The 230686-nt window shown below is 40.7% G+C and carries 217 protein-coding genes and 4 pseudogenes (2 of these 221 running past the window's edge); 170 read left to right on the top strand and 51 right to left on the bottom strand.

What is annotated here, in order from left to right; translation table 11 throughout:
• The 9 genes from BPOF4_RS18325 to BPOF4_RS18285 form a co-directional block, all read left to right on the top strand.
• Window positions 1-1961: the 3' portion of a (Fe-S)-binding protein gene (locus tag BPOF4_RS18325; protein ID WP_012960744.1), read on the top strand. Its footprint begins 142 nt before the window's first position; only the last 1961 of its 2103 coding nucleotides appear in the window; its start codon lies beyond the left edge, outside the window; it ends in the stop codon at window positions 1959-1961.
• A 172-nt stretch (window positions 1962-2133) separates the two neighbouring features.
• Entirely contained in the window at window positions 2134-3312 is a 1179-nt protein-coding gene (locus BPOF4_RS18320; RefSeq protein ID WP_012960743.1) for an acetyl-CoA C-acetyltransferase, read from the top strand.
• Window positions 3313-3370: 58 nt separating this feature from the next.
• Entirely contained in the window at window positions 3371-4222 is an 852-nt protein-coding gene (locus BPOF4_RS18315; protein WP_012960742.1) for a 3-hydroxybutyryl-CoA dehydrogenase, read from the top strand.
• A gap of 61 nt (window positions 4223-4283) precedes the next feature.
• Window positions 4284-5426: an acyl-CoA dehydrogenase gene (locus BPOF4_RS18310; protein ID WP_012960741.1), complete on the top strand. Its 1143-nt coding sequence runs from the start codon at window positions 4284-4286 to the stop codon at window positions 5424-5426.
• A 15-nt stretch (window positions 5427-5441) separates the two neighbouring features.
• Complete coding sequence (locus BPOF4_RS18305) at window positions 5442-6584, top strand: acyl-CoA dehydrogenase (protein WP_012960740.1); 1143 nt, start codon at window positions 5442-5444, stop codon at window positions 6582-6584.
• A gap of 155 nt (window positions 6585-6739) precedes the next feature.
• On the top strand, window positions 6740-7369 hold the full coding sequence (locus BPOF4_RS18300; protein ID WP_012960739.1) for a TetR/AcrR family transcriptional regulator: 630 nt from the start codon (window positions 6740-6742) through the stop codon (window positions 7367-7369).
• 14 nt (window positions 7370-7383) lie between these two features.
• Entirely contained in the window at window positions 7384-10647 is a 3264-nt protein-coding gene (gene icmF / locus BPOF4_RS18295; protein WP_012960738.1) for a fused isobutyryl-CoA mutase/GTPase IcmF, read from the top strand.
• Window positions 10648-11229: 582 nt separating this feature from the next.
• On the top strand, window positions 11230-11733 hold the full coding sequence (gene rpoE / locus BPOF4_RS18290) for a DNA-directed RNA polymerase subunit delta (protein ID WP_012960737.1): 504 nt from the start codon (window positions 11230-11232) through the stop codon (window positions 11731-11733).
• Between the two features lie 210 nt (window positions 11734-11943).
• Window positions 11944-13542, top strand: coding sequence for a CTP synthase (locus tag BPOF4_RS18285; protein ID WP_012960736.1), 1599 nt, complete (start codon window positions 11944-11946; stop codon window positions 13540-13542).
• A gap of 255 nt (window positions 13543-13797) precedes the next feature.
• Here BPOF4_RS18285 and BPOF4_RS18280 read toward each other — a convergent pair whose 3' ends face one another.
• Entirely contained in the window at window positions 13798-14316 is a 519-nt protein-coding gene (locus BPOF4_RS18280; protein WP_012960735.1) for a DUF2529 domain-containing protein, read from the bottom strand.
• A gap of 280 nt (window positions 14317-14596) precedes the next feature.
• Between BPOF4_RS18280 and BPOF4_RS18275 the strand changes: the two genes are divergently transcribed.
• The 9 genes from BPOF4_RS18275 (at window position 14597) to BPOF4_RS18235 (ending at window position 22932) form a co-directional block, all read left to right on the top strand.
• Complete coding sequence (locus BPOF4_RS18275; RefSeq protein WP_012960734.1) at window positions 14597-14959, top strand: response regulator; 363 nt, start codon at window positions 14597-14599, stop codon at window positions 14957-14959.
• Window positions 14960-15230: 271 nt separating this feature from the next.
• On the top strand, window positions 15231-16094 hold the full coding sequence (locus BPOF4_RS18270) for a class II fructose-bisphosphate aldolase (RefSeq protein WP_012960733.1): 864 nt from the start codon (window positions 15231-15233) through the stop codon (window positions 16092-16094).
• A gap of 216 nt (window positions 16095-16310) precedes the next feature.
• Window positions 16311-16949 carry a fructose-6-phosphate aldolase gene (gene fsa, locus BPOF4_RS18265; protein ID WP_012960732.1) on the top strand — a complete coding sequence of 213 codons (639 nt, stop codon included), beginning with the start codon at window positions 16311-16313 and terminating at the stop codon, window positions 16947-16949.
• Window positions 16950-17105: 156 nt separating this feature from the next.
• Window positions 17106-18395: a UDP-N-acetylglucosamine 1-carboxyvinyltransferase gene (locus BPOF4_RS18260; RefSeq protein ID WP_012960731.1), complete on the top strand. Its 1290-nt coding sequence runs from the start codon at window positions 17106-17108 to the stop codon at window positions 18393-18395.
• 30 nt (window positions 18396-18425) lie between these two features.
• The gene (gene glpX / locus BPOF4_RS18255; protein ID WP_012960730.1) at window positions 18426-19391 is read left to right on the top strand and encodes a class II fructose-bisphosphatase; all 966 of its coding nucleotides are present in this window, start codon (window positions 18426-18428) and stop codon (window positions 19389-19391) included.
• A 280-nt stretch (window positions 19392-19671) separates the two neighbouring features.
• Window positions 19672-20946 (top strand): transcription termination factor Rho, encoded by a 1275-nt coding sequence (rho, locus tag BPOF4_RS18250; RefSeq protein ID WP_012960729.1) that lies wholly within the window; start codon window positions 19672-19674, stop codon window positions 20944-20946.
• Between the two features lie 177 nt (window positions 20947-21123).
• Window positions 21124-21369 (top strand): type B 50S ribosomal protein L31, encoded by a 246-nt coding sequence (locus BPOF4_RS18245; RefSeq protein WP_012960728.1) that lies wholly within the window; start codon window positions 21124-21126, stop codon window positions 21367-21369.
• A 411-nt stretch (window positions 21370-21780) separates the two neighbouring features.
• Window positions 21781-22401 carry a thymidine kinase gene (locus tag BPOF4_RS18240; protein WP_012960727.1) on the top strand — a complete coding sequence of 207 codons (621 nt, stop codon included), beginning with the start codon at window positions 21781-21783 and terminating at the stop codon, window positions 22399-22401.
• A 66-nt stretch (window positions 22402-22467) separates the two neighbouring features.
• Window positions 22468-22932 (top strand): hypothetical protein, encoded by a 465-nt coding sequence (locus tag BPOF4_RS18235; RefSeq protein ID WP_012960726.1) that lies wholly within the window; start codon window positions 22468-22470, stop codon window positions 22930-22932.
• Window positions 22933-22976: 44 nt separating this feature from the next.
• Here BPOF4_RS18235 and BPOF4_RS18230 read toward each other — a convergent pair whose 3' ends face one another.
• Together BPOF4_RS18230 and BPOF4_RS18225 are read right to left on the bottom strand one after the other, a co-directional pair.
• Complete coding sequence (locus tag BPOF4_RS18230; protein WP_012960725.1) at window positions 22977-24728, bottom strand: methyl-accepting chemotaxis protein; 1752 nt, start codon at window positions 24726-24728, stop codon at window positions 22977-22979.
• 111 nt (window positions 24729-24839) lie between these two features.
• Entirely contained in the window at window positions 24840-26156 is a 1317-nt protein-coding gene (locus BPOF4_RS18225) for an FAD-dependent oxidoreductase (RefSeq protein ID WP_041822523.1), read from the bottom strand.
• 132 nt (window positions 26157-26288) lie between these two features.
• Here BPOF4_RS18225 and prfA point away from each other — a divergent pair, with 132 nt between their 5' ends.
• The 27 genes from prfA (at window position 26289) to murA (ending at window position 51673) form a co-directional block, all read left to right on the top strand.
• Window positions 26289-27359, top strand: coding sequence for a peptide chain release factor 1 (gene prfA / locus BPOF4_RS18220; RefSeq protein ID WP_012960723.1), 1071 nt, complete (start codon window positions 26289-26291; stop codon window positions 27357-27359).
• Entirely contained in the window at window positions 27346-28227 is an 882-nt protein-coding gene (prmC, locus tag BPOF4_RS18215; RefSeq protein ID WP_012960722.1) for a peptide chain release factor N(5)-glutamine methyltransferase, read from the top strand. Before prfA ends, prmC begins: the two co-directional genes overlap by 14 nt.
• Window positions 28228-28329: 102 nt before the next feature.
• Complete coding sequence (gene spoIIR, locus BPOF4_RS18210; protein WP_041823088.1) at window positions 28330-28953, top strand: stage II sporulation protein R; 624 nt, start codon at window positions 28330-28332, stop codon at window positions 28951-28953.
• A 95-nt stretch (window positions 28954-29048) separates the two neighbouring features.
• Entirely contained in the window at window positions 29049-29492 is a 444-nt protein-coding gene (locus BPOF4_RS18205) for a GNAT family N-acetyltransferase (RefSeq protein WP_012960720.1), read from the top strand.
• Between the two features lie 247 nt (window positions 29493-29739).
• Window positions 29740-30780 (top strand): L-threonylcarbamoyladenylate synthase, encoded by a 1041-nt coding sequence (locus tag BPOF4_RS18200; protein ID WP_012960719.1) that lies wholly within the window; start codon window positions 29740-29742, stop codon window positions 30778-30780.
• 348 nt (window positions 30781-31128) lie between these two features.
• Window positions 31129-31671 (top strand): manganese efflux pump MntP, encoded by a 543-nt coding sequence (locus BPOF4_RS18195; RefSeq protein WP_012960718.1) that lies wholly within the window; start codon window positions 31129-31131, stop codon window positions 31669-31671.
• A 157-nt stretch (window positions 31672-31828) separates the two neighbouring features.
• Window positions 31829-32275 (top strand): low molecular weight protein arginine phosphatase, encoded by a 447-nt coding sequence (locus tag BPOF4_RS18190; RefSeq protein WP_012960717.1) that lies wholly within the window; start codon window positions 31829-31831, stop codon window positions 32273-32275.
• A gap of 48 nt (window positions 32276-32323) precedes the next feature.
• Window positions 32324-33619, top strand: a complete 1296-nt coding sequence (locus BPOF4_RS18185) for a methyl-accepting chemotaxis protein (protein WP_012960716.1) — start codon at window positions 32324-32326, stop codon at window positions 33617-33619.
• Window positions 33620-33721: 102 nt separating this feature from the next.
• Window positions 33722-34159, top strand: a complete 438-nt coding sequence (rpiB, locus tag BPOF4_RS18180; protein ID WP_012960715.1) for a ribose 5-phosphate isomerase B — start codon at window positions 33722-33724, stop codon at window positions 34157-34159.
• Between the two features lie 16 nt (window positions 34160-34175).
• The gene (locus BPOF4_RS18175) at window positions 34176-34742 is read left to right on the top strand and encodes a TIGR01440 family protein (protein ID WP_012960714.1); all 567 of its coding nucleotides are present in this window, start codon (window positions 34176-34178) and stop codon (window positions 34740-34742) included.
• A 117-nt stretch (window positions 34743-34859) separates the two neighbouring features.
• Complete coding sequence (gene glyA, locus BPOF4_RS18170; RefSeq protein WP_012960713.1) at window positions 34860-36107, top strand: serine hydroxymethyltransferase; 1248 nt, start codon at window positions 34860-34862, stop codon at window positions 36105-36107.
• Between the two features lie 247 nt (window positions 36108-36354).
• A complete protein-coding gene (gene upp / locus BPOF4_RS18165) occupies window positions 36355-36984 on the top strand; it encodes a uracil phosphoribosyltransferase (RefSeq protein WP_012960712.1) in 630 nt (209 codons plus the stop codon).
• A 52-nt stretch (window positions 36985-37036) separates the two neighbouring features.
• Window positions 37037-38194: a non-hydrolyzing UDP-N-acetylglucosamine 2-epimerase gene (gene wecB / locus BPOF4_RS18160; RefSeq protein WP_012960711.1), complete on the top strand. Its 1158-nt coding sequence runs from the start codon at window positions 37037-37039 to the stop codon at window positions 38192-38194.
• Window positions 38195-38317: 123 nt separating this feature from the next.
• Window positions 38318-40588 carry a S8 family serine peptidase gene (locus BPOF4_RS22830; protein WP_012960710.1) on the top strand — a complete coding sequence of 757 codons (2271 nt, stop codon included), beginning with the start codon at window positions 38318-38320 and terminating at the stop codon, window positions 40586-40588.
• 609 nt (window positions 40589-41197) lie between these two features.
• Window positions 41198-41422, top strand: a complete 225-nt coding sequence (locus BPOF4_RS18150; protein ID WP_012960709.1) for an AtpZ/AtpI family protein — start codon at window positions 41198-41200, stop codon at window positions 41420-41422.
• Window positions 41415-41816 carry an ATP synthase subunit I gene (locus tag BPOF4_RS18145; protein WP_012960708.1) on the top strand — a complete coding sequence of 134 codons (402 nt, stop codon included), beginning with the start codon at window positions 41415-41417 and terminating at the stop codon, window positions 41814-41816. Before BPOF4_RS18150 ends, BPOF4_RS18145 begins: the two co-directional genes overlap by 8 nt.
• Window positions 41817-41821: 5 nt before the next feature.
• Window positions 41822-42538, top strand: coding sequence for a F0F1 ATP synthase subunit A (gene atpB / locus BPOF4_RS18140; RefSeq protein WP_012960707.1), 717 nt, complete (start codon window positions 41822-41824; stop codon window positions 42536-42538).
• A gap of 100 nt (window positions 42539-42638) precedes the next feature.
• The gene (gene atpE / locus BPOF4_RS18135; protein ID WP_012960706.1) at window positions 42639-42848 is read left to right on the top strand and encodes a F0F1 ATP synthase subunit C; all 210 of its coding nucleotides are present in this window, start codon (window positions 42639-42641) and stop codon (window positions 42846-42848) included.
• Window positions 42849-43026: 178 nt separating this feature from the next.
• Window positions 43027-43518 carry a F0F1 ATP synthase subunit B gene (gene atpF / locus BPOF4_RS18130; RefSeq protein WP_012960705.1) on the top strand — a complete coding sequence of 164 codons (492 nt, stop codon included), beginning with the start codon at window positions 43027-43029 and terminating at the stop codon, window positions 43516-43518.
• The gene (locus BPOF4_RS18125) at window positions 43515-44063 is read left to right on the top strand and encodes a F0F1 ATP synthase subunit delta (RefSeq protein WP_012960704.1); all 549 of its coding nucleotides are present in this window, start codon (window positions 43515-43517) and stop codon (window positions 44061-44063) included. Before atpF ends, BPOF4_RS18125 begins: the two co-directional genes overlap by 4 nt.
• A 21-nt stretch (window positions 44064-44084) precedes the next feature.
• Entirely contained in the window at window positions 44085-45593 is a 1509-nt protein-coding gene (atpA, locus tag BPOF4_RS18120) for a F0F1 ATP synthase subunit alpha (RefSeq protein ID WP_012960703.1), read from the top strand.
• 127 nt (window positions 45594-45720) lie between these two features.
• Window positions 45721-46590 (top strand): F0F1 ATP synthase subunit gamma, encoded by an 870-nt coding sequence (locus BPOF4_RS18115; RefSeq protein WP_012960702.1) that lies wholly within the window; start codon window positions 45721-45723, stop codon window positions 46588-46590.
• Between the two features lie 68 nt (window positions 46591-46658).
• Window positions 46659-48071 (top strand): F0F1 ATP synthase subunit beta, encoded by a 1413-nt coding sequence (gene atpD / locus BPOF4_RS18110; protein WP_012960701.1) that lies wholly within the window; start codon window positions 46659-46661, stop codon window positions 48069-48071.
• A 100-nt stretch (window positions 48072-48171) separates the two neighbouring features.
• A complete protein-coding gene (locus BPOF4_RS18105; protein ID WP_012960700.1) occupies window positions 48172-48573 on the top strand; it encodes a F0F1 ATP synthase subunit epsilon in 402 nt (133 codons plus the stop codon).
• A 633-nt stretch (window positions 48574-49206) separates the two neighbouring features.
• A complete protein-coding gene (locus BPOF4_RS18100; protein ID WP_012960699.1) occupies window positions 49207-49440 on the top strand; it encodes a DUF1146 family protein in 234 nt (77 codons plus the stop codon).
• A 101-nt stretch (window positions 49441-49541) separates the two neighbouring features.
• Entirely contained in the window at window positions 49542-50312 is a 771-nt protein-coding gene (locus BPOF4_RS21345; protein WP_012960698.1) for a YwmB family TATA-box binding protein, read from the top strand.
• A 44-nt stretch (window positions 50313-50356) separates the two neighbouring features.
• The gene (gene murA, locus BPOF4_RS18090; RefSeq protein WP_012960697.1) at window positions 50357-51673 is read left to right on the top strand and encodes a UDP-N-acetylglucosamine 1-carboxyvinyltransferase; all 1317 of its coding nucleotides are present in this window, start codon (window positions 50357-50359) and stop codon (window positions 51671-51673) included.
• Between the two features lie 451 nt (window positions 51674-52124).
• Here the strand turns inward: murA and BPOF4_RS18085 are convergent, their stop codons facing one another.
• Entirely contained in the window at window positions 52125-52589 is a 465-nt protein-coding gene (locus tag BPOF4_RS18085) for a hypothetical protein (protein WP_012960696.1), read from the bottom strand.
• A 252-nt stretch (window positions 52590-52841) separates the two neighbouring features.
• On the opposite strand from BPOF4_RS18085, the gene spoIID reads away from it, so the two are divergent.
• The gene (gene spoIID, locus BPOF4_RS18080) at window positions 52842-53867 is read left to right on the top strand and encodes a stage II sporulation protein D (RefSeq protein WP_012960695.1); all 1026 of its coding nucleotides are present in this window, start codon (window positions 52842-52844) and stop codon (window positions 53865-53867) included.
• 23 nt (window positions 53868-53890) lie between these two features.
• Here the strand turns inward: spoIID and BPOF4_RS18075 are convergent, their stop codons facing one another.
• Window positions 53891-54562 carry a hypothetical protein gene (locus BPOF4_RS18075; protein ID WP_012960694.1) on the bottom strand — a complete coding sequence of 224 codons (672 nt, stop codon included), beginning with the start codon at window positions 54560-54562 and terminating at the stop codon, window positions 53891-53893.
• Between the two features lie 188 nt (window positions 54563-54750).
• Between BPOF4_RS18075 and BPOF4_RS18070 the strand changes: the two genes are divergently transcribed.
• From BPOF4_RS18070 to BPOF4_RS18000, 15 genes are all read left to right on the top strand, one after another.
• A complete protein-coding gene (locus tag BPOF4_RS18070) occupies window positions 54751-55656 on the top strand; it encodes a stage II sporulation protein SpoIIQ (protein ID WP_012960693.1) in 906 nt (301 codons plus the stop codon).
• 347 nt (window positions 55657-56003) lie between these two features.
• Complete coding sequence (locus BPOF4_RS22515; RefSeq protein ID WP_012960692.1) at window positions 56004-56180, top strand: hypothetical protein; 177 nt, start codon at window positions 56004-56006, stop codon at window positions 56178-56180.
• Between the two features lie 10 nt (window positions 56181-56190).
• Window positions 56191-56481 carry a hypothetical protein gene (locus BPOF4_RS18060; RefSeq protein ID WP_012960691.1) on the top strand — a complete coding sequence of 97 codons (291 nt, stop codon included), beginning with the start codon at window positions 56191-56193 and terminating at the stop codon, window positions 56479-56481.
• Window positions 56482-56725: 244 nt separating this feature from the next.
• Window positions 56726-57028, top strand: a complete 303-nt coding sequence (locus BPOF4_RS18055) for a DUF4212 domain-containing protein (protein WP_012960690.1) — start codon at window positions 56726-56728, stop codon at window positions 57026-57028.
• A 30-nt stretch (window positions 57029-57058) separates the two neighbouring features.
• Window positions 57059-58720 (top strand): sodium:solute symporter family protein, encoded by a 1662-nt coding sequence (locus BPOF4_RS18050; protein WP_012960689.1) that lies wholly within the window; start codon window positions 57059-57061, stop codon window positions 58718-58720.
• Window positions 58701-60629: a DUF294 nucleotidyltransferase-like domain-containing protein gene (locus BPOF4_RS18045; RefSeq protein WP_012960688.1), complete on the top strand. Its 1929-nt coding sequence runs from the start codon at window positions 58701-58703 to the stop codon at window positions 60627-60629. Before BPOF4_RS18050 ends, BPOF4_RS18045 begins: the two co-directional genes overlap by 20 nt.
• 34 nt (window positions 60630-60663) lie before the next feature.
• Window positions 60664-61326, top strand: coding sequence for a 3'-5' exonuclease (locus tag BPOF4_RS18040; RefSeq protein WP_012960687.1), 663 nt, complete (start codon window positions 60664-60666; stop codon window positions 61324-61326).
• Window positions 61327-61758: 432 nt separating this feature from the next.
• Complete coding sequence (spoIIID, locus tag BPOF4_RS18035; protein ID WP_012960686.1) at window positions 61759-62046, top strand: sporulation transcriptional regulator SpoIIID; 288 nt, start codon at window positions 61759-61761, stop codon at window positions 62044-62046.
• Window positions 62047-62157: 111 nt separating this feature from the next.
• On the top strand, window positions 62158-63159 hold the full coding sequence (mreB, locus tag BPOF4_RS18030) for a rod shape-determining protein (RefSeq protein ID WP_012960685.1): 1002 nt from the start codon (window positions 62158-62160) through the stop codon (window positions 63157-63159).
• 99 nt (window positions 63160-63258) lie between these two features.
• Entirely contained in the window at window positions 63259-64077 is an 819-nt protein-coding gene (locus tag BPOF4_RS18025; RefSeq protein ID WP_012960684.1) for a flagellar hook-basal body protein, read from the top strand.
• Window positions 64078-64105: 28 nt separating this feature from the next.
• Window positions 64106-64951, top strand: coding sequence for a flagellar hook-basal body protein (locus BPOF4_RS18020; RefSeq protein ID WP_012960683.1), 846 nt, complete (start codon window positions 64106-64108; stop codon window positions 64949-64951).
• 34 nt (window positions 64952-64985) lie between these two features.
• Window positions 64986-65303, top strand: coding sequence for a DNA-directed RNA polymerase subunit beta (locus BPOF4_RS18015; protein ID WP_012960682.1), 318 nt, complete (start codon window positions 64986-64988; stop codon window positions 65301-65303).
• Between the two features lie 373 nt (window positions 65304-65676).
• Window positions 65677-66651 (top strand): nuclease-related domain-containing protein, encoded by a 975-nt coding sequence (locus BPOF4_RS18010; RefSeq protein ID WP_012960680.1) that lies wholly within the window; start codon window positions 65677-65679, stop codon window positions 66649-66651.
• A 323-nt stretch (window positions 66652-66974) separates the two neighbouring features.
• Window positions 66975-67409 (top strand): 3-hydroxyacyl-ACP dehydratase FabZ, encoded by a 435-nt coding sequence (gene fabZ / locus BPOF4_RS18005; RefSeq protein WP_012960679.1) that lies wholly within the window; start codon window positions 66975-66977, stop codon window positions 67407-67409.
• 347 nt (window positions 67410-67756) lie between these two features.
• Window positions 67757-68011: a hypothetical protein gene (locus BPOF4_RS18000; RefSeq protein ID WP_012960678.1), complete on the top strand. Its 255-nt coding sequence runs from the start codon at window positions 67757-67759 to the stop codon at window positions 68009-68011.
• Between the two features lie 56 nt (window positions 68012-68067).
• Here the strand turns inward: BPOF4_RS18000 and BPOF4_RS21775 are convergent, their stop codons facing one another.
• The 7 genes and pseudogenes from BPOF4_RS21775 to BPOF4_RS17980 all read right to left on the bottom strand — a co-directional run bounded on the left by BPOF4_RS21775 (window position 68068) and on the right by BPOF4_RS17980 (window position 71669).
• Window positions 68068-68226 (bottom strand): aspartyl-phosphate phosphatase Spo0E family protein, encoded by a 159-nt coding sequence (locus tag BPOF4_RS21775; RefSeq protein WP_081457703.1) that lies wholly within the window; start codon window positions 68224-68226, stop codon window positions 68068-68070.
• A 184-nt stretch (window positions 68227-68410) separates the two neighbouring features.
• Window positions 68411-69331 carry an LCP family glycopolymer transferase gene (locus BPOF4_RS17995; RefSeq protein ID WP_012960677.1) on the bottom strand — a complete coding sequence of 307 codons (921 nt, stop codon included), beginning with the start codon at window positions 69329-69331 and terminating at the stop codon, window positions 68411-68413.
• 100 nt (window positions 69332-69431) lie between these two features.
• Complete coding sequence (locus BPOF4_RS22680; RefSeq protein WP_012960676.1) at window positions 69432-69626, bottom strand: ABC transporter ATP-binding protein; 195 nt, start codon at window positions 69624-69626, stop codon at window positions 69432-69434.
• Entirely contained in the window at window positions 69598-69759 is a 162-nt protein-coding gene (locus BPOF4_RS23040) for a hypothetical protein (RefSeq protein ID WP_476489877.1), read from the bottom strand. Before BPOF4_RS23040 ends, BPOF4_RS22680 begins: the two co-directional genes overlap by 29 nt.
• Window positions 69748-70176 (bottom strand): annotated as a pseudogene (locus BPOF4_RS17990) (ATP-binding cassette domain-containing protein); the annotation flags it as partial. The pseudogene BPOF4_RS17990 and the gene BPOF4_RS23040, both read right to left, overlap by 12 nt.
• A 150-nt stretch (window positions 70177-70326) precedes the next feature.
• The gene (locus BPOF4_RS17985; RefSeq protein WP_012960672.1) at window positions 70327-71322 is read right to left on the bottom strand and encodes an ABC transporter permease; all 996 of its coding nucleotides are present in this window, start codon (window positions 71320-71322) and stop codon (window positions 70327-70329) included.
• Window positions 71323-71324: 2 nt separating this feature from the next.
• The gene (locus BPOF4_RS17980) at window positions 71325-71669 is read right to left on the bottom strand and encodes a hypothetical protein (protein WP_158305586.1); all 345 of its coding nucleotides are present in this window, start codon (window positions 71667-71669) and stop codon (window positions 71325-71327) included.
• A 122-nt stretch (window positions 71670-71791) separates the two neighbouring features.
• Between BPOF4_RS17980 and BPOF4_RS17975 the strand changes: the two genes are divergently transcribed.
• The 4 genes and pseudogenes from BPOF4_RS17975 to BPOF4_RS17960 all read left to right on the top strand — a co-directional run bounded on the left by BPOF4_RS17975 (window position 71792) and on the right by BPOF4_RS17960 (window position 74772).
• A complete protein-coding gene (locus BPOF4_RS17975) occupies window positions 71792-72217 on the top strand; it encodes a hypothetical protein (RefSeq protein ID WP_012960670.1) in 426 nt (141 codons plus the stop codon).
• Window positions 72218-72274: 57 nt separating this feature from the next.
• Window positions 72275-73183 (top strand): annotated as a pseudogene (locus tag BPOF4_RS17970) (zinc-binding alcohol dehydrogenase family protein); the annotation flags it as partial.
• Between the two features lie 217 nt (window positions 73184-73400).
• Window positions 73401-73538, top strand: a pseudogene (locus tag BPOF4_RS22055) (D-mannonate oxidoreductase); the annotation flags it as partial.
• Window positions 73539-73776: 238 nt separating this feature from the next.
• Complete coding sequence (locus tag BPOF4_RS17960; RefSeq protein ID WP_012960667.1) at window positions 73777-74772, top strand: nuclease-related domain-containing protein; 996 nt, start codon at window positions 73777-73779, stop codon at window positions 74770-74772.
• 206 nt (window positions 74773-74978) lie between these two features.
• On the opposite strand, the gene hmpA is transcribed toward BPOF4_RS17960, so the two are convergent.
• Window positions 74979-76202 (bottom strand): NO-inducible flavohemoprotein, encoded by a 1224-nt coding sequence (hmpA, locus tag BPOF4_RS17955; RefSeq protein WP_012960666.1) that lies wholly within the window; start codon window positions 76200-76202, stop codon window positions 74979-74981.
• A 132-nt stretch (window positions 76203-76334) separates the two neighbouring features.
• Here hmpA and BPOF4_RS17950 point away from each other — a divergent pair, with 132 nt between their 5' ends.
• The 5 genes from BPOF4_RS17950 (at window position 76335) to BPOF4_RS17930 (ending at window position 83518) form a co-directional block, all read left to right on the top strand.
• Window positions 76335-77036, top strand: a complete 702-nt coding sequence (locus BPOF4_RS17950) for a Crp/Fnr family transcriptional regulator (RefSeq protein WP_012960665.1) — start codon at window positions 76335-76337, stop codon at window positions 77034-77036.
• Between the two features lie 189 nt (window positions 77037-77225).
• A complete protein-coding gene (locus BPOF4_RS17945) occupies window positions 77226-79901 on the top strand; it encodes a glycoside hydrolase family 13 protein (protein ID WP_012960664.1) in 2676 nt (891 codons plus the stop codon).
• 787 nt (window positions 79902-80688) lie between these two features.
• On the top strand, window positions 80689-81879 hold the full coding sequence (pgsB, locus tag BPOF4_RS17940; RefSeq protein WP_012960663.1) for a poly-gamma-glutamate synthase PgsB: 1191 nt from the start codon (window positions 80689-80691) through the stop codon (window positions 81877-81879).
• Window positions 81880-81895: 16 nt separating this feature from the next.
• The gene (pgsC, locus tag BPOF4_RS17935) at window positions 81896-82345 is read left to right on the top strand and encodes a poly-gamma-glutamate biosynthesis protein PgsC (RefSeq protein WP_012960662.1); all 450 of its coding nucleotides are present in this window, start codon (window positions 81896-81898) and stop codon (window positions 82343-82345) included.
• A 12-nt stretch (window positions 82346-82357) separates the two neighbouring features.
• A complete protein-coding gene (locus BPOF4_RS17930; RefSeq protein ID WP_012960661.1) occupies window positions 82358-83518 on the top strand; it encodes a CapA family protein in 1161 nt (386 codons plus the stop codon).
• Between the two features lie 40 nt (window positions 83519-83558).
• Here the strand turns inward: BPOF4_RS17930 and BPOF4_RS17925 are convergent, their stop codons facing one another.
• Entirely contained in the window at window positions 83559-85007 is a 1449-nt protein-coding gene (locus tag BPOF4_RS17925; protein ID WP_012960660.1) for a C40 family peptidase, read from the bottom strand.
• A gap of 122 nt (window positions 85008-85129) precedes the next feature.
• On the opposite strand from BPOF4_RS17925, the gene BPOF4_RS17920 reads away from it, so the two are divergent.
• Complete coding sequence (locus tag BPOF4_RS17920; RefSeq protein ID WP_012960659.1) at window positions 85130-86776, top strand: gamma-glutamyltransferase family protein; 1647 nt, start codon at window positions 85130-85132, stop codon at window positions 86774-86776.
• A gap of 33 nt (window positions 86777-86809) precedes the next feature.
• Window positions 86810-87640: an SGNH/GDSL hydrolase family protein gene (locus BPOF4_RS17915; protein WP_012960658.1), complete on the top strand. Its 831-nt coding sequence runs from the start codon at window positions 86810-86812 to the stop codon at window positions 87638-87640.
• Window positions 87641-88462: 822 nt separating this feature from the next.
• Here BPOF4_RS17915 and BPOF4_RS17905 read toward each other — a convergent pair.
• Entirely contained in the window at window positions 88463-88933 is a 471-nt protein-coding gene (locus BPOF4_RS17905; protein WP_012960656.1) for an STAS domain-containing protein, read from the bottom strand.
• Between the two features lie 393 nt (window positions 88934-89326).
• Between BPOF4_RS17905 and BPOF4_RS17900 the strand changes: the two genes are divergently transcribed.
• The 20 genes from BPOF4_RS17900 (at window position 89327) to BPOF4_RS17805 (ending at window position 114087) form a co-directional block, all read left to right on the top strand.
• Window positions 89327-90091, top strand: a complete 765-nt coding sequence (locus BPOF4_RS17900) for a tyrosine-protein phosphatase (protein ID WP_012960655.1) — start codon at window positions 89327-89329, stop codon at window positions 90089-90091.
• Window positions 90092-90379: 288 nt separating this feature from the next.
• The gene (locus tag BPOF4_RS17895) at window positions 90380-92200 is read left to right on the top strand and encodes a polysaccharide biosynthesis protein (protein WP_012960654.1); all 1821 of its coding nucleotides are present in this window, start codon (window positions 90380-90382) and stop codon (window positions 92198-92200) included.
• Window positions 92201-92945: 745 nt separating this feature from the next.
• Window positions 92946-93302 carry a four helix bundle protein gene (locus tag BPOF4_RS17890; RefSeq protein ID WP_012960652.1) on the top strand — a complete coding sequence of 119 codons (357 nt, stop codon included), beginning with the start codon at window positions 92946-92948 and terminating at the stop codon, window positions 93300-93302.
• 608 nt (window positions 93303-93910) lie between these two features.
• Window positions 93911-94798: a UTP--glucose-1-phosphate uridylyltransferase GalU gene (gene galU, locus BPOF4_RS17885; protein WP_012960649.1), complete on the top strand. Its 888-nt coding sequence runs from the start codon at window positions 93911-93913 to the stop codon at window positions 94796-94798.
• A gap of 550 nt (window positions 94799-95348) precedes the next feature.
• Window positions 95349-95705, top strand: coding sequence for a four helix bundle protein (locus BPOF4_RS17880; protein WP_012960648.1), 357 nt, complete (start codon window positions 95349-95351; stop codon window positions 95703-95705).
• Window positions 95706-96369: 664 nt separating this feature from the next.
• The gene (locus BPOF4_RS17875; RefSeq protein ID WP_041823079.1) at window positions 96370-97485 is read left to right on the top strand and encodes a DegT/DnrJ/EryC1/StrS family aminotransferase; all 1116 of its coding nucleotides are present in this window, start codon (window positions 96370-96372) and stop codon (window positions 97483-97485) included.
• Window positions 97485-98129, top strand: coding sequence for a sugar transferase (locus BPOF4_RS17870; RefSeq protein ID WP_012960646.1), 645 nt, complete (start codon window positions 97485-97487; stop codon window positions 98127-98129). The genes BPOF4_RS17875 and BPOF4_RS17870 overlap by 1 nt, the downstream gene beginning before the upstream one ends.
• The gene (locus BPOF4_RS17865) at window positions 98126-98743 is read left to right on the top strand and encodes an acetyltransferase (protein WP_012960645.1); all 618 of its coding nucleotides are present in this window, start codon (window positions 98126-98128) and stop codon (window positions 98741-98743) included. The genes BPOF4_RS17870 and BPOF4_RS17865 overlap by 4 nt, the downstream gene beginning before the upstream one ends.
• 3 nt (window positions 98744-98746) lie before the next feature.
• The gene (locus BPOF4_RS17860) at window positions 98747-100006 is read left to right on the top strand and encodes a glycosyltransferase family 4 protein (protein ID WP_012960644.1); all 1260 of its coding nucleotides are present in this window, start codon (window positions 98747-98749) and stop codon (window positions 100004-100006) included.
• Between the two features lie 12 nt (window positions 100007-100018).
• Entirely contained in the window at window positions 100019-101239 is a 1221-nt protein-coding gene (locus BPOF4_RS17855) for a nucleotide sugar dehydrogenase (protein WP_012960643.1), read from the top strand.
• Between the two features lie 34 nt (window positions 101240-101273).
• On the top strand, window positions 101274-102353 hold the full coding sequence (wecB, locus tag BPOF4_RS17850; RefSeq protein ID WP_081457723.1) for a non-hydrolyzing UDP-N-acetylglucosamine 2-epimerase: 1080 nt from the start codon (window positions 101274-101276) through the stop codon (window positions 102351-102353).
• A gap of 29 nt (window positions 102354-102382) precedes the next feature.
• Complete coding sequence (locus BPOF4_RS17845) at window positions 102383-103480, top strand: glycosyltransferase (protein WP_012960641.1); 1098 nt, start codon at window positions 102383-102385, stop codon at window positions 103478-103480.
• Window positions 103481-103512: 32 nt separating this feature from the next.
• Window positions 103513-105030, top strand: a complete 1518-nt coding sequence (locus BPOF4_RS17840; protein WP_012960640.1) for a lipopolysaccharide biosynthesis protein — start codon at window positions 103513-103515, stop codon at window positions 105028-105030.
• Window positions 105020-106114, top strand: a complete 1095-nt coding sequence (locus BPOF4_RS17835; protein WP_012960639.1) for a polysaccharide pyruvyl transferase family protein — start codon at window positions 105020-105022, stop codon at window positions 106112-106114. Before BPOF4_RS17840 ends, BPOF4_RS17835 begins: the two co-directional genes overlap by 11 nt.
• Window positions 106115-106139: 25 nt before the next feature.
• Window positions 106140-107354, top strand: coding sequence for an O-antigen ligase family protein (locus BPOF4_RS17830; protein WP_012960638.1), 1215 nt, complete (start codon window positions 106140-106142; stop codon window positions 107352-107354).
• A gap of 35 nt (window positions 107355-107389) precedes the next feature.
• A complete protein-coding gene (locus BPOF4_RS17825; protein ID WP_012960637.1) occupies window positions 107390-108766 on the top strand; it encodes a UDP-glucose dehydrogenase family protein in 1377 nt (458 codons plus the stop codon).
• Window positions 108741-109766, top strand: coding sequence for an SDR family NAD(P)-dependent oxidoreductase (locus tag BPOF4_RS17820; RefSeq protein WP_012960636.1), 1026 nt, complete (start codon window positions 108741-108743; stop codon window positions 109764-109766). Before BPOF4_RS17825 ends, BPOF4_RS17820 begins: the two co-directional genes overlap by 26 nt.
• A 452-nt stretch (window positions 109767-110218) precedes the next feature.
• Entirely contained in the window at window positions 110219-111787 is a 1569-nt protein-coding gene (locus BPOF4_RS21340) for a type I restriction enzyme HsdR N-terminal domain-containing protein (protein ID WP_158305585.1), read from the top strand.
• Between the two features lie 104 nt (window positions 111788-111891).
• Window positions 111892-113199, top strand: a complete 1308-nt coding sequence (locus BPOF4_RS17810; protein WP_012960634.1) for a hypothetical protein — start codon at window positions 111892-111894, stop codon at window positions 113197-113199.
• A gap of 168 nt (window positions 113200-113367) precedes the next feature.
• A complete protein-coding gene (locus BPOF4_RS17805) occupies window positions 113368-114087 on the top strand; it encodes a bacteriophage abortive infection AbiH family protein (RefSeq protein WP_012960633.1) in 720 nt (239 codons plus the stop codon).
• Between the two features lie 261 nt (window positions 114088-114348).
• Here BPOF4_RS17805 and tnpC read toward each other — a convergent pair whose 3' ends face one another.
• The 5 genes from tnpC to BPOF4_RS17785 all read right to left on the bottom strand — a co-directional run bounded on the left by tnpC (window position 114349) and on the right by BPOF4_RS17785 (window position 117263).
• Entirely contained in the window at window positions 114349-115929 is a 1581-nt protein-coding gene (gene tnpC, locus BPOF4_RS17800; RefSeq protein WP_012960631.1) for an IS66 family transposase, read from the bottom strand.
• A 47-nt stretch (window positions 115930-115976) separates the two neighbouring features.
• Complete coding sequence (gene tnpB / locus BPOF4_RS17795) at window positions 115977-116333, bottom strand: IS66 family insertion sequence element accessory protein TnpB (RefSeq protein ID WP_012960630.1); 357 nt, start codon at window positions 116331-116333, stop codon at window positions 115977-115979.
• Complete coding sequence (gene tnpA, locus BPOF4_RS17790) at window positions 116330-116647, bottom strand: IS66 family insertion sequence element accessory protein TnpA (protein ID WP_012960629.1); 318 nt, start codon at window positions 116645-116647, stop codon at window positions 116330-116332. Before tnpA ends, tnpB begins: the two co-directional genes overlap by 4 nt.
• A gap of 66 nt (window positions 116648-116713) precedes the next feature.
• Entirely contained in the window at window positions 116714-116932 is a 219-nt protein-coding gene (locus tag BPOF4_RS22985) for an IS3 family transposase (RefSeq protein WP_012960628.1), read from the bottom strand.
• A complete protein-coding gene (locus BPOF4_RS17785; RefSeq protein ID WP_081457701.1) occupies window positions 116907-117263 on the bottom strand; it encodes an amidase family protein in 357 nt (118 codons plus the stop codon). The genes BPOF4_RS22985 and BPOF4_RS17785 overlap by 26 nt, the downstream gene beginning before the upstream one ends.
• 52 nt (window positions 117264-117315) lie before the next feature.
• On the opposite strand from BPOF4_RS17785, the gene BPOF4_RS21760 reads away from it, so the two are divergent.
• A complete protein-coding gene (locus BPOF4_RS21760) occupies window positions 117316-117534 on the top strand; it encodes a response regulator transcription factor (protein WP_081457700.1) in 219 nt (72 codons plus the stop codon).
• A gap of 322 nt (window positions 117535-117856) precedes the next feature.
• Here BPOF4_RS21760 and BPOF4_RS17780 read toward each other — a convergent pair whose 3' ends face one another.
• Window positions 117857-118669 (bottom strand): hypothetical protein, encoded by an 813-nt coding sequence (locus BPOF4_RS17780; protein WP_012960626.1) that lies wholly within the window; start codon window positions 118667-118669, stop codon window positions 117857-117859.
• 291 nt (window positions 118670-118960) lie between these two features.
• Between BPOF4_RS17780 and BPOF4_RS17775 the strand changes: the two genes are divergently transcribed.
• The 19 genes from BPOF4_RS17775 to BPOF4_RS17695 all read left to right on the top strand — a co-directional run bounded on the left by BPOF4_RS17775 (window position 118961) and on the right by BPOF4_RS17695 (window position 134166).
• Window positions 118961-119521, top strand: coding sequence for a DUF7686 domain-containing protein (locus tag BPOF4_RS17775; RefSeq protein WP_041822519.1), 561 nt, complete (start codon window positions 118961-118963; stop codon window positions 119519-119521).
• Window positions 119522-119789: 268 nt separating this feature from the next.
• Window positions 119790-120449 (top strand): magnesium chelatase domain-containing protein, encoded by a 660-nt coding sequence (locus BPOF4_RS22980; protein WP_420796441.1) that lies wholly within the window; start codon window positions 119790-119792, stop codon window positions 120447-120449.
• On the top strand, window positions 120368-121324 hold the full coding sequence (locus BPOF4_RS22975; RefSeq protein WP_420796440.1) for a YifB family Mg chelatase-like AAA ATPase: 957 nt from the start codon (window positions 120368-120370) through the stop codon (window positions 121322-121324). The genes BPOF4_RS22980 and BPOF4_RS22975 overlap by 82 nt, the downstream gene beginning before the upstream one ends.
• Entirely contained in the window at window positions 121324-121878 is a 555-nt protein-coding gene (locus tag BPOF4_RS17765) for a transposase (RefSeq protein ID WP_012960624.1), read from the top strand. The genes BPOF4_RS22975 and BPOF4_RS17765 overlap by 1 nt, the downstream gene beginning before the upstream one ends.
• A 122-nt stretch (window positions 121879-122000) precedes the next feature.
• Window positions 122001-122534 carry a DUF6932 family protein gene (locus BPOF4_RS17760; protein ID WP_012960623.1) on the top strand — a complete coding sequence of 178 codons (534 nt, stop codon included), beginning with the start codon at window positions 122001-122003 and terminating at the stop codon, window positions 122532-122534.
• Window positions 122535-122548: 14 nt separating this feature from the next.
• Window positions 122549-122986, top strand: coding sequence for a helix-turn-helix domain-containing protein (locus BPOF4_RS17755; RefSeq protein WP_012960622.1), 438 nt, complete (start codon window positions 122549-122551; stop codon window positions 122984-122986).
• 299 nt (window positions 122987-123285) lie between these two features.
• The gene (locus tag BPOF4_RS21755; protein ID WP_012960621.1) at window positions 123286-124881 is read left to right on the top strand and encodes a T7SS effector LXG polymorphic toxin; all 1596 of its coding nucleotides are present in this window, start codon (window positions 123286-123288) and stop codon (window positions 124879-124881) included.
• A 10-nt stretch (window positions 124882-124891) separates the two neighbouring features.
• A complete protein-coding gene (locus tag BPOF4_RS17745; protein WP_012960620.1) occupies window positions 124892-125344 on the top strand; it encodes a hypothetical protein in 453 nt (150 codons plus the stop codon).
• Window positions 125345-125394: 50 nt separating this feature from the next.
• Window positions 125395-126408 carry a recombinase family protein gene (locus tag BPOF4_RS17740; RefSeq protein WP_238446473.1) on the top strand — a complete coding sequence of 338 codons (1014 nt, stop codon included), beginning with the start codon at window positions 125395-125397 and terminating at the stop codon, window positions 126406-126408.
• A gap of 369 nt (window positions 126409-126777) precedes the next feature.
• On the top strand, window positions 126778-127755 hold the full coding sequence (locus BPOF4_RS17735) for a hypothetical protein (protein ID WP_012960618.1): 978 nt from the start codon (window positions 126778-126780) through the stop codon (window positions 127753-127755).
• Window positions 127756-127868: 113 nt separating this feature from the next.
• Entirely contained in the window at window positions 127869-128633 is a 765-nt protein-coding gene (locus BPOF4_RS17730; RefSeq protein ID WP_012960617.1) for a hypothetical protein, read from the top strand.
• Window positions 128634-128645: 12 nt separating this feature from the next.
• The gene (locus BPOF4_RS17725) at window positions 128646-129383 is read left to right on the top strand and encodes a hypothetical protein (RefSeq protein WP_012960616.1); all 738 of its coding nucleotides are present in this window, start codon (window positions 128646-128648) and stop codon (window positions 129381-129383) included.
• Window positions 129384-129632: 249 nt separating this feature from the next.
• A complete protein-coding gene (locus tag BPOF4_RS17720; RefSeq protein ID WP_337999215.1) occupies window positions 129633-130310 on the top strand; it encodes an ATP-binding protein in 678 nt (225 codons plus the stop codon).
• Window positions 130310-130900, top strand: a complete 591-nt coding sequence (locus BPOF4_RS17715) for a transposase (protein ID WP_012960614.1) — start codon at window positions 130310-130312, stop codon at window positions 130898-130900. The genes BPOF4_RS17720 and BPOF4_RS17715 overlap by 1 nt, the downstream gene beginning before the upstream one ends.
• 71 nt (window positions 130901-130971) lie before the next feature.
• The gene (locus tag BPOF4_RS17710) at window positions 130972-131505 is read left to right on the top strand and encodes a DUF6932 family protein (RefSeq protein WP_012960613.1); all 534 of its coding nucleotides are present in this window, start codon (window positions 130972-130974) and stop codon (window positions 131503-131505) included.
• Between the two features lie 14 nt (window positions 131506-131519).
• Window positions 131520-131957 carry a helix-turn-helix domain-containing protein gene (locus BPOF4_RS17705; RefSeq protein WP_012960612.1) on the top strand — a complete coding sequence of 146 codons (438 nt, stop codon included), beginning with the start codon at window positions 131520-131522 and terminating at the stop codon, window positions 131955-131957.
• Between the two features lie 280 nt (window positions 131958-132237).
• Window positions 132238-133215, top strand: coding sequence for an LXG domain-containing protein (locus BPOF4_RS21335; RefSeq protein ID WP_012960611.1), 978 nt, complete (start codon window positions 132238-132240; stop codon window positions 133213-133215).
• Between the two features lie 9 nt (window positions 133216-133224).
• Window positions 133225-133839, top strand: a complete 615-nt coding sequence (locus BPOF4_RS22970; protein ID WP_218959109.1) for a pre-toxin TG domain-containing protein — start codon at window positions 133225-133227, stop codon at window positions 133837-133839.
• Between the two features lie 15 nt (window positions 133840-133854).
• On the top strand, window positions 133855-134166 hold the full coding sequence (locus BPOF4_RS17695; protein ID WP_012960610.1) for a hypothetical protein: 312 nt from the start codon (window positions 133855-133857) through the stop codon (window positions 134164-134166).
• A 117-nt stretch (window positions 134167-134283) separates the two neighbouring features.
• Here BPOF4_RS17695 and BPOF4_RS21745 read toward each other — a convergent pair whose 3' ends face one another.
• From BPOF4_RS21745 to BPOF4_RS21330, 3 genes are all read right to left on the bottom strand, one after another.
• The gene (locus BPOF4_RS21745; RefSeq protein WP_081457699.1) at window positions 134284-134775 is read right to left on the bottom strand and encodes a competence protein ComK; all 492 of its coding nucleotides are present in this window, start codon (window positions 134773-134775) and stop codon (window positions 134284-134286) included.
• Window positions 134776-134846: 71 nt separating this feature from the next.
• Entirely contained in the window at window positions 134847-135131 is a 285-nt protein-coding gene (locus tag BPOF4_RS17690; protein WP_012960608.1) for a helix-turn-helix domain-containing protein, read from the bottom strand.
• A gap of 105 nt (window positions 135132-135236) precedes the next feature.
• A complete protein-coding gene (locus BPOF4_RS21330) occupies window positions 135237-136067 on the bottom strand; it encodes a hypothetical protein (RefSeq protein WP_012960607.1) in 831 nt (276 codons plus the stop codon).
• Between the two features lie 277 nt (window positions 136068-136344).
• On the opposite strand from BPOF4_RS21330, the gene BPOF4_RS21325 reads away from it, so the two are divergent.
• Window positions 136345-137244: a stalk domain-containing protein gene (locus BPOF4_RS21325; RefSeq protein ID WP_012960606.1), complete on the top strand. Its 900-nt coding sequence runs from the start codon at window positions 136345-136347 to the stop codon at window positions 137242-137244.
• Window positions 137245-137377: 133 nt separating this feature from the next.
• On the opposite strand, the gene BPOF4_RS17675 is transcribed toward BPOF4_RS21325, so the two are convergent.
• A complete protein-coding gene (locus tag BPOF4_RS17675) occupies window positions 137378-138127 on the bottom strand; it encodes a hypothetical protein (RefSeq protein ID WP_012960605.1) in 750 nt (249 codons plus the stop codon).
• A gap of 254 nt (window positions 138128-138381) precedes the next feature.
• On the opposite strand from BPOF4_RS17675, the gene BPOF4_RS17670 reads away from it, so the two are divergent.
• The 6 genes from BPOF4_RS17670 to rpiB (BPOF4_RS17645) are packed head-to-tail and all read left to right on the top strand — an operon-like array spanning window position 138382 to window position 143663.
• Window positions 138382-139359 (top strand): LacI family DNA-binding transcriptional regulator, encoded by a 978-nt coding sequence (locus BPOF4_RS17670; RefSeq protein WP_012960604.1) that lies wholly within the window; start codon window positions 138382-138384, stop codon window positions 139357-139359.
• Between the two features lie 14 nt (window positions 139360-139373).
• Complete coding sequence (gene rbsK, locus BPOF4_RS17665) at window positions 139374-140303, top strand: ribokinase (RefSeq protein WP_012960603.1); 930 nt, start codon at window positions 139374-139376, stop codon at window positions 140301-140303.
• 16 nt (window positions 140304-140319) lie between these two features.
• A complete protein-coding gene (locus BPOF4_RS17660; RefSeq protein ID WP_012960602.1) occupies window positions 140320-141345 on the top strand; it encodes a TRAP transporter substrate-binding protein in 1026 nt (341 codons plus the stop codon).
• A 42-nt stretch (window positions 141346-141387) separates the two neighbouring features.
• Window positions 141388-141885 carry a TRAP transporter small permease gene (locus BPOF4_RS17655; RefSeq protein ID WP_012960601.1) on the top strand — a complete coding sequence of 166 codons (498 nt, stop codon included), beginning with the start codon at window positions 141388-141390 and terminating at the stop codon, window positions 141883-141885.
• Window positions 141886-141915: 30 nt separating this feature from the next.
• Window positions 141916-143193 carry a TRAP transporter large permease gene (locus BPOF4_RS17650; RefSeq protein WP_012960600.1) on the top strand — a complete coding sequence of 426 codons (1278 nt, stop codon included), beginning with the start codon at window positions 141916-141918 and terminating at the stop codon, window positions 143191-143193.
• Window positions 143194-143216: 23 nt separating this feature from the next.
• Window positions 143217-143663 (top strand): ribose 5-phosphate isomerase B, encoded by a 447-nt coding sequence (gene rpiB, locus BPOF4_RS17645; protein ID WP_012960599.1) that lies wholly within the window; start codon window positions 143217-143219, stop codon window positions 143661-143663.
• Between the two features lie 273 nt (window positions 143664-143936).
• On the opposite strand, the gene BPOF4_RS17640 is transcribed toward rpiB (BPOF4_RS17645), so the two are convergent.
• A complete protein-coding gene (locus BPOF4_RS17640) occupies window positions 143937-144980 on the bottom strand; it encodes a hypothetical protein (RefSeq protein WP_012960598.1) in 1044 nt (347 codons plus the stop codon).
• A gap of 167 nt (window positions 144981-145147) precedes the next feature.
• Here BPOF4_RS17640 and BPOF4_RS21320 point away from each other — a divergent pair, with 167 nt between their 5' ends.
• From BPOF4_RS21320 to BPOF4_RS17625, 3 genes are all read left to right on the top strand, one after another.
• A complete protein-coding gene (locus BPOF4_RS21320; protein WP_012960597.1) occupies window positions 145148-145834 on the top strand; it encodes a hypothetical protein in 687 nt (228 codons plus the stop codon).
• Window positions 145835-146717: 883 nt separating this feature from the next.
• Complete coding sequence (locus BPOF4_RS17630; RefSeq protein ID WP_012960596.1) at window positions 146718-148061, top strand: MATE family efflux transporter; 1344 nt, start codon at window positions 146718-146720, stop codon at window positions 148059-148061.
• Window positions 148062-148084: 23 nt separating this feature from the next.
• Entirely contained in the window at window positions 148085-148441 is a 357-nt protein-coding gene (locus BPOF4_RS17625; protein WP_012960595.1) for a GyrI-like domain-containing protein, read from the top strand.
• A gap of 238 nt (window positions 148442-148679) precedes the next feature.
• Here BPOF4_RS17625 and BPOF4_RS17620 read toward each other — a convergent pair whose 3' ends face one another.
• Window positions 148680-150083, bottom strand: a complete 1404-nt coding sequence (locus BPOF4_RS17620) for a sigma-54 interaction domain-containing protein (protein WP_012960594.1) — start codon at window positions 150081-150083, stop codon at window positions 148680-148682.
• A 235-nt stretch (window positions 150084-150318) separates the two neighbouring features.
• Between BPOF4_RS17620 and BPOF4_RS17615 the strand changes: the two genes are divergently transcribed.
• Window positions 150319-151716, top strand: a complete 1398-nt coding sequence (locus BPOF4_RS17615) for an APC family permease (protein WP_012960593.1) — start codon at window positions 150319-150321, stop codon at window positions 151714-151716.
• Between the two features lie 222 nt (window positions 151717-151938).
• Here BPOF4_RS17615 and BPOF4_RS17610 read toward each other — a convergent pair whose 3' ends face one another.
• The 3 genes from BPOF4_RS17610 to BPOF4_RS21740 all read right to left on the bottom strand — a co-directional run bounded on the left by BPOF4_RS17610 (window position 151939) and on the right by BPOF4_RS21740 (window position 153873).
• A complete protein-coding gene (locus BPOF4_RS17610; RefSeq protein WP_012960592.1) occupies window positions 151939-153168 on the bottom strand; it encodes a Fic family protein in 1230 nt (409 codons plus the stop codon).
• A gap of 271 nt (window positions 153169-153439) precedes the next feature.
• Window positions 153440-153670, bottom strand: coding sequence for a hypothetical protein (locus tag BPOF4_RS17605; protein WP_148229542.1), 231 nt, complete (start codon window positions 153668-153670; stop codon window positions 153440-153442).
• Between the two features lie 26 nt (window positions 153671-153696).
• Window positions 153697-153873, bottom strand: coding sequence for an aspartyl-phosphate phosphatase Spo0E family protein (locus BPOF4_RS21740; protein ID WP_012960589.1), 177 nt, complete (start codon window positions 153871-153873; stop codon window positions 153697-153699).
• 278 nt (window positions 153874-154151) lie between these two features.
• Here BPOF4_RS21740 and BPOF4_RS17600 point away from each other — a divergent pair, with 278 nt between their 5' ends.
• From BPOF4_RS17600 to BPOF4_RS17570, 7 genes are all read left to right on the top strand, one after another.
• A complete protein-coding gene (locus BPOF4_RS17600; protein ID WP_012960588.1) occupies window positions 154152-154745 on the top strand; it encodes a uracil-DNA glycosylase family protein in 594 nt (197 codons plus the stop codon).
• A 169-nt stretch (window positions 154746-154914) separates the two neighbouring features.
• A complete protein-coding gene (locus tag BPOF4_RS17595; RefSeq protein ID WP_012960587.1) occupies window positions 154915-155475 on the top strand; it encodes a hypothetical protein in 561 nt (186 codons plus the stop codon).
• Between the two features lie 78 nt (window positions 155476-155553).
• A complete protein-coding gene (locus BPOF4_RS17590) occupies window positions 155554-156051 on the top strand; it encodes a hypothetical protein (protein WP_012960586.1) in 498 nt (165 codons plus the stop codon).
• Window positions 156052-156197: 146 nt separating this feature from the next.
• Complete coding sequence (locus BPOF4_RS17585; RefSeq protein WP_012960585.1) at window positions 156198-156626, top strand: hypothetical protein; 429 nt, start codon at window positions 156198-156200, stop codon at window positions 156624-156626.
• A 180-nt stretch (window positions 156627-156806) separates the two neighbouring features.
• Window positions 156807-157160 carry a hypothetical protein gene (locus tag BPOF4_RS17580; RefSeq protein WP_012960584.1) on the top strand — a complete coding sequence of 118 codons (354 nt, stop codon included), beginning with the start codon at window positions 156807-156809 and terminating at the stop codon, window positions 157158-157160.
• 53 nt (window positions 157161-157213) lie between these two features.
• On the top strand, window positions 157214-157567 hold the full coding sequence (locus BPOF4_RS17575; RefSeq protein ID WP_012960583.1) for a YobA family protein: 354 nt from the start codon (window positions 157214-157216) through the stop codon (window positions 157565-157567).
• Between the two features lie 66 nt (window positions 157568-157633).
• Window positions 157634-157972: a DUF3221 domain-containing protein gene (locus tag BPOF4_RS17570; protein WP_012960582.1), complete on the top strand. Its 339-nt coding sequence runs from the start codon at window positions 157634-157636 to the stop codon at window positions 157970-157972.
• A gap of 179 nt (window positions 157973-158151) precedes the next feature.
• Here the strand turns inward: BPOF4_RS17570 and BPOF4_RS17565 are convergent, their stop codons facing one another.
• Window positions 158152-158517 (bottom strand): hypothetical protein, encoded by a 366-nt coding sequence (locus tag BPOF4_RS17565; RefSeq protein ID WP_012960581.1) that lies wholly within the window; start codon window positions 158515-158517, stop codon window positions 158152-158154.
• Window positions 158518-158601: 84 nt separating this feature from the next.
• Window positions 158602-158964 (bottom strand): hypothetical protein, encoded by a 363-nt coding sequence (locus tag BPOF4_RS17560; RefSeq protein WP_012960580.1) that lies wholly within the window; start codon window positions 158962-158964, stop codon window positions 158602-158604.
• Between the two features lie 192 nt (window positions 158965-159156).
• Between BPOF4_RS17560 and rpsN the strand changes: the two genes are divergently transcribed.
• Window positions 159157-159426, top strand: coding sequence for a 30S ribosomal protein S14 (gene rpsN, locus BPOF4_RS17555; RefSeq protein ID WP_012960579.1), 270 nt, complete (start codon window positions 159157-159159; stop codon window positions 159424-159426).
• A 46-nt stretch (window positions 159427-159472) separates the two neighbouring features.
• Here the strand turns inward: rpsN and BPOF4_RS22045 are convergent, their stop codons facing one another.
• The 5 genes and pseudogenes from BPOF4_RS22045 to asnB all read right to left on the bottom strand — a co-directional run bounded on the left by BPOF4_RS22045 (window position 159473) and on the right by asnB (window position 165343).
• Window positions 159473-159793 carry a hypothetical protein gene (locus BPOF4_RS22045; protein ID WP_148229541.1) on the bottom strand — a complete coding sequence of 107 codons (321 nt, stop codon included), beginning with the start codon at window positions 159791-159793 and terminating at the stop codon, window positions 159473-159475.
• Between the two features lie 586 nt (window positions 159794-160379).
• Window positions 160380-161247 (bottom strand): annotated as a pseudogene (locus tag BPOF4_RS17540) (SDR family oxidoreductase).
• Window position 161248: 1 nt separating this feature from the next.
• Entirely contained in the window at window positions 161249-162565 is a 1317-nt protein-coding gene (locus tag BPOF4_RS17535; protein WP_238446472.1) for a HAMP domain-containing sensor histidine kinase, read from the bottom strand.
• 95 nt (window positions 162566-162660) lie between these two features.
• Window positions 162661-163350, bottom strand: a complete 690-nt coding sequence (locus BPOF4_RS17530; protein WP_012960574.1) for a response regulator transcription factor — start codon at window positions 163348-163350, stop codon at window positions 162661-162663.
• Window positions 163351-163420: 70 nt separating this feature from the next.
• Window positions 163421-165343 (bottom strand): asparagine synthase (glutamine-hydrolyzing), encoded by a 1923-nt coding sequence (gene asnB, locus BPOF4_RS17525; RefSeq protein ID WP_012960573.1) that lies wholly within the window; start codon window positions 165341-165343, stop codon window positions 163421-163423.
• Window positions 165344-165618: 275 nt separating this feature from the next.
• Between asnB and BPOF4_RS17520 the strand changes: the two genes are divergently transcribed.
• From BPOF4_RS17520 to BPOF4_RS17510, 4 genes are all read left to right on the top strand, one after another.
• Complete coding sequence (locus BPOF4_RS17520; RefSeq protein ID WP_012960572.1) at window positions 165619-166698, top strand: metal ABC transporter solute-binding protein, Zn/Mn family; 1080 nt, start codon at window positions 165619-165621, stop codon at window positions 166696-166698.
• A gap of 154 nt (window positions 166699-166852) precedes the next feature.
• Window positions 166853-167011 carry a YgiT-type zinc finger protein gene (locus BPOF4_RS22965; RefSeq protein WP_012960571.1) on the top strand — a complete coding sequence of 53 codons (159 nt, stop codon included), beginning with the start codon at window positions 166853-166855 and terminating at the stop codon, window positions 167009-167011.
• The gene (locus BPOF4_RS17515) at window positions 167004-168272 is read left to right on the top strand and encodes a restriction endonuclease (RefSeq protein WP_012960570.1); all 1269 of its coding nucleotides are present in this window, start codon (window positions 167004-167006) and stop codon (window positions 168270-168272) included. Before BPOF4_RS22965 ends, BPOF4_RS17515 begins: the two co-directional genes overlap by 8 nt.
• A 5-nt stretch (window positions 168273-168277) precedes the next feature.
• Window positions 168278-168979: a nuclease-related domain-containing protein gene (locus BPOF4_RS17510; protein ID WP_012960569.1), complete on the top strand. Its 702-nt coding sequence runs from the start codon at window positions 168278-168280 to the stop codon at window positions 168977-168979.
• A gap of 267 nt (window positions 168980-169246) precedes the next feature.
• On the opposite strand, the gene BPOF4_RS17505 is transcribed toward BPOF4_RS17510, so the two are convergent.
• Window positions 169247-170437, bottom strand: a complete 1191-nt coding sequence (locus BPOF4_RS17505; protein WP_012960568.1) for a YecA family protein — start codon at window positions 170435-170437, stop codon at window positions 169247-169249.
• A gap of 119 nt (window positions 170438-170556) precedes the next feature.
• Here BPOF4_RS17505 and BPOF4_RS17500 point away from each other — a divergent pair, with 119 nt between their 5' ends.
• From BPOF4_RS17500 to BPOF4_RS17495, 3 genes are all read left to right on the top strand, one after another.
• Window positions 170557-171216: a Fic family protein gene (locus tag BPOF4_RS17500; protein ID WP_012960567.1), complete on the top strand. Its 660-nt coding sequence runs from the start codon at window positions 170557-170559 to the stop codon at window positions 171214-171216.
• 294 nt (window positions 171217-171510) lie between these two features.
• On the top strand, window positions 171511-171675 hold the full coding sequence (locus BPOF4_RS22300) for a YwzD family small protein (RefSeq protein ID WP_012960566.1): 165 nt from the start codon (window positions 171511-171513) through the stop codon (window positions 171673-171675).
• Window positions 171676-171742: 67 nt separating this feature from the next.
• Window positions 171743-171952, top strand: a complete 210-nt coding sequence (locus tag BPOF4_RS17495; RefSeq protein WP_012960565.1) for a cation transporter — start codon at window positions 171743-171745, stop codon at window positions 171950-171952.
• A gap of 176 nt (window positions 171953-172128) precedes the next feature.
• On the opposite strand, the gene BPOF4_RS17490 is transcribed toward BPOF4_RS17495, so the two are convergent.
• Window positions 172129-172677 (bottom strand): sigma-70 family RNA polymerase sigma factor, encoded by a 549-nt coding sequence (locus BPOF4_RS17490; RefSeq protein ID WP_158305584.1) that lies wholly within the window; start codon window positions 172675-172677, stop codon window positions 172129-172131.
• A gap of 296 nt (window positions 172678-172973) precedes the next feature.
• Here BPOF4_RS17490 and BPOF4_RS17485 point away from each other — a divergent pair, with 296 nt between their 5' ends.
• From BPOF4_RS17485 to BPOF4_RS17465, 5 genes are all read left to right on the top strand, one after another.
• Entirely contained in the window at window positions 172974-173465 is a 492-nt protein-coding gene (locus BPOF4_RS17485) for a VanZ family protein (RefSeq protein WP_012960563.1), read from the top strand.
• Entirely contained in the window at window positions 173462-174364 is a 903-nt protein-coding gene (locus tag BPOF4_RS17480; RefSeq protein ID WP_012960562.1) for a hypothetical protein, read from the top strand. Before BPOF4_RS17485 ends, BPOF4_RS17480 begins: the two co-directional genes overlap by 4 nt.
• 175 nt (window positions 174365-174539) lie before the next feature.
• Window positions 174540-176864, top strand: a complete 2325-nt coding sequence (locus BPOF4_RS17475; protein ID WP_012960561.1) for an S-layer homology domain-containing protein — start codon at window positions 174540-174542, stop codon at window positions 176862-176864.
• Between the two features lie 154 nt (window positions 176865-177018).
• Window positions 177019-177774 (top strand): YveK family protein, encoded by a 756-nt coding sequence (locus BPOF4_RS17470; RefSeq protein ID WP_012960560.1) that lies wholly within the window; start codon window positions 177019-177021, stop codon window positions 177772-177774.
• Window positions 177749-178456, top strand: a complete 708-nt coding sequence (locus tag BPOF4_RS17465) for a CpsD/CapB family tyrosine-protein kinase (protein ID WP_012960559.1) — start codon at window positions 177749-177751, stop codon at window positions 178454-178456. Before BPOF4_RS17470 ends, BPOF4_RS17465 begins: the two co-directional genes overlap by 26 nt.
• Before the next feature lie 35 nt (window positions 178457-178491).
• Here the strand turns inward: BPOF4_RS17465 and BPOF4_RS17460 are convergent, their stop codons facing one another.
• Complete coding sequence (locus BPOF4_RS17460) at window positions 178492-178965, bottom strand: hypothetical protein (RefSeq protein WP_012960558.1); 474 nt, start codon at window positions 178963-178965, stop codon at window positions 178492-178494.
• 319 nt (window positions 178966-179284) lie between these two features.
• Here BPOF4_RS17460 and BPOF4_RS17455 point away from each other — a divergent pair, with 319 nt between their 5' ends.
• The 6 genes from BPOF4_RS17455 (at window position 179285) to BPOF4_RS21310 (ending at window position 188627) form a co-directional block, all read left to right on the top strand.
• Window positions 179285-180868 carry a C40 family peptidase gene (locus BPOF4_RS17455; protein ID WP_012960557.1) on the top strand — a complete coding sequence of 528 codons (1584 nt, stop codon included), beginning with the start codon at window positions 179285-179287 and terminating at the stop codon, window positions 180866-180868.
• 303 nt (window positions 180869-181171) lie between these two features.
• Entirely contained in the window at window positions 181172-182581 is a 1410-nt protein-coding gene (locus BPOF4_RS21315; RefSeq protein WP_012960556.1) for an N-acetylmuramoyl-L-alanine amidase, read from the top strand.
• A 181-nt stretch (window positions 182582-182762) separates the two neighbouring features.
• A complete protein-coding gene (locus BPOF4_RS17445) occupies window positions 182763-183557 on the top strand; it encodes a hypothetical protein (protein ID WP_012960555.1) in 795 nt (264 codons plus the stop codon).
• 144 nt (window positions 183558-183701) lie between these two features.
• Window positions 183702-184535, top strand: a complete 834-nt coding sequence (locus BPOF4_RS17440) for a polysaccharide deacetylase family protein (protein ID WP_012960554.1) — start codon at window positions 183702-183704, stop codon at window positions 184533-184535.
• A gap of 34 nt (window positions 184536-184569) precedes the next feature.
• A complete protein-coding gene (locus BPOF4_RS17435) occupies window positions 184570-186534 on the top strand; it encodes a stalk domain-containing protein (RefSeq protein ID WP_012960553.1) in 1965 nt (654 codons plus the stop codon).
• A gap of 233 nt (window positions 186535-186767) precedes the next feature.
• On the top strand, window positions 186768-188627 hold the full coding sequence (locus BPOF4_RS21310; RefSeq protein ID WP_012960552.1) for a S8 family peptidase: 1860 nt from the start codon (window positions 186768-186770) through the stop codon (window positions 188625-188627).
• Between the two features lie 88 nt (window positions 188628-188715).
• Here the strand turns inward: BPOF4_RS21310 and BPOF4_RS17425 are convergent, their stop codons facing one another.
• Window positions 188716-189720, bottom strand: coding sequence for a C40 family peptidase (locus BPOF4_RS17425; RefSeq protein WP_012960551.1), 1005 nt, complete (start codon window positions 189718-189720; stop codon window positions 188716-188718).
• A 724-nt stretch (window positions 189721-190444) separates the two neighbouring features.
• Between BPOF4_RS17425 and BPOF4_RS17420 the strand changes: the two genes are divergently transcribed.
• Window positions 190445-193240, top strand: coding sequence for an S-layer homology domain-containing protein (locus BPOF4_RS17420; RefSeq protein ID WP_012960550.1), 2796 nt, complete (start codon window positions 190445-190447; stop codon window positions 193238-193240).
• Between the two features lie 239 nt (window positions 193241-193479).
• Here BPOF4_RS17420 and BPOF4_RS17415 read toward each other — a convergent pair whose 3' ends face one another.
• The gene (locus BPOF4_RS17415) at window positions 193480-194313 is read right to left on the bottom strand and encodes an IS3 family transposase (RefSeq protein ID WP_012960549.1); all 834 of its coding nucleotides are present in this window, start codon (window positions 194311-194313) and stop codon (window positions 193480-193482) included.
• A gap of 624 nt (window positions 194314-194937) precedes the next feature.
• On the opposite strand from BPOF4_RS17415, the gene BPOF4_RS17410 reads away from it, so the two are divergent.
• From BPOF4_RS17410 to BPOF4_RS17395, 4 genes are all read left to right on the top strand, one after another.
• Window positions 194938-195579, top strand: a complete 642-nt coding sequence (locus BPOF4_RS17410; RefSeq protein ID WP_012960548.1) for an IS110 family transposase — start codon at window positions 194938-194940, stop codon at window positions 195577-195579.
• Between the two features lie 340 nt (window positions 195580-195919).
• Window positions 195920-203761, top strand: a complete 7842-nt coding sequence (locus BPOF4_RS17405; RefSeq protein WP_012960546.1) for an S-layer homology domain-containing protein — start codon at window positions 195920-195922, stop codon at window positions 203759-203761.
• Between the two features lie 159 nt (window positions 203762-203920).
• Window positions 203921-204100: a hypothetical protein gene (locus BPOF4_RS17400; RefSeq protein WP_012960545.1), complete on the top strand. Its 180-nt coding sequence runs from the start codon at window positions 203921-203923 to the stop codon at window positions 204098-204100.
• 850 nt (window positions 204101-204950) lie between these two features.
• On the top strand, window positions 204951-205241 hold the full coding sequence (locus BPOF4_RS17395; protein WP_012960543.1) for a hypothetical protein: 291 nt from the start codon (window positions 204951-204953) through the stop codon (window positions 205239-205241).
• Window positions 205242-205421: 180 nt separating this feature from the next.
• Here the strand turns inward: BPOF4_RS17395 and BPOF4_RS17390 are convergent, their stop codons facing one another.
• The 3 genes from BPOF4_RS17390 to BPOF4_RS17380 form a co-directional block, all read right to left on the bottom strand.
• Window positions 205422-205946, bottom strand: coding sequence for a hypothetical protein (locus tag BPOF4_RS17390; RefSeq protein WP_012960542.1), 525 nt, complete (start codon window positions 205944-205946; stop codon window positions 205422-205424).
• A gap of 130 nt (window positions 205947-206076) precedes the next feature.
• Window positions 206077-206319, bottom strand: a complete 243-nt coding sequence (locus BPOF4_RS17385) for a hypothetical protein (RefSeq protein WP_012960541.1) — start codon at window positions 206317-206319, stop codon at window positions 206077-206079.
• 2 nt (window positions 206320-206321) lie between these two features.
• On the bottom strand, window positions 206322-206954 hold the full coding sequence (locus BPOF4_RS17380) for a hypothetical protein (RefSeq protein ID WP_012960540.1): 633 nt from the start codon (window positions 206952-206954) through the stop codon (window positions 206322-206324).
• A 661-nt stretch (window positions 206955-207615) separates the two neighbouring features.
• On the opposite strand from BPOF4_RS17380, the gene BPOF4_RS17375 reads away from it, so the two are divergent.
• The 9 genes from BPOF4_RS17375 (at window position 207616) to BPOF4_RS17335 (ending at window position 213362) form a co-directional block, all read left to right on the top strand.
• Window positions 207616-207936, top strand: coding sequence for a DUF7686 domain-containing protein (locus tag BPOF4_RS17375; protein WP_012960539.1), 321 nt, complete (start codon window positions 207616-207618; stop codon window positions 207934-207936).
• A gap of 287 nt (window positions 207937-208223) precedes the next feature.
• On the top strand, window positions 208224-209648 hold the full coding sequence (locus BPOF4_RS17370; protein WP_012960538.1) for an RNA-binding domain-containing protein: 1425 nt from the start codon (window positions 208224-208226) through the stop codon (window positions 209646-209648).
• 362 nt (window positions 209649-210010) lie between these two features.
• Window positions 210011-210331, top strand: a complete 321-nt coding sequence (locus BPOF4_RS17365; protein ID WP_012960537.1) for a magnesium chelatase domain-containing protein — start codon at window positions 210011-210013, stop codon at window positions 210329-210331.
• Between the two features lie 37 nt (window positions 210332-210368).
• The gene (locus BPOF4_RS17360) at window positions 210369-210677 is read left to right on the top strand and encodes a hypothetical protein (RefSeq protein WP_238446471.1); all 309 of its coding nucleotides are present in this window, start codon (window positions 210369-210371) and stop codon (window positions 210675-210677) included.
• Between the two features lie 15 nt (window positions 210678-210692).
• Window positions 210693-211127, top strand: coding sequence for an SMI1/KNR4 family protein (locus BPOF4_RS17355; protein ID WP_012960535.1), 435 nt, complete (start codon window positions 210693-210695; stop codon window positions 211125-211127).
• A gap of 288 nt (window positions 211128-211415) precedes the next feature.
• Complete coding sequence (locus BPOF4_RS17350; RefSeq protein WP_012960534.1) at window positions 211416-211733, top strand: hypothetical protein; 318 nt, start codon at window positions 211416-211418, stop codon at window positions 211731-211733.
• An 83-nt stretch (window positions 211734-211816) separates the two neighbouring features.
• Entirely contained in the window at window positions 211817-212146 is a 330-nt protein-coding gene (locus BPOF4_RS17345; protein ID WP_012960533.1) for a hypothetical protein, read from the top strand.
• Window positions 212147-212253: 107 nt separating this feature from the next.
• Window positions 212254-212751, top strand: coding sequence for an SMI1/KNR4 family protein (locus BPOF4_RS17340; RefSeq protein WP_012960532.1), 498 nt, complete (start codon window positions 212254-212256; stop codon window positions 212749-212751).
• Window positions 212752-212864: 113 nt separating this feature from the next.
• A complete protein-coding gene (locus BPOF4_RS17335; protein WP_012960531.1) occupies window positions 212865-213362 on the top strand; it encodes a YxiF family protein in 498 nt (165 codons plus the stop codon).
• A 121-nt stretch (window positions 213363-213483) separates the two neighbouring features.
• On the opposite strand, the gene BPOF4_RS22960 is transcribed toward BPOF4_RS17335, so the two are convergent.
• A complete protein-coding gene (locus BPOF4_RS22960) occupies window positions 213484-213840 on the bottom strand; it encodes a competence protein ComK (RefSeq protein WP_158305583.1) in 357 nt (118 codons plus the stop codon).
• 142 nt (window positions 213841-213982) lie between these two features.
• On the opposite strand from BPOF4_RS22960, the gene BPOF4_RS22295 reads away from it, so the two are divergent.
• The 5 genes from BPOF4_RS22295 (at window position 213983) to BPOF4_RS17315 (ending at window position 219264) form a co-directional block, all read left to right on the top strand.
• Window positions 213983-214141 (top strand): hypothetical protein, encoded by a 159-nt coding sequence (locus BPOF4_RS22295; protein ID WP_012960528.1) that lies wholly within the window; start codon window positions 213983-213985, stop codon window positions 214139-214141.
• A gap of 402 nt (window positions 214142-214543) precedes the next feature.
• A complete protein-coding gene (locus BPOF4_RS17330) occupies window positions 214544-214927 on the top strand; it encodes a CotH kinase family protein (protein ID WP_012960527.1) in 384 nt (127 codons plus the stop codon).
• Window positions 214928-215061: 134 nt separating this feature from the next.
• The gene (locus BPOF4_RS17325) at window positions 215062-216279 is read left to right on the top strand and encodes a copper amine oxidase N-terminal domain-containing protein (RefSeq protein ID WP_012960526.1); all 1218 of its coding nucleotides are present in this window, start codon (window positions 215062-215064) and stop codon (window positions 216277-216279) included.
• A 191-nt stretch (window positions 216280-216470) separates the two neighbouring features.
• Complete coding sequence (locus BPOF4_RS17320; RefSeq protein ID WP_012960525.1) at window positions 216471-217823, top strand: serine hydrolase domain-containing protein; 1353 nt, start codon at window positions 216471-216473, stop codon at window positions 217821-217823.
• 259 nt (window positions 217824-218082) lie between these two features.
• Window positions 218083-219264 carry a C40 family peptidase gene (locus BPOF4_RS17315; RefSeq protein WP_012960524.1) on the top strand — a complete coding sequence of 394 codons (1182 nt, stop codon included), beginning with the start codon at window positions 218083-218085 and terminating at the stop codon, window positions 219262-219264.
• 99 nt (window positions 219265-219363) lie between these two features.
• Here the strand turns inward: BPOF4_RS17315 and BPOF4_RS17310 are convergent, their stop codons facing one another.
• Both BPOF4_RS17310 and BPOF4_RS17305 read right to left on the bottom strand, forming a co-directional pair.
• The gene (locus BPOF4_RS17310) at window positions 219364-220419 is read right to left on the bottom strand and encodes an S-layer homology domain-containing protein (RefSeq protein ID WP_012960523.1); all 1056 of its coding nucleotides are present in this window, start codon (window positions 220417-220419) and stop codon (window positions 219364-219366) included.
• Between the two features lie 290 nt (window positions 220420-220709).
• Window positions 220710-222779 (bottom strand): S-layer homology domain-containing protein, encoded by a 2070-nt coding sequence (locus BPOF4_RS17305; protein ID WP_081457693.1) that lies wholly within the window; start codon window positions 222777-222779, stop codon window positions 220710-220712.
• 188 nt (window positions 222780-222967) lie between these two features.
• Here BPOF4_RS17305 and BPOF4_RS17300 point away from each other — a divergent pair, with 188 nt between their 5' ends.
• Complete coding sequence (locus BPOF4_RS17300; RefSeq protein WP_012960521.1) at window positions 222968-223720, top strand: hypothetical protein; 753 nt, start codon at window positions 222968-222970, stop codon at window positions 223718-223720.
• 271 nt (window positions 223721-223991) lie between these two features.
• On the opposite strand, the gene BPOF4_RS17295 is transcribed toward BPOF4_RS17300, so the two are convergent.
• Window positions 223992-226424 (bottom strand): bifunctional 2',3'-cyclic-nucleotide 2'-phosphodiesterase/3'-nucleotidase, encoded by a 2433-nt coding sequence (locus BPOF4_RS17295; protein WP_012960520.1) that lies wholly within the window; start codon window positions 226422-226424, stop codon window positions 223992-223994.
• Between the two features lie 326 nt (window positions 226425-226750).
• Between BPOF4_RS17295 and BPOF4_RS21305 the strand changes: the two genes are divergently transcribed.
• The gene (locus BPOF4_RS21305; RefSeq protein ID WP_012960519.1) at window positions 226751-227962 is read left to right on the top strand and encodes an S-layer homology domain-containing protein; all 1212 of its coding nucleotides are present in this window, start codon (window positions 226751-226753) and stop codon (window positions 227960-227962) included.
• Between the two features lie 48 nt (window positions 227963-228010).
• Here the strand turns inward: BPOF4_RS21305 and BPOF4_RS17285 are convergent, their stop codons facing one another.
• Both BPOF4_RS17285 and BPOF4_RS21300 read right to left on the bottom strand, forming a co-directional pair.
• Entirely contained in the window at window positions 228011-229177 is a 1167-nt protein-coding gene (locus tag BPOF4_RS17285; RefSeq protein ID WP_012960518.1) for an acyltransferase, read from the bottom strand.
• Between the two features lie 159 nt (window positions 229178-229336).
• A protein-coding gene (locus BPOF4_RS21300; RefSeq protein ID WP_012960517.1) for a stalk domain-containing protein crosses the window boundary here: on the bottom strand, window positions 229337-230686 show its 3' portion. It continues 294 nt past the right edge of the window; only the last 1350 of its 1644 coding nucleotides appear in the window; its start codon lies off the right edge, out of view; the stop codon is at window positions 229337-229339.

Here is a 230686-nt window from a genome sequence, read left to right as displayed (position 1 = left end):
AAAGGCTCGAATCCGTTTGGGTAAACGTGTTCGGACAAAAGAAGTTAATGAAAGATAAGAAGAGCGGAATTATTCACTTAATGTTCTTCTACGGGTTCTTACTTGTACAGCTAGGAGCAATTGATCTAATTTGGAAAGGGCTTGCTGTAGGGTCGCATCTGCCGCTTGGACCGCTTTATCCTTACTTCACTTTCTTCCAAGAAATTGTCGTAGTTATGATCTTAATTGCCGTTGTATGGGCGTTCTACCGTCGTTATGTTGAAAAACTTGTACGCCTGAAGCGCGGCTGGAAATCAGGTCTTGTCCTTATTTTCATCGGCGGGCTGATGACTTCAAAGCTGATCGCAAAAGGGATGGAGATTATCTGGCTAGAAAAATCAATGAGTGGATTTGAACCGATAGCCTCAGGAATTGCTGCTGCATTCAGTTGGCTTTCGCCAGCCGTTGCAGGTGGACTATTCTTTGTTTTCTGGTGGATGCACTTATTGTTCTTATTAACATTCTTAGTGTATGTACCTCAATCAAAACATGCTCACCTTATTGCTGGTCCTGCAAACGTATTCATGGGACGTACGCATAAAGTTGGCCGCCTTTCTTCTATTAACTTTGAAGATGAGTCGCAAGAGCAGTTTGGTAACAACAAGATTGAAGACTTTAACCACAAGCAGTTGCTTGATTTATATGCCTGTGTGGAATGTGGCCGATGTACGAATATGTGCCCGGCAACAGGCACAGGAAAAATGCTTTCACCAATGGATTTGATCGTTAAAATGCGTGATCATTTAACGGAAAAAGGTGCAGCGGTCACATCGAAGTCCGCGTGGCTGCCGGAATTTGCTTTCTCTAATACAAAAGCAAATCAATTAGCGATGCAAGGTGCTGGCGGCGCTGAAGCTGCTGCAGGATATGATGTCAGCTTGATTGGTGACGTTATTACTGAAGAGGAAATCTGGGCTTGTACGACTTGTCGTAACTGTGAAGATCAATGTCCGGTAATGAACGAGCATGTGGATAAAATTATTGATATGCGCCGTTACCTTGTTTTAACAGAAGGAAAAATGGATGCCGATGCACAGCGTGCGATGACAAATATCGAGCGTCAAGGAAACCCTTGGGGCATAAGCCGTAAAGAACGTGAAAACTGGCGCGATGGCCGTGATGATATTCATGTACCGACAGTCAAAGAGATGGAGAAAAAAGGCGAAGAGTTCGAATACCTATTCTTTGCAGGGTCAATGGGTTCATATGATAAACGAAGCCAAAAGATTGCTCAGTCATTTGCGAAAGTGATGAATGAGGCTGGCGTAACATTTGCGATCATTGGTAACAAAGAAAAGAACTCAGGAGATACTCCGCGTCGTTTAGGAAATGAATTCTTATTCCAAGAGCTTGCAACAGCTAATATCGAGCTATTTAATAAGCATAACGTGAAAAAGATTGTCACAATCGATCCTCATGCTTATAACACATTTAAAAATGAGTATCCTGACTTCGGCTTAGATGGTGTGGAAGTTTATCACCATACAGAAGTTCTAGCTGACTTAATCAAAGAAGGCCGCATTAAGCCGACACATGAAGTGAATGAAACGGTTGTGTATCATGACTCTTGTTATCTTGGCCGTTACAACGAAGTATATGAGCCGCCGCGTGAGATCCTTGAAGCGATCCCTGGTGTGAAGCTTGTAGAGATGGAGCGTAATCGTCAAAATGGTATGTGCTGTGGTGCCGGCGGCGGTATGATGTGGATGGAAGAAGATGCTGGCCAGCGTGTCAATGTCGCTCGTACAGAGCAAGCGCTTGAAGTACAGCCATCGATGATCGGAAGCGGATGTCCTTACTGCTTAACGATGCTAAGTGATGGAACAAAGGCGAAAGAAGTCGAAGAAGACGTTCAAACATTAGATATTGTAGAAATTTTAGAAAAATCACTAATTAAGAAGGAAACTGAGTTAGTTCAGTAGAAGTAATAGTGGTGAATTATTGGGAGAGTTGTCGACTCGTGGTTTCCACGGGTCACACTCTTATGTTTTTAGTTTGAATTGAAAGCGCAATCACTTGTTGCGCTTTTTCTCAGAACTCCTACCGAGCGAGCGTTCGGTCAATAAATGACTATGATCTGAAAGGGGATTACCAATGAAAACAGTAATTGTGAGTGGAGCTCGTACACCTTTTGGGAAATTTGGAGGCGCATTAAGCAGCCTTAAAGCAGCGGAATTAGGAGGACTTGTTTTAAAAGAAACATTAGCTCGTGCTAAGTGGAAGGGCGAGAATGTTGATGAAGTCATTTTAGGAAATGTTCTGCAAGCAGGACAGGGTCAAATCCCATCTCGTCAAGCATCCAATTATGCTGAGATTCCGTGGAGTGTTAAAACGGAAACGATCAATAAAGTATGTGCATCAGGCATGAGAAGTGTAACAATGGCTGATCAAATTATCCGTTCTGGTGATGGGGAGGTTATTTTAGCCGGCGGGATGGAGTCAATGAGCAATGCTCCTTATTATGTCCCTAAAGCTAGATGGGGCGCACGTATGGGTAATGCAGAAATGATTGATGGGATGGTATTTGACGGACTTACTTGTTCATTCCGTTCCGTACATATGGGCTCATACGGAAATGGTGTAGCACAGGAGTTAGCGCTGTCGCGCGAGGTGCAGGACGAGTGGTCTGCACGAAGTCATGAAAAAGCACTAAGTGCAATAGAAGCAGGAACATTTGACTCAGAAATTGTGGCTGTACCGGTACCGCAGCGTAAAGGCGAGCCTGTAGTAGTGGAGCGAGATGAAGCTCCTCGTCCTGGCACAACATCTGAAGGGCTGGCTAAGCTTAAGCCTGCATTTGGAAAAGACGGCACGATTACAGCAGGGAATGCACCAGGTGTGAACGACGGAGCAGCAGCAATGCTTCTTATGTCTGATGCGAAGGCAAAAGCAGAAGGTATTGAGCCGCTTGCTACCATTGTGGCGCACCACGCTATTGCCATTGAGCCTGAGAACTTCCCTAAAACACCAGGTCTTGTCATTAATGAGCTGTTAAAGAAAGCTGGCAAAACAGCAAGTGAAATCGATCTATTTGAAATTAACGAGGCTTTTGCAGCGGTGGCTCTTGCCAGTAACCAAATTGCAGAACTAGACCCGAAAAGAGTAAATGTAAATGGCGGGGCGGTTGCACTTGGACATCCAATCGGAGCTAGTGGAGCGCGTATCATCTTAACACTAGCACATGAGTTGAAACGTCGCGGCGGAGGCCTTGGTATAGCAGCGATTTGCAGCGGCGGCGGTCAAGGTGACGCGATTTTAATTGAAGTGAAATAATTCGAAGTGAAATAAATACAGTCAAACTTTAAACGTTTAATAGAGGAGTGGAGAATGAATGGGTATGAAAAAAGTGATGGTGATCGGTGCAGGACAAATGGGATCAGGAATTGCTCAAGTACATGCAATGGCTGGAATTGACGTCATTTTACATGACTTAAAACAAGAGTTTGTTGAACGCGGGATGTCAACGATTCAAAAGAATTTAAATCGCCAAGTTGAAAAAGGCCGCCTACAAGAAGGAGAACGCGATGCGATTCTAGGACGCTTGACACCTTCAACTGACTTACAAAATGCTCAGGATGTGGACCTTGTGATTGAAGCTGCGGTTGAGAATATGGAGATCAAATCTAAGCTTTTTGCTGACCTTGATCAAATTGCACCAGACCATGCGATTCTTGCAACGAATACATCATCGCTTCCGATTACAGAAATTGCAGCAGCAACAAATCGTCCGGAAAAAGTAATCGGCATGCATTTTATGAATCCAGTGCCAGTGATGAAGCTTGTTGAAATCATCCGAGGCCTAGCAACAACAGATGAGGTGTATCAAGCAATTGAAGATCTTTCTCGGACTCTTTCGAAAACACCGGTTGAAGTAAATGACTTCCCAGGGTTCGTTTCAAACCGTATTTTAATGCCGATGATCAATGAAGCGATCTATACGGTATATGAAGGGGTAGCGACACCTGAGGCAGTTGATGAAGTAATGAAGCTTGGTATGAACCACCCAATGGGACCTCTTACGCTTGCTGACTTTATCGGACTTGACACATGCCTCTACATTATGGAAACCCTTCATGATGGATTCGGCGATGATAAGTACCGCCCATGCCCGCTGCTTAGAAAGTATGTCAAAGCAGGCTGGTTAGGGAAGAAGACTGGCAGAGGATTCTACGTTTACGAGTAAGTCATACCAAAGCGAAGCAACCGCTATATAAGAAGATAAACAGCATTACGGAGGTGCAGATATGGATTTACGATTTACAGAAGAACAAGAAATGATGCGCAAAATGGTGCGTGACTTTGCCCAAGAGCAGATTACGCCTTTTATAGAAAAAATGGAAGAAAATGAAACCTTTCCTCGTGAGATCGTCAATAAAATGGGGGAGCTTGGTCTAATGGGGATCCCGATTCCTGAAGAGTACGGCGGGGCTGGAATGGATTTCACTTCTTATATTATTGCGATCAATGAATTATCTAAAGTGAGTGCCACTGTCGGTGTAATCTTATCGGTACACACTTCTGTCGGCACAAATCCGATCCTCTATTTCGGAACAGAAGAACAGAAGCAAAAATATGTTCCAAAGCTTGCGAGCGGGGAGTATTTAGGAGCTTTCGGACTGACAGAGCCTGGTGCAGGGTCTGATGCCGGCAGTTTGAAAACGACCGCGAAAAAAGAAGGCAATGACTATATTTTAAACGGCTCAAAAGTGTTTATCACCAATGGCGGGGAAGCGGATGTGTATATCGTGTTCGCATCAACAGATTCACAGCTTGGAACAAAAGGCATCTCTGCATTCATCGTAGATAAAGACACACCGGGATTTTCTGTTGGAAAAAAGGAAAAGAAAATGGGTCTTCACGGCTCGAACACAACAGAACTTACATTTGAAGATGCGCGCGTACCGGAAGAAAACCTGCTTGGCCAAGAAGGGGAAGGCTTTAAGATAGCGATGTCTAACCTTGATGCCGGACGAATCGGAATCGCAGCGCAGTCTTTAGGAATTGCTGAAGCAGCACTTGAAGCAGCGGTAGGCTATGCAAAAGAACGCAAGCAATTCGGTAAGCCGATCGGGCATCAGCAAGGACTCGGCTTTAAGCTAGCAGATATGGCGACAAAAGTAGAGGGCTCAAAACTATTAGTCTATCGTGCAGCCAAGCTTCGTGAACTTGGTAAAAAGAGCGGCATGGAAGCATCGATGGCGAAACTGTTTGCTTCACGTACGGCAGTAGAAGTATCAATTGAAGCAGTTCAAGTGTACGGCGGCTATGGATATACAAAGGATTACCCAGTAGAGCGTTACTTCCGTGATGCAAAGATTTGTGAGATTTACGAAGGAACAAGTGAAATTCAACGTATCGTTATTGGCAAGCATTTACTAGCAGATTAAAGGGGAGAAAAAAACATGAACTTTCTATTAACTGAAGAACAAGAAATGATCCGTAAAATGGTACGCGACTTTGCAAAAAATGAAGTAGAACCAACAGCTGAAGAGCGTGATGAAGAGGAACGCTTTGACCGTGAGATCTTTGATAAGATGGCTGAGCTTGGACTAACAGGGATTCCGTGGCCTGAAGAGTACGGCGGAATTGGTGCTGACTATGTGAGCTATTGTATTGCCGTTGAAGAATTATCACGCGTCTGTGCTTCAACGGGTGTAACATTATCTGCACATACTTCACTTGCAGGCTGGCCTGTTTATAAATTCGGTACAGAAGAGCAAAAGCAAAAATTCCTTCGTCCAATGGCAGAAGGAAAGAAAATTGGTGCTTACGGCTTAACAGAACCAGGTTCAGGATCTGATGCTGCAAGAATGAAAACAACAGCAATAGAAGATGGCGACCACTATGTGTTAAACGGCTCTAAAATCTTCATTACAAACGGCGGAATTGCAGATATTTATATCGTCTTTGCAGTGACTGACCCCGAAGCTCGCCATAAAGGAACGACGGCATTCATCGTTGAAGCAGATACACCAGGATTCTCTGTAGGAAAGAAAGAGAAGAAGCTCGGAATCCGCTCATCTCCTACAACGGAAATTATTTTCGAAGACTGCCGCGTACCAAAAGAAAATATGCTTGGCAAAGAGGGCGAAGGATTTAAAGTAGCGATGATGACGCTAGATGGCGGTCGTAACGGAATTGCTGCTCAAGCAGTTGGAATTGCGCAAGGTGCCCTTGATGCTGCAGTAGGCTATGCAAAAGAGCGTAAGCAATTTGGTAAGCCGATCGGCGCACAGCAAGGAATCGGATTCAAGCTTGCTGATATGGCAACAAAAATTGAAGCTAGCCGACTATTAACGTATCAAGCAGCATGGAGAGAAAGCGAAGGCGTTTCATACGGCAAGGAATCTGCGATGTCTAAATTATTTGCTGGAGATACAGCAATGGATGTAACGGTCGAAGCGGTTCAAGTATTCGGCGGTTACGGCTATACAAAAGATTATCCAGTAGAACGTTATATGCGTGACGCGAAGATTACACAGATCTATGAAGGAACAAATGAAATTCAACGACTTGTAATTTCTAAAATGTTGTTAGCAGACTAATCAACATAAATGATAGATCGTAGCTTCAATTTCTAGTATGCTAATAAGTACGAAAAAGGAGTCTCATATGCAGCGAGTGATGTTGGCTTGCTGCTAGTGAGGCACGTTGGCATCTAGAGACGGAAATACGATTAAAAGGAAGTAGGTTGAATAGTTTGAAGAAAAAAGCAGTGCCATCCATGGTAAAGGATCAGCAGTTAGTAAAAAAACGCCGCGAGCAGATGGTGAAGGGCGCCGTACGCCTCTTCATTGAAAAAGGGTTCCACCGCACAACAACAAGAGAAATTGCTAAAGAATCTGGATTCAGCATTGGAACGCTTTATGAGTACATTGGTTCAAAGGAGGATGTCCTCTACCTTGTATGTGATGCGATCTATGAAGAAGTTCGTGATCAGCTTGTTTCACAGCTAGATACCGAAGCTGTCGGTATTGACCGTGTGAAAAAGGCAATTGCCGCTTACTTCCGTGTAATTGATCACCTGCAAGATGAAGTGCTTGTCATGTATCAAGAGGCAAAATCTCTTCCTAAAGAAGCATTAATGTACGTTCTTCAAAAAGAAGTAGAAATGACGAAGATGTTTGAAGACATTATTCGTGATTACGTGGCTGAATATCGTATTGATCTTAGTGAAGAAGAGATCAAGCTGATGAGCCACAATATTTTAGTGCAAGGACATATGTGGACGTTCAGACGCTGGGCCATCCGCAGACTCTACACCTTAGAAGAATACACAAAGCTTCAAAGTGAGCAATTACTTTCCCCGCTTACAACCGTCTCTAATTAAAAGGAGGAAGTTTGATGTCAACAACTCAATCATATAAACCAACGAATCATGTGCGTTTCGTAACGGCTTCAAGTTTATTTGACGGCCACGATGCTTCAATTAATATTATGCGCCGTATACTGCAGGCAAGCGGAGCTGAGGTTATCCATCTTGGGCATAACCGCTCTGTTGAAGAGATTGTAAACGCTGCCATTCAAGAGGATGTCCAAGGAATTGCGATTTCGTCTTATCAAGGCGGACATGTTGAGTTCTTCAAATATTGCTATGATCTTTTAAATGAAAAAGGTGCCGGCCATATCCGTATTTACGGAGGCGGGGGCGGGGTTATTACACCTCCTGAGATCCGTGAGCTGCATGAGTACGGTATTGCCCGCATTTTCTCACCAGATGACGGCCGTGAGCATGGCCTTCAAGGAATGATTGATCAAATGCTCAAAGAGTGTGACTTCCCTACAGTAGAACAAGTGTCAGAGGAGCTAACTTCTTTAAAAGAGAAAAACGCACGTGCCGTTGCTCGATGTATTTCTTATGCTGAATTGCATGCTGAAGCGAAAAAAGAAGTGGCAGCAACGCTTGAGGAAACGCTTGATCAATTAAAGCAAATGACAAACAACGTACCGGTTTTAGGAATCACAGGAACAGGCGGAGCTGGGAAAAGCTCGTTAACAGATGAACTTGTACGCCGCTTTTTGAACGAATTTTCCGACAAAACCGTAGCGATTCTATCTGTTGACCCAACGAAACAAAAAACAGGCGGTGCGCTCTTAGGTGACCGTATCCGTATGAACTCAATTCATAATTCACGTGTATTTATGCGCAGTTTAGCTACACGTAACTCTAGAAAAGAGATTTCTGACAGTATTCGTGATGCAATTGATGTCGCAAAAGCAGCCGGCTACGATCTTGTTATTGTTGAAACGAGCGGAATCGGGCAAGGGGATGCTGAGATCACGGAAGTATCAGATGTATCTTTATATGTCATGACAAGTGAGTACGGGGCCCCGTCACAGCTTGAGAAAATTGATATGATTGACTTTGCTGATGTGATTGCGATTAATAAATTTGACCGTAAAGGTTCAGAAGATGCTCTTCGTCATGTACGTAAGCAGTACCAGCGCAGCCGTACTCGTTTTGAAGAGGCACTTGATGCGATGCCTGTTTTCGGTACGATTGCTAGTCAGTTTAATGACATTGGCACAAACACGTTATTCAAAGCATTAATGGATACGTTAAATGAGAAGTGCGGTACAGACTTCCACACAAATATTGAAACGAGTAAAGATGTCATCAAGCAAAATGTCATCATCCCGCCAGAGCAAACGCAACACCTACGTGATATTGTTCTATCCGTAAGACAATATAAAAAGCTGACTGATGAGCAAGTGGAGATTGCTCGCAAAATCTATCAGGTGACTGGAACAATTGAAGCGCTTGAGAAGCATGGTGAGGCAAGTGAGGACGTTCTTGCTCAATTAACGAAAACGAAAGAAGCATACGCACAGAAGCTCCACCCAGCATGTAAATCGATTCTTGATAACTGGGATTCACTAAAAGAATCTTACAGCGGAGACACATTCGTAACAAAAATCCGTGATAAAGAAATCGTGACAGAGCTTACGACGGAAAGCTTATCTGGTCTGAAAATTCCTAAAGTAGCTCTTCCGAAGTTTGAAGACTGGGGCGAAATTCTGCGCTGGTCAATGGAAGAGAACGTACCAGGTGCCTTCCCTTATACGGCAGGAGTATTCCCATTCAAACGTAAAGGTGAAGATCCTAAGCGTCAATTTGCCGGCGAAGGAACGCCTGAGCGTACAAACCGCCGCTTCCACTACTTATCAAAAGATGACGAGGCGAAGCGTTTAAGTACGGCTTTTGACTCGGTAACTCTTTACGGAGAAGACCCGGATTACCGCCCTGATATTTACGGAAAAGTCGGGGAGAGCGGTGTAAGCATTTGTACGCTTGAGGATATGAGAAAGCTTTATGATGGCTTTGATCTATGTGCACCGTCTACATCTGTATCGATGACAATTAATGGACCGGCACCGATCATCTTAGCTATGTTCATGAATACAGCGATTGAGCAGCAGCTTGAGAAATTTAAAGAAGAAAACGGCCGTGAACCTAATGCGGAAGAATATGCAGATGTTAAAGCTCGTACGCTTCAAACGGTTCGTGGAACGGTTCAAGCCGATATTTTAAAAGAAGATCAAGGTCAAAATACGTGCATCTTCTCAACGGAATTCGCCCTTCGTATGATGGGGGATATCCAGCAGTACTTCATTGATCACGAAGTTCGTAACTACTATTCTGTATCCATTTCTGGCTACCATATCGCAGAAGCGGGTGCAAACCCAATCAGTCAGCTGGCATTTACGCTGGCAAACGGGTTCACGTATGTAGAATACTACTTAAGCCGCGGCATGGATATTAATAAATTTGCACCAAATCTATCATTCTTCTTCAGCAACGGTCTTGACCCTGAATATACAGTAATCGGCCGAGTGGCTCGTCGTATTTGGTCAACGGTCATGAAGAATAAATACGAAGCAAACGAGCGCAGCCAGAAGCTTAAGTATCATGTTCAAACATCAGGACGCTCGCTTCACGCACAAGAAATTGACTTTAATGATATCCGTACAACGCTTCAAGCTTTAATGGCGATCTATGATAACTGTAACTCGCTTCATACAAATGCGTTTGATGAGGCAATCACAACCCCGACTGAGCAATCAGTCCGCCGTGCGATGGCAATTCAAATGATTATTACAAAAGAGCTAGGTCTAGCTAAAAATGAGAACTCACTACAAGGGTCATACATTATTGAGCAGTTAACAGACCTAGTAGAAGAAGCGGTGCTGCAAGAGCTAGAGCGCATTAATGACCGCGGCGGCGTACTTGGCGCAATGGAGACACAATATCAACGCAGCAAAATTCAAGAAGAGTCAATGCACTACGAAATGAAGAAGCACACAGGCGAGCTTCCGATTATCGGTGTAAACACGTACATGAATCCAAACGAGAACACAGAAGAAGAGTTCAACATGGAGCTTGCACGAGCAACAAAAGAAGAAAAAGAGCAGCAAATCACAAACCTGCGTGCCTTCCAAGAAAAGCACCAAGACAAAGCACCAGAAGCTCTAAAACGCCTGCAAGAAACAGCAATCACTGGCGGCAACATCTTCGAAGAACTAATCGAAACCGTCAAAGTAGCCAGCCTAGGCCAAATCACAGGCGCCCTCTACCAAGTAGGCGGACAGTATAGAAGGAATATGTAGAGAGAAAGGCTGAGGCGACTGTTCTGGCATGCGGAAAAATAAGGGGGAGCGATTTGAAGTCGTTTTTTGACTTCAATCGATGCACCGTTTTTTCCCGCAGGGCAAGGAGCCGAAGCTAGACAAGAAAAGCTGAGGCGACTGTTCTGGCATCCCTGCACCCGCTGAACGGCGCAATTATGCATCGAACAGACGCAATCCGCATATGAAGGAACGCAATTACGCCACAAACAGGCGCAATCAACTTCATTGGACGCAATTGTGCTCTGAATGGAAGCAATAACTCGAACCTTCGGCGCATATCAGCGGGAGACTGACGCATATATATTCTCAATCGGCGCAATTGAACAAGCAGCCCTTGCGCCGGCCCTCATAGCAAGCGCTCAGTCAACAAGGCGAATCACTCAAAAAGGCAGTCAGCAGACTGTCTTTTTGTTCATTTTCATTCTATTAAAATGTCTCTCATACTTTTTCGTCTTCAATCTAGCATATTTATATGAAATGTGTTTATAATGAAAGGTATGAACTTTATGCCAATATTTAATAAGCAATAGATGCAAGAAATGCTGAAAGGACGTGCTTACGTTGAACCTACGCGAGATGGAAAAGGAAGAGATCCAAGAGCTGTCAATGGTTGAAGTCGCTTATGCTTTAATGAAAGAAAAGCGCCAGCCTTATTATTTCACTGATTTAGTTAAAGAGATTTCAGAAATTAAGGGAATGAAAAAAGCTGAAGTGAATCAGCGTATGTCATTTTTGTATACGGATTTAAACATCGATGGCCGCTTTTTAACGCTTGGTGATAACAACTGGGGCCTTAAAAGCTGGTACCCTCATGAGCAATCAGAAGAAGAGATTACTTCACCAGTTAATCCTCGTAAAAAAGCAAAGAGTGACGATGAGGATTTAGACGATGATCTAGAAGTTTTTGACGATGAGTTTGAAGACTTAGAGGACGAGCTAGATGAGATCTCTAATGAAGAAGATGCAGATGATGACGATGAAGAAGATGCTGACTTCACTGACAAAGAAGATCTCGATACGGACTTTGATGATGATGAAGAGGTAGAAGAGGACGAAGAACGTTAATTGCATTTTCAGTCTTTTTAACAGAGGCTTGACTTCTGTCTCTGAACTAGGTAGAATCATTTTTGGGCTTTATTAAAAGCAAATGCATATTTTATAACCAAAACAAAAGTGCGCCCCCTATTTAGGGTGAGCTGTCGCTTTTGTTTTTTTTATTTTATTGACCTTTTTAGGGGAAAATACATTTTGATGAAAAGTAGAGGAGTCGATCGCATGGCAACAAAGTATATTTTTGTTACAGGTGGCGTAGTGTCATCACTTGGTAAAGGAATTACGGCCGCTTCATTAGGACGTTTATTAAAAAATCGCGGGTTAAAGGTGACGATCCAAAAATTTGACCCATACATTAACGTTGACCCAGGAACAATGAGTCCTTATCAGCACGGGGAAGTTTTCGTCACAGATGATGGCGCTGAAACAGATCTTGATCTTGGTCACTATGAGCGTTTTATTGATATTAATTTAAGCCAAAACAGCAACGTAACTACTGGTAAAATCTACTCTACTGTTCTGAAAAAAGAGCGTCGCGGGGATTATCTAGGCGGTACGGTTCAAGTTATTCCACATGTGACAAATGAAATTAAAGAACGTGTTTTCCGTGCAGGCCGCGAAACAAATGCTGATGTCGTGATCACTGAGATCGGCGGAACAGTTGGTGATATTGAGAGCTTGCCTTTCCTAGAAGCCATTCGCCAAATTAAAAGCGATATCGGTATGGATAATGTAATGTATGTTCACTGTACATTAATCCCATATCTTGCTGCAGCGGGAGAAATGAAGTCTAAACCGACTCAGCACAGTGTAAAAGAGCTCCGCAGTCTAGGTATCCAGCCAAACGTTATCGTGGTTCGTACAGAAAAGCCAGTTCCACAAGATATGAAAGAAAAAATTGCGTTATTCTGTGACATTAACAAGGATTCGGTAATTGAAGCGCGCGATGCCGAAACTCTTTATCAAGTGCCGCTTGAGCTTCAAGCACAAAACTTTGACCAAATTGTATGCGATCACCTGAAACTTGATACAAAACAAGCTGAAATGACAGAGTGGACATCTCTTGTTGAAAAAGTACAAAATTTATCAAGCAAAGTGAAAATTGCTCTGGTTGGTAAATACGTAGCTCTTCCGGATGCATATCTTTCAGTAGCAGAAGCACTTCGTCATGCTGGCTATGCATATGACGCTGACCTTGAAATTGACTGGGTTGATGCTGAAAAAGTAACGGATGAAAACGTGGAGAGCTTATTAAAAGATTCAGATGGAATTTTAGTTCCTGGTGGCTTTGGTGACCGTGGAATTGAAGGGAAAATCTCTGCGATTAAATATGCTCGTGAAAACCATGTTCCATTCTTAGGTATCTGCCTAGGAATGCAGCTGGCAACTGTTGAATTTGCCCGTCACGTTCTAGGACTTGAAGATGCAAACTCTGCAGAATTAAACCCAGCAACACCATATCCAATTATCGATCTTCTTCCTGAGCAGAAAGATGTAGAAGATCTGGGCGGAACGCTTCGCCTTGGTTTATACCCTTGTAAACTTGTGGATGGATCTCTTGCACAAGCAGCATACGGAGAGCAAGTCGTATACGAGCGTCACCGTCATCGTTATGAGTTCAACAACGAATACCGTGAGCAAATGGAGAAAGCAGGATTCACGTTCTCTGGGACAAGCCCAGACGGCCGTTTAGTGGAGATTGTCGAGCTTGAAGACCACCCGTACTTCATCGCATCTCAGTTCCACCCAGAATTCGTCTCTCGCCCAACACGCCCACAGCCGCTATTCCGCGACTTCATTGGTGCATCGTTAAAGAAATAATACAAAAAAGGTTTGCCCGCTGATTGGGCAAACCTTTTTCTTATGCTGTTTTGGGTGTGAAGTTGTGCAACCGGCGCAATCATCGGCTGAAGCGACGCAATCCATATTTGAACGGAAGCAATTACGAGCCAGAGTGACGCATTAATAGTCAACCCGCGCAATAACAGTGGGAAGCGACGCATATCCATCGCGAACCGGCGCAATAACCGCCTCAACTGACGCAATCGCACCTCACCACTAACGCCACGAACCTTTTTAATACTCGCTCATAATCTCCTTAACTGTAAGCATGATACAGAAGTACGTGTAAAGTCCGATAATTGAAGTAGGGTAGCCGCTGCGGTTACCTTCTTCATCAGGGACTAAGCCGATATCACTTTCAAAATCAATATGAAGATCAGCTAGAGAGAAAGATGCGTCTTGCTCGTCATGAAAATTAGAGACAGAGGCAAATGGAACGCCCTGGATATGAAGCTTTGTCGCCATTCGGCATGCTTCACCGTCATTTGTAAAAGGGGCGAAAAGTAAAACGCGGTCAGCCGGTGTAAGCTCGCTTAAGTTATCTTGAGTAAGCGGCTTAATCCTTTCATCACGGTCTGTGCCGTACTCTGCTTCTGCTGTAACACCGCGAAGTTCACGGCATCCGTATACATATATAGTACCTTCGCCAACTAAAGCTTGCGCTAAAAGGCGGGCAGCATCTTCAAATTCTTCTTCTTTTTCACGAACCGCCTTAACTCGGCCCATTAATTGAGTAGTGAAAATAGGGATCATCTTGGTTACTCCTTTTTCTCATTAAAGTCTACGTGCATTATAGCGTACCCCAATCAATGAGGAAAGAGAAAAAACGCTTGAATCAAAACGCTTAAATCGACATGGTTCGAGGATCTTGTCGGATAATATTTTGTAAGATGTTAGCTCTTTTGCAGGAATTAAGGCACAGGCAGCCGAACTTATTGTAAGATAAGAGAAACGAGAGACTCATTTTGGGTAGAATGAGTCCTTTTATTGTGGGAGTCCGGACGTGAGGACATAACAATTAAGGAGGCAGGGTATGCATAAAGTATTAGTTGTAGATGATCAGTATGGCATTCGTGTGTTATTAAGTGAGATCCTTCAAAAGGATGGGTACCAATTGTACCAAGCGGCAAATGGGGTGCAAGCACTAAAAGTAGTAGAAGAAGAGTCACCTGATCTAGTGCTGCTTGATATGAAGATCCCTGGCATGGACGGGCTTGAGATTCTTCGCCGTATTAAAGAAAAGCATGAGGAAGTACAAGTGATCATGATGACAGCATACGGTGAGCTGAATTTAATTAATGAAGCGATGCAGCTTGGAGCGATTACTCATTTTGCCAAACCATTCGATATTGATGATGTGAGAAAAGTGATTAAAGACCACTTAGTTACCTCATAAAAGAGTTCTATATAAAAGGAAGCGTTTACTTATAAAAACTTGTCGATTCTCCTTTGCAAAAGGGTGTAATTCCTGGTGAGTATGCTATAATGAACACGTTCAAACTAAACGAGCGGAAAAAACAAGATCTCATATACATACCCGATTGGGTGCATGCTCAATTGGATAGTAATTGTTGTATTCGGGAATCTTGATAATGGATATGGTGTAGTATGCTCGCTTAGACGGACACAGATATCTATGAATGCTCACACATAAAGGAGGATGTACGATGCCTTTAGTTTCAATGAAAGACATGCTTAATAAAGCAAAGGCGGAAGGCTACGCTGTTGGCCAATTTAACTTAAACAACCTTGAGTTCACTCAAGCGATCCTGCAAGCTGCACAAGAAGAGAACTCTCCAGTAATCTGTGGTGTATCAGAAGGTGCTGCACGTTACATGGGCGGCTTCAAGACTGTTGTGAAAATGGTTGAATCACTTATGGAAGAGTACAATGTGACAGTTCCTGTAGCGATTCACTTAGATCACGGTTCAAGCTTTGAAAAATGTGTTGAGGCGATCCATGCAGGATTCACATCTGTAATGATTGATGGCTCTCACTATCCACTAGAAGAAAACATCGCGCTTACTAAGCGTGTAGTTGATGTTGCACATGCTCTTGGAGTTTCTGTTGAAGCTGAGCTTGGCCGCATTGGTGGACAAGAAGATGACCTAATCGTTGATGATGCTGAAGCAGCATATGCGATTCCATCTGAGTGTAAAGAGCTAGTTGAAGCAACAGGTGTTGACTGCTTTGCACCAGCACTAGGTTCAGTACACGGCCCTTATAAAGGTGAGCCAAACCTTGGTTTCGATCACATGAAAGAAATCGATGGTTTAGTTGGTATTCCGCTTGTACTTCACGGCGGAACAGGTATCCCAACAAAAGATGTTCAAAAAGCAATTGAATTTGGACATGCTAAAATCAATGTAAATACAGAAAGCCAAATTGCTTCTGCTAAAGCGGTTCGTGAAACACTAGCTGCTAAGCCAAACGAGTACGATCCACGTAAATTCTTAGGACCAGCTCGTGAAGCAATTAAAGAAACAGTTCAAGGCAAAATGCGTGAGTTTGGTTCTTCAAACAAAGCATAATAAATAGGTTCAGTCGTTAAAAGCAGTTCACTTGAGCTGCTTTTAACGTCATTTTAAAGACTAATTTCGTCAAAACCTGTCAAATTTTTATTAAACTAATAACGGTTGTATTACTCGATATTTTTTTACTATAATCAGTAAGCGATTACAAGTCAGATAAGTAATTCTAATAGCGTTTACATAGAGCGCATATACTTTTTCCTTGAGGTGATGAGCATGAAATTTTTTATTGATACTGCAAACATAGATGATATTCGTGAAGCAAAAGAGCTTGGTATTTTAGCAGGTGTGACTACAAACCCGTCACTTGTTGCTAAAGAAGGAGTAGACTTTCACGACCGTCTTCGCGAAATTACTGATATCGTATCAGATTCAGTAAGTGCAGAAGTGATTGCACTAGATGCAGAAGGAATGATTAAAGAAGGGAAGGAACTTGCTGCTATCGCACCGAATATTACAGTGAAGGTTCCAATGACAACAGAAGGTCTGAAGGCTGTTCATGCTTTCTCTGAGCTTAATATTAAAACGAATGTCACACTTGTTTTCTCTGCTGTTCAAGCATTGCTTGCTGCTAGAGCAGGTGCGACGTATGTATCTCCTTTCCTTGGAAGACTTGATGATATCGGACACGACGGATTAAACTTAATTTCTCAAATTGCTGATATATTTGATGTTCATAATATTCCTACAGAAATTATTGCAGCATCTGTACGCCATCCGGTCCATGTAACAGAAGCGGCAGCGCGCGGTGCGCATATTGCAACAATTCCCTTTAATGTGATCAAGCAGCTGACAAAGCATCCGTTAACAGATCAAGGAATTGAAAAGTTTTTAGCAGATTGGAATAATCGCTAATTCACAACAGGCCTGCTTTTCGTGACATCAAACGGTATAAATCGTTAAAATGTGACAACTCACTTCGTTACTTTTTCCTATCTTTGGGTATAATGGATACAAACGTAACTATACGTCTATCTAGTAATCGTGAGTATGGTTGGAAGGGATGCGGTTATGGAAAAACTTATGATTGAAGGCGGTCATCCGATTGAGGGTACCGTACAGATTAGTGGTGCAAAAAACAGTGCAGTCGCGTTAATCCCGGCGGCTATTTTAGCAGATACGCCGGTTACCATTGATAATTTACCTGGCATTTCAGATGTCCAGCTTTTAGGGGATTTACTGCGTGAAATTGGCGGAGAGGTGGAGCTTTCGCTTGCGGACCAAGAGATTAAAATTGATCCGTCAAATATGATTGCCATGCCGCTTCCAAACGGCAAAGTGAAGAAGCTGCGTGCCTCGTATTATTTAATGGGAGCTATGCTTGGTAAATTTAACAAAGCTGTAATCGGCCTGCCTGGAGGATGTAACCTTGGGCCTCGTCCGATTGACCAGCATATTAAAGGGTTTGAAGCACTTGGTGCACGTGTAACCAATGAGCAGGGAGCCATTTATCTGAGGGCTGACGAGCTTCGCGGTGCACGGATTTATTTAGATGTTGTCAGTGTCGGAGCAACAATTAATATTATGCTGGCAGCCGTACGGGCAAAAGGACAGACGATCATTGAGAATGCTGCCAAAGAGCCTGAAATCATTGATGTGGCGACACTGCTTACGAGCATGGGCGCTAAAATTAAAGGTGCAGGAACGAATGTGATTCGTATTGATGGAGTCGATTCTCTAAAAGGATGCCGCCATTCGATTATTCCAGATCGAATTGAGGCAGGCACATATATGATCCTTGCAGCAGCAATCGGACAAAAGGTGATCATTGACAACATTATTCCTTATCATGTCGATTCTCTTATTGCAAAATTGCGCGAGATGGGTGTTTCGGTTGAAACGAATGATGATCAGGTATTGATCCACAACACAGGGGAGAAAAAAGGCGTTGATATAAAAACGCTTGTTTACCCAGGTTTTCCGACTGACCTGCAGCAGCCATTCACCACTCTTTTAACTCAAGCAAGCGGAACAAGTATTGTAACTGATACTATTTATAATGCCCGTTTTAAGCATATTGATGAGTTAAGAAGAATGGGAGCTAATGTAAAAGTAGAAGGACGCTCAGCCATTATTAATGGGAAAACGCCGCTTCAAGGCGCAAAAGTGCGGGCAAGTGATCTTCGCGCAGGCGCTGCTCTTGTTGTAGCAGGCCTCACAGCTGAAGGAGTAACAGAGCTTTCAGGTCTTGAACATGTAGACCGCGGCTATGAAAACCTCGAGAAAAAGCTGCTCGGCTTAGGAGCAAAGCTATGGCGTGAAAAGTTAACAGAAGATGAGATGGATCAAGTAAAAAGCTAGACGGAAGATGCAATAAGGGAGAGGGTAGAGATGGAGAGAAGTTTATCAATGGAGCTGGTCCGCGTCACAGAAGCCGCGGCTCTTGCTTCAGGCCGCTGGATGGGTCTTGGCAATAAAGAAGAAGCGGATCGTGCCGCAACAGAAGCAATGCGAGATGTATTTGATACAATCCCGATGAAAGGAACAGTGGTCATTGGGGAAGGAGAGATGGATGAGGCTCCTATGCTCTATATAGGGGAGAAGCTTGGTAATGGCTATGGCCCGCGTGTGGATGTAGCAGTCGATCCGCTTGAAGGTACAAATATCGTTGCTTCAGGTCAATGGAACGCACTAGCTGTTCTTGCGGTTGCTGATCATGGCAACCTTCTGCATGCACCTGATATGTACATGGATAAAATTGCAGTCGGACCGGAATCTGTCGGCCAAATTGATATCGACGCTCCGATTATCGATAACTTAAAGGCTGTTGCTCGTGCGAAAAATAAAGATATTGAGGATCTCGTTGTAACGATTCTAAACCGTGAGCGTCATGCGAGAATCATTCATGAGATTCGCGAAGCAGGAGCGCGTATTAAACTGCTTCCGGATGGTGATGTTGCAGCTGCTGTTAATACAGCCTTTGATGATACAGGCGTAGACTTATTGCTTGGTTCAGGAGGAGCACCTGAAGGAGTTCTTGCTGCAGTAGGCTTAAAATGCCTTGGAGGCGAATTGCAAGGCCGCCTTCTCCCGCAAAATGAAGCAGAAGAAGAACGCTGCAGAAAGATGGGAATTGAAAACTTTAACAAAGTCCTGTTGATGGATGACCTCGTTAAAGGGGACGATTGTATTTTTGCTGCAACAGGTGTAACTGATGGCGAATTATTAAAAGGCGTTTACTATAAGGGAAGCCGTGCAACAACACAATCACTCGTTATGCGTGCAAAGTCAGGCACAGTCCGCTTTGTGGATGGAACACACAGTATGAAGAAGAAGCCAGGTCTTGTTATTAAATAAACATAGTGACGAAAGCTAGACACCTGTCTAGCTTTCATTCTTTATCTCTACGCTTCCTACCGACTATTTGTTAGGAAAATGTTCCTTGAATATATTTGATCTAATGGGGTACAATGATACAAGTATTTATATTGATGTAATTTATATTAATGTAATTTATATTAATGTAATAGAACAAAGTATTTTTATTAGTTCGAAAAAAGTACGGATCTTTTACTTATACTACTACATCCTTCTAAAAAGGATTCTGCTTTTATCATGATTAGAGTGTGGTGGAATAATGAGCAGTGTCAATATTGCAGATTTAGAAAAAATGAAGCTAAAAGAGCTTTATGAGTTAGCTAAGCAATACAAAGTCTCTTATTATAGTAAACTTACAAAGCGTGAACTTATTTTCGCGATTTTAAAAGGACAAGCTGAAAAAGATGGTTTGATGTTTATGGAAGGTGTCCTTGAGATCATTCAATCTGAAGGCTTTGGCTTCTTAAGACCAATTAATTACATGCCAAGTTCTGAAGATATTTATATCTCAGCCTCTCAAATTCGCAGGTTCGACTTGCGTAACGGAGACAAGGTATCCGGTAAAGTAAGACCTCCTAAGGAAAACGAACGTTACCACGGGCTTCTGCATGTAGAAGCAGTAAACGGCGATGCACCTGAAACATCGAAGGAACGTCCTCATTTCCCAGCCTTAACACCTTTATACCCTGAACAAAAAATTGAACTTGAGACAGCTCCAGGCCGAGTATCTTCTCGTATCATTAATATGATTTCTCCTGTAGGTTTCGGACAGCGTGGATTGATTGTTGCACCCCCAAAAGCTGGTAAAACATCTCTTATGAAAGAAGTAGCCAACAGTATTGCTGAGAACCACCCTGATGTGGAATTGATCGTACTGTTAATTGATGAACGCCCTGAGGAAGTAACCGATATTGAGCGTTCGGTAAAAGGCGAAGTCGTCAGTTCAACATTTGATGAGGTTCCGGAAAATCATATTAAAGTTGCTGAGCTAGTGCTTGAGCGCGCGATGCGCTTGGTTGAGCATCGTAAAGATGTTGTCATTTTAATGGATAGCATCACTCGTCTTGCACGTGCCTATAACTTAGTCATCCCGCCAAGCGGACGTACGTTATCCGGTGGTATTGACCCGGCTGCGTTCCATCGTCCTAAACGTTTCTTCGGTGCTGCGCGTAATATTGAAGAAGGCGGAAGCTTAACCATCCTTGCTACGGCTCTTGTAGAAACAGGATCGCGCATGGATGATGTCATTTATGAAGAGTTTAAAGGAACAGGGAACATGGAGCTTCATCTTGATCGTAAATTGGCTGAGCGCCGTATCTTCCCATCAATCGATATCCGCCGTTCGGGTACAAGAAAAGAAGAGCTTCTTATGCCAAAAGATCAGTTAGACAAGCTATGGGCGATCCGTAAGACAATGAATGATTCGCATGATTTTGTCGATCAATTCATTAAGCGGGTGAAAGATACGAAGACGAATGCTGACTTTTTCAGCGAAATGGAAAAAGATATGTCAGGGGCGAGCCGAAGAAAATAATGTAAATGGATGATGAAGAAAACTGCTATGATGAGGTTTTATGAAGAATCGTGCGTAACAACGTATAAAATCATCGAAAATACAGTTGCAAAACGAAGCTTGGCTTGATATAATTTCGTCATGTGTGATTAGATAACTCTGTTTCGAAGAGATTCAGGGCGGAAGGAGATGAAATCAATGAAACAAGGTATTCACCCAGAATATCAAAAAGTGGTTTTCATGGATACAAGTACTGGTTTTAAGTTTCTAAGCGGTTCTACTAAAGGTTCTGCTGAAACAATTGAGTGGGAAGATGGTAACACATACCCGCTTCTAAAAGTTGAGATCAGTTCAGATTCGCACCCATTCTACACTGGTAAGCAGAAGCTTAACGATGTTGGTGGACGTGTTGATCGTTTCAAGAAGAAATACAACATGAAGTAAACTGGATATGCGAACAGGCAAGCGCACTGCACTTGCCTGTTTTTTTTGCACATGGTGCGGGTAAAGCGGGATTTGTGAGGACTGAATGGGCGCAATTATGAGCGGAGTAGACGCATAACAATTGCGAAGCGACGCAATAATAGCGTGAACCGGCGCAATCCGCACAGAGTGACGCAATTAGCTGGTCAATTAACGCAAAAGCGAGTATAAATGGCGCATACAGCGCTTCGACCAACGCAATTATCGTCTGAACCGGCGCAATCCGTTCAATCAGCATATCTAAAAATGAAATTGAAAATCCATTACATGTCAAAATGAAGGTTTAAATAAATTGAGATGCTATGATCAAGGGATCAATCGATCTTTAGACAAGCAGGTTAAAGATTATTTGTTGTAAGGTGGGGGAAAACTATGCGTGTGACGGGGCATGAAGGCCGTTTAGAAGTAATCTGTGGAAGTATGTTCTCAGGAAAATCAGAAGAGCTTATTCGCCGGGTAAGAAGAGTGAGCTTTGGGAAGCTGAAAGTACAAGTATTTAAACCAGCGATTGATAACCGCTACAGTGAGGAAGAAGTGGTTTCCCATAATGGAACAAAGGTGTGTGCGATGCCAGTGCGCATGTCCGTTGATATTCTTGAGCACGTACTGCCAGAGACACAGGTAGTAGCAGTAGATGAAGTACAGTTTTTTGATGAAGGAATCGTGGCAGTGGCAGATGAGCTGGCAAACCGCGGTATCCGCGTGATTTGCGCAGGTCTTGATCAAGATTTTAGAGGAGAGCCGTTTGGGCCGATTATGCCGCTGATGGCATTAGCAGAGGAAGTTACTAAGCTTCAAGCGGTCTGCCCGGTTTGCGGAACGCCTGCAAGCAGAACACAGCGTTTAATTGATGGCAATCCTGCTTCCTACACCGATCCAATTATCTTAGTTGGGGCATCAGAAGCATACGAGCCTCGCTGCCGTACATGTCATGAAGTGCCAAATAAGCCTTCACGCATACCTGACCCTGCTGTGAAACATGGTCAAATCTAACAACGAGTAACTTAAGATATGTGGGCAACCTATAAATGCAGCGATTCGCTGCAGGAGGTGCTCATCATGAAGAGAAAATGGTTAGCGGGAGTTTTGGCCGGAATGTTTTTGGTAACAGGGTGCAACAACCCTGAAGAGCCAGAAGTTCAAGCACAAAGCAACAATCAGCATCCGAGCGCGGAGCGAGTAACATACGGTCTCTTGGGTCCTGGTCCGATTAACTATGGTTCGATTCGAAGATCCCAAACATTTGATCAAATGGGAGAGTTAAATACAACAGGTAGCAGCTACCGATCCGCTCATAATTATCATGAAGACTTGGGAGATCACCAATCATTAATGCGCCGTGTTGTAGCAAACGAATCGCCGTTTAATCCTGGATCTGTTATGATCGCTGGTCATCATGCCTGGGTGACGGTTCACGTACCTAAAGGATTGAACGACAGTGAGAAACAGTCAGAGCTTGATAAATTAAAGCGTACGTTTTTACTTGAAGTACCTAGATATCAAGTGCATATAAACGAAAGTTAATGGAAACCGCCCAAGGCCTTTTGCGCTTTGGGCGGTTTTTCTCTCTAAAGCTTGAATTGTTTAATGGATTCCTGTAGTGATTCTGCCATATCTGACAGCACGTTGGAAGCTGCACTGATCTCTTGCATAGTAGCATTTTGTTCTTCGGCAGAGGCCGCTACATTTTGTGAGTAATCAGAAGAACTCGCTGCAATATGCGAAGCTGCTTCAATCGCCTGAGCCATTTCTTCAGTCGCTGTTTTAATGTCTTCAATGGCATTTGTAACGTCTGTAAATTGGGATGTTACCTCATTAATGGATGCGGTAATATCGCTAAACTCTGTGCCTGCTTGATCTACAAGAGCATTCCCGTCTTTTACGGCAGCTTTGCCCGCTTCCATAGAAATGACCGATTGGGAAATATCTTTTTGGATATCAGATATTAGGTGGTTAATTTGGCTCGCAGACTGGCTTGACTGCTCGGCAAGCTTTCGCACCTCATCAGCCACAACAGCAAACCCCCTGCCGTGCTCACCTGCGCGAGCAGCTTCAATGGCTGCATTTAGAGCAAGCAGATTTGTTTGTTGTGACACGGCTGTAATCATTGAAACGATCGTCTCAATTTCATTTGATTTGCTTCCGAGCCTGTGTACGACTCCTTGGATCTCATCGGTTTTTTCATCAATGACCTTCATTTGATTAATTGTCTGCAAAATAACCCGTCCACCTGATTCTGACTTTGCCCTAGTCACAGCAGCGGACTCGTTTACTGCTTGTACACTGCTCGAGATATGATTCATATTATCTAAAATAGCTGCGGTGGAATGTCTAGCTTGTTTCGCAGCTGCAGCTTGCTCGTCTCCTGCAGAAGCTACCTCCTGAATGGAATCGGTAATTTGTTCTGAAGCCCGGCTTGTCTCTTCGGCGCTGGCTGTTAATTGTTCAGATGTTGCTGCCACTTGAGTAGAAGCATCAGAAATTTGACTGATCATCTCACGGAAACGGTTCGTCATCACGTGAACATTTTTAGATAAAGAACCTATTTCATCTTTATACCCTTGATCTTGGTCATACCTTTCTATGTGGCCATCTGCTAACTTCTGCACCTGCTGATCCACCCGGATAATCCGTTCTGAGAATAGCTTTGAAAAAAAGTAGATAATGAGTCCTCCAATGAGCAAGGAGACGCTTAGTACAATTAAAATATTACGTAAAATAGAATTAGCTTCTGCGTTAAAGTCACTCATATATGAACCGCCTGAAATCACCCAGCCCCAGTTCGGGTCATAAAGGTTGTACATAATTTTCGGTGCGACTGTATTAAGGTCGTTAGGCATTGCCCATTGATAACGAGTAAAGCCTCCGCCGGCTTGAGCGACTTTTATCGCCTCTTGAGCGAAATACTGCCCTTCCACATCCTGAACATTATATAAATTTTCACCCTCTATATTAGGGTGAGCAACCAATGTTCCGGCTTCGTCATACACGATAATATAGCCGTTCTCGCCAAGGTCAATATTCGGATTGACAGGCCTTGTACCATCAGCTTGTCTCTCGCCAAGAATCGCGGTCTTTACTCGTTCCTGCGCTTCTTCTAACGTTAGAGCCCCGCTTTCAACCTCGGTTTGCACCATACGAATAAGCTCGGCAGTCATGTAGACACTGTTTTGAATTTTAGTTGCTCCGACCTCATCTAAGCTGGTTTTTGAAGTGAAGTAGCTAGTGAGGCCGATAATTAAGCTTGGAACTAGGAGCAGCAGTAAGGTAATGATGACGAGCTTTTGCCGAATATTCATATCCCTAACCCATTTAACCACAATAAAATCCCCCTTATGTAAGCCTTTACAGGACTAATTATATAGTATATCGGCACTATTTTCAGAAAAATTAAACAGATAAACGCAAAAAAGAGCCCTTATTCAGGACTCTTACCCTCTGCGCCTTGATGCCTGCTGAATGGGATCCCATACACCGTTATAAGGCGGGGCATAAGCAAGGTCAAGATTTTCGAGGTCTTCCATCGTCATTTTGTGGTAAAGGGCAGTTGCAAGCACATCAATCCGTTTGTCCACACCTTCTTTGCCGATAATTTGAGCGCCTAGCAGCTGCTCGGTATGACGCTGGTACATTAAACGGATGGTCAGTATTTCTGAGCCGGGGTAGTATGTAGCGTGATGTGGTATCTCTGCATCCACAATTTCGGTTGGGATACGAAGCTCTTCAGCTTCCCTCAGGGATAGGCCTGTCCGTCCAAGCGTCAGTGAAAAGAATTTCATAATCGATGTACCGACGATTCCTTTAAATGTTCTTGAATCTCCTGCCATATTCAAGCCGGCAATACGTCCTTGCTTATTTGCGTGAGTACCAAGCGGGATAAAGTCATCATGCTCTTTAATGCGGTGGTATTGAGTGGCACAGTCTCCAGCCGCATACACATCAGGGATATTTGTTTCCATATAGCCATTTACTTGAATAGCGCCATTTTCATGCAAATGCACGCCGCAATCCTCTAAAAAGTGAGTGTTAGGTTTCACACCGATTGCTACAATGACCATATCTACCTTGAACGATTGCTTATCAGTTACAATTTCTTCGACGCGGCTGTCTCCTTTAAATCCTTTCACTTCCTCATTAAACAGCAGCTTCACGCCGTGCTTTTCAGCTTCCTCATGGATTAAGTTCGCCATCTCTTGATCAAAAATTCCAGCCAGCTGAGGCCCGCGCTCAATCATTGTCACTTTCTTTCCTTGTTCAACAAAATTCTCAGCCATTTCAAGGCCGATATAACCGCCGCCAATGACAGCAATATGATGTGTATCATTGTGCATATCTTTTATGACTGCTTCTGTATCTGGAATCGTTTTAACCGTATGAATACCGTCTAGGTCAGCCCCGTCCCAATCAGGAACGATCGGACTTGCTCCTGTCGCTATTAATAATTTGTCATAAGGCACACTGAAATCTTTGCCCGAAACGAGCTTCTTTTCTGTATCGACATGGGTTACCTCGTGATTAACGCGTGCGTCGATCCCGTATTTAGAGCGAAACGTTTCCACATCACGCGCCACTAAATCATCAAGTCCCCCTTTCACTAAACCCCCCACGGCATACGGGAGGCCGCACTGAGCGTAGGAATAATACTCACCCATCTCGAGTGTTGTAACGTCTGCATCCTTATTACGTCTCACAATCTGCATTGCTGCACTCATGCCGGCAGCATCTCCGCCGATAATTACATATTTCATCGTCATCACCTCATACTAGTAATATTCCCAGAAGATGCTCGCATAAAACTGTTTTAGGGTTGATTGACCCTTTTGTATCGATATACTATAATTAGAATGTTATGCACTGGAAATATTAATGAGGTGAAAGCCGTGTTAGATCGTTTACAATCAGTAGAAGACCGTTACAATCGGTTAAATGAATTATTAAGTGACCCGGATATAATTAGTGACTCAAAGAAATTACGTGAGTTTTCAAAAGAACAATCAGACATCGAAGAAACAGTTCAAGCATACCGCGAGTATAAAGAGGTTGTATCGCAATATAAAGATGCAAAAGCAATGCTTGAAGATAAGCTGGATGATGAAATGTATGCCATGGTAAAAGAAGAAATGGATGAGCTTTCAACTCGTCAAGAAGAGCTTGAGGCACGCCTTAAAATTCTTCTTCTTCCAAAGGATCCTAACGATGACAAGAACGTTATCGTAGAGATTCGCGGAGCTGCAGGCGGAGATGAGGCGCAGTTATTTGCTGGCGACCTTTATAAAATGTATTCAAGATTCGCTGAAGCACAAGGATGGAAGACAGAAGTGATTGAAGCGACATCCACAGAGCTTGGTGGATACAAAGAGATCATTTTCAGTGTGAACGGGGCAGGAGCTTATTCTAAATTAAAGTATGAAAACGGAGCGCACCGCGTACAGCGTGTTCCTCAAACAGAGTCTGGCGGCCGTATCCATACATCTACAGCAACTGTTGCCGTACTTCCTGAAGCAGAAGAAGTAGAAGTAGAAATCCACGAAAAAGACATTCGTGTAGATACATTTACGTCAAGCGGACCAGGCGGACAAAGTGTAAATACAACGATGTCAGCCGTTCGTTTAACTCACTTGCCAACAGGTACGGTTGTATCATGTCAAGATGAAAAATCTCAAATTAAAAACAAAGAAAAAGCGATGAAGGTACTTCGTGCGCGTGTCTATGATAAAGTTCAACGCGAGGTGCAGGCAGAGTACGATCAAAACCGTAAGCTGGCTGTTGGTACTGGTGACCGTTCTGAGCGTATTCGTACGTACAACTTCCCGCAAAGTCGTGTAACAGATCACCGCATCGGTTTAACGATTCAAAAGCTTGAGCAGATCTTGCAAGGTAAGCTTGATGAAGTCATTGATGCCTTGATTGTAGAAGAGCAAGCAGAAGCGATGCAAAATGCTGAAGAGTAATCAAACACCTAAGACCATACACGAAGCCCTCCGTTGGGCTTCTTCTTTTTTAGAAGAGGCAGGTGGTGAGGCAACGGCTGCTGAGTGGCTCTTATTGCATCACCTGAATATCAACCGGACAAAGATGTTTATGATGTTTCAGGATCCGATTGATTCAGGCGTGTGGGAGGCGTTTAAAAAAGACGTTCTCACTCATTCAAACGGGGTTCCTGTCCAGCATTTGATGGGCTATCAAGAATTTTACGGCAGGCGTTTTCAAGTAAATGGAGATGTGTTAATTCCCCGCCCAGAAACAGAAGAGCTGATCGAGCATGTACTTCATTTGAAACAAAGCTTGTGGGGAGATGCGTCTGTTGATGTACTCGATGTAGGGGCAGGAAGCGGCGCAATCGGCGTTACGCTTGCGCTTGAGTGCGCGGAGATGAAGGTTGAAGCTGTTGATATATCAAAAGAGGCATTAGAAATAGCGAGATTAAATGCCGAAACGTTGGATGCTAAAATGTCCTTTTTTGAAAGTGACCTTCTTTCTACTCCTATCCAAATGGAAAAAAGATTTGACATCATTGTCTCAAATCCACCGTACATTCCACTAGGTGAGCACGATGAATTAGCGGTTCATGTACGTGAACACGAGCCTCATCTTGCTTTATTTGGCGGGGAAGACGGGTATGAGCTGTATCGCCGTTTAACGACGGAGCTGCCAAAAGTAATGAAAGAAAAAGGGCTCATTGCCTTTGAAGTCGGTGCAGGACAAGGCGAGACGGTCCGATTGATGCTTGAGACTGCGTTCCCGAATGCCGAAACCGAAGTGAAATTAGATATAAACGGGAAAGACCGCATGGTGTTTGCCTATGGGAAGATGTACTAAAATACTAGACTCATTTTGTCGAACACTTTCATGTTTAACAACGCACTGCCCTGATCATACTGAGTGATGAAAGGGCGGTGCAATCAAATGAATCCAAAAGGTATGAATCATAAGGTCATTATTTATCTATTATTCTCTTTATTCGTTTTACTAGTAAGCTATGAATCTCAGCAAACAGCAGCAGTAGCTGTTCACCACGAAACAGTCAGTCAGGATGAAGCGATCCGTCTTCGCATTTTAGCAAACAGTGATGCGGTGAGCGATCAGATTTTAAAGCGTGAAATTAGAGATGAGGTCAATGCAGCCATTACTGAATGGGTGACGGGATTAATTGATCTTGAGGATGCTAAAACTGAAATCCGCAATCATCTTCCTGAAATTGAAGCAATTGTGGCCAGGGAGCTTGAAAAGCAAGGAATGAACCAGGAATTCACTGTAGCATTTGATGAAGTTCAATTTCCTACTAAGTTATACGGCAATCTCGTTTATCCAGCAGGTATCTATGATGCGGTTTTGATCACATTAGGCGAGGGAATGGGTGAAAACTGGTGGTGCGTATTATTCCCGCCATTATGCTTTTTAGATATGGCAAACGGGGAAGCAGTTGAAACATCTGCTGAGGGTAACACAGCAGTTGAATCAGAGGAAGAAATTGAAGTGACATTCTTTGTCGTAGAAATCTTCTCAAACATTGTTGAAAGTCTTTTTGGCAAGGAACAGGCATAATTACTCGCGTTCCGCATAGATATCGAGTAAGAAGGTGCACGGGTGAGACAAGCTCAAACATCGTGCAGCTTGATTCGGGCGGAGGAGTGGATAGAATGAGTATCGTTGTCAGAAGAGCTGCAACAAAAGATATATTGCCGATCCAAAGATTAGTGGCGAGAGCGGGATTAAGTTCAGCAGGCATTGAACATGCTGTCGCTCAGTTCCTTGTTGTAGAAAATGAGGACGAGCAGATTATTGGGGCAGTGGGGATTGAACAGTACGAACACAATGCACTAATGCGTTCACTTGTGCTAGATTCACCGATTTGGACGGGTGTTCTCACCTTGGAGTTTTTACAGGTGGCCCTAGCCTATGCTAAAGATCAAGATATTAGAACCGTTTATATGTGCGCAAAGTCTTCTTCGCCTCTTTTTTACCAACTCGATTTTAAAGAGGTCAAAAAAGAGCGAATTCCAAAAGCGGTGAAACAATCCACGCATTATCAACAGACGGTGGATGAATCGGTGAGAGTATGGGCATGTGAATTGGATGATTAAATGTAAGCATTAACATGTGAATAACTGCGCGGAAAAAGGGTAAAAACAGACACTTATACACAAGTTGTCCACAGCGGTGGATAACTTGTTTTTTGATTTGTATGAATACATTTGTCGAATCATGGCTAAGGGGTAACTGAAAATGATGGAAAACCCTTGGCACAGCTGAGATATAGTCGATTATTGTCACCTCGTTTGACAATAGACGACAACCCTTGCAAAATAGAAGAGATAGGGGCGGTGTACAATGAGTTATAAACAGACAAAAATATTTAATGTGGATAAAATAAATGATGAAGATAAAAAGCGTGAATATATAAGTGATGCCGCGCTGTGGATAAGTGAGGGAGAAGTTGTTGCGTTTCCCACAGAGACTGTGTATGGACTTGGAGCGAACGCACTCGATGAGAAAGCGATTGCTAAAATATTTGAAGCAAAAGGGCGGCCAAGTGATAATCCACTGATTGTCCACATTGCAAACAGGGACCAGCTGAGTGAGCTTGTTACAGAAATTACACCTGCTGCTGAAAAACTTATGGAAGCATTCTGGCCAGGACCGTTGACCATTATCTTTAAAAAGAAAGGTCCAATCGCACCTAATGTAACAGCAGGTCTTGATACGGTCGCAATCCGCATGCCGAGCCACCCGCTCGCATTAAAATTAATTAAAGCCGCAAATGTACCAGTTGCCGCACCAAGTGCGAATCTTTCTGGAAAACCAAGCCCAACGACCGCAGCTCATGTGTATCATGACTTACAAGGTAGAATTGCTGGTGTCGTTGATGGAGGGAGCACAGGGGTCGGACTTGAATCAACCGTTCTTGACTGCTCTGTGCACCCGCCGATGCTCTATCGTCCCGGCGGCGTAACGATTGAGGAGCTGAAGGAAGTTGTCGGGGAAGTGGCCGTGGATCCCTCACTGAAAAATACAGAAGATGCGCCCCGCTCTCCAGGAATGAAATATACCCACTACGCACCAAAAGGCAGCTTAACATTAGTTCATGATGTTTCGCGTATTCAGGCATTGTTAGATGAGGCACGCGAACAAGGTAAGAAAGTCGGTGTGCTCACTACAGAAGAGCGCGCGGCAGAATACAAGGCGGATACGGTAATTGCGTGCGGTGCGCGAGAAGATTTATCAACCGTTGCCGCAAAACTATATGAAGCGCTGCGCCAATTTGATCAGGAAAACGTCGATGTCATCTATTCTGAAACGTTCCCAAATGAAGGAGTAGGGGCAGCGATTATGAACCGCCTCGAAAAAGCAGCCGGTGGAAGAGTGATTTAATTAGATTTAGTTGAATTATGGATGGAATGAAGCTTAATGGAGCCTTTATGCGGAGAGATCTCTCCGCATAAAGGCTCTTTGCTTTGAAATAAGATGAATTTTTTGTGTCGATAAGCACTTGTTGAGAGTGCAGCATGTGTAATATGAACATAAATAATCATTATTTAAACAAGTTAATAGATATTTCGAATAAACTTTCGAGTAATTCGAACAAAAACCCATTTTTTTCGAACAAACGCATACATTAAATGGTAAATCGAACGCAAACCAGTCGCCTCCACCTTTCTATTGTCCTATTATCCTTTGGACTTGCATACATTTTAGTAGCATGTGTGGGGAGTGAAGTGTATGCATGAGGTGGTTACTTTAATTATTATGGCGGGGGCGCTTGGGATGGATGCTTTTTCTGTTGCGCTTGGAATGGGGATGCTTGGCCTTAGGCTTCGCCAGATTTTTAGAATTGGCGTGACGATTGGGGCGTTTCATGTCATCATGCCGCTGATGGGCATCGTTACAGGGAAGGTGCTGTCTACTTATTTCGGAATGATCGCGACCTATATTGGCGGGGCGCTTTTACTTATTATCGGGATTCAAATGATGATTGCGGCTTTGAAGTCGGATGATGATTCACTTGTCAAACCAATGGGCTGGGGGCTCTTTTTATTTGCGGTCAGTGTCAGCTTAGACAGCTTCTCTGCGGGACTCGGACTCGGGATGCTTGGTGCAAAAACGCTGCTTACTGTGGCTGTAATTGGAGCAATGAGTATGGTGCTCTCATGGGCAGGCCTTTTAATGGGGAGGAAGTTTGGACAATATATTGGCTCGTACGGTGAATTAATCGGTGGATGTATATTAATAGGTTTTGGCATTAAATTAATTATTCCGATGTAGGTAAGTGAATATTTATACTCAGGCCTAAAGATTCATTCAAACGTCATGAGTAGTGATACAGTTTTCAAAAAAGCTGTGATAAGATGGAAGAAGATAGAGACAATAACAAATGATAAAAACTGAAACCACACGACAATACATGAGAGGAGGATGAATTATGGGAGTGAAACATATCTTATTTGTCTGCACAGGAAATACATGCCGAAGCCCGCTTGCTGAAGCGCTTTTAAGAGAACGAATGGGAGATAAGGTTGAAGTGAAATCTGCTGGTGTCCATGCTTTTCCTGGCAGCAAAGCTTCAGAGGGTACAAGTAGAGTTTTACTTGATAAAGGGATTGATCATGATCACACATCCCAGCCTGTGACTAATGACTTACTTGAGTGGGCAGATGTCGTTTTAACAATGACAGCCGGGCATAAGCAGCTTGTATGCAGTCAATTTATGGAACACACAGAAAAGGTACATACCTTAAAGGAATATGCTGGGCAAAATGCGCACACAACCGATATTGCTGATCCATTTGGCGGTTCGATTGAAGAATACGTGCGAACAGCCGATGATATTGAAGAATGCTTAGATGAATTAGAGAAAAAATTGAAGTAACCATTGATCTATAGCAGTTCGATTTAACACGAGAGGTGGCGCATTGCGGTGGGGGAACGAAAAAAATATCGGGCGAGCATTCGTAAAAAGCTCGTTATTGGGATTAGCGGACTCGCGGTTGTTACATTTGGATTCAGTGCTATTTTTATTTTTATTTTAGGAGATTTCTTTGAAAGCTACTTTGGATTAAACCGGGAATCAGTCATAATTTTTACGCTGATTAAAGGTGTGTTTTGGAGCGGGGTGTTAGGGTTTGTTTGTGCGCCGCTTATTACAAAGCCTTTGCATGAGCTAGAAGAGGCCGCAAGACGTGCTGCAGCAGGTGACATCAAGCACGATGTGGCTGTTTCAAAATCAGATGACGAACTTCGTGCCTTAGGACTCGCTTACAATGAAATGCTCGACAGTCTGCGTCAAATGGTAAGAGACATTGATGAAAACTTCCATAAAACAAATGATGTCGTCAATGAAATGAATGCTTCATCTGAATTTGCGGCGAAAAAAGCAGTTGATATCGGTAAAACGATGGATGAAATCGCTAAAGGTGCGGAAAGCTCTGCGTATGCAGTGCAGCACACTGCAGAGGCAATGGAAGAAGTATCAAAACTTGCGGTAAATGTAGAGGAAAGAGCGGTGCAGTCAACGGCTTCCTCTAAGCAAATGGTACAAGCTTTAACGGAGAGCCGGACGGCCATTGATGAACTTGTTAAAGGGATTCATCAGCTCGCTACTGATAATAAAGAATCACGCGCAGCAGTCGGTCGTCTTGAAGATCAGGCAAGAGAGGTCGGCGAAATTATCAGCCTGGTCGGTGATATTGCGGCTCAAACAAATCTGCTTGCCCTCAATGCATCGATTGAAGCGGCGCGTGCAGGGGAGCATGGTCGAGGATTTGCGGTTGTAGCCGATGAAGTAAGAAAGCTTGCTGACCAAAGTGCTCAAGCTGTTCAGGGGATCTCAAGCTTGATTCATAAAATGCAAGAAGAAGTGCAGACTGTTGTCTATCAAATTGATGAGCAGGTAAATGCTGCGATTCATCAGGCAGAACGAGGAAGTCAAACGAATGAAACAATTGCCTTAATGGAAAAGTCGGTTCACGATGTAGCAACGGTCATTACAGATATTTCGAAAATGACGAAGCAGCAAATGGAATCAATCCAAGAGACCTCCCAGCAATCACAAGAGGTTGCAGCGATTGCAGAAGAAACATCAGCTGGGTCCACTGAGGTTACAGCAATGGCAGAGCAACAGGCTGAAACGATCCAAGATATGTCAAAAACAGCGCAAATTTTATCAACTCACGCAAACCAATTGAAAGCAACGATCGAAAGGTTTACAATTTAGAAGATAAGATTGTCATAACGAAGAAACCGGAAAGCTCCAGTGCCTGCTCATATCAGAGTGGGTGCTTGAGCTTTTCTTAAAACCATTTAGGAGGCTGTACAGATGAAAGTAGCAATTGGTTCAGATCACGGTGGAGTAAATATTAAAGAAGAAATTAAGCAACAGATGGAAGAAATGGGCATCGAGTTTGAGGATGTAGGATGCGAATGCGATACATCTGTCGACTATCCTGATTATGCGATTCCTGTTGCTGAGAAGGTAGCAAAAGGCGAAGTGGACCGCGGCATTTTAGTGTGTGGAACAGGAATTGGCATGTCGATTGCTGCTAATAAAGTCAAAGGCATCCGCTGTGCCCTTGTACATGATACATTCAGTGCGAAAGCTACTCGCGAACATAATAACAGCAACGTCCTAGCAATGGGTGAGCGCGTTATCGGAGCTGGACTTGCCCGGGAAATAGCGAAAATCTGGCTTGAAACAGAGTATGAAGGTGGACGTCACGAGCGCCGTGTAAGTAAGATTACTGAATACGAAGCATAAAAGGAGTGGCCCCGTTATGGCGGTTGTAAAAGAAGAAATAAATGCTCAGCTTACGCAAGTATTACATGACTTACAGGCAATGATGCCTCTTACTCATGATCACCTTCTTGTCATTGGGACAAGCACGAGTGAAGTGGCAGGTGAACATATTGGGTCAAACGGATCACGGGACATTGCTGAGGCGATTTATGATGCACTCAGCCGTTTTCAAGATGAGACTGGAGTGAAGCTTGCTTTTCAATGCTGCGAGCACTTAAACCGCGCATTGGTCCTCGATGGATCAACCGCACGTGAACGCGGATATGAGCCTGTTTCGGCGATTCCGATTCGAGCGGCCGGCGGGGCGATGGCAACGCATGCTTTTTCACGCATGGATAATCCTGTTCTTGTTGAATCAATTAAAGCGGATGCTGGAATTGATATCGGTGATACGTTTATTGGTATGCATTTAAAAGAAGTAGCGGTACCTATTCGCAGTCAAATTAAAGAAATCGGTCATGCGCATGTAACAATTGCTAAAACTCGTCCGAAGCTGATCGGAGGAATTCGAGCAAATTATTTGCGTACCGAAGAACATGAATAATCAGACCTGTTTTTGATAAATAGTACGGATTTTAGTTAATTCTTATGTTAGAATATAGTTGAATCTAATGTTTGATACCTAAAAACCGAATGTGTAGGAACTGAAAGGGGAATAAGGATGGAGACATTAAAGAAGCAAGACGAAAAAGTATATGAGGCGATTAAGTTAGAATTAGGTCGTCAACGTGACAAAATTGAATTAATTGCATCTGAGAATTTTGTTAGTGAAGCTGTAATGGAAGCTCAAGGCTCAGTGCTAACAAACAAATATGCAGAAGGCTACCCAGGCCGCCGCTATTATGGTGGTTGTGAGTATGTTGATATTGTAGAAGATATCGCGCGTGATCGTGCAAAAGAGATCTTTGGTGCAGAATATGTAAACGTGCAGCCTCACTCAGGTGCACAAGCGAACATGGCTGTATACTTCACAATCTTAGAACAAGGCGATACAGTACTTGGTATGAACCTTTCACACGGCGGCCACTTAACGCACGGAAGCCCAGTTAACTTCAGTGGAGTTCAATACAACTTTGTTGAGTACGGTGTTGATGAGGAAACTCAGCGTGTTGATTATGATGTGGTACGTGAACTAGCTAAAGAACATAAGCCGAAATTAATCGTTGCGGGTGCAAGTGCATACCCTCGTGAGCTTGATTTTGAGAAATTCCGCGAAATCGCTGATGAAGTAGGCGCTTATCTAATGGTGGATATGGCTCATATTGCAGGTCTTGTTGCAACAGGCTTACATCCAAACCCAGTTCCTCACGCTCATTTTGTAACGACAACAACACATAAAACATTACGCGGACCTCGCGGCGGAATGATTCTTTGTAAAGAAGAGTTCGGTAAAAAGATTGATAAATCAATCTTCCCTGGAATTCAAGGCGGCCCGCTTATGCACGTTATTTCTGCAAAAGCAGTAGCATTTGGGGAAGCCCTATCTCCAGATTTCAAACAATACGGCGAGGCAGTTATTGCTAATGCAAAACGTCTAGGCGAAAAGCTTGTTTCAGAAGGTGTCAACCTTGTTTCAGGCGGAACGGATAATCACTTACTGCTTCTTGACTTGCGTTCATTAAACCTAACTGGAAAAGTGGCAGAAAAAGCACTAGATGAAGTAGGGATTACAACGAATAAAAATACCATTCCATTTGACCCTGAAAGCCCGTTTGTAACAAGTGGTATCCGTATCGGAACAGCTGCTGTAACATCACGCGGTCTTGATTTAGAGGCAATGGATGAAATTGGTGCATTAATTGCATTAACGCTTAAAAATGTTGAGAACGAAGACAAGCTTAACGAAGTTCGTGAGCGTGTGGCAGCTCTTACGGCTAAATTCCCGATGTACCCTGAGCTTAAAATGTAATAAACAAACATCAACCCTCTTCCGGCCCGGCCGGGGAGGGTTTTAATTTTATAAAAGCCTCTCATATCAGCACATTTTAGTGAACTTTAAAAAACAAATTGTACAAAATCAATGAAATCTATCGTACAGGGTTGAGATCGCTTCACTTTTTGGGTAGAATTTTCAAGGAGCTATTAAAGGATATGAATCGACATAAGGGAGCAGCGCTAACTTCCCTTTAGTTCGCATAAAAAAGGAGTCGAGGCTGATGAGTAAGGTGTTTGTATTTGATCACCCATTAATTCAACACAAATTAACGTATATTCGTGACAAGAATACAGGAACGAAGGAATTCCGTGAGCTTGTAGATGAAGTAGCGGCACTAATGGCATTCGAAATTACACGTGACTTACCTTTAAAAGATGTGGAAATTGAAACACCGGTTGGGCCAGCGAATTCAAAAACAATCGCAGGGAAAAAGTTAGGTCTTGTGCCTATTTTACGTGCAGGTCTTGGAATGGTTGATGGGATTCTTCAAATGATTCCAGCTGCAAAAGTAGGACATGTCGGGTTATACCGTGATCCTGAAACATTAAAGCCGGTAGAATACTACGTAAAGCTTCCAACTGATGTAAACGAGCGTGAATTCATCGTTATTGACCCAATGCTTGCGACAGGCGGTTCTGCAGTAGAAGCAATCAACAGCCTTAAAAAGCGCGGTGCGAAAACGATCAAGCTGATGTGTTTAGTTGCTGCCCCTGAAGGTGTTGAAGTGGTGAAAGATGAGCACCCTGATGTAGATATTTATCTTGCGGCCCTTGATGAAAAGTTAAACGAAAAAGGTTACATCGTCCCTGGTTTAGGTGACGCGGGTGACCGTCTATTTGGAACAAAATAAATAGATAATAAGTAAAGAACGAAATAAGTAACGTAGAAAAGAGGCTAAGCCGATGAGTTCAAAGTTGAAAGTCTTAACGGTGTTTGGGACAAGACCTGAAGCGATTAAAATGTCGCCTTTAGTGCTTGAGCTGAACAAGCATCAAGATACTATTCAATCGTTTGTAGCTGTAACAGGCCAGCATCGTGAAATGCTTGATCAAGTGCTTCAGTTATTTGATGTGAAGCCGGATTTTGACTTAAATATTATGAAGGAACGTCAAACGCTTGCTGATGTAACAACAAATGCGCTCCAAGGGTTAGATGGAGTCATTAAAGAAGTGGAGCCTGACATTGTGCTTGTACATGGTGACACCACTACAACGTTTGTAGCAAGTCTTGCAGCTTTTTACAATCAAGTAGCTATTGGTCATGTTGAAGCAGGTCTTCGTACGTTCAATAAGTACTCCCCGTTTCCGGAAGAAGCGAACCGTATGCTGACAGGCGTATTAACTGATCTGCACTTTGCCCCGACAGAGCAGGCACACAAACATTTGATTGATGAAAATAAGAAAGATGAATCGATCTTTATTACGGGAAATACAGCCATTGATGCCCTGAAGACTACGGTCAATGACAGCTATCAGCATGAGGTATTAGATAAAATTGGTGATGGCCGTCTAATCTTATTAACGGCGCATCGTCGTGAAAATCTAGGTGATCCAATGCGAAATATTTTCCGTGCAGTCCTTCGCATTGCAGATGAGCATCCGGATGCCCATGTTGTTTATCCTGTGCATTTAAATCCAGCCGTACGCGAGATCGCTGGTGATATTTTAGGTGATCATGACCGTATTCACTTGATTGAACCTCTTGGTGTGCTTGATTTCCATAACTTTGCTAATCGTGCTGAAATTATTTTAACGGATTCTGGCGGTGTGCAGGAAGAAGCGCCGTCGCTTGGAACGCCGGTTCTTGTCCTGCGTGATACGACAGAGCGTCCTGAAGGTATTGAGGCAGGTACACTGAAGTTAGCTGGAACAGATGAAGATGATGTGTATCGTCTTACAGATGAACTGCTTAGAAATAAAGAAGAATATGATCGCATGGCAAAAGCTTCGAACCCTTATGGGGACGGAGAAGCATCTGCCCGCATCGTTCAAGCTCTTCTTTATCATTTTACACAAACTAAAGAGCGTCCTGAGCCTTTCAAGCCGCTTTCAGCTGAATAATTGGATATCTCGAACAATCGACCTAACTACTATTGTAGTTAGGTCTTTTTTGTCTGCATCATACATGATTTCTCCTAAATTACCCATACTACATATACGCAAAAAAGTTGGGAGGAGATTAATTTGCGTCAATTAGTCTGGCTATGCTGCTGTGTGCTGTTACTATCAGTCGTTTCACCGGCATATGCTACAAATGCAGTGTTTCCGGAACGGCCGCAAATTGCTGAGAGAACTCTTGATCAGAATGAAAAAACGGTCGTCATCGTGACGGCAAAAGATAAGGTAGAAGATGCAGTAGCTGAAGTGATGGCTGTGTTGCCTTCAAGTAAAGTAAGAAAGAAGTTTAATCGTTTATATAACGGATTTTCCCTCGAGTTAGAAAAGGGAGATCTTGATGTATTAAAAGATGTTCAATCTGTTGAACGTGTCGATCAAGTGGCACAATATGAAGCCAATCTAGATGGCAGCGTTCCTTTTATCGGAGGCGATCATGTCCGAGGAATGTTCAGTCGTGATGGTGAGCGTTTGACCGGAAAAGGTGTGAAAGTGGCTGTGATTGATACGGGCATTGATTATAGGCATCCTGATCTCCAAGCGAATTATAAAGGCGGCTATGATGTCGTCGATTATGATCATGATCCGATGGAGACACAAAGCACTCAAGGGGTGCCGACCTTGCACGGAACGCATGTTGCGGGAATTATTGCAGCCAATGGTCAAGTAAAAGGAGTGGCACCTGAAGCAGATATTTATGCGTATCGTGCTCTAGGACCAGGTGGACAGGGGACTACAGAACAAGTCATTGAAGCGATTGAAAAAGCAGTGGCTGATGGAGTAGACGTGCTTAATTTATCACTTGGAAATACAGTGAATGGACCGGACTGGCCGACAAGTGTGGCACTGGATAAAGCGGTGGAGGAGGGAGTCGTTGCCGTTACATCAAACGGAAACAGCGGCCCTAAAATGTGGACGGTCGGCTCTCCCGGAACTTCGACAAAAGCAATATCCGTAGGTGCTTCAGCCCCGCCGATCAAAACACCTTATGCAACGGTATTCGGTGATGATAAGGAGCTGACTCTCTTTCCGATGGGAGGAACGATGCCGTGGGCGCTAAAGCGTGATTTCCCGCTAGTTGACGGAGGCCTTGGCACGGAAGAAGATTTAGATGAGCTTGAGGTAGAAGGGAGTGTTCTTTTGGTAAAACGCGGTTTGATCCCGTTTACTGAAAAGGCTCATAATGCCAAAAAAGCTGGAGCCAAGGCAATGATAATATATAACAACCTGCCGGGGGCATTTGTCGGTGTGGTTGAAGGCGGTGTGAAGCTGCCTGTTGTCAGTGTCACAAAAGAGGACGGAGAATATTTGCTGGATAAACTAGAGGAAGCACATAAAGAGCTTACCATCCGCACAATTTACCGGGAAGAAGAAGATTTTATTGCCCCGTTTTCCTCACGGGGACCGGTAACACAAACATGGGAAGTGAAGCCCGATCTAGTCGCTCCTGGGGTCTCAATCGACAGTACGGTTCCAAGAGGATATTTAGCGTTAAACGGCACGAGTATGTCAGCCCCGCATGTTGCAGGAGCTGCAGCCCTCGTAAAGCAGGCCCATCCTGACTGGTCGCCTGAACAGATTAAAGCAGCGCTTATGAACTCGGCTAAAAAGCTGACTTCACCAGAAGGGGAGAGGTATCTTCCGCATGAACAAGGGGCAGGAAGACTTCAAGTGGATGATGCCCTAGAGTTAAAAACGCTCGTCTATCCGGGTGCTGTTACATTTGGGAAATGGACAAAAGAAGATCCGCGTGAGAAGCGGGAAGTGACATTTACGATTGAAAATCATGATAATCTGCCGCGCACCTATCACATCACACCGCCATTTGAAGCACCGGATGGACTTCAGTGGGATGTACCGTTTGCCACGACGCTTAAACCAGGTGAGAAGCGCGAGGTCAAACTCCAGCTCGATATGCTGCCTTCTGTTTTAGCTGAAGGTATCCATCATGGGGACATCCTCATTGAAGGCGGACGCGAGACGATTACTGTACCGTATGTTTTCTTTATTGAGGAGCCGAATTACCCGAGGCTGATGGCCTTTAACTTCGGACAAGGCGATACGGCAGATACGTATCGATACGAATTGTACTTACCTGGTGGAGCGGAAGAGTTTGGCATCGTTTTATATGATCCAGACACCTTTGAATTTGTCACATTCCTCGACAGTAAAGAAGATATAGGCCGAGGGATGGTAGAAGGCACGTTAACAGATGTGGACCTAGAAGACGGCGTCTATAAAGCGCTGATTTATGCTGTGAACGACGGACAGGAAGATACAATTGAAGCATGGGTTACAATTGGAGAAGAACTCCCCCCAAAGAGTCAAGGATTAGAGTAGGGGAGTGAGTGGAAAAGGAGCGCGTGGTGCGCTCTTTTTTTATGCTGGCTGATCTTGTGGAGTAGGGGAGGCTATGATGAGCTGCGTCGCGTGAACTGGCGCAATATTTGTCAAAGTAAATAGAATAATGCCTGAGAGCCGCGCATATCATGTATAAAGTGACGCAATGAGGTCGAAGAGGCGCGCAATTAAGGCTGAGGCTGCCGCATAAGAGAGAGGAGCGACGCGATAAGAGGGTGAATAGACGCATCCGGCCGTCTGCTCTGCGCGCAGGAGTGCAACTCACTGATTCGACAATCTCAGCCATACCTTCATCCTTCGACATACTTCTGCACAAACACCAAATTCACGCACCCAACCCATATATACCCAAGATATAAATCCTTGACAAAAGTTTCACACAAACATGTATAAAACCCTCTAAAAATGTGGAATATGACAGAAGTGTGAACAAAGGAAGATATCGACAAATCTCTTTTTTTTTAGTCGGAAAACACATTGACACAAAGTTTTCGCTATTGTACGATTACAAAGGATATGATGATAAGGTTTACATACGAAAATGAAAAGGTTCGAAAGCTCTGGAAAAGCTTGAGGGGAGCGGTGTTCATGTCTAACGAAAAACGCAACCCGCTGCGCGCTATGGCACTAGTGTCGATCATTTCCTCCTATATAGTTGGGGGAGTGGTTATGGGCATATTTATTGGATTGTTTCTAGGGAATCGATTCGGTGCTATGCCGATCTTTTTAGTCATTTCGGTACTAAGCGGTCTGGGTATTGGGTTTTATGGCGTGATGAAAACGATTGAACCGTTCTTAGGAGACGATGAGTAAAATGAGTTCGTTACAAGGGAAAATGAGGCAACATACAATAATTGTGATGACACTCTTATTTTTATTTATCACAGGTTATCTCCTCACTCAACTTAAGGTGCAATTCCTCAGTTTTTTTGCAGGTCTTTCTGTTAGTTTTCTTAATCTTTGGACGACTTATTACTTGGCGAAAGTTGTCGGTAAAGTGGCCGATCAAAAAAGAAAACACTCCGTCCTACCTTTTATTCTAGCTGGGTTCGGCTATTTAATTCGTATTGTTCTTGCACTCTCTGTGGTTTACTGGGCGCTCATCAATCCGGATACACTTAATGTTCTTTTAGTCATTGCAGGGATATCCCTGATTTATGCCATTATTATGCTTGATATGCTATTTCAATTTATGAGAAAGAGGTGAATAGTATGAACGATCATAAGCCGCCTATTGAGGAGTTTATGGGTCTGAGTTTCAACATGTCTACGGTGCTTATGACAACAATAGCCTGCCTCATTGTTTTCTTAATCACATTTATCGGCACTAGACGACTCTCGATGAACCCATCAGGCTTGCAGAACTTCTTAGAATGGGTCGTTGACTTCATTCGCGGTATTATTAAAGCCAACATGGACTGGAAAGTCGGTGGAAGATTCATTGTTTTAGCATATGCGCTGTTATTTTATGTTTTCGTAGCTAATATGCTTGGGCTGCCATTTGAACTTTACAACCCGACAACTCATGAGGTTTGGTGGAAGTCACCAACATCTGATCCAGTATTAACCTTAACAATGGCTGCTTTTGTTGTTATTCTTACCCATTATTATGGAATTAAAATCCAAGGATTTGGCAAGTATTTAAAAGGTTATATTACGCCAGTCCCATTCTTGTTGCCATTTAAAATTATTGAAGAGTTTGCCAACACATTAACTCTTGGAATGCGTCTATTTGGTAACGTTTATGCGAAAGAGATCCTGATGATCCTGCTTGTAACAGCAGGTACAAGTGGTCTAATTGGAATGTTTGGAGCATTTTTACCACTTATTGTTTGGCAAGCATTTGGCCTGTTTATTGGTGCGATCCAAGCTTATATCTTTGCCATGCTAGCGATGGTTTACATGGCGCACAAAGTTGAAAGTCATTAATCTTAGGAACAACGCTTTGGACAAGCAGTGTATATTTTACATAGCTTTTACAAAGCAATCAAATATAAACTACTAAACACATAATAGGAGGAAATTTATCATGGCATTTTTAGGAGCTGCTATCGCAGCAGGTTTAGCAGCGGTTGCAGGTGCAATCGCAGTAGCAATCATTGTAAAAGCAACAATCGAGGGAACAACTCGTCAACCAGAACTTCGTGGTACACTTCAAACTCTTATGTTTATCGGGGTTCCTCTTGCTGAGGCCGTGCCGATTATTGCGATCGTTATCTCATTATTAATCTTATTCTAATCAGCAATCGTATACGCACGAAAAGCTTTTTCAGTGTGCATAAAAATGGCGACAGTGTTCAGCTTGAACCTGCGCCATTCCTTATGTAGAACTAATCAGCATGTATATCTATAAGTGTTATTTAATGAATATAAAGCCATCTAAATATTTTTCACATCCAAGAAAGGAGTGAATCCACGTGGGTTTTGATATTAACTGGGGCTCAGCTCTTTACCAATTACTTGCTTTTTCAGTGTTACTTTTCTTTTTAAGTAAGTTTGCACTGAAACCGTTGCTAGGTATCATGGAAAAGCGTGAGCAAATGATCAATGAGCAAATCAGCTCTGCTGAGAAAAATCGTAAAGATTCTGAAGCTTTTATTGCGGAGCAGCGCCAAGCATTAGAGCAGGCACGTATGGAAGCGAATGAAATTATCCAAAATGCAAAAAAACTTAGTGAGCAGCAAGGTCAAGATATTGTAAAAGCAGCACGTAACGATGCTGAGCGTATTAAGGAATCAGCAGTAGCTGAGATCCAACGCGAGAAGGAACAAGCAGTTTCTGCCCTTCGTGAGCAAGTTGCGGGTCTATCTGTTCTAATTGCTACAAAAGTGATTGAAAAAGAACTTAATGAAGCAGAACAAGAGAAGCTTGTACAAGAGTATCTTAAAGAGGTAGGCGAGGAGCTATGAGCAACCAAGCAGTAGCCAATCGTTATGCATATGCCCTTTTTCAGCTTGCTGAAGAAAAAAGCATTTTATCTCAAGTTGTGCAGGAGATGGAGCTTGTAAAGGAAGTTGTGAATACAACGCCTGAATTTTTACAGCTTCTTTCGCACCCGAAAGTAACAACGGAGAAGAAGCGTGCTTTCATTGAAAACAGCTTCAAAGATTCTCTAAGTGAAACAAGCCTTCATACACTGCTTCTATTAGTAGAAAACAAGCGTATTGAAAGTCTTGTGGATATGATTGATTCGTTTAAAGAAATGTCTTACGAGGCACAAGATATGGCTGAGGCTGTTGTGTATTCAGCTAAGCCGCTTACTAGCGAAGAGCAAGCGCAAATCGCTGTGATCTTTGCTAAAAAGGTGAACAAAGCGAAGCTTCTAGTAACCAATGTAGTGAATAAAGACCTTCTTGGCGGACTCAAGATTCGTATCGGAGACCGCATTTATGACGGCAGTGTAAAATCACAGCTAGACCGCTTAGAGCGTCAGCTGATTGCCGGTACACGTTAGTAGAAGATAGGGGTGAATGATATGAGCATCAAACCAGAGGAAATTAGCTCTCTTATAAAGCAGCAGATTGAAAGCTTTCAGTCTGATGTTCAAGTTCAAGATGTAGGTACGGTTATCCGTGTTGGTGATGGTATCGCGCTTGCACATGGCTTAGAGAATGTCATGGCTGGTGAGCTTCTTGAATTCTCAAACGGGGTAATGGGGATGGCTCAGAACCTTGAGGAGAACAACATCGGGATTATCATTCTAGGACCATACACAGATATTCGTGAAGGTGACGAAGTGAAACGTACTGGTCGTATTATGGAAGTTCCTGTTGGAGAAGAATTATTAGGTCGCGTTGTGAACCCGTTAGGACAACCTATTGATGGTCTTGGTCCAATCGCAACGACAAAATCTCGTCCAATTGAAAGTCCGGCACCAGGTGTTATGGATCGTAAATCTGTACACGAGCCGCTTCAAACAGGTATTAAATCAATCGATACAATGATTCCAATCGGTCGTGGTCAACGTGAGTTAATCATCGGTGACCGTCAAACAGGTAAAACGGCAATCGCTATCGATACGATCTTAAACCAAAAAGACGAAGATATGATTTGTATCTACGTAGCAATCGGTCAAAAGGATTCTACCGTTGCAGGTGTTGTTGAAACACTTCGTCAACGCGGAGCACTTGATTACACAATCGTTGTATCAGCAAGTGCATCTGATCCGGCACCAATGCTATTCTTAGCACCATATGCAGGCGTATCTATGGGTGAAGAATTCATGTATAACGGCAAGCACGTTCTTGTGATCTATGATGATCTTTCAAAACAAGCTTCTGCTTACCGTGAGCTTTCCCTATTACTACGTCGTCCTCCAGGTCGTGAGGCATTCCCAGGGGATGTATTCTACCTACACTCTCGTTTACTTGAGCGTGCAGCGAAGCTTAGTGATGCTAAAGGCGGCGGTTCAATCACTGCATTGCCTTTCATCGAAACACAAGCGGGTGACGTATCAGCTTATATCCCAACAAACGTTATCTCAATCACAGACGGACAAATCTTCCTTCAATCTGACTTATTCTACTCAGGTATCCGTCCTGCCGTTAACGCCGGTTTATCGGTATCACGTGTAGGGGGCTCTGCACAGATTAAAGCGATGAAGAAAGTTTCAGGTACATTGCGTCTTGACCTTGCAGCGTACCGTGAGCTAGAAGCATTTGCTCAGTTTGGATCTGATCTTGATAAAGCAACTCAAGCGAAACTTAACCGTGGTCAGCGCACAGTTGAAGTTCTTAAACAAGACCTTCACAATCCGCTTCCAGTTGAGAAGCAAGTTGCAATCATCTATGCTCTTACAAAAGGCTTCATGGATGATATCCCAGTTGAAGATGTACAACGTTTTGAGTCTGAGTTCTTCACGTTCTTAGATCACAACAAAAAAGATCTTCTAGATCACATTCGCACAACTGGAAACCTTCCTGAAGATGCAGACTTTAAAGCAGCGATCGAAGAGTTCAAGAAGGGCTTTAGTGCAAGCAAGTAAGGCTAGTGGCTGGTAATTAGCAAAGGGGGGCGGCTGCGTACTTTTCTAGAGAGTACGCCTGCCGTTTGCCGCTTGCTATCTGCCAAGCAAAACACGAACCAGTTTTTGCGAAAAGGTGGTGAATCGAATGGCTTCATTACGTGATATACAGGGACGAATTACCTCGACTAAAAAGACAAAACAAATCACAAAAGCGATGCAAATGGTTTCAGCGGCAAAGCTGAACCGTGCACAGCACAACGCACAGTCTTTTACTCCTTACACGGATAAAATTCGTGAAGTTGTAGCTGCGATCGCATCATCAGGCACTGAGATCTCTCATCCGATGCTTGAGGAGCGTCCTGTTAAAAAGACAGGATACATTGTGGTTACGTCTGATAAAGGGTTAGCTGGCGGATACAACTCTAGCTTAATTCGTTCTCTATTAAACACGATTAAAGAGCGTCACAACTCTCCTGATGAGTACGGAATTATCATCATGGGACGTATTGGACGTGATTTATTTAAAAAACGCGGATTGCCTATTATTCAAGAGGTAATCGGCTTACCGGATCAACCGGAATTTAATGATATTAAAAACATTGCGCGTACATCTGTTGAAATGTTTGCTGATGGGATCTTCGATGAGTTGTATGTTTGGTACAACCACTTCGTAAGTCCAATCACTCAAGATGTAACAGAAATGAAGCTCTTACCGCTTACAGATATCGGTAGTGATGAAAAAGCTACTTCAGCTAGTGCTTCTTACGAGTACGAGCCAAATGAGCAAGCTATCCTAGAAAAACTTCTTCCACAATATGCGGAGAGCCTTATCTACGGATCATTACTAGATGCGAAAGCGAGTGAATTCGGTGCGCGTATGACAGCAATGAGTGCTGCAACTGATAACGCATCTGCTCTAATTGAAGAGCTTACGCTTAAGTTTAACCGTGCGCGTCAAGCGGCGATCACTCAAGAAATTACAGAGATCGTCGGCGGTGCAGCAGCACTAGAATAGATATTATTTTAACTACTACAAATACCCTGAAAAAATTGGCTAGGAGCCATTAGGAGGGACGGAATACTATGAATACAGGTCACATTACTCAAGTAATGGGTCCGGTTGTTGACGTAAAGTTCAAGAGCGGACAATTACCTGAAATCAATAACGCATTAAAAGTCGTACAAGTAGGTGCAGACAAAAATGCGGTTGATGTTACAGTTACACTTGAAGTTGCATTGCACTTAGGTGATGATTCAGTTCGTACCGTTGCAATGGGTTCAACAGACGGCCTTGTACGTGGTACAGAGGCACTTGATACAGGCGCTCCAATCAGCGTTCCAGTTGGAGAAGCGACTCTTGGTCGTGTATTCAACGTATTAGGAGAAGCAATCGACTTAGGTGAGCCGGTTGCAGCTGATGTAAAGCGTGACCCAATCCATCGTGAAGCTCCTAAATTTGAAGAGCTTTCAACAACTACTGAAATTCTTGAGACAGGGATTAAAGTAGTAGATCTTCTAGCACCTTACATTAAAGGTGGTAAGATCGGTCTATTTGGTGGTGCCGGTGTAGGTAAAACAGTTCTTATCCAAGAACTTATCAATAACATCGCTCAAGAGCACGGCGGTATCTCTGTATTCGCTGGTGTAGGTGAGCGTACTCGTGAAGGGAATGACCTTTACCACGAGATGACTGACTCTGGCGTTATCAAAAAGACTGCCATGGTATTTGGTCAAATGAATGAGCCGCCTGGTGCGCGTATGCGTGTTGCTCTTTCTGGTCTTACAATGGCAGAGCACTTCCGTGACCGCGATGGTCAGGATGTACTTCTTTTCGTTGATAACATCTTCCGTTTCACACAAGCAGGTTCTGAGGTATCAGCCCTACTAGGCCGTATGCCTTCAGCCGTTGGTTACCAGCCGACACTTGCTACAGAGATGGGTCAGCTTCAAGAGCGTATCACATCGACTAAAGTTGGTTCGGTTACATCAATCCAAGCGATCTATGTACCAGCCGATGACTATACAGATCCAGCGCCAGCGACAACATTCGCTCACTTGGATGCAACAACAAACTTAGAGCGTAAATTATCTGAGATGGGTATCTACCCTGCCGTTGATCCACTTGCATCAACATCTCGTGCACTTTCTCCTGAAATCGTTGGAGAAGAGCACTACAGTGTTGCTCGTCAAGTTCAACAAACGCTTCAAAAGTATAAAGAACTTCAAGATATCATCGCAATCCTAGGTATGGATGAGCTTTCTGAGGAAGATAAGCTTGTTGTACACCGTGCGCGTCGTATCCAGTTCTTCTTATCTCAAAACTTCCACGTAGCTGAGCAGTTCACTGGTCAGAAAGGTTCTTACGTGCCAGTTAAAGAGACAATCAAAGGATTCAAAGAAATCCTTGATGGTAAATATGATGATCTTCCTGAAGATGCATTCCGTCTTGTCGGCCGCATTGAAGAGGTTATCGAAAAAGGAAAACAAATGGCGTAATTCACGCATCGCATAAACTAAAGCGGGGGCGCAGCTAAGCTTGCTGCGCACCTGTTTATGCAAACTAACCCCGTGATGCTACTCGAGGAGGGTTTCTCACATGTCGACGATTCGTGTAAATGTAGTAACTCCTGATGGCAAAGTGTATGATGGTGATGTGGATATGGTAGTAGTTCGCACGGTTGAAGGCGAACTAGGTATCTTGCCAAAACATATTCCGTTAGTTGCTCCGCTTACAGTTGGAGCAGTACGCTTGAAAAAAGGCAACTCTGAAGAACAAGTTGCGGTTAGTGGCGGTTTCGTAGAAGTTCGCCCTGATCAAGTAACGATCTTAGCTGAGGCTGCTGAATTACCATCAGCAATTGATGTCGACCGTGCGCGCGCTGCTAAAGAACGTGCAGAAAGTCGTCTCAACTCTACAAAACAAGATGCAGTAGACTTCAAACGTGCTGAGCTTGCTCTGAAGAGAGCGATCAACCGTCTAGATGTCACTGGTAAATAAGAAAGCGGGATGAGCACTCAGCTCATCCTGTTTTTTTGTGGTTGTGATGAGGTGCGGCGTGGTGTTGTTTTCCAGATTTTTGCACCGTTTGTTCGAAAAAAGTGGAAAGTTGTTCGAATTATGCAATTGTTTGTTTGATAAAATGAGTTTTATGTTCGATATATCGCTTGACCATGTTGTACATTCCAATATATTGCTCCGTTTGCTAAAATTATTCAGCGTTTCGCTGGATTAAAGAGAAGATTCGCTGGAAAAATAAATTATTTGCTTGAATTAATTCTATTTTTATTCGATAAACTCCTCATCGTGCTGATCCTCACACCACTCTCACTCACTAATCCGTCACTAATTTGACTTTATTTCATGATTTCATGTGAATATTATCCATGCTATGTATCGTATGATTAGGAGGTATGGATGAGGCTGTGTCATAAGTCATGGATTAGATGACAAACATGACAAAAGATAGGTCTGTACAACTATAAAAATGATGGTAATTCGCTATAGATTTTTTTGCTAAAATCCGTTAAGATGAAAAATGGATTGCTTTGTCCTTGACATTTTTTTTAAGTCAATCGACAAATTTCTACTTACAGTAACACGAGAGAAGGATTGGGACTGGGGGTTAAAACGTTGTTTGAAGGCATAGGCCAGCAAGCACTGATCCACGTATTTGTGAATGTGATGTTTTTAGCAATCACTTGGTGGGCTTTGCAAGCTTTTAAGTTTGATCTATTTGTCAAAGAACCGAATAGCCCGAAAGCAAAAGCGCTTATGATACTCGTCACTATCGCTGTAGCCCAGTTAGTAAGTAGCTTTTTTCTTGATTATTACAATGCTTCAACGATGTTACGGTATTTGTGGTAAGGTAGTTGTTGTTGTCGAGTAATGACTACAACTTCCATGTATGCTTTTACTCCTCAAGGTAAAAATGGTACTAATCAGCTTTATTTGGGGGAGTGAGTCTTATGGGCATGGTACGAATACTATTTTTCGGTTTCATATTTCTTTTAGCAGGGTACAGTTATATGCAGGCAACAACAAGTCACGCACATAACAACAATTTACGTGAAATTGAATCCATTTTAGACTTAGCACAACAAGAAGAATTACATGTTCAAGGGTGGCAGCTGCGTATGAGAGCAGGACAAGGTCAAGTTAGCGATCTTGAAGCGTTTAAGCAGTATGTACATAATTTGAACAGCCAATTCACTGGTTGGAATGTGAGCGACGTACACATGTCTGAGACAGATTGGTCGATCGAGGCAACTCGTCCCTGCGTTTTGGGAGACAGCCAAGAAAGACTGAGTATCTATGCATACGAACAACATGGATCCTATGAAATCATCCACACTTATGAACTGAATGGAACATCAACCAAAGCGCTTGGTGAGAGAGAATTACACGAATTACTTGAAGAGAGAAAAGAATCATTTTCCCTGCAAGACTCGCCTATTTACTCTCAAGTAAGAGCAGTACGACCGGAAGATTCTGAATATGTGCAACCTTCTCTGGGAGACCAAGCAAGAGATTTCGTAAAAAAGCTCGGTGCAACAGAGATTGAATCACTGAATGAAGAAACGTTTGTCTCGGTTTCTGCATACAATGATGTATGGACAGATGCCATTGTCACAAATGGTCACAAGATGAACCTGCAAGTTGCCTTAAGAAGCGGAGAGACAATGGGCTCCGGTACAACCGTGACAATAGGAACGCCTATTATTACGACTGAATATTGATGATATAGAAGAGACTATAATTTCTAGACGCGGAGGGGAATACGTTGGAAAAAATTATTGTCCGTGGTGGCAATAAGCTAGAAGGCACTGTGAAAGTAGAAGGTGCTAAAAATGCTGTGCTACCCGTAATTGCTGCATCGATTTTAGCTGGAAAGGGCACAAGCAAACTTTATGATGTGCCAGAGCTTGCAGATGTATACACAATGAGAGAAGTATTACGTAATTTAAATATTGATGTGGAGTACGTAAACAACACATTTACGGTAAATGCCGAGAAAACATTAAAAACAGAGGCACCATTTGAATATGTTCGCAAGATGAGAGCGTCTTTCTTAGTGATGGGGCCATTACTTGCGCGCGTAGGTAAAGCTCGTATCGCTCTTCCTGGAGGCTGTGCAATCGGATCACGTCCAATTGATCAGCACTTAAAAGGGTTTGAAGCAATGGGTGCGACAGTTGAAATCGGAAATGGTTTCATCGAAGCGCGCATTGACGGCAAGCTTCAAGGAACAAAAATCTACCTTGACTTCCCAAGTGTAGGTGCTACTGAAAACATTATGATGGCTGCGGTCCTGGCTGAAGGAACAACAATCATCGAAAACGTAGCAGAAGAGCCTGAAATCGTTTGTCTTGCGAATTATTTAAATGGTATGGGTGCAAAAGTTCGCGGAGCTGGTACTGGTATCATTCGTATCGAAGGGGTAGAAGAGCTTAACGGTGCTAAACACACAGTGATCGGTGATCGTATTGAAGCTGGTACATTTATGGTAGCGGCTGCTATTACTGGCGGAAATGTGTTAGTTGAAGGAGCAGTAGCAGAGCATCTTCGTCCATTAATCGCGAAAATGCGTGAAATGGGAGTTGAAATCAAAGAAGAGGAAAATGGTTTACGTGTCATTGGGCCTGAAACACTAAAGGCAATTGACATTAAAACAATGCCTCATCCAGGATTCCCGACGGATATGCAAGCTCAAATGATGGCACTTCTTTTAAAAGCAAAAGGCACAAGTGTGATCACTGAGACTGTATTTGAAAACCGCTTCATGCATGTGGAAGAATTCCGCCGCATGAACTCTAACATTAAAATCGAAGGACGTTCAGCGATCATCTCAGGTCCTAACAACCTTCAAGGTGCAGAAGTAGCATCAACAGATCTTCGTGCTGGTGCAGCTCTTGTAATAGCTGGTCTTGTAGCAGACGGTATGACACGTGTAACTGAACTTAAGCACATCGACCGCGGTTATGTAGATCTTGCAGGCAAGCTACAAGCACTAGGCGCTGACGTTGAACGCGTAAAAGAGCAAGTTGAAGAAGAAACGACAACTGAAGATGCTCCATTACGTGTAAACACAAACCTTTAATTAAAAGCCCTTTTCGAAGGGCTTTTTGTTTTGCGGTTTTTGAGCGGGTGACCGTGTGCAAGATGAACGTAGTTGAAACCGGCGCAATTAACGCTTAGATCGACGCTATTCCCTCACCAATTCACGCAATAAACAGCTGAACCAGCGCAATTGCTATCAATTGACACATACGCGCTCACCATCAGCGCAATTCCTCAAGCAACCGATGCAATTGCGCTCGAGAAAAACGCATAAATGTTTCCAAACGTCGCATATCTCCACAACTTATCCACAGTTATGTCAACAAGTTTCCTTATCCATCAATTTAGCCAAAATAAACCCTTTTTATTCTTATATTCTGAATATTACCGCCTATATGCCTCTTTTTTAAAAATAAGTCATATTTTTTATAAAGGTTCTATCCAAATAAGTTATCAACAGCTTGTCCACAACTGTTAAAAAGAGAAGCTTCTTACTTCTCTTTATAATCCCAAAGCAGCCGCCAGTCTCCCTCTTCATTTGCGACATATACATATTGAATAAATTGAAAGTGGCCATATGTTCCGCGGTATGTTTTGGTCACTATGACTTCATAAGCTTCCATTTTTTCTGAGTCTTCATAGAGCTTCCAATTCTTTAATTTTTTCGGACGGCTCATATCAAACTCAAACGTATCAACGCCAAAATGATTCATAAATGTATGAGGCCGATCACTTATATAGCGATCCCGTGAGAAATGGCTTTGCATAGATGAGTGAAACAACTCCCAAGAAGAAGAGAACTTGGCTTCCTGCTCAAGAGAGTAAAAGTCATCAACTACCTTTTTCACTTGTCTTGCCTCAGATGGAATTAAGAAAAAAACGACGAGAAAGAAGAGTCCAATGATGACGATGGTTGGTAACATAAGAGGTTGAAGTGGATTTCTTCTACGCAGCATAGACGACCCTCCTTAACATTCTTGAAGCCATTGAAAAGCTACTTTTGAATAGAACGGTTTAATTCCTTCTCGTTTGTTGAGTGCAGTGGAAATGAACAACTGCTGCATGAAGGCTCATATTCAATAACTTCATTTCCTCTCAATCTATTCCAGCATGTACGCATTTATCACTGAAAGAAAGAACTTGTTCTATTAGAGGGGTCTCCCACATAAATTTATATAGAGAATTAAAGATATAATGGAGGCTTGAATATGAAACGGTTACTCATTATCGCAACAATCCTGTGTACGGTTGTACTGATCATTCCTACAATGATGGTGCTAATCGGGGATCGATCGACGCAGCAAATGACGATGCTAGAACCAACGAATCAGAAGCCGGCCGTCTCGAATCAAGTCACTTATGAGCCACAAGCAGATGTATCGATCCAAGTATTTAGGAGCAGCACCGAGCAAGTGGAGGAAGTTCCCTTAGAAGAGTATGTAGTTGGGGTCGTCGCTTCTGAAATGCCTGCTACATTTGAAATGGAAGCATTAAAAGCGCAAGCACTAACCGCGCGAACGTACATTTTAAGACAGATGCTTGAACCGGGAGATGTCGAGGTGCCTGGTGACGCAATGGTTACAGATACGGTGATGCATCAAGTTTATCAAGGAAAAGAAGAGTTGAAGTCTCGCTGGGGAGGCGACTTCGAGCAAAACTATGCACGAATTAAAGAGGCTGTCTTACAAACGCAAGGACAAGTATTAACATATGATGGAGAGCCGATTACAGCTGCCTTTTTTTCAACAAGCAATGGCTTTACAGAGAACTCAGAGGACTATTGGCCAAATCCAATTCCTTATTTAAGAAGTGTAGAGAGCCCGTGGGATGAACGCTCTCCCGAATTTACATCAGAAAAAGTATTCACAAAAGCTGAGGTCGAGCAAAAGCTTGGGGTAAGCCTTCCGGGTGATGGGTCAGTCGGTTCTATTACAGCACGTACCGATGGAGGTCGTGTAGCGTCAGTTAGTGTGGCAGGAAAAGAATTCAGCGGACGTGAAATACGTGACAAATTAGAACTTAATTCATCTGACTTTGATTGGCAGCGTCAAGGAGACCAAGTTGTTATTAAAACAAGAGGATGGGGTCATGGTATTGGAATGAGCCAATACGGAGCAGATGGTATGGCCAAAGAAGGAAAGAACTACGAGGAGATTGTTCATCACTACTATCAAGGGGTAAGCATCCAGTCAATGGAGTCGTATGAAGCGAAGCTGACGGCGAGAGCGGAGTAATATCATCACAAAGAAGAAGACCCTCAATTGGAAGGGTCTTCTTTCGTTTGTGCTTCTTTTTTGAGCCCCAACCAGTTCCCGAGGGTCATCCCTGCTGCAACAAGAACGAGTAAAAGAAGAAAATGAACTGCGCCCGGCTGAAGAAACTCGAACCAATGACCTCCGAATACCATTAACGTAAAGAGTCCTGCAAAGAAGCTGATCGTAGCACCTAAGGTTATCCCGCCAAGGTGGATCCATTTCATTATGTGCTTAAACCAGATCAATCCGGCTATCATGAATAAGAGGGGGATGATGCCGATGTATGGACTGTATACTTGGGGAAGGAAATAAGCAACCTCCAAACTATGTCTCCCTATCATAAGAACAATGTCCACAAGCTTTAATACGAAAATTCCAATTAACGCACCAAATAATAACCCGCCAAGCCGTGACCAGTCTTTTGAATAAGCAGCTATGACGACAGAGCACAGGAATAAAATAAACAATCCGATTAGCGGAAAAACAGGTATTAATAAGAGTGGGAACATCAAAAACCCCAATACAAATAATGCTTTTGAAAAGAAGTCAGCTAACGGTTCAAATAAACTAATGTGTTGAGCGAGCAGGGATCCATAATCAATAATCGTAAAGCTGGCATATAGAAAGGCGAAAAAGGTTAGTACACATAAAACAAAAGCATTAAATAATTTCATACAATAACTCCTTACACCATTTCTCATAGAGTTTTAGTCTAACATTAAATGGAAGCAGGTGAAATCTTTTTTTTTACAAATTACGCATAATACGCATACCTTTGTCGAAAACTAATCTAAAAAATTTTTTCGGTTGAATGTATATATTTCCAGGAATCGGCTCAAACTGGTTGCTGAGGTGATGAGAAATGAGAGAAGAAGAAAATAAACGCTCTTCTAAAAATGAGGAAAATTCATTTGATCTACAAAGCTTCCTAAAGAAGCGCTGGGTAGTTCCCGCAGTCTATTTAGTCGCAGCCGCTGGTGTATTGAGTGCCGTGTTCTTTATGCAAGGTGGAGACGAATCAGCTCTACCAGGCGAAGGAGTCGAAGTGGAAGATCCGTCGCAAGAAGGTATGTATGGTGAAGAAGCAGTAGAAGTTACTGCTGCAAATGAAGTCATCAAAAAGCCAGTTGCAGAAGAAGAAGGAATTGAAGTGGTTGTCCATTATTTTGTTGAGTCAGCATCTGCTGAAGAAAAAGAACTCGCTTTGGTATACTACAATAATGAATACCGTCAAAATAAAGGAATTGATTTTGGTCACGTTGAAAACGAAAGCTTTGATGTAGCTGCTGCTCTAAGTGGAACGGTTGTAAAGTCAGAGAAAGATGCACTTCTTGGATATGTTGTAGAAGTTAGTCACGATAATGGAATCGTTACGCATTACCATAGCTTAGATGGTGTGGAGCTTGAAGAAGGTCAAGTGGTAAGACAAGGTGACGTTATCGGACAAGCAGCCCGCAACTTATATAATCAAGAAGCAGGCGTACATGTTCACTTTGCGATCCGTCAAGACGGAGTTGCTGTCAATCCATCTGATGTATTTGAGCAGCCGATTGATTCAATTGGCGATGCTGTGAAAAAGCAGCAAGAAACGGCTAATGCAGAAGAGGAAGCACCAGCAGAAGGCACTGAGCCTGCAGAAGGTGAAAAAGAAGACAAGCCAGCTGATGAAAATGCAGATGCGCTTGGTGATGAAGACGAAACAGAAGCACCAGCTGAAGACGAAGATGGTGCCGAAGAGTCTGATGAAGAAGAAAATAATATTGGATAATCTTTAAGAGAGCGGCTCACGCATCAAGCGTGGGTCGTTTTTTGGGTTGGTTGGGAGCTCATTCGCCTTATTCTCCACCAACTCGCTAGTCGTATTTTGTCTACAAAAAATAAAAAAGACATTTGTCCTCTCTCTTGACATATTTCAGAATATTTGAAATAATAATGCTTATGAAAAGACTGTTATGGAACACCGCAAGAAGACCTGCTTGGATGTTCCACTATATTTAACAAAATAATGATAACGCTTACATATGGCTCGTATGATCTGTATTAGTACTACTCGAGACTGACTATCCGGTCTGAGTAAACGACATCAAAAATATATTACATAAAAGGAGGGCGCACATGCTGTACGTATTCTTGCTCATCACGGCCTTATCGATCTTCTTTGCTTTTAAAATGAAAAAGCCGCTGATGTTATCTGTTCCATTTGCAGCGATTCTCGTGTACTTTGTCTTTCAAATCGCCATGGTGCCGCTGGGCTTTTTTGAGACCGTCCGGTTTATCTTTGATCTAAGATAGGGAGGAAGCTATGCCGAAACGAAAGAAAACTCAAGTGACACAGCTAAATGCTGAACACTGTACGAAATGTCATCAAGACTCACTCACCTATATTCAAACTGGGCAATACTTTTTCATGCTCAGTATCCTGCCTTTTATCGTGGCTATTGTCTTAACTTTTGTGGTTCATCCAATTTTTCTAGCATTTATTCCATTCATAGCTTGGATGAATTTCAAATCTGCTAAAAAGAAAACACCTCTTAGACGCTGCACAAACTGCCACCACATCATGACCCCACAACAGCTTACACACCAAGCCTAATGAACATTTTACTCTAATAAGGAGGCGATGAAATAAGCAGTCAGTCAGTTAGTTAGTTGGAAAGGAAAAAGGTTGGAAAGTTGGAAAGTTAGAAGGGCAAAAGGTTGGTTAGCTGTTAGGTTTTAGGAAAAGATTAAAGTCTTTAAGAACTTTCTCCTAACCAACTAAATACTAACCACCCAGCCACCCAGCCACCCAATCACCCAACCACCTCAAAAAACCAAAACCAAGGAGGCGTTAACACTTGAAGAAGATTGATAAAAAAGTTGCCGATGCCTATTTTCGTGCGAGAACGACCCTTGTCATTGTCTGTTTGATTATTGGAGGGCTTGTATCATTTGGCGTTGTTGCCTTTGCCGAGTTCTTTGTTACGTTTAATATCATGGGAATGCCTGCTAACTACTTTATGGGGGCACAAGGAGCCGTTGTAACTTTCGTACTCTTACTTTTTGGAAACGCTATCATAAGTGATCAGATCGATAAGAAATATGGAATTAATGAAGAAGAAAATGTTAGAGCAAGTGCAGGAAAAGCACTAGATCACTAAAAAAGAGAAGAGTAAAAGGGGGACATCATTGTGGACCAACAGACGCTAGTATCCGTGTTAATGATCATGGCAACGTTTGGACTTTATATCGGAATTTCCGTATATAATCGAGCTAAAGCAACCTCTGATTTCTATGTAGCAAGCCGAGGCGTACCTCCATTCTGGAACGGTATGGCGATAGGCGGAGACTGGATGAGTGCGGCATCCTTTATCGGGATGGCCGGTACAGTTATGATTCTTGGTTATGACGGTCTTGCCTATATCATGGGTTGGACTGGTGGTTATTTATTCTTAACCTTCTTACTAGCACCACAGCTTCGTAAATACGGCCGCTACACCGTGCCAGAGTTTATCGGTGACCGCTTTGGCAGTAACACAGCACGGCTGATTGCTGCGATTGCAACGATTATCATCAGTTTCACCTACATTATTGGACAATTGTCTGGTTCGGGTGTTGTTATTGGACGAATTTTAAACATTCCAGCCATTTATGGAACGATGATCGGGGTTGTCGTTATTGCGATCTATGCGACGCTTGGCGGAATGAAAGGGATCACTTGGACACAGGTAGCGCAGTACATCATCTTAATTATTGCCTACATTATTCCAATCGTCTTCATGTCGCTTCAAATCACCAGTAATCCATTACCATGGCTTACATACGGAAACATTGTCACGCAATTAGGTGAGCTTGACCGAGAACTGGGGATTTCGGAGTACTTTGCTCCATTTGCCGAGAGTGAAAAATCCCAGTTTATTGCCCTTATGTTTACGTTAATGGTGGGTACAGCAGCCCTCCCTCACGTTATCGTTCGTTTCTACACGGTAACAACGATGAAAGCAGCTCGTTGGAGTGGTGCGTGGGCGCTTGTCTTTATTGCACTTCTTTACTTATCAGCACCAGCATATGCTGCATTCTCACGTTTCATCTTAATGACACGTGTAGCAGGCCAGCCCATTGATGAGCTGCCAGCTTGGACCACAACATGGGTTAATACAGGACTCTTACAAGTAGCCGACCAAAACGGCGATGGAATCCTGCAGTGGGAAGAGATTGTCATTTCGAATGATATCGTCGTAATGGCGACACCAGAGATCGCAAACCTTGGCGTCTTTGTCATTGGTCTTGTCGCAGCCGGTGCGATGGCTGCTGCCTTATCGACTGCTGGTGGTCTATTAATTACGATTTCATCTTCATTTGCTCATGATATTTACTATCGTCTTGTGAATCCAAATGCCAGTGATAAGAAACGTCTTGCTGCAGGTCGTTGGGCGATCGTACTATCTACTATAGTTGCCGGGGTCGTGGCTCTTGATCCCCCTGGGGTTATTACTCAAATCGTCGCTTGGGCATTTGCGATTGCCGGCGGTACCTTCTTCCCAGTTCTCTTACTCGGGGTTTGGTGGAAACGTGCCAACGCAAAAGGTGCCATTGCAGGGATGCTCGTTGGCCTATCCGTTACACTCACATATATTTTACTAGCACGCAGCGGCATTACACTCTTCGGTATTCAAGATACAGGAGCAGGTCTGATTGGGGTGCCGATTAACTTCATCGTTACAATTCTTGTATCGAAAATGACGGCAGCGCCATCTCAAAAACTTCAAGATGATGTCGTAGATTTACGTTATCCTGAACAAATGACGTATAAAGACGGAGAGGTATGGATGGATGAATCCTCAGGTAGATAATCAAATGATTCAAGACATACACACTCACCCGCTATTTGTCGGCACAACAGCCGACGAATTGCGGGATCTCTTAGAAACATGTGAACTCAAACACTACGGAAAATCTCAAAAAGTACTTTACTCCAAGACACCGCGCGAAGGACTTCTGCTTATCCTAAAAGGGGTGGCAGAAGTTTTTGTCAGTGGCAGGGACTCAAATTCAGAAGAGGTATTAGAGGTGCTGCAAAAAGGCGATATGATCGGCTTCTCAAGTCTTGCTGATTTTCTCGGCGAAAAGAGCGAGAATCCTGATCAATATGCAGTCGAGGTCCGGGCAGTAGAGGAGGCTGTTTGCCTGCATATCCCGTACCCGGTCATTGAAGCGCGCTGGCATGATGACACGGTTCGTGACTTTATGCTTCGCCAAGCGTCGATCAGATTGCGTGATATCTATCAATCTCTCGCAGAACAAATGAAACAAGCGAGTCATTTTGGCGAAAGTGAACCGTTTATCCGCCGAATTCATGACGTGATGACCGAACCGGTGATTGTTGTCGATCAGGATGATGATGTGCAAGATGTCGCAGCAACCATGGTCGAGCGCGGCACAAGTTCAGTCGTCGTGTTAAATGACGGCGATCAACTAATCGGAATTATCACTGAAAAAGATCTTGTGGCCCGAGTGGTTGCAAATGGAGGCGGACCAGGGATTGTGGCCAAAGAAGTGATGACCGCTAATCCATTTATAATCGCTGATGATGCCTTCTATTATGAAGCAATGTCGAGCTTTCTTATGAACGGGATTAAGCATCTGCCTGTGATGAGACGCGGCCGTGTTGTCGGCATGTGTACGCTATCGGATCTTCTGCGCAAGAAAAATCGCGGCACGATGGAAATCCTCCATACAATAGAAGAATCTGATTTTGAGACAATTGAGGCAATGAAACCAGCAATCTATGACGTGCTCAGCAATTTAATTCAAGACCGTATTCCAACAACTCATCTGTTAAATGTGATTACGAAGCTGTACGATCGCCTCGTGAAGCATGCGGTAACGCTTGCTGTGCGTGCGGTAGAAGACCGCGGGCTCGGAGCACCGCCTGTCAGGTTCAACTGGTACATGATGGGGAGCGGGGGGCGAGCGGAGCAGTTTATGTTAACGGATCAGGATCACTTCCTCGTCTATGAAGATGTCAGAGATGAAACACGTGAGGAAGTAGAGACCTATTTTGCTGAACTTGGTGGAGAGATTGTGCGTCATCTTGAGCAAGCAGGGTATAAGCGCTGTAAGGGACTGATGATGGCAAGTGAGTCGCAATGGCGCGGTTCGATGAAGAAATGGGAAGAACGTCTGCGTGGCTGGAGTCTGCGCTCGACGAATGACAACATTCTGCTTGGCCATAATTTCTTATCTTACCGTCTCCTGTACGGTGACTCTGAGCTTCATGATCAATTTGTCGATGTGGTAGAAGAGATTTTAACAAAGTCGAAAATCTTCTTATACCGAATGGCAGAGCAGGAGAAAGAGCACCCAGTGCCAACACTTGATCACCCGATTCGCGCTTTGTTCCGTATGAAGCGGGAGTCGATTGATATTAAGATGCATGCCCTCTTCCCGCTCCATCATTGTTTGCAGCTGCTATCCGCTCATCATGGCATATTTGAAGGAACACCGCTAGAGCGGCTCGATCGTTTAGTAGAAATTGATGTATTTGACGCTAAAACAGCTGATGAAATCCGCTTTGCCTATGAGGTGGTTCTATCAATCCGTGTCGATCAAGCATGGCAAAGCTATCAATCTGACACAGAGAGAACGAGCAAAATTCATTTTGCCCATTTGCGTACAAAAGACAAAGAAGAGCTGATGATTGCTTTAAGAACGATTCGCAGTTTGCAAAATCAAACATTAGGCGCTTTTGGAATGTATTAAATGAGCATTACGCGACGACTAGGAGGTGTGTGTCATGATGTTTTGGAAAAAGCAAAAGCTTAATTACCAGCTGCAATCAGAGGTCCCGTTAAACACGCATATTCGTGATTTAACCTTTACGATATTTGATACAGAAACGACAGGATTCGCTATTAACGGGGCTGATCGGATGATTGAAATTGCCGGGGTGCGGGTGGCTGGTTTGGAGGTTCAGGAGCAGACCTTCCAAACGTTCGTCAATCCAGATCGAGAAATTCCAGAAAAGATTACGAGCCTGACCGGTATTTCCGGGGAAAAGGTGAAAGATGCGCCGTCCTCACTCGAAGCTCTTGAGCGATTCTTTCAATTCAATGAAGACATTGACAGCAAGCTTTGGGTTGGCCATTATGTCAGCTTTGATATGATGGTCGTCAAAAAGGAGCTTTTGCGTCATAAATACACATACGACACCCCCCTAGTCGTCGATACACTCGATTTAATCGGTTACCTCAACCCGTCACGTGACATGCGCGACCTTGAGGTATATGCGCTGCAATTCGGCACCCTCGTCTATGAGCGCCATCAAGCGCTAGGAGATGCGATGACCACCGCCCATCTATTCTGTGAGCTGATGCGTCATCTAGAAGACCGGGGCAAGACGACGCTCGCTGATCTAATGGAGATCGGCAGCTCCACAACAAAAGGTGTAGTGTTTTAATAGAGGAGGAAAAACGCGGCCGAGCCGCGTTTTTTTTTGTTTAATGCGATTTTAGGCGGCGGGAAGGTGTTGACTGAGAGTGACGCTATTACAGCCTATACTGACGCATAACCCGGCCAGAGCGGCGCAATAAGCTAGGAGACAGGCGCAATAAGTGTCAACCGGCGCAATAACAGCGCATACCGATGCATATACTTCATCAAGCCGCGCAATCACGGCCGAGAGCAGCGCATAAAGAGCCTGAACCGGCGCAAACCACTCCGCCCGAAGCTCCCCACACCACTATGCAACCCCTGAAAACACCCTCCAATCACCCAAATATGTAAAAAAAGTCTGAAAATAGCCCTCGTCCTCTTTAAAATGTGGTATATCTGCTTAATTTCCCTAATAAACTGTACCAATCACCAACACAGAATTAGGGAGGCGAGACGTGTGCACGATTACATCAAAGAGCGAACGATCAAGATTGGCAAGTATATCGTCGAGACGAGAAAAACGGTGCGGACCATTGCAAAGGAGTTTGGGGTATCCAAAAGTACCGTTCATAAAGACTTAACAGAACGCTTGCCAGAGATCAACCCAGAGCTCGCAAATGAAGTAAAAGAAATTCTTGAATATCACAAATCTATTCGTCATCTTCGGGGCGGCGAAGCGACGAAAGTGAAATACAAGAAGACACAAGAAGAGCCTGTACAGCAAATTGTAAAAAGTCGTCAATAATTTGCAGAAATTATTATCCCTGTCTGAACAATCTGTGATAAAATTTACAATTAGGTATATCGTAATCAGTAGATACGATCATGTTCGGTAAAACAGGGAGGAAAAAGAATCATGTTTGGTAGAGATATTGGAATTGATTTAGGTACTGCGAACGTTCTAGTCTATGTAAAAGGTAGCGGTATTGTCTTAGATGAGCCCTCAGTAGTTGCAGTCGATACACAGTCAAAGAAAGTTCTAGCTGTCGGAGAAGAAGCGTTCCGCATGGTTGGACGCACACCAGGAAATATTGTTGCCATGCGCCCAATGAAGGACGGCGTCATCGCAAACTTTGAAATGACAGAATCGATGCTGAAGCATTTTCTTGGCAAGATTAATGTCAAAAGCATGTTTTCAAAGCCGCGCATTTTAATCTGCTGCCCGACAAATATTACATCTGTTGAGCAAAAAGCGATTCGCGAAGCAGCTGAGAAGAGCGGCGGGAAGAACGTGTATTTGGAAGAGGAACCGAAAGTTGCTGCAATCGGAGCCGGAATGGATATTTTCCAGCCAAGCGGTAACATGGTAGTCGACATAGGCGGTGGGACAACAGATGTTGCTGTTCTTTCAATGGGTGATATCGTCACCGCCTCTTCCATCAAAGTAGCTGGTGACAGATTCGATTCTGACATCTTAACTTACATCAAAAAGAGGTATAAACTTCTTATCGGAGAACGTACAGCTGAGAACATTAAGATGCAAGTCGCAACAGTATTTCCGGGTGCGCGTGAAGAGGAAATGGAGATTCGCGGACGCGATATGGTAAGTGGACTTCCTAAGACAATTACGGTACACTCAAAGGAAATAGAAGAAGCGTTGCTTGAATCGGTTTCATATATTGTACAAGCTGCAAAGCAAGTCCTTGAGCAAACGCCTCCAGAGCTGTCAGCAGACATCATTGATAGAGGTGTTATTCTTACAGGCGGCGGAGCTCTTCTACACGGTATCGATCAGCTTCTAGCAGAAGAGTTGAAGCTTCCGGTGCTTGTAGCAGAGGATCCAATGCATTGTGTGGCAAAAGGAACAGGCATCATGCTTGAGAACCTTGACCGCATATCAAAGAAAGTTAAAATTTAACAAAAACCTAAAACATACCGATACATGTGGCATAGGGACGAATCCATGCCGCATGTTTTCGTGCTTAATAATATAAACAGTGAACCAAGGAGGAACACGATGCTTAGAGGATTGTACGGCGCAGCAGCAGGGATGATTGCCCAACAGCAGCGCCAAGAAATGCTGACCAACAACCTAGCCAATGCGAATACTCCAGGATACAAAGCCGACCAAGCATCACTGCGTGCGTTTCCAAACATGCTGATCAAAGCAATGGATACGCAAGGACCAAAAGGCGCATCTGCTCCGATTATCGGAGAACTCGCAACAGGTGTCTATTTGCAAGAACGCATGCCGAACTTTCGTCAAGGAGACATCAATGAAACAGGCAATTCAACCGATATTGCACTGCTTCAAGGTGTACTGCCTGAAGGAGAGTCAGGGCGTCCGGGTGCTTTATTTTATACGATTCAATCTAATGATGAGATCCTATACAGCCGTAACGGAAACTTTACGATAGACGGAGCTGGCTTTCTGACAACGACGGAAGGGCAGTATGTTCTTGGAACGAACGGCGAGTCGCTTCAAGTCGGTGATGAGAATTTCACGCTTGACCCAAATGGTACAATAACGTCATCAGATGGTGCAGTGATTGGCCAAATTAACGTGGCTTACGCAGAAGACCCAATGTTGCTTGTGAAAGAAGGAGACGGCCTGCTTCGTTATACAGAAGAAGGTGAGCTGCCGACTGCAATTGGAAATGCCGAGATCAACTATCAGCTCCAGCAAGGCTTTATTGAACGCTCAAACGTTGATGCCTCACAGACAATGACGGAAATGATGAATGCATACCGCTCATTTGAAGCGAACCAGCGTATTCTTCAAGCTTATGATCAAAGCTTGGATAAAGCCGTTAATGAAGTCGGGCGGTTAGGCTAATGGCTGAACAGAAAGTGAGGATAGAACGATGAATCTTTCGATGATATCAGCTTCTGTAACCATGGGGCAGCTGCAACGTAAAATGGATACACTTTCACATAACATGGCAAACAGCAATACAACAGGCTTCAAGCGCCGTGAAGCAACGTTTTCAGACCTGTTATTCCAGCAGGTTAATAATAACACGGACACACGCTATGAAACCGGCAGGCTGACGCCAAACGGAATCCGCGTCGGTGCAGGAGCAAAGATTGCCCAGACCGCTCTTCGGATGGAGCAGGGGGCCATTCAAAATACAGACCGCCGTCTAGATTTTGCTATCACCCAGCCTAATCACTTTTTTGAAGTTCAATCTGTTGAAAATGGACAAGCTGTTAATAGGTTGACGCGTGAAGGGGCTTTTTATCTTAATGAAGATCCTGATAATCCTGGTCAGCTTACCATTGTCAATGCAAATGGTGAATATTTATTGGATGGTGGAGGCAACCGATTTACATTGCCTATGAATTTCTCAGATATTCAACTTTCCCCAACTGGAGAACTGCGTGTGACATTAAATGATAATGTAACAACGGAAGAACTTGGTCAAGTGCAGCTCATCCATGTGCTTAAACCTCACTTGCTTGAGGCAGTAGGAGACACACATTTTACAATCCCAAACCTTGAGAACTTGGGATTAATGGATGCAGATATGTTTGAACAAGTTCCAGGTGATGAAGGAAGACTGATGCAGAATGCTCTTGAACAATCAAACGTGAACATTGCTCAGGAGATGAACGAATTGCTGCAAACCCAGCGACACTATCAATTCAATGCACGTGCCCTTTCTATGGCAGATGAAATGAACGGTTTAATTAACGGGATCCGCCGTTAAGGATAACCGCGTTTGTGCAAATGAGGAGAAGAAAATGACTGAACAAGAGAGACAACCAACGACAACTGAACAAGAAGCGGCTAAGACAGAAGTAGAAAACACTCCTGTTGCAGCGGGTAAGGAGGAAGAACCGAAAAAGAGACGATTTAGTTTGCGCAGAAAAGGTCCAAAAAAAGAGCGCATCCGTCTGATTCCTATCTGGCTCCGTCTTATTATCGTAACCGTTCTTGTCGGCGGCAGTCTTCTTCTTGGAATCATTATTGGCTACGGGGTCATCGGCGATGGCGACGTGTCTGACGCCCTCAAACCAGAAACCTGGTACCATATTCTTGATATGATGCAAGGGAATTAGTGAGTGAAAACCACCTTTTGAGGTGGTTTTTTGTTTTGGGCTGATGTTAGAGTGAGGTCAACAGGCGCAATCACACCTCAACTAAATACAATTCCAGCTTACACCGACGCAATAGCGTCTTTAATCGGAGCATAAACAGCCGACTGACGCAATAACCCTTTGTACCCACGCAATAACCCTATAGATAGGCGCAATAGCCAAGCACACCCGCGCAATAAGCCTCTGAGCCGGCGCAATTCTCCCTGCACCTTTCCATCCAGTCAACCCGGCCGCTCCTCCTCACCAACCTTATCAAAAAATTTTGTCACAAAATAAAGGGTTTTCCCGACCTTAGTCGAATAATTAACTTTACCAATTATCAGGAGGCCTGCATATGATCCGAAAACAGCGCGAAACCCCAATTCATCTGCTTCAAATTGAAGCCCTTCATAGAAGACTAGCCCCTCACCATTCCAAAAAGAACGCAATAGAAGAAGAACTGTACAAGTACCAAGCCGGTTTAAAAGGTGAACAATCCCTCGATTACTTCCTCGACCCGTTTAACAGCGATCAATATTCCGTGCTGCACGACATCAGGCTTCCTTTAAACGGTCAACATTTTCAAATGGATTCTATAATCATTGCTCCAGCATTTATTCTCATTCTCGAGGTGAAAAATCTATCCGGCACGCTGCATTTTGATCTAGAATACAACCAGCTGATCCGTTCCATACAAGGAAAGGAAGAAGTATTTCCAGACCCCATCCTGCAAGTGGCAAGACAAGAGCAGTTCCTCGCCGAATGGCTGAAGCAGCAAGCTTTCCCTGACATTCCTATCTATTCACTCATCCTTGTAGCAAATCCAAATTCTAAAATCGAAGTAAGCGGCGGTACACGTGAGCAGCGCTTAAAGATCCTCCACCTGGCCAAAGTGCCGTATGTCCTCTCCGAACTTCTTCAGAAAGGCTCGCCATCAAAATTATCCGATAAGCAATGTGAAGCCCTCATTAAACAGCTGATAAGTCAGCACACTTCCTACACACCAAATATTTTAAGCTACTTTAAACTTCATCCAAACGAGCTTTTAACAGGCATCCACTGCGCTTACTGCAATGCGCTTCCGATGCGGAAGGTATATGGCGGCTGGTTATGCGCATACTGCAATTATCACTCGCGTACGCCGTTTGTCGATGCGCTCACCGACTACCGATTGCTCATAAATGAATCCATCACAAATAAAGAGCTCAGGCGTTTTCTAGGCGTGCCGACACGAAATATTGCCAACAAAATCTTAAGACAGCTTACACTAAAGCGAAACGGCATCACAAAAGGGACCTCTTACAGCTTAGAGAGAATTGGATTGAAGTAATCTGAGGCGAGGGCTGGTGCACGGTGTGGCATCACGAGGGAATCGGCGCAATTATAGCCGGAGTCAATACAATAGTCTGGTCAACCGGCGCAATCCGGCCTGAGACTGACGCTATTAGCAGCAATTGGCGCAATACCACCGCGGGCCGACGCAATTACAGTCTGAACCCGCACAATTACCCAAGCAACTAGTCAAATAACCCCTCCAACTGACGCAATTACCCGTACGTCCATCCACCGCCCACCCATCCGCCTCATGCCCACGCACCTCTCATATGCTATAATAAACTCATCCAAATCCCACCACTGAAAGGAAGTCTAACCATGAGCGAATTAACAATTGAAGAAATCAAAGAGATTATTCCGCACCGCTATCCATTTTTGCTGATTGACCGTATTCTTGAGATTACTGAAGGCGAACGAGCAGTAGGACTCAAAAATGTCACAGCGAACGAAGAATACTTTAACGGACATTTCCCTGACTATCCGGTTATGCCTGGTGTCCTCATTATTGAAGCACTTGCACAAGTCGGTGCAGTAGCCATGCTAAAAAAAGAAGAAAACCGCGGCAAGCTCGCATTTTTCGCAGGTATTGATAACTGCCGCTTTAAGCGTCAAGTCGTACCAGGCGACCAGTTGAAACTAGAAGTAGAGATCACACGCCTTAAAGGACCAATCGGCAAAGGACATGCAATTGCCACAGTAAACGGCGAGGTTGCAGTTGAGACAGACATTATGTTTGCCATCAAAAATGCTTAAACAGCCTCTGTAAAGGCCGGCCGAACACATACATAGCAACGCACACAATCTCCAACCGGCCGAACGGCTTGCTTGCCGCATAAAGAACCGGGATGAAGCCGGCAAAACAAAAACAGCCCTGTAACTATTGGTATATCAGCGTTCGACTAGGATTCGACATAATCCTAGTTTGTGATAAACTGTGTGACACCTTGGGAAGATGCCTAGATCTTACCAAAAAAACCTGCAACCTATAGACGATTGCGCATAAGCTTGGTAGGATGTACACAGACTAACAGCAAGGCAAATGAGTCACGCACTCATAAACCCAATACGTTAGTCAGATAAATAATCAGGGGGTATTATCAATGAAAAAATTTATGATGACAACAGCAGCAGCTGTATTATCTTTAAGTGTATTAGCAGCATGTGGAGAGCCAGCAGATGAGCCGGCAGTAGACGAGCCAGTAGAAGATCCAGCAATGGATGAGCCTGCTGAAGATCCAGCAATGGATGAGCCAGCTGACGAAGAGCCAGCTGACGAAGAGCCAGCTCTAGATGAAGAGCCAGCTGAAGACGAAGAAATGGATATCGAAGAAGAAGATGAAGAAGCTACTAACTAATTCTAGTCTGATTCTACAATACAAAAACCCCGCTTAGGCGGGGTTTTTTTCTGTGGTTATGAACATGGTTTCAGGGTCTGGTAGGTGAAAATCAGTTTATCTAACTCCTCACTTATCTGCAATACTTCTTTTGAGTTCATCCCGAACCTGAGTGCTGAGACATGTAGCTCTTCACGCTTGGATTCGATCACTAAAAGCAAGCTCTCTTTATTCATAGTATTCACCCGTTATGGTTGATTTTTTAGCCGTTCTCTCCAAAAATATAAGTATACTTATTAGTAGTTATTTCCTATTCTACTGGATTTTCCATGGGAATACCACTATTATTTGAACAGATTTCAGTATTTTGTCCATTTAAGAAAAACAAAAAAGGTGATGACAGCAATTAGTCATCACCTTTTATTCGTTTGATTCAATTGGCAGTTCGAGATGCTCTCTTAGCTCATTAGACATTTCTTTACGGTCTTCATCCGAAACAATCACATAATAAAGACCGTCAATCCGTTCGTTTTCGCCTTGTAGCGCTAGCTGCTCTACCTGATGCCTTGCCCCGCGGTAGTTTGATTGGATCGTCCACATTTCACTTAACGTTAAATCCGTCCGTACTGATCTACCGACCGCATCTAGTATGTCTCCAGCTCGTGCAATGGAAGAGATATCGGCAGCTTCTAGAATCACTGCTTCCACAATTTCACGCTGACGATCATTCCGGCCAAAATCTCCCCGTGAATCTTCCTTTCTCATACGCGAGTAAGCAAGAGCTTCCTCGCCGCTAAGCTTCTGCTCACCAACTGGGAACCGGTAGCCGCTTTGGCTGAACTCAAAGTCATTATCAATCGTCACCCCGCCAAGAGCATCGACAATACCAACGAAACCTTCCATATTAATGCTCACATAATGGTCAATCGGAATATCTAAGAAGTTCTCAACGGTGTCAATCGCCATTTCAACCCCGCCCCACGCATAGGCGTGATTAATCTTTTCAACCGTTCCGCGCCCGATGATATCTGTTCTGGTATCACGCGGAATGCTGAGCATTTTAATCGATTCTTTTTGTGGGTTGACTGTGAGCACAATCATCGTATCCGACCGCCCTTTAAGCTCTTCTCCAGATGAATCCACGCCAGAGATTAAAAAGGAGAGAGGCTCCTGGTTTTCAACATCCACTTTGACCTCGCGTTTTTCTGATTTCTCTTCCTCACGCTCGATCGGCTCATACATGTCTTGCGCGGTCTCATTTACCGACGCCCACAAATAGACCCCGTATCCTGTTATTGAAAGAAGAATGATAGCCGCAATCACTAGTAAGACTCGTTTCATCGACATTCCTGCCCCCCGTATAAGTTGTTCTTTGTTATAATGTACTTCATTATATAGGAAAATGGCTGTCGATGGAAATGGACGTCGCCTGCATCATCAATTAAAACAACTCTCCATTCACTAAACGGTACAATACTTCCTCATCCGTCAACGTACTTGCTGCGGATCCGGCCTTCTCACGTGCCTTCTGAAGCGTGCCAGAGTAATGCAGCTGTCCTTCTTTTAAGACACCAATTTCATCACATAAGAAAAGAACTTCAACTACATCATGTGTCGTGTATAATGGTCTTGCCATCTTGCGCTAACTGTTTGATCAATTGATTGATTTCATATTTGGATTGAAAGTCTATCCCGACAGTTGGCTCATCCATTAGGAGAATTTCTGGGTCATGGAGGAGGGCGATCACAATGTTTAATTTTCGCTTCATCCCACCAGATAATGTTTTGACTTTATCATGAGCACGATAGCCAAGCCCAATCATCTCTAGATGGTTAATCAGTGCTGACTTAGTGAGCTTTTTATTGGAAAATGCACTCCAGTACTGAGCATTCTCGAGCACGGTTGCTTCCTCTCAAATCGATAACTCTTGAGGTACATAGCCGATCAGCTCACGAATAGGCTTTATTTGCTTTTTTATATCAAAACCCGCGATGGTGATTTCTCCTCCAGAAGGCTCCATGACCGTTGCTAACAATTTAAGGAGGGTTGATTTCCCAGACCTATTCGCGCCAAGAAGACCGTAGATTTGTCCTTCTTTAGCAGATAATGATAGGCGATCAAGGGATTTATTCTTCCCGTACGATTTAGAAACATTTCTTACCTCGATCTGATTCACTTCAACCATTCTCTTCCCTCCAATCGTTTAATCGCTAATGTGAGCATGACACAAGTGGCAATACCATTCACAATTAAGGATAAGGGTGAAACGGAATCCACATGCATCACCGCAAAATGTGGAAGATACGCAGAGATCGCTCGCAGGACCTCAGCTAGTTCATGAACAGGGATGAAACTTCCCCCTAAAAGGCTTAAGCCGACGACCACCATCATGCCAAGAATATAATACAAGATTTTTGCTCCAGGCCGCGAGCATAAAGGAAAGGGCCATACTTACACATACAAACAGCATCATGCTTAAGAATAAGCTCACACTAGGCGCAGCTTTATGTAACGATAGTAAGATAAAATACGAAGCCGAAGCTTGCAGAATAAAGAAACTGACATACACAATAAACTGAACGAATAAATAGTTTCGTAATCCAGCAAACGTAGAGCGAATTCGCGGAAAGATCACCTGTTTTTCCCGAAGCACCCAATCTGATAGAACAACGCCAATCAACAGTGTGAAAAAGGTCCACATCCCTAAATACGGGTTTAACCACTGTTTTTGAACGTCACTTACCGCACCGTCACTTGAAACATCTTTATACTCGATCGTAAGCAGCGGCTCAGGGTCCCACTGGCTTTCGCTGTATTCAAATGTCCTTTGCCACACCACATTTTCTTCCGCATCAAGCGGCAGCTCTAATAAAGCAGATAAAACGAGGACGCGGTCAGCAGCATTCACACTGCTTGACAGTCTCGCTGCCATACTAGCGATGACCTCATTTATAATTCCAGTCGTTAAAGACTGAGGCGCGGTCCACACCTCAATCATCTCTTGCCTGTTTCCCTGTTTTAAAGCGGCTTCAAAGTTCTCCTTAATCACATAAACTGAATCGACTTCATGTCTCAAGAGCATTTCCCGGGCATCTTCCCTGGTGGTTGTAATCACAGAGATCCGGTCTTGGCTGGAAAGGTGTGTGACAACAAATCGTGAAAAGACCTCACCGTCCTCATCTACCAAAGCAATCGGAATAGCGATTTCTTGTTGTCCTTTTTCAAGGAGAGTGCCAAAAAGCAGCATCCCGCCTATAGGTACCAAGAAAAGGAGCAGCAAGACAGCCGGCTTATAAAAAAGTCTGGAGAGAACCATACGCAAAAGCTTCATGACTATCTCGCTCCTTTCTTGGCCAATATGCCGGCTGCAGCTTCCTCAGGAGACAGCTCCATGACCAATTCGCGTAAGCTCAGCGTTGTATCGCTATGTTCATAATCTACTTTCCCGTTATCAGTAAAGTACTCATCTTTCAATGAATCCATAAAGAAGGTTGAGTATCTAGATTGAAGAGCCTCTTGTTCTGCTTCTGAGAGCTTATAGTCTTCTAAGCTGTACTGCGCGGATTCCAGGCTTTCTATGCCATCATAAAATGGGTAAAACATACGCATGAAATCACCGTATTGATCAAGGTTGATATAGAAGTATTCATCATAGAGGAAGGGAACCTTTAATCCCATTTTTAGCTGACTGAGCTACGGTTCGGGATGAGAGTTGGTTTTGTATTCTTCCTATTAGTCTTACATACGAGCAACCTTTTATAGTAAAATAGAAACAGCTTGTCATAGGAGGTACACATCATATGAAGAAATTTTTAATCGCAGCAACAGCGGGCGCAATGCTTTTAGCAGGCTGTTCTGAAGGCGAAGAGCAAACGGATGTAACGGAAGAGACTGAGGAAGTAAACGAGGAACAAGAGATAGAAGAAACAGAAGCAGGAGAAGATTTTGCTGAAGGTGAACCGGTAGACAGCGCGGACTATATTGAAGACGGAGCGCCGATTACGGCAAATATTGAGCAGGAGGCAGGCGTACTAGGCGCACAAGTATTTGTAGATGGAGACACAGCAGTCGGCTCTCTTATGCTAGATGAAAGTGTCGAAGAAGAGCGAGTCGAAGCCCTTGCTCAAAACTTTGCCGAAGAAATAAAGGCTGCACATGAAGATAAAGCGGCTAATGTGCAAGTTGTACAGAATAATGAAATCGTAGCAGATATTACGATTGAATAAGGTGGAATGCGATGAGCGGAGGCTTGTCGCATTTCTTTTTTTATTATTTGAAAATTTATTATTGAAACAGATATGCATATCTACCACGGGACCAATCCATTAGCTACGTATCCGCGTATTATTGGACATGAAGTGACAGGTGAAGTCGTCAAAGCGGGGGAGAGTGTGTCCCGTTTAAAAGAAGGCGATAAGGTGGTACTAGAGCCAATTGATACATGCGGCGAGTGCTATGCATGCCGTAATGGCCGAGCAAATGTGTGCGAAAAGCTTGAAGTATATGGTGTACACCGCGACGGCGGCATGCAGGAATATATGGTCGTAAACGAAGCTCACCTTCATAAAGTTGATGCATCGATTCCCTTTGAAGATTCGGTATTAGTAGAGCCATTTACGATCGGGGCACAAGCGAACTGGCGCGGAAATGTCCAAAAAGGTGACACCGTGTTAATTCAAGGAGCAGGTCCGATTGGCATCTGCTGTCTCAAAGTGACAAAGCTGCTTGGAGCCACATGCTTTATCACCGATCTAAGTGAAGAACGATTAGACTTTGCCGTAAAGTGCGGAGCAGATAAAGTGATTCATGCTGGTAAAGAGGATGTAGTGGAGACGGTAATGGAAGCAACGGCTGGTGAAGGGGCCAATGTTGTCATTGATGCGGTATGTCTCCCGCAAACATTCGAATTAGGCATCCACGCAGCATCCATTGCCGGACATGTTGTGGTACTAGGGTTTGATGAGCGTCCATCAACGATCTCTCAACTTCCAATTACTAAAAAAGAATTAACGATTGTCGGATCACGTCTGCAAACGAACCAATTTGAAAAAGTCATTAAGTGGATGGAAGAAAAAGAGCTGAATGTAGATGAAATGGTCACACATACCTTCTCTATTGATGAGATTAAAGAAGCGATGTCTTTCATTGAAAACAATCCAAATGAAGTACGAAAAGCAGTAATCTCCATGTAAGCACGATCTGCCCGCCCAATTATCGGGTGGGCATGATGTGTTGATTCGCAACTAACTTGATAAAAGGAGAATGATCATGAAAAGCTATCAAACTTTACAAAAAATGATCGATGCCGGAATTACAGCTGTTGTTCGCGGAGATACGTTTGAAGAGGCAGCGACGATTGCCAAAGGGTGTATTGAAGGCGGCGTGACATCCATTGAAGTAACATTCACCACACCAATGCGCCGCTTCGGCGATCCGGAAGATCTGCTCGGCACATTGCTGTGGCTGGCAGATGAGAATATGTCTGGATTCGTTACAGGCATCACCGTACCAGTAGACGGTGGGTTTATGGCGTATTCAGGGGTTTAATGATGAGGGCACAACCGCTGGGGCGGTTGTGTTTTCCATATATTTGCTGCGTTTGCTAGAAAAGTGGTGGAGTTTGCTAAGATAAATGGTGAAATCGCTGGATTAGGATTAATTTTGCTAAAATAGTTACTATAATTGCTAGAATCACAACCTTATCCAATAAGAAAAAAGGACAAACCACTCAATTTGTCGAAGTTCTTCCTCTATTAAACCTCTAACCAAAGCAAAGGAGCCCTATATGATTGCCAAACCTCGCAAAATCCCGATTCATATTGACAAATTAGAAGCTCTCCTCCGCCGAATCCCCGCTCATCATCCCAAAAGGCCTCACATTGAAGCCGATCTCGCCAAGCGAAAAGCTGGATACAAAGGGGAGTCCACCCTCGATTATCACCTTAGCTTTCTGCCGCCAAAAGAGTACATCATTCTCCATGACCTTCGTCTACAAAGCGGCGAATATTTCTTTCAAATTGATACACTCATCCTCACTCCAACTTATATCCTCATCATCGAAGTGAAGCATCTCTATGGAACGCTCTCATTTGAACCCGAATTTCAGCAGCTCGTCCGCACAACTCCTGATGCAGAAGACACTTTTCCAGACCCCATCATCCAAGTCCAAAAGCAAGCTAGTCAACTTCGCCAATTTATAAAGAAACATAAATTGCCGGATATACCGGTTGAAACGCTAGTGGTCATAACGAACTCACAAAGCCGGATTTCTCTCTCAGACTCAACAACCTATACAAGAAAACATGTAATACGCGACACGGTTTTGGTGAAGCGGATAGAGAAGCTTAGCGAGCGATATACCACACTCATTCTCGACCCAAAGCTACTCAAAAAAATAACAAGGCTCTTAAAAAACTCGCATATGCCATCAACATTTGAACCGCTCGAATTTTACCGAATTGAGCTAGACCAACTATTAGGTGGGGTCCACTGCCCGAAATGTGATGCCCTCCCGATGAGGAGATTACACGGAAAATGGCTATGCCCAAGCTGCTACTACCAATCAAAATTAGCACATATAAATAGCTTAGTAGATTATGTATTACTCGTAAGTGACACGATTACGAATAGGGAAGCATGTGAATTCCTGAAAATAGCGAAAGATACTGCGAGGAGAATGTTAAAATCATTAAAAACTGTAGAGACTGGTACTACGAAGGATAAAAAGTTTGAGTTGGTCATAGATAATCTAGTAAAAAGCATAAAAAAAGAAGACATCTAATGAAGAAGATGTCTCCTTATTGGAACTACAGAAGAGTGTAGACGCTTAATTCTAGCAAACGAAACTTTTTATTTAGCAAAGGTCATAAGCATTTTAGCAAATAATTAAATAATCCAGCGAAAATCATCATTATTTTAGCAAACCCATACATTTAATGGGAAAACAAAAAGGCTGCAGCATCACGCTGCAACCTCCTCTATCAATCTTTATTTCGCCTCAACCACAGCATCCAAACTCGCCGCTGGTCCAAAGAACTCATAATATACGCGCTCGTCGCTCACGCCCATTTCAGCTAAATACTGCTTCATCACTCTCATAAATGGAATGGGTCCGCAGAAGTAGAAGTCAGCCTCAGCCGCCACGTCACCTGCTGCAGCTTTGAGCCATTTCAAATCAATCAAGCCTTTAAGATCGAACGCACCTCGCTCAACGTCGGCCTCTGTCGGATTTGCATAGACAACATAATTCTTAACCTGTCTATTCGCACCAGCAAGCTCTTCCACATGCTTGCCAAATGCTTGCACCGCACCGTTTTCAGCTGCGTGGATGAAAATTACTTCACGCTCAGGCTGCACTTCAACCAATGTGTTCAGCATGCTCAACATTGGTGTCACGCCGACACCGCCGCCAATGAGGACAACCGGCTTCTCAGAATCTGTATTTAAAACGAAATCTCCGGCTGGTGCTGTCAGTTCAACTTTATCGCCTTCAACCACTTTTTCATGCAGATAGCTTGATACGACGCCATCATTTTCATGCTTTACGCTGATTCGGTAATAATTTTTTCCTGAAGCATCAGATAAGCTGTATTGACGTAGATGAGTATACTCGCTGTCCCGAGGCTTCACTTTAATAGTCACATATTGGCCCGCTTTAAATTCAGCAATCTTTCCACCGTCATATGGCTGTAAGTAGAAGGAGGTAATCACATCGCTCTCGACTACTTTTTTAGCGACGACAAATTCACGGAAATCAGCCCAGCCGCCAGCTTGATTTTCAGCTTCTTCATACATTTCTTTTTCCACGCCGATAAAGGCATTAGCAATCACGCCGTACGCCTCGCCCCAGGCAGCAAGAATTTCATCAGTAGCCGCATCGCCCAGCACCTCAACCATCGCATCAAGCAATGTTTCACCGACAATCGGATAATGCTCAGCTTTAACGCCAAGACTTCTATGCTTGTGACCAATCTTTTTTACAATCGGAATGATCTCTTCTAAGCGGTCAATATGAAGAGCTGCCGCATACACTGAGTTTGCCAACGCTGTTTGCTGACGGCCATGCTTTTGATTCGCATGATTAAATATATTTAATAGTTCAGGGTGACGCTCGAATAATAGTTGATAAAAACGAGTCGTAATCTTTGTTCCGTGGACTTCCAATACAGGAACCGTAGACTTTATAATAGAAATAGTTTCTTTAGATAACATATGCACTCGCTCCTTTTCGTCTCTGTTTTCTACACTTATAAGTATAGTCGGCTGAGAAGTGGGAGGGTGTGATATACATCACAATAGATGTGACTAACTGGTGAAATCGAACAGGTGAAAGGAGGGACCTACGTGTTAAATAACGATACGATTAAGGAATTACTAACTCATTTTCCACTCTTTAAACGGCTAAACGATACGGCGCTCGATCAAATTGTTGATATTTCAATTTATCGCAAGTGGGGGCGGGGCAGCCATATTTTTATGCAGGATGAGCCGATTGAAAATGTGTATTTCATTTACAGGGGCCGCATCAAAATTTATAAAGCTGATAACCGCGGACGCGAGCAGATTGTGGCGATCTTGCGAGAAGGCGAGATGTTTCCTCATGTCGGTTTCTTCAGAAAAGGCGGCTATCCGGCTTATGCGCAGGTGGTTGATCATGCCCAGCTTGTCGTTATTCCGATTGGTAATTTTGAAGACATTCTCCGCAAAAATCCAGAGCTGTGCATCCAAGTGTTCCATGTGCTAGGGGAGAAGATCGTTGACTTGCAAGACCGTCTTGAAGCACAGATCGTCAACAATACATACGAACAAATTATTAAACTGATTATCCGCCTCGGCGAAACGAACGGTGAGCCTGCAGAAGACGGAACAACAGTGATCAAATCTGATTACACCAATCAGCAGCTAGCAAAAATGATTGGTACGACGAGAGAAACGGTTAATCGCACGCTGACCAAGCTCCGTAAAGAAGGCCTATTAAAAGAAAACGAAGAAAGCAGGCTCTGTTTTGTTCGCGAAGAAATGGAGGGGAAGCTCTACGGCGAGTAGTGTTTTCTCTTCAATAAATAAAAAAGACCTAGTCCGCTCCTATCTTTCGACAACCTCTCATAGTCTTATGTGCAACCGATTGCCTATTTTTCAGAAAATTGTTGCATTATAAAACAAGACCATACTACAATAAAAAGCAGTAAGCGGTTTCAAGACTGCTATAATCTAGGAAAAAGAGAGGAGAATAAGATGAAAAAGAGTGTAGTGTTAATCATGGTATTAAGCCTTTTATTATCGCTGTTTGTGCAACCGTTTGCACAAACGAATACTGCGGAGGCTGCAGGAGACCAAGTATATGATAAAGTCGTTCTACGCGGGGAATCTCCGCTGCGCTGGGACGGGGAGAATCACCCGCTCACATTTGATGAGTCAGAAGGCTTATGGAAAAGCGAGCCTGTTACTCTATCCGGCGGAATTCAGTTTGAGTATAAATTTGTCATGGATAACGAGTGGCTCGCTGGTGATAATTTGCGATTCCAGGTGCCGCAGACAGGGGACTATGAGTTTTATTTTGACCCGAGCGACCAGCGTAAAGTTGACGTAAGGCCAGCTACCGAGTACGACGGCTCGATTACGCTCCAATTAACGGTGCCAGAAGAAACACCTGATTGGGCCGTACCGACAGTCGCAACGAGTAATAACAGCTTCAATTACAGCGTGACACCGCTAGAGCGGGAAGGAGAGACGTTCACCGTTACGTTAAATGGCCAGGCGGGGGAGGAGCTAGAGTACCGCTACGGGCTAGGTGATTCGAAGTATCGTGAAGTCATTGAGGCTAACCGCACCGCAACGTTTACTGAAGAAGGCACCGTTGTAGAAGACACGGTGACAGAATGGACAGGCCTTCCTGTGGCTAAAAATGTCTCTCACAACTTTAACCACAACCCGTTCATCCCATCGCCTAATGATGATGTTGAGATTACAGTAGAAGTGGAGCATTACGGCCCGATTGATGAGGGCGGCATCTACTTTACAACAGACGGAAGCACCCCGGCTGGCGCACGCGGGGAAGCAAGTTCTGGCGAGTTCTCTCCATTAGAGGTAGTCGAAACAAAAACAGAAAATAACTTGCAGCGCTCTACTTTAAAAGGAGTGATCCCTAAGCAAGCAGACAGCACGCCGGTGAAATATCTCGTTGACGTGTGGGCAGCTGACGGCGAGGGGTCTCAATATGCCGATACAAACAGCTTAACAAGCGAGGAAGCAACCGAGTTTGCCTACTATGTAGAGAACTACAGCTCTCCAGAATGGGCAAAGGATGCAGTCATTTATCATATTTTTGTCGATCGATTTTTTGATGGTAATCCAGAAAATAACTTCGGGGTAGACCCAAGTCTGCCGCTAGAAGAAGCATTAAAAGACTGGATGGGCGGTGATCTTGAGGGCGTTCATGCGAAGCTTGATTACATTGAAGAGCTTGGTGTGGATACGATTTGGCTGTCGCCTGTATTTGAAGGTCCGTATTCGCACGGCTATCATCCGACAGATTTTATGAGCGTTGATCAAAATTTCGGTACGCTTAAAGTGTTAAAAGAATTAATTGATGAAGCACATGATCGTGATATGAAAGTGATCTATGATTTTGTTCCGAATCATACATCAAGTGAGCATCCATTTTTCCAAGATGCGCTTGAAAATGGTGAAGACAGCCCGTATTACGATTGGTATACGTTCTATGAAGATGGCACATACGAGACCTTTTACGGCATTGAAGAGCTGCCGCAATTTAATAACGACCATCCGGAAGCACGTGATTATATGTTAAATGAGGTCGTTCCATTTTGGTTAGAAGAGCTTGAATTTGACGGCTTGCGCCTGGATTATGCGAAAGGTCCGAGCTACAGCTTCTGGGTCGATTTCCGTGATAAAGTGAAATCGATTGATCCCGACATGTATGTATTTGGCGAGGTATGGGATAGCCGCGAGAAAATCTCGAGCTATGCTGGAAAGCTTGATGGTTCACTGGACTTTGGTTTCCACGATACATTTAAAGGAACATTTGCTTTTGACGGTTCGATGCAGTCTGTCGTGAACTATGTCGAAGAAAACGAAGCCGTGTACCACCCGGAATACATTATGACGACATTCCTAGATAACCATGACTTGCCGCGCTTCTTATATGAAGCAGGCAGTAACACAGACAAGCTGAAGTTGGCATCATTCACGCAATTCATGCTGCCGGGCTCACCTGTTATCTATTACGGAACAGAAGTTGGTCTCTCGCAAAGTGCGAACCATAATGAGTTTAACGACTGGAAAGACCGCTGGTACCGGGAGTTCATGATTTGGGATGAAGAAGAGCAGGATCAAGAATTGCTCACTCATTACCAAGAAATTATCGAGCTGCGCCAAAACCACTCAGCCCTTCGCACAGGTGACTTCCATGCGCATTCTGCAACGCGCGATGCTCTTGTATTTGAGCGCAGCAATGAGGACGAGCGTCTAATCGTTGCTGTCAACAAAGGAGCAGAAGCTGTGCTCGCGATAGATGAAGAGCTTGAGTTAGAGAATCTAGTAACAGGAGAGAGAATGACAGGTGATGAGTTGACTGTAGGAGCGAACTCATTTGCTGTGTATCAAGTTGTTGAGGAAGAAAAGGACATTGAACATGTCGCGCTGCGAGGCGTTCATGCTCAGGACATTGCTCTATCTTATGACGAGGCAGCAGGTGTGTGGCGTTCTGAAGGCATCCACTTGAAAAATAAGCAGAAGGTTACGTTCGAGTATGTGATAAACGGAGCGGAAACGACTAGTGAATTAACATTTACGCCAGATCGAGGCGGGAAATTCGAATTTGTCTTTAATCCGGTGGAGCCAGAGCAAGTAACGGTGCTCCATCCGAGTGACAAGCGAGGTCAGAAATAAGAAAAAGTGCGCTGCGGCGCACTTTTTTTGTTGGATTTCAGCATTACAGTAGATTATCTTAGCAAAATGAAGAGTAATTCTAGCAAATCAGCTATTTATTCAGCGAAAATCCGAATCATTTTAGCAAGCGCAGCAATATATTGGAAACTACTAATCTGCTCAAGCCGTAATTCGAACAGACACCTCGATAATTCAAACAAACAAATAGATTATTTGAACAAACCCCTCATTAATTCGAACAACTTTCCACTTAATTCGAACAAACGCAACTAAATATTGGAAACTAGCTCGTGCTATCCACCAAATTCCCCGCTTCTATCCAAACTAATAGTAATTATAAGGAACTTGACGATACCATCCTCACCTTTTTCATCCCAACCTTCCTCATTTTCCTAATCTCAAAACCGATTTATCCCATATTGGTCGCATAGTACGTGAATGTGGAAAAATGTCGATAAATCTGAATCGCCCCCGAGTAAACCGCATCCTTACAGCCTTTAATGTGGAAAGGTTATCTATGTCCTACCAACTCATCACCCAAACTTATAACCATCTTCTCATATATCGTTTTAATGCGTTAAAGCATCGTGTCAATTTATATGACAGATGTTCTACTTTTATTCAGCTCGAACGACGGACAGCCAAATGGGCAGTCGTTTGATTATAATTTGCTATGGCAAGCCATTGTTCATGAATATTTCAAATTTGTGAGCTTTCGGGGACTCGGTGCTAATGCACCAATAAATGTCCTGCGATGGTTAAAAAAAACAGAAAAGAGGTATATGAAATGGCTTTTATACCGATCTCCATTTTTGTCATTTTTATTTTGGTGCTTGGAATCAGAGAGAAGATTATTCACAAACGAAACATCGACTCCATTCCTGTACGCGTCAACATTAATGGAATCAGAGGAAAATCAACCGTCACGCGCCTAGTAACAGGTGTGATCACAGAGACGGGAAAAAGAACGATTGGAAAGACAACCGGTACATCAGCACGAATGATTTACTGGAACAAGAAAGAAGAGAAGCCGATCAAGCGTCGTCTTGAGGGGCCGAATATCCGCGAGCAGCGGATCGTTGTAAAAGAAGCAGCAGATCTTGATGCCGAAGTTCTTGTAAGTGAGTGCATGGCCGTTAACCCGGACTATCAGATCACGTTCCAAGAAGAAATGGTCCAAGCGAACATCGGTGTTATTGTTAATGTGCTTGAAGATCACATGGATGTGATGGGACCGACACTAGATGAAGTGGCGCAAGCCTTTGTTGCAACGATTCCTTATAACGGACATCTCATTATTACGGAGAGCCCGTACACGGACTACTATAAGGAAATTGCGGAAAAACGTAATACGAAAGTCATCGTCGCAGACAACTCAAGAATTTCAGAGGCTTTTTTAAAGCAGTTTGAATACATGGTGTTCCCAGAAAATGCCTCACTTGCTCTTGCTGTTGCAGAAGCGCTTGGCATAGATGAAGAAACAGCTTTCCGCGGCATGTTAAATGCCCACCCAGACCCTGGTGCGATGCGGATTATTCCGATGGATGACCATTCAAATCAGACATCGTATTTTGTAAATGGATTCGCCGCAAACGATGCGGCTTCGACGTTAAACATTTGGAAGCGTGTCGAGGTGTTAGGCTATCCGACAAAACAGCCAGTTATCATTATGAACTGCCGTGAAGACCGCGTTGAGCGGACTGAACAGTTTGCCCGGGACGTACTGCCTCATATTGAGATGGACAAGCTCGTTGTGATCGGAGAGAGTGTATCGCCAATTGTTGATGCATTTGAAGATGGATTTATTCCAGCAAATGAGATTGTTAATTTCGAAGGGGCATCTACTGATGAGATTGCCGATTACTTATACGATGTAATGGCATCGACGACGATTTATGGCGTAGGAAACATTCACGGAGCAGCAGAGCCATTAATCGAGAAATTAAATCAATATAAAGTGAAGAGATTAGCGAGTTAGACGAGGAGGAGCTAAGGTGTTTGGTACTGATTTATATGTGGCACTCGTAATTGGTGTCGTACTGAGCTTGGTCTATGCCGAGAAAACCGGCATCATGCCGGCGGGGCTGATTGTGCCTGGGTATTTGGCGCTTGTATTTGACCAGCCAGTATTCTTATTAGTGATTTTTTCAATTAGTTTTTTAACCTACTTAATTGTTGTGTACGGTATTTCAAAAATAACGATTTTATACGGCCGCAGAAAGTTCGCGGCCATGCTTACGACGGGGATTGTGTTGAAACTCGTCTTCGACTTCTTCTATCCGGTCATGCCCTTTGAGATCCATGAGTTTAGGGGTCTCGGCGTCATCGTGCCCGGATTAATTGCAAACACTATTCAAAAACAAGGTGTGACGCCGACTGTATTAAGTACACTCGCACTAAGCGGGATCACATTTGCGATTATTTCGCTGTTTTACTTACTGTAGGGAGGGATAACCATGAGTCAAAAACGTAAACTGACCTTCCCGGAAAAAGTGTTAATGAGTACGAAGAAGCATAAAGTGCATGCTAAAAAACATTCCATCATTGCATTCATCATATGTTTTATCATTTTAGCGAGTACCAGCTTCATTCGCCAGGCTGATGTGCCGACTGTGGCCAAAGAAGACGATTCAGTCTTTACGGCCTCGCTTGTAGGGGACATTATGTTTGGCCGTCATGTTGAAAAAGTAGCCGAGCGACATGGCTATGATCATATGTTTGCTTACACGAAGCCATACTTTGAAGCAGCCGACTATGTGACAGGGAACTTAACAAGTCCAGTGCTCGATGAAGAAAGCTCAAAGCCGTTAAGTGAAGAAGAGATCTCAAGCTTAGTGGCTGATAAAGAGGCAATCAAAACGCTAGAAGACGCGGACTTTTCTGTCGTCAATCTAGCAAACAATCATTCATTTGAAATTGATTCGCCGCAAACGAAAGAAACATTAGAAGCAATCGATGAATCTGATGTGGAAGCAGTTGGAGTGGCAACGGATTATAACGCGGCCCAAGGCGTTTCATATACAAAACATAACGGGCTTGAAGTCGCAACAGTCGGGGTAACCGATGTTGTCGCGCCGTCAAATGCAGCAGCTGTTTTAACAACGGACCCAAACGAGGCTCTGCCGTTAATCCGCGAGGCACGCAGCCAAGCTGATTTAGTGGTTGTACATGTGCATGCCGGACAGGATTATGACAGCTCACCGACAACTCGTCAGGAAACGTTAATGAAAGCTTTCGCTGATGCCGGTGCTGATATTGTGATCGGGCACTATCCGCATGTGCTGCAATCAGTCGATGTGTACAATGACACGTTAATCTTGTATTCAATCGGAAACTTCGTCTTAGACCAAGGCTGGACACGCACACGTGATACGGCGATTGCTCAGTACAACCTGAAGAAGGACGGAACAGCTGAAGTTGAACTTGTGCCGTTCCGTATTTACGAAGCGCAGCCAAAGCCTGTAGAAGGAGCGCTCAGCTTCTATCACCGCGGCAAGATTTTCAGACAGCTGACAAAGGATACGGAAAATACAGAGAGCATCAAACAACAGGACGATCGCCTGATTTTTGAAGTTGATCACAGCCATGTGCTGAATCGTATGAATGATGCAAGATAACAAAAAGGACTCCGGCGCATGTTTGGCCGGAGTCACATTACTATAGAACGCGTCTTGCGCCGATATAACGAGGCGCCCAGTAGTCGCTGTTCTTATAATCAATAATTGTGGCACCTTGCAGCTGAGTCATCACAACCATCTGTCCATTGCCAACATACACAGCAGGAATAACCGAGCTTCCTTGGAAGAAGAGGAGGTCCCCTGTCTCAGGCTCAGTCACCTCAACACCAGTGAGGATTTGCTGAGAACCGAAGCGCGGCAGGTCAAGTCCGACACTTTCTTTGTAAATGTATTGAACGAGACTGCCTGTATCAAAGCCTGTCTCAGGTTCATCAGCGCCGAGAACATACGGTGTGCCAAGCAGAACGCTCGCCTTTTGTACGACTGGATGATCAAGACGAAGGGTTAAATCATCAAAACGTTTCGCACCTGTCATCCGCTCCTGCCAGTAAGAGGCAATATAGCTGATTGTCGTTTCCCCCTCATCACCAGAGGCGTGAACCATATAGTTCTGACCTAGGTAAATGCCGACATGAGAGATGCCAGGCTGCCAAGTATTCGAGAAATAAATCGCATCACCCGGACGAATCAAATCGTCAAGGGACTGGCGTTTAAAGTCAATTTTGCCATCTAACACAGTCAGGCCTACTTCCCACTGATTATACGTAATCCTTGGGAGGTGGACATCAAGTCCGTCGGCAAAGGCCATTTGAATTAAGTAGGAGCAGTCAAAACCAGCGAGTGTATTGCCGGTTAACACATACGGCGTGTGGATATACCTCATCGCCTCGCGAACTGCCGGATGCTCGTGATTCTCATACGTTTTCGGGTGGCTGAGACGAAGCTCATCACGAGAGTAGCGAACCGCACCAACATAGGAGTTCGCGTAATACGAATCACGGTCAAGATGGCGCTTAGCGACACCGTTAGAAGTAGCAATCACAAATTCTTGGTTGCCGACATAGATGCCGCTTATCACGCTGCTTGACCCTTGAAAGAAAACAAGGTCACCAGGTGCAAGCTCAGACCGCTTCACCGGAGTACCGGCTTCTTTTTGCCGTAACGGAATTTTTGAAAGCAGGCTGCCTGTGACATCTTTATACACGTAATGAACAAAGCTGCCGGTAGAAAACCCGTCATGCGGAGTCTCGCCGCGCTGATTATATGGCGTGCCGATAAGAGATATAGCACGGCTTGCAAGAGTAGAACCCATTGATTGCGATTGAGACATGGTAGAACCTGATTGACTACGGCGTTTCAATCCCACGTAAGAATCGATCCAATAGGAGTCAGTAAGGTCAATATCGACAAGGCCTTTCTTACTTAGAAATCGTCCGTTGCCGATATAGGTCCCTTTTGTATGAGTGAAATACAAGGTATCGCCGGCCTTAACATCAGCTAGGTCAACTCTTTCAATCGCTTTAGCTTGAGTACTGACAGGGATGAAGATACTTAAAAATAGGAAAAAAATAATTAATAGAACTCTCAAATAGCTCACCTTCTATGATAAATTCTATGGTTTTAATGTACTAATTAGATCGGATGGAATCAAAATTAATTGAGAGAAGATGATAAAATAGTTCGAATTACACCCTGGAGAGGAGGGGTTGTTTGAAGATTAAATGGACGACTCTATTCATTCTGCTGCTCCTAATCATCGTGATTTTTTTAATTGTTGGAGATCGAGGCGGCGAACAAGAAACAGGCGACTTATCCTTGCCTGATGAAGAGGTGGAACAAGTGAAACATAAAGAAGGCTACGGCGTGAGCTCATCTAATCCGGTTGCCGTCGAAGTCGGGATGCGCGTGCTAGAGCAAGGCGGCAATGCAGTTGATGCTGCAGTCGCTGTATCCTTTGCGCTTGGCGTTGCCGAGCCATATGGATCTGGACTTGGCGGAGGCGGGACGATGCTTGTTCTGCCGAAACCAGATGTAGAGCCTGTCGTCTATGATTACCGAGAAACAGCCCCAAGAGAAGGACGGAAAAACAGCACCGGCGTCCCTGGACTTGTTAAAGGAATGCATGAGGTGCATCACGATTACGGCGTGAAAAGCTTATATGACTTGCTCGAACCGTCGATCGACATTGCTGAAGGCGGGTTTGTAGTCGATACGTATTTAAGCCAGAGAATTCACGGGGCCAGACACCGGATTGACCAGGATGCTGCGAGTCACTTCTTTCCTGATGATGAAGCAATCAAGGGAGGAGAGACGTTAAGGCAGGAGGACTTGGCTGAAACGTTAAAACGTCTGCAGGAATACGGGTTAAATGATTTTTATGAAGGCGATATTGCCGAGGATATTGCAAATAACTACTCTGATGTTTCAAAGCGTGACTTAGAAGAATACGAAGTGGTGAAAACGAAAGCCGCCAAAGGCAGCTTCTACGGCTATGACGTATACACGGCAGGACCGCCGACAGCTGGGATCACCCTGATTCAAATGCTGCAGATGGCAGAAGCGTACAAGCTCGACCGGATTGATAAAACATCGGCGGACTATATTCACTTGCTCGGTGAGATGGCTAAGCAAGCATACAATGACCGCCTGTCGAATATCAGCGACCCGAAATTTACGGAAGTTAATACCGAGAAACTGGCAAGCGAGAAGTATTCAAGCAAGATGGCATCTGAGATCTCAACTGTTGAGCTATCCGCTTCATTTGATGTAAACGACACACCGGCTGATGAAAATAATCATAATAACACAACACATTTTGTCGTGATGGACCAGGACGGCATGGTCGTTTCAGCAACGAATACATTAAGTAACTTTTTCGGTTCAGGCAACATGGTGGAGGGCTTCTTTTTGAATAACCAATTAGCCAATTTCAGCTCAAATGATAAGTCGCCGAATGCCTACGAGCCGCAAAAAAGCCCAAGAAGCTTTATCACACCGACTATTGTTAGAAGCGAAGACGGTGACGATGTAATGGGAATCGGAACTCCTGGAGGTAGACGGATTCCGCAAATATTAACACAAGTGATGATCAGCGCGATGTTTGATGATATTTCAATTCAAGAGGCGCTCGATCAGCCGCGCTTTATCGTAGAGGATGATGAGATCTTTATCGAAGAAGACATGCCGGATTCCATCGTCTCAGACCTTCGCAATAAAGGCTATCTTGTCAAAGTTAATAACTCAGATATGTTCTATGGCGGCGTACAGGTGTTATCGAAATTTGGAGAAGACAGAGAAGTGACCGGCGCTGCTGATAAAAGACGCTCAGGCGTATGGAAAGCAAGAAGCACAGAATAACAGATAGATAGAAGAAAGCAGGTGGAGAGAGGAATGTTGAATTTCTTAAAATCAATCGTGCCGCTCGCAGCAGTAGGTGTGCTGCTTGTGGCCCTCTATATGTTTAAACATGATGATATGCTGACAGAAGTTGAAGCAGGGGCAATCGATTATTTCTACACAGAGCTTGAGCAGCAAGAAATGATGGCTGAATCTCTTGGAGAGGCCCTTGATCATCCAAAATATGCAGAGAAAAAAGACCAGATCATCGCAAAATATCAAAACAACCAAACAATCTCAATCGCCGTCATCGGCTCAGATGCCCACGCACAAGGAGAAATCTTTGAAAATGGGCAATCGATTCAAATTCCATCATGGCCAGACTTAGCTGAAGAAGAGTTGAATGAATTATACGGCGAGGAAACATTTGATATTCAATATCTCTCAGGCTATAAAGATCTGACGACAAGCGAGTTCTACGCAGGTGAAGCCCTGCAGCAAATCGAAGCGATGAACCCAGATATCATTGTATTCGAGCCATTTTTACTAAATGACCACTCAACTGTGCCGCTCGATAAAACGATGATGAATCTATCATCGATCGTAAGCGCCATCGATGCACAAATCGGCTCTTATGTGATCCTGCAGCCATCACACCCGCTCTATAAACCAGAATTCTATCAAGAGCAGGTTGATGCATTAGAAAGATTCGCACAAGAAGAAGACCTCCCGTATCTCGACCACTGGGACGTGTGGCCATTAACCAATGACCAAGAAATCGGGCAATATCTAGTTGAACTCCCAGACGGAAAATTCCGCCCAAACAAACAAGGACACACTGTCTGGAGCGAAAAAATTGTCGATTATTTCGCGGGAAATGAATAAAGCCACGAACCCTTGCTGCTAAGACTGATTAGCAGCAAGGGTTTTCTAATTTTAGAGGGGGATGGAAGGAGGTGAAAAGAGAATATGAAATAAAAGGAATGAATGCATAAATCTCTTTAGCAACGATTATAGCAAAGTGGCGGCTGAACTCCCTTAAGAAAGGGGGTGAGGCAGATGACGACATATGAATCTTTTAGTGAATCTTTTAGTTTAATTGCTCAATTTAGCTTAGTGCTAATAGCGATACTAACAATGGTTATATCCATTGTCGTCTATCTAAACAAAAAGAAATAGCCACCTTTGCCCTGACAGAGTAAGGTAGCTATTTCTGTACGTTATTTTCTTAAGTCAGCCGCACAAAGCGGACAGTCGTTGCCTCGACCGAGTGTTCCCGCACTCGGTCTTTTTTATTGTATGTTTATCTATGTTAAGTATACATCGGAAATGATCGATAATCAACGGAGGACAAACGGAAAGCTACGAAGTGGAACGAAGTTTATGCGACACTAAAACCGTCAGCTGGAGGAAACAGGTATGCAGAAAAGGTTACCACTCTTATTGATGAGCAAGATATAAATGAATTCATCTTATTTATAAACAAATTCCACTCATTTATAAACGAAAAACGAAACTTATAAACGAACTCCAGCTTTTATCTCATAAACGCTTCAATTAAATGGGAATTCATCTCCGCTCTCTATCCTAGCAAATAAGTGGTTGATTCCAGCAATTCACCCACTATTTCTAGCAAACGATCATATATTCCAGCAAAATCAGCATTTATTCTAGCAAACGCAAACAAATACTGGAAGCAGCCCATCTCTACTTCCCTGACTCCACAAACTCCAACCCCTTCTTCTTCATCAAATACTGCAGACCCGTCCGGAAAGTTGAATGTACAACTATTTGGCTCGTATCTATACCTGAGCGGATAATCTCTTGTACAAATGTAGAAGAAAACCCAGTGAAGATTGTCTCCACACCCATTAAACGCAACGAGTCACGCAGCTTAGATATCCGGTCACCAAGCTGCTCCATTCCAAGATCCCCAACCTCACGATAACTGATTGCTGTAAAATCTATAATCACTGAATCGGCCTTCTCTAGTGGAATGCGGTTTACTATTTTTTCCTGGATGGTAGCAAAACGTTCATGTGTGAGAGCTCCTGTTAACGGCACGAGGATCGTCTTAGGGATGATCGATGGAATAATCGGTGCTGATAACTCTTTAATCAATTCTTCTTTCTCTCTAATCGAATCTTTTAATAGTTGAATCTCTTCCTGATGTGTCATGGGATCATGCTCCCCCCCGTAGGTATAGGTTTTTAAAGTTATTATATATGAAAATGGGAGGATAGGCTGTATAAATTTTATAAACAACCCACCCCTTCTCCCCCTACAAAAAAGTCCTACTAAGTTATAATCAGAAAGTTTGATTTGAAAAACTGTCCACATACCTCCTAACCCTCTCAACCCCTTGCCCCTGTTGAATTCTCGCTCTTTTTGTCGAATGCAGGCGGATATAGGTCATTTTTATAGAAAACAGAAAAATTAGTGGAGAAAGTGTAAAGAAATAACCAAAAAGTCCTCGAAAATCTCGCATAATTATGGTAGATTGGTAGAAGACTGGAATTGATAGGAACATTTGTGTTTATTACAGAACGAATTTAATGGGGGAGTAGGATTATGATCGACATACATAGTCATATATTACCCGGATTAGACGATGGGCCAGAAAGTATGACGAGCGCGGTCGAAATGGCTAGAAAAGCAGTGGAGCAAGGAATCACTGGAATGATCGCTACACCTCATCATCAAAACGGTACATATGAAAATCACTACGAAGATATCTTAGCTGCTGTTCATCGTTTTGAAGACGAGCTCAGAGCACACAAAATTGACTTACATATTGCACCCGGACAAGAAGTACGCCTGTACGGAAATATTGTAGCGGATGCAGCTCATTCCCAATTAATCACACTTAATCAAACGAATCATCTTTTAATTGAATTACCGTCAGATCACGTACCAAGCTATACGGCACGTTACTTGTATGAGCTTCAGCTTCAAGGAATTAAGCCTGTCATTGCACACCCTGAGCGGAATCGTGAAATTGCAGCGGATTCTAGTAAGCTGTATGAACTGATCAAAAACGGAGCACTTGCTCAAGTAACGGCTTCAAGTGTTGCCGGCCGCTTCGGACGGAATGTGAAGAAGCTCTCCATGCAGCTGATCGAGCATGAACTTGTTCATTTTGTTGCATCAGATACTCATAACAACACAAACAGACCAAATGAATTAGCAAAATCCTTTGATGTGATAGAAAAGGAGTTCGGCATGGGTGCTGTTTATACGTTAAAAGAAAATGCTGAGATTCTTGTCAGCGGCGGCTCGGTCTATGCAGGTCCGCCATCACGTATTAAAAAGAAGAAAATTCTCGGGCTCTTTTAATCTATAAAGAATCATTCGGTTATGCCTCCTACCCGATATCGTTGGAGGTACTCGGCTATACTGTGGGGGGTGCGCGGGCACCCCCTTAGGTGCGTGTTACCAATGGTGTGGCGTGAGGGGAGGTTAAATGCCTCAGGGGAATAAACCCCAATTATGCATACCTATCATCTAACTAAAACCTTACCTAGTGCTCCTTCTGTGCAAGGATCAGCAGGTAAGGTTTTTCTTGTTTCCTAAAACATTTATTTCTAACGAATCACGATAAATCGAAAGAAAGGGGCTAAGTCGATGACGTATAAAAAACGAATTGCTTCCTTAATATTAGTAGACTCACTTATTGTTATCATTTCCATCTTTATTAGTAACTTTATCTTATTGCCAACAGGAAGCCCATTTACGACCGTATTAATTATCAGCTCTGTCGTTTTGCTTCTCAGTCATCATGCATTTGCCCATATCTATAAATTGTATAAACGAGTATGGCAATATGCGAGCATGAATGAGCTGTACGGTATTTTCATGGTTGTTAATTTCTCAATTGCACTCACAGCTGTTGCACAGCTCATTATGATCCAAGACGTCTATTACCGGACACTTGCCATCACATGGATGATGCATATTCTTTTAATCGGAGGATCGCGCTTCTCGTGGAGGATGTACCGTGACACATACTTAAAGCCAAAGCTCGGAGGCAAGCGTACGCTGATTGTCGGTGCCGGAAATGCGGGAACGATGGTAGCCCGCCAGCTGCGTAACAGCGAAGATACAGAGCTTGATCCAATTGGCTTTGTTGATGATGATAATTACAAACAGCACCTAGAAATCATGAACCTGCCTGTACTGGGGGAAATCAAGAACATTCCCACGCTAGTAGAAGAGCTTCATGTTGAACATATCATTATTGCGATCCCGTCACTTAACCGCCAAGAGCTGAATGAGATCTTCGCTGTTTGTACACAAACAAAAGTGAAGACACAAATCCTGCCGAAAATGGAGGATCTGATTACTGGAAATGTCGAAGTGAATCAGTTCCGCGATGTCGAAGTAGAAGATCTCTTAGGCCGTGATCCAGTAGAGCTTGATATTGAAGGGATTGCAGACTATATCACCAACAAAACCGTGCTCGTAACCGGTGCCGGCGGATCCATCGGTTCTGAAATCTGCCGCCAAATTGCCCGCTTCTCACCAGAAGAACTCGTTCTTCTCGGACACGGTGAGAACAGCATTTACGCAATTGAAATGGAGCTAAGACGCAATCTGCCTGACTTAAACATCAAAACAGAAATTGCAGATATCCAAGACAGAGAAAAGATCTTCTCAATTATGGCCGCCCGCACACCGCATGTAGTATTCCATGCAGCGGCCCATAAGCATGTCCCATTAATGGAACGCAACCCTGAAGAAGCGGTCAAAAACAACGTACTCGGTACAAAAAATGTCGCAGAAGCAGCAAGTGCTGCCCATGTAAATACGTTCGTCATGATCTCAACAGACAAAGCCGTTAATCCAACGAGCGTGATGGGTTCAACAAAACGAATTGCCGAGATGATCGTACAGCATATGGACATGATCAGCGACACACGCTTCGTCGCTGTCCGCTTCGGAAACGTCCTAGGAAGCCGAGGCAGTGTCATCCCGTTATTCAAAGACCAAATTAAAAACGGAGGACCGGTCACAGTAACTGACCCAGAAATGGTCCGCTACTTCATGACCATCCCAGAAGCATCAAGACTCGTCCTCCAAGCTGGCTCCCTCGCAAAAGGCGGAGAAGTTTTCGTCTTAGATATGGGAGAGCCGGTTAAAATTGTTGACCTAGCACGAAACTTAATTCGTCTATCAGGCTACACAGAAGAAGAAATCCCAATCGTCTTCACCGGCATGCGCCCAGGCGAAAAAATGTTCGAAGAGCTCCTAAGCAAAGACGAAGTACACGACGAGCAAGTCTATCCGAAGATTTACAGAGGAAAGACGCCAGTGGTGGATATCAACGTCACATACGAACTAGCAAAAACATACGACGAATACACGAAAGAACAGCTAAGAGAAAGACTGTTGGATATAGCTAATTTTAGGGTGAGGCAGTTGAAGGTACTGAGCGAAGCGAAGTGAGGAAAAGCGTTTTGGCTGGATAGGTGGTTGGGTGGATTGGGGTCAGGAATTTCAAGAGAATTAAAAGCACTTGCCAACCACCAAACCACCCAGCAGCCGGTCACCCAAAAAGCATCTAAGCTGGTTGGGTGGTTGGGTGGTTAGGGGTTAGGCAGTTCAAGAACCCTTAAATACCTTGCCAACTACCAAGTCACCTGACAGCCGGTCACCCCAAAAAGCATTTTGGCTGGTTGGCTGGTTGGGTGGATAGGGGTTGGGAAGATCAAGGGCTTTAAAGCACTTGCCAACCACCGAACCACCCAGCAGCCGGTCACCCAAAAAGCATCTAAGCTGGTTGGGTGGTTGGGTGGTTAGGGGTTAGGCAGTTCAAGAACCCTTAAATACCTTGCCAACTACCAAGTCACCTGACAGCCGGTCACCCCAAAAAGCATTTTGGCTGGATAGGTGGTTGGGTGGTTAGGGGCTAGGCGGTTCAAGGATTTTAAAGCACTTGCCAACCACCAAACCACCCAGCAGCTGATCACCCCAATAAGCATCTTAGCTGGTTAGGTGGATAGGTGGTTAGGGGTTGGGCAAGTTCAAGGGCTTTTAAAGTCTTGCTAGCCACCAAGTCACCTAGTAGCCGGTCACCCCAAAAGCATTTTAGGTGGTTAGGGGTTGGGCAGTTCAAGAACCTTTAAAGACCTTGCCATCCACCAAACCACCCAGTAGCCAACCACCCCAAAACGAACTTGGAGGTTTTTCATTGTACGAGGACATTAACAAACTTGTTGTTTTTCAGAAGGCTCATGTATTAGTGTTGGAGATTTATAAGATTACTCGCCACTTTCCTAGAGAAGAACAATATGGATTAATGTCTCAAATGAAAAGAGCTGCTGTATCGATCCCTAGTAATATTGCAGAAGGAAGAGCAAGGGGATCCACTAAAGAATATAAACGATTTCTACTCATAGCACGAGGTTCATTAGAAGAATTAAAATATCAAATCTATCTTTCAAAAGATCTAAAATTTATCAATCAAGCTCAGTATGAAGAGTTGATCACAAAAGTAGATCAAGTAGGAAGAATGTTGAATGGATTGGTAAGGAAAATAGAAGGATAAAACCCTCTTTGGCTGGTTGGGTGGATAGGTGGTTAGGGGTTAGGAAGTTCAAGGACTTTAAAGCATTTGCCAACGACCCAACCACCCAGCAGCCAGTCACCCAAAAGCAATTTAGGTGGATAGGTGGTTGGGTGACTAGGTAGCTAGGAAAGGATTAGACAGACCTTGAGTGCTTTTGCTAACCACCTAACAGCCGGTCACCTGGTCACCTAACAGCTGGTTAGGGGTTAGGAAAATCTTTAAAGCACTTGCCACCCACCGAACCACCTAGCAGCCAGTCACCCAAAAGCATTTTAGATGGATAGGTGATTAGGTGGCTAGGGGTTGGAAGTTCAAGGACTTGAAAGCATTTGCCAACGACCCAACCACCCAGCAGCCGATTACCCAAAAAGCATCTAAGCTGGTTGGGTAGTTAGGTGGCTAGGGGTTGGGAAGTTCAAGTGATTTAAAAGCATTTGCCAACCACCAAACCACCCAGCAGCCAGTCACCCTAAAAGCTTTATTAGGTGATCAGGTGTTTTGGGGTTAGGAAAATCTTTAAAGCATTTGCCAACGACCCAACCACCTAGCAGCTAACCACCCACAAAAACACCAAAGGAGTTTTTGCCATGCATAAAGTAAAAAAAGCCATCATCCCCGCAGCGGGCTTAGGAACTCGCTTCCTCCCAGCCACAAAAGCCATGCCAAAAGAGATGCTGCCGATTGTAGATAAACCGACGATTCAGTATATAGTCGAAGAAGCGGTGCAGTCGGGGATTGAAGATATTATTATTGTAACGGGTAAAGGAAAGCGTGCGATTGAGGATCATTTTGATCATGCGTTTGAACTGGAGCAGAACTTATTCCATAAAGGAAAAACAGAGCTGCTTGAGAAGGTTCAGTATTCGTCTAATATGGTTGATATTCATTATATCCGTCAGAAAGAACCGAAAGGGTTAGGTCATGCCGTATGGTGTGCTCGTAAGTTTATTGGTGACGAACCATTTGCTGTCTTACTTGGCGATGATATTGTCCGTGCAGACAAGCCATGCTTAAAGCAGCTGATTGAGCAGTACGAAGAAACGATGTCTTCTGTTGTTGGTGTGCAAACTGTACCTGATTCAGAAACACATCGTTACGGAATTGTAGATCCCGTAAGCAATAGCGGCAGACGCTATCAAGTCAATGAATTTGTCGAAAAGCCAGCCCAAGGAACAGCGCCATCCAATCTTGCCATCATGGGTCGCTATATTCTTACTCCTTATATCTTTAAGTTCCTAGATGAGCAGCAAACAGGAGCAGGCGGCGAGATCCAGTTAACTGATGCAATCCAAAAGCTCAACGAAATCCAACGTGTATTTGCTTATGATTTCGAAGGCAAGCGTTATGATGTTGGGGAGAAGATGGGGTTTGTAAAGACGACGTTGGAGTTTGCGATGGAGAATGAGGAGTTAAGAGCGGAATTGCTTGAGTATATGGAGAGTGTTGTGGAGAGGGAGAGAGTGGGAAATAATTAGGTGGATAGGTGGTTGGGTGGTTTGGGGTTGGGAAGTTCAAAAAGCATTTCCTAACCACCCAGTAGCTAATCACCTGGTAGCCTGAAGGTTGGGTGGTTTGGGGTTGGGGAGGTCCAAAGCATTTCCTAGCCACCTAGTAGCTAATCACCTGGTAGCCTGAAGGTTGAGTGGTTTGGGGTTGGGAAGTTCAAAAAGCATTTCCTAACCACCCAGTAGCTAACCACCTGGTAGCCTGAAAGTTGGATGGTTTGGGGTTGGGAAGGTCAAGGGATTTAAAAGCATTTACCAACCACCAAACCACCCAGCAGCCGGTCACCCAAAAAGCATCTAAGCTGGTTGGGTAGTTAGGTGGTTAGGGGTTGGAAAGATCAAGGGCTTTAAAGCACTTGCCAACCACCAAACCACCTAGTAGCCGGTCACCCAAAAAGCATCTAAGCTGGTTGGGTGGTTGGGTGGTTAGGGGCTAGGCAGTTCAAGGACTTTAAAGCACTTGCCAACCACCAAACCACCTAGTAGCCAACCACCCCAAAACGAATTTGGAGGTTTTTCATTGTACGAGGACATTAACAAACTTGTTGTTTTTCAGAAGGCTCATATTTTAGTGTTGGAGATTTATAAGATTACTCGTCACTTTCCTAGAGAAGAACAATATGGATTAATGTCTCAAATGAAAAGAGCTGCTGTATCGATCCCTAGTAATATTGCAGAAGGAAGAGCAAGGGGATCTACTAAAGAATATAAACGATTTTTACTCATAGCACGAGGTTCATTAGAAGAGTTAAAATACCAAATCTACCTTTCAAAAGATCTGGAATTTATCAATCAAGCTCAATATGAAGAGTTGATCACAAAAATAGATCAAGTAGGAAGAATGTTGAATGGATTGGTAAAGAAATTGGGTGGATAGGGGATGAAAACCCCTTTTGGCTGGTTGGGTAGTTAGGTGGTTAGGGGTTAGGAAAGTCTTTAAAGACCTAGCCAGCCACCCTAAAAGCTTATTAGAGGTGGGGGTTAGAAAAGAATTTAAGATCTTCCCAACTACCTAACAGCTAACCACCAAACCACCAAAAAAGTATTTATATTGTGTTGCCTCTTGAGTTGGTAAGAATTGTATCAACTTGAGAGGGCCTTTTTTGTGTGTAAGGGGCTTTTAGGTGGTTGGCTGTTGGGTAGTTAGGGTTTTGTTTGTGTTAGTAGCTTCGAGCAAACAAATTAGAAGTTAGACAGTTGACATTAGGTAAGATATTAAATTACCAGGGGCACCTAAACTTTAGTTAAGGTTTTAAAGGTCTTCCTAACCACCTAGCAGCTAACCACCCAGTCACCTAAACCGATTGAATGGTAGTTTAATAGGAAGAAACAAGGTTAAGGGTAATGTAAGAATGAAAAAACTTCGTGATTGAATGTTGTTGATTGAATAGATATTACGAGGTGGCTATCAGAAGTAGATAACAACAATTTTAGTGGTTTAGTAGTTGGTTGAAATAAAACATAGGATTTCATTTAAGTCCTAATCTACTAAAATATTAACTTAACGATGGAAGGAAGTCTATAGGATGGAGACAACAAAAGTGAACGAAAGAATATTTCTTTCATCACCTCATATGAGTGATGAAGGTTATGAAATGGAATATGTTAAGGAAGCATTTGATACCAACTGGATCGCTCCCCTTGGAGAAAACGTAAATGGATTTGAAAGAGAGCTAGCAGAAAAGGTTGGCTCTAAAGCAGCAGCAGCACTTTCTTCTGGAACGGCAGCTATTCACTTAGCTTTAAGAGCTGCAGGGGTTGGTGAAGGAGACATCGTATTCTGTCCAACACTTACATTCTCAGCTACTGCTAATCCAATTATCTACCAAAATGCTACTCCGGCTTTTATAGACAGTAATTATGAAACGTGGAATATGTGTCCTAAAGCATTAGAAGAGGCATTTCAAAAGTATCCAGAAGTAAAGGCAGTAATTGTTGTTCACCTATATGGTTTGTCTGCTGATATGGATAGAATCGTAGAACTTTGTAAGAAACATAATGTTGTTTTAATAGAAGATGCTGCTGAAAGTTTAGGAACTTACTATAAAGGTAAGCATACTGGAACATTTGGCGACTATGGCATCTTCTCTTTTAATGGGAACAAAATCATTACGACTTCTGGTGGTGGAATGCTAGTTTCTAATAATGAAGAGGGAATTGCTAAAGCTAGATTCTGGGCTACACAGTCGCGGGATCAAGCAAGGCACTACCAACATAGTGAATTAGGGTTTAATTACCGTATGAGTAATGTGGTTGCTGGTATTGGTAGAGGCCAGTTAAAAGTTTTAGATCAACGTGTAGAAAAGAAGAATTATATCTATGAATTTTATAAGAGAGAACTTGGTGAGCTAGAAGGAGTCCAGTTTATGCCTAGTAATGATTGGGATGCTCCGAATTACTGGTTAAGCTCAATGACGTTGACTGGTAAAGTGAGACCAATTGATATATTTAAAACGTTGGAAGCTGAGAATATTGAGTCAAGACCGGTTTGGAAGCCAATGCATATGCAGCCTTTCTTTGAGAAGTACGATTATGTTGGGACGGATGTATCTGAGAAGTTGTTTGAGAATGGTGTTTGTTTGCCGTCGGATACGAAGATGACCGAAGCTGATCTGGAGAAAATTGTAGAAACTATTAAGAAGTTGTGGTGTGAATAATGGAACAAACTAAAGGTGGTATTTATAAAAGATTTATAAAAAGACCGATGGATTTCATATTGTCATTGGCTGCTATCGTAGCTCTCAGTCCTGTTCTTTTAATAGTAGCTATCTTAGTAAGAACTAAACTAGGAAGTCCTGTATTATTTAAACAGAAACGTCCTGGTCTAAATGAAAAGGTCTTTATAATGTATAAGTTTAGAACAATGACAGATGAAAAAGATGAGAATGGGGAGTTATTACCAGACAGAGTGAGGTTGACAAATTTCGGGAAGTTTTTGCGTTCCACATCACTAGATGAGCTTCCAGGGCTCTTTAATATTCTTAAAGGAGATATGTCGATTATTGGACCTAGACCTTTGCTAGTACAGTATCTCCCTCTTTATAATGATCATCAAAAACGACGACATGAAGTTAGACCTGGTTTATCAGGGTTAGCTCAAATAAGTGGTAGGAATGCTATCAGTTGGGAAGATAAATTTAATCTTGATGTGGAATATGTAGACAATGTTAGTTTTATAGGGGATTGGAAGATTATTTTTCAAACGATTAAGAAGGTTTTTGTAAGAGAAGGGATTAATTCAGAAACTGCAGCAACGATGGAACCTTTTAAGGGAACTAAAAAGGAACGAATGGGGTCATGAAAAACAAACTACTCATAATTGGTGCTAGCGGACATGGTAAAGTTGTAGCTGACATTGCAAGAAAAATGGATAGATGGCAGACTATTGCTTTTTTAGACGACAACGATGACGTTAAATTACCGATGGGAATAGCGATTATTGGAAAATCTAATGAAGCTATTGAACACATAAATGATTGCGACATTTTTGTTGGTATTGGGAAAAATGCAACTCGTAAACAAATCCATGAACATCTAGAAGCAAAAGGTGCAACCATACCAACGTTAATCCATCCAAATTCTGTTATTGGAGAACAAGTTGAGATAGCTTCTGGAACAGTGATTATGGCAGGGGTGGTTATTAACTGCTGCACTAGAATCGGTAAAGGGTGCATTATAAATACAAGTGCTTCGGTTGACCACGACAATGTAATTGAGGATTTTGTTCATATTTCACCTGGTGCTCATTTAGCAGGGACTGTTAAAGTTGGACAAGGTACATGGTTAGGGATTGGTAGTGTAGTAAGTAATAATGTAAACCTCACTAGTGAATGTAAAGTTGGTGCTGGTGCTGTTGTGGTTTGTGATATAAACGAGACTGGAACTTATGTTGGTATTCCAGCTAGGAGAGTATAAAGAATGAAAAAAAATATATGGATATGGAATCATTATGCTACGGATATGTACAAAAATCGAGGCGGACGTCATTATTGGTTTGCGGAAAACTTAATTAAACAAGGGTATAACGTTACCGTGTTTTGTGCCAATACATTTCACAACAAGTTAGAAAGTATTGATACAGGAAAAAAGAAATATTCTACGGATATTGTTGATGACATTCCTTTTGTATTTGTAAAGACTTCCACCGCACTAGGGAATGGGATTGATAGAGTAAAAAATATGAGTTTTTTTTATTTTAATTTATTTTCAGTAGCGAAAGAGTACGCAAGGTTAAATGGAAAACCAGATGTGATCCTTGCTTCTAGTGTTCATCCTTTAACAATGGTTGCAGGAATACAGGTAGCTAAAAAGCTTGGTGTTCCTTGCATTTGTGAGATTCGTGACCTTTGGCCAGAAGCTATATTTTCATTTAATAAAGCAAAAGAAAACAGTCTCTTAGGGAGAGGACTTACGGCTGGTGAACAATGGATTTATAAAAAAGCAGATGCCCTAATTTTTACTAAAGAGGGTGATACTGACTATATTAAAGAAAAGAAATGGGATATAGAACAAGGTGGAGAAATCAATCTGGATAAATGTCACTATATAAATAATGGCGTTGACATAGAAAGCTTTGAATTACTAGCTTCTAATAATAAAGTAGATGACGAAGATTTAAGCTCAGCAAAGTTTAACGTAGTATATGTCGGAGCTATAAGGCCAGTAAATAACGTAGGTAATCTTCTTGATGCCGCATCATTATTAAAAGACAAAGAAGATATCCAGTTTTTAATATATGGTGATGGTAATCAAAAGGAAATGCTAGAAAAAAGAGTTGTTGAGGAAAACCTGACTAATGTGAAGTTAAAAGGATTTGTGAATAAACGTTTAATTCCGTATATACTAAGTAAATCATCGGTTAATATCCTTAATTATTCACAGACGCAGTATAACTGGACTAGAGGAAATAGTTCAAATAAATTGTTTGAGTATATGGCATCAGGAAAGCCGATTATTTCCACAGTGAAGATGGGTTATTCGATACTAGATAAATATCAATGTGGAATTGAACTTGAAAAAAGTACACCTGAAGAGTTGGCCAATGCAATAATAGAAATTAGAAATTTTTCAGAAGAACAGTACAATGCAATATCAAAAAACGCTAAAAAAGGCGTTAAGGACTTTGATTTCAAATTGCTAACCGGGAAATTGATTGATGTAATAAAAAAAGTAAAGTAAGGGGTAAAAGCTATGATTAACATAATTGGATTAGGTTATATCGGTCTACCTACAGCGTTAATGTTTGCGAAAAGTGGGGTTAAGGTAGTTGGTACTGATTATAACACTGAACTTGTAGATTCCTTATCTAATGGAAAACTAACATTTGAGGAAGTTGGGTTAGTAGACCTGTTTCACGAAGCTCTTTCTAATGGAATCGAATTCACAACAGAGTATCAGAAGACGCACACTTATATCCTTGCAGTTCCTACACCCTATATTAAAGAGAGCAAGAAACTTGATCCTAAGTACGTTATTTCAGCAGTAAATAGTGTTCTTGACGTATGCGAAAATGGTGCAGTAATAATAATAGAATCGACCATTTCTCCAGGTACAGTTGATAAATATATTAGACCTGAAATAGAAAAGAGAGGTTATGTGATTGGGGATAATATACATTTAATGCATGCTCCTGAGAGAATTATTCCAGGAAATATGATCTATGAACTTGAACACAATTCAAGAACCATAGGTGCAGATAACCTTGAATTAGGTGAAAAAGTTAAAGGGTTATATGAGAATTTCTGTAAAGCAGAAATTATTGTAACTGATATTAGGTCTGCAGAAATGTCTAAAGTTGTCGAGAACACATATAGAGATATCAATATTGCATTTGCCAATGAGTTAGCGAAAATTTGTCGTACTGATAATATGGATGTATATGAGATTATTAGAATTGCTAATATGCATCCACGAGTGAATATATTACAACCAGGTCCAGGGGTTGGAGGACACTGTATATCAGTAGATCCGTGGTTTTTAGTTGGTGATTATCCAGACTTAACAAACTTGATTTTAACCGCACGTAAGATAAATGATTCTATGCCAAGGCATGTCTTAGGGCGTATTAGAGATATTATGAGAGAACATGGTATTAAAGATATATCCAAAGTTGGCCTATATGGATTAGCTTATAAAGAGAATGTTGATGATACAAGAGAGAGTCCAACACTTCAATTATTAGAAAGAATGGATGAACATTTAGCTTTTGGAGTTAAAGTTTTTGATCCATTTGTTAAGGAAAGAATTGTAGATCATCAATTTATGAACTTTGAAGACTTCCTGAATGAGATAAAAATCCTTGTAGTTATGGTCGGACATGAGCATATAAGGAATAACATGGATCTTATAAAAGATAAGCTAGTTCTTGATACTAAGAATATTTGTATATTCGAGGGTTCCTATAAATTATAATGCAAAGATGGTGTGTAAATTGGGTAAAAAAATAATGGTGGTTTTTGGAACTAGACCGGAAGCAATTAAGATGTGTCCATTGGTAAAAGAGTTAAAAACACGAGAAAACTTGGAAACAATTGTTTGTGTTACAGGCCAGCATAGAGAAATGTTGGATCAGGTATTGGATGCTTTTAAGGTTGTTCCAGACATTGATCTATCGATCATGAAAGCTAATCAGACATTATTTGACGTTACTATAAATATCTTAGAAAAAATGAAAAGCGTATTAGAAGAATTTAAGCCAGATGTAGTATTAGTTCATGGGGATACTTCTACAACGTTTGTAACAACTTTAGCTTGTTTCTACTTACAGATCCCTGTTGGCCATGTGGAGGCTGGATTAAGAACTTATAATATTTCCTCACCCTATCCAGAAGAATTTAATAGACAAGCCGTTGGGATAGTAGCAAAATATAACTTTGCACCAACAGATGTATCTAAAGAAAACTTAGTAAAAGAAGGAAAAGATCCTTCTACCATTTATGTGACTGGAAATACTGCTATTGATGCTTTAAAGACAACAGTCAGAGATGATTATACTCATGAACATCTTGATTGGGCAGCTGATAGCAGATTAATTATGATAACAGCACATAGAAGAGAAAATCTTGGCGAACCAATGAGAAATATGTTCAGAGCGATTAAAAGAATTGTAGATGAGCAATCAGATATTAAGGCTATATATCCAATTCATATGAATCCAGTAGTTAGAGACGCAGCTAACGAAATTTTAGGTAATTGTGAGAGGGTAAGAATTATTGAGCCTCTGGAAGTCTTGGATTTTCATAACTTCCTCTCGAGATCTCATTTAATCTTGACCGATAGTGGAGGAATTCAAGAGGAAGCACCAAGTCTAGGTAAGCCTATATTAGTTATGCGTGATACAACCGAGCGTCCTGAGGGTGTAGCGGCGGGTACCTTGAAATTAGTAGGAACGGATGAAGACGTTATTTACAAAACTTTTAAAACTTTACTAGAAGAAAAAGAAGAATATGAAAATATGAGTCAGGCAAGTAACCCTTATGGGGATGGTTTTGCTAGTAAGAGGATTGCAGATATATTAAATAATTAAAAGTTTAAGCAATGTTGGAGGATTAGAAATTGAACATATTGTATGTTTCAAATTTAAAAGGTAATAAGTGGACAGGACCGAATCAAAGTGTACCCAGACAAATAAGAGCTCAATCAAAGATTGATAACGTTTTTTGGTTTAATATTAACAATACAGAAAACCCAGAGTGGAATATGTTAACTAAATATCATAGTACAAATGATTTTCAAAAAATATCATTAGATTCATTGCCTACTCCATTTAATAAACCAGATTTAATAATATTTCAAGGTCTATATTGTTTTCCCTTTTGTAAGATTATTTTCGAGGCATGGTATAAAACTATACCTTATATAATTGTTACTAGAGGAGCGCTTCCAAAACAAGCCCAGAAAAATAAAAGGTTAAAAAAGTTCTTTGCAAATTTAGTTTTCTTTAAGAGGTTTGTAAATAAAGCAAAGGCAATTCATTATTTAACCGACCAGGAGTATTTGGATTCGGGAGAAAAGTGGAACAAAAATTACTTTATTATCCCAAATGGAATTGAAATCCCTCAAGAGTATAATTACGTTCTGCCTCAAAACGGTATTAAAGCCGTGTATATCGGTAGAACTGATATTTATCAAAAAGGATTAGACTTACTGCTGGAAGCATGTAACCAAATAAAGCCTTTATTGCTATCAAATCGAGTTACGATTGATTTATATGGACCGGACATGGATGGAGCTAAAAGTAGATTATATGATTTAATTGAATCATTTGATTTAGGAGATATAATCTCTTTAAATGAAGGTGTTTTTGATGCAGAAAAGCAACAAGTGCTAACCAATTCTGATCTTTTTATTATGACATCTAGGTTTGAAGGACACCCAATGGGGCTTATCGAAGCATTATCTTATGGTCTACCTAGTCTTGTTACAAAGGGCACTAACATGTCTAAAGAGGTTTTAGCGCAAGATGCGGGGTGGGTTGCAGATGACAATGTTGAAAGTATAAAAGATGCTTTCATAAAGATGTTAGAAGAGAGAGAAAAGCTAAAATTGAAAAGTAAAAATGCTTTAAGTTTAGCAACAAATTACGACTGGGACACCATTGCTCAAATAACACATCAAAAATATTTAGAGCTTCAAAATAATTATAATAAATAATCAAAGCCAGATGGAGATAATTCGGGGGAACTATGAATGTAGAGAAAAGTACAATAAATAATCAATTAACTAATAAAACATTAAAAGGACTATTCTGGTCTTTTTCTGGGACTATATTTCAATTAATATCTAAATTCACTGTACTTATAGTTTTAGCTAGATTGTTGACTCCAGAAGATTTTGGAGTGGTATCAGCCGCTATGATTATAATTAGTTTCTCAATGATTTTTTCCTCATTAGGTATCGGGCCTGCAATAGTACAAAATCCTAAATTAAACGATCAACATTTAAGTGTAGGTTTTACTCTTTCATTGACTTTGGGGATATTCATGACTTTACTAGTTTGGATTACTTCTGACTTTATTGCTCAGTTTTTTCAAATGGAAAGTTTAAGTAGCATAATAAAGATTTTATCCTTTACATTTATAATACAGAGCTTTGCGGTAGTAGGACAAGCGTTGCTAGAAAGGCATTTAGATTTTAAGTCATTGGCTAAAATACAAGTTAATTCATATGTATTCGGTTATGGTTTGGTATCAATATTTATAGCTTTACTTGGTGGTGGAATATGGGCACTGACCTTGGGTTATATGGCTCAGGTCTTTATCCAAACAATTAGTATACTTTTAAAACAAGGACATACTAAGAGAATTAGTTTTTCGAAAAAGGCGTTAAATGAGTTATTATATTTTAGTGGTGGTTTTACATTGGCAAGGGTATTTAATCATCTTGCATTACAAGGAGATAATATAATTATAGGTCGTTTATTAGGGGCGGCAGCCCTAGGTTATTACGGAAGAGCATATCAATTAATGGTCATGCCTGCTAACTTATTTGGCCAAGTTTTGGATAAAGTATTATTCCCTGCAATGGCAAAAATTCAAGATGATAAATTAAAACTAAATTTAATCTTTTTAAGAGGGACCGCAATAATAAGTATTGTTGTACTACCGTTTAGTATATATTTAATAATCTTTGCTGAAGAGTTAGTATTGTTTTTATTTGGAAATGAATGGATTAATATAGTAGTTCCTTTTCAATTCTTAGCTTTAGGTATGCTGTTTAGGTCTAGTTATAAAATAAGTGAATCAGTTGCAAGAGCTACGGGAGCAGTATATAAAAGGGCTTGGAGACAATCTATTTATGCCTGTGCAGTTTTTTTGGGAAGTTACTTGGGGCACTTTTGGGGGTTAAACGGTGTAGCTCTAGGGATCACAATAGCTATAGCAATTAATTTTCTTTTAATGACACATTTAAGTATCTCTTTAATTAATGGAAGTTGGTTAAGTTTTTTTAAGGCACATACACCTTCCATTTTCTTGGTATTTATTGTGATGAGTGCATCGTTAATTATGAAGCATTTTTTTTATATTCTAGGGCTTTCTTTCTTCGTTGTAATCCCAACATCGATGTTCCTAGTCATTGTACTATTATTATTATCTATAGGACTATTCCCAAATTTATTTCTTGGTAAAGAAGGTAAATGGATTTTCAAGCGTGTCTTAGATTACTACAAAAACATGAAAATGGTGAGAAAAAATGAATGGTAAAAAAATTGCATTACATGGGTCATATTATTTCCATAATTTTGGTGATATGTTAATGCTCGATATGATGAATAAGTGGATAAAAGAACATAATACTCAAAATAAAGTATATCTTCCGTTTGCCAAAAATGATGTCACGAACACAATAGGTGCCGATGGTGAAGGGGTAAATTCTTTATTAAAATCAGATGCATTAATATATGGCGGAGGAGGTTATCTAGGTGAACCACCTTCAAAGAAATATCTATGGGGTCTAAGAGCAGCTATTAGACATACACCGCCGGGGAATATCTTGAAATATAGAAAAAAACCTTATGCTATAATAGGAGTAGGAGTTGGGCCATTAAGTAACCCAATAACTAGAAAAGCATTTACAAACATATGTTCAAATGCCAGTTTATTAGCTGTAAGAGATGAAGAATCAAAAAATTACTTAATAGATTATGGCTTAGATGAAAGTAAAGTGATACAAACCAGCGACATGGTTATGCAGTTAAGTATGGATTTTATTGCTAATAATGATATTGATAAAGCTACTAAAGATTTAGATGACCTGGATAGACCAATTAAATTGGGTATACATTTGGGTGCAAATCCTTATCCAGAGAAGACGGAACTCCTTAAAGATGAAATTATCAATTTCGCAAAAAAAAATAGAGATGTTGGGTTAGTTCTCTTAAGAGACGGGTTGGGTCCCCATCCTCAAGTTGCACACGATATTAAAAATGAATTACCAGAACAAACTCTCTTAATATCTTACAATAACCATTGGTATTTTTCGGCTATATTAGGGTTAATTGATTATGTAGTTACTACTAAATTGCATGTTGGGATAACTGCAACTGCACTTGGTAAAGTAGCAGTATCATTCTATGCACATGGAAAAACGCCTCGATTTTATAAACAAATCGACGCACTAGATAGGTGTATGCCATTGAATAGTATTAGAAAAGGAGAAGCTCAAGAATTAATTCAAAAATGTTTATTTAATTTACCTAATATATATAAACGTCCGACTGAAATTGTTAATGGAGCAGAGAAAAATAAAAAATTATTATTTCAATTCTTAGACACACTTGATGGATAATAATATAATAAGAGGTTTAGGATAAATGAACTTAAATAAACCAGTAGATAATTTGACTAAGGTCATTGCTATTACACTTATATCTTCAATCGTTTTTCGGGGTGTACTTCCTAATTATACTTCCGAATTAATATTGATTTTTGTTCTCTCACTAATGTTAATAAGTAAATCTAAAGGGGCATTTCCTAAAAATATGACATTTGTGATTTCTTGGACTTTTGTCTATATTTTATGTGTTTTTTTAACTGGATTTTACATTCGTGATATCTCTTCGTGGCTGACTTATATTATATATTTTCTTATAGGAATATTAATTTACCTTGTAGTAGTATTCCTTTTATCTAGTAAATACAAAATATTCTACTTTATGGAAATGTACACCAAAATAGTTATAGTTATCTCTTTACTAACAAGTTTGGCTCATATCCTATATCTATCAACTGGAATACATGTCTTTTTAGTACATGTTGGAGCTACTGTAAGAAGTGTAGGCTTTTATGGTAATCCTAATTACTATTCGGTATCATTACTAGTTGGATTAGGATTTCTACTCAGTTTATATTCTTATGGGGTATTTTCAAAGAGCAGACTTAGTAGACTTATCTTTTTATATTTATCACTATTTGTACTTTTCGTTGGGATTTTCTTAACGTTTTCTAGAGGAGCCTTAGTCGCTGCGATTGTATTATTACTTGTATTTTTTATGATAAATTACAAAGAATTCTTGAACATTAGATCCATCTTAAGCGGAATAGTTCTAATGGTGATAATTATATTTATTGATGCACAAGAATCTCAAGTGTTAGTGCAAATCTTTGAGCAAACTATGGTTCGAATTGATAATGCTATTTATGGTACAGGGGCAGGGCGATATACAATTTGGGAAGATGGCTTCAACTTGTTCTCGAGTAGTGCATTATTCTTTCTAATAGGTGTAGGTGGGAATCAATTTATAAACTATAATGAGTTTAATATTTATAATCATGTACACAATGGCTATTTAAGATTTTTGTTTGAAACAGGAATTATAGGTTTTATTCTATTCCTTATTCTATTTTTAAATATGTTTAAAAGAACGTTTAATTTGATGAAACTAACCCCGGTATCACCCGTTTTTTATGCATTCTTTTCATTGTTAATTATGGCTTTATCTAACGATATTTTTATTATTAAAGAATTTTGGTTAATTGTTGGATTAATCTCTGCTTGGTATAACTCTGGAGAATCCACAGGACTTTAATTCTATCAATAAACTGATAGAAGGGGGTAAAAATTGTGTACAAAATAGCGGTAGCAGGTACTGGATATGTTGGCCTTGTCGCAGGTGTATGCTTTGCTGAAGTTGGTCATCAAGTTACCTGTGTAGATATAGATGAAAGTAAAGTGAATGTAATGAAATCAGGTGTTTCTCCAATCTATGAAACAGGTTTGGAAGAGTTAATGCAGAAAAACTACGCTGCTGGACGAATCGATTATACAACTGATTATAAATCAGCATACAGAGACGCGGATGCAATCTTTATAGGAGTAGGAACTCCAGAACAACCAGATGGATCTGCTAATCTTTCATATATTGCAACTGTAGCAAGACAAATTGCTGAATCGGTCGAAAACGATTGCTTAGTCGTTGTTAAATCTACCGTTCCAGTAGGGACGAATGATAAAGTAGAACAGTTTATTCAAGACTTTTTAGTTAATGATGTAAAAGTTGAAGTGGCATCAAACCCTGAATTTTTAGCACAAGGTTCTGCTGTACACGATACACTTCATGCAGAAAGAATTATTATTGGAACAGAAAGTAAATGGGCTGAAGAGTTACTAATGAAACTCTATGAGCCTTTTAATTTGCCTATTGTTTCGGTGAATAGAAGATCTGCAGAGATGATCAAGTATGCATCAAACGATTTCCTTGCTCTAAAAATTTCTTATATGAATGACATCGCTAACCTATGTGAATTAGTAGGGGCGGATGTACAAGACGTTGCAAAAGGTATGAGTTATGATGCACGTATTGGTAATAAATTTTTAAACGCAGGAATCGGTTATGGTGGTTCATGCTTCCCTAAGGATACTAAAGCGTTAGAATATATTGCAAAGCAGCATGGGTATGAGTTACGGACGGTGAAAGCTGCTATTGATGTAAACACTGATCAAAAGACAATGTTATATAAAAAGGCGAGTAAGAGACTTATTACGTTTAATGGTTTAAAGGTAGCTGTACTAGGGTTAACCTTTAAGCCGGGAACAGATGATTTACGTGAGGCTGCCTCCCTTGAGAATGTACCTTTATTACTAGAGCAAGGTGCAGACATCTATGCGTATGACCCTGTTGGTGCAGATAACTTTACGAAAGTACATCCAGAAGGTCAGCATGGAAAAGGCAGTATGACGTATGTAAGTGATGTTGAGGAAGCACTAAAAGATGCAAATGTCTGCTTTATCTTTACGGAATGGGGCGAAGTAAAAGCAGTCACACCTGGTAAGTACAAGGAATTAATGAGAACTCCGTTAGTATATGATGGAAGAAATATTTATCGTATTGAAGAGATGCAGGAAGCAGGAGTTGAGTATCGCTCTATTGGTAGAAAAGCTGTAGAGAGAGAAGTTGTAAAGGAGTCGAGAAATCTTGAGCTACAAGCCGTTAGATTCTAGTAAAGTTTATCTTATTACTGGAGCTGCTGGTTTCATTGGTTATTATATGTCTAAGAAACTATTAGAACAAGGCTGCGTAGTAGTAGGTGTTGATAATGTAAATGATTACTACGATGTGAAACTTAAACACGCACGTCTAGAGCAACTTCAACCATTTGATAAGTTTACTTTTATTAAGGGTGATATCTCGGACAAGCCTATGATTGATAGTGTCTTTGAAGAGTACAAACCTAATATTGTAGTAAACTTAGCTGCTCAAGCTGGGGTTAGGTATTCAATAGAAAATCCGGATGTATATATCCAAAGTAATATTATTGGTTTTTATAACATCCTGGAAGCGTGCAGATACCATCCGGTTGAACATCTTATATATGCATCATCAAGTTCTGTGTATGGGGCTAATAAAAAGGTACCATTTGAAGAAACAGACTTTGTAGATACTCCTGTATCACTTTATGCATCTACGAAGAAATCTAACGAATTAATGGCTCATACGTATAGCCATTTATATAAAATCCCAGCGACAGGTCTTCGCTTCTTTACGGTATATGGTCCTATGGGAAGACCAGATATGGCTTACTTTGGTTTTACAGATAAATATTTTGCTGGCGAACCAATCAAGATTTTTAATAATGGTGATTTTGATCATGATCTCTATCGTGATTTCACGTATATCGATGATATAGTCGAAGGAATAGAGAGACTTATTGGTAAACCACCGGTAGATGCCGTTCCTCACAAGGTGTTTAACATCGGTAACAACAATCCGGAAAAGCTGATGACGTTTATTAATACGTTGGAGAGGACTTTAACTAAAGCTTTAGGAAGAGAAGTGCAGTTTGAAAAGGTGTATGAACCAATAAAACCAGGAGATGTTCCTGCTACGTATGCTTCAACTGATTTATTGCAAGAGGCTGTAGGGTTTAAACCGAAAACATCGATTGAAGAAGGTTTGCAGCAATTTGCTGATTGGTATGTTGAGTATTATAAGAAGAAATAAGTTACTTTGACTAATGGAATTATGTAATGCTCCTTGTATGTCTTATAAAAGCAAAGAGCCAACTTAATCAGACAGTCAAATGTGACAGCACCGATAGACAACCATATCCTTTAGTTGGATATGGTTGTCTATAAACTATTCATTTTTATATTTTATGGTTTTTCCATCTGTTCTATCGTTAATTTTCGTAACTCTTGGCGTAATACAAGCTCTCATTCGAGACTCCTTATTGCAATCAGGACAATAATATTCTTCCGATTCATTTTGGCCATCTTGCAATTCCACTTGAACCTTAAACTACAGCCGCAATAAGTACATACTTCTTCATGACCACTTCCAAGATAAGGATTTCTAGCCGTCCAATCAGATGCCATACAACCTATTCGTTCAATAATAGATTTAGTAATATAGTATCACGGTATTTACAATATGAGAATGTAAAAGGGGGAAAAATGATGAAACTTAATAAGTTAGATGAACTATTTCTTACAAACTGGATTAATCTGAATTTTGAGGAATGGAATGAATCTGATGTTAGAGAGGAGTTTATTGCCCCACTTCTTAAAATTTTAGGTTACAGTAAAGGAACTGTCAATGATATTATTCGAGAAAAAAGCTTGAGGTTGTCTAAACCATTTCACAGAATAGGACGCAAAAATGTTTCTATCGATTATATTCCGTCTTTACGGCTTAAATCATTTTGGATTATTGAAGCTAAACCAGGCAAGGCGAAAGAAATGGGTTATGGTGATTTACTACAAGCGCATTTATATGCGATTCATCCGGAAGTAAAAGCTCCTTTTATAGTGTTATGCAATGGGTGGGAGATAAGAGTTTACGATGCCTATCATGTAGATAGTTGGGATGATGCAATTTTTATATGTAGACAAGAAGATTGTTTTGACTCCTTTGCAGAATTAAAAGGTATATTATCTGCTGATAGTATGCTCGATTATCAGAGAAAGCGGATCCTACATACTGTAAAAGATACGTTTGCGGTTGAGATTGATGAGAACAAATTAGCAGCCTTTAAGAATGATGTAAATAGATTAGTAGATGAGTCATATCCACTAGTAAGAGAAAATGTCCGTCAATTGCGTATATCAACATGGCGTAAGGAAGAGGAAAAAGAAAGAAAAGAACTAGAGAAGTTGGACTTAAAGCTACTTTTTGTCAGAATGGATATTCCTACGTATGCTTATTTAACCCCATCTAAGGAATTCCTAAGACGAGTAAAGAATGGAAGTCAGAAGGAAAGGGAACATTTAATTGATCATTTGTTAATGAATTATCGTTCAAGACCTCATGCTATCTTTAGAGTGCAATGTTGTTACATACTCCTATCACTTCTAAAAGACGATATTGAAGTCAAACCATCGACGTATGTCAAAAGTATAAAATCAGCCTTTGAAGAAGTAGTGTTAGGTAATCTTACATACTTTAGCCACAATCCATTATCACATGCCCTATGTCACTTAGACAACACGTCACTTCGATTAGCAAAAAAGCTTAGTTTAAGGTTTGCAATGGATAAATTAGTGAAAAATACCGATGAATATAACCAAACACTGACTACAGAAGATCGGGTCATTCATAAACAAACTGTCGCTCGAATGATGGTTCGTTTTATCGGACTACTAGGTGAAAATTTATGGAGAGAATTCTGTTCCTTAAGTTCTGCCAATGAAGTATGGGATGGCATATGGTCGCTAGAGATTATAGAAAAAGTGATTGAAACCTTCCCAAGCAAAAGTTATCCTGATGGTGATTCAGACTTATTATTTTTTGATTCCTATGGAAGAGGATTTGATATGTTGTTCATGGGAACTTGGGATGTGATACACGGTAGTGAAGAGCTGCTTATAAAAAAAGAAGTATCTGAAGAAATTATTAATTATGCTGGAATGGATAGAGAAGAGGCATTAAGTAGCATTCCTCCAAGTGAAGTATGCCCAAAAGATCATATGTTGGATGAGAGTATAGTTAAGGACTTAATGAACAAGTACGCTATTCGGTTTTAGGGAAAAGGGATTTTGTTTACTTTTAAAAGAGTAAATCAAAAATAGTGAAGGAGCGTTTTGTGAAAATGCTTTGATGATAAACGCCTGGCTAGGAGGATATAGGATTGGGTTTATTACAACTACAAACTAAAAGAGGTATTTCTTTAGATGTCCCACAAGACGAAGTTATAAAAGCAATAGGAGCTTGTCAATGGTGGTTAAAAGGCAAATGGTTAAAGGATAAAAAGAAAAAACATCCTATTCAAAAATTATTTCAATCATCAGATTGGTCATCGGATGTAGAGCTATTTTTAATTGGGAGTTCTATTCTTGAGCTTCGTAAACATGGTACTGATAAGAAAGCATTTCTTGATAAAAGAAAGGAATTTTTAGGAGAACAAAGGGGTAATCAAGTAGGATATTTATTTGAACTACTTACTGCGTTACTGTTTTCAATGGGAGGGAACAAGGTTGAACTACTACCTGCCTCAGCAGCTGGGTATGATCTAGATGTAAAAACCCCAGATGATATTTCTATTCAAGTTTCATGTAAGGTATGCCAACCGTCGAATGAATATAGTAAAATTATTACGTATGCTGAACAAGAAAGAGATAAATTTTTTGCAGCATACAAAAAACTTGGTGTACACGGTGTTAATTGTGTTATAGAAAGAGTAAAATCGAATGGTTCATCAACAACACCATTTTTACAATATCACCAATATAAGAGTATGATCGGTAAATCTTTATTTCAGCCTTATATGGTTCAGTCTGAGAATAGGGAAATGATGGGGATATTTTCGAAATCACCATTGCCGTCCAATGCCTTTTCTTTTTCACGAAAATACCCTAGTTATTCCTTTGTATTATCATCACCGATAAATACTGAACATGAGTTAAAAAGACTACATTCTCAGATAGACAAGGCAAACAAGGGGTTTAAGAAGGTAAGCGATAATAAGAAACTAAATTTAACTGTGATACGGTTGCCTCATTATCTTAGTGTTAAAATGGCAAAGGGAAAAATTGAAAAAGAGTTTAATAAGGGGCGATTCACAAATACCTCTGCGGTTATTGGTATTCAAACTCATATTGTTGGTGATGAGAACGGTGAATCAGTTAAAATTAATACAGCATTTCAAATGATTATTAATCCATCAGCAATTGTACCCTGGCCTATTGGAAAAGGTGCGTTAAAGATGGTACAGCCATTGGGGAGTATTACAACAGAAACACCAGCTTTCCAAATAGCTGGACAAAAGATCAATAATGAATGCTATGTATACAGTGATATGAATGAGAGTATTGTAGTTCCACCTGGAACATCGATAGGTAGTAGTAATATACCAGGCTTGAATCAAATATTTGAGTATAAGGGTATGGATCTGGCCATAAATGCCTTTAAGATTCCGAGTGAGTTTAAATTCCTATAGGAACTGTTATCATAGTGGGGAGGTAGTATTTTAGAAGGTGATTACATTATGGACCAAAATGAAATTAGCGAAGAAAGATACAGTATCATTTAATGTTGTGATCAGGCTGTAAAACTCAAATTTTTTGCAAAAGGATTTATATATTGTACTGAGGGAGAAGAATACCATATGACTCAACAACCAACGACCTTATATATAATAGGAAATGGTTTTGACTTACTCCATGGTGTTAAATCTAGTTATTCTGCATTCCGAGAATATCTCAAGCGACGTGACAAGTCATTAAGCTTCCAAATGGACTGTTATTTTGAATGCGAGGATTTCTGGGGAGATTTTGAAAACAATCTGGCGTTTCTTTCTCGTGAGATGGTCATGGAATCAGTAGATACGATGCTTGACACACATATGATCACATTTGATGAAGAGGATGATGATTTTTCTTATGCAGATTATTTTGCAGCTATTGAAATGGGGACACAAGTTGTCACTGATCTGACTGAAAGTTTACCTCTCCGTTTTAAACAGTGGATTAAAACATTGCAACCTCAAGAGGGAAAGAATGAAGCATGCGATAAGCTACTTAACCGTGATGCTTTATATATAAATTTCAATTATACAGAGTTTCTTGAAACGGTATATGGTGTACCTATAGATCATATCCTGTATATTCACGGTGATAGAAGAGAGCAAAAAAGGAATCTAATTTTGGGTCATGGCCGTAATCCAGATAAGGATTTTGCCCACTGGTATGAAAGAAATAAAGGCGAGCAACCCTTCCACGACTATCGTAGAGGTAAAAAGGGTAGGAAATATAAAAACGATAGTTTAACATACCTTACTTATTTTCTGGAAGGTTTCGGTGCCTGTGCGTTGCGATCTCTAAAGTAGACACTATATATTCGGATTTACCTCAAAGAACTAGAGCCAGTGGGCTTTGGTTCTTCTTTTTTTCTTAGCGTATCCTAGTGTCTCAGAGCACTGATTGCCAGTCAAGGAGGCCACTTGACAGCCAATCAATGCCCTGACGAGTGGTAATTAGGCTAAGAAGGAGAAAATGTGGCGTTTTTGCCCCTTTTTTTAACTCGCCGTCTTGTAACGTAAGCGTCAAATAGTCCCCACCTATTAATGTGATGGGGACTAACTTATAATCTACTTATCAAGTTGAATACGACAGTGAGCCGGAAGACTGTTTGACCAAGGAAGCAATTGATCAATGGCGTTTTCATTATTCACATCTATATTGGGAAGCTCTTCAAACAAGTGCATTAAGTATTGATAAGGGTTGAGGCCATTTTCTTTGGCCGTTTCTACAATACTATACGTTACAGCACTTGCCTTTGCTCCTTTCGGAGTGTTGGCAAAAATCCAGTTCTTTCTTCCAATTACGAATGGTTTAATAGATCGTTCACTTCTATTATTATCAATCTCTAGTCTACCGTCCTCTAAGAAAACCTCTAACTTATCCCATTGATTGCGACAGTATTTAATTGCTTGTCCGAGTGCACTCTTTGGTAACACTTTTGGCGTTTGCGTACGAAGCCATGCTGAAAAAGCGCCAAGAAGTGGTCGACTTTTTTCTAGACGTATTTGATGACGTTCAGGGAACGATAAATCTTTTATTTCTCGTTCGATCGCAAAGAGTTGGTTACAAAATTTTAAGCCTTCCTTTGCTAAGACATCTTTCGACTGTTCTTCTTTAGGCAAAGCTTTTAAAGCTTCATCAAATTTTCGACGAGCGTGTGCCCAGCATCCAACTAACTTTACGTTTGAAATTCCATTGTATCCAGCATATCCATCTACATGTAAGTATCCTTGGAAAGGAGATAAAAACTTTCTAGGATGTTTACTTGCTCGTGTTTGCTGGTAATCAAATAATACAATCGGATGGCCTTCCTGTCCTGAACGATAAAGCCATAAGTATGAGGTAGCTGTTGATGGACGATTTGGCTCTCGTAGCACTTGCAGCGTCGTTTCATCAGCATGAGCAATATCAAGATTCATTAGATATTGATACATTCGATCATAGATGAGGTTTAACCATGTATTAGCACCATAAAGAACCCAATTAGCTAATGTTTGGCGTGATAAAGAGACATCTAGACGAGCGAATTGTTGTTCTTGTCGATACAATGGAAGCCCTTCTACATATTTTTGATTCATGATGTAGGCCATCGCAGATGGCGAAGCAAGAATCTTTGGAAAAACAGGTTTCGGCATAGAAGCTTTAACAATAGGAGTCTCCGTACTTTCACGTTCACAACGGCGACACGCATAAACATGTTGTACATGTTCAATGACCTTCACTTCCGCTGGGATGACTTTTAATTCACGACGTACCTCTGTCGACATTTCGTGTAGATTTCCATTGCAGCACGAACAAACCTGATCTTCCACAGGTAATCGATACTCAATGACTTCCTTCGGAAGGTTCTCAAGTTTGATATCACGTTGCCCTTTGGTCTTTTTACGTTGATACGTAATCGTTTCAACCGTAGGTTCTTCAATGGATGGATCAGCCGTAATTTCTACCTCATTAAAAAGAGGCAATTCTAACTGATCAGCATTTGTCTTCTCACTTGAAGTACCAAATTGGCGTTGCTTACTAAGACGGAATTGTTCTTCATACCATTTAATTTTTGCCGTCAGCTCCGCGTTTTGTTCCTCAAGTGATGAGACACGTTTTTCTAAATCTTTAGTTGTAGGTTGAGAGGTGGTTTCTGTTGTTTTCATAGCTTAATTATACATCACCTCTCATCCATTTGCTTATGATTTATTCGTTAAATGACACGTTGTGCAGTAACTTTTGGATGTGCTGATTTTTGATCAATAGAAAGGCCGTCAAGTAACCAACGGAACTGACGATGGCTAATCATTTGCGGAGAAGAAGATGAATCTTCTGGCCAAGGGAACGTACCTTTTTCTAAACGGCGATAATAGAGCCAAAATCCATTATGTTCCCAGTGAAGGATTTTGATCTTATCTCGTTGTCTATTACAGAAAACAAATAAACACGGGGAAAATGGATCTAATTGAAAACTTTCTTGTACGATAGCCGCGAGGCCATCAATAGATTTTCGTAAGTCTGTATTTCCTTTTGCAAGGTAGACTTTATCAATGGAGCGTTGATTGATCATCCGTTTCTCAGCACGCGTAGTACACGAGATAAATGTTCTTCACTCACATTTTCAGGAATATAGACAGACAGGTCATCTATTCTCACTTCAATGGATGTGGTGGGGAAGGTAGGCACATCAAAAGATGTCCAAATCTGGCTTACCTCATCACTTGAATCTGAGTTTACTTCTGCCTTGATCTTCTTTCGCCAATAGTGGAATTGATATTCTGTAATGTCATCTTGTTTAGATACCCATTCCTGTATCGTCTCCCCGCTGTCTTCGTATGCCTCCATGCGTTTTTTCCACAAATCGTGTTTTTCTTTACGCTTCATAGCGACACCCTTTCATCATTATTGATTAAAGTATCGCATGGGACCAGGGCTATTGGAATGTGTGTATTATTTGACGCTTACCTTGTAACGGGCAGGAGTGCTGTAATTTAAAACCCCTTGAACACGTTTGTGATTATAGTAATAGATAAAATCATGAATAATCGTCTTAGCTGTCTCTATGTCTTTGGCTGATTTTAGCTGCTTTCGTTCAGATTTTAGAAAGGAGAAGAAGCTTTCAATACAAGCGTTGTCTATGCAGTTAGCTTTTCTCAGGCTTTCTATCATTCCATGGTAATGCTTCTTCAAGCTGAGCTGCTAACTGTAGTAAAGTCGTTTCATCCGCAAATCGTCCGGTAAACTGCATACCGATTGGCAGCCCGCTTTGGCTTGTTTTTAGTGGCAGTGAGATGGATGGCTGACCGGTTGCATTGAAAAGATTAGTAAATGGTGCGTACGTAAAAATCTGTTCGGTCCATTGTTTTGCATCGATTGTTGGGTTGTTTGCATTTAATAAACCGATCTTCGCAGGAAGCGTCACGATGGTTGGTGTTAGGAAGACATCATAATTCGTAAAGAATTGACCAACTTGTCTTGAGACGGTTGCGTTTGTTTCAATCGCATCTAATAAATGAGAAGCTAATGAAAATCAGAAGTAAAGTGCTTTCAATATGCAGCGGTTATTAACCGCGAATAGAAGCGAACCTTCCTTGTTAACGGAACGAGAAAGAGAAATAGTAGACTTGCTCGTCCAAGGGTTGAGAAACAACGAAATCGCAAAGCAGCTGTATATTAGTGAGAATACAGTTAAGAAGCACTTGCAGAACCTTTATCGTAAGTTCGATACAAGCAGCCGTACAGAGCTTTTGTTTAGGTTGAGGGGGATTTAGCGTCTGCCTAATTCTGTGCCTGTCACCACCCGAAGTTTGTTGAATAGATAGAGGAATCAGCCTGCTGCGTGTTAGCTAAGCAGGCGGGTTTTAATGATTAATTCACTGTAGTGCGTTAGTTCAAATGTACCGGATTGCCCCAGTCTGCCCATGCAAAGAGGTTCGGGTTTTTAAGTCATCACTCGATTTAAGTTTTTGATAGGACAGTTGAAGTAGAGTAGATAAAAAGCTCTATGCACTTGCTGAGGCAGTTCGAGCCGTGTAAGTGCCTAGAACTTTGTATAATTTTAGTATATAGATATATAAGGAAGTCTACTTATGTCTATCCATAATCATAATTATTATCCTGTGGAGGTTGAACAATGCTATTAGGTTTTTTAAGAAGATGATTGTTGGCATCTAAAATCTGTTGCCACGATGAGAGTAAATGATTATCGGAATTTAAAGCATGATAAGTTAGAGATCTAACTAACTTGGAGTCTGAGAATATATTTTCATAGTTAGATAGCTTTCCAAATAGTAATTTCACATGTTCAAAAGATCTAGTTTTTAAACGGAAAGCATGGTCTTTAGGTAATACAGCTAAGTTAAAAAGCACCTCTTTAGCTGCTGGAAGAATCGTTTGCGACTTGGCGATATCATTAACCAAAGTCATTGAAGCATTATTCTTTTCAGCGAGTGCAATGATGTTCATTGGGATGTCTTTCCTATAAATATATTCTTCTACTTTCCTTCTCTTTTGCCAAATTTCTCTACTAATGTCCTGACTAGTCATTTGATATTTTTCTTGGAGGATCTTGATATGATAATGATTAAATCTCCAAGACGCTCTTTCGAAAGGTATAACTTTTCTCAGAATACGTAACAATTGAGTTTTTTCATCGGTAGGTGCGATAACATTACAAAACACTTTTATAGAACGGTCCAGTGCTTTCAATGCAGAGAACTCATTATAACCTTCAATTAACACATAATGCTGAAACCCGACGTGCTCAACAACTAAACTATAACGTAAATAATCGGCATGGTTAATTAATGAAAGCCGTTGATTTGCGGTATCCTTTGAGACCTTATCATAATAGAAGGTCTGAATATTATTTAACTGTAAATACATTACCTTTAAGTCTTTTGTCATGATTGTAAATTCCCCTTTCTTTTTAGAAAGGTTATGTATAAGAGAGTTTGTCTCATGACTTCTGAGAATTATTAGCTAAGGTACCAGTCACCATTTGAATTTTGTCGAATAGAGGAATCAGTCTGCTGAGTGTTAGCTTAGCAGGTTAGTTTTTTTTGCCTTCTCACTTTAGTGCGTTAATTCATAGGTGTGCTTGCTAGGTGTACATCCCCCCGCCGCTAATCATTTACATTTAAGAAGGTTATGACATAATTAAACGTAAGTTAGTAAATCAAAGCGTAGGTGATATAAATGAATACTTGTGATCGTTGTCAGGGAAATGAAGCAACCATCATACTTACCAATGATGAGCAGGAGAGGTTATGTGGGAGTTGTTTTAATGAAATGATGTCTGAAGAAGTGGGGGTTGAGCTAAAGACAATACCGGCTGCAATTTCTTTGTATGACTTTAATGGATCGAGAAGGAATTTTATTCTTCAACAGCGTCTTTACCCAAATGGGATATTCCTAGAAGCTTCTGAGGATAGAGATTATGGTTATCAGTTTGCGGTGCATGGTGAGTTAGATTGTGATCAAACAGAGTTGTTAGAGAAGCTTAGAGAGAAAGTGAAGAGTGGGGTTTCTAAACAATTTATTAAGGCTGGACAATTCCCTAATGGACAAGCATATATTTCCATCATTAATGATGAATTTGTTGGATTGGTAGATCATGATGAGAACTCACAAGCTGCCCCAATGATTGTGATAGATGGTCAACCTTACACGTGGGAAGAAGTAGGCGAGATGGTCAAGAGTTTTGAAGGGTTTCAAGTTCAGATGAAATTTTTTGATATGACGGATGATATTGATTAAGCAACACCAGAGGTTCGGTTGCTGTCACCACCAACTTTGGCCAATGGATTTTTACAATTTGCCTGCTGAGCATTGGTTTAGTAGGCTTTTTTAGTTTAGGTTCAAATAACTGTCGATTTTTATAGAGGACTTTCTCACTTTTTGTTGAATGTTACAGGTATGTAGTTCTCCAGTCTTATCTTCGTATTTCCTCTTTATCTTCATTTATCTCATTTCTTATTTCTTTTATTTCACTTCCATTATTAAAACTGAATAGGGGGGTTTTCTTTTGACGGCGATTGTTTCTAGTATTGGGTTGAAGGGGCTTAGTGGGTATGTGGTTCAGGTTGAGGTGCATATTTCTAGCGGGACCGAGTCGATGGTCATTGTCGGTTTGCCGGATGCGTCTGTGAAGGAGTCGAAGGAGCGGGTGTTGTCTGCGTTGCATTCGTTTGATTGTGATGTGACTGACGAGAAAATTGTCGTGAATTTGTCTCCGGCTGAGCAGAAAAAGAATGGTCCGTTGTTTGATTTGGCGATGGCTGTGGCGGTATTAAAGGAGAAAGGCCAAGTGAAGGGTGTCGTGGATGAGGGGACTGCTTTTATTGGCGCATTGTCGCTGGATGGTTCGGTGAGGACGGTGAGCGGGCTGCTTCCTGCTTTGATCTCGGCTAAGTCATTGGGTTTGAAGCGTGTGTTTCTTCCGGTTGATCCGCTCATTCCTTATCAGGCGTTTCAGGATTCGATGGAGCTTGTTGTCGTTCGTCATTTGCAGGATGTGTTGAATCATTTAGAGGGGAAGCCTTCGCTTACTCCTATTCCGGTGGAGATGATGACGTCAACTGAGGTGTACGGGAGAGCGGGCAGATGGATTTCCGGCATATTATTGGACATGAGCGGGCTAAGCGGGCGCTTTTGGTTGCGGCTAGCGGGGAGCATAATGTGTTGATGAGCGGCCCTCCTGGCTGCGGGAAGAGTATGCTGGCTGAGGCGTTTTCATCGATTTTACCGACGTTGACCAAAGATAAACAGCTTGAAGTGATGAGCTTGTATCAATTAGCAGGCGAGAGTGTGTCGTTACCGTTAGCGGCCCCGTATCGTAATCCTCATCATTCGGCATCAAGTGTCGCGTTAATAGGCGGCGGCTCAAACCCTAAGCCTGGAGAAGTGTCTCTTGCTCATGGCGGGGTGTTGTTTCTGGATGAAATGGCTGAATTTCAGAAGAAGACCTTGGATATGCTGCGGCAGCCGATGGAGTCTGGGCGCGTGACGATCAGCCGCGTGCATTCGACGGTGACTTATCCTGCTGCGTTTCAGTTAATCGGCGCGATGAATCCGTGTCCGTACGGCTATCTTGGCTCGAATGTGAAGTATTGTTCGTGCACGGATAAGCAGGTACAAAGCTATCGAGCCAGGGTGTCTGGTCCGGTGTTGGACCGGGTTGATATCTTGCTTCATTTAATTCCAGTGAACCTAGACAGGGAAGAAGAGGGGACTTTATCGTCTGAAGAGCTGCGTGTGCAGGTTGAGCGGGCAAGGGAGCGGCAGTATGAGCGTTACGGGGCGGGAGTGAGTAATGCGAAAGTGCCGTTTGATGTGATCAGTGAATGCAGTCCGCTTACGACGTCGCAGCGGCAGATGGTGGCGCAGGTGTCATCAAAGCAGCAGTGGAGCAACCGTGTGCAGATTAAGATTATCCGCTTAGCACGTACGATTTCAGATTTAGCAGAGAGTGAATTGATTACTGATGAAGCACTATGGGAAGCCATGTCGCTTCGAAGGCTTAATCAGTCATCCTCCAAGCTTTCGGCTAGAGAGCTGTAATGGCGAGGGCGAAGCGGATTTGGATCCCGTCTCGTTTCTATCATATTGTGACAAGAGGCAACCGCGGCAATCCTCTTTTTAGATGTCACACTGACTTTCAAGCTTTCTTTCATATCCTCGATCAACTCTACGAAAAGATCCCATTTGAGCTTGCCTCATATTGTTTAATGACCAACCACTACCACCTCCAATTACGCTCCAAAGAGCAGTCCATTTCTAAAGTGATGAGCTTAATTAATAAACGCTATGCCAACTACTACAACACCCGCTACCGTCTTACCGGCCATGTGTTTGAAAAACGGTACTACGACAAAATTATTGAAACCAAAGAAGGGATGCTGGAGGTCAGCCGCTATATTCACCTTAATCCAATAAGAGCACATATGATCAAACGTCCCGAACACTACCCATGGAGCAGTTATCATTTCTATAAATACAACAAAGCTGCGCCTGCTTATTTGGATACGAATAGTGTATTGAAATATCACGCTGGTGCAGCGGAAGAGCAGAAGAGGTTGTATTGTGAGTCGGTGGAGGAGGTCTTTTTGTTTTAAGGAGATAGGTGTTATCTAGCAACAGTAGAAGTCCTAAACAATTATCAGTAATTAAATAACAATTAAGTTAAGTTGTCATAAATGTTAAGTTAAGTTACTATAATAGTGAGGAGAACATAATCATGTATTTCAATGAAAATGGGTTTTTGCCACCACATGACTATGAATTAACACTTAATGAATTAAGAGAATCGTTATTAGTAAGAGGACCAGGAGATGGTGAGCCATGGGATGTAACATGGCGTTTATTTTTAATTGACCAGCTAGAAGCGCTTGTACAACAGTTATGGGATGTCGGTATTCATCAGATTTATATTGACGGCTCCTTTGTTGAAGCGAAAGCTCATCCAAATGATATTGATGGTTACTTTGAATGTGATGTAATGGAACTAGCGACTGGAGAGCTAGAACGTAAACTAAATGCATTAGATCCTTATAAAGTTTGGACTTGGGACAGTAGCAGTCGTAAGCCTTATCGCGGCTATACAAAAAAGCAATTACCGATGTGGCATCGTTATCGGGTAGAGTTGTACCCCCATTTTGGTCAACTGTCAGGGATTAAAGATGAATATGGCCATGATCAACAATTCCCTGCAGCTTTCAGAAAATCTAGAGATACCTTCTTACCCAAAGGAATCATTAAATTGAGTAGATAGAGGTGAGATGAGCAATGATTAAGACGGAACCTGCTTATCGAAAAGCATTGGAAAAGTTAAAAGAGGATAAAGTTTTTATTGAAAAGCAGAAAAAAACGTTACAGGAAATGGGGCTCACCAAGGAGCAAGTAGAAAAAGCACTGCAGCCATCTATTTCCTTTCACGAGCAGCTGAAAGAAGAAGTGGCTTATTATGAACGAATCAAGAGAGGTGAATTTGATACGATGATCAATTTACACCAATTAGGAAAAACTCTTATTGCATATCGTATATACACTGGTTTGAGTCAGCAAGAATTAGCAGCAAGACTAGGGGTATCCCCATCGCAAGTGTCAAGAGATGAGCGAAATGAATACTACGGTGCAACTCTTGAGCGTTTACAGCAAGTAATGGAAGCTATGCGGATGGTATCTAAAACTGAAATACAATCGGGGGATGTATTGTTGGCCTAACAAGATAGAATTAAAATGAACAAGTGAGAAATATATTTACCTGCTATGCGACCGGCTTAGCGGGTTTGTTTCATTCATATATGAGTATAGTTTCTTTTTGCGCTTGGCCTTCTATATAGCATTAGTCTTATTACTAGACATAGAAATTATAAAATCGTGTTAGGTGTGCAGTCGATCAAAGTAATAATTATCCATATTTATTCCTATTTCATCCAATTGGTATCTATATTATTCTAGTAGTAGAAGAAAAGATAATCTATAATTTCCTAAGATTTCTTGTTTGAAGCAGAGGTGATAGGATGAAAGCATTGGATGTGGATGATTTACATAGTGGTATAGAAGAGATCCAAGCTAAAATAGAAGTACATATAGAACAGTTAGCTCAAATAGAAGCAGGTATTACAGCCATTGTCGGCTTGAGTGATTCATTAAAGGGTGAGGGAGGAACGGCGATTCGTCGTTTCTATCAAGAAGGTCATTTGCCATTGCTTACATTCCTAAAGCTGTCACTAACACAATACAATAAGGTTCTATCTCAAATGAAAGCCTCCTTACATTCATTAGAGCCGGCAGCCAATGGGCGAATTGTAGAAAGCTTTCTTGAGGGTGATTTGGAACAGGGCTTGCGGCAAGTAGAGATGGTAACTGCTAATCTCACTAATGGAACAAATGCTGCTATGCAAACAGTGTCTGATCTTGTTGCACTTCCTCACATTAGGGACGATGAAGTAAAGCACTATGTACAAAAAGCGAGACAAGAAAAAGACCAAACAATCGAGCACTTGCATCAATTTGATTATGAGCAGACAGCATCACTTAAATCTGTAGAAGCAGATGTGAATTTGATGGAGAGATATGTGCAGGAGCTTCAAGCGATGTTCCAAGTGAAAGGAAGCAATGTATCTACGCATCTAACAAATCAATTAACGTACAATTCTTTCTATCTTATGTTGAATTCAAAGCTAGCAGCAAGGCAATCACAAAGTACATATTTATTTAAACAGATGCAGCCTCCAGCTTATGCCATTCATACAACAATGACGGAGGCAGTAACCTTTGATAAATGGATAAATCCAAGCTGCCCGAGATCTTCTCATGTAAATAAGGCAGTAGCTGTAGAGCCAGAGAGGAACTGGTTCCAGAAGGCTGGGGATCAGATAGTAAGTGGTGCGAAAACAGTAGGTAAAGCGGCAAAAGATCATTCCAGAGAAATTGGTTCTACCGTTTTGGACTTCACACCAATCGTAGGAAATATTAAAGCAGGCGTAGAAGCTACAAGAGGAGTGGACCCGATCACTAAAAGGGAGTTAGAGGATTGGGAAAAATATTTTGCAGCAGCTGGTATTCTTGCAGGAGGTTTTGCTAAGCTAGGTTCTAAGGCTGTTAAGGGAGTTAAAGGTATAGATCAAGCGAACGATGCTAATAGAGGGATATCTGATGGTATCATTAGAGATGGTAGTCACCTGAGGAAAAACGGGACATTAAAACCTAATGTACAATATCAAGCTGGTGAATACAACTATCAATATAAAACTGATGAATTCGGAAGGCTGACAGATTTTAATACAGATGAATTAAGGTTAACAAAGCGTGAAAATAGACTTCCTCATAATTCTAATACACCAGGAAAAGAACCAGGAGACCATGCAGGACACTTAGCTGGTGATAGATTTGGAGGATCTCCAGATTTAGATAATTTAGTCTCTCAATCAAGTAGTGTAAACTTGAGTAAATACAAAAAATTAGAAAATCAATGGGCAAAAGCAATAGAAGAGGGAAAAGATGTCTCCGTTAATGTTAAAGTAAATTACAATGGGAATAGTACAAGACCAAGCAGTTTTGATATAGAATATGAGATAGACGGTCGTATGAGGTTTACAAGTATGGAGAACTAGAGGTGATCTTATGAAAGTATTTGAAGATTATTTTTCAGAGTTGCAAACGGATATGGTGGCTATTTGCTTAGAGTATGTAGATAATAAAGCCGATGAAATTTTTATTTATTGTTCGTATGAACCTAAAATGTATGTTTTTGATTTTTTCTATAAAATAAATGGTGAAGTTGTTCATAAACATAAACTTAATGAACTTAAGTTAAGCAATCAACCAAATCACATATATGATGTTTCAAGAGATAGACAAAAAGCTGCTCTAAAGATAGGGACTGAGAATTTAAAGCTTATCCATAAAAAATGTGAAGAGTTTAATAAAGAAATGCCCACAGAAATGAAATTACATTACAATGTAAAAGACAATAGTTTAAAAGCGAAATATAAATACGACTTAATTTATTCGGTTAATGAAGAACTCTTACCGGACGACATCTTTGATTCTTGGTTTGAAGAGGTGCTGGGATAGATATTTGGTGTAGGAAATTCGGTGCCTGTCACCACCCTAATCGTGAACTTTTGGCAGGTAAGACGACAAACCAAATAGCAAATGAATTGACCGAAGACGGCATTGAAACCGCCAGAGGAAAAAAGAAGTGGCATAGTACTTCCATGGATAGTATGATTACCAACCCAATATACTGCGGAGATTTTGTATACCAAAGATATTATGTCACGGATACGATAACCGGGAGAATGACTGAAAACAGGGGTGAACTTCCTCAGTACACCATAAAAGACGATCATCCAGCCATTGTGAGTCGAGAAGATTGGGATGCAGCTCAACAAATTATGAACAATCGGAGTGAAAATAGAAAAGGAAGTAAAAAAAGGCGTCACGATCGTAAAGAGTTTTTTAACGTATTTCATTGCTCCGAATGTGGAGCACCAGTTATTCATGTAAGGAGTTCAAAAGGTGGTGTTCATTACTGGCGATGTAGAACGGCAGAGAAAAAGTATCTCGAAGAAACGTGTGAAGTCCGTGGATTTAGAGAAGTATCAATTGAACATACTTTTATGGCACTCTTGCAGGAAATGAAAAAGGACGATGGTTTCAGGGATAATATCAGGCAAGCACTCAAAGAACTTATCCCAAACGAAAGTGAACGAAAGCAGCTAGAACAAGTTAAGGAAGACATGCAGCAGCTTTACTATAAACTTTACGATACAGTAGAGGAAGGTGAACAGCAGGGTGGCGATCCTACTCAAATAAAAGAGATAACAGGTCAGATCGTATTCCTGCAAAATCAAATATATGATTTCGAAAATAGAGAACAAAACTGCCTTGAAGCGGAAAAAGACCTAGAATGGTTTCTGGAAGAGTTAGAAGGGATTCAGGAATTCAAGCCAGATAAGGAACGAATCGAATTCCGGCCAGATATTTTCAGCAAGATTGTTGAAAAGGGAGTCATTCATCCTGACGGAAGGATTGTCTACGATTTGAAATTTGGGATGCAGCTGACAGCTACGGGGAATGAAAAGATGGTATGGCGATTGAAGATGAAGCGAAAGGCTCGGAAGAAGAAAAAGTGAATAGGGGACGTGAGGTATTGGTCACACGGTTTTCAGATGGAACAATATGTGATTATTGTAGCAATTTAGTTCTTACTAAAATTGGATTAGAGTATGTGCAAGACGGTCATATATTTTGTTGTAAAGAGTGTGCTGATGATTTCAAAGAGAAGTATCTAAAAAGTTAAGAAAGCCATGTGAGAGGAAAAAGTAAATAGAGTGAAAAGATAACCCACTGAGTAAGCGTATTGGTATTTTATACGGCTACTTGGTGGGTTTCTTTTTTGTTCAAATAGGAGTATCAAAGGAATCTATTAAGTTAATAATATTATCATAGATTAGTTATGGTAAAATTATCTAAAAGAAGTCCTGTTCTGGGAGGCTATTAAAATGTACAATGTATCCAATGATAAGGCGATCAAAATAAGTGTTACGACTTTTTCGGAACTAAATTACAAAGAAAACGATATTGAAGAATTGTTAAGAAAGAATATCGATATGATATGTGATGAAGAAGAATCGATGCTGATTGTTGGGAAGCAAGTTAGAAACGCTCAGCATGGAATTAGTGACCTAACTGCTGTCGATAACAAAGGGAATCTTGTTTTAGTTGAGATTAAAAGAGATCGTAAAGATATTGAGGGGCGAAAAGAAGCCTTTGAATTTCAAGCGATTCGATATGCAGCCAGCTATGCAACGATTGAAGATCCAGAGGACTTAGTGAACAAAATCTACGCTCCATACATTGAAAAGTATCGTAATGAATTTGAAGATGGCTCTTTGACCAGTGCTGAACTCGGAACAAGAAAGTTAATGGAGTTTTTACGGGAAAATGGTGCAGAGAGTAATTTTAATAAGAGCCAAAAAATAATTCTTGTTGCTTCTGATTATGATGAGCAAACCCTATCGGCGGTTGCATGGTTAAATAGTAACAATGTCGATATTAGCTGCTTTAAAATGATCCCATATAAAATCAAGGATGAAGTGTACATTAACATTGAAAAAGTTTTGCCCTTAAATACATATAAAGATTACTACGTTAATTTCTTAGATAGTCCAATAAAAAGTAGTGTACAGAAAAAAGGCTTTACTCGGAGAGCACTCCCTAAAATTGGTGAGATGCTTGAATGGGGTGTAATAAAGGCTGGTGACACAATTGTTGCCAAAGGACGTGATGATGAAGGCACACTGTTGGCTAATGGAAATGTAGAAGTGAATGGCGAAGAAATCTCCATGCAAAAGTGGCTAAAGGAGCTATTTGGCTGGTCTAGTATTCAAACCTATGTGTTTGCTGTTCACAAGGAAACCGGGAAGACACTTTCTCAGATACGTGAGGAGTATATGGAGAAGGAGCAAGAAGAGATCTAGTTCTATAAGCAATTCAGGTTCTATAGATTTTTTTGAAAAAATCCTTCATAATAAAATTATAATTGTCTAAGATGATATTATAACTATTTAATAATAAAGGTGGAGGTGATTTCATGTGGTGGTTAGTATTCTTTAGCGCAATTGGAGCAATAATTGCAACATTTACTAGGTTTGGCTTTAATGTTGTTGCAATTTTAATCACCTTACCAATCATCTATACCGCCTTTAACACGCTATACTCAAATGTGCGAAAAGTAAGGATACTCTTGAGGAAAACAATTAATGTTTTAAGCCTTTCCACATTTGATATGCAATTCAGAGCTGTATTCAACATTGAAGAACACAAGTCCAAGGTGAAAAACATTAATAACGATTACCTACTTATCCAAGATGTTATATATGATGTTTTAAAAAATGAAGGGTTCAGTGGAAAAAAGAATGAGCTAATTGAACCATCATTAGATAGAGTTAGTGGTGTTAAGTTTTATATCCACCCTTATAAAATATATATGTCTTTAGATCAATCGGATAACTTTGGTGAACAGACTCTTACTTTGACTGCAACTGGAAGGTTAAAATTCAGAAACGGTGAAGCAATTTTAAATGACTTTTTAATCAACCTATATGAGGGTATCGAGAACCTTGGTATGCCACAGAATAAATATATTCTTAAGCTATCGAAAAATAGTAAAACAGATAATTTTATGACCAAACATTTCATTAAGGAACTTGAGCCTAAAGAGGTAAAGGATTTTAATATCTTAATGAATCAATCGAATATGAACATTACTGCAAATCACCAAGAAATTACAATTGTTACTAAACAAAAAATTAATTTGATTAAAGGAATAAAATATTCATTGGAATTGATCAATTAAGGAGTATTATTCATGCCGCAATCAATCATTATGCAAAAGCTAATTAGTTTTCCAAGGGAATTCCCTGTAAGAACCAACACTATGGGTACTGGTGATAATAGATTAATGTTTACATCTGAAATTAGAGAGCTTGGAGTCAGTGAATATACTGAAGAAACTATTTATAAGTATCAAGTTCTTCATCCGATAGGTAATGCTTTTGAAGGCAAAGGGATTATAGAAGATGGAAGTGAACATGAATTAATTGCTGTATCACGGGACGAAACCTTTAATGTTTTTAAAACACAAGATGACTTTTTACTTTTTACTGATGCTAAAAAGGCAGTCATTGAACACGGTATTAAGCGTTTGACAGAGGGTACTTATAATCATGGTGAAGGGAATATTTTTAAGTCAGAAAAAGTAACTATTGATTTAAGTTCTCTAAAGGAAGAAATACAAGATGGTGCGTTGGGTAGAATTAGAGGTGGCTGGTGGAGGGGTCTACAAATTGCAGATGTTGAAGTAGCATATTTAGGCGGAGGAACAGTCACTGAAAGTTATTATTGGAATACTTATGAGGAAAGTGAAGGAATTATCTCCGCATTAAGATTAGACATTCCTAATTTAATGGATGATGAAAACGAAGTGTTAAAGGTTTTATTAACAAAAGAGGGCAATTTAGTAGTGTACAAAGATATTCCTACTGAGAGGCATCTTCTTGAAGTGGCAATGACGATTTTTAATTTAGCTAAAAACCACCTTGAATAAATAATTAATACAATAGAATATAAATTAGCATTGTTAATCTAAGCGATTTTTATAGCCAAATATTCAGTTTTATTATTGAAGAAACTCGGCTCGTACAGATGCTCATCACTTTAAAACGGTGGTGGGCTTTTTTATTTGCCTATTTTTATAAATACATCTATTACCCATATTATCTATTTTTGCAAAAACATCATTATATAAAGATAAAAAAGACGAAGTAGATACAATATCTAGTGGTTTAAAACAGATATAATTCTATATTTAGATTTTTTATCTATCTCGACTCTTGGGGTGTTGTTTCTGGATGAAATGGCTGAGTTTCAGAAGAAGACGCTGGATATGCTGCGGCAGCCGATGGAGTCTGGGCGTGTGACGATCAGCCGTGTGCATTCGACGGTAACCTATCCTGCATCGTTTCAGTTAATAGGGGCAATGAATCCGTGTCCATGCGGCTATCTTGGCTCGAATGTAAAATACTGTTCGTGCACTGATAAGCAGGTGCAAAGCTATCGTGCGAGAGTGTCGGGTCCGGTATTGGACCGGGTTGATATCTTGCTTCATTTAATTCCAGTGAACCTAGACAGGGAAGAAGAGGGGACTTTATCGTCTGAAGAGCTGCGTGTGCAGGTTGAGCGGGCAAGGGAGCGGCAGTATGAGCGTTACGGGGCGGGAGTGAGTAATGCGAAAGTGCCGTTTGATGTGCTCAGTGAATGCAGTCCGCTTACGACGTCGCAGCGGCAGATGGTGGCGCAGGTGTCATCAAAGCAGCAGTGGAGCAACCGGGTGCAGATTAAGATTATCCGATTGGCACGTACAATCTCAGATTTAAGAGAGAGCGAAGTGATCACAGATGAAGCATTATGGGAAGCGATGTCGCTTCGAAGGCTTAATCAATCATCCTCCAAGCTTTCGGCTAGAGAGCTGTAATGGCAAGGGCGAAGCGTATTTGGATCCCGTCGCGTTTCTATCATATTGTCACAAGAGGCAATCGCCGCGACCCTCTGTTTAGGTGTCACACTGACTTTCATGCTTTCTATCATATCCTCGATCAACTCTACGAAAAGATCCCATTTGAACTAGCCTCCTATTGTTTAATGACCAACCACTACCATCTTCAATTACGCTGCAAAGAGCAGTCCATCTCTAAAGTGATGAGCTTAATTAATAAGCGTTATGCCAACTACTACAACACCCGCTACCGTCTTACCGGGCATGTGTTTGAAAAACGGTACTACGACAAGATCATTGAAACAAAGGAAGGGATGCTGGAGGTCAGCCGCTATATCCACCTTAATCCAATAAGAGCGCAGATGATCAAACGCCCCGAACACTACCCATGGAGCAGTTACCATTTTTATAAATACAACAAAGCTGCGCCGGCTTATTTAGATACGCATAGTGTGTTGAAGTATTACGCTGGTGTAGCGGGAGTGCAGAAGAGGTTGTATTGTGAGTCGGTGGAGGAAAGAGATAGGTGTTACATGAAGACAGTAGAAACCCTAAACAATTATTATTAATAAAATAACAAATATGTTAAGTTGTCATAAATGTTAAGTTAAGTTACTATAATAGTGAGGAGAACATAATCATGAATTTTAATGAATATGGGTTTTTGCCACCGCATGACTATGAAATAACACTTAATGAATTAAGAGAATCATTATTAGTAAGAGGACCAGGAGATGGTGAGCCATGGGATGTAACATGGCGGTTATTTTTAATTGACCAACTAGAAGTGCTTGTACAACAGTTATGGGATGTAGGTATTCATCAGATTTATATTGACGGCTCCTTTGTTGAAGCGAAAGCTCACCCAAATGATATTGATGGTTACTTTGAATGTGATGTAATGGAACTAGCGACAGGAGAGCTAGAACGTAAACTGAATGCATTAGATCCCTATAAAGTTTGGACTTGGGACAGTAACAGTCGTAAGCCTTATCGTGGCTACACGAAGAAGCAATTACCGATGTGGCACCGCTATCGTGTAGAGCTGTACCCCCATTTTGGTCAACCATCAGGAATTAAAGATGAATATGGCCATGATCAACAATTCCCTGCAGCTTTCAGAAAATCTAGAGATACCTTCTTACCAAAAGGAATCATTAAATTGAGTAGATAGAGGTGAGATGAGCAATGATTAAGACGGAACCTGCTTATAGAAAAGCATTAGAGAAGTTAAAAGAGGATAACGTTTTTATTGAAAAGCAGAAAAAAACGTTACAGGAAATGGGGCTTACAGGTGAGCAAGTAGAAAAAGCACTCCAACCGGCTATTTCCTTTCACGAGCAGCTGAAAGAAGAAGTGGCTTATTATGAACGAATCAAGAGAGGTGAATTTGATACGATGATCAATTTACACCAATTAGGCAAAACTCTTATTGCATATCGTATTTACACAGGTTTAAGTCAGCAAGAATTAGCAGCAAGACTAGGGGTATCCCCATCGCAAGTGTCAAGAGATGAGCGTAATGAATACTGCGGTGCAACTCTTGAACGTTTACAGCAAGTAATGGAAGCTATGCGGATGGTATCCAAAACTGAAATACAATCGGGGGATTTATTGTTGGCCTAACAAGATAGAATTAAAATGAACAAGTGAGAAATATATTTACCTGCTATGCGACGGCTTAGCAGGTTTGTTCCATATATGGGTATAGTCTTTCTGTTACGCTTGGAACCCTTATTACTAGACATAGAAATTATAAAATCGTGTTAGGTGTGCTGTCGATCAAAGTAATAATTATCCATATTTATTCCTATTTCATCCATTTACCATCTATATTATTCTAGTAGTATGAGGAAAAATATCCATAATTTATATATGTTTCTTTATTTGAAGCTGAGGTGATAGGATGAAAGCATTGGATGTGACGGATTTACATAGTGGTATAGAAGAGATCCAAGCTAAAATCGAAGTACAAATAGAACAGCTATCTCAAATAGAAGAAAGTGTTACAGCCATTGTCGGCTTGAGTGATTCATTAAAGGGAGAGGGAGGAACGGCTATTCGTCGTTTCTATCAAGAAGGGCATATACCATTGCTTACATTCCTCAAGATGTCACTAACACAATACAATAAGGTTCTATATCAAATGAAAGCCTCCTTACATTCATTAGAGCCGGCAGTAAATGGTCGAATCCAAGAAAGTTTCCTTCAGCATGATGTAGAACAGGGCTTGCGGCAAGTAGAGTTTGTGACTGCTAATCTTACTAATGAAACAAATGCTGCTATGCAAACAGTGGCTGATCTTGTAGCACTTCCCCCTCTTCGGGATGATGAAGTAAAGTACTATGTCCAAAAAGCGAAGCAAGAAAAAGACCAAACGATTGAGCACTTGCATCAGTTTGATTATGAGCAGGCGGCGTCACTGGAATCGATGGAAGCAGATGTAACCCTGATGAAGAGATACGTGCAGGAGCTTCAATTAATGTTCCAAGGAAAAGGAAGCCATGCATCGACGCATCTAACAAATCAATTGACGTACAATCCTTTCTATCTTATGTTGAATTCAAAGCTAGCAGAAAAGCAAACAACACAATTATTTAAACAGATGTATTCCCCAACTTACGCCATTCATACAACGATGACGAAGGCAGTAACCTTTGATAAGTGGACAAACCCAAGCTGCCCAAGGCCTGATCATGTAAACAAGGCAGTAGCTGCAGAGCCAGAGCGGAACTGGTTTCAGAAGGCTGGGGATCAGATAGTAAGTGGTGCGAAAACAATAGGAAAAGCGGCAAAAGATCATTCTCGTGAAATTGGTTCTACCGTTTTGGATTTCACTCCAATCGCTGGAAATATTAAAGCAGGCGTAGAAGCTAAAAGTTGAGTAGACCCTATCACAAAAAGAGAGTTAGAGGATTGGGAAAAATATTTTGCAGCAGCTGGTATTCTTGGAGGAGGATTTGCTAAGCTAGGATCTAAAGGGGTTAAAGGAGTTAAGGGTGTTACTGGGAAAGGTACAGAAGAAACTATTATCCCTAATGGATCTAATTCTATTTCAAAGTATAATGATCTCTATAAATATAAGTATAATTCCTTTGATAACCCAGGACCTTTAGCTAATTTTAGAGGACAACCCAACCAGAATTTCTATGGTGGTAGATATGATGTAGAAGTTTTAAGTGAATCAAAAAGTTTTTATAGAGCAGGTGATTCTACTAATCCACTTGGTCAATGGTTTACTGAAACTCCTCCTAGCTCAGCAGCTCAAGTAAGGATTAATACAGCAGTTAAAGAACAATGGTTAGATAAAAATGGTGTTTTAACAGGAACCTCTCCTCTAAATACAGTCTATAAAATTGATATACCTGCTGGTACGACGATTTATAAAGGACCAGTGGGTACTCAAGGGGACATATATCAAGGTGGTCTAGATATTAATCAAATATATATCAAAGAACCATGGAACATAGAAGGTGTTCAAGTGAAAGGTTCTAGTCGATTAAAATAATTTGGAGTTGATACCATGGACAGTAATATACAAGCTATTGAAATGACAGTGAAGGATTTACTACCAATTCTAAAAAGATATGATAACGGACAAATCAATTATCAAATAGGTCAGCTAGAAGAAATATTAACAATTGTTAAATCTAATAATAGTGACGAACAAAAAAAGCGTGAAATTAATTTGATTGTCGATAATCTGTATCCGACTAGAGGAGGATTAACGGATTTTAATGTGTGGAAGGAAGATACGGGGGAAAGGATTAGGATCAATAAACCTATCAGTGAACTGAATGATCGATTATGGAATTTGGTAAAGGTAGAATTATAATTAGGAGATGTGCCCGCGGAGCTTTAGCGGGCTTTTTTGTTTGTGGTGTTTGTCCAAAGTATTAGTGGAATTTATTCAAGGTATAAGCACTCATTAATTTACCATCCAGCACTTCCCTCATACATACTCCAACCGTCTCTTCCTCTCCACCGGCCTTTGCGTCAGCCTCACAATACAAAACGATGTTCGTTGCACTTGTTTTTCAAAGGTCGAATGAGTGATATCGACGGTGAGCTGGTGATGGTTCATGAAGGTGATCAGTGTTTTATTGGAGAGTTTCTTGAAAGTGTGAATATGGTGGTAGAAAATCCAATTGCATTCGAATTTGGATGGAGAGTTAGTGGGGAAGGCGTAGATATGGTTCAGCGGGTCAATGGGGATCGGGATCTTGCTTGAGACATTAATTAATTTACTAACTGCATCACGCCTCCCCTCGCACGTAGCGCCTCCCTCTATACACGCCCGCTCAATCATGCTGTGAGCGAGCTCCTTCACGTAGTAGGTATGGTCGGTTTCATAAACAATCGTATCATAATCGGGTGAATAGGCAGGCACAATGGCCACGGTGTCTCGGTTGATGTCATAGCTTTTCAGAATAGAGGGTGTCATAGGGGATCGCTCCTTAGTGGGATTATTGGTGGGATGTGTGCTGCGAATGTTTAGAGATGTGAGCGGTATTCTTATTTATCTGCTTGATCAGGGTCGTATACATATTTATTTAAATGTTCGTAAAGCTCGAGTAGGTCACCTGTATAAATGGCACCAGGCTTTTTCATGCCCAGTCCCTTTTCAATCAAGAGTAAATTGACAACAGAAAGTGATGTTTTTCCTCGTTCTATCGAGCTGAGGTGTTTCGGAGTGATAAGGGATTTTTCTGCGAGCTTCTCTAGTGTCATCCCTTTTTCTTGGCGAATAAGACGGATCATCCTGCCTAGTCTTCTGTTTAATTCAGGGGATTTTTGCATGATTCTAGCTCCTTTACCCCAAATTATTCAATGGCTAGAATCATAAGAACATAACCTATAGTTAAAGATTTGGATATAAATGGTATAAATTTAAAATTTATTTTTCTAATTCACAAGCCAAGCTGGAAATCCGCTCTTTTCTGCAGTTTTTCTTCGTCCTTCCACAGCAAGCAGCGCAAGGAACGTCCCGTAAAAGTATTGAAAGATCGTCGTTTCAATGTGGTTATGTTTATATTTAGCAATCGTCACTTTAAACGCTTGGATCATCAGCGGGAGAGAGTCTTCAATGGGGGCAGTGCGGCCGGTTTGTTTATAGGCAGATAAGGCACTGTACCAAAGTCGTTCGGTAAATTGCGGGGCAAGAGTGGTAAATGGTTCGGTGACATTTACGAAGCGTTTTGGAATGGTTGAATGGAGTAATTGCTCAATTGAAGGAGCGATCGTACTAGTATGACTATGATCTTGATCTTGTTTTATAGCTTTATGTTTAATAAAAGCTTTAGAAGGAATTTTCGTGGCTTGAGGCGTTGGTGCATCAGGCTTTTCAGTATGTGGACGTTCCGTCAATTGTTTCGTTTCCGGTTCTTCTGGAGGCTGAAAGACATAGACGCAATGAGAGTAGCCCCCGCCTTTGCGGATCGTGTGATAGATCTTAATGATGCCGAATGTTCTAGCCTTTACAAGCATTCTCTCAAACGTCGAGCGGGATATGCCTGGCTGATTGGTGTGTGTTGCCTGTATGATCTTAGCTGCCTTGGCATTACACACCCCGTGATACTTTACGCTGTAGCGGATCAAGCGGTTAAGAGCAATGGTTTCCGCTTTCGTAAATTGATGAAGATGCCTTTTGAAATGGGTGGTGATCGCCTCGTTAAATTCTTCCGTGGATTGAAAATGGCTTAAGTGAGTGAATTGTTCAATATGTCCTGACTGCATAGATGCTGCCCCCTTACGTTTTTATAGGGCTAGCATAAAACGAAAAAACAAGGCACGCACATAGGTGAAATGTAAAAATGAAAACGGTGGAATGCGGGTTACAGCCGGTTTGAAGGGTGAAATCGACATCATTCGACGTGGAAAAAGGGGTGTTTTGAGGAAATAGATGTTTTTAAATAGGACCGATACAGGCTCATATGAGGGCAAAAGAATCATGAAGCCGATGCCTAATATAGTATACTAGTAATCAGGTAAATCATTTATTAGGAGGGATTTTATGGGTAGAGTTAAGCTGGTGTTCGTGATGAGTTTAGTGATGGTGCTTTTTCTTATTGGTGCAAACAGTACGAGCGCACAGCCTGTATCAGTTGTCCTGAATGGAAATGTACAAGTCTATGACCAGGCGCCTGTAGTGGAAAATGGTAGAGTGCTCGTTCCGATGCGAGGAATCTTTGAATCTCTCGGAGCGAATGTAGCATACAACAACACGACAAAGAAGATTACCGCTACACGAGGAACTCAAACAGTGGAACTGACGCTCGGTTCTAGTCAAGCTTTCATAAATGGACAGCCCCATCAATTAGACGTGGCAGCCAAAGCCGTGAATGGAAGAACGATTGTGCCTCTTCGTTTTGTTGGAGAAGCTCTTGGTGCCAATGTTAGATGGGATAATGTAAGTAAAACGGTTTATATATCGAGTGACTCATCAGTGAAGCCAGTAGATCCGACGAGACAAGCGCTGCTGCAAAGGCTGGCTCCTTATCAAGTAATTGGTGACGTAAATCAAATCTCAAATACTGAGCTTGAAATCTTTATCTTAACTAATGAGGAACGCAAAAAGCATAACAGGTTACCGCTCGCCCTAGATGTAGAATTGAGCAATGTAGCCCGAATTAAATCAAAAGACATGCATGATGTGGGGTACTTTGCCCACAACTCGCCAACTTACGGAACCCCTTTTGAGATGATGGACAGGTTTAATATTTCATACCGCACAGCGGGAGAAAATATTGCAGCCCGTTATACAGGTGCCGAGCAGGTGACAAACGGCTGGATTAACAGCCCTGGACACCACCGCAATATGATTAACGACCGTTTCCACCGAATCGGGATCGGTTATTATAGCGGTAATAAGGGTTATAGCAGATATTACACGCAGATGTTTGCGGGGAATTAAATGACTATGGGTCCTTTCACCAAAGGAGGGTGGAGGGTACTACGTAGATAATGATAAGGGCAGCTGTGATCGTAACAATCACAGCTGCCCTTATCTAATTAATTGGAATGTGAGAGATGAACATATTCTCACTTCAGATATTACAAGGTGAGAAAATAATAATATTTGATGGAGACATTTGTTGCATATTTGTATTTAATTTATCCCAATAGAAGTTCAACGCTCTTTCCCTATCTGTAATTTCTCTGAATAGGGAAACGGCGTTTTGCTTAGTTGGATCGAAAGAATAAGACTTTAGATACCTTGAGAAGAGCTTGAGCATCTCAAGTGTAATTTTTTTACCTTTAAATATTTCATCAGCTAATACATACTTAAACGAAATATCCACATCTAACTTAAACAACGTGTTGAGTAGGTTTTGATTTCCGTATGTTTGGGATAATTCCCTGTAATAAGTAGGGATAGATAAATCAGCAAGGTGTATCTGTAGCTTATCCTCAGAAATTCCACTATCATTTACAACTTTCTTTAAGGGAATGTTATCCACTTCAACTAATTGATTAATAAGCTCTTTTTTAATGTAGGAATAAGCATTTTCATTATAAGCGGATTGTAAAAGTTGAATCATCCAATGATATGTTGATATAGAAGTTTTGTGAATGCTGCAGGCAACTTCTTTCATAGTATCGAGCTTTTTCAAGGAATTATAATTATCAATCCCTTTCCATAGGAGATATTGTTTGTCACCGTCTTCAAATACATCGATTACCGGCTCGTTAGATTTCTCTAAAATAGCGAGCTGACTTTTTGCTGTCATTTCTGTCGGTAAATATGTGAATCCGGATTTAATTTGACTAACTTTCACATACTTAATTGTTGTCACTTCACCTCAACCCTCTCTTTTTTTATGAGATTATGAGTTTAGTAGGATGTCTTATACATGCCACTTTTACTTTTAGGGACATAACACTCAAAATAAAAGACCTAAATAATATAAAGAATTTTCTAAAAATATGTTGACAGTCCATTTAAACAAGGTGTATGATACAGCTACAAGATAAGAGTGTAACCGGTTACACTGAAGTCCTTTATTTTTTTGGCTACTAAAGTAACCGGTTACATTTTGAGGGTGAGACAATGACAACGATTAGAGAAGTAGCAAAAATGGCAGGGGTATCAGTAGCAACCGTCTCGCGTGTCATTAACGGAAATGGCAAAGTCAAACAGGCTACAGAGGAAAAGGTAAGGGAAATAATTAAGGAACTTAATTATGTTCCAAGTGCAATTGCAGTTAGCTTAAACAACAAGAAGTCTAAAACTATAGGTTTAATGCTGCCTGATATTACGAATCCCTTCTTTGCAGAACTGGCAAAAGGGGTAGAAGAAGTCGCTAAGGAGAATGGATATACAGTTATCCTTTGTAACACAAATGGCGACCTGCAAAGTGAACTTGATCACTTACAGGTATTAGAACAGAAGTATGTGGATGGGATTATCCTATCTTCTCATACGCTTTCTTATTCTGATGTGGAACATATTGCAACACCGATCGTAAGTATTGACCGTACGCTTGAAGGTAATTTTCCTTCTGTCACATCAAATAATTTTCAAGGAGCTGTTATGGCAGTACGTCATTTACTTGAGAAGGGGTGCAAGAAGATTGCTCATATCAGCGGTCCTCAATCGATTAGAACGGCAAGGCTGAGACTACAAGGGTACTTAGAAGTCGTTGGAGATTTAGATTGGTATACAGAAGCACTCGTGGCGGATGGAGATTATGAAATTAAATCAGGCTATGAAGCGACACGAACGCTCTTGCAAATGAATCGAGATATTGATGGCATCTTCGCTGGAAATGATTTGATGGCAGTGGGTTGTTTAAAAGCAATTCATTCTCTAGGATTACATGTTCCAAGAGATATCTCTGTCATTGGCTTTGATGGCATTAACTTTTCTAAAATTACGATTCCAGAGCTATCAACAATATCGCAGCCAATCTATGATATGGGTTTACTTGCGACAAATACATTATTAAAAGCAATGGAAGGTCAATGCTATGAGCAAATGGTTTATGAGCTTGATGTTCAATTAATTGAAAGAGATTCTACTAAATAGAAGTAGGTGTTTACATGAATCAAAGGCCTAAAGTAACGGTTATTGGAAGTTCAAACGTTGATTATGTGGTCCGTGCCTCAAAGTACCCTAAAGTTGGAGAGACAATCATTGGATCTGAGTTCACACAGTTCATGGGTGGCAAGGGTGCGAACCAGGCTGTAGCTGCAGCTAGACTTGGTGCTGACGTTACGTTCATCACAGCAATTGGAGAGGATAGCCAAGGGAGCGAAATTAAAGATAATTTACTTAAAGAGAATGTTAATGTTGAAGGAATCCATAAAGACACAGACGAGTCAAGTGGAATTGCCTTTATCAATGTGTCAGATGATACAAATAAAATTACTGTTATACCAGGAGCTAATTATAAGCTGAAGCCTGAACATATAGAGATTCAAAAGACTGCTATATCTTCTGCTGATATAGTTCTTATTCAAATGGAGATCCCAATTGATACAGTTATAAAAGCAATGGAGGTTGCATGCGAATTTAATATTCCGATTATTCTGAACCCAGCTCCTGCTCAAATCCTTTCTGAAGAACTGTTGGGCAAAGCGACGTATTTAACACCCAATGTTACAGAAATGCAGGTTATTACGGGGTTACCTTTAAGCAATCAACAGAGTATTCAAGATGGTTTTTCTCTTCTCTTCAACCAGAGAGTGAAAAATATAATCCTTACTAGGGGGGAAGAAGGGGTGTTGTTTGGCAGTCATGATGAGCCACTGCTGCGCGAAGTTCAGAGTATGAAGGTCCATCCAGTTGATACCACCGGTGCTGGTGATACTTTTAACGGGGGGCTTGCCTACTCACTCGCATGTGGTAATGATCTTGAGGCAGCTATTCAATTTGCGAACGTAGCAGCCGCACTTTCAGTAACGAAACATGGTGCACAATCAGGAATGCCGACGTTAAAAGAAGTGAATGCATTTGCTTTAAAACAATGAAAAGGGGAGATTACAGATGAAAAAATGGTTACCAAAAGTTTCTCTTGCAGTCGCAATTGCTTTAGGTCTAGGGGCATGTGGTTCAGCTAGTGAAGATACCTCATCTACAAATGAAGGGACCGGAGGAGACGCACAAGCTCAAACAGAAACACAAACTATTACATTCTCACTTGATCAGCCAGCTTCCCACATTTGGGTGAAAGCGACAAATAAATTTGCTGAGTTAGTAGAAGAAAAGACAGATGGCAGTCTTATTGTTGAAGTTCATGACTCAGCGTCTCTAGGTACGCAAAGAGAAGCCCTTGAAGGAATGAAAATTGGGACAATGGGTGGAACCGTCAGCTTAGAGCCTGTATCTGGCTGGGTTGAAGAGATTGGCATTTTCGGGGTTCCTTATTTATTCGAAGATGAGAACCACCTAAATAATTTCTTAACCAGTGAGTCAGGTGAGGAATTAAATGAATTAATGATTGAAGAAGGGTTTAAGCCGCTTACGTATTTCATGCGAGCACCAAGACAAATCTCTAGCAACAAAAAGATTGAATCGGTAGATGATTTAAGAGGATTAAATATCCGCGTACCGGAATCACCAACAGCACCACCTGCATTTGAAGAAATGGGAGCTAGAGTGGTTACACTGCCGATCTCTGAAGTGTATTCAGCCCTGCAACAAAATGTTATTGATGCACAAGAAAACCCGATCACTCAAATTTATTCTGATAAATTCTATGAAGTTCAAGATTATATCACATTATCAAACCACCAATATCAAGCAGCTTACTTACTTATTAGCAACGATATTTATGAAGGTTTAACAGATGAGCAAAAGGCGGCATTAGAAGAGGCAGCAGAAGAAACGAAGCAAATTGAGCACGAACTTCATGCCGAAGAGTTAGAAGCAGCTTATGCAGGTCTTGAAGAAGTTGGAGTAGAGATTGTTGAAGTAGATTCTGCACCATTTGCTGAAGCGGCATCACAAGCATATGAAGGCTATGATGAGCTTATGCAGACATGGATTGAAAAGGTACGCTCTAGTAAATAATCGGGGAGGGGACTCTCTCCCCCCTCTTAAGGTGGGGTATGTATGGTTAAGAAGTTTGAATTCATTAAAGTCCTTGAGTTCACAGCTTTTTTATTAGTAGTATCACTTGTATTTATTATGTTTGTTCAAGTATTTGCGAGGCAATTTTTCGACCGCATTCCTGTTTGGAGCAGTGATGAGGTAGCTACTTTACTGTTAATTTGGCTTGTTAATATTGGAGCAGCCATTGCAGCGGGTCGCAACACACATATCAGCATGGACTATATTGTTGACAAGTTTCCAGAAAGCTGGAGAAAGGGAATAGAAATTGTTGTGTATGCATGTATATGTATCTTCTTATTAGCAGTTGGAATCATTTTATTACAGCTTGCTTGGAGCGGCCGATTTGCTTCCACTGCCCGCTTAAATATCTCCATGTTTTGGATTCAAATTAGTATGGTTGTTGGTATGATTACCATGTTCTATTACTATGTCAAACTTCTCATAAAGGCGATAAGCGGATATCGAGAAAAAGAGATCATTCTGAGCACAAAAGAGTAACCACCTTATCATCAGAAAGGAGAAGTTGATATGGCACTAATAGTCATGGTCATTTTGTTTCTGCTTCTACTAGCGTTACGGTTTCCAATATTCATTGTCATTGGTTTGTCATCTCTAGTTTATATACTTATGAGTGATATCCCACCCGTCTTAATCGGCCAAAGGATTACTACACAGCTTACTTCATTTTCTCTGTTAGCGATACCCTTTTACTTATTATTGGCCGCTATCTTAAATTCTGGATCAGCTACTAGAAGACTTATTCGGTTTGTAGTGTCAATTGTCGGATATATCAGAGGCGGACTAGGGATAGCCAATGTTGGGATTAGTATATTGTTTTCAGGGATATCAGGAACAGCAGTAGCTGATACAGCAGGTCTTGGAAAAACGTTAATTCCTGCAATGAAAAAGGAAGGATACCCTTCTGCATACGCCGCAGCAATTACTGGAGCCTCTTCTACAGTCGGGCCGATCATTCCCCCAAGTATTAATATCATTATTGCTGGGGTTACGGCTGGTCTTTCAATCCATCAGTTATTTTTAGCAGGTATCATCCCGGGTCTCCTGATGGGACTTGCAATGATGGTTACTGCCTATATTATCGCTGTTAGAAGAAAATTCCCTAAGTCAAATGTCTTTGAAGCAGGTGAAATCTGGCAAAGTTTTAAAGGCTGCATCTGGGAGCTGTTATTAATTGCTTTTGTTCTCTACGGAGTATTAGGCGGCTTATTTACACCGACAGAAGCAGGAGCAATGGGGGTAATCGCAGCTCTTGTTCTAGGATTTATTATTAGACGAGATGTATCGTTTAAAGCTCTTTATCAATCTTGTGTAGAAACAGCTCAATTTACAGGAACAGTTTTGATTATTGTAGGTTTTGCAGCAACATACGGCTGGATCATCGCATCTGAGCGTATTCCTCAAACAATATCAGAATCGATATTATTAATTACAGTTGTTCCGATCCTAGCAATCTTGCTTGTAAACTTAGTATTATTTGTCGTCGGTTCTGTTATGGAAACAATTGCTTCATTAGTAATCGTACTCCCCACACTACTTGTGTTAGGGACAACTCTTGGAATTGACCCGATTCATATGACAATGATCGTTGTCATTAACTTAACACTTGGGCTTCTTACTCCGCCAATAGGCGTTGTTCTGTATATCGTCACCTCGATTAGCGGAGATAAGATTGGGCCGGTTATAAAAGAAACTGCTCCATTCTTTATTGCAAATGTTGTTGTGTTATTGCTTGTTATTTTATTCCCAAGCTTAACGCTGTGGCTGCCAAGTATTCTAGCAAATTAATTTTTTAAAAGGTGGAATGTATTATGAAATTAGCAGTTGGATCAGATCACGCAGGTTTCCCGTTAAAAGCATCAGTACTTGAATTTTTAGAAAAAGAAGGACATGAAGTCATTGACTTTGGATCGTACACACCAGATCCAGTGGATTTCCCAGTGATTACGAAGCAAGTTTGCCAAGCTGTTTTAGACGGAAAAGCAGAAAGAGGCATTATGATCTGCGGTACTGGGGTGGGCGCAAGTATTGCCGCAAATAAAGTGCCTGGCATCCGCGCATCAGTTTGCCATGATATTTACACAGCGCATCAATGCGTTGAACACGATGATGTAAACGTGATGGCAATCGGAGCCCAGATCATCGGCCACACCGTTGCAAACGAACTTATCGAACGCTTCTTAGCAGCAGAATTCAGTACAAAAGAAGAATTCAGAAGACGAGTAGAGATGCTCCATGAAATGGATAAAGGGAATTAAGCAAAAAACCAAGCTTTCATTAAGATGAGAGCTTGGTTTTTAATTGTTTAGAGTGGGGAGAGCGCTTGTATTCATTAATTGAAAAGGCATTTAAAGTTAATGAATTGTATTTTGTTTTAATATGCACAAACGATTAAATGGTACTTCCTTATCCTCAAATAATTGATTTGAGATTTAACAAGCACTTCGCACTATAAATGATGAAACGAAATGCACTAGTAGAGAGTATAGCCCCTCTCATACGGTTTAAAGTAAGTCAGGACTCATGCTCCCCTAAAACATCTCCTCAACCAACTGCTCCACCGACTCAAACTGCTCACGCTCTTCATTCGTGAAACGGACTTCCTTATACCAATTGTTATCAAGCTCTTCTACAAAAAAGAGTTCATATGATTCTAGCTCCGTCATCGTATTCTCGACTAAGTTGAGGATGACAGACACATCAGCTACTAGGTGCTCATTTTCCGAAGTGAGACCGTTATGCTCATATCGAACGGTTAAATAAATTTCGTTACAAATACCTTCATCAGTAAAATCGGTACATTGATAGATAAGGTCTGTAGAATCAAACCCAAATGTGAACCGCTCATTTTCTATTTTCTCAAACTCACTTTCCCATTTCACCTGCGATTCATAGTTGCTTATTTCCCAATTTGTTTTTCTAAGATAATCATATAGTTCTTCCTGGGAAAGCGGTGTGGTGGATACATAACCGTCAAAACGAAGGTGTGATAGTGTTTGTTCGTCATCAATATAGATCCGAGAAACAGCTGCACCACTGTTGTGGATGAGAGCCAGCAACTGGTGGATTCTCGGAAGTTCTTCCTCTTTAAACTGTCTAAAGTTCAGTTTATCTTCACTCATTAAGCTGAGCGTTTTAAGACTTACTCCGTCTTCATTTCGGTGAGTGGTGAGAAAATCTAAAATGATATCTTCTTCATCGATCCCATGAAAACCTAATTCCTCAATATCTCCGGTAACCGTATCAAGCTTCATTTGCTCATGATAGGTTGTTAGGCCGTCCTCATATGTATCTCCGCGTACTTCTTCTAAAATGCCAAGAAAGAAGGATCTCTCCGCTTCTATTGTGAACTGAAGCTTTGGATTTCCAACAGATTGAACATAAAACACAGCAGGTGATCCTATTCCGCTAGTTGATTCTTGCTTAATCTTTACTACTTCCCTATATTCAGCAATCGTATAAGCATTCACAAACCCAATAGGCACATACCTAATAAAGAAGATAAAACTCCCAACAAGAACTGCAACGGTGATAAGGCTCACCATTAACTTTTTATTTTTAGTCCAACGTAACATTCTCTAACCTCCTATACGCAGTTAATCATACCAAGGAATGGTATCTATCGCCATTCGTATTGAGATTAATCTAACGACTTTTAGCCTATATATTTAGTCATCCATTTCATATATACTACTAGTTCGGTGTAAATCTATACATACTTTTACATATTTAGAGGAGAACTATGAATCAGTTAAAAGAAAAATTTCAATCATTAAGTAAGAAAGAACGCATCATAGGAGGTTCAGCTGCAGTGTTGTTACTTGTAATAGCGTTGTTAAGTTATGGCGTAGGACATGGAAATGCTGCAGTGGAGCTGAGTGATAAGAAAGTGAAATACGAGGAAATGGATCGCGAATTACTTTCCGTTCGAATACAGATTAAGGAAGCAAATGAGGAACTAGAACAGGTGAATACACAACTAGCTGATGAAAAAGGAAAGCTGGATAAATTAAACCAAGAGCATGAAGAGGTACTAGCTCTAGTTTCTGATAAAGAAAGTATTGAAAACGAGAAGAACGACCTGACTAAAGAAATTGGCCAACAAGAAGCGGCGTTAGCTGACATTATGCAAAAGATTTCTGATAGTGAGTCGAAGCTCGATCAGTTGAACGAAGGGATTGTGGAGAAGAAAGAGCAACCTCGCACATTACCAGCAGGCTACTTCACGGTCGGAGAGGACATTGAAGAAGGACGCTACAAGATCGAGCCAAGCAGCGGGTCAGGCAACTATTTTGTTAACGATGGCAGAAAAGCAAACATCATCCTAGGCAGAGATGATAGTTTCTATCTATCAGAATACATCATTTACCTATCAGCAGGAGACCAAATCCAAGCGACTCTTCCAGTGAAATATACAGGGGTAGAGTAGAAGGGTGAAGTCAAATATGAAAAGCAGCAGCCAATACATGGTTGCTGCTTTTTCTTATTCAACTGTAAATTTATTATATGTAGTTTAGTGTAGAAAAAGTGACTGTTTTGATATCACTATTAGGATTTACTAGGTTCACAGGCTTATTTTCCTGGCATTTATTAGTTGAGTTCAGTGACTATTTTATTGTGATTTTATGTTCTATATTAATGAATAGGGGGTATGATATAGTTATAGCTCCATTAACTTTAATAGTGTAATGGTAAGATTTTGGTTGGGGCATCACCTAGTAGTGGGGTGGTGCCTTTTTTGGTGTTCTTTTAAGGTGTTTTGTAGATTAATTCGAACAGCTTTCTTCATTATTTGAACAGGTTAGCAGATTATTCGAATAACCTGCTGAATAATTCGAACAACTATCCGATTAATTCAAATAAATGCTGTAATTAACTGTAAAAAATCTCGGTATGCAAAAAAGAGCAGCGAACTCCTCGCTGCTCTAGCACACCTCTTCCGCCTGTTATGTAACGGTATCAAACTGCTCGCTTATGAATTTGAACCAGGGCGGCCTTCCCCGCTCCCTAAAAACCTCAATCAATCACACTAATCCCTTGCTGCTTTGCGTGTCAGGTGAACCACCGCATTTGGAGAGTGTTGCAGTGGTAATTCGAACAAGAATACCATTATTTCGCACATATGGAGCAAGAAACTGGAAAAAGTTGAGTGCTGTAGTCCTCACGAAAAAGCGCAGCGTCCGGAATCAACCTTGCCGAGTGCTGCGCTTATCTCATATAGGAATAAAATTAAGCTATGACCCTTGACTATGGAGTAACTCCATACTCTAAGATACGAGTATTGGAATTTGCAATTTATAGGAGAGGGTCATATGAATAACACAACAGGAATTGAACAAGAACATACCATGAAATCGCTGCTTGCTTATGCTGCACCAACGATCAGCGTCATGATCTTTGTATCCATTTATACGATTATGGATGGGATCTTTGTAGCACGTTTTGTAAACTCGACTGCACTGGCTGCGGTTAATATATTTATGCCGATCTATGCACTGATCTTTGCCATTGCTTTAATGCTTGGTACCGGAAGCAGTGCTCTGATTGCAAAAAAGATGGGTGAAAATAAGTATCAGGAAGCTAGATGTCATTTTACGTTTATCGTATTAAGCGGGTTTGTACTGGGCTTAATCATCATGCTAGCAGGGTCAATATTTATCGGTCCATTATTAGAGCTCTTCGGTGCGGGGGCAAGTACTACATTGTTCGATTACACGTTGACTTACGCGAAGATCATATTGTTGGTTAGTCCGCTGTTGATCGTTCAAATCATGTTTGAAACGCTATTTGTCACAGCAGGTAAGCCTAAGTTGAGCTTAGTTATCACTTTAATTGGGGGCAGTACAAACATCATACTCGACTATCTATTTATTGTGGTCATGGAGATGGGGATTAAAGGTGCTGCCTTAGCGACTGCAATAGGAATCATCATCCCTGCAGTCCTTGGCATCCTCTACTTTTTGGTAAGCAAGAACAGCCATCTTTACTTCACTAGATTTAAGGTTGAATGGAATATCCTTTTAAGAAGCTGTATCAACGGATCTTCAGAAATGGTTACAAATCTTTCTGCCTCAGTTGTCACTTTGGCATTTAATTTGTTAATGCTTGAGTTCATCGGGGTAGAAGGAGTAGCCGCTGTGACGATCATGCTTTATGTTATGTTTGTTTTAACTCCTTTCTTTATGGGGTACTCTGTAGGGGTCGCTCCAATCATAAGCTATAATTATGGAAGTCAAAATACCGTGCAATTAAAACGAATTTTTAAGCACAGCATGATCTTTATTGGCGGGAGCTCCCTTGTGGTGTTCGCATCTTCCCTTTTGCTTGGACCTTATATGATTCAGCTAATGGCAGGAAAGGGAAGTGAGGTCTATGAAATAGCGAAAAGTGGATTTTGGATTTTTTCTATCGGCTTTTTGTTTTTGGGGGTAAATACCTTTACGTCCATGTTGTTTACAGCTCTATCAAATGGGAAGATCTCAGCAATCATCTCCTTACTCAGAACGCTGGTGTTTGTGTTAACGGCACTTTGGACGCTGCCATTTATCATAGGAGTCAATGGAATATGGATAGCTGTTCCATTAGCAGAATTTCTATCGATTATGGTGTGTGCCTTCTTTTTATTCAAAAAGAGAAAGGTCTATCAGTATTTTTAGAAGAGAGGCGAACGGGTTATGAGATGCAGCTTCATTACAATTATTTAGAAGAACATGAGATTGCTCCGTCCGCTTCTGAAGGCTGGATGACTAGTGTCGACCATATCCTCAAAGGAGAAACAGGCAACTATGACTATCTTTACACCAAAGTGGATAAACCAACTTTTGCGAACCACACGATGGAAAAAGGGAAGTACCTGGTGGCTTATCACAATGAAGGATATTCAAGTATGAACAAAACCTACAACCGCCTAGTAAGCTATGCGAAAGAGTATCATCTCAAATTGAGAGGTTATTTCTATGAGGATATTTTGCTAGATGAGCTATCTGTGAAAGGGATGGATCATTATTTGGTGAAGGTTTCGGTTAGGGTTTATTAGGTGAAATATCTTGGTCAAAGGGAAATAAGTGAAGAACCGAGCTGTCGTAGATTGACAGCTTGGTTTTTTACGATAGATTGATTAATTTGTGACTTTTATAAGGGGGCAGGCGAAGTATTCTAGCAAACGAGTTAAACATTTTAGCGAATCCGCTGTTTATTTTAGCAAAGCTCTTAATCATTTTAGCAAATCAGCAATTTATTTTAGCAAATCGCCTCACCACGAGTGCTGCACTTACCTACATCCTCATCCTATCCTTATACTTCTTCATCTTATAAATAACAGACGGCTGGCTGATGCCCAGATACTTAGCCATCTCATACGTAGTCTTGCATTCGCTTTGCGCTCGGCTTAGTAGGTGAATCTCCACATGTTCCACGGCTTCTTTCAAATCTCTTATTTCCGTTTGAGGCAGGATGTTTGTTACCGGCTGAGCTACATAGTCATGAGTGGTGTTATTGATTTCACTTGGCAGGTGATGGGGGAGGATGGTTGACTCCTCAATGGTGAGAACGAGCCTTTCAATCACGTTTTCCATTTCCCGTACGTTCCCAGGCCACTCGTAGTGATGAAGCAGATCATAAGTAGTTGGGGCAAGCTTTTTTGCCGTCTTATATTTTTCGTTCATCAATTGCAAGTAATGCTGCAAGAGGATCGTGATATCATCCTGTCGCTCCTTTAACGGCGGGATCTTGATAGGGATGACATTTAACCGGTAATAGAGGTCAAAACGAAAGGTCCCTTGGTCCACCATTTCTTTTAACGGTTGATTGGTTGCCGTGATTAAACGGAAGTCGACCTGCTTCTCTTCTTTCCCGCCTACCCTCATAAATGTTTTCTCCTGCAAGACCTTCAGCAATTTCACTTGAATGGCTAGCGGCAGCTCGCCTATCTCATCTAAAAATAAGGTGCCTTGATCCGCTTGTTCAATCAAGCCTTTCTTTCCGTTCTTATGTGCGCCGGTAAAAGACCCCGGCTCATATCCAAACATCTCTGACTCAAATAGTGTCTCTGGAATCGTGCTGCAGTTCACCTCAATAAAAGGCTGCTTATGTCTCTCGCTTTGGTTATGAATATGGCGGGCAAGCGTACTTTTTCCAACGCCTGATTCCCCTAAAAATAAAATGCTCGCATCTGTTGCGGCGATACGATGGAGGGTTGAGAAAATATGCTGCATCGACTCACTGCGAAACAAGAGCGGGTGGTGGCTTGCTTCTTTTTCTCGGAGTTCTTCTACCTCCGTTTGAAAGCCCTCGATTTTCACTTGAAGCTGATCGTACTGTTCCTGGAGTTTTACAATTTCCGTTTGATCCTGACTGTAGCTGACCACGAACTGCAATGATCCTTCTTTGTTGAAAATGGGGTAGCCGGTGGACATGACGACTCGGCCGGACGTTGTCTGCTGAAGCACGCGCACTTCCTTTTTTTCCTTTAACACGAGCGCATTAATGGAAGGGGAGAGCACCCCATTTTCCTCTAGCTCATAAACGGACTTGCCGATATAGGCATCTGCTTCTAGCCCGTACATCGTCCAGTGATTTGGGTTCGAGAAAAGAATAATCCCTTTGTGGTCCGTGATTGTAATATTGTTGTTAGAAGTCTCAATAATTTTAGCGAGGATGAGAGATAAATCTTGATCCATAGTGAGTACCTCCAGCTTTTATTAATTTAATTATTGATTAAATCATCAGAATAATCAATAAATAAATCGTGATATTAGGGGGACGATTTAAAAGTTAATTGAGTATACGATGTAACCTCGACATTATTTATCAGAAATTTGGCACATTTCTTGCACTTATTAGTCTAGTACATAGAGAGATGGATAGGAGAGAAAGAGAATATCGGGAGCATAAGAAGGAAGGGTGTGTGTGCATTTGTTTAATCAGAAACCAGAGTTAAATAAGGTACTATCTCGATTGGATGTATTTGTGTTATCTGTCGGTGCGATGCTTGGCTGGGGCTGGGTCGTGTTATCAGAAAGCTGGCTCACTTCAGCAGGATCACTTGGGACGGTAGTAGCTTTTATCATTGGGGGAACACTCGTCACATTTGTGGGTTTGACCTATGCCGAGCTCGCCTCAGCCATGCCGCAAGTCGGCGGGGAACATGTGTATGTACATAGGGCAATGGGGGACAAGGCGGCGTTTCTTGCGTCATGGGCGATCACGTTGGGATATGTCTCGGTCGTTGCATTTGAAGCGGTAGCCTTGCCGACAGTTATTGAATATCTGTTTCCGAATTATCAGGTCGGCTATATGTGGACGATCGCGGGCTGGGATGTATATGCCTCATGGGTATTAGTTGGTGTAGGCGGCTCGATTTTCGTTATGGCGATCAACTACTTCGGATTAAAGCCGGCAGCGAAGATCCAAGTCATTTTAACAGCAAGTGTCATCTTAATGGGGCTTATGCTGATCTTTGGCTCGGCAATTGGCGGCGAGCGTGCGAACTTTGAGCCCCTCTTCTTAAATGGACCAGCAGGAATCATGGCCGTGTTAATTATGGTGCCGTTTCTATTTATCGGATTTGACGTCATTCCGCAAACAGCAGAAGAAGCCAATGTTCCGCCAAGAGATATCGGCAAACTGCTAATTTTCTCGGTTGTCTGTGCAATTGGATTTTATATTCTTATCGCGATTGGTGTTGCGTCTGCTTTAGACGGACAAGCACTCGCAACAACGCAGCTAGCAACAGCCGATGCGATGGCCACATTATTTGGCTCCGCACTATTTGGAAACTTACTGATCATCGGCGGGGTAGCCGGGATTTTGACAAGCTGGAATGCCTTTATTATCGGGGGCAGCCGGGTGGTGTATGCGATGGCGCAATCGAACATGCTGCCAAAGTGGTTCGCCAAGCTGCACCCGAAATACAAGACACCGTCAAATGCGATCCTTTTTATCGGGGCATTAGCGGTTGTCAGTCCGTTGCTCGGAAGACCTGCTTTAGTATGGTTTGTAAACAGCGGAGGCCCGGCTATTGTGATTGCGTATTTAATGGTGGCCGTTGCCTTTATTATTCTGCGTAAGAGAGAGCCTGAGATGGCGCGTCCGTACAAATCAGGAAGAACACCGGTTATCGGCTGGATTGCTGCAGTACTAAGTGTCGGATTTATTATTATTTATCTTCCGGGAATGCCAGCAGCGTTAATCGGACCAGAGTGGGCAATCCTCATCGGCTGGTTTGTGATTGGAGGCTATTTCTTCAGCCAAATGCTACGTGGAAAGTATGATAAGAATGAAGAAATGTTGAAGAAAGATAAGATAGGGTAGCGGAAAATGATGAAACCAAGCTGGTGCAGGGTAGCCGGCTTGGTTTTTTTGTGATTTTCTTAAGTGCGGTTCGTTAATTCGAACAAACTTCTCAACAATTCAAACAAAGTCACGGTTATTTCGAGTAACTTTATGATTTTATCGAACAAACTCGTCATTATTTCGAACAAGTGGAGCAAGATATTGGAAAAAAGAGAGATTATGAAGCCCTATTCAAATTTATTAAAGTAAAACAGACTCCAAAAACTCTTCCCGTATTTTATACGTTTTAGGGCGTTGGTTTACTAATTCAACATAGCCTTGTTCTTCTAAATCTTGCATAATTTTATTTATTTTATATCTAGTGCTTTTTGACATTTCCATTAACTCTGTGACAGACATGGATGTATCATCGTCTACGAAAGCATGTAAACTGGTCATTAATTGCAATAGATATCTTGCTTCTCCTTTTTCTGTCCATTTCTCGCTTTGGAAGTAGGTTTGAATCCGTTCTAATTTTGCTAAATTAAGTTCCAAGTCCTCAATGATTCCTTCTTGTCCTGTTTTAAGCAGCTCTAGCATGTCAATTAAATAAAAAGTAGTCTCACCTTTATTGAGAGGCGAAGGTATTTCTTCGAGCGCTTTGTAATATTTCGATTTATTTTTATTTACTGCATAGGAGAAAGTGATAGCTGAATATCTATCTAAATATCTGGACAAATAACTACAAACTAACAAGCGTCCTGTTCTCCCATTTCCGTCATAAAATGGGTGGATGTATTCATAATAGTAGTGAGCAACCATATATCTGTATAACTCTAAGTGGTTTTCATTGTCTAGAAAACGGATGAGAGAATGCAGTGCCTCAATAATTTTCGTTTCAGACTCTAGTCCAATATGTGTAGTTGAGGTTCCATCGTTAACTTCTACATAACCTTTACGAAATAATTCACCGTCAGGTTCATCTTCTTGATTAATTTCATCAGAGACAAGCTGGTCATAAAGCTTTCTAAAGTCTGTAATATCTTTAAAAGGCTTAATTTTTGATATAAAGAAGTAGGTTTTCATTAACCCCCTGAAACGTTTGTGCTTTGAATCTGGTTTACTTAAATCATTTAAAACCTCTTTTAATTGCTTTTTCGTACTTCTAATTCCTTCAATTTCATTGTTACTTTGCGCTTCGTTGACAATTAATTTCTGAAAATAAGGTTCGATGACATATGGAGGCAGCTTACTGACAAGTGTAGTAATTTTAGAGCTGTTTAATAATACTTGATTGTTTAATACCATTAATTTATGTGTGTTCACGTAAAATAAATTGTACGTTTCATTTAGAAGACGTCCTTTACGAAAGCCTTGTATGGAAAGAGAGGTTAAGTAGCTGCCATAACAATTTTTTCTTCTTTCAATTTCCTTTTCAAAAAATTGCTCCCCATCTTTATAAAAAATCTTAGAAAGCTTCTCGTATTTCATCGTTAATCACCTGCCTCTTATTTTAAATTATAGCGCTTTTTTAAAATTATATACCTTTCAGTTGTGAAATCAAAGCAGAATTATGCACTTATTTAAAGATAGTTAGAACTATGTAAATCGATTTTAAACAAAGATGAAAAAACTCTCGCTGGAAGCAGCAGATTACTTATATCCTTGGTGGTACTCCTTTTATTTCATTAAATGTAGGATTTGGCTAAAAAAAACCAAGCTGACAATGATGAACTGCCCACTTGGTTTATAATAAAATTCCTTAATCACACCCGCCTCCGCCAGATGAACCGCCGGAATCGCCTGTGTAACCGCAAGAGGCATTGTCTTTAGAACTGCTGCTGTGGACGGGAACATCAGATGACGCCTGATGCTGCTGTGCATGCTTGATCTGCACACGTTTTGAAGCATAGCTGAGAGTCATTGCTAGGATAACGAACAACGCAAGGCTGAATAGTACAATTAAACCAACAGGCATACGATCACTCCTCATAGCTTTATGAATTCAACTTTTTTCATTTATACGACTGACTTACTTATTTCCAGTTTATTTAACATATGATCTAATTCTTGACTATATTTAATCGTCTCTGGGTGAGCGAGGCCGTTTACTGTACCACAGGAGACCATAACAGTTCTAAGAGTTTCTATTCTTATTTCAATTTCTTTTCTAGAAAGTGGGTTTTGCTCAACCATGAGAGATTCCTCCCCCCCGTTATGAAATAAATAACAAATAAGTAGGTATAAAGTTTATGGTGATAATTAACTATTATATAGCAAAGATAGAGCAAAGTAACACTTTCGACAAAATTAGTAAATAAATATATTAATTAGGAAAGAGGTGTCTTGAACAAGCGCTTATAAAAAATATGTGCGGTTATGAAAGGGGATCAAAAGCTGAACCCTCGCTATAACCTATAATTAGACAAAATGTGGGTATAGTTAAAAGAGGAGAGGAAAGGAGGCTGCACAGCATGTGTCATTATCAAAAAGGAACGAAAAATGAAGTGGCTTTCGTCTTCTCATGTCCTGGAGCAGCCGAGGAGGCTGCTAATAAGCCTGCTGCAGGAAGAACAGGGAACAATTTGCAGCAGCTGTTAAACATCTTGTCTAAGAAATACGGAGAGAAAATCGAATGGTCAAGAGAAGCGATTACGATCACAAATGCGTGGAGTCATATCGAGCATCGCAAACTGACAGGCCGCACAGAAGCAACGGTGCGTGAGGTGTTGACAGAAGAGAACTTAACTCGTTTGGAGGCAGAGTTGCGTCCCGTTGAAGGGCTGGTCATCACAAGCGGGGGAATGGCCGCGCTTGCTGTTAATGCTTTAAAATCTGCTGGAAGAATTCATAATGAAGTGAAAGTGCTTCACATCCGCCACTTAGGACTGCGCGCCCTTAATCAAATAAAGGTGGACGTAAGAGGTGAACCTATCTTATCGGTTGCCGATCAGCTAGCTAAAGACCATTCACTCTCCAGCCCGCAAGCCGGGAGAGAAAATACAATGAAGAGATTAGAAGTGGTCGCAGCTGAGATCGGAAAAGAGCTCATAATTCACGAACTATAACTCAAAAATCTATTCATTATTACCTTTTGAAACCCTCTCTCATTTGTTATACATTAATCCTCCCACCCTATCAATAATCATTTAATCCCACCTATCTATTTTTTCCTTAATCATGTACAATTATAATTGGTAAAAATATGGAGTGTATAGATATCTATGGAGGTAATCTATGAAAGTAATCATTCTAGGCCTGTTACTAGGTTTACTATTCGTAACCGGCTGTTCTAATGCAGGCTATGATCTCGATGAAGTGGTTGCTGTGTTTGAGGGAGAAGAGATTCAAGCGAAAGACGTCTTAACATTATATCCTTTAGATGATGAGGGAATCAGAAATTTTGTTTTAGGCGAGGTTCTCGTACAAGAGTCTAAAAATATGGGTATTTTTATTCCAAAAGAAGAGATAGAAAGCGACAAAACCGCCCTTTATCCAGATCTAGAAGCTCAAGAGATCTACGAGACGCTGCCAGAGGAGGGGAAAACCTTTTATGAAGAGCAAGCGGAAGTACTTGATGTGACACCAGAGGAGTATTATGAAATCTGGCTTGATGCCCATCATACACACAGTGCGTATATCCAGGCGTATATAAATAAAGTTATTTATAATTCGGAATTAGAAGACATCGATTATATGAACCCAGAAGATCTTGAAATCATGGATCAGAGAGTTGAAGAGCATATGGATGAGCTTATGGAGTTATATAAACAGAGCGGGAAGTTAACTGTAATGTAGCAAACAAATAAGATCCTATTCGAATAGCTGCCTTTTAAGGGTGGCTTTTCTTCTTGTGACGTTAGGAGAGATGAAAGAATGAAACACAAACTTCTATATAATATATTATCTCTCATCATTATCTTGTTAGGAGTGCTATTATTCAATACTTATTCGCAAAGTAAGCAGTTAGAAGAACGAATGGAGACGATGGAAGAACATCATCTTTTTAATATTTATTTCATGTATCATCATTCACTAGCCGGTTTGAACTCCCATCTAGAAAGTGGTGCGGATACTGAGGATCTATCCTATTTCTTTCAATTCACTAACTTTCTTACAACCACATCAAGTGAACTTTTAAGAAAAGAAGAGTTAGATATTAGGACCAATCTGCAAAGGATAGACCAGGACATGCAAGAGAATGATACCACTGAAAAAAGAGAGGCGCTATATGAGCTTATTGATCAATTTCAATTAAATATTGATGAGGCGATCTTCTCCGAGGGTTCAAAAAGTGAGCAGCTTGAAGAAGCGATGAATGAGTTTAACCAGGAGCTGGTTGAGTACCAAAGTGTTCACGGATTAGGGGATTAAGGGAGGTTGTATGAAAAAACTATCGATCCTTGGAGGTACAGCTATCCTCAGATTTCCAGAAAAAATGAGGAGCAATGGAGACGGTTAGAGCGCTGGAGGACAAACTATTAGCTCTTTTATACGTTTCGAAGAGAGGAGATTAAGCTTTGAAAAAATTGAGTTTACTCATTATGTTTCTTTTTTTACTATTATTTTTATTAGCGCAAGGGATGAGTCACACTTTTAAGGAAAGCAATGGCAGTGAAAGTAATGAGTTGCAGACGGAGGTCTATTCCATTTTGCAAGATGAGGATATTGAGGAATTTAGCTTATCGAGTGTGACGGGTTTCAGCTGGGATCAAGCACATCTTTTTCCTCCGTATACGTTGAATGAAGATATAGCAATGGACATAGGTACAGACTTCGGAACAGAAGTAACTGTTTCTATAGGTGAAACATATTTACTCGTTTTTCTTGAGGAAGATAAGGTTATTCAATCTGTACCAGTCGTGCATAAGTCCGAAATGCGATTATCATCAAGGAACGGCACCTTGACGCCCACTAATGACGTGATAATGATTAAGCGTAGAGAATAAGTAATAAGGGAGTACCCTGCAGCCAACAAAAAGAAATTTGTAGGAGTGCAGTTAACTTTCTTATCATAGCGTAGGCGTCCAAATGAGTAATTAACTAAAAAAATCAACTTCCAATTCATTCCTTTATATAAGTATATCATTTACAATAGTAGGAGAAGTTAGTTTGTTAGGAGGGTTCGAATGTATTATCTTGAATTTCTTTTTGTCCCTATCATCATTATTTATATCCTTATGGGCATCGATTATCCACTTCGGGTGGGGAGAAATAAATATATAAAGTATAAAGGATTTAAAGATATTCTTTATGTGTTATATTCTGGTGTCTATTTCCTTATCACACTATTTCTGACCGTAATTATCGGTCTAACTGTAGGTAGTGTAATGCCTGAGTTATTAGGGGAGTTCCTAGGTCTATTGGCGGCAATAGTAGCAGCTGGTGGATTTTTAGCACTGAATATCTCAATGGTGATGAAACGGTCTGAACTGACAGCAGTTTTATATGAAGCGAACGAAAAAGAATTTGATATTGAGTAGAAGTGTATAGCAAGAAGAACATCGTCTCATCTAAATTGAGGGGTTATTATTTTATGAGAAGACTAAATTTGTCTGCACTTTTAATATTATTATCTTCTATGTTATTAGGATGTTCAGGGTCTGAAAAGTTGGAAGAACTAGACGGCACAATTAAGTTAAAAGGAACTGTTATTAATAAAAGTGATACTACTTTCTTGTTTATGGAAGAGTTCGTGGAATTAAATGAGGCACTAACAGTTGATGAAGCATATGAAAAATATGAGAGCACCTTTTATTTATTTTCATTTCAAAAAGATAATTTGGCTGGAATTAGAGTAGGAGATAAAGTAGTAGTTTGGGCACCAGATGAATTTCTCGATGCTGAACCTAGAAGTGGAACTGCAGAGAGGGTTGAGGTTTTAGAATAGATACTGTACTAATGGGAGCGAGTGTTCAATAAGGACAGGGTTTAACACCATTAGGAGATGATAATAGTGAAAAGAACGATATATTGGCTATTAGCTGTTTTTATATTAATAATTGTATCTTATACCCTCTATGATAAGGTTATAAATCCGCCTTACAAAGGGACCGTGGTTCAAATAGACGGAAATAACATGTTGGTCGCAGCAGACACTAAAATTCAATTAGAAGGTGAACCTTCGGAGGATGAGGTTCAATCTTATATAAATGATTCGATTTGGTTTTCTACATCAGAAGATCAAATAGCAAATGTTAAAGTAGGAGATAAAGTAAAGGTGAGTTCTGGGGATTTTGTCGAAACATCACTTCCACCTCGAATGGATGCCATAAAGGTAAAGAAATTAAGGTAGAACTATAGTGTGACTGTAGGTGCAGAAGGCTAATCAAGGATAAAAATGCTCAGATTTCTGAGCATTTTTATTTTGCTGTTTAACTAGATGTTAATTAGCTTAAGATTTACACTTTTAATAGCGATTTTCTAACTGGTACCGAGCCATTATACTGATAGAAATTGTTCTTTTTGAGCTTTTTATTCATGAGTAACTTCCATTTTATGCTGTAGTAACACCTCATTAAAGATACCGTCGTAGGCTGCTGGTACATCATTCTTTAGATATAATTTATATGCATCAAGGCCGACGTATTTTGCCTCATTTATAGAAGCAACAAATCCACTAAGCACCTCATTCGTATCGTCACGGAACTGCGTAGCGTCTAACATACGTTCAAGTTCTTCTTTCAGCCGTTCTACCTCTTCAAAATGAAAGGCCTCATAGGCTGTTAGATACTCGTATAGTAAGTCTTCAAGCTGCTGTTCCTCAGCTTCACTAGCTTTATTGCCGCCGCACCCGGTGAGTAAGGTGGCGATTAGTAAAAGAAATATTAATGATTTCATTGTAGCCTCTCTTTGCAAGTGTGTAGTAGGATAACCTAGTTGTAGTATATCACTTTGTTTGCTAGAGAGGACGCTTTTTAAGACTTAAAACCGGTTCAACACAAAATACTTTATCTCATCCTCTGCATCGCATAATCCTTTTAACTTCAGCACATCCGTAAATTCCACCAGCTTTAGTCGTTCTGACAACTCAGGAACACAGTCGGCTAACTCCGCTTCAATCCTTTGCACAGTCTCATAGATCACTTTCTCATTCATATTAAAATGTTTTGCTGCTTGTTTGATGGGGGACTGGCGTCTCAGCAGCTGCAGGTAATGATTTTGAGTTAAAGCTAATTTTTCAAGCTCGGCTTCGATTTGGTCAATATATTGATATACATTGCGATCAGGTTCTGGCAGGCTTTGAACATAAAGCGTACGGGCAAATTGGTCACGGGCTTCACTCATTTAATAACCCTCCACATATCCAGATTATAAAACGTAATGATTTCGATTTGTATTTATTTAACCATAAGAAGCATTTCATGTAAAGAGCGATTCTGATGTTTGACAGAGTATGTAGAATTCGTTATAGTTAGACTCAAATCGAAATAATTACGATTTAAGTTGATGTGAATCGTAAGAAAAGGAGAGATAAAGATGGCTAAAAAATCAATGGTTGCCCGTCAGAAAAAGCGTGAGCGACTCGTTGCCCAATATGCTGAAAAGCGCCGTGAATTAAAAGAAAAAGGGGATTATGCAGCACTTGCTAAGTTGCCGCGTAACTCTTCACCTACAAGATTAAACAACCGCTGCGAGGTAACAGGACGTCCGCGCGGATATCTGAGAAAGTTCAAATTATCCCGCATTAAATTCCGTGAACTTGCGCACAAAGGACAGGTTCCTGGTGTAAAGAAATCAAGCTGGTAACACACATAACTCCCGTAAAGCATACAGCTCTGCGGGAGTTAATCTTTTAATAAGGCCATAACATAATATTTTGGTAGGCAGCATAAACAAAAGCCACGAGCATAAGGATAGGAGAGCTCAAAAGGATCACAAACCATTTGCGCTTTGCCCTTATTTTATAAAGAATAAAAAAGAGCAGTACAGCAAGAATCAGTTGGGCAAAAGACATCATGATGGAATGAGATAAGAACAAATCCCATCTCTCCTCTTCTGTTAAGTAGTACGGCGGACTTGACATAGACGAGCTGAACAATACATCTGAAATGAAAATGGCCGCCCATGTGAAGGGGAAATTGAGCAGCCCAAGTACAATAGTAAATAGGAACATAGGACACCTCGAAAGTCAGTTTAATAGAAAATAGTTAAAGAATATGGCTGTACACTTCGTAAGAAAACCACCCAAACAAAATGAAAGGCGTACTCAAAACAAGAATGTACCATATCGAGCGGGCTTCTAGCCTTTTTAATAGTATAAACAGAAGGCAGGCAGCACCTATCTGGATAGGGAGCATTAAACCGGTATACGAAAGGAATACCGACCACCTCCCATCTTGATCGGCAGGGATGTGGCCTACCATCAGTAAACTACCCGAAACAAGATTAGCAGCCCAAGTGAACATATAGTTAAATAAAATAATTACCGCAATAAGAAAACGCATAAAGACACCTCTGATGTTTAGTAGGTTAAGTTTACCAGAAAATGACTGAGGGGTGTTGCGTCTATTGGTTATATACAAAACTGGCTGACTTATAAACGAAGCAGGCTTGATATAAACGAAAAAACCAATTTATAATCGAAATCACTATATTTATAAACAAACGTATCAAATATCTGGAAAAAAACCAACCTCGTCACACGACTGAAAAAAACCTCCGCCCAAACGGACGAAGGTTCCACACATCTTCTATTAAGTCTAAGTCGAAATAAAATCTCCGCCGTTTACATGCAGGGTCTGACCTGTCATATACGACGAGTCGTTGCTTGCTAACAGCACATAGCAGCCGACATGTTCAACCGGTTGACCTGGTCGTCCCATCGGTGTGTCAGTCCCGAACTCAGCAACAGCATCCTCAGGGAAGGTTGCTGGAATCAGCGGTGTCCAAATAGGACCTGGGGCCACAGCATTGACGCGGATGCCGTCTTTAACAAGTGCTTGTGCCATCGAACGGGTAAAGCCGTTGATCGCACCTTTTGTAGCAGTGTAATCAATCAGCTGCGGGTTGCCGCGGTATGGGTTAATTGAAGTCGTATTAATAATCGCGCTTCCCGGCTTCAAGTAATCGATTGCCTTTTTCGTAAAGTAGAAGTACGAGTAAAAGTTTGTACGGAACGTCTTCTCAAGCTGCTCGCTCGTATTCTCTTTAATGCTTTGTTTTGGATGCTGCTCGGCTGCGTTATTCACTAGAATATCTAATCCGCCAGCTCCTCTACCGTTTTTTCCACGGCTTCATTACAGAATGACTCATCACCGACATCTCCTGAAATTAAGAGGCATTTCACCCCTTCTTTTTCGACGCGGACTTTCGTATCTTCGGCATCTTGGTGTTCATCTAGGTACACAATCGCAAGGTCCGCACCTTCCTTCGCATACGCTACAGCTACCGCGCGGCCAATCCCGCTGTCACCGCCTGTGATCAGCGCGACTTTTCCTTTCAGCTTGCCGGTGCCAATATAGTTATCGTCCTCATAAATAGGGGCGGATTCATCTCACTCTCAATACCAGGCTGACGACTTTGTGATTGTTTCGGCTGTCCATCGGTTTGATGATTTCGTAAATCCATTCTAATCTCCTCCTTTCATACCTTCTAAGATTGGAAGTATAATCTTAAACGTTGATCCTTTTCCCTCTTCACTTTCAACAATTATTTGACCACCATGTAACTCAATGATCCGTTTGCAGATAGTTAAACCAAGACCTGAACCACCAGTTTCTCGAGACCTTGATTTGTCCACTCTATAAAGGCGTTCCCATATACGATGAATATCCTTTTTAGGAATCCCAATACCATAATCAATAACTTCAATAATACAATTATTATTATCTTTATAAGTTAGAACTTTGATTACGCCCCCGGCTGAAGAATACTTTTTTGCATTTTCAAGAAGATTTATAATAACTTGCTGAAGTCTATATTCGTCACCTAATATATATATAGGAAATGGTGAAAGTTGGACATGTAACTCTATTTCTTTTTGTTCAATAGAGGGACCGATTAAATCCAAGGCATTAATCATAACCGTTTCAAGTGAAATTTGTGTTTCTTGTAAAGTAAATCCTTTTTGTTCCATAGTAGATAAGTCAAACAAATCCTGTATTAATCGTTGAAGCCGACCACTTTGCTTATATAACAAGGTTAAGTACTTTACTTTATCTTCCTCACTCTTTGCTTCTCCATTTAATAAAATTTCTACATATCCTTTAAAATAGGTCAAAGGGGTACGTAATTCATGCGATATATCTACAAATAGCTGGGTTCTTTGTTGTTCATAATTTTGGATTTTATTTGACATCTGATTTATAGAATGAGATAAAACAGCAATTTCATCAGAGCCTTTGGTGTTCAATTTCCAATTATGGTTTCCTTCTGATAGTAATTTAGTTACTCTCATTATTTTTAACAATGGCTGCACTACTTTATTTGAAGTAATATAAATAAGAAAGGCACTAATGATCAAAGCGATAATCCCAATAAAGATAGAGATCTTCTGAAGAAAGGTAACTACTTGACGAACGAGGTCAGTCGGACTGAACATCAAGACTTTACCTATCGTTTCATTATCATGTTTAATATAAGATTCTGTTACAAAGAAATCTTCATTTTTCCAATCTGAAGCTATAGTTGGACCATGACCCTCATACCCATGAGTAATTACCTCATTTAGATAATCTGCAGGAAGCTGCTTAATTTTTTCTGAAGCAGCTAAGATATCACCATTATTATTTACTACTAATATCATCTTTGATGATGTACTTTCAATAAGACCGGCATGATTAATTAATGCTTCATCATAGTGGTTGCTAAGTACCTCTGCATATGCTTGACTTCGTTGAATAAGCTCATCAATAGTATCTTGAGTATAAAAATTAACAAAAAACATGTATAAGATACTCACAATACTAATAATAAGAATGAAAAATATAGTAAACAAAAGTGTACCTAATTTAACAGAGATACTGTTTATTGGTCTTAGCTTCATCCTAGCTTATACCCCACTCCCCATACAGTTTTGATTACGCTACGTCCAGATATCCCAGCTTCTGTTAATTTATCACGTAAGTGTTTAACGTGTGTGTCCACACCTCGATAATCACCAATAAAATCATAGCCCCATACTAGTTCTAAAATATCATCTCGACTAAAAACTCGATTTTTATTTAGTAAGAATAACTCCAGAATTGCAAATTCTTTAGGTGTTAAAGAAAGTTCTTCCTCGTTATAATAAACTTGATAGGCGTTTCTTTTCATTACTAGACCTTTAAAAAATAAAGTGTTACCTCTTGATTCGGGTTCGCTTACTCCATATCTTCGTAAAACTGCCTCAACACGAGCCAGTAATTCTTCTTGTTCAAAAGGTTTTGTTAAATAATCATCAGCACCAATCTTTAGCCCTTTTACTTTGTCTAAAGTTTGCGTACGTGCGGTTAACATTATAACAGGGACCTGTGAAACCTTTCGTATTTCCCTACAGACTTCAAACCCATCCATTTCAGGCATCATTACATCCAATAAGACAACGGAATATAATGTTTTTTCTACTTTTTCAAGGGCCTCTATACCGGTTATTGCTTCGTCTACCACATATCCTTCCTTTCTCAAATATAATTGTAGTAATTCACGCATCGGTGCTTCATCTTCAACAATAAGAATTCGTATCTCTTTCATTCCTACACCTCCATAACAAAAAGTACCCCTATCAAGAAGATATATCTTGATAGGAGTAAAAAAAAAGAAATTACACATTGATTAACGATGAATCTTCAACATGGTTATTGTTCTGTTCTTTTTGCGTAGCTAGCTTGGTGATATCATATTCACCTTCAATATAAATTTGGTGCCAGGTCATAAACATTAAGATCACCCATAGTTTTCGACTATTATCTCTTTTGTTATTCACATGCTCATCTAATAACTTGTAGATCTCTTGCTTATTAAAGATGTAATCTACTTGGCTTATAGTAATTAAATTTTTTGCCCAGTCGTATAACTCATTTTTAAGCCAATGACGGAGAGGAACTGGGAACCCCAACTTTCTTCGATTAAGAATCCGATCTGGGACAATCCCTTCAGCGGCTTTTCTCATTAGATATTTTGTTGTCTTATGATTTATTTTGTCCTCACTGCTAAGTCTAGAAGCTACTTCAAAAACATGTTTATCCAAAAAAGGAACCCTTAACTCGATCGAATGGGCCATAGTCACTTTATCTGCTTTCACCAAAATGTCTCCACGTAACCAAGTGTGTATGTCAATATTTTGCATTTTAGTTACTGGGTCATAACCAGCTGATTGATTATATATTGGTCTAGTAATACTTTTATAATCAAATTCCGGGTTGTAATGATTTAACAAAATCTTTTTTTCTGTTTCACCAAATATTTTGGCATTCCCTATATATCGTTCTTCTAGAGGAGTCACTCCTCGTTCGATAAAACTCTTCCCTTTAAAGCCTTCTGGTAGAATCCGGCTCAATCTGAGTAGTATATGCTTTATTGGATTAGGAATATAATTAAACATCCTTAGAGATTGTGGCTCACGATATATATTATACCCTCCAAAGAGCTCGTCCGCACCTTCTCCAGACAAAACAACTTTCACATGTTTTCTCGCTTCCCGCGCTACAAAGTACAAAGGTACAGCTGCTGGATCTGCGAGAGGATCATCCATGTGCCAAATAATCTTTGGGATTTCAGCCAAAAACTCTTCTGGTGTAATTAGGTAGTTGATATTTTCCAAATTTAGTGCGTCTGCTGTTTCTTCGGCAACATTAATTTCACTGAATCCATCTACTCCAAAACCAACGGAAAATGTCTTAAGAGCAGGATTCACTTCTTTTGCTAAAGAAACAATGAAGGAAGAATCAATACCTCCTGATAAAAATGAGCCTACTGGAACATCACTACGCATATGCACGTTTACTGAATCTATAAGTGCATTACGAATTTGATTGATTTTTTCATGCTCTGTTTGTTGAGTTGAGGTAAATTCTGGCTTCCAATAGCTTTTAATATTCAATTTACCTCCAGGACTTTGCGTAAAATAATGACCCGGTGGTAATTTTTTTATTTGTACCATAATCGTTTCAGGTTCAGGTACATACTGATAGCTAAGATAGTGTTGCAAGGATATGTGATTTAACTCACCTTTCAAAGCTAATAGGATACTCTTTTCTTCAGATGCGAAGTATGTTAGACCGTTTTCTTCCGAATAAAAGAAAGGTTTAATACCAAAATAGTCTCTTGCTCCAAACAATTTTTGCTCCACTTTATCCCATATAACAAAAGCGAACATCCCTCTTAACTTACTAACACACTCTTCTTTATAATGGCTATAAAGAGCAAGAAGGACTTCTGTATCAGAGTGAGTTGAAAAGTTAAAGCCTTTATTAAGTAATTGTTTACGAAGTTCAATATGGTTATAGATTTCTCCATTGAATATGATCCAATATCTTTCATTTTCATAAGAAAGCGGTTGATGTCCACTCTCTAAATCCACTATACTTAGTCTTCTGAATCCAAAATGAACGTAGTCATCTATATAATAGCCCTCATCATCCGGCCCTCTATGTGTAATGATCGAATTCATTTCTACAAATTGATTCTTTATATCCGCATTCATCTCTTTAGGTTTATTATACATACAACCAATAAAACCACACATTTGATTCACTCACCTCATTGAACTACTTTCACCTTTAATAATTCCTTTGCTAACTTAAGCTGATTTTTAAAATTTAAAAGTGATAGATGTAGAATATCAAATAAATATGGAGAAAATATTGAGGTCGGTTTTATTCGGACGATTCATTATTCATAATGAATTGTTTAGATATTTAAAAACACAAAATATATTATGTGATTTCTCTTATTTACAATTCGTAATCACTACGATATAGTCAATATGTCAAAACGTAATTATTACGAAGGGGATATAATATGAAAAAAATATTTAGCTTAATTATCGTTCTATTTCTATCTTTATTCTTAGCAGCTTGTAGTGAAGCTGAACAAACAGAAGAAAAAACGTCATCAGAGGAAGAAACATCAACAGAAGAAGAAACCGTTGAAAAACTGGAGATATACACCACTATTTTTCCACTTGAGGACTTCGCAAATAAAATTGGCGGTGACTTTGTAAATGTTACGAACATAGTTCCGGTAGGAGGCGATGCGCATTCATTTGAGCCTAGCGCTCGTGATTTGATTGAAATCGCTGAAGGGGATGCGCTTATCTATAACGGTGCTGGACTAGAAGGCTTTGTTGATTCAATTATTCAAACCCTCGAGTCAGAAGAAATTGAAATTGTCAAAGCTTCAGATGGTATAGTTTCACTTAACGAGGAGAATAATCAAGGTCATGAAGAGGAAGAAGAACATGATGAACATGGACATGATTCTCATGCTCAAGAAGATGATGAACATGATGAACATAATGAGCATGATGAACATAGTGAGGAAGAATCTGAACAAGAAGATACCCATGATCATGGTCATGATGTAGATCCTCACGTATGGCTAGACCCAATGCTTGCTATTACCCTTGCAGAAAATATTAAAGATACACTGATTAATTTAATGCCTGAGCAGGAAGAATTATTTACAGCTAATTTTGATGATGTTAAAGCAGAATTAGAAGTTATCAACGAAGAGTTTGAAGTAATGATTGATGATACTGCCAAAGATACATTCCTTGTGTCACATGCTGGTTATGGCTATTGGGAAGACAGATATGGACTTAAACAAATTGGTATTGCAGGTATGTCACCCTCAAATGATCCATCTCAACGACAACTGAAAGAAATTATTGATTTAGCCGATGAGTATGGCCTAGAGTATGTAATGTATGAACAGAATATTCCAGCTAAAGTAGCTGAGATAGTAAAAGAAGAAGTAGGAGCAGAATCCCTATATCTTCATAATCTTGAAGCGCTTGTAAAAGAGGATATTGAAAACAACGAAGATTATTTTTCTTTAATGAGAAAAAATATAGAAGCACTAGCAATAGCCCTTCAATAATTGGTTAGATAGTAAGTTAGAATTACAGTTAAAAAATTTGCCTCTTCACCATGTTTTGTGAAATGTGCATATTTCCTGCAAGTTAGCTATAAATAAGGCCAACAGAGAGAACCAAGGGAGCGAGGTTCTCTCTTTCTATGAACGGGGGGAAAAAATGAAAACGTGCCCTATATGCAAGAGCGAGATGTATGAAGATGCCGCAGAAGAGCTCAATTTAGATGAAGATGAAGTGATACTAGACGCCTTCTCTGCCTGGGTGTGTCGAGGCTGCATATATATTGAGGAAATAATGGAGGATGATAAAAATGATTAAAGATCAGCTTACAAAAGGCGAAATCATTGCCAAGAGAGACGAAGTCACCTATTTGTTCAGCTACGGAAATAATCAAGCGAGCATTCTCCATTTAGAAGCGAGAGTGCTAAGTACACCTATGCATCCGGATGCCTTTTTGAAGATGGGATACTGGGAGGATTATACGGGCGGAGTCGATCTAGTAGCGGTGATACCTACATTACGACTTGAAACGGAATCAGGAGAGCTTGTAGCAATTAATAAGCCCAATACCGCTCCGCAATGTTTTGTTTTCAGGCAGTCTACAAACGATCAAAAAACGTTATTTAATGAGATTGAAAAAGGTCGTTTGAGACAGGGTTGGAGTTTTGCAGAAGGTCTGTCCTTGCTGAGTGGAAAAGACCAATTTATTCAAGCATTTGAGCAAGCAACTGCACAGTGGGATGCCGTAAAACAATGGGGAACTTTAAGCCGGATGCTCAACATTAAGCCTGGAGACTACATCGTGGTACCTAAGCAGCCAGACTCGAAACATTTTACGATCATGCAGGCTAAACTGAGAGAGGACGGGCTCGGCTGTTATGACTTTATCGAACCTTTGAAAGGGAGAAATGACTACCGGCACGTCATCCATGTCGACCCAGATAGTGTTCAAGTGGTGCATTATGAAGCGATGTATCCGGCTGTGATTAAGCGTCTGCTGAAATCAATCGCTTATTCAAGCCCTGTTAATGTTGTAAGGCAAAAGGGCTTTAAAGAAGCCATACATACTTTGATGATAGAATCCGAAAAGACGGAACTAAAACAAGCCCATCCTCTTCAAGCAAAAATGAAAGAGGTCGAGAAAAGGCTGTATCACGAGTGGGTTGAGGAGGCAAGAAACCTCACACCAAGTGACTTTGAAAAAGTAGTCAAAAGCTTTATGGAAGCAAACGGATTTACGATTAAACGTGCAAACCAATACGACCGTCTTGGCGGTGATATTGACCTCAAATGTTCAAAGGAAGTACCGCTCCATACCCCATTTGAGCCAAGTATGATGGAAGTGACGTACTACATCCAAGTGAAAAAGCACAAAGGCATAACTGGTGCTACAGGGGTGAAGCAGCTGAATCAAATGGTTGATCACCTGCCTCTTGAAAACGGGAAGCATGTTCAGAAAATTTTACTCTCGCTTGCGGATGATTTTAGCGAGGATTGTAAAGTGCTTGCCGAAGAGAGTGAAGTGCTGCTGATTGACGGGGTGACGTTTGCTGAGATGTATGTGAAGAGTGGGGAGTGATTTGAATGGGGGTATTATTAACTTTTCTTATATTAATTGCATTAGGAACTCTTATCGTTGTTGGACCTACTTATATCCGCTATCACTCTTCCACTTACGGAAAGGCAAGCGGCAACTCATTTAGAGAAACTGTTGCTAACCGAGGAGTGTACGGTGAGTTTATGACTTACTACACGCTTGAGAAAATAGAGGGCAGCTATAAATTACTTTCAAACCTCTACATTCCGCGGAAGAACGGGACAACCACTGAAATTGACCTTATGATGATTCATAAAACAGGAATCTATGTCGTGGAATCGAAAAACTACAGCGGCTGGATCTACGGTCATGAGAAACAAAAACAGTGGACGCAGACGTTAGAAAGTAAGAAGAAAAATCGTTTCTATAATCCAATTTGGCAAAACGAGATACATATTAATGCGCTAAAATATGCTTTGCAGCGAGAGGATGATGACCTTTTTAACTCACTCATCGTATTCAGTGAGCGATGCACATTAAAGGATGTAACATGCAACTCTTTAAATGTGGCTGTTCTAAAGCGAAATGAGCTGAAAAAGGTGCTGACTAGTCATATTAAGGTGGCTCCAACTCTTCTTACTGATTTTGAAATGAACAAGATCTACTACATGTTGAAGAAATATGCAAATGCAGATGAGTCAGTGAAAATAGCTCATATCGAGAGTGTGAAGAAGCGGATAAGAGGATGAAGTGATGACTGAGGAAAGTGCAGAGGTAAATAATTGTATTTTTTGAAGCCGCTTATGCGTCTGTTCGCGGCAAGATTGCGCTTATGTATCATTTAATAGCGCTGGTTCCCGGACTAATTGCGTCAATGTATTGTTATTGCGCCTGTTCATCTAAGATATGCGTCAGTGATAGTCCCAATTGTATGCTTTCAACCTATAATTACGCCGGTCCGAACCGCCGCCTTAAACCAAACAAGAGCTGCCCGGACCGGACAGCTCTTTTTCTCTCTACGCCCCGCAGCACTTCTTAAACTTCTTCCCGCTACCGCACGGACATGCGTCATTTCGGCCCACTTTTTGTTTGGTCTCAAAGCTGAACACATTGGACGGCTGCTCTGGTGTTGGCTTACTCTCAGCCTCATGTTTCTTCCTTAATTCAATTGGTCCATAGCCTTTATTAGGCCACTGCCTTGTATGGTTGTTCAGGTACACGACCAGATCGGCCATTTCTTCAGCTGCTTCTTTAGTAGGGAACTCAAACCACTCTTGCAGCATCTCAAACAATTCACCCATTGCATAGCCCGTCTTAATCGAAAAGAGCACCTCTTGAGTAATATGCTCGGCATCATGCTTTTCAATATCGTAATTGCTTAACACATATGAATGAAATTTCCTGTAGCACTCATCCCGTTCAATGTAGCCAAGCGCACCAGCTCTCACTACCTCTTCTTTCGTTAAAGGCCTGAACTCAATATCTGCACGCATTTCCTGCGCCTGAAGAATCTCGGCCGGCTCATCTACTTCAATATGAGAATAGGCATGGTGGCTCTTTTGAATATGCTTGTAAAATTTAGATGTATCATTAAGTACAGTGAAGAACAATGGATCCAGTGAGCCGCCCGTAAACTTCTCTACAAACCTGAAAAAGACAGTGCTCGAAAGTGTACCGTAGTGATAAAGCAGCCCGTTAATCAGCTTGAACCACTCGGTATTTCTATTGATCAGCTTCTTAACTTCCCTATCCTTTTCAAGCCCCTTAAGCAGTTCTGTAAACTCATTTGGTAAAGCAAGCACTCGCTCTCCCTCATAGATCGCTGTGAAAATAAACCCCGTGCTTCTAAAATACATCAGCTGCCCGGTTGTAAAACCATCAGCAGAGACCATCCCGCCTTGCTTGATCAACTTCAAAAGCAGTGCAAACCTCATGTCCTCCCATCTCGTGTAAACATTCTCAACTAAGTGCGGGAGCTGTTCGCATAATAAGTCGGTCAACGCAGCTTTATTTAACGAACTCGCCCTAGGGATCTCCAATAACTTTCTAATATCATGCAGTTCATCCTTCGTTAAAGTCGAAAGGGCCTCTCTTAAACTGAACGGAGCCCGAAGCGTTTCCCATAGCTTTTTATCTGTAGAAGCAGCCATCCGTGCACTCTCAGCTTGAAGCCCCTTTATCAACCGCTCAAAATCCTGTTTTTTCATGTTAATCCTCCTGTATCAAGGTTGTTGTAAAGAGTATAGCATGAATTAGTTAACAGTCTTAATGATATTTTTCAGGTGAAAATAGAAAGATTCAAAATTTTATTGGGCCCACCAGCCAGATGAAAGATGCCTCATACGTCCCTCCTGAACCTCATTTAATGGGTGATTACATGTCTAATCTTGAAAGATATATCAATGGACACCCTTATAAGGATGAGGAGGAAGACGTTCTTCATCCGTTGATTAAAGCGGCAATCATTCATGCGCAGTTTGAGTCCATTCATCCTTTCTTAGACGGAAATGGGAGATTAGGAAGGATCTTAATTGTCTTGTATCTTCTTCAAACCGATCTAATTGATTCTCCACTGTTTTTCTTGAGTGAGGAGCTTGAAAAAGAGAAATTTAAGTACTATTCGATGTTAAACGGTGTAAGATCGATTGGAAGGGATTCTCCAGATTGGGAAGGCTGGATTACTTTCTTTTTAGATGCAGCAATACGTATGGCTAAAAGTCAGTACGAAAAGTTAGATAGAGCAGAGGCGCTGTATGAGGCAGGTATTAAGAAGCTGGATCAAATATCGCACCAGAAAGTGTGGGGAGCGTTATTTGCCCATCCAATTAGTAATGTAGTGCAGATTCAAGAATCAACTGACCTTGCCCCTTCAACTGTGCGAAAAAGCCTTGTTCATTTGACGAAAGAAAGAATGATTTTTGCGGATGATCGAATAAGAAACCGCCGTTATTACCATTATGATTTAATTAGAATTATGACTGAATAATCGACTTCGGAAGTTTATTTCAAACATCGGACAATCAAAAGTCAAAAATCATGACACGATAAAAAATAACATGGGTCAAAAGTCCTGTATTGGTATTTGGTTTCTGCTCGAAAGGTCTAATTTTAGTGTTAAAAGGGGAATCTGTATATAACCATATCCTCGACACCATTAGACATGCAGATAGTAAAGAATGCTGTAATTTATATAACATCGTCTAACTTTATGGAATAGTGTTTACATATTAGCTAGAGCGGTTATTATCTACTAAACAACTATTTAAGGAGAATCGATACGATGTCTACTCTTAAGGACGCGACAAAGTTTACAGAACAACATTTAAAAGATCTCATGCAGCAGATCCAACAAAAAGGGACGGATCAAGCTGATCTTACCTCTTCTCAGCTCGTTGAAGAGATTGCTGCTGTATTAAGACCGTTTGTGAATCAAGAAAAAGCATAATAATTGAATAAATTGCCCCAGGTCATCACATACTAACCATTAATTAGTTTGATAATGGAGGGATTCCATGCAACGTGTCACTTTACAAATTGAGAAAATGAGCTGTGGGAACTGCTTAGAAACTGTAAAATCAGCGCTAGAAGGACTCGATGGCGTCGACCGTGCCCATGTTCACCTAGAAGATAAGACGGCACGAGTCGACTACGATGCCTCGCGCGTTAACACTAAGCAAATGGCCGAAGCGGTCGAAGAAAAAGGATATATGATCGTACCATGAGCCGATCTGAGGATGGGCTCTTTTTTGTATTTATCAAAAAGTGCTTTTTATTTACATTCTTCTTGATTTATAAACGAAAAGCTCTTTTTATGAACAGAAAAATGCATTTATAAACGAAATTCTTCATTTTATGAACAAATGCGCCCAAATAATTGGAAATCCAATACAACCTAAATTCACTTCACTTTCACCCTCGCCCTAGCCGCCGTACGCAGCTTCTTCAACGCCGTCTTACGCCATGTCGCCACCGTATTTTTAGACACCTGCTGCTCAAGAGCAATCTGCCCAAGCTTCTTCTCATACACAATCGCCTCCTGCACCCATAAGCGCTCACGGCTAGACAATTGCCCTATATAAGATTCAAGCTCCTCTAAGGGATCATCATAATATTCAACTAAAGGCGCAGGCCTCGCAAACTCGGAACTTTCCTGCTGATCTTTCAGCACAAAACGCTCGTCATACACACGCTCACGCCTTAACTCCATTAACATATGCCCGCGCACCGTATGAAGGGCGAAAGCTGAAAAGGACCCTTTACCCTCTTCAAATTTCCGGTAAGCCTCCCATAGTGCACACACTCCGACTTGATAAAAATGCTCATGATTACGGTAAAGGTTTAATTTCTTCAGCTGCCCTTTGATTAGAGGTTCATATTGGGTTAGGATTTCTTCAAACGAATGAGCTTGCATTGTAAATCTTCCCTTAGTCAGAAGCGCTTCTGTCATATTCCGCGGTAGACACAGCTTACTGGGAAAAGGTGAGGAGTGCATGTTGCCATAATTTAAAAACATTAGTGCGCACAGCTGTCATTTCGTCATTTTGCTCTAAGTCATTTTATAAAAATGAAGAATTAAGAGTGTGAGAAAATGAAGAAATGGGTATATCTAAATAAAATTATTAAATGGTTTATTTTTACATAAATAATTCCTGGTTAGGTAAGAAAAATTAGGCAACTATGTGTTAGAATAGAATGATGAGTCATTGTTACCATATGGAAGAGATATAGTAGATAGGTGATGGTTTGAAAAATAGAAAAGTACTACTTACAACAGGGCTGCTTGTCTTGTGGGCAGGGATGATTATTTTTGCCTCATCTCAGCCGTATGAAGATCAAGATTTAAGGCCAATACTCGAAGGAGTACCGCTTGATTGGGTTGAGAATGTATTTGGTTTTGTAAACTTTACATATTCTAATTCAGAAATAAGTGTGGCAGAGCGTGGTCCTGCTGCCTTCATAGAATTTTTTATTCGCAAAGGGGCCCATGTGGTTGTTTTTGCTGTACTAGGAGCACTTTTAATGCGAATAGCAGTGTCCCTGAACATACGCCACATACCAGCCGGAATCACAGCATTAATGGGAGTCTTTATCTTTGCATGCATTGATGAGTACAGACATTTAATGAATCCCGAGCGAACAGGACTGTTTGAAGATGTCATCTTAGATACCGTGGGCGGAGCAATTGGAATAGCCATCTATTTAATTATTAGGAAGAAAAGGAGGAATACGACGTGAAAAAGAAAGGATTACTCTTAACAGGAGGAGTAGCTTTAGTTGCAGTCACTTTAGCTGTAGGAAGCTATATTTTTAATGATAAGGTTGAAGAGGCTGCGATCGAAGCTACAGAAGGAAAGCCAGCGAGTGAAAGCGAGAAAAATACTGATGTAGGTGAAGTGGCATTAACTGCTGAAGAAAAAGCAGCTGTTGCCGAGGAAGAGCTAGGTGAGGATGAGAGCGTAGCCCGTGGAAATAACAGTCCCACTGCTCCAGTCTTTTCTCAAACTTTTAGAGGAAGCTCCTCAAGTATAGGTTTGCAATATGCCGGTGTGCCGTTATTTACTCAATTAACTAACTACGATCTTGTCTCAGGACAGCCTAATCAGGGTGGCTTCGTTTATCAGCCAGTTAGTTCAACGCCGTCAAGTGGAGGGACAAACAACGTTACACAAACTAGTAATAATAACTCTTCACAAGGGTCAGGTGCTGCCAATGGGGGGAACTCTAGTGGCAACAACGGGTCTAACGGATCGACAGGAGGAGGAAATAGTCAGCCTCCATCAACCAGCAAGCCTGCTGAATCAGAATCAGTTACTGCCATTAAAAATAGATACTTCCCGAAGTTTCAGCAGTTAGAATGGGAGCATAACGGAAAACTTGAGAGTTTAGTGCAACAAGCGTTTGATGAGTATATGGACAGCGGAAGCGGTTCGTTCAATTCAAATAAGTATAAGTCACAAGCTAAAGCATTAGAATCCTCTGCAGATGCTGAATTTTATGCAACGTACAGCCAGCTTCAATCTGAATTAGCGCAAAATGGCCATAGTAAAAATGCGGCATCTGAATTTGAGCAAAGCTACCACTCAAAAAAAGCCTCAAGAGAAAGTGAATTACAAGGCCTTGTTGAGAATTTCTAGTCCAAGCATTATGTTTGGGCTTTTTTTATGCGTAAGCTTTTTATAAGGAAGACCTAAAAATACCAAAATTGTATTGTGTTTCTGCTAGGACTCTATTACTATTAGATATGATACATACGAATCAGTATAATTCTAACAATAGATAGATTTAGAAGATTATAGGAGGAGATTTAATTTGAAACGTTACCCATTTAGTAAACAAGCCGTAAGCATTATGCTTGCAACAGCTCTAGCTGTAACCCCGATTGCCTCAACACTGCCAGTAGGAGGAGAAGTGCAGGCTGCGAGTGTAAGTGAAGTAGAAGCAGAATTAATTGACGATTTGCATATTTTTTATAAGCATGTAGGGCCTATCGATATTAACCCACATCATATTATGATTAATATTCCAGTGAAAGTAAGAGATAGAGGAGAAGAGGTTGAGGAAGCATATAAAGATATATTAAAAGAAATCGGAACTTTAGTATATTCTAATTATGAACAACCTTCAGATTTAGAAAATGCCTTGAATGGTTTTAGAGATTCAAAAGAACACCAAGATAATTTCCAACTATTATTTGAAGGTAAGATAACTTCAAACGACATAGTGCAATTCATTGCTGATATGAAAGATCAATTTTTCACAAATCCAATGTCATATGTAACTGTAACTGTAGGGGATGCAATCTCTTTCCGAGGAAATATTGAAAAGCTTGTTTTCGACACTAAATCAACAAATACAAATTTAAATGGAATTCTAATGGAAGCTACTGGACAAGGGCTGGAAGGCTTTTTTAGAGATTTAACTGATGCTACTGAATATATTGATCCAGATAACTCAATCAGAAATGCTCTAATATCAAGCGCATTTAAAGAAATTACTACCCTCAATGGACCATCAACATCTACAACCAATACGTCAAATAAGTTTTATTTATCAGTGAATGATGCTTACAGAAGCAAAATTGCTAACCTTAATAAAATGAATGAAGCACTCCATGACGTACGTAATATAGCTTTTGACTGGTATGTAGGTACCCAAAAACAAACTAACAGCAACATTACTTTCTCAAACGCAGGAACATATACGGTTCATGCTAAAGTTAAAGGATTTGATGATATTATTGGAAGTAAATCTATTACAATAACTGCAGGTGGCGGCACTACACCTCCTCCAGGCGGTGGTACTGGCCCAGGTCCAGTCGACCCAGGTCCAGTCGACCCTGATCCGGTTGACCCAGACCCAGTCGATCCAGATCCAGTAGACCCAATCCCGCCTCGTCCTGGCCAATCTGTTGATGCTGGTGACTCGATTGTGGTTGAGCGCGAAACATCTGAAACAGGTCAAGTGAAGGCTGTTACGAAAGTCGATGGCGCTAAGCTTGCTGAGGTAATCTCGGGGTCTCCTGCTGCTGATCGTGTCAGCTTGAAAGTTGAGCGTGCTGAGGGTGAAGTGGCTGAGCTTCGTCTTCCTAAGGCTGCTGTAGAAGCACTTGAAGGAGCAGTAAATAAAAACATCGTTGTTGACATTGAAACAGACAGCGGAAGTGTTACAATTCCTGTAAAAGAGTTAGCGGCTGAGAAGGTACGCGGAATGCTTGATGTTGCAGCAGATGCAGACTTTGAAGTGTCAGTCTTTGTTAATCCTGCAAGCCCTCAAGAAGCAGCAACGGTAACAGCTACACTTGAAAGTGATGCGCGCGGTCTTAAAGCAAAATCTGAGATTGTTGATTTTTCTATGATTGTTCGATCAGGTGATAAGTCTCAAAACGTGACACGTTTCTCTAGCTATATTCACCGTGAACTGCCAGTGACGGATGTTACAAACCCTGAGAACTTAGTCGTTTATAACGTAGATGCAGCGCCGGTTGCGGTTCCTACACAAGCGGGTACTGATCGTGTTCGTTTCAGTTCATATGAATTTAGTAAGTATGTAGTTGTAGAGCGTGAGCCAGTTGTGTTTAGTGATCTAAGTGCTGGGCATTGGGCGGAAAAGGCAATTAACTCATTAGCTGTGCGTGATGTAATTGTAGGGTTTCCTAATAATGAAGTACGTTGGGCTGCTACGACAACACGTGCTGAATTTGCAGCTATCTTAACAAGAGCTTTAGCGTTGCCAAGCTCAACTGATTATGACGATCAATTCTCTGATGTTAACGGTTCTGAATGGTTTGTGAAAGATTTATTACCAGCTGTAGAGGCTGGAATTGTAGCAGGTAATACGAACGGAACATTTGCTCCGAATAACCCTATCACTCGTGAAGAAGCGGCAGCTATGATTGCCCGTGCTACTCAGTATATTGAGTTTGCGGAGGATAAATATAATAAAGATCATAAGCTAGACCAATTTAGTGATGCAGATAAAGTATCGAATTGGGCTAAGGAAGATGTAGAGCTAGCTGTACAAGCTGGCATCATAGTAGGTAATACGAACGGAACATTTAACGCAAAAGGAAACACATTACGTGCTGAAGTAGCTTCTATGGTTAATCTTCTTCTTGAAAAGGCAGATTTAAAATAAGAGTTAAAAATAGTGAGAGTGGCTCTCTTTGAGTCACTCTCATTTAAATGTAAAAAAATAGTCAGTTGCAACCGCCACAAATTGTCAAAAAGTATGATATAATTCCTAAGAATCTAGTAAATTCAAGTGCATAGATGGAGGCTTTAGAATTACAATGGAAGAAACAATAAGTTTAAGAGAGCTGTATGAAACATTGAAAAAAAGGATCATTATGATCATTACGATAACTGTGTTGGCGGTAGCAACAAGCGGTGTAGTTAGCTATTTTGTCTTAACTCCGATGTATCAATCCTCTACACAGATCCTAGTCAGTCAACAAGCTGCAGGAGCTGCATCAGCTGCCTTACAACAGGCTGGATTTGATGTCGATTCCAAGTACATTCAAACGTATAACGTTATCATGAAAAGTCCTTATATCCTAGATCAGGTCATTGATGAGCTAGATCTAAATCGCACCCATGGGCAGTTAAACGGGCAGCTTAATGTCTCACAAGAAGGTCAATCTCAAGTTGTGACGATTCGAGTAGAAGATGCGAACCCAGCTATGGCAGTCAATCTTGCTAATGCAACAGCTGCAGTCTTTCAGCGGGAGATCGCCAATCTACTGCGAGTAGACAATGTGGTGATCTTAGCACCGGCTGAACTCAGTTCTAATCCGACACCGGTGAGTCCTAATCCTTCATTAAATATGGCTATCGCATTTGTTGTCGGGCTTATGGCCGCAGTGGGACTTGCATTTCTCCTTGAATATCTAGATCAATCAGTGCGTACCGAGCAGGACATTGAGCAGCTGCTAGAGATTCCAGTGCTTGCAACTATTGCTCATATGGATGAAAATGAGACACAAGTATCAAAAGGTTTAACGAAGTTAGGAAGTGACGATCATGCTAAAAAGAAATCAGTCGGTTAGTACAAGGACACAGCAACAGCGAAAAGTAGTCAGCCATTCCAATCCGAAGTCGCCGATTGCTGAGCAATATCGTACATTACGAACAAATATTCAATTTGCCAATATGGACGGCGAAGAGATGAGAAGTATTCTAGTCACTTCAGCAGGTCCGGGGGAGGGTAAATCGACAACAATTGCCAACCTCGCTATTGTTCTGGCGCAGCAAGGCAAGCGAGTCTTATTGCTGGATGCAGATCTGCGTAAACCAACTGTACATTATACATTTCAAGTTGATAATACATTTGGGTTAACTAACGTGCTTACTAAACAACACACCTTGTCTGAGGCAGTAAAGGAAACAAAAGTGGAAGAGCTGCATGTATTAACGTGTGGACCGATTCCTCCAAACCCTTCAGAATTATTAAGTTCTAAGGCCATGGCAGATTTGTTAGAAGATGCTTTTCAATATTATGACTATGTATTGCTAGATACACCACCTACACTTGCTGTGACAGATGCGCAGATTTTAGCGAATTTAACAGATGGCTCGATTCTAGTTGTTTCTAGCGGGAAAACGAACCGTGACGGTGCAAAGAAAGCAACAGAACAGCTTAAGCAAGCCCAAGCAAAACTGATTGGTGCGGTGTTAAATGATAAGAAAAAAGACAATACAAGCTATTATTACTACTACGGGGATAAATAGAGAAAAGCTTAGCGAATTTAATCGCTAAGCTTTGTTTATGTTCTGCGTACCTCAACTATCTCTCTATCAAACTCTACCCAGTTCATCCTCTCAACTACATCTCGGTCCATTTCAAGAACAAATGACATTGGATTAGAATCAAAAGAACAGTTATCATAAGGCATTAATTGAAACGCAACAGTATGATTTGAATCTTTCTGTTCAAAACCTTCTATGTAATGAGGGCAGGTGCTCGGTTCAAATGTTCCAAGTATAACAACAGCGGAAGTGTCAAAGTCTATCTCAGGGATTGCACCTTCTAACTCAAAGTGTTTCCAGTATTCGATTAGACTTGTCTCGTCTAATGCTTTATAGGCGCTGAATTGAATATGTTCTTCAATCATTTCATTCGGTACGCGATCTTCTTGGTATAGAACATTTATATAATCGTCAGACGCTTCACCGCTTGCTATGTCACATCCTGCTAACAAGAATAATGAAGGTATGTATAACAAGAAAAGTAATTTCATGAAAGTCCCTCCTTGTGTGAGAAAAAGTCATCTAACTTAAATTTAACATAATAAGGAATTAGTTGAAGTTAAAATTAGGTAACAAAATAAGAGGAGAAGCTTGAGTGGTGGTTTTGAGATTTTTTGGGAGATTAATGTACTTATATAATCTATTAGTTCGACAAAATAACATTAAAAGTGATAAATACCTACTTTTATAGTCAAAAACAATCAATAAAACAGAAAATTCAAAGCTAAAAATACGACAAAAAGCCCACACTTTATGTACTGATATAGAGTACAATAGAATTACTATACTAGGGTAATGGAGGGGTAACTTTTGACGAACTCGTTATATGTGGACAAGCCATATGAACAACTAAAGACTCACTCAAACATGAAACGCATCGTTTTGTCATCTTCTTTTGCCACGGGTCTCTTCTTCACCTCACCGCTAATAAGTGAAGCGGCTCTTGGTGACCAAGCACTCTCAGAAGGGATGAATGATCCTGATGTTAAGGATCTTCAAAAAGCCTTAAAGGATCGCGGTCACTTCAACTATCATACCGCAACCGGCTACTATGGCTCTATTACAACAGAAGCCGTGAAAGCATTTCAAAAAGCAAATGGACTGCCGGCCACTGGAAATGCTGACCTGGCGACTCTTGCGCAATTAACAGAAGCTTCACAAGTGCAAGCGAGCCAAGCAAGCGTATCTTCCTCATCTAACGCTAGAACGCTGCAGTCGAACCAAGTTCTACGGCAAGGGACGACAAGTGGTGCGGTGCAAGAGCTACAGCAATTGCTTTCACGTGCAGGACACTTCAACTCGAATGCTACTGGTTATTACGGCCGCGTGACTACTGAGGCAGTCAGAGCATTTCAGCGCCAGCAAAATTTAACCGTTGATGGTATTGCTGGACCTAAAACAATTACAGCGCTTCAAAACGCAACAGGACGTGGTACGGCTTCAGTCCCAACTCAACCATCTGCAAGCGCACCATCCCAGTCACCATCATCTCAGCCGACACTGAGATTAAATAATCATGGGGACGCTGTATCTTCCTTGCAGCAAAAATTAAAAGATCTAGGTTACTATACTTCTTCTATAACCGGTACGTTTGGCCCTCAAACCGATTCAGCGGTAAAAGATTTCCAACGTGCACATAATTTAGTGGCAGACGGCATTGTCGGAGCGAATACATATCGAGCATTGGCAAATGCAAGGCCCAAAGCCCAAGTAACCGCACCATCTACACCACCTCAATCAGCGGCGCCTGGCTCATCTCAACAAACAAGTGCGAGCTCAAGTATCCTTCGCATTGGGACAACTGGTGCGGCTGTGACAAATATGCAGGCACAGCTCCGTACGATTGGTTTATTTGGACAAGCTCCAACCGGTTATTACGGCACGGTAACGGAACAAGCAGTACGTGCCTTTCAACGTCAGCAGGGGTTAACGGTAGATGGTATCGCAGGACCTGCTACATTAGGAAAACTTCAGCAACTAGCTGGAACTCCTTCATCTACACCAAGTACTGGCGGGGGCAGCAATGTTGGCAGTTTTAATATGATGAATGTCATTGCGGATGCCTCTGAGCAGATCGGGACGCCTTATGTATGGGGCGGGACAACGGCTTCCGGGTTTGACTGTAGCGGATTTATCCAATTTGTCTTCTCAAAAAATGGAGTGCAGACACCGCGTACCGTTGCGCAGATGTGGTCACAAGGAAAATCAGTGAGCCAGCCAAGTGTTGGTGATCTTGTCTTCTTCGATATAAATGGAACAGGTGCCTCTCATGCAGGGATCTATATTGGAAGCAATCAATTTATTCATAGTGGTTCATCAACAGGAGTAACGATTGCTAGAACAGATACAAAGTATTGGAACGACCGTTATATCGGGGCAAAACGAATGCATTAATTTAGAGGCTGTCTTCTAAATAAGAGAAGACGGCCTTTTTATTTTCTCTAATTTTCTATACAAAAATGTAATGTAATCAAAATGAAATATAAAATATGACATTTTAACCATTAAGATGACACTATAATATGATAGAATTTCCAGTAGAGTTGATATTGAGCCAACAAAGCTACATTGTTCCTCACAATCTAACATTTTACAACTACTTATTTTGACGAAAATCAACAATCGATGTCAGGTCGATTTTTTGGTTGCTTTCCGGCCTCAATAGACTACAAACACATAAGAAAGAGGAGTGATCACATGCGTAAGCTGACACTTATGCTGCTAATCTTCTCGATGATCGCATCTTCCTTCGTACTTGATACTAGAGTGGCGGAGGCAAGTGCTCCATTTTCGGATATGCCGAATACTGGACATGCTACCATCGAGCGTTTAGTAAAAGACGGAATACTAGTGGGGAATCCAGATGGGACACTTAGACCTCATCAGGAAGTAACGCGAGCAGAAGCAGTAACAATGATTGGACGTGCTCTAAAGTTAAATGGAACGCAGCGAGCTACTAAGTTCTCAGATGTTCCAGCCAATCATTACGCATCAGGCTACATTGCTACAGGTACAGAAAGAGAGCTGATCTCTGGTACATCAGCAACAACCTTTTCACCAAGTAATACAGTGACTCGTGCTCAAATGGCTGTATTTTTACAACGCGCATTCAATCTAAGCGAGACAAGAACGGACGTTATCTATCGTGATGTTAACCAATCAACGTTCGGAGCAAGTTCAATTAATGCGATTACTACGGCTAGAATTTCAGCAGGGTATCCAGATGGTTCATTTAAACCAAACAGCGGGACAACTCGTCTAGAGTATATCCTTTTCTTAGGACGGGCACTCTATGATGATATGAAGCTAGCTGAATATAAACCAAATTCTGATGTTCTAGATCAATTTGCTACAAAAGCAGTTGTCTACAATGCGCCATCAGGTTTAAATGTACGTTCAGGTCCAGGGACAGAGCATCCTTCTATAGGACGTATAGCGAATGGTACGGAAGTAAACTACTATAATGTAATTGGGAACTGGGCAGCATTTACATATAATGGTGATATTGCTTATGTTTCATTATCTTATTTACGTACCCCTTCAACAGGCGGTTCTGGATCGCTTGCAGGGAAAACGATTGTAGTGGATGCTGGACACGGCGGGCACGACCCAGGTGCAGTAGCCTCCTCAAATGGACTTCGTGAAAAAGACTTCAACTTGGCTGTCGCGTTGAAATTACAGCGTCGCTTAGAGGCAGCAGGTGCGAGAGTCATTATGACACGTACGACAGATGTGTTCTTAACACTAACAGAACGTGCTAATATCGCAAACCGTAACAGCGCGGATGCTTTCATCAGCATCCATGCCAATGCAGGTCCATCGTCTGCAAATGGTTCAGAAACATTCTGGAACAGAAACCATGCAAGCGCAGACAGTAAGCGTTTAGCAGAAAATATTCAAAGTGAAATGATTGCGAAACTTAACACACGCAACCGCGGCGTGAAAGAAGGAAACTTCACTGTTATTCAAACATCAAGAATGGCAAGTGTACTAGTAGAAGTTGGCTTCCTATCAAATGCAGAAGAAGCTCGTAAACTAGCATCAAATTCATTCCAAGAAGACGCTGCAGAAGCAATCTTCCAAGGAACTGTGAAGTATTTTCGTTAAATAGAGCTATGAGACTGCCAGACTTCGGTTTGGCAGTCTTTTTTATTTTCTCCAGTCATGAACTGAGCACTTAGTTAGTTGAACAGTAAATGCCGCAATGAGCAAGCTAATCTCTATACCCACATTAATGAAACCTAAACTAACTCCAAAACGTCAAATAAAGTAAAAGGAGACGACAGTTATGTTAAAAAAAGGTATACCTGTTTTTGTGGCTTTTTTACTATTATCCGGTTGTGGTGCCGATATTAATACAGTCAGTACCTCAGAGGATGAGTATAATGATGAAGATGTGGATGAAATAGATGCGGCTACATACGAATATCCAGCCCGTGAAGTACCAGAGGACATCGCCGCAGCATTTGAAATGGAGCATCCGATCGTCGCCTATTTTTGGAACGCAGATGAAGAGAATATCTACGTAGATGTAACAGAATCACTCTGGCATCACCTGCAATCATTAACTCCGCATACGAAAATTCATTTTGAGAGTATGTCCTCCGGCGGTGTGATCTCTAAAGAGAACCTCACAATAATAGATGGAACTAGAACACCTATTAAAGAAGATGACCTCATCGATGGTGATCGCCTTTACCTTGATTACGATATGAGTGATTATGATCCTACGAATGAGGAGTTGGAGATTGATGTGATGGTTGTAAATTTTACAACCGCAGAAGATATAATGGAAGAGTACTATGCAAAGGAAGAAGGTCAGTACAGCGTCTCAATGATCTATATAGAAGGAAGCGGTCAAGTAATAGATCCTAGCTGGGATGAAATAGAGTTGATCCTGGCCCATCCAAAGGTCCAAGGGTATAACAACATCACACAAGAACAAGATGCACCGGTTAGAAGAGATCTTCAATCAGCCCTCGCAGTAGAATCATTGCCGCAATTAGTTGTATTTGATCACCAAGGCGTCACCTACCATACAGACAACGCAGAGGACCTCCTTCAGTACCTAGAAGAATTGTAGATAGCCAGGATAAATTAGAGCAGCTTTCATAGGAAAGGGTGCTTTTAGTTTTTCACAGATTCCATTCGACATCTTCCCACAATCGGTAAACCCTAGTATACTTAATAAGGTTACAAATAGTTGAAATTAGAGGTGAAACTGCCAATGAAATACGCAATACAATTGATCCTAATGGTGCTTACTTTAAGTGTTTTAAGTGCCTGTGGACAGCCAGCTAGCACGGAGGTAAGTCCTATTACCGTTTTAATGTATCATCATTTTCATGAAGATGCTGCACAAGAGAGCAGTGTAACGATGCAGCCAGAAAGATTCCGCGATCAGCTAGAAACACTTAAAGAAGCGGGATATACATCTATTTCAGAGAGGGATCTGTATGAGCATTTATACAATGGAAAAGAACTTCCTGAAAGACCGCTCGTTATTACGATTGATGATGGGTATGAAAGTAACTATGAGTATGCGTACCCGATTTTAGAAGAACTTGAAATGTATGCAACGATTTATGTAGTGACCAGTTACCGCGGCGAAACGCCGGGTGTAAGTCCTCACTTTGATTGGGGTCAAGCGCGTGAAATGGTGGAATCAGGATGGATTGATATCCAAAACCATACGCATGATGGGCATTATTATGTAGAAACAACGCAAGATGAAGGTCCGTTTATGACAAACAAAATGCTTGTTGATGGAATCGAAGAGACAGAAGAAGAATACCGCGAGCGAATCTATCAAGATCTTAAGCAAGCAAAAGAGTTAATTGAAACAGAGATTGGAAATGAAGTGTACTCGTTTACGTATCCATTCGGAGCGTTCAATGAAACGGTGATTGATGTTTCTACAGAGCTCGGTCACTCGATCATGTATACGGTCCGTGAAGGGGTCAATACATCTGATACGAATCCGTATGAATTAAATCGAATTAATGCAGATGGGTCATATAGTGGGGAAGACTTGCTTAAAGTGATAGAGAAGTATCATTAAGATGTCGATATGATAAAAGAAGGGAGTGAGTAAAATGCTAAAGAAACTGCTTGCAGTAATGTTAATCTGCTCAGCTATTGCATTTACCTTGCCAGAGACGGCAGAGGCAAATGATTGGAAGCATTATGTACGAGGGGTAGAACTTCTTGAACAAGGACGTGTGAAAGAAGCGATAACAGAGCTTAATCGAGCGGCGTCTATCTCTCCAAAAGGAAGTACGTACAGAAAACTTGCTGAAGCCTATGAGTTAGATAAGCAATACCAGAAAGCCGCGGATACGTATTATCTAGAAGCAGAGACCCACAGGAAGCGTGGGGATGTGAATACGTACCTAGCTGTAAAAAGACTTGCAGATGCCTTGAATACAGAGATTGATCTATTTGTCGAACAAAAAGGTCAAAGAGCTCAAGGAACGTTAGGGAAATATGAGCCAGCTAACGGAATGTATATTGGGGCATATCTTGAGCAAGACCAAATTAGAAACCAACCAGGAAATACGTATCGAAACTTTAATCAGCTGACAGGAAAGCAGCATGCTGTTTATTTTACTTATCACCATTATGGAAGAGAGTTTCCTCATAACTTTGCAAGACAAGTAAAAGAAGCTGGCGGAGCGATTCAGTTAGCATTAGAGCCGCGCACAGGGCTGAATCAAGTAAAAGATGATGCCTACTTGCGCAAGTTTGCTCGTGATGCGAAAGCGGCTGGAGTGCCGATTTTCTTACGTTACGCATCAGAGATGAATGGCGGCTGGGTGCCTTGGAACGGGAATCCTGATTTGTATAAAGAAAAATTCCGTACAGTAGCGAAAGTAATGAAAGAAGAGGCTCCGAATGTAGCAATGGTATGGGCGCCAAGTGCCACACCAGAAGCGTACATCGACCAATATTATCCCGGTGATGCCTATGTGGATTGGGTCGGAATAAATTTGTACAGTGTCCCGTATTTAAATGGGGATCCGAACCGTCCGACGGATCAATTAAATCCACTTGATAAAGTGGAACCGATCTATAACACCTATGCCAATAGGAAACCGATCATGATCGCAGAAACGGCTTCAAGTCATTACACCTCTGTCGATCAAAAAGACAAAACTCATTTTGCAGAAACGAAAATGAAAATGCTGTACGACGGATTAAAAATGAAATACCCGCGTGTAAAGGCTGTTCATTGGTTTAGTGTCGACACGATCAGCGCACAAAATATTCCAATTGACCGCCGGTCGAATAACTACAGCCTTACAGTAAATGACCGTTTTCTTGCGAGCTATAAAGGGATGATACAAGATCCTTATTATTTATCCAAGGTCGTAAATGGTCCTATGGCTGCTGAAGATACCCCTGATGCACCTGTCATATCAGAATTAGAAGGCATGAACCTTCGTCAATCTGTTAAAGGGCTCGGATTTGCCAAGACCTATGATCCTAATATTTCAAAAGTAGTGTACCGCTTAAATGGAGCAACGATCGGTCAGCCGACACAATATCCATTTAGCTTTAACTTGAACTATAATCAATTAAAAGCAGGGACGAACCAACTAGAAGCGATTGTATTTGATTCAAAAGACAACGTAGCTGCTAGAAAAATATTTACATTTACAAAGGCATCGCCTGTTAGCAGCATCCAGCCAAACCGTCTAGTAATGTTCCTAGGAGATGAGCACGCCTATATTCATGATGGGATTATGAAGCTGTTAGAATCTCCATTTACTACGGGAGGACGTACTCAAGTTCCGCTTCGCTTTATTAGTGAAAATCTAGGAGCGAACGTTCAATGGGATCAATCAAGTCGGACAGTGACGATTACTAAAGGAAAAACAACGATTCGTCTTGTCATTGATTCTACGCGAGTGACAGTTAATGGCACAGCTAAAACGATAGACCAAGCACCTATAGTAAGGCAAGGAACGACTTTTGTACCCCTTCGCTTTGTTACAGAAGAGCAGGGCGCAGAAATTAAGTACACGCCAGGTGACTATCGAATTGATATAACCTATTAAGAGTAAGAAGGGGAGAAATCCTCTTCTTTTTTAGTAGCTTTAATAAAATCTTTCTAAAGTTCAATGATCTTCCTTGTAAATTAATAGTAAACTTACGATAATAGGACTATAGAAACGAGACTGGGGTGACATCATTGAGAAATTATTTATTCTGTACAATATGTTTTCTGTTCATCTTTCTCCTTTTCCCTGCAAATGCTTTAGGCAATGAGGAAGTAAGAGAAAACTATATTATGAGCTTTAAAGAGTCTATAAATGAAGAGCTAACGAAAGAGTATGAAGAACGCATTTATTTATATCTTACAAGTATTGATGCAGTGGCGATTGAGCTGACAGAAGATGAGAAAATGGAGCTCTTGGATCACGTTGATGTAGCGAGTATCGAAGTAGATGAACCGATCCATGTACAGAATGCAACGATTGATTGGGGGGTAAGCCGGATTGGTGCACCCCCTGTATGGAGCAATGGTGTCACTGGGCAAGGAGTTAAAGTAGCGGTCATGGACACTGGAGTAGATATGTCTCACCCAGACTTACAAGTCGTAAAAGGGAAATCTTTTATTAGGAACCAACTTTCCTATAATGACCTTAACGGCCATGGTACGCATGTAGCAGGAATTATTGGAGCGCAGCATAATAATTTTGGAGTCTACGGAGTAGCTCCTGATGTTGATTTATATATTGCAAAAGTTCTTGATGATCAAGGAAATGGATTCACCTCATATGTCGTAGAGGCGATTGATTGGGCCGTTCGGGAAGGGGTAGATATCATTAACTTAAGCCTTGGCGGAAAAAATCAATCAGCCGACTTGCAAAGAGCGATTGAACGAGCATACAGCCAAGGGATCTTATTTGTTGCAGCTGCCGGAAATGAAGGAACACAAACGGGGCAGACAAATACAGTTGATTTTCCCGCCGCATACAGTAGTGTGATTGCTGTAGCTGCGGTCGATAATCAAGATCGACGTGCGATTTTCTCAAATGGTGCTTCCGCAACCGGACCGACAGTAGAAGTATCGGCACCTGGCCAAGCAATACGAAGCACTCATATCAAGCAAGGTTATACGGTGAAAAGCGGAACATCTATGGCAGCTCCCCATGTTGCAGGGCATTTAGCACTGTTAAAGCAGGCATATCCAGATAAAAGTCATACCCAAATCCGAACTCTTATGCAGCAGCAAACGAAGGATCTTGGTCCAACCGGTCGTGATTCGGTCTTTGGTTTCGGTCGAATTGCGATACCAAGCACATTAAAAATAACAAATCCCCGACCATTGGAAGCTACTGGATTACAGGCCATAGTAGAAGGGTGGCAGAATAACCAGTGTCAGGTGAAGTTATCGTGGAAACCTCCTGTTGATGGAGAACCCCCAGCTAGTTATATTATTTACCGTAATAATCGAGAAATCGATCGAGTTCAAGCAGGGAACCAATCATACCTTGACTCGGTTTCTCCTGGAACGTATACGTACAGTATTGAGACGATTGGCAGGAACGGGGAGAAGTCTAACCGCTCTAAAATGATCACAATCAAAGTAGAGCAGGACGCGGAGATCACTCCGATTACATCGTTTAATGATGTAGCAGGAAGTGAGTGGTTCGCATCAGCATTGTATGACTTAAAACAACGTGGAATAATGACAGGATATACGGATGGCAGTGCCAGACCTAACCAAATCATTACGAGAGGTGAGGCAGCTGTATTAATGGCCAAAGCCTTAAACGAGCAAGCCGTGACATATAGAAACGGGTTCATTGATGTCAGACCGCAAAGCTTTGATGCGAATTACATTCAAGCGATGGTTGACCGAGGGATTTTCAGCGGGTATAGTACCCAAATTTTCAGGCCTCACGTAGCGATCCCTAGAGGGGAAGTAGCCGCCATCTTATCAAGAGGATTTAACACACCTCCTATAAGAGACGTTTCCTTTTATGATGTTCCAACGAATTATCAATTTTACCAATCCATTATGAGAATAGGCAGAGCGAACTTTGCAAGCGGCTATGCAGATGGATCGTTTAGACCCTTTGCCGAAGTGACCCGAGCAGAATTTGCAACCTTTTTAGCAAGAGCAATTAAAGCAAATGAATAGTCATACTTTATTTCAACCGAGCATCTACTTACTGGTGGATGCTCTTTTTGTACACAAAAAAAGCGCCCTTGATAGGCGCTTTTGCTGATTAATTTAAAGCTTGGAATAAGATAGAAGCAAATTCCGCACGAGTTAAGTTGCTGTTAGGACGGTATGTACCATCTGCAAAGCCGTGTACAATGCCATTTGCTTTTAAAGCTGAAATTTCATTATATGCCCAGTTTGATGAATCAACATCAGGGAAAGAGCTAGAAGATGAGGCTGATAACTCAAATGCTGCAGCGAAAAGAACAGCAATTTCATCACGTGTGACAGCTTCGTTAGGGTTAAACGTACTTCCAGGCAGATAGTCAAAGTACCCAGCACGATCTGCAGCTGAAATATCGGCTGATGCCCAGTGTGATTCAGGAACATCACTAAATGCATTCGTTTTTGTTGGTGTTGCTAATCCTGTTGCACGAACGAGTAGTGCTGCTACTTGTGCGCGAGTTAATTGATCATTTGGAACAAAGCGATCATTACCATAACCACTGATAATGTTTTGGTTGCTTAGATTACGAATTGGACTATAAGCCCAGTGGTTTGTTGCTACATCATGATACTCACCAGCTCCTAACACGCGTACTGGTTGAGGTTTTTCTTCAGGTAATACACGCTTTGCACCAATATAACGCGAACCCCAATAGTGAGGGTCATTAATAGAAGCAATCGAAACACCTCTAGATGAAGAAGAATGAATAAATTGGCTGCTTCCAATGTAGATTCCTGCATGTGAGACGCCAGAACCTGATGTATTAAAGAAGACTAAGTCTCCAACTTGTAAGTTTGACTTTGAAACAGAAGTACCAGTGTTATACATTTGACCCGTTGTTCTCGGGAGGCTTACTCCAATTTGGTTAAATACATATTGCATATAACCTGAACAATCAAATCCACTAGTTGTCGTTCCGCCCCATCTATATGGAACTCCTATATGCTTCTTGGCTTCAGTGACGAGTTGATCTTGCTTTGTGCTAGCTTCGGCTGGTGTGACATTAAGCAATGTCGACAGTACAAGTAGAACCGCTAGAAACGGCACGATCTTCCTAATCATACGAACACTCCTAAATTCTTATGTAGTAGTTACTTTTCTCACAATCTATGAAAATTATGTTTAATTCTCTAACGATTGGGTAAGTACGAGATTCAGTCTACCACAAAAGAACCTGAACTAATGTTACAAGAAGGTAACAAATTGATGATAGTTGCTGTAATATAGCATGCTTTGATGTAAAAAGTCATATTAATAGGGATATTTGTTCATAGGAAGAGCGAAGGGATAAGAGTAAAGTCATGCTTGGTTCATTAGTGAGTATTAACTCCAAATAGGGTCTATTGAATTATTATTTACTTTATATTTACAAATATGGTTTATAGGTAATTCTGCGCATTTCTATGTAAATATCGTAAAAGATAGAGAAAAACAATTGCATTTTTTGGTGCTAGCTGTAGAATAATAGTAGATTAGTAACCTACTTTGTGGAAACCAATGAAACAATTTGGTAATTAACCAAGAAATTTTATATCATGGTTGACATTACAAAGACTGGTAACTATACTAATCTTGCAAGTCTATTTTCTTAGTTATTTACTGCGACTTTTGTGTCGAACCTATCTGAGGGTCTAATGAAAAAGACTCACGACGGACTACTAACATACTATCAAGCTTCATATCAACACGGACCGAAACACTACGATTGATAGTATTAGACCAAAAGTGCGGAGTAGAAATATGTACATATCAAAGTGTACGCAAATTTAAAGGGGGATTTATCCACATGGCTTATCAACCAAAGTCTTACCGCAAGTTTTTAGCTACTTCAGTAGCAGCAGCAGTCGTTGTAACGGCAGCAGCACCTGCAGCATTAGCAGCACCAGCTGATGCAAAGTTCTCTGATGTTTCTTCATCCCACTGGGCTATCGATGACATCAACTACCTAGTAGAGAAAGGTGCTATCCAAGGTTACCCAGATGGTACTTTCAAGCCTAACAACTCTATCACTCGTGCAGAGATCGCAGTTGTTCTTGCTAACACTCTTGGACTAGATGTAGATTCTGAAGTAACAACTGACAAATTCAGTGATGTTCCAGCTACACACTGGGCTAACCCATACATCGCTGCAATCGTTGATCAAACTGAAGGTGTAATTGATGGTTACGAGAACGGTACTTTCCGTCCAAGTAACACAATCACTCGCCAAGAAATGGCGAAAATGGTAGTAGAAGCTTATGACCTTGAGCTAGTTGAAGGTAAAGACCTACCATTCACTGATGTTAGCGGTCTTTGGAGTACTGACTACATCAACATCCTTGCTTCTAACGGCGTAGCAGCTGGTATGACAGCAACTACATTCGCACCACGCGGCGAAGTACTACGTGCTCAAACAGCAGCATTTATCCACCGTGCAGAGGTTGAAGAAGAGCGTATCGAAGTTCCGGGTCTAGTTCCTACAGTTTCTTCTGTGACTGCTGTAAATGCTACGACTTTAACTGTAGTATTAAGCGACGATACTACTCATGAAGTAACTCTAGACACTGCTCTTGTAGCTAACGAAGCTACAGAAGTTACTTTCGAGATTAACGATGTTGAGTATACTGAGACTGTGACTTGGGTTTATGAAGAATTAGCTGTAGCATCTGTGAATGCTGTAAATGGAAAACAATTAGTTGTTAATTTCACACAACCAGTGGATGCTAGTTCAGTATTAACTTCTCCTACAGCTTCTACTAGCACTGTGAAAACTGGTGTACTATCTTTAAACAGAACATCTACTGACACACATAGTAATGATGTTGTTTTAGGTGTTGCAGAACGAGCTGTACTAAGTTCTGATGGGAAAACACTTACAGTAACAGCGCCTACTGGTCAGTTCTTCAAGGGCAACTATGATGTAACAGTTAAGGATGCAAAGAGCGGTCAAAACACAATTCCAAGTGTGATTAAAACAATTTCAGTAGACGACACTACAGCTCCAATTGTAAACTCAGTGGTTTATGTACCTGCAACTGATAAATTTGAAGTTACTTTATCAGAGCCTATTGACTCATTAACGGGTGAAGTATTACGTATTAACGGTCAACCTGTTGCTAGTGGGTTTGATGCTTTAACTGGACCAACAAATAAATTAACATTTGCTCGTCCTTCATCTGTTGCTACTGGTACTAATGCAACAATTTATATCGCTGGATTTAGTGATGCGGCAGGTAACTTTGTTACTCCAAGTACTACAACAGTTCCTGTTACTCAAGATACAACTGCTTTAGCTGTTGCATCTTTAGAGCAAGTAACTAATCAAAAAGTACGTTTAACATTCAATAAAGAATTAAACTCAGCATCTAAGACGGCATTGGAAAGTGGTACAGGAGTAGTTGTAACTCGTCCAAATGGAAGTACTACATCAAATTTCACAGTTGCTCAAAATCTTACAGTAGACAATACTGGTAAAACTTATGATATTACATTAAGTGATGCTACTTATACTAACGGTAACTCTGAAGTCTTTGGTATCACGCTAATTAAAGATGCATTTACGGACGTTACTAATAATAAAAATGACCTTTATTCAAAATCAATTACTTTAAATAAAGATACTGTAGCACCTACTGTCACTTCTGCAGCTCTAGCTAGTAACAGACAAGCAATCGAAGTAACTTTAAGTGAGGGTGTTACTATTACAAACCCAGCACAAGTGAAATTACGTAAAGATGGTGCTGAGCAAACGGGATTATCTGTGGCTTTAAAGGGTGGTACTGATAACGTATTAGTAGTCTCTTATAGCAGTGGAGCTGAACTAGCAGGCGGCTCTTATCAAGTACGTTTAGAGGCAGGAGCAGTTACAGATTTAAATGGTAATGCTAATAATGCAGTTAATGCACCTTCAGTTTCTGTGTCTGCAACTCCAGCTGCTCCTTTAAATGTTGCTGTTGCTAATTCTGGCACTAACGTATTTACTGTAACTGCACCAACTGGACAAACATTTACTACTGCTAGCCTAAACCATAATAATTTTAGAATCGATGGGCAGGCTGTAAGCTCAAACTCGGATATTACTTTAAATTCTACTCGTGATATTATTACAGTATCCTTACCATCTGAGGACTCGGTTAAAATTTCTGGTAATGCTTTATTTACTACTAATGGTTTAGCATTAGAATCCGGAAGAGCTCTTGCTACTGCTACTGCTACTGTTACTGTTACTGATAATACTGCTCCAACTTTAACAGGTGCACAATTAGTTAGTGCAAACGTAATTAAGTTCACTTTCGATGAGAATTTAGATGCTCTTACTCTAACTGATGCTGCTGATTTAATTGATGATATTCAATTATCAAACGGTACAGTTGCTTACAATGGTGGTTTTGCATCCGGAGCAACTTCTGGTGGAGATACTGTAGTATCTTCAGTAGATGGTAAATCTCTAGTGGTCACTGTATCACCGAATAGTGATTCAAACTGGGCTACGGTTGTTAACTCATCTCAAATTTCAGTAACAACATTAGATACTGCTGACACAATTAAAGATGCTAATGGTGTAGTTATCCGTGATAACGTGAGAGTTAATTTAGTAAAATAATATAGGCTCCTAGGGTGTTGGTGACTTTGCGTTGCGATCTCTAAAGTAGACACTATATATTCGGATTTACCTCAAAGAACTAGAGCCAGTGGGCTTTGGTTCTTCTTTTTTTCTTAGCGTATCCTAGTGTCTCAGAGCACTGATTGCCAGTCAAGGAGGCCACTTGACAGCCAATCAATGCCCTGACGAGTGGTAATTAGGGCTAAGAAGGAGAAAATGTGGCGTTTTTGCCCCTTTTTTTAACTCGCCGTCTTGTAACGGGCAGGAGTGCTGTAATTTAAAACCCCTTGAACACGTTTGTGATTATAGTAATAGATAAAATCATGAATAATCGTCTTAGCTGTCTCTATGTCTTTGGCTGATTTTAGCTGCTTTCGTTCAGATTTTAGAAAGGAGAAGAAGCTTTCAATACAAGCGTTGTCTATGCAGTTAGCTTTTCTGGACATACTTGGATTGATTTTGTACGTAGCCATTAACTCTTTCCATCTATTTGAGCGGTAAGGCATTCCTCGATCAGAGTGGATGATCAGCTTCTCATCTCTTTTTCTAATCTCTAGCGCATATAAGAGGGAGTCTTCTACTAGTTGAATATCTTGAACATATGATAGTTGATATCCTATTATATAATTATCATGAAGGTCCATGACCACAGAAAGAAATAGTTTCTTATTACCAATGGGAAATTCCGTTACATCAGTTACCCACTTTTCACTTAATTTTATCGTTGAAAAGTCTCTTTTTAATAGATTTTCATAAATGTTCCCTGCGCCTGAAGTGTTTTTTCCACTAATAGATTTTCTTTTTTCCTTGCGAGCTTGGCTTTTATAACCTAATTCACGCATTAATCTTCTTACTACTTTTTCACTTATGTCGATGCGATACTCATTTCGTAAGACAGCATGTACTTTTCTATACCCATAGTTCTTATGGTGTTGGTGATAAATGATAGTAATATACTCTGTTAGTTGTTTATCGTTGCTTGATTTCTTTCGCTTTTTTCCTTTAGCTTTTCTATATTTATAGTAACCAGCTTTTGAGACTTGTAGCTTCTCGGTTTCGGTGCCTGTCACCACCCGAATTTTGTCGAAAGTTTAGTAGATAAATAGAATGAATTAGAACTATCGCTTAACAGCGGTAGTTCTTTTTTTGTTTGGCGTAACAACCAATAACTCAACCATATATTATAATCATAGAATCTAAATCTCTACTACCTGCCCTAATTCCCATTCGAGGAGTTAGCGGTTTCACAATAAAGGGGTCAGACCCCCACTGCGTTAAAGTACTAAAGTGAATAAGTAACAAAGAGAGGAAACTGGCCTTCGGGTTGGTTCTTTCTTTTTTGGTTTGGTAGAATTGTAAGTGGAGAGGGATGGAGGTGGGGACTGGGGTCAGACCCCCAGTACTAAGTATCCACAGTTGTCTTCTTAGCGAAAAGAGATGGTTGCAGAGCAGTTGATTGAGAACAGACAGTGGAAGGGGTTAGCTTCACTGGACGATTGATTCGTCAATTGGATGCCAAAATAAGTGCGGCAGAGGAACAAGAAATGATGTAAAGTATGGAAAGCGGAATTGCAACCGGTTTCGGTGCCTAGTATAATAAATAGTTCTTCAACATACAAAAAAAGCCACGTTTTCATATAAAATAGAAGCACCTACTACAGAACTTCCAAAATAACCCCGACCAAGGAGATGAAAACGTGACATATACGTTATTGAATCATATTCAAGGGAAAATAGGAAGTCGCTGGGCTCACTTTGTTAAAGAAAATGGTGTTGATCAGTTACTAATTGTAGCGGTTGATGCAGCTAAGTACACCCATAAGGTATTGTTGGCGAATTTTTATGGAGACATCTTAATCAAACCATTTGAAATCGACGCTTCTGAATCGGGTTTTAATAGGTTGAAGAAAAATGTAGAGCTTGTAATGAAAGAAAAAGGTTACGAGAAAGTAGTTTTAGGAATTGAGACTACTGCACACTATTATGAGGATCTTGTTCGATTAAGCCATAGTGAGAACTATCATGTGAGAATTATTAATGCAGCTTCTACAGCTCAAGAACGAAATACCTTAATGAATTGGTCTAAAACAGACAATTTGGACCTCATGACAATTGTGCAATCTGTTATTCATGGCAGAGGAACTTCGAACGAACTTAGGTCGGGAATCGTGTTAGAGCTTCAGAAGTTAACCAGAGCGAGACGAAATCTTGTTCAAACACGCACAGCCTTAGAGAACGCAATAAGAGTTCATCTGGATCAGGTTTTTCGAGAATTTCAAGGGAAAAGCATAGTAGTGGAGGGGAAACGGCGACATATTCAACCGTTCTCTGAACTATAGGTGTTGGTGCCTGTCACCACCCGAATTTTGTCGATAGTTTAGTAGATATATTGATTGGAAGCTCTGTTGAGAGAGATCTCGGCAAGGCTTTTCTTTTGTTTTTAGCTTTACTTACTTCAAGCCACCTCACTCATCACTTCTAAATTCTTCATCCACTCAACATTTCCCTCACTTACAACGCCTGCATCTCTAAGATTCGTCTTTAGCAGGAGCATTACATTAACCAACTATGAAAAAATAGTTCATTGAAAATAATTACATATTTTATGTACATAAATACCTACTTAAGTGGTATAATTTTCTATGTTATATAATATAAAAGTAGGAGGTAATTATATCTATGTCTAGAAAGAAGTACAACCCTTTCATTATGACGATCATGATTTTTTTCATTGTTTTTTCTTCTTTTGCGCCAGCTGTTGCAGCTACAGCTTCACAGACTGCAGGAAATGAAAAACTGAAGATTGACATTGATGAAGATTATGAGCTTGTAGAAGGTACTGTTCGTGTTATGTCGCTTACTGAGAGTGAGACTGGTGGGAGTAAGCAGACATTTTTAGAAGGAAACATTCAAGGGGACAGTGGAGAATACTATATCCTTGTGGAAGACATTTCATCTAAATTAAATGGTATTAGTGAAAATACAACCTTTAACGCAAGTATTGAAATGAAGGTTCATGATCATTTAACAAATGAGACGTTATATTACTACCATTCTCAGGATTATGGATTGGAAGAGTTCAGAGAAGCTGCTTCAGACGGTATCGCTTGGAATCATCAAGTCGATCGGATTACCCTCGATTCTCCTCAAAATTTCAATCTCACGTCCCTCTCCCTTCGCTTTGTAGCTCAAGGTTCTACGGCGACAGTGTACTCTGTGGATGGATTTTTAATTGAAAACTCCACGGTAAATATAGGGGTAAATGGTACATTAGATAACACCGGTTATTTATTATTTGATCAAATTGATTTTTCTCAATCTAGTATTTCAATTGAAGAGCTGATAGATCGAACAGAACATGTCAGTTTTGATATGGATGGACAATCATTTGTTCCGTTGTCATTTGGTGCACAGTCCAGTGAATTGCATCTTTCTCAAACGCTGCGTCAAAGTGCTAACTCGTTTTCAGATATCTATGTTACAAATGGGTATTATGATAGTTTCACATATACAGAGCAATGGAATATTGATTCAACAAAAGAGACTGTAGGTACCTTGTATTGGGAAAGTAAAGGTGTGGATTTAACAAGCCCCCTAAGTTATTTACTTACTGCAAATTTCCCTTTATATATTAATGCTGAAATTTTAGAAGGGGGTCCTGAGCACGGGAGCATTCTAGAAGGTCAGGCTTACGCGTACAATAGTCAATTTCAGTTAATGAATATGATTTATGAACAACCGATTGATTTACTAATTAATGTCTATGGAGACAATGATCGTATAATTGATCATTTTGAATATTCATTTCAAGATAACTATTTCTCTTTCCCTCTTAGTGAGGATCTTAATGAATATAAAGTTGAATTTTCATTAAATCATACTTCACTAAATGATGAACGATTTAACCAAACGCTTGTGTTAGATAACGGTGGTTCGACTCCTGTAAATCCTGATCCTTATGATCCATATCCAATCGATGATGATGTGGAAGGAATTACATTTGAGCTTGCAAATGGGTATATGCTTGATCGCGGGAAATTAGAAATTATCAAACTGAATGATGATGGATATGATCACCGCATTAGTACTACCAGCTTTACAAGCACTCATCTTCCAAGCCGTAATATTAACACTCATTGGATTGAAGAAGACAGTCAGTATGAAATTGGAGTATATTATCAACTTGAATATTATACAGAAGGAGATTTCGAACCCGTTATATATATGGATTTTATGACTATGACAGGGAAAGAAGTTCTTGAACTAGTATATGGCGGTAAGATTAAATGGAATGATCAAATAGTGAATATTATGGTTCATTCCGAAGATGATTACCAATATGGCAGCATAAGCTATCAACCTATAGGAAAAGCATTACCTTTTGAAAATTTTTCCAGTCAATCTAGCAAGTGGCTAGTACCAAATGAGAATGCTAAGATGCTCTATAAACATGTAACAAGTAATAATGAGGCCATTTTATTTGAAGCTGAGCTTAATGTAGAAGCAGGGGCGCAATTCTCAATAAAAGATCTCATTGAACAAACCACGTATGCAGTTACTTTTGAACGTGATGGAGAGCCTTTAAATGTAACAGGGCTCGGTCTAGTCATTGATCAATATTATCAACATCTTTATAGTTCTGATGGTGGTCCAATTAATACCCTTCACTTAATGGAAGGAAATGTTGATGTGGAGCTTCATTTAGATAATCGTGATTTAAATTGGTCTAGATGGATTATTCAAGACTTCAATCCTAAAAATCAATCCACCATAGATTTGACCGGTGAATTTAAGGAAGAATTAACGTATAGTTATATATTTAATGATGAAGGTAGCTCCTATGTTGGATTAGGTTTTAATGGTTCAATTGGTGAGGCGAAGTTAAATTACTACTCCTCAGACAATGAAGAAGGGCATTTCTATTACGAAATTAGAAACAATAAAAATGAAGTGATTACTGAAGGTTATTCTTATAACTTTGGCTACTTGCGTCTTAGCGAAGAAGAGTTGCCTGCTGGTAAGTACACAATTAAAAGACAATATGAGTTATTTGGGCAGGATCAGACCTTCGAACATAACTTCACTATCGAACGTCAATATGATCCATCTGAAATGACTTCTAATTATGGACAACCTGTTGATGTTACGTTACCACATTCGTTTGATAATATTTTAGAACATGAGACGAATGTACAGGTTAGAACCAAGTCGTACGTTCATGGAATTGAGAATTATTTTTATAAGAATGATGTCGACTTCACCGAATATGAAATATACGATGAAGTTCCTTATGAAATAACTGTATCGTTTATCACTGATGATAGAAGAACTCTTGTTTATCATGAAGAATATACAGGAAAAGAACTTTGGAATTTATCAAAATTGGATTTAACGAATGTAGATTTTAGTTCTATCCAATTTACAAATGGTACAGATGATGAATTGGTTACGTTTAGTATTCACTTCCTAAATGGGAACTACCCATTCTTTGGAAGAAGCCATTACGACCACAATAATTTACCTACAATTTATTTTAATAAGGCGGAGTTAATTAATATTGGATATGTAATGAATTCAGATTCTAATGAGTTACTTATTTTAGAAGATCAGCTAACAGCAGGTGGATTTATACAGTATGAGTTTCAAAATGATCGTACTGGGTTGAAGCGATTTACTTTAGAAGGCCTAACTTACCCAATTAGTAATATGTATACGAGTACTCGTAACTTTGGCCATTCTATTTGGGTCTATGATGACCGAAAGCAAATAGAAAATATTAGAGATATCCTTTTTGAGGAAGATACATCTAATTCTATTGAGTTTACGTATTATGTAGATCAACAGTTTTGGGCCAGCTATCAAGCTGATACAAGACAAATGAAAGAAGATAAGGTTTATACAATTGACGAAAAGATCTTATTTGAATCAGTAAATCTAACCAGAATAGATAATCATCATTATTTTGGTTCAAATTATGTAGATAATGAATTAAAAGAGATAGAAGGAACAAGATTGTATTGGACAGTAGATGCTAATAATCGTGATGTTCAATTTAACCAAGTTTCAAGTTTTTCAGCTGATCAAACATTCTCTTCCTTAGAACTTCGAAATCAAGAAGGTGAATTAATCTGGTCAGATAAAACAAATAATTTCTCCAGGTGGGGAGGAGTAGATTTACCATATTACTTACCAGTAGGTGAGTATAATCTAACCATTCATGCTGATCTCCCTTTTGACACAGAAGTTCGTCTTTCTGAAACATTTACAGTAACGGAAGAGCCTCCTGTTGGTGGGCCATTACCAGGGGATATAATTAAGGACGATGAAGAGGGCGAAGAAGAGGAGCAAGAATATCCAGAATTCTCGATTCGAAATGTGGATGTTAAATATGAAGCGAGTGAATTTAATTTAGGCGTAATAGGTACTACTGTTCAACTTCAAGCTGAAGCGTCAAATGTAGAAGGTGCAGAACTAACTGCAACGGTTTATTATTCAGAGGAAGATTCTACAATGGTTACACTTGAGCAAGCTGAGACGAATGTAGAAACAGAGACAGCTAAGTATAATGGCAGCTTTGAGATCCCTGTTAACAAAGAGAAGATCTCTCATATTGAGTTTGAGCTGACAAGTGGTGAAGAAACTTCTGATCTGTATTCAAAAGAAGTTAATTTGTTAATCGGAGCGACGGTAAAAGGACAAGTAGTTGGTGGATCGCCTTCAACAGAAGTTCAACTAGCGGGTCCACGTTTTATAAAAGCTTCGCTTAATGAAGATGGATTCTATGAAGTTGGTGGACTTCCTTCAGGTCATTATTTTGTAGATGTAAAAGTATCCGATTCTCGTTATATGTATGCAAATTCAGCTACCCGTTTACAGCTTGGTAAAGTTGTAGAAGTTGCTACAGTTACATTACCGGAGCTGATTGATGTTGCGATTTCACTTCCGAAAGACGTAGAGGAAGTTCGCTCTATTTATTTGTGGAGCGCTGAAAAAGAAGAATCGTATTATCAACATCAACCAAAGATAAAAGATGGGAATATTACCATTACTGGTATTTCGGCTGCATCAGATTATTACTTAGAAATTGATGCACCAGGATATGTTCGTTATGTCGACAATAACGTGATAATTAATGCTGAAAATAAGATTGAAGCAGAGCTAGTGAAAGCTGTTAGCTACAGCGGTTTGGTAGTTAATGAAGAAAATCAGCCAGTTTTATGGGCAAATGTCTATGTGGAGAACGAAGAGGTTTGGTCATACGCTACCTCAAATGAACGAGGAGAATTCAGCATTGATCTTCCGACTTCAGGTGAACTTGAGCTTCAGGTTTCTGCAGATGGATATAAGAATAAGAGAGTGACAATTAATGAAGGTTCGTCGTTTGAGATTGGAAACATTTCACTTGAGAAAGCGGATTTCATTGAGGGTATTGTTGTGGTTCCTGGTGATACATTAGAACCCGCTAAACGTTTATGGATTAATGTAAATGACGAGTATGGCAAGTATATTGGCTGGGCTCGCACAGACGATCATGGTAACTTCTATGCCAATAACCTAGGGGATTCAGAAGGTCCATACACTTTAAGTGCATACTATAATGGTCAGAATTATACGCTTGAAAATGTAGGCTCAAAAGAGTTCGTCACAATGATTTTACGGGATGCAGGAGCAGCAGCTTGGGCTGATTCAACGATAAAAGCAGATCACGAGTTAGTGAAGCCAGGTGAAGAGGTTACATTTACAATTAATTATAAGAATAGTGGGGAAGCAGTCGATGAGTTAACGATTGATCTTAAGGCAGATCAGTTAAAATCTATTGTTTCAGATGGATTCAATCCAGAGAACAACTCATGGGTTCTCAAGGATGTCACTGCTAATCAAGAAGGAACCATCACATTTAATGCAAAGGTAAAAGAAGATACGAAGCGTTCGTTTTTGACAGAAGCTATATTAAAAGCTGGTGACGCAGAAGCTACGATCATAACAAACACCAGCGTCCTTTATGGAGCTGTTGAAGTACCTGCAGTAACAGGTTCAGCAACAATTGTTGTTAGTGGGGAATCGACTCCAGGACAACCTGTAATAATTCAAGATGGTGAGCGTACATTGGCTGAATTCACGCCATCACAACGTAAATGGACAAAAGAAATTGAATTAACTGATGACCAAACAAAGGATCAAAAGTTTAACGTTAGCCTGACAGTTGGAGAAGAGAGCATGACTTATTCTACGGCTGCACAAACAGTAGAATATCAACCATCATTCCCAACTGTAAAACTCGCCTCATTCTCAGCAGGATGGCATGATCAAGTTACGTTAAACCCATATCAATCTTTAAACAAGTTCCCAATCATGGAATTGGTATCAACCATTGATGTGAAGGTGGAATTTGAAGGAGAAGTAGAGAAAGCGTATTTACATTTCATTGGTGAAAAACACGAAATGAAGAAATATGGTAATACTTGGGCAGTAACATTTCCAGATGGCTGGAGTTCATCTGGTGATCAATTACTTGAGGTGGAAATCGTAAAAGATGGGCAATCCGTACGAGTTCCTTTAATGGAAGTTCTAGTTCTCATTGACCCAGCAGGTTATGTATTTGAAGGTAGTATGGAAAATCGTCTGCAAGGCGTTACAGCAACTGTTTATGAAGTGAACGGAAGCCAAGAAGAGAAGTGGGATGCGGTTAACTTTGGTCAAATCAATCCGCAAATTACTGATCATAATGGTCGCTACCGCTGGGACGTACCAGAAGGCACATGGAAAGTAAAGTATGAAAAGGCGGGTTATGAGCCGTATACAAGCCGTGATGTAGTTGTGCCGCCACCTGAAACAGAATTAAATGTACCATTAATTCGTCAATCTGCACCTCGTGAACAAGATGTGTTAACACAAGTGACAAGTACAGATAAAGAAATAACCGTTACTTTAACATTTGATCGTTTAATGGACGTGGAGACTGTAAAAACAGCGGTGCAGTTAATTGATGTAAACAGCCAAGAAACAACTAAACCGAAATTAACAAATGAATCTGATAGTGTAGCTGGATATCAAGTCGTGAAAGATGAAGATGACAAGGTTTTAGACTACAAATCAGATGATAGTAAAAGACTATTACAAGAGTTCACATTTACCGCAAGTGATTTAACTGCAAGCTCTGCATATCGATTCAATCTTTCAACAGATGCGCAAGATTATGCAGGGAAACCATTAAATCAACAGAAAGCTATTTCTGCCAGTACTTCAGCAACGGCTGAAGAGGGTAAAGATGAGGAAGAAGAGGGAGTTGACGATGGTTCTGATGGCGGAAGCCCTGGAGGAAGTACAGGCGGTGGAACCATTACACCTCCAACTCCAGAAACGCCAAGTAATGGTCATCTCATTTTTGAGAAAGAAGTAGTAAAAGATGGCGATGTTGAAATGGTTAATGTTACCTTATCTGATGCGCTATTAGAGAAAGCGTTAGAAAATGCTCAAACAACTTCATTAAAAATGGAGGTTGATCATCAATCTGGTCAGCATGTTTCAATTCAGTTAGATTCAAAACAGGTTGCAATGATGAAGCAACATTCAGTTAAAATAATTGAAGTAGTAACCAGCTATGGTACGTACCATTTACCTTTAAGTGAAATGGATACAGTTGAGACATCTTCGTTTGACATCAAGATCTACCCAATGGATATGGATCAATCTGTTGATGTAAACACGGTCTCAGATGTTATTGCATTTGAAGTGAGTGTAACAACAAATGGTAAGACGAATTCTCTTAATCGTTTTAATCAATATGTAGCTCGTTCAATTGAAGCCAAAAAAGATTTAATTCCTGGCCGCAGCACGGTTGTCCGTCTAAATGAAGACGGAACATTTACTGCTGTACCAACGAAAGTGAATGGGAAAACAGCAACATTTAACAGCATGACGAATAGTCGTTATGTAGTAGTGGAAAACGCAGTCTCATTTAAAGATGTTACAGCAACCCATTGGGCGAAGGATGCGATAGAAGCATTAGCATCTACGTACACGTTCCACGGGTTCCCTGACAGCACATTCCGTCCAACTGCGGATATGACACGTGCTCAATTAGCAACCTTATTAACTCGTGCTTTAGCATTGCCAAGCAGTGGAGGGTATGATGGCCGCTTTAGTGACGTAGCAGGCAGTGAGTGGTTTGCTGATGAATTAATGCCAGCTGTTGAGTACGGAATTATAACTGGTCATGCTAACGGTACATTTGCAGGAAATGACCCTGTTACACGTGAGCAAGCAGCTTCAATGATCGCTCGTGCGATGAGCGTTGCTGGTTATGATAGTAGTAACCATGAAGCAGTTGACGTATTAGAAGACTTCCCTGATGGAGAAAAAGTATCTGCATGGGCAAAAGATGAAATGAATATGATTGTACAAGCTGGAATTATGAGTGGCCATAACAACGGCGACTTAGATTCAAAAGGCACAGCAACACGTGCACAAATGGCAATTATGTTGTCTGAAATGCTCAAAGTTGTTGGGTTAACAAATTAATACTTTGAAAAGGGCCCCAATGAATTTATTGGGGTCTTTTCTTTCTATTATAGTGATCAATGTATAAAATATAAAAAGTTAAAAATTCCAAATTAATCCTATTAATAGGCACTTAAGTGTGGTAAAATAGTAACTAATTACTGTTTGGGAGGATATTTAATGTTGTCTACTGTACATATCAAACCAAGAATCACTGATACTATTAAGCAATGTAAACAATGCGGCGATGAAATGACTAAAGATAAGTGGGAAGAGCTTTCCTTGAAAGAAGGAATTCTTTTTGATGAGTTGTATGCATGGGTTTGTACAAACTGTGAGTATTATAAAAGAATCTTTTAAGAAGGGTAGATCTATGCTTTAATTAAGAAGAAAGAAATAAGGGCGAGAACAAGCTAGGCCATTCCAAACGTTTGAAAAACTGGCTTAATAACATGAAAGACTCGAATCGTGTCGACATATTTAATTAATTTAAATAATCTGCTTCGTAAGTTAATCGGCTATAATATACTGATGGTCATTGACATAGTACGCTGTCATCAACCGTTATATGTCGAAAAGTCCTGTTGAGAGAAATCTCATCAGGACTTTTTTTTCTGTTTTTCTATCATATCCTTACTAACCACTCTACCTACCACTCCTACAACCACCCCCACCACAAACCCCTCCATCAACCCAAACACTCCGCACCCAACGGCGGTCACCGCAAACAATCCATACGCCCTTCTATCAATCTCTCTCCCAAGTACCATATTAATATCGACTAGCCTGACTGCAGCGACAATAATCAGGTTTCGGTGCCTGTCACCACCCGAATTTTGTCGAAAGTTTAGTAGATAAATAGAATGAATTAGAGCTATCGCTTAACAGCGGTAGTTCTTTTTTTTGTTTGGCGTAACAACCAATAACTCAACCATATATAGGTTTTGGTGCCTATCACCATCAAAGTTTGCTTTACAAGAAACGTAGGACCACAAGTCCAGGAATAGGGGTCATCCCCTCACTCCTTTAAAGGATAAAGAAGAGGGTTATCGCACAATTGCGGTAGCTCTCTTTTTCTATTCTTCTAAACCCCGTAACAACAATGACTTGAAATATTTAATATAAATATGTATAGACATTAGAGCAAGAAGAAGTTAAACTTTCTTCTAAAGATGCATTAAATGAAGCTATCTTTGCGACAGGTAATAAAATGTTCATTAATTTAGGTATCACAGGTCGTCATGCTGTACTTGAGAAAGTACTAGATGGTGATGGCAAAGTAGAAACAGCGGTTAATAAAGCAGAGGAATTAGAAGCATCTGTACAAGCTGTAAAACAGCATAAAACAATTGATTCACTCCGAAATGCACTTGAAGTACTGCTGCTGCAAAAATTAGCTACTATTCCAGCCGAGTATGGAGAAGAAGTGTTACAGAAACTAGTTGATAATTCAAACTGGAATGGACTGTTTCAGCTAGAACGCTTGTCCAACGAAAAGTAGAACAAAAGAAGGCAAGAATGGTCAGAAAAATGACTGTTCTTGCCTTTTTTCTTGAAGAAACTCCGGGACGATTCTGATGTTTTAATTTTCTCCAAATAAGAGGGGCTAAGCGGTCTGTTTTCCATTGGTATAAAACACCTAGGAGCCATTTGAAGAGTGGTTGAATAGGAAGAGGAAGGCTCATTGCTTCGATAGGATTGGCCATCTATATTCTAAACGCCAGCCCGTCTCGTAATCTTGTTTATTTGCATGATAATCCTCCCAATCTAATTCTACGTATGTGTATCTCCACTTGCTCAGATCATTTAAATTTGTTCCTAATATCTTTAACGAACCAGTTTTCTGGTGATTAGAAAATTCTTGAATCACGCGGCTTCCTAAATCGTAAGACCCTTTACTTTCTTTTGGACAACCACCGATGCCATTGTAAACAATCCAAAATTCATCAGCATCAGTTGGCTTAATCATATGATGTAAATCTCTTCTGTTTTTAGAAAGTAGGGGTATATTTACAGCGCCTATATGCGTTGATGCTTGTGCTTGGCAAAGTTCCTCCATTGTATAAGAGGTTAGAATCCAATATAAGCCACTACTCTTTTTTTTAGGGCGATCTTCCAACATTAGATGACCATTATTATCTCGGTAAATTTTTAAAAGTCCTTTTTCGTTCTTTTGTGCCTCTATTTCTGCAATTCTATTTTTCACTTTCGGCTACTCCTTATTGGGCAATTTGAAAAGGTTCAAAATTTGTATATGCGGAATGAGATTCTTTTATTGAAGTATTCGGTTACTTGCAACGTAGTAGATTTCAAGGAGATAATAGCTCTTTTAGACTTCACCTTAATGGTCCTAGTTTAATAAAAGCACGCTTATTAACCTCAAAGGCATATATATTTTCATTTTCAATTCCTAAACGGAAACAGAGGTGTTTCCCTAGTTTAATTCCTTGCATTGCTGCAATATCAACTATTTTAGTTATATTCTTTTTAACCAAATCTTCATAATCTCTTATTACTTTGGTGTAATAATCAGAAGTACGTACAACATCTACACTAATTCTAGAGGTCGCAATACCCATACCTACGGTGCATATACAACCCCATCTTCTATTTCTATAACTGAATTTGCACCTCCACGCCGCAATTTGTATATATCTTTATTGGTAAGTCTGGGATGAACACCACTTATTTCTTTTAGACGAAAACTTTTTATAGAGCTAGGCCAGTTTTTATGTATTATTCTTACCATATCTTGATTTGTCCAACTTCCATGATTCATTATATTAATGAAATATGCAAATTGGTTGTCGAAACGTACAAATAAAAGAGGTCCAGTCCTTTCTATTAATCCATCTTTTTTGCGGATTTTTGTACCAAGATGCAAATGGTAAATTCCCCAATCATTCAGTAAGTCATCATTGTATTCTACGTCAAAAATATTGCTACTTAAATGAGGTCCTAAATCTATTCCCTTTTCCACTTTCTCGATTATTAGCTCCAAGCCTTCCCTCATATCATTACGAAATGTAAACTCTCTAGAAAGCAATACTTTCCTTGGAATTGGAGGGACTATTCTTCTAAGAAAATTAAAGTATTGAAAAGATATTTCTTTCGGTGATTCAGGAGGTTCATATCCAAGTGAAATTAGTGATCTTTTTAAATGTTGTATCCAGTCATTATAAAAGTCAATTTTAACATCATACGAATATGGCACAGTTTGTTCACCAACCTTTAAGTTTATAGAGAGTAGGGAAGGTGCCTGTCACCGCCCGAATAAAAAACGCTGTAATCCACACAACGGCTACAATGATATTAAGAGGTTGTTGGAATCCGTATTTTGAATTCAGCTATCAATTTATTGTATTCTTCTCTGTTTTCCAATTTTATTATACGCATTGCTGTTTTAAAACCTTTATAGACTTGATTACGTTCTAGTCATTAATTTTTTGTTCTACAAACGTTCTACCAGCAGAAGATAATTCATTAATGACTTTTGGATGAATGGGGAAGGTGCCTGTGGGTTGCGACCTCTAAAGTAGACACTATACATTCGGATTTACCTTGAAGAACTAGAGCCAGTGGGCTTTGGTTCTTCTTTTTTTCTTAGCTTATCCTAGTGTCTCAGAGCACTGATTGCCAGTCAAGGAGGCCACTTGACAGCCAATCAATGCCCTGCTGAGTGGTAGCTTGGTAGGCTAGTTTCACTCGGACCTCTCACTATAGTGCGTTAATTTGTAGATGTATTAATCTATCAGTTTGCTGTTAGCCTCGTGTGTGATATGGAGATGTTCGTCACTCTCTGCTAATCATTTACATTTAAAATGAGTATGACATAATTAAATGTAAGGTAGTAAATCAAAGCGTAGGTGATATAAATGAATACTTGTGATCGTTGTCAGGAAAATGAAGCTACCATCATATTTACCAATGATGAACAGGAGAGATTATGTGGGAGTTGTTTTAATGAAATGATGGCTGAAGAAGTAGGTGTCACGATGGAAACCATACCGGCTGCGATCTCTTTGTATGACTTTAATAGAAAGCGAAGGAACTTTATCCTTCAACAGCGTCTTTATCCAAACGGGATATTTCTAGAAGCTACTGAGGATATAGAGTATGGTTATCAGTTTGCGGTGCATGGTGAATTAGATTGTGATCAAACAGAGTCGGTGACCTACGGGCCCTGGACTTTTTAAAACCATTGAGAAGTAATAAAAAAATAGTGAGCAACAAAACCCACCGAGTAAAGTCTAGGTTTTAGACAGCAACTGGGTGTTTTTTTTATTGCTCTCTTAATGGAGCGTAACTTTTATGATTATTATTAAAAAAGAGGATTCTGAACTCGAATATAGAATTAGTTATGTTAATGTATAATATATTATACGGAGTACGGATAAGGGTTTAAAAGAACATAAATGGCTTATAATACATAGTAATATTAGAATACGTTGCCTAGAGAAACTAAAGCGGGATGATGATGCTTATGAAAATGAAAAAATTACAAGAGCTCCTTAATGAAGGCGAAGGCATATCTGTTGAATTTAAGCAAAGTAGAGATAAATTAAACAGGGATGTTTTTGAGTCTGTTTGTGCTTTTTTAAACCGGAACGGTGGGCATCTATTTCTAGGTGTAGATGATTATGGAAACGTATTAGGTGTTAATGAAGATGCAATTGAAAAAGTGAAGAAAGAATTTGTAACATCAATGAACAATCCTCAAAAGATTAGTCCAACATTTTATTTATCAATTGAAGAAATTGAAGTTGCTGGCAAGCAAATTCTTTATATCTTTGTACCGGAAAGCTCACAAGTACATCGCTGTAATGGGAAAATTTTTGATCGGAATGAAGATGGCGATTTAGATATTACTGATAATACGAACCAGGTTTCAGCAATGTATATGAGAAAGCAAGGGACATATTCAGAAAACCGTATATTTCCTTTTGCGGAGTTGTCTGATTTAAGAAGTGATCTTTTTATAAAAGTTAGAAAGCTGGCAGAAAACCAGAGAACGGATCACCCATGGAAGCTAATGGATGATATGGAGCTCTTAAAGAGTGCGGGACTATATCTGAAGGATTTACAAAGTGGGAAAGAAGGAATTACCTTAGCTGCCATTCTGCTTCTAGGTAAGGACGATCTTATTATTTCAGCCCTTCCTCATTATAGAACTGACGCTATTTTACGTAGAGATGATATAGACCGTTATGATGACAGAGATGATATTAGGACCAATTTAATTGAGAGTTACGAAAGGCTCATGCAGTTTATCGCAAAACATTTGAATGATAAATTTTATTTAGAAAAGGACCAGAGGGTAAGCTTAAGAGACACTATATTTAGAGAAGTAGTATCGAATATTCTTGTTCATCGTGAGTTTTCAAACCCATTTCCAGCAAAACTTGTTATTGAGAATGAAAGGGTTTTTGTTGAGAATAGTAACAAACCACACGGTAATGGAACTATTGATCCAGGCAATTTCTCACCGTTTCCTAAAAACCCTACTATTGCAAAGTTCTTTAAGGAAATCGGACGTGTAGATGAACCTGGTTCAGGTATTAGAAATACTTACAAATATAATAAAATTTATTCAGGAGCAGAGCCTACTTTTATTGAGAGTGATGTGTTTAGAACGATTATTCCATTGAAGCCTAAGCATGGTGGTGATCAAGCTAGTGATCAAGCTAGTGATCAAGCTAGTGATCAAGATGATCGAGCTAAAGAAGTATTAGAGTTTTGTAAAATTCCTAAAAGTAGGAGTGAAATACAGGAATTCTTGAAAATAAAGAGTAAGCGATACTTAAGAACAAAAATATTGAACCCATTAATTAAAGGCGGATTATTAAAATTAACTATTCCTGATAAACCAACTAGTCCAAAGCAAAAGTATTATACAGATAACAGATAAAAATTAGTTCAAGAAAACGAGAGATGGTTTAAAGACCGGGAAAGGTAATAAAACATGGACGAGCGAAAGTTTCGGTGCTATCACCACCCGAATCCTGTCGAGTAACATGATAAATCAGCCTGCTGAGCACTAGCTTAGTGGGCTGGTGTTTGTTTATTTATTTAAAAACTTTAGCGTCCTATCTTAATGGTGAAACCCGTATGATTATTTTATTCTCTTGGAGGACTTCCTCCTTTTTGGTTGAATAATACAGTATGTAATTCTTCTGCTCTATCTTCGTTTTTCCTCTTTATCTTCATTTCTATCATTTCTTATCTCTTTCATTTCACTTTCATTCTTAAAACTGAATAGGGGGTTTTCTTTTGACGGCGATTGTTTCTAGTATTGGGTTGAAGGGGCTGGCTGGGTATGTGGTTCAGGTTGAGGTGCATATTTCTAGCGGGACGGAGTCGATGGTGATTGTCGGTTTGCCGGATGCGTCTGTGAAGGAGTCAAAGGAGCGGGTGTTGTCTGCGTTGCATTCGTTTGATTGTGATGTGACAGACGAGAAAATTGTCGTGAATTTGTCTCCGGCTGAGCAGAAAAAGAATGGTCCGTTGTTTGATTTGGCAATGGCCGTGGCGGTGTTAAAGGAGAAGGGCCAGGTGAAGGGTGTCGTGGATGAGGGGACCGCTTTATGTTAAGCTAAGTCCATCAAATTATCCAAATCCAGACCCACCTATGACTATACCACCTGTAAGATATGAACCAAAAACAATTGAAGAAGTCATAAGAATGCGTCAAGGAAAAGGACCAACAACTAAAATGTTGCATGGTGATAAAAATATAGAAGCACACCATAGACAACAAGTCCCTGTTAAAAATGGTGGGATATTAGATGAATTAGAACAAAAAACTCATAGAGGTGGAGGAAATCATACACGTCATGATAAACCTTCCCAGTTAACTCCTTCTCAAAGAGCCAAGGAAATTAGAGAACACTATAAAGAAAGAGGAAAAGAATATATACTACCAGGAGAAGGTATTTAAAAGGAGGAAAAGTAAGTGACAAGAGATGAAATTGCAAATTTATTAGATGGTATATTAGATAAAGAATTAGGGAATTTAGATACTCCTTTGGCAAGTGATTGGGAGTATATCGAAAAAAAGTTTGGATGTCAATTTCCATCGGAGTTTAAATTTTTTATTGAATTAATGTCTAAATATTCGTTTCCAGGAGATATCTTAAATGTATCCAATGGTAATACAAATGGAAATGACACTATTGAATTTACCTATGACTATGAAATGAAACAGGGGGGATGGAAGGAAGAATTAATCCCGTTTTATAGTATAGGTAATGGTGACTACTTCTGCCTTCTTTCCAATGAGTGTCCAAACACAGGGGTTTACTATTATTCACATGAAGAAACTAATATAGATAAAGAAGCTAATAACTTTGAAGAATGGTTAAAACAGTTACCTATTTTTTTGAGTTAATAAATAAAAACCTTGCTTGGCTAAATGCCTTTCAAGGTTTTTTGTGACGGACGACCCAGTGCTTAATAGACTGTCAACCTGATGGAGAGGTATGTACATACCAAAAATAAAGAGAGAGTGGACTTGGGTGAACCAATAGGATCCACCTAATTCAGTATGTTTAACCGATGGAAAGAGAGTATGGGAAAGGGAAATAGGTAATTAATAACTGCTATTTACACTATGACCTGTGTGGGTGGTGGTAGTAGCAGTTTCTGTCTACACTCGAATTAAGAAGGATGAATACAAATGTCTATAAAGTATGATGAATATGATCTATTAGAACTTTTTCAAAGTGAGCCAGTGAGTATATCGGGCAATATCGATGATGGGGAATTAATTTATACATACAAAGATGATCAAAATTTCAAGCTGATATTAACTTTAGATGTATATAAACAAGCGATAAGTCTCGGTATAACATTCAATGATTCTATCGTATTTACAGGTGATTTTAATAATGTAACCAATATAATAAAAGACGACGATGCTATGGTATTGTATGTCGGGGAAGAAAAGAGAGTAAAGGTTAAATTTTATAAACAAGTTGGAGTGGAGCTGCTTTAAGATTTGGTGCTTGCCATCACTCGAATGTTATCGAATAGAGGGGATGGATTTTGAAACTAATTTGAAGTAAAACAGAACAAGAAATGAGAGAACAACTGATTAAATCAAATCAGTTACTTTTCAACAGTGAAGAGAAAAAGAGGCTGCTTGAAGTTAAAAGGTGTGAATATCCAGAATTGAAAGCAGCATATATTATTCATTGGATACCTGAACAGGGTGAGGATATTTATAAGATACTTATAAATGATAGTTTAATAGCAGAAATTGAATTAGAACGTAATAATTATGAGATGAAACCAAAGGCTAAAACATTAACAGTTTCACAGTATCTGAAAGGGCTTAGTAAGCAAAATCAAATAAAATTGGCTGTTGCTCTTGATTTAGTAAAACAAGAATTAAAGGACGTAAAATAATTTTCATAACTTACCTTAAGAGAACATCACGGGGTTATAGACATGCGGGCTAAACATAATGTTCCTAATTATGTAAAAAGAGTGGCCGATACTCAGGAGCTAAGTAAATGGAGAAGATAAAAAAATTACTTACACAAATTAAAACTCTGCCAGGTTGTCGTGTACTAGAACCTAATGGATTACCTAGTATTGATGAAACAAGTCACGTTCTTCCTGAGGATATAAAAGAGTTTTACACCCTTTGCGGGGGAGTCATTTTATATGAACGTGAGGAATACCCAACTTTTGTGGTTCCGCCAGATAAGTTTGTGTTGGCCAATCCAATTATCATAGGTGAATTATGTGAAGAAGATATATCATCTAATTGGTACATCATTTGTAATGATGGAAAGGACGAGTACCTAACTATTGACCTTGCTAAAGAGAGACTTGGGAGATGCTATGACAGTTTCTTTGATCGTCATGGGCTTGTAGGTGAAACACAAATTATAGCCACTTCATTTACCGATCTACTTGAGAGACTTGTTGAGAATAAAGGACAATATTGGTACTGGTTAAAAAATGATTTTGATTCTTTAGGTGACGCATATGATGAGATGATTTAAGTGATTCACTTATATGAAAATGGCCCGCATAGCTTAGCGGGCTTATTAATTCTTATATGCTTCAATATGAGTTCCCAGGAAGGTTTTGTTGGGTATAAAAGGAAGGGTCGCCCATGAGAAAAGTGATTAATTTGAGTGATGAAAGAAAAACGAAAATGGAGCTGTTAAAAAGAAAAAGCAGGAGAGCAAATTTAGTAAAAGAATTAAACTTCATGACTCTTACAGAGGAACCATTTTTAGATATTGAAGATAACGATTTATTTTGTAAGAATGTATTTTCGTTACTTAACACATGGGAAAACAAGGTTCAATTGCAAGGAGATAGCTATAAAGAACATATTCAAAAATCAATACAAGTGTTAAAAGAGACTATTGATACTCTGGAAATAGCCCCAAAACAAGGAAGACAATTGTTTTTTAGAGGAAATGAAATAGAAGCAGTGTTGGTTAATGTTGATGAAGTATTTAGTCACTTACATAAAATTATTGAGTTAACAAAGTTTTCAGTTGGATATGGAGATTTTATCCTGGTCTCAGAAAATTTTAATTTTGGTTTTTGTATTGAACGAACAGAATATTATTATGAGTTAAGTGTTTGGGGAATATCATAATGAAAAATATGAGAACCTAGGCTATACGCCTTCAAGGTTTTCTAGCATTAGTAAAAGTAGATTGACTTCCAATACCCACGCATTCTTTATGTCTCTTCTCAATTTCCATCCAAAACTTCCTTCAAACATATTCCAACCGCCGCTTCCTCTCTACCGGCCTTTGCGTCAATCTGACAATACAAAACGATGTTCGCTGGATTTGTTTTTCAAAGGTCGAATGAGTGATATCGACGGTGAGCTGGTGATGGTTCATGAAGGTGATCAGTGTTTGGTTGGAGAGTTTCTTGAAAATGTGAATATGGTGGTAGAAAATCCAATTGCATTCGAATTTGGATGGGGAGTTAGTGGGGAAGGCGTAGATATGGTTCAGCGGGTCAATGGGGATCGGGATCTTGCTTGAGACATTAATTAATTTACTAACTGCATCACGCCTCCCCTCGCACGTAGCGCCACCCTCTATACACGCCCGCTCAATCATACTGTGAGCGAGCTCCTTGACGTAGGGATACGACATGATTTGACGTAAAAAAAGAGGTGTTTTGAGGAAATAGGTGTGATAGTTATTAGCAGTCTACAAAGTACAGCAACGAGATTGGGATCAATTTTGGAGTTATGGTGTAATGCAGAAAATCGCAACATCTAGTGATGGCTGGGTATATGTAATCAACACTCCAGGGGAAGATCCGTATATGTTCGGAAGATACCCTGTAGGCAGTGAACAAGAATACATGAGAGTACATTATCACTTGAAGCACTCAATCATTGCTACATTACAGTAGCAGCAGGTCATAAAAGCTAGCATCCCCATTATGGTGGCTAGCTTCTTCCCTGCTATAACCTCCTCTTAGCTGTCTCCGTTTCTAACAGGTATAAAACCTTTCCCTTCGATTCTATGATACTCCCATATGTAATATAACGATTATTGATGAGGTTTTCGTAGGTAAGGAGATAAGCGGGCTGAATTCGAGCTCGCTTGTAAAAAAGGGTTTAATATTCTATTCAAATGTGTATGTAAAATAGTAAAGATTTTCATGTCATACCTCATTTAGGTTACATTATAGTCAATTTCAACCAATCTTGCGTTTTACACGCTTATTTAGTTAAACTAAAGTATAATAGAGGAAAGTTTAGGTGGGATGATGAGGCCCATCGAATAAATTATTGTATGTGAGGTTATTCAAATGTACAAAGATCTTTCACGCGGCACCAAGTTAAGTATTACATATTCAGTAAAGAAAGCGTTCGTTCTCTATATGGAGAGCATCGAGTGGAATGAGGATGCTTACAATAGTGATAAGTTTGTAAGGTTCTGGCGCGAGTATTCAGAAGAGAGCGCTCAATGGACGAAGGAAGTGGATCAGTCACTGCTTGAAAACCCTGTTTTCCAAGAGGAGTTAACGAAAAAAGTAAATGAGATTATTAAGAAAATCTTCGAAACGGCTCCAACTGAGAATCAAATGAAAAAAATCGATGAGCTTGTTAATGAATTAGGCATTGAAGATGTTGATTACAGCTGTCAAGCGGAAGCTGATTATCAAATTCAACGTTTAAACAGCCGATTATAAGAAATGATGTGAACGCCTTGTGAACGATTCATAAGGCGTTCTTTTTTTATGGGAATTATGCAGGACTTTTATCATTAGTCTAGAAGTCTATTTATGATGCGCTAAATTTTGATACAAATATAAGGAGTGATTCGGTGAAACGTTTCGTTATTTGGACGATGCTAGTTGCCTGTCTTGCAATGATTTTTTCCCCATTTCAAGCTGCAGCTGCAACTACAACATCCAATGTAAAAGTTATGGTTGATGGGGACTTAGTGGAGTTTGATGTTTCTGCAACTATTAAAGAAGGTCGTACCCTAGTCCCTGTGCGTGGAGTATTTGAATTACTAGGGTTGGATGTAACTTGGAATCAAGAAGAACGAACAGCAGCTATTTCAAATGGGAAGGATCTTGTTCAATTAACGGTGGGTAAGCCAGAGGTATTGATAAATGGTGAAGCAGCATCTATTGATGTTCCGGTAACTCTTGAGAATAATCGCTTATTGATTCCTCTTCGTTTTGTTGCTGAACAATTTGAATATGGAGTTGATTGGAATCAGGCATCTTTTACGGTACATATTACTTCGGCATCTGGGGTTGTGGTAGATGATGTAGAGGAATTTCTAAAGGCCACGCTTGAAGCTGATTTAAACAGCTATTCTGCTGATATGGAGCTTTGGCAGATTATGAATGTAGACGGTGAAGAAATGACAATGGAGATGGACATGAAGATGGACGTTGTCATGGACCCGATTGGTTTTTATCAATACATGGCTATGACGATGGAAGAGCTTAGCGGAGAATCTATTGTATCTGAGGCTTATTTAACAGAAGAAGGCTATTATGTTTCTGAAATGGGTCAATGGATTAAGTATGACGATGATATGGTGGAAGAAATCCTCCAGCTTAGTCAGATGCAGATGGACCCGATGTATCAGTATGAGCTTCTTCTTGAGTATGCAGAGAACGTCAGCGTGATTGAAAATAAAGATACGTATCTGATGAGCTTCTCGATTACTGGTTCAGGTTTTAATGAATTATTAAATGAACTGTTAGGCGGTATGGACTTTGGTATACCAAAAGAGGAATTAGAAATGATTGGGCTTCTATTTGAGAACTTCGATCTTTCTATCAGCTCGGTGTTTGATAAAGAAACATTATTCCCTCTTTCTCAACAAATGACCTCTGAATTAGCAGTAACAATTGAAGGCGAGACCATGCAGTTAACTCAAAAAGTCGATGGCACTTACTCAAACTTTAACGAGATTGAGAAAATTATGATCCCGCAAGAAGTCATTGATTCAGCAATCTCATTTGATGAGTATATTGGACAATGGGACTTAGAAGAGGTTGAAGTAGAGGATGCAAGCTAATTGACATACAAATAGTGGAAAAGAAGAGCTTAAAAAAGCTCTTCTTTTTTATTGGTAAATGTTTCATATTATTTGTTGCGGGTATTGTTTACAAGACAAATTACACAATAAAAAGATAGGATTTGACAGAAGAATTTGGTATTATTTTTCTGTTGATATACTTTCTACTTAAAAGTAAAAGAGGTAAAAAAATGAAAAAAATCCTTATAACCATGTCTCTTGTAATAGTCTTGCTGTCGCTCATAAAGGCTGAAGTGTCAGCAAATGAGAGCCCGGATGTCTTTTTGGACGATAAGTCTTTATCTTTTGATGTAAATCCTATATTAGTTAATGGAGTGACATTTATAGAGTTGAGGGGACTTTGTAATGCTCTAGGTTACAATATCGGGTGGCAGCAGTCTTCTCGAACAGCCTCTTGTATCGGGGGGAATAAATCTTTTTCCTTTTCATCGAATGATCCTTTTTACACTTTTAATAACCAGCAGCGACAATTCATTCACAAACCAAGGCTGATAAACGGCAGAACGATGCTTTCATTAAGAGAGGTGTCAGAGATATTTACTAAGCGTGTCATTTGGTTAACACCCTCTAGAGAAGTCCTGTTATTAAGCCCAAACCCTTCAAATGAATTAAAAGGGAAAGTGGTTAATGACTTTTTAACTCGTTTACATAGAAAACAACAATTCACAGGGGCTGCGTTAGTAGCAAGAAATGGGGAAATCCTATCTAGCAATGGGTACGGATATGCAGATCAAGAACGTAAGGTTAGCAACCAACCTCAAACTCAGTTTGCTATCGCATCGATTACAAAAGGATTTACTGGTACAGCAATTATGCAATTACAAGAACAAGGGAAGCTGCATGTAAATGATAAGCTAAGCAAGTATTTTCCTGACTTGCCGTACGCTAATCAAATAACGATTCATCAATTGCTCACCCATACTGCAGGCCTTCCTTGGGAGAAAGATACAGAATATAAGAATATAAAACTTATTTATCAGCCTGGACAAGGCCAGCGTTACAGCAATGTGGGCTATATGCTTTTAGGCGATATCATTGAGAAAGTGTCTGGAAAGAGCTACCAAGCTTATATGAATGATCATGTATTTTCCGGAACAGGTATGAGTGCTTCAGGATTTGATTTAAACTCAAGCCAGTCAGAGGTGAAAGCAAAAGGTTATCAATGGCAAAATGGAAGATGGGTATCTGTAAATCGTGACTTCTCTTTAAGAGGTGGTTCAGGAGCCTTATACTCTTCTGTTGAAGATCTTTATCAGCTAGACCAGGCTTTAACTAATAGTGAATTAATGGGCAGAAGTACGCTGCATACAATGCTCACTCCGCACGAAGGAGCATGGGGATATGGTTGGCAAGTGTTTTTATCCCAAACTGGAAGGGTGTCTATATTATCTGGTTCTACAACAGGATTTACTAGTCACATTAAGAGACATGAAGGAAGAAAATACGTAGTCATTTTGTTAAGCAACCACGCAGACTCTAAAATGGATTTGATCGCAACTTCGATTGAATACATTATTCAATAATGAAAGTTAATATGAGAGCCGAGTGTTCATACACTCGGCTCTTTTATTATGAATTAATAATATCAATTCCTGTGATTCTAGTCCTATCTTTCATTACAGTTGTGTAACATTTCGTCGAATCGCGAAGTTTTTTGGTACTATAAGAAAGTCAAATCTCAAATAGACTCTATTAATCTATGGAGATGTGCAATGAGTATGTAAAAATAACTGTAAACGAAAGTAAATATAACGATCTACATATCTAGGAGGAACGGGAAAGATGAAAAAAGTATTAGTGACATCGGTAGTGGCTGCAGGATTATTTTTTGCTGCCCCGCAAATGGCAGACGCAGCACTCGGAGATCAAACTTTACGTGTGGGCATGAATCACACGGACGTAACAGAGCTTCAAGAAGCACTGAAATCTAAAGGCTATTTCACATTCGACCGTGCAACAGGTTACTACGGTTCTATTACAGCGGATGCTGTTCGTAAATTCCAAGCATCAAACGGATTAAAGGTAGACGGCATTGCCGGCCCTCAAACATTTGCAGCACTTAAAGCAAACGGAAGCACAGTGACGGCAGCAAGTTCAAACACAAGCTCAGCTACTTTACGTACTGGTGCAAGAGGGGCAGCTGTAACAAACCTTCAGCAGCAGCTTCGTAATCACGGACACTTCAGCTCAGCAGTAGACGGGGTATTCGGTCCATTAACAGAGCGTGCGGTTCGCAGCTTCCAAAGTGCGAGAGGGTTAAGCGTAGACGGGATCGCTGGCCCACAGACATTCTCAGCTTTAGGACAAGCAGCAGTATCAGGTTCAACGACACAAGCGGCAACTTCTACTACTTTACGTCAAGGAACACGCAGTGCAGAGGTTACTAGATTACAAGACCGCCTTCGTCAGCTAGGTTACTTTAACTCTAACTCAACAGGCTATTATGGCACAGTAACGACTGAGTCAGTCCGTCGTTTCCAAGCGGTGAACAAGCTTCAGGTAGATGGTGTAGCCGGCCCGCAAACATTATCAAGACTACACGGATCAAACGCAGCAGCAGCAAGTACAGCAACTGAGACAGTAAGCGCTTCTTCAAGCAACAGCTCAATCGGTTCACGTATTGTATCAAGTGCAAACCGCTACATCGGAACACCTTATCGCTACGGCGGGACGACAACAGCAGGATTTGACTGCAGCGGATTTATCCAACGTGTATTCAGTGATGTGGGAGTTTCTGTACCGCGTACCGCACTGCAGCAATGGAACTCAGGCACTACTGTGGCAGCACCAAGTGTAGGAGACATCGTTTTCTTCGCAACAGTGAACAGCGGCCCATCGCACAACGGAATCTACATTGGAAACAACCAGTTCATCCACAGTGGTTCATCTACTGGGGTAACCGTAACAAGCATGAGCAACAGCTACTGGAGCGCACGTTACTTAGGCGCGAAGCGTATTCATTAATTAATAGAAGAAAAGGTGACGATCAGAGTAGATCGTCACCTTTTTTGGTTTGGCGAGTAATGTTGGAAGGCGGAATAGGGCGAACCAACCAACCGCTCCTTATGGATTAACAGGGACTCGTTCAATAAACCCTCGATCAAACGCACGGTTTTCCATAATCTGTCCGATTGAACTGTATAGATTATCCTCCACAAAGTGGTTATCTAAGTAAGATTGCATATCCTTTAGGACGATGTCAGATGGTGCAAGTAAGCGGTAATAACCATATTTGCTGCTCCAAAAGGAGATCATTTCTCTTAAGAATTGATCTTTTTCTTCTGAAGAGTATTCAATCCAATCATGTCCATATTGTCTTGAGTTATAAAAATATTGAAAGACTGCATTGAATTCGGGAGTTAATTCATCAATCGTGGCAATGCGGTCTGGCTGTTGATAGTATTTAATTTCAACAGTTTTATCGTCAAGCCAAATGATATCCATAACTAAGTGACCTAAATAAGCACGATTAATTAGTAATTCCATCAGATTTTGTTCATATTGATTCGTATTGTATGTTATCTCATAAATCCAACGTACAGCAGCTTGCCGCTCTGCCGGCTGGTCTGGTAAGAAGTACCCATCATTTGTTCCTTTAGCTAGACTTATAAAAGTAGCTAAACCTACATCGTTAAACGCATAATCAGAGACTTTTTCCCAATCTTTAAACTCAGGATAAAAGCCCGTGAATCTTGAAAAATCGTCAAACCCAAGTCCGCGAATAATCATTGTCATCATATCTTCGCGGGTAATAAGCTCACTTGCTCCATAGGTGTCTTCTGATAGACCAAAGACGATACCTGCTTCAACAAGTGCGCCTACTTCAGGAGCTGCCCATGATGGGACATCAGAAAAGATATTTGCAGCAGGTTCATTTGCAGGTAATTCAAGTGCATTTGCTAATATTCTAGCAAACTCTGCACGTGTAATATTCCTTTTCGGCCCAAATGTTCCGTCAGGATATCCTGCGATAATGTCAGCCTCAACTAAGGTTTGGATCTCCTTTATAGCATAAGATTTTTCAATATCTGTAAAGGCTGGCTGAGCGGCCTGTATAGACGTAGGTAATACCCCGAAAAGCGTTGCTGCAGCAGCAATTGATATCAATTGTTTTTTCATATAAATCCCCTCCAAGTTGTATACTACAGGAAATCAAGTAGACTATCTACCAATATTGGAAAATGTCAAAAAAGACGAATAAAGGCATCCTTCCTTTATTCGTCTTTATTACTGCTTTTGGAGGGTTTTAAGAGGGCAAGAGGCAAGGAAGTTCAGCCTGCATGCATCACTCTATTTCAATTAAATCTTCATCAGGCATCACAAAAATAGGAACATATGACAAAATTCGATTTCCGGGGAAATGATACAGCCCAAAAACGACTCCTGCATGATCAGGAGTCGTTTGATAGTTATTGGATTAGTTCAGCGTAAAAGTATAGAACAGTAGCTACTTGAGCACGTGTTGCTGCACCTTTAGGTTCGAATAGCTTTCCATCTGCAGTACCAGAGATGATACCAAGATCGGTTGCATATTGAACATAAGCTTGAGCGTATGGACTAATTGATGAAGCATCTTCAAAGCTTAAGGCTGCGTTGATATCAATTGTTGTACCTGTTTCATACTCATAAGCGCGCATTAGCATCGTAACCATTTGCTCACGTGTAATTAATGCGTTAGGTGCAAATGTTGTTTCCGTAATACCACTTACAATTCCAGCTTCATAAGCAGCCAGCACGTACGCAGATTGAGCTTCCGTTACATCTCTAAATGGAGTTTCAGCTGCCCCACTAACTTCTAGGTCAAATGCTCGAACAAGAAGAGCAGTAAAGTGAGCACGTGTAATATTGTTATTTGGCTTAAATGTTCCATCTGGGTAGCCGAAGATCACTTCTTTAGCTGTTAAGCCCTCGATATAATCAAATGCCCAGTGGCTCTGAGGAACATCAGAGAATGATGGAGCTGGTTCTTCAGGAGTACCAGGAAGCTCATCAGCTGATTTCACTTGAATACGTCCTTCAACCTCGTAATCGATCACGCCTTCTGTCTCCATTAAGTGACGAGCGTAAGTGATCATCGCATTTGTCACATATCCAGCGTCATCTTGAATGGTTTTACCTTCAAAGTTATACCCGTCTCCGCTTGATGCAATAAAGTCGTTTAGAGCAACAGTGTACGTAGCGTCCATATCAATTGGCTCACCATTTACAAATAACTCTGAATCGACATATTCCTTTTCTTCATTCACATAGATTGTATAATTAAGGCCAGCTGTTTGAAGGTCAATTCGATCATTACGGTTATAAGAGAACTCAATTGCGTTTTTAATAGCTGCCCCTGTCATTTCTCTTAATGTTATGAGATTTCCAAACGGTTCAACTGTATAGATATCTCCAGCTGTAATATCTCCCGGCTCAATACTAGCACGGATTCCGCCATTGTTCGTTAATGAGATATCAGCAGAAGGAACAGAGTGAAGCACAGCATCCATCCAAAAGTTCCCTAGAGGAGCATCTCCGTCATTACGACCATCACGTGTTAAACCAGTCGTTGTATGGCCAATTACTTCACCAAGAAGCTCTTCAGCTTCTGCTTCGTATGCTTTAACCATCGCGTCAACTTCAGCGTTTACTGTTTCAAGCTCTGACACTTTTTGCAGGCCGCCAGTTACCGTTACTTCATCTGTTTCTTTGTTATACGTAATTTCAAGGCTGCCGATGTTATTTGCATCTCCGCCTGTTTGAGCGATCGACGTACCATTAACGACTACCGGCTCTTCAAGCGTTGTATGAGAGTGACCCCCGATAATGACATCGAAAAAGTCCACTTCTTCAGCTAAGCGCTGATCTTCATTGAAGCCAATATGAGTTAATGCGATGAATACATCAACATCATCAGCAAGGTGCTCGTATTCTAGAGCTGTTGCGACTGGATCATGAAAATCAAGTCCGACAATCCCTGCAGGTGCAGTTGCTGGAGGAGTTTGAGTTAACCCAAGAACACCTACTGTTACACCCTCAAGTTCGAAAATTGCATAAGGCTCAGGCTGTTCAATCGCAATCGTTTCATCAACCACTTCTGTGTTGGCACTTAACCAAGGGAAGTTTGATTGTTCTACACGCTCTTGGAATGCCTCTTGACCGTAATCAAATTCATGGTTACCGATAGCCATCGCATCAAGTCCCATCTCATTTAAAAGAGCTACAATCGGCTCACCGTCTTGCAGGTCAACAACAGGGTTTCCGCTGAAAATATCACCAGCATCTAAGTATAAGAAATTACTAGACTCAGCGCGCTTCTCGTCTATGTACGCGCTAATTTTACCGAAGTTAGCAATCTTTGCATGCATATCATTTGTATGCACAATGTCAAGCGTCACTGAGTCAGTGTCATCAGCAAGAGCAAGTCCGCTGAAAGAGAAGCAAGAAGCTAAGATTAATAGAGTCGCCAGCATGCTTTTCAACCATTTTCCGTTCATCATATTCCTCCTAGAAATCTATTTTCCGCTTGGCAGAAAGCGGATACATGTAAAATTATATAGAAATAAGTAGAGAAAGTATAGAAATATGTCAGAGATTCTACTAATCCATTATTTTGAAATAGTGGTTGTTGTTTCTACTTGTGCATAGTAGACTGACTACAGAAGAGAGAAGGCGGGGGATAGGCTAGATGGAAGATAAACTAAAAAAGATGAAGCGTGTAATCATTGGATTAATTGTGATTGTTATGCTGCTTGGCAGTGTGCTCATTTATCAGCAAATGGAGAAAAGGAGTTATGGCCACGTGCTGGATCATAAGCTAACAAATGAGCTAGGGGTGGGGCTTGCGACTCCATCAGCAAGTTATCTCATGTTAAGTGAGGCAATGGAGCAGGAACGTATCAGTTATGAGGATTTATGGGGGATAATGACTGGATTAAGACATTTTATTGGTTCTGTACAGGATTATAATCATTTTGCTAGTTGGTTAAATCGGGGTGATCCAGAATGGCGGCGGGGTCTAACGGTTTCTGCTGCTGATGATGCTTTTTACTATTTTGATGAGCAAGTGCGCTGGCTTGTTACTGAAGCAGAGGAGCCGATTAGAGGAGATGGTCCTAGAGGTCACGTGATGTTTGAAGAAGACTATATGCCAAGAGAACAGAAACTGGCTTTATCAACAGAGCAGCTTGAGGAATACACGTGGTATTTAGGGTTATATGAAGCATGGTATGAGGCGATCGAAGAAGTGATGGACGTACCTCCGCTTGTCGAATTTGATGAAACGCAGTGGTATCATAATCCATTTGTGAGGTTTGGAACTAATGGTCAGGAGTCTTCCTTCTATGATGATGAGTGGGTGGAGATCTTAGCGTTACTAGAGGAGAAAACGGAACGCTATTATGAAGAGGCAGGTCGATTGATGGAATTAGAAATTAGGTGAGGGACTGATGTGCAGGTTGTCCGGAAGGGATTTGTATGATTTTGAAACGTTTATGAGCCAGTTCAGAAGCTAATTGCGCTTCTGTTTTGCGGAATTGCGTCTCTTGAGAGCACAATTGCGTCAGTCTCATCTAATTGCGTCTATTTAAACAGGTTATGCGTCCATGTTAAGAAGAATTGTATTCGGTCAGCGTATAATTGCGCCTGATTAAAGCCACCCATGGACACGCTTCTTATCAAAGAAAAGCCCCCAGCAATTGGGGGCTTTTAGCTTATTTATTCATAGAGTGGTAAACAAGAATCGCAAAGTCACGGCGTGTTACATTTTGTTTCGTGCCAAACGTTGTAGCGCTTGTACCAGATGTAATTTCATTTGCATAAAGTGTCTTAATATCGTTTTGGAAGATTGAATCTTCAATGTCTGTTACTTTCGGATCTACTGAACCAGTAAGTTCGAACGCACGAACAAGTACTGCTGCTGTTTCACCGCGAGTAATACGGTTATCAGGAGAGAAGCGGTCAAATCCAGTTCCGGTGAAAATGCCTGCTTCGGTTGCTGCATTGATGAACGGATAGAATACAGATTCCGTGCGAACATCACGATAGCCTGCAGAAGGAGCATTTTCTACATCAAGTCCTTTTGCACGAGCCAGCATAGAAGCTGCTTCTGCACGTGTAATTGAAAGGTCAGGACCAAACGTTTTGTTCGGATAACCAGAGATTATGCCAGCTTCATAAAGAGCCATCATTTCCTCGTATCCACGAGTTTCCTCATTTATATCTGTAAATACAGGCTCAGCTGGAGGCTCTGTTTCTACAGGTGCTGCTGGATGGAACTCGAATACTGACCAGCCTTGAGCATTTGTTTCTAAGAACGTAACGCCTTCTACCTCTGCACGCTCAGCATAAGCAGGTGCTTCAGCTGCTGTTCGAATTGTAATTGGGCCTTCTGCTTCAAATGGAGCGATTGACCAATTGTTTGTTACTTCAACAGAGATTTCGCCACGCTCACGGATATAGTCAATAATCACTTCACGGTTTTCTTCAGTACCTGAGTAAACAACTTCTGTGTCAGCGGTTAAATGATCTCCTCCGCCGAAAGCACGGTAGTTATTAGTTACAACAAGGTATTCTTGTTCTGGGTCAACAGGCTCGCCGTTGTAAGTCAAATCAACAATACGCTCGCCCTCAGGTTTTGTTACATCAATCATATACTCAACGCCTTCAATTGTATCGAAGTTGTACTCACGGAAATTAAGATCCGTTAATTCTTGAGCTTCTGTTTTTGAAGGGTCAATTTGGAAGAATGCACGAGCTGATTCTTCTAACCAAGACTCAAGAACGGTACCATCTACTTTAACTACATGAAGAGTATTTGGGTAGATATAGATATCAGCTACGTCTTTAATGGCAATCGTGTCGCGGACATCTGTGTAATAATCTAGCCCGCCACGTCCTGCGCGAAATGGCGCTGCTGCAGATAATAGCGGAAGATCAGCTAAATCTGTGCCTGCAAAGTGCTCAGTTGCGAATTCAAGTTGAGCATCATTTACTAATTGAACAACTTCATTATCAAAAATACGAGCAAAGAATGTGTTTAATTCTCTGTCAGTCGTACCTACCGGGCTGTTTACATACTCGATTGTTTGTTTGTGACGGTCCATAACAATGTTTTCGATTGCTTCATGTGAATCGTAATCAGCTGTTACTACAGCTGTTGCATGACCATTTTCAACTGTCCATTTCCCATCTTCAAACGAAAGGTCAAGCTCGATTAAACCAAGGTGTGACCCCCAAGAACCAGGCATTACTGTCGGCACTCCGTTTAATGTTCCTTTTTCAAAATCAGCAGAATCAGAAAGATTAGTAAACTGTTCTTTGTCATTTGGAAACACATAGTGCTGGTGACCAGTAATTAATGCATCTACTCCTTCAACTTGACTGAGTTGGTAAGATGCGTTTTCACTAGCATTTTCACTTGTATCAAATCCAGAGTGAGATGCAACAACAATTACATCTGCACCTTCTTCTTTCATTTGCGGAATGTATTTCTCTGCTGTTTCAACAATTTCAGTTACATAGACATTTCCATCTAAGTGAAGACGATCCCAAGTCATGACTTGGGGAGGAACAAATCCGATGATACCGATCGTGATGTCATTGCCGTCAATCGTTTGCTCGACCATTGTATATGGCTCATAACGGTGTGTATCATCATTCTTGTTATACGTATTCGCACTTAACCATGGGAAATCAGATTGTGCATCAATATCATCTAGGAAATCCAGGCCAAAGTTATACTCGTGGTTTCCAACTGCTGCTGCATCGTATTCCATATAGTTCATGACATCAATAATAATATTGTTGTCTTGTGGATCTACAGTTGCTTCAAGATCCCCTAAAATACTACCCTGAACGATATCTCCATTATCTACTAAGATTGAGTTCGGGTATTTAGCTCTCATTTCTTCTACTACACTGTACACTTTCGATAAACCAATTGATTCATTTACTGCATCTGCCATGTAATCATAAGGCATCATGTGGGCATGGATATCTGATGTACCCATGATTGCGAGCTTAGGAGTGTTACTCTCAGCTGCAACCGTTTTTGTCCCGATAAAAGGAAGGACAGTTGATAGAGCAAGTAGTAATGAAAGCGTTAGCATCATTAAGCGACTTGCACGTTTGTTCGAATGAGTCAAAGTGATTCCCCCTTGATTAGTGATCCTTATTTGAAGATTAGTAGAACGATATCCTCAAATAAAGTCGAAGTAAGGTAACGCATACACTAAAAAGGTTATCACAAGATGTTCGGACAAGATACATATTTTTTGAGATTTTATCAAAATCAGTCTTTTTTTGTAGAAAAATACTAACTTAGTTACAGATTAGGGTGATTTACTAGATCTAGAAAACTAGTGAAAAGGTACTGTTTATAAGGTTTAGGAGTGGATTGGAAGATTTATAATTGAAGGTTTGAAACGATTATCTAATAATGGAAACGTAGGATACATAAGGAGGAGAAGATGTGAAGATAAAAATAGGCTTTATTGTACTAGTCATTTTATTGATCGTGCCATTCGGTGTACAGGCACAATCTTTATTTAAAGATGTTCCCGAAAGTCATTGGGGAACTGATGAGATTCGTTATCTAGCTGAAGAAGGGATTGTTACCGGCACTGGGGGAGGGAACTTTTCGCCTCAAGCCCCAGTAACCAGAGCACAGGTAGCTGTTATGCTTAGCCGTACACTGAATTTGGGAGGAGAAGCAGCCAAGCAGCCTTCCTACAAGGATATCGATGAAGAGACATTTGGTTACCATGCAATCAGTGTACTCACTGAACGAGGTGTGTTTGCTGATGGTGAAGCTTTTCACCCAATGAGATCAATCACGAGAGCAGAAATGGCACGGGTGATTGCTGAGGCATTCGAATTAACTGGACAAAATGAATACCAATTTGCAGATGTAGAACGAAATCACTGGGCAGCACCTTCTGTAAGGGCTATTGCCAAAAACGGTGTGATGGCTGGTAATCTACAAGCTCAGTTCTTACCAAGCCAGCCTATGACGCGGGCGGAATTTTCAGCATCTCTTGCGAGGGCAATCAATGAGGAATTTAAAATTGATGCAGATTCTATTATTGAGGAATCTATTATTCGCGTGGCAAAATCAAATGTAGAGAAGCTTGAAGAGATCTTCCGCAGTCCTGAACTACATGGATCGCCTCGTGCACAATATTCAACGATCCGTCCCGAAGTTGCTAATTACGGGACTACAAGCTATGCATATGGTCACCTATATCGACACTATCAGCAAATGTGTTCTAACTGTGATGAGATGTTGTACGGTGATACAAGTGGATTTCACGTACGTGCAGAGGCGGCAGCCTTTAGTGTAAACAGTGTGAGGGTGGAAACGATCATTCTGGGTAATGAACTGCATGACCCGAAGTTTTTCACGATTGAAATGAGACCTGATGATGGGAAGTATAAAATCCATCAATCTAATCTAACAGCAGTAGAGGGGGCAGGGTTTGATTTAACACATGAAGAAACAGAGAAAGCTGTGCAGAAATTTGCGGGCAGTTACTATACTTCTTCTGTAACTCATCTTCAACTAGTTAATATTAGCTCGCATGAACCTTATAACTATGAAAAGCATGACTATCAAGTGACGTTATCTAATGGCGAAAGTCACTATGTAACAGTTGATACTAGAAATGGTTTTATAACGTATTAATTATTGGAAAGAAGCCGCAACTCAATAGTTGCGGCTTCTTTCCAATAATTAATTAAGCTGTTTGGCGTTAGCTTTTGTCTCGGCTTTTAGACGTTTAGGTTGAGCTCCAAAGAAAATCCATCCGCCTTTCATCTTGTAAAGGACAGGGTGTACTACTAAGATAGAGCCTACTAAAGCAATAACAAAGCAACTAAAGATCCATAAATGATACTGCCACATTTCATTTCCAAAATAGACATATTGTCTATAGAAGAGCAGGAACAGTGGATGGATTAAATAAATTCCAAATGATAGCATACCAAGGTACGTTAAAGAATTGACGATAAAAGGTTTTCCGAATTTATAAATCCAATGACCAATTAGAATAGTGACTAAGGCACTGAAATAGGTGTGTAAACTCCAGAACAAATGGAAGATTTTTGAATCAAAACTCACTCCATGTGCTCTTTGCATATAGTACAGGTAAATATGTCCAATAACAGCGAATACCCAGATTGCTGCAATACCAAGGATGACTAACCGTTGTTTGCTGAAGAAAGGACGAACTTTCATTGAAAACCATTGTTTTATTGATTCGTAATAGATTCCAATAAAAGCACCCGTTAAATAATGTGACATATAGGAAAGAGAGATACTTCCTACATATGGATATTTGATATAAAAATGGTTCAGTAATGAGTATGCGAATTGTATAACAAAGCCAATCCAAATAAGATGCTTTACTACTTTTGGGAACTTCTTTAAAAATACTAAGAAAAGAGGAAACAATAAATAAAACTGCACACTAATAAAGACAAAATATAAGTGCGGATGTGCACTGCCCATCATAAGCTTGTTTCCAAAATCATTAAGAAAATCACTAAAGCCAGCATAGTTGCTGAACATCCGAGAATTGACCGTGATGTAAATAAGTGAAAAAACGAAATATGGTATAAGGATATACAGCATGCGTTTTTTATAGAAATTCGTCACAAGCGATCGTGAAATATCCCTATGATAATAGCTGTAAAATAACACAAAACTGCTTAATAAGATAAAAGTAGCCGTTCCGAAACGGAAAAACGTGTTGTATGCATTGTATGCAAAAAACGACATGCTTGTTGTATCAAGCGTGACGGCAGCTATTGACGTAGCGTGGACCATTAAAACAGCTAATATAGCTAGGCCGCGCACAACATTGAGTTCATAGATAGGTGCTTTTTTTTGTATTGCCATATTTTCACTTCCATTATAAAAATAATAATTTCTTTATTACTATATCATAGCATGTACAATAGAATAGGGGTTCAAGTGAAGTTTTAGATAGTTCCTCAAAATCACAGAAGAAATACATCAAAATGAGAGCCTTGAGATATTCTCTTGGCTCTCATTTTTTTAATTTAGATAAAGTACACGAGCGCGTCCCCAGTCAATCGTTGAGCCGGTAGATTCTGCTACAAAACGAATTGGTACGAGGGTTCGTCCATTCACTACTGTAGCTGGTACATCAAGGGTATGAGTCGTACCATTAACCTTAGCAGTTGTTTGATTTACTCGCAGCTCAATTACGGTATCACGATTAGACCCTGTGACCGTTTGAGTAGAAGCGTCCCAATGAACATCCAGCTCTAGGAAGTCAAAAATAGCGCGAATCGGTACGAGCATTCTGCCAGAACTAAGTACAGGCGGCGTCAGATCAAAACCAATGATTTCTCCATTTACAGCAGCATGCATTTGCTGTACTGAAGATACAGAGGCAGTAGTAACAGCATTTGAAAAAAGACTTAATAGATCCGTATGAATATAAGTCGTACCGTTGTACATAAAGGCTTGGTTTTCAAGATTTACTGGCTGATTATTATAGAGAATAGATGAGCTTAAAGGCAGGACACGAACTTGCTTTTTATTTGATTGATCAAACTGCTGTCTTGCTGAAATAGCACGTGAGAGCATGTTTGTTGTATCATAATAGCGCTGAGTACGCTCCCCTCGTAAAATAACGGTGGTATAAGTTGAACCTCCTGCTTCAGCAAAAGAGATAAGATTATGCCTTGAAACACTTGTATATCCTGTTTTACCACCAATGATACTCGAGTGACGATAAGCTTGGTTATGCAACATTTGATTTGTATTTCTCCATACTTTATGAACCGGGCTGCCAGCTCGATTTCGATAAGTGGTAGCATACGTTGGTGTGCTTATTAATTTTAGAAATTCAGGATGTTTACTTGCCTCTGCTCCAATTTTAGCAAGGTCAGAGACAGTCGTTTTTTGGCTAGGATGATCATACCCGTGTGCATTCATAAAAGTAGTATTTGTCGCACCGAGCTCTCTTGCGCGCTGGTTCATCATTTGAACGAATTGCCAATGGCTTCCTCCTATATGTTCAGCAATAGCTACAGCTGCGTCATTTCCAGAGGGGAGCATTAAGCCGTGCAATAATTGTTCAAGAGTCATCACATCACCAGGACGAACACCCGCCTTTGAGCTGTCAAAGGGTACCGTAGCAGCCCCTGGCCCAACGACAACGCGGTCTGATAAGTTACCTTTTTCTATGGCTAATAAGGCTGTCATTACTTTAACTGTACTTGCTGGATAAAGGGCTGCATTTGCATTTTTTGTGAAGCTAGGCCGATCCTGGCCGCTTTCTAAAACAGCACCGGCATGAGCTCCAATAGGGATCGAAAAGGAAACAAAATCATTAGACGGTATAGTTTGTTTAGGAAGAGGATGATTCAAGCTTGA

The sequence above is a fragment of the Alkalihalophilus pseudofirmus OF4 genome, assembly GCF_000005825.2.
Taxonomy (GTDB): Bacteria; Bacillota; Bacilli; order Bacillales; family Bacillaceae_D; genus Alkalihalophilus; species Alkalihalophilus pseudofirmus.
This window is presented reverse-complemented; position numbering and strand designations above follow the sequence as displayed.

Excerpts from the sequence above, each read along its gene's own strand:
- glyA (WP_012960713.1), top strand. The coding sequence starts at position 34,860 with ATGGAGACATTAAAGAAGCAAGACGAAAAAGTATATGAGGCGATTAAG.
- BPOF4_RS17775 (WP_041822519.1), top strand. The coding sequence starts at position 118,961 with ATGAATACTTGTGATCGTTGTCAGGGAAATGAAGCAACCATCATACTT.
- rpsN (WP_012960579.1), top strand. The coding sequence starts at position 159,157 with ATGGCTAAAAAATCAATGGTTGCCCGTCAGAAAAAGCGTGAGCGACTC.
- BPOF4_RS21745 (WP_081457699.1), bottom strand. The coding sequence starts at position 134,775 with ATGACACCCTCTATTCTGAAAAGCTATGACATCAACCGAGACACCGTG.
- asnB (WP_012960573.1), bottom strand. The coding sequence starts at position 165,343 with ATGTGTGGTTTTATTGGTTGTATGTATAATAAACCTAAAGAGATGAAT.
- BPOF4_RS18125 (WP_012960704.1), top strand. The coding sequence starts at position 43,515 with ATGAGCAACCAAGCAGTAGCCAATCGTTATGCATATGCCCTTTTTCAG.
- BPOF4_RS17350 (WP_012960534.1), top strand. The coding sequence starts at position 211,416 with ATGTCTATAAAGTATGATGAATATGATCTATTAGAACTTTTTCAAAGT.
- BPOF4_RS17640 (WP_012960598.1), bottom strand. The coding sequence starts at position 144,980 with ATGTTACGTTGGACTAAAAATAAAAAGTTAATGGTGAGCCTTATCACC.
- BPOF4_RS17730 (WP_012960617.1), top strand. The coding sequence starts at position 127,869 with ATGTGGTGGTTAGTATTCTTTAGCGCAATTGGAGCAATAATTGCAACA.
- BPOF4_RS17745 (WP_012960620.1), top strand. The coding sequence starts at position 124,892 with ATGAAAGTATTTGAAGATTATTTTTCAGAGTTGCAAACGGATATGGTG.
- BPOF4_RS17400 (WP_012960545.1), top strand. The coding sequence starts at position 203,921 with ATGTTGTCTACTGTACATATCAAACCAAGAATCACTGATACTATTAAG.
- BPOF4_RS18260 (WP_012960731.1), top strand. The coding sequence starts at position 17,106 with ATGGAAAAACTTATGATTGAAGGCGGTCATCCGATTGAGGGTACCGTA.
- BPOF4_RS18105 (WP_012960700.1), top strand. The coding sequence starts at position 48,172 with ATGTCGACGATTCGTGTAAATGTAGTAACTCCTGATGGCAAAGTGTAT.
- atpD (WP_012960701.1), top strand. The coding sequence starts at position 46,659 with ATGAATACAGGTCACATTACTCAAGTAATGGGTCCGGTTGTTGACGTA.
- BPOF4_RS17765 (WP_012960624.1), top strand. The coding sequence starts at position 121,324 with ATGGCGAGGGCGAAGCGGATTTGGATCCCGTCTCGTTTCTATCATATT.
- BPOF4_RS18020 (WP_012960683.1), top strand. The coding sequence starts at position 64,106 with ATGAATCTTTCGATGATATCAGCTTCTGTAACCATGGGGCAGCTGCAA.
- BPOF4_RS17630 (WP_012960596.1), top strand. The coding sequence starts at position 146,718 with ATGAATAACACAACAGGAATTGAACAAGAACATACCATGAAATCGCTG.
- BPOF4_RS18195 (WP_012960718.1), top strand. The coding sequence starts at position 31,129 with ATGCATGAGGTGGTTACTTTAATTATTATGGCGGGGGCGCTTGGGATG.
- BPOF4_RS17305 (WP_081457693.1), bottom strand. The coding sequence starts at position 222,779 with ATGATGAACGGAAAATGGTTGAAAAGCATGCTGGCGACTCTATTAATC.
- BPOF4_RS17505 (WP_012960568.1), bottom strand. The coding sequence starts at position 170,437 with ATGAAAAAACAGGATTTTGAGCGGTTGATAAAGGGGCTTCAAGCTGAG.
- BPOF4_RS17310 (WP_012960523.1), bottom strand. The coding sequence starts at position 220,419 with ATGAAAAAACAATTGATATCAATTGCTGCTGCAGCAACGCTTTTCGGG.
- galU (WP_012960649.1), top strand. The coding sequence starts at position 93,911 with ATGCATAAAGTAAAAAAAGCCATCATCCCCGCAGCGGGCTTAGGAACT.
- BPOF4_RS17360 (WP_238446471.1), top strand. The coding sequence starts at position 210,369 with ATGACTATACCACCTGTAAGATATGAACCAAAAACAATTGAAGAAGTC.
- BPOF4_RS17465 (WP_012960559.1), top strand. The coding sequence starts at position 177,749 with ATGCTAAAAAGAAATCAGTCGGTTAGTACAAGGACACAGCAACAGCGA.
- BPOF4_RS17440 (WP_012960554.1), top strand. The coding sequence starts at position 183,702 with ATGAAATACGCAATACAATTGATCCTAATGGTGCTTACTTTAAGTGTT.
- BPOF4_RS18240 (WP_012960727.1), top strand. The coding sequence starts at position 21,781 with ATGCGTGTGACGGGGCATGAAGGCCGTTTAGAAGTAATCTGTGGAAGT.
- BPOF4_RS17710 (WP_012960613.1), top strand. The coding sequence starts at position 130,972 with ATGAATTTTAATGAATATGGGTTTTTGCCACCGCATGACTATGAAATA.
- BPOF4_RS17610 (WP_012960592.1), bottom strand. The coding sequence starts at position 153,168 with ATGAAATACGAGAAGCTTTCTAAGATTTTTTATAAAGATGGGGAGCAA.
- BPOF4_RS17725 (WP_012960616.1), top strand. The coding sequence starts at position 128,646 with ATGCCGCAATCAATCATTATGCAAAAGCTAATTAGTTTTCCAAGGGAA.
- BPOF4_RS17715 (WP_012960614.1), top strand. The coding sequence starts at position 130,310 with ATGGCAAGGGCGAAGCGTATTTGGATCCCGTCGCGTTTCTATCATATT.
- BPOF4_RS17590 (WP_012960586.1), top strand. The coding sequence starts at position 155,554 with ATGAAACACAAACTTCTATATAATATATTATCTCTCATCATTATCTTG.
- BPOF4_RS21755 (WP_012960621.1), top strand. The coding sequence starts at position 123,286 with ATGAAAGCATTGGATGTGGATGATTTACATAGTGGTATAGAAGAGATC.
- BPOF4_RS17370 (WP_012960538.1), top strand. The coding sequence starts at position 208,224 with ATGAAAATGAAAAAATTACAAGAGCTCCTTAATGAAGGCGAAGGCATA.
- hmpA (WP_012960666.1), bottom strand. The coding sequence starts at position 76,202 with ATGTTATCTAAAGAAACTATTTCTATTATAAAGTCTACGGTTCCTGTA.
- BPOF4_RS17560 (WP_012960580.1), bottom strand. The coding sequence starts at position 158,964 with ATGAGTGAAGCCCGTGACCAATTTGCCCGTACGCTTTATGTTCAAAGC.
- BPOF4_RS17870 (WP_012960646.1), top strand. The coding sequence starts at position 97,485 with ATGGAACAAACTAAAGGTGGTATTTATAAAAGATTTATAAAAAGACCG.
- rpiB (WP_012960715.1), top strand. The coding sequence starts at position 33,722 with ATGAAAGTAGCAATTGGTTCAGATCACGGTGGAGTAAATATTAAAGAA.
- BPOF4_RS21340 (WP_158305585.1), top strand. The coding sequence starts at position 110,219 with ATGATGAAACTTAATAAGTTAGATGAACTATTTCTTACAAACTGGATT.
- fsa (WP_012960732.1), top strand. The coding sequence starts at position 16,311 with ATGAAATTTTTTATTGATACTGCAAACATAGATGATATTCGTGAAGCA.
- BPOF4_RS18040 (WP_012960687.1), top strand. The coding sequence starts at position 60,664 with ATGATGTTTTGGAAAAAGCAAAAGCTTAATTACCAGCTGCAATCAGAG.
- wecB (WP_012960711.1), top strand. The coding sequence starts at position 37,037 with ATGAGTTCAAAGTTGAAAGTCTTAACGGTGTTTGGGACAAGACCTGAA.
- BPOF4_RS18025 (WP_012960684.1), top strand. The coding sequence starts at position 63,259 with ATGCTTAGAGGATTGTACGGCGCAGCAGCAGGGATGATTGCCCAACAG.
- fabZ (WP_012960679.1), top strand. The coding sequence starts at position 66,975 with ATGAGCGAATTAACAATTGAAGAAATCAAAGAGATTATTCCGCACCGC.
- BPOF4_RS17840 (WP_012960640.1), top strand. The coding sequence starts at position 103,513 with ATGAATGTAGAGAAAAGTACAATAAATAATCAATTAACTAATAAAACA.
- BPOF4_RS17975 (WP_012960670.1), top strand. The coding sequence starts at position 71,792 with ATGAAGAAATTTTTAATCGCAGCAACAGCGGGCGCAATGCTTTTAGCA.
- BPOF4_RS17595 (WP_012960587.1), top strand. The coding sequence starts at position 154,915 with ATGAAAGTAATCATTCTAGGCCTGTTACTAGGTTTACTATTCGTAACC.
- rho (WP_012960729.1), top strand. The coding sequence starts at position 19,672 with ATGAGCAGTGTCAATATTGCAGATTTAGAAAAAATGAAGCTAAAAGAG.
- BPOF4_RS21335 (WP_012960611.1), top strand. The coding sequence starts at position 132,238 with ATGAAAGCATTGGATGTGACGGATTTACATAGTGGTATAGAAGAGATC.
- BPOF4_RS18205 (WP_012960720.1), top strand. The coding sequence starts at position 29,049 with ATGAGTATCGTTGTCAGAAGAGCTGCAACAAAAGATATATTGCCGATC.
- BPOF4_RS18175 (WP_012960714.1), top strand. The coding sequence starts at position 34,176 with ATGGCGGTTGTAAAAGAAGAAATAAATGCTCAGCTTACGCAAGTATTA.
- BPOF4_RS17315 (WP_012960524.1), top strand. The coding sequence starts at position 218,083 with ATGAAAAAAGTATTAGTGACATCGGTAGTGGCTGCAGGATTATTTTTT.
- prmC (WP_012960722.1), top strand. The coding sequence starts at position 27,346 with ATGCTGAAGAGTAATCAAACACCTAAGACCATACACGAAGCCCTCCGT.
- BPOF4_RS22045 (WP_148229541.1), bottom strand. The coding sequence starts at position 159,793 with ATGTTCCTATTTACTATTGTACTTGGGCTGCTCAATTTCCCCTTCACA.
- atpE (WP_012960706.1), top strand. The coding sequence starts at position 42,639 with ATGGCATTTTTAGGAGCTGCTATCGCAGCAGGTTTAGCAGCGGTTGCA.
- BPOF4_RS17285 (WP_012960518.1), bottom strand. The coding sequence starts at position 229,177 with ATGGCAATACAAAAAAAAGCACCTATCTATGAACTCAATGTTGTGCGC.
- BPOF4_RS18010 (WP_012960680.1), top strand. The coding sequence starts at position 65,677 with ATGATCCGAAAACAGCGCGAAACCCCAATTCATCTGCTTCAAATTGAA.
- BPOF4_RS18060 (WP_012960691.1), top strand. The coding sequence starts at position 56,191 with ATGCCGAAACGAAAGAAAACTCAAGTGACACAGCTAAATGCTGAACAC.
- BPOF4_RS17575 (WP_012960583.1), top strand. The coding sequence starts at position 157,214 with ATGAGAAGACTAAATTTGTCTGCACTTTTAATATTATTATCTTCTATG.
- BPOF4_RS18320 (WP_012960743.1), top strand. The coding sequence starts at position 2,134 with ATGAAAACAGTAATTGTGAGTGGAGCTCGTACACCTTTTGGGAAATTT.
- rbsK (WP_012960603.1), top strand. The coding sequence starts at position 139,374 with ATGAATCAAAGGCCTAAAGTAACGGTTATTGGAAGTTCAAACGTTGAT.
- BPOF4_RS18145 (WP_012960708.1), top strand. The coding sequence starts at position 41,415 with ATGAGTAAAATGAGTTCGTTACAAGGGAAAATGAGGCAACATACAATA.
- BPOF4_RS22975 (WP_420796440.1), top strand. The coding sequence starts at position 120,368 with ATGGATTTCCGGCATATTATTGGACATGAGCGGGCTAAGCGGGCGCTT.
- BPOF4_RS17830 (WP_012960638.1), top strand. The coding sequence starts at position 106,140 with ATGAACTTAAATAAACCAGTAGATAATTTGACTAAGGTCATTGCTATT.
- BPOF4_RS22965 (WP_012960571.1), top strand. The coding sequence starts at position 166,853 with ATGAAAACGTGCCCTATATGCAAGAGCGAGATGTATGAAGATGCCGCA.
- BPOF4_RS17735 (WP_012960618.1), top strand. The coding sequence starts at position 126,778 with ATGTACAATGTATCCAATGATAAGGCGATCAAAATAAGTGTTACGACT.
- BPOF4_RS17855 (WP_012960643.1), top strand. The coding sequence starts at position 100,019 with ATGATTAACATAATTGGATTAGGTTATATCGGTCTACCTACAGCGTTA.
- icmF (WP_012960738.1), top strand. The coding sequence starts at position 7,384 with ATGTCAACAACTCAATCATATAAACCAACGAATCATGTGCGTTTCGTA.
- BPOF4_RS17905 (WP_012960656.1), bottom strand. The coding sequence starts at position 88,933 with ATGACACATCAGGAAGAGATTCAACTATTAAAAGATTCGATTAGAGAG.
- BPOF4_RS17375 (WP_012960539.1), top strand. The coding sequence starts at position 207,616 with ATGAATACTTGTGATCGTTGTCAGGAAAATGAAGCTACCATCATATTT.
- BPOF4_RS17900 (WP_012960655.1), top strand. The coding sequence starts at position 89,327 with ATGATCGACATACATAGTCATATATTACCCGGATTAGACGATGGGCCA.
- BPOF4_RS22985 (WP_012960628.1), bottom strand. The coding sequence starts at position 116,932 with ATGATAGAAAGCCTGAGAAAAGCTAACTGCATAGACAACGCTTGTATT.
- BPOF4_RS17425 (WP_012960551.1), bottom strand. The coding sequence starts at position 189,720 with ATGATTAGGAAGATCGTGCCGTTTCTAGCGGTTCTACTTGTACTGTCG.
- BPOF4_RS21345 (WP_012960698.1), top strand. The coding sequence starts at position 49,542 with ATGGGCATGGTACGAATACTATTTTTCGGTTTCATATTTCTTTTAGCA.
- BPOF4_RS18280 (WP_012960735.1), bottom strand. The coding sequence starts at position 14,316 with ATGATCCCTATTTTCACTACTCAATTAATGGGCCGAGTTAAGGCGGTT.
- BPOF4_RS18315 (WP_012960742.1), top strand. The coding sequence starts at position 3,371 with ATGGGTATGAAAAAAGTGATGGTGATCGGTGCAGGACAAATGGGATCA.
- BPOF4_RS17670 (WP_012960604.1), top strand. The coding sequence starts at position 138,382 with ATGACAACGATTAGAGAAGTAGCAAAAATGGCAGGGGTATCAGTAGCA.
- BPOF4_RS21775 (WP_081457703.1), bottom strand. The coding sequence starts at position 68,226 with ATGAATAAAGAGAGCTTGCTTTTAGTGATCGAATCCAAGCGTGAAGAG.
- BPOF4_RS17420 (WP_012960550.1), top strand. The coding sequence starts at position 190,445 with ATGGCTTATCAACCAAAGTCTTACCGCAAGTTTTTAGCTACTTCAGTA.
- BPOF4_RS22295 (WP_012960528.1), top strand. The coding sequence starts at position 213,983 with ATGCAGAAAATCGCAACATCTAGTGATGGCTGGGTATATGTAATCAAC.
- BPOF4_RS17530 (WP_012960574.1), bottom strand. The coding sequence starts at position 163,350 with ATGAAAGAGATACGAATTCTTATTGTTGAAGATGAAGCACCGATGCGT.
- BPOF4_RS17865 (WP_012960645.1), top strand. The coding sequence starts at position 98,126 with ATGAAAAACAAACTACTCATAATTGGTGCTAGCGGACATGGTAAAGTT.
- pgsB (WP_012960663.1), top strand. The coding sequence starts at position 80,689 with ATGGCTTTTATACCGATCTCCATTTTTGTCATTTTTATTTTGGTGCTT.
- glpX (WP_012960730.1), top strand. The coding sequence starts at position 18,426 with ATGGAGAGAAGTTTATCAATGGAGCTGGTCCGCGTCACAGAAGCCGCG.
- BPOF4_RS17655 (WP_012960601.1), top strand. The coding sequence starts at position 141,388 with ATGGTTAAGAAGTTTGAATTCATTAAAGTCCTTGAGTTCACAGCTTTT.
- BPOF4_RS17535 (WP_238446472.1), bottom strand. The coding sequence starts at position 162,565 with ATGTTTTTTGTTAATTTTTATACTCAAGATACTATTGATGAGCTTATT.
- BPOF4_RS17470 (WP_012960560.1), top strand. The coding sequence starts at position 177,019 with ATGGAAGAAACAATAAGTTTAAGAGAGCTGTATGAAACATTGAAAAAA.
- BPOF4_RS18015 (WP_012960682.1), top strand. The coding sequence starts at position 64,986 with ATGACTGAACAAGAGAGACAACCAACGACAACTGAACAAGAAGCGGCT.
- BPOF4_RS21760 (WP_081457700.1), top strand. The coding sequence starts at position 117,316 with ATGCAGCGGTTATTAACCGCGAATAGAAGCGAACCTTCCTTGTTAACG.
- BPOF4_RS18000 (WP_012960678.1), top strand. The coding sequence starts at position 67,757 with ATGAAAAAATTTATGATGACAACAGCAGCAGCTGTATTATCTTTAAGT.
- tnpA (WP_012960629.1), bottom strand. The coding sequence starts at position 116,647 with ATGAAGCGTAAAGAAAAACACGATTTGTGGAAAAAACGCATGGAGGCA.
- BPOF4_RS17930 (WP_012960661.1), top strand. The coding sequence starts at position 82,358 with ATGAGTCAAAAACGTAAACTGACCTTCCCGGAAAAAGTGTTAATGAGT.
- BPOF4_RS17490 (WP_158305584.1), bottom strand. The coding sequence starts at position 172,677 with ATGACAGAAGCGCTTCTGACTAAGGGAAGATTTACAATGCAAGCTCAT.
- BPOF4_RS17460 (WP_012960558.1), bottom strand. The coding sequence starts at position 178,965 with ATGAAATTACTTTTCTTGTTATACATACCTTCATTATTCTTGTTAGCA.
- BPOF4_RS18085 (WP_012960696.1), bottom strand. The coding sequence starts at position 52,589 with ATGCTGCGTAGAAGAAATCCACTTCAACCTCTTATGTTACCAACCATC.
- BPOF4_RS17330 (WP_012960527.1), top strand. The coding sequence starts at position 214,544 with ATGTACAAAGATCTTTCACGCGGCACCAAGTTAAGTATTACATATTCA.
- BPOF4_RS17895 (WP_012960654.1), top strand. The coding sequence starts at position 90,380 with ATGACGTATAAAAAACGAATTGCTTCCTTAATATTAGTAGACTCACTT.
- BPOF4_RS17860 (WP_012960644.1), top strand. The coding sequence starts at position 98,747 with ATGAAAAAAAATATATGGATATGGAATCATTATGCTACGGATATGTAC.
- BPOF4_RS21330 (WP_012960607.1), bottom strand. The coding sequence starts at position 136,067 with ATGCAGTCAGGACATATTGAACAATTCACTCACTTAAGCCATTTTCAA.
- BPOF4_RS17660 (WP_012960602.1), top strand. The coding sequence starts at position 140,320 with ATGAAAAAATGGTTACCAAAAGTTTCTCTTGCAGTCGCAATTGCTTTA.
- BPOF4_RS17300 (WP_012960521.1), top strand. The coding sequence starts at position 222,968 with ATGGAAGATAAACTAAAAAAGATGAAGCGTGTAATCATTGGATTAATT.
- BPOF4_RS18225 (WP_041822523.1), bottom strand. The coding sequence starts at position 26,156 with ATGAAATATGTAATTATCGGCGGAGATGCTGCCGGCATGAGTGCAGCA.
- BPOF4_RS17520 (WP_012960572.1), top strand. The coding sequence starts at position 165,619 with ATGAAAAAAATATTTAGCTTAATTATCGTTCTATTTCTATCTTTATTC.
- BPOF4_RS17600 (WP_012960588.1), top strand. The coding sequence starts at position 154,152 with ATGTGTCATTATCAAAAAGGAACGAAAAATGAAGTGGCTTTCGTCTTC.
- atpB (WP_012960707.1), top strand. The coding sequence starts at position 41,822 with ATGAACGATCATAAGCCGCCTATTGAGGAGTTTATGGGTCTGAGTTTC.
- BPOF4_RS17690 (WP_012960608.1), bottom strand. The coding sequence starts at position 135,131 with ATGCAAAAATCCCCTGAATTAAACAGAAGACTAGGCAGGATGATCCGT.
- BPOF4_RS17650 (WP_012960600.1), top strand. The coding sequence starts at position 141,916 with ATGGCACTAATAGTCATGGTCATTTTGTTTCTGCTTCTACTAGCGTTA.
- BPOF4_RS17805 (WP_012960633.1), top strand. The coding sequence starts at position 113,368 with ATGACTCAACAACCAACGACCTTATATATAATAGGAAATGGTTTTGAC.
- BPOF4_RS17335 (WP_012960531.1), top strand. The coding sequence starts at position 212,865 with ATGAGAAAAGTGATTAATTTGAGTGATGAAAGAAAAACGAAAATGGAG.
- BPOF4_RS17985 (WP_012960672.1), bottom strand. The coding sequence starts at position 71,322 with ATGAAGCTTTTGCGTATGGTTCTCTCCAGACTTTTTTATAAGCCGGCT.
- BPOF4_RS18070 (WP_012960693.1), top strand. The coding sequence starts at position 54,751 with ATGAGAGAAGAAGAAAATAAACGCTCTTCTAAAAATGAGGAAAATTCA.
- BPOF4_RS22515 (WP_012960692.1), top strand. The coding sequence starts at position 56,004 with ATGCTGTACGTATTCTTGCTCATCACGGCCTTATCGATCTTCTTTGCT.
- mreB (WP_012960685.1), top strand. The coding sequence starts at position 62,158 with ATGTTTGGTAGAGATATTGGAATTGATTTAGGTACTGCGAACGTTCTA.
- BPOF4_RS22300 (WP_012960566.1), top strand. The coding sequence starts at position 171,511 with ATGTCTACTCTTAAGGACGCGACAAAGTTTACAGAACAACATTTAAAA.
- BPOF4_RS17780 (WP_012960626.1), bottom strand. The coding sequence starts at position 118,669 with ATGACAAAAGACTTAAAGGTAATGTATTTACAGTTAAATAATATTCAG.
- BPOF4_RS17980 (WP_158305586.1), bottom strand. The coding sequence starts at position 71,669 with ATGGGATTAAAGGTTCCCTTCCTCTATGATGAATACTTCTATATCAAC.
- BPOF4_RS17945 (WP_012960664.1), top strand. The coding sequence starts at position 77,226 with ATGAAAAAGAGTGTAGTGTTAATCATGGTATTAAGCCTTTTATTATCG.
- BPOF4_RS17445 (WP_012960555.1), top strand. The coding sequence starts at position 182,763 with ATGTTAAAAAAAGGTATACCTGTTTTTGTGGCTTTTTTACTATTATCC.
- tnpB (WP_012960630.1), bottom strand. The coding sequence starts at position 116,333 with ATGATCAATCAACGCTCCATTGATAAAGTCTACCTTGCAAAAGGAAAT.
- upp (WP_012960712.1), top strand. The coding sequence starts at position 36,355 with ATGAGTAAGGTGTTTGTATTTGATCACCCATTAATTCAACACAAATTA.
- BPOF4_RS17345 (WP_012960533.1), top strand. The coding sequence starts at position 211,817 with ATGAGAGAACAACTGATTAAATCAAATCAGTTACTTTTCAACAGTGAA.
- BPOF4_RS18200 (WP_012960719.1), top strand. The coding sequence starts at position 29,740 with ATGAGTTATAAACAGACAAAAATATTTAATGTGGATAAAATAAATGAT.
- BPOF4_RS17620 (WP_012960594.1), bottom strand. The coding sequence starts at position 150,083 with ATGGATCAAGATTTATCTCTCATCCTCGCTAAAATTATTGAGACTTCT.
- BPOF4_RS21320 (WP_012960597.1), top strand. The coding sequence starts at position 145,148 with ATGAATCAGTTAAAAGAAAAATTTCAATCATTAAGTAAGAAAGAACGC.
- BPOF4_RS18310 (WP_012960741.1), top strand. The coding sequence starts at position 4,284 with ATGGATTTACGATTTACAGAAGAACAAGAAATGATGCGCAAAATGGTG.
- BPOF4_RS18270 (WP_012960733.1), top strand. The coding sequence starts at position 15,231 with ATGCCTTTAGTTTCAATGAAAGACATGCTTAATAAAGCAAAGGCGGAA.
- BPOF4_RS17405 (WP_012960546.1), top strand. The coding sequence starts at position 195,920 with ATGTCTAGAAAGAAGTACAACCCTTTCATTATGACGATCATGATTTTT.
- BPOF4_RS18245 (WP_012960728.1), top strand. The coding sequence starts at position 21,124 with ATGAAACAAGGTATTCACCCAGAATATCAAAAAGTGGTTTTCATGGAT.
- BPOF4_RS23040 (WP_476489877.1), bottom strand. The coding sequence starts at position 69,759 with ATGAAGCGAAAATTAAACATTGTGATCGCCCTCCTCCATGACCCAGAA.
- BPOF4_RS17695 (WP_012960610.1), top strand. The coding sequence starts at position 133,855 with ATGGACAGTAATATACAAGCTATTGAAATGACAGTGAAGGATTTACTA.
- BPOF4_RS18190 (WP_012960717.1), top strand. The coding sequence starts at position 31,829 with ATGGGAGTGAAACATATCTTATTTGTCTGCACAGGAAATACATGCCGA.
- BPOF4_RS18235 (WP_012960726.1), top strand. The coding sequence starts at position 22,468 with ATGAAGAGAAAATGGTTAGCGGGAGTTTTGGCCGGAATGTTTTTGGTA.
- BPOF4_RS17960 (WP_012960667.1), top strand. The coding sequence starts at position 73,777 with ATGATTGCCAAACCTCGCAAAATCCCGATTCATATTGACAAATTAGAA.
- rpiB (WP_012960599.1), top strand. The coding sequence starts at position 143,217 with ATGAAATTAGCAGTTGGATCAGATCACGCAGGTTTCCCGTTAAAAGCA.
- BPOF4_RS17435 (WP_012960553.1), top strand. The coding sequence starts at position 184,570 with ATGCTAAAGAAACTGCTTGCAGTAATGTTAATCTGCTCAGCTATTGCA.
- spoIIR (WP_041823088.1), top strand. The coding sequence starts at position 28,330 with ATGAATCATAAGGTCATTATTTATCTATTATTCTCTTTATTCGTTTTA.
- BPOF4_RS17835 (WP_012960639.1), top strand. The coding sequence starts at position 105,020 with ATGAATGGTAAAAAAATTGCATTACATGGGTCATATTATTTCCATAAT.
- BPOF4_RS22680 (WP_012960676.1), bottom strand. The coding sequence starts at position 69,626 with ATGGCAAGACCATTATACACGACACATGATGTAGTTGAAGTTCTTTTC.
- BPOF4_RS17755 (WP_012960622.1), top strand. The coding sequence starts at position 122,549 with ATGATTAAGACGGAACCTGCTTATCGAAAAGCATTGGAAAAGTTAAAA.
- BPOF4_RS17995 (WP_012960677.1), bottom strand. The coding sequence starts at position 69,331 with ATGAAACGAGTCTTACTAGTGATTGCGGCTATCATTCTTCTTTCAATA.
- wecB (WP_081457723.1), top strand. The coding sequence starts at position 101,274 with ATGGTGGTTTTTGGAACTAGACCGGAAGCAATTAAGATGTGTCCATTG.
- BPOF4_RS17515 (WP_012960570.1), top strand. The coding sequence starts at position 167,004 with ATGATTAAAGATCAGCTTACAAAAGGCGAAATCATTGCCAAGAGAGAC.
- BPOF4_RS18115 (WP_012960702.1), top strand. The coding sequence starts at position 45,721 with ATGGCTTCATTACGTGATATACAGGGACGAATTACCTCGACTAAAAAG.
- BPOF4_RS21740 (WP_012960589.1), bottom strand. The coding sequence starts at position 153,873 with ATGGTTGAGCAAAACCCACTTTCTAGAAAAGAAATTGAAATAAGAATA.
- BPOF4_RS17395 (WP_012960543.1), top strand. The coding sequence starts at position 204,951 with ATGTTCATTAATTTAGGTATCACAGGTCGTCATGCTGTACTTGAGAAA.
- BPOF4_RS17625 (WP_012960595.1), top strand. The coding sequence starts at position 148,085 with ATGCAGCTTCATTACAATTATTTAGAAGAACATGAGATTGCTCCGTCC.
- spoIID (WP_012960695.1), top strand. The coding sequence starts at position 52,842 with ATGAAACGGTTACTCATTATCGCAACAATCCTGTGTACGGTTGTACTG.
- BPOF4_RS18045 (WP_012960688.1), top strand. The coding sequence starts at position 58,701 with ATGAATCCTCAGGTAGATAATCAAATGATTCAAGACATACACACTCAC.
- BPOF4_RS18075 (WP_012960694.1), bottom strand. The coding sequence starts at position 54,562 with ATGAAATTATTTAATGCTTTTGTTTTATGTGTACTAACCTTTTTCGCC.
- BPOF4_RS17510 (WP_012960569.1), top strand. The coding sequence starts at position 168,278 with ATGGGGGTATTATTAACTTTTCTTATATTAATTGCATTAGGAACTCTT.
- BPOF4_RS17340 (WP_012960532.1), top strand. The coding sequence starts at position 212,254 with ATGGAGAAGATAAAAAAATTACTTACACAAATTAAAACTCTGCCAGGT.
- BPOF4_RS21310 (WP_012960552.1), top strand. The coding sequence starts at position 186,768 with ATGAGCTTTAAAGAGTCTATAAATGAAGAGCTAACGAAAGAGTATGAA.
- BPOF4_RS18275 (WP_012960734.1), top strand. The coding sequence starts at position 14,597 with ATGCATAAAGTATTAGTTGTAGATGATCAGTATGGCATTCGTGTGTTA.
- BPOF4_RS17605 (WP_148229542.1), bottom strand. The coding sequence starts at position 153,670 with ATGAGGAGTGATCGTATGCCTGTTGGTTTAATTGTACTATTCAGCCTT.
- tnpC (WP_012960631.1), bottom strand. The coding sequence starts at position 115,929 with ATGAAAACAACAGAAACCACCTCTCAACCTACAACTAAAGATTTAGAA.
- BPOF4_RS17500 (WP_012960567.1), top strand. The coding sequence starts at position 170,557 with ATGAAAGATGCCTCATACGTCCCTCCTGAACCTCATTTAATGGGTGAT.
- BPOF4_RS17705 (WP_012960612.1), top strand. The coding sequence starts at position 131,520 with ATGATTAAGACGGAACCTGCTTATAGAAAAGCATTAGAGAAGTTAAAA.
- atpA (WP_012960703.1), top strand. The coding sequence starts at position 44,085 with ATGAGCATCAAACCAGAGGAAATTAGCTCTCTTATAAAGCAGCAGATT.
- BPOF4_RS17495 (WP_012960565.1), top strand. The coding sequence starts at position 171,743 with ATGCAACGTGTCACTTTACAAATTGAGAAAATGAGCTGTGGGAACTGC.
- BPOF4_RS17915 (WP_012960658.1), top strand. The coding sequence starts at position 86,810 with ATGTTGAATTTCTTAAAATCAATCGTGCCGCTCGCAGCAGTAGGTGTG.
- BPOF4_RS18285 (WP_012960736.1), top strand. The coding sequence starts at position 11,944 with ATGGCAACAAAGTATATTTTTGTTACAGGTGGCGTAGTGTCATCACTT.
- BPOF4_RS17320 (WP_012960525.1), top strand. The coding sequence starts at position 216,471 with ATGAAAAAAATCCTTATAACCATGTCTCTTGTAATAGTCTTGCTGTCG.
- BPOF4_RS21315 (WP_012960556.1), top strand. The coding sequence starts at position 181,172 with ATGCGTAAGCTGACACTTATGCTGCTAATCTTCTCGATGATCGCATCT.
- BPOF4_RS21325 (WP_012960606.1), top strand. The coding sequence starts at position 136,345 with ATGGGTAGAGTTAAGCTGGTGTTCGTGATGAGTTTAGTGATGGTGCTT.
- BPOF4_RS18305 (WP_012960740.1), top strand. The coding sequence starts at position 5,442 with ATGAACTTTCTATTAACTGAAGAACAAGAAATGATCCGTAAAATGGTA.
- BPOF4_RS17580 (WP_012960584.1), top strand. The coding sequence starts at position 156,807 with ATGTATTATCTTGAATTTCTTTTTGTCCCTATCATCATTATTTATATC.
- BPOF4_RS22960 (WP_158305583.1), bottom strand. The coding sequence starts at position 213,840 with ATGATTGAGCGGGCGTGTATAGAGGGTGGCGCTACGTGCGAGGGGAGG.
- BPOF4_RS17760 (WP_012960623.1), top strand. The coding sequence starts at position 122,001 with ATGTATTTCAATGAAAATGGGTTTTTGCCACCACATGACTATGAATTA.
- BPOF4_RS17565 (WP_012960581.1), bottom strand. The coding sequence starts at position 158,517 with ATGAAATCATTAATATTTCTTTTACTAATCGCCACCTTACTCACCGGG.
- BPOF4_RS18150 (WP_012960709.1), top strand. The coding sequence starts at position 41,198 with ATGTCTAACGAAAAACGCAACCCGCTGCGCGCTATGGCACTAGTGTCG.
- BPOF4_RS17385 (WP_012960541.1), bottom strand. The coding sequence starts at position 206,319 with ATGGGTATTGCGACCTCTAGAATTAGTGTAGATGTTGTACGTACTTCT.